The organism is Thainema salinarum CENA647 (assembly GCF_057732415.1).
In genome coordinates, this window is record NZ_JBYJZJ010000022.1 from 4,487,750 (window position 1) to 4,718,435 (window position 230,686).

General features: G+C 49.9%; 200 protein-coding genes, 4 tRNA genes, 3 rRNA genes and 1 riboswitch (2 of these 208 cut by a window edge). Of the genes, 91 read left to right on the forward strand and 116 right to left on the reverse strand.

Going from position 1 to position 230,686, the window contains the following annotated elements:
- The 4 genes from AC286M_RS26395 to rpmB form a co-directional block, all read right to left on the reverse strand.
- Positions 1-266 carry the 5' portion of a PulJ/GspJ family protein gene (locus AC286M_RS26395; RefSeq protein ID WP_488207210.1) on the reverse strand. The gene continues 697 nt to the left of window position 1, outside the view, so 266 of the gene's 963 nt are visible here — the first part of the coding sequence; it begins with the start codon at positions 264-266; its stop codon lies off the left edge, out of view.
- Positions 267-323: 57 nt separating this feature from the next.
- A complete protein-coding gene (locus AC286M_RS26400; protein ID WP_488207211.1) occupies positions 324-1,016 on the reverse strand; it encodes a hypothetical protein in 693 nt (230 codons plus the stop codon).
- Between the two features lie 92 nt (positions 1,017-1,108).
- Positions 1,109-6,067, reverse strand: coding sequence for a hormogonium polysaccharide biosynthesis protein HpsA (hpsA, locus tag AC286M_RS26405; RefSeq protein ID WP_488207212.1), 4,959 nt, complete (start codon positions 6,065-6,067; stop codon positions 1,109-1,111).
- Between the two features lie 537 nt (positions 6,068-6,604).
- A complete protein-coding gene (rpmB, locus tag AC286M_RS26410) occupies positions 6,605-6,841 on the reverse strand; it encodes a 50S ribosomal protein L28 (RefSeq protein WP_488207213.1) in 237 nt (78 codons plus the stop codon).
- A gap of 306 nt (positions 6,842-7,147) precedes the next feature.
- Between rpmB and AC286M_RS26415 the strand changes: the two genes are divergently transcribed.
- The 4 genes from AC286M_RS26415 to purF all read left to right on the forward strand — a co-directional run bounded on the left by AC286M_RS26415 (position 7,148) and on the right by purF (position 14,857).
- A complete protein-coding gene (locus tag AC286M_RS26415; protein ID WP_488207214.1) occupies positions 7,148-7,915 on the forward strand; it encodes a hypothetical protein in 768 nt (255 codons plus the stop codon).
- Between the two features lie 340 nt (positions 7,916-8,255).
- Positions 8,256-10,808: a glucosylglycerol hydrolase gene (gghA, locus tag AC286M_RS26420; RefSeq protein ID WP_488207215.1), complete on the forward strand. Its 2,553-nt coding sequence runs from the start codon at positions 8,256-8,258 to the stop codon at positions 10,806-10,808.
- Positions 10,809-10,886: 78 nt separating this feature from the next.
- On the forward strand, positions 10,887-13,238 hold the full coding sequence (purL, locus tag AC286M_RS26425) for a phosphoribosylformylglycinamidine synthase subunit PurL (RefSeq protein ID WP_488207216.1): 2,352 nt from the start codon (positions 10,887-10,889) through the stop codon (positions 13,236-13,238).
- 101 nt (positions 13,239-13,339) lie between these two features.
- Complete coding sequence (purF, locus tag AC286M_RS26430; RefSeq protein ID WP_488207217.1) at positions 13,340-14,857, forward strand: amidophosphoribosyltransferase; 1,518 nt, start codon at positions 13,340-13,342, stop codon at positions 14,855-14,857.
- A 64-nt stretch (positions 14,858-14,921) separates the two neighbouring features.
- Here purF and AC286M_RS26435 read toward each other — a convergent pair whose 3' ends face one another.
- A complete protein-coding gene (locus AC286M_RS26435) occupies positions 14,922-15,116 on the reverse strand; it encodes a hypothetical protein (protein WP_488207218.1) in 195 nt (64 codons plus the stop codon).
- A 202-nt stretch (positions 15,117-15,318) separates the two neighbouring features.
- Between AC286M_RS26435 and AC286M_RS26440 the strand changes: the two genes are divergently transcribed.
- From AC286M_RS26440 to AC286M_RS26455, 4 genes are all read left to right on the forward strand, one after another.
- Positions 15,319-15,882 (forward strand): Uma2 family endonuclease, encoded by a 564-nt coding sequence (locus tag AC286M_RS26440; RefSeq protein WP_488207219.1) that lies wholly within the window; start codon positions 15,319-15,321, stop codon positions 15,880-15,882.
- A 101-nt stretch (positions 15,883-15,983) separates the two neighbouring features.
- The gene (locus AC286M_RS26445) at positions 15,984-16,907 is read left to right on the forward strand and encodes a hypothetical protein (RefSeq protein ID WP_488207220.1); all 924 of its coding nucleotides are present in this window, start codon (positions 15,984-15,986) and stop codon (positions 16,905-16,907) included.
- 12 nt (positions 16,908-16,919) lie between these two features.
- The gene (locus AC286M_RS26450) at positions 16,920-17,975 is read left to right on the forward strand and encodes a dipeptide epimerase (protein WP_488207221.1); all 1,056 of its coding nucleotides are present in this window, start codon (positions 16,920-16,922) and stop codon (positions 17,973-17,975) included.
- Positions 17,959-19,005, forward strand: coding sequence for an N-acetyltransferase DgcN family protein (locus tag AC286M_RS26455; RefSeq protein WP_488207222.1), 1,047 nt, complete (start codon positions 17,959-17,961; stop codon positions 19,003-19,005). Before AC286M_RS26450 ends, AC286M_RS26455 begins: the two co-directional genes overlap by 17 nt.
- Positions 19,006-19,026: 21 nt before the next feature.
- Here AC286M_RS26455 and AC286M_RS26460 read toward each other — a convergent pair whose 3' ends face one another.
- The gene (locus AC286M_RS26460; protein ID WP_488207223.1) at positions 19,027-19,470 is read right to left on the reverse strand and encodes a cyclic di-GMP-binding domain-containing protein, MshE-related; all 444 of its coding nucleotides are present in this window, start codon (positions 19,468-19,470) and stop codon (positions 19,027-19,029) included.
- 347 nt (positions 19,471-19,817) lie between these two features.
- Between AC286M_RS26460 and AC286M_RS26465 the strand changes: the two genes are divergently transcribed.
- Positions 19,818-21,227, forward strand: a complete 1,410-nt coding sequence (locus AC286M_RS26465; protein WP_488207224.1) for a cytochrome c biogenesis protein — start codon at positions 19,818-19,820, stop codon at positions 21,225-21,227.
- A 230-nt stretch (positions 21,228-21,457) separates the two neighbouring features.
- Here AC286M_RS26465 and AC286M_RS26470 read toward each other — a convergent pair whose 3' ends face one another.
- The 7 genes from AC286M_RS26470 to AC286M_RS26500 form a co-directional block, all read right to left on the reverse strand.
- Complete coding sequence (locus tag AC286M_RS26470; RefSeq protein ID WP_488207225.1) at positions 21,458-21,904, reverse strand: hypothetical protein; 447 nt, start codon at positions 21,902-21,904, stop codon at positions 21,458-21,460.
- Positions 21,905-22,449: 545 nt separating this feature from the next.
- Positions 22,450-22,803 (reverse strand): DUF5615 family PIN-like protein, encoded by a 354-nt coding sequence (locus AC286M_RS26475; protein ID WP_488207226.1) that lies wholly within the window; start codon positions 22,801-22,803, stop codon positions 22,450-22,452.
- A gap of 13 nt (positions 22,804-22,816) precedes the next feature.
- On the reverse strand, positions 22,817-23,149 hold the full coding sequence (locus AC286M_RS26480) for a DUF433 domain-containing protein (RefSeq protein ID WP_488207227.1): 333 nt from the start codon (positions 23,147-23,149) through the stop codon (positions 22,817-22,819).
- Positions 23,150-23,370: 221 nt separating this feature from the next.
- Positions 23,371-23,700, reverse strand: a complete 330-nt coding sequence (locus AC286M_RS26485; protein ID WP_488207228.1) for an ACP S-malonyltransferase — start codon at positions 23,698-23,700, stop codon at positions 23,371-23,373.
- Positions 23,697-24,071 carry a DUF433 domain-containing protein gene (locus AC286M_RS26490; RefSeq protein WP_488207229.1) on the reverse strand — a complete coding sequence of 125 codons (375 nt, stop codon included), beginning with the start codon at positions 24,069-24,071 and terminating at the stop codon, positions 23,697-23,699. The genes AC286M_RS26485 and AC286M_RS26490 overlap by 4 nt, the downstream gene beginning before the upstream one ends.
- A gap of 176 nt (positions 24,072-24,247) precedes the next feature.
- On the reverse strand, positions 24,248-25,144 hold the full coding sequence (locus tag AC286M_RS26495) for a pentapeptide repeat-containing protein (protein WP_488207230.1): 897 nt from the start codon (positions 25,142-25,144) through the stop codon (positions 24,248-24,250).
- Positions 25,145-25,373: 229 nt separating this feature from the next.
- Positions 25,374-25,568, reverse strand: coding sequence for a hypothetical protein (locus tag AC286M_RS26500; protein WP_488207231.1), 195 nt, complete (start codon positions 25,566-25,568; stop codon positions 25,374-25,376).
- A 53-nt stretch (positions 25,569-25,621) separates the two neighbouring features.
- Here AC286M_RS26500 and AC286M_RS26505 point away from each other — a divergent pair, with 53 nt between their 5' ends.
- Together AC286M_RS26505 and AC286M_RS26510 are read left to right on the forward strand one after the other, a co-directional pair.
- A complete protein-coding gene (locus tag AC286M_RS26505) occupies positions 25,622-29,266 on the forward strand; it encodes a PAS domain S-box protein (protein ID WP_488207232.1) in 3,645 nt (1,214 codons plus the stop codon).
- Positions 29,267-29,470: 204 nt separating this feature from the next.
- Positions 29,471-30,766 carry a DUF4168 domain-containing protein gene (locus AC286M_RS26510; protein ID WP_488207233.1) on the forward strand — a complete coding sequence of 432 codons (1,296 nt, stop codon included), beginning with the start codon at positions 29,471-29,473 and terminating at the stop codon, positions 30,764-30,766.
- Positions 30,767-30,923: 157 nt separating this feature from the next.
- On the opposite strand, the gene AC286M_RS26515 is transcribed toward AC286M_RS26510, so the two are convergent.
- From AC286M_RS26515 to AC286M_RS26545, 7 genes are all read right to left on the reverse strand, one after another.
- The gene (locus AC286M_RS26515) at positions 30,924-31,349 is read right to left on the reverse strand and encodes a hypothetical protein (protein WP_488207234.1); all 426 of its coding nucleotides are present in this window, start codon (positions 31,347-31,349) and stop codon (positions 30,924-30,926) included.
- A 313-nt stretch (positions 31,350-31,662) separates the two neighbouring features.
- Positions 31,663-32,436 (reverse strand): pentapeptide repeat-containing protein, encoded by a 774-nt coding sequence (locus AC286M_RS26520; protein WP_488207235.1) that lies wholly within the window; start codon positions 32,434-32,436, stop codon positions 31,663-31,665.
- 432 nt (positions 32,437-32,868) lie between these two features.
- Positions 32,869-33,822 (reverse strand): hypothetical protein, encoded by a 954-nt coding sequence (locus tag AC286M_RS26525; RefSeq protein WP_488207236.1) that lies wholly within the window; start codon positions 33,820-33,822, stop codon positions 32,869-32,871.
- Positions 33,823-33,859: 37 nt separating this feature from the next.
- A complete protein-coding gene (locus tag AC286M_RS26530) occupies positions 33,860-34,249 on the reverse strand; it encodes a hypothetical protein (RefSeq protein WP_488207237.1) in 390 nt (129 codons plus the stop codon).
- A gap of 269 nt (positions 34,250-34,518) precedes the next feature.
- A complete protein-coding gene (ccsB, locus tag AC286M_RS26535; protein ID WP_488207238.1) occupies positions 34,519-35,523 on the reverse strand; it encodes a c-type cytochrome biogenesis protein CcsB in 1,005 nt (334 codons plus the stop codon).
- Between the two features lie 92 nt (positions 35,524-35,615).
- The gene (locus AC286M_RS26540) at positions 35,616-35,969 is read right to left on the reverse strand and encodes a hypothetical protein (protein ID WP_488207239.1); all 354 of its coding nucleotides are present in this window, start codon (positions 35,967-35,969) and stop codon (positions 35,616-35,618) included.
- 495 nt (positions 35,970-36,464) lie between these two features.
- On the reverse strand, positions 36,465-38,306 hold the full coding sequence (locus tag AC286M_RS26545; RefSeq protein WP_488207240.1) for a DUF3352 domain-containing protein: 1,842 nt from the start codon (positions 38,304-38,306) through the stop codon (positions 36,465-36,467).
- A gap of 389 nt (positions 38,307-38,695) precedes the next feature.
- On the opposite strand from AC286M_RS26545, the gene AC286M_RS26550 reads away from it, so the two are divergent.
- The 4 genes from AC286M_RS26550 (at position 38,696) to AC286M_RS26565 (ending at position 43,021) form a co-directional block, all read left to right on the forward strand.
- Positions 38,696-39,418: a PEP-CTERM sorting domain-containing protein gene (locus AC286M_RS26550; RefSeq protein ID WP_488207241.1), complete on the forward strand. Its 723-nt coding sequence runs from the start codon at positions 38,696-38,698 to the stop codon at positions 39,416-39,418.
- A gap of 95 nt (positions 39,419-39,513) precedes the next feature.
- A complete protein-coding gene (locus AC286M_RS26555) occupies positions 39,514-40,131 on the forward strand; it encodes a DJ-1/PfpI family protein (protein WP_488207242.1) in 618 nt (205 codons plus the stop codon).
- Between the two features lie 104 nt (positions 40,132-40,235).
- The gene (locus tag AC286M_RS26560; RefSeq protein ID WP_488207243.1) at positions 40,236-42,176 is read left to right on the forward strand and encodes a hypothetical protein; all 1,941 of its coding nucleotides are present in this window, start codon (positions 40,236-40,238) and stop codon (positions 42,174-42,176) included.
- On the forward strand, positions 42,176-43,021 hold the full coding sequence (locus tag AC286M_RS26565; RefSeq protein WP_488207244.1) for a pantothenate kinase: 846 nt from the start codon (positions 42,176-42,178) through the stop codon (positions 43,019-43,021). Before AC286M_RS26560 ends, AC286M_RS26565 begins: the two co-directional genes overlap by 1 nt.
- Here AC286M_RS26565 and AC286M_RS26570 read toward each other — a convergent pair.
- The 4 genes from AC286M_RS26570 to AC286M_RS26585 all read right to left on the reverse strand — a co-directional run bounded on the left by AC286M_RS26570 (position 42,997) and on the right by AC286M_RS26585 (position 45,889).
- On the reverse strand, positions 42,997-43,851 hold the full coding sequence (locus AC286M_RS26570; RefSeq protein ID WP_488207245.1) for an alpha/beta fold hydrolase: 855 nt from the start codon (positions 43,849-43,851) through the stop codon (positions 42,997-42,999). The genes AC286M_RS26565 and AC286M_RS26570 overlap by 25 nt on opposite strands.
- A gap of 172 nt (positions 43,852-44,023) precedes the next feature.
- Positions 44,024-44,407 carry an NUDIX hydrolase gene (locus AC286M_RS26575; protein ID WP_488207246.1) on the reverse strand — a complete coding sequence of 128 codons (384 nt, stop codon included), beginning with the start codon at positions 44,405-44,407 and terminating at the stop codon, positions 44,024-44,026.
- A gap of 322 nt (positions 44,408-44,729) precedes the next feature.
- The gene (bcp, locus tag AC286M_RS26580) at positions 44,730-45,200 is read right to left on the reverse strand and encodes a thioredoxin-dependent thiol peroxidase (protein WP_488207247.1); all 471 of its coding nucleotides are present in this window, start codon (positions 45,198-45,200) and stop codon (positions 44,730-44,732) included.
- Positions 45,201-45,319: 119 nt separating this feature from the next.
- On the reverse strand, positions 45,320-45,889 hold the full coding sequence (locus AC286M_RS26585; protein ID WP_488207248.1) for a DUF3611 family protein: 570 nt from the start codon (positions 45,887-45,889) through the stop codon (positions 45,320-45,322).
- 327 nt (positions 45,890-46,216) lie between these two features.
- Between AC286M_RS26585 and AC286M_RS26590 the strand changes: the two genes are divergently transcribed.
- Positions 46,217-47,410, forward strand: coding sequence for an NAD(P)/FAD-dependent oxidoreductase (locus tag AC286M_RS26590; protein ID WP_488207249.1), 1,194 nt, complete (start codon positions 46,217-46,219; stop codon positions 47,408-47,410).
- A 185-nt stretch (positions 47,411-47,595) separates the two neighbouring features.
- Entirely contained in the window at positions 47,596-51,432 is a 3,837-nt protein-coding gene (locus tag AC286M_RS26595; protein ID WP_488207250.1) for a PAS domain S-box protein, read from the forward strand.
- A gap of 6 nt (positions 51,433-51,438) precedes the next feature.
- On the opposite strand, the gene AC286M_RS26600 is transcribed toward AC286M_RS26595, so the two are convergent.
- The 7 genes from AC286M_RS26600 to AC286M_RS26630 all read right to left on the reverse strand — a co-directional run bounded on the left by AC286M_RS26600 (position 51,439) and on the right by AC286M_RS26630 (position 56,632).
- Entirely contained in the window at positions 51,439-51,984 is a 546-nt protein-coding gene (locus AC286M_RS26600; RefSeq protein WP_488207251.1) for an NUDIX hydrolase, read from the reverse strand.
- A 9-nt stretch (positions 51,985-51,993) separates the two neighbouring features.
- Positions 51,994-52,491, reverse strand: a complete 498-nt coding sequence (gene folK / locus AC286M_RS26605) for a 2-amino-4-hydroxy-6-hydroxymethyldihydropteridine diphosphokinase (RefSeq protein WP_488207252.1) — start codon at positions 52,489-52,491, stop codon at positions 51,994-51,996.
- A 68-nt stretch (positions 52,492-52,559) separates the two neighbouring features.
- Positions 52,560-52,631 (reverse strand) — tRNA-Gln (locus AC286M_RS26610).
- Between the two features lie 182 nt (positions 52,632-52,813).
- Positions 52,814-53,161, reverse strand: a complete 348-nt coding sequence (locus AC286M_RS26615; RefSeq protein ID WP_488207253.1) for a YkgJ family cysteine cluster protein — start codon at positions 53,159-53,161, stop codon at positions 52,814-52,816.
- Positions 53,162-53,298: 137 nt separating this feature from the next.
- Complete coding sequence (gene gap / locus AC286M_RS26620; protein WP_488207254.1) at positions 53,299-54,369, reverse strand: type I glyceraldehyde-3-phosphate dehydrogenase; 1,071 nt, start codon at positions 54,367-54,369, stop codon at positions 53,299-53,301.
- A gap of 426 nt (positions 54,370-54,795) precedes the next feature.
- Positions 54,796-55,887 carry a redox-regulated ATPase YchF gene (gene ychF / locus AC286M_RS26625; RefSeq protein WP_488207255.1) on the reverse strand — a complete coding sequence of 364 codons (1,092 nt, stop codon included), beginning with the start codon at positions 55,885-55,887 and terminating at the stop codon, positions 54,796-54,798.
- A 166-nt stretch (positions 55,888-56,053) separates the two neighbouring features.
- The gene (locus AC286M_RS26630; protein ID WP_488207256.1) at positions 56,054-56,632 is read right to left on the reverse strand and encodes a metal-dependent hydrolase; all 579 of its coding nucleotides are present in this window, start codon (positions 56,630-56,632) and stop codon (positions 56,054-56,056) included.
- 280 nt (positions 56,633-56,912) lie between these two features.
- On the opposite strand from AC286M_RS26630, the gene AC286M_RS26635 reads away from it, so the two are divergent.
- Entirely contained in the window at positions 56,913-58,811 is a 1,899-nt protein-coding gene (locus AC286M_RS26635) for a tetratricopeptide repeat protein (protein ID WP_488207257.1), read from the forward strand.
- An 87-nt stretch (positions 58,812-58,898) separates the two neighbouring features.
- On the opposite strand, the gene AC286M_RS26640 is transcribed toward AC286M_RS26635, so the two are convergent.
- The gene (locus AC286M_RS26640; protein ID WP_488207258.1) at positions 58,899-60,239 is read right to left on the reverse strand and encodes an ABC transporter substrate-binding protein; all 1,341 of its coding nucleotides are present in this window, start codon (positions 60,237-60,239) and stop codon (positions 58,899-58,901) included.
- Positions 60,240-60,508: 269 nt separating this feature from the next.
- Between AC286M_RS26640 and AC286M_RS26645 the strand changes: the two genes are divergently transcribed.
- The 7 genes from AC286M_RS26645 (at position 60,509) to gloA2 (ending at position 68,186) form a co-directional block, all read left to right on the forward strand.
- Complete coding sequence (locus AC286M_RS26645; protein WP_488207259.1) at positions 60,509-62,044, forward strand: DUF3370 domain-containing protein; 1,536 nt, start codon at positions 60,509-60,511, stop codon at positions 62,042-62,044.
- A 309-nt stretch (positions 62,045-62,353) separates the two neighbouring features.
- Positions 62,354-62,410: riboswitch (Glutamine riboswitch) on the forward strand.
- A gap of 32 nt (positions 62,411-62,442) precedes the next feature.
- Complete coding sequence (locus AC286M_RS26650) at positions 62,443-62,637, forward strand: DUF4278 domain-containing protein (RefSeq protein ID WP_488207260.1); 195 nt, start codon at positions 62,443-62,445, stop codon at positions 62,635-62,637.
- 481 nt (positions 62,638-63,118) lie between these two features.
- Positions 63,119-64,201 (forward strand): GDP-mannose 4,6-dehydratase, encoded by a 1,083-nt coding sequence (gene gmd / locus AC286M_RS26655; protein ID WP_488207261.1) that lies wholly within the window; start codon positions 63,119-63,121, stop codon positions 64,199-64,201.
- Between the two features lie 73 nt (positions 64,202-64,274).
- Positions 64,275-65,228, forward strand: coding sequence for a GDP-L-fucose synthase family protein (locus AC286M_RS26660; protein WP_488207262.1), 954 nt, complete (start codon positions 64,275-64,277; stop codon positions 65,226-65,228).
- A gap of 326 nt (positions 65,229-65,554) precedes the next feature.
- Positions 65,555-65,884: a hypothetical protein gene (locus AC286M_RS26665; RefSeq protein WP_488207263.1), complete on the forward strand. Its 330-nt coding sequence runs from the start codon at positions 65,555-65,557 to the stop codon at positions 65,882-65,884.
- A 608-nt stretch (positions 65,885-66,492) separates the two neighbouring features.
- A complete protein-coding gene (rpoD, locus tag AC286M_RS26670; protein WP_488207264.1) occupies positions 66,493-67,602 on the forward strand; it encodes an RNA polymerase sigma factor RpoD in 1,110 nt (369 codons plus the stop codon).
- A 197-nt stretch (positions 67,603-67,799) separates the two neighbouring features.
- The gene (gene gloA2, locus AC286M_RS26675; protein WP_488207265.1) at positions 67,800-68,186 is read left to right on the forward strand and encodes an SMU1112c/YaeR family gloxylase I-like metalloprotein; all 387 of its coding nucleotides are present in this window, start codon (positions 67,800-67,802) and stop codon (positions 68,184-68,186) included.
- Positions 68,187-68,199: 13 nt separating this feature from the next.
- Here gloA2 and AC286M_RS26680 read toward each other — a convergent pair whose 3' ends face one another.
- Both AC286M_RS26680 and AC286M_RS26685 read right to left on the reverse strand, forming a co-directional pair.
- On the reverse strand, positions 68,200-68,511 hold the full coding sequence (locus AC286M_RS26680; RefSeq protein WP_488207266.1) for a TIGR03792 family protein: 312 nt from the start codon (positions 68,509-68,511) through the stop codon (positions 68,200-68,202).
- Positions 68,512-68,561: 50 nt separating this feature from the next.
- The gene (locus tag AC286M_RS26685; RefSeq protein WP_488207267.1) at positions 68,562-70,337 is read right to left on the reverse strand and encodes a hybrid sensor histidine kinase/response regulator; all 1,776 of its coding nucleotides are present in this window, start codon (positions 70,335-70,337) and stop codon (positions 68,562-68,564) included.
- A 66-nt stretch (positions 70,338-70,403) separates the two neighbouring features.
- On the opposite strand from AC286M_RS26685, the gene AC286M_RS26690 reads away from it, so the two are divergent.
- Positions 70,404-70,694, forward strand: coding sequence for a PIN domain-containing protein (locus AC286M_RS26690; RefSeq protein WP_488207268.1), 291 nt, complete (start codon positions 70,404-70,406; stop codon positions 70,692-70,694).
- A 47-nt stretch (positions 70,695-70,741) separates the two neighbouring features.
- Positions 70,742-70,996 carry a hypothetical protein gene (locus AC286M_RS26695; RefSeq protein WP_488207269.1) on the forward strand — a complete coding sequence of 85 codons (255 nt, stop codon included), beginning with the start codon at positions 70,742-70,744 and terminating at the stop codon, positions 70,994-70,996.
- Between the two features lie 489 nt (positions 70,997-71,485).
- Here the strand turns inward: AC286M_RS26695 and AC286M_RS26700 are convergent, their stop codons facing one another.
- Positions 71,486-71,770, reverse strand: coding sequence for a hypothetical protein (locus AC286M_RS26700; RefSeq protein ID WP_488207270.1), 285 nt, complete (start codon positions 71,768-71,770; stop codon positions 71,486-71,488).
- A complete protein-coding gene (locus AC286M_RS26705) occupies positions 71,760-72,056 on the reverse strand; it encodes a BrnT family toxin (protein WP_488207271.1) in 297 nt (98 codons plus the stop codon). Before AC286M_RS26705 ends, AC286M_RS26700 begins: the two co-directional genes overlap by 11 nt.
- A gap of 223 nt (positions 72,057-72,279) precedes the next feature.
- Here AC286M_RS26705 and AC286M_RS26710 point away from each other — a divergent pair, with 223 nt between their 5' ends.
- Both AC286M_RS26710 and AC286M_RS26715 read left to right on the forward strand, forming a co-directional pair.
- Positions 72,280-72,609 carry a hypothetical protein gene (locus AC286M_RS26710; protein ID WP_488207272.1) on the forward strand — a complete coding sequence of 110 codons (330 nt, stop codon included), beginning with the start codon at positions 72,280-72,282 and terminating at the stop codon, positions 72,607-72,609.
- A complete protein-coding gene (locus tag AC286M_RS26715; RefSeq protein ID WP_488207273.1) occupies positions 72,606-73,034 on the forward strand; it encodes a type II toxin-antitoxin system VapC family toxin in 429 nt (142 codons plus the stop codon). Before AC286M_RS26710 ends, AC286M_RS26715 begins: the two co-directional genes overlap by 4 nt.
- 40 nt (positions 73,035-73,074) lie before the next feature.
- On the opposite strand, the gene AC286M_RS26720 is transcribed toward AC286M_RS26715, so the two are convergent.
- Positions 73,075-74,394, reverse strand: coding sequence for a DUF3644 domain-containing protein (locus AC286M_RS26720; RefSeq protein ID WP_488207274.1), 1,320 nt, complete (start codon positions 74,392-74,394; stop codon positions 73,075-73,077).
- A 248-nt stretch (positions 74,395-74,642) separates the two neighbouring features.
- On the opposite strand from AC286M_RS26720, the gene AC286M_RS26725 reads away from it, so the two are divergent.
- A protein-coding gene (locus AC286M_RS26725) for an ISKra4 family transposase (RefSeq protein ID WP_488203071.1) occupies positions 74,643-75,727 on the forward strand; the annotation gives its coding sequence in 2 pieces (ribosomal slippage) (positions 74,643-74,829 and positions 74,829-75,727; 1,086 coding nt in all).
- On the opposite strand, the gene AC286M_RS26730 is transcribed toward AC286M_RS26725, so the two are convergent.
- The gene (locus AC286M_RS26730) at positions 75,699-76,193 is read right to left on the reverse strand and encodes a hypothetical protein (RefSeq protein ID WP_488207275.1); all 495 of its coding nucleotides are present in this window, start codon (positions 76,191-76,193) and stop codon (positions 75,699-75,701) included. The two genes, AC286M_RS26725 and AC286M_RS26730, sit on opposite strands and share 29 nt — an antisense overlap.
- Before the next feature lie 100 nt (positions 76,194-76,293).
- Positions 76,294-77,607 carry an aminopeptidase P N-terminal domain-containing protein gene (locus AC286M_RS26735; protein ID WP_488207276.1) on the reverse strand — a complete coding sequence of 438 codons (1,314 nt, stop codon included), beginning with the start codon at positions 77,605-77,607 and terminating at the stop codon, positions 76,294-76,296.
- A gap of 252 nt (positions 77,608-77,859) precedes the next feature.
- On the opposite strand from AC286M_RS26735, the gene AC286M_RS26740 reads away from it, so the two are divergent.
- From AC286M_RS26740 to murD, 4 genes are all read left to right on the forward strand, one after another.
- Positions 77,860-79,299, forward strand: coding sequence for a tetratricopeptide repeat protein (locus AC286M_RS26740; protein WP_488207277.1), 1,440 nt, complete (start codon positions 77,860-77,862; stop codon positions 79,297-79,299).
- A gap of 768 nt (positions 79,300-80,067) precedes the next feature.
- Positions 80,068-80,559 carry a hypothetical protein gene (locus tag AC286M_RS26745; protein ID WP_488207278.1) on the forward strand — a complete coding sequence of 164 codons (492 nt, stop codon included), beginning with the start codon at positions 80,068-80,070 and terminating at the stop codon, positions 80,557-80,559.
- A 399-nt stretch (positions 80,560-80,958) separates the two neighbouring features.
- Positions 80,959-83,124 carry a glycine--tRNA ligase subunit beta gene (glyS, locus tag AC286M_RS26750; protein WP_488207279.1) on the forward strand — a complete coding sequence of 722 codons (2,166 nt, stop codon included), beginning with the start codon at positions 80,959-80,961 and terminating at the stop codon, positions 83,122-83,124.
- Between the two features lie 119 nt (positions 83,125-83,243).
- A complete protein-coding gene (murD, locus tag AC286M_RS26755) occupies positions 83,244-84,602 on the forward strand; it encodes a UDP-N-acetylmuramoyl-L-alanine--D-glutamate ligase (RefSeq protein ID WP_488207280.1) in 1,359 nt (452 codons plus the stop codon).
- 75 nt (positions 84,603-84,677) lie between these two features.
- Here the strand turns inward: murD and AC286M_RS26760 are convergent, their stop codons facing one another.
- Entirely contained in the window at positions 84,678-85,940 is a 1,263-nt protein-coding gene (locus AC286M_RS26760; RefSeq protein ID WP_488207281.1) for a glycerate kinase type-2 family protein, read from the reverse strand.
- A 265-nt stretch (positions 85,941-86,205) separates the two neighbouring features.
- Between AC286M_RS26760 and trpC the strand changes: the two genes are divergently transcribed.
- Together trpC and AC286M_RS26770 are read left to right on the forward strand one after the other, a co-directional pair.
- Positions 86,206-87,096 (forward strand): indole-3-glycerol phosphate synthase TrpC, encoded by an 891-nt coding sequence (trpC, locus tag AC286M_RS26765; RefSeq protein ID WP_488207282.1) that lies wholly within the window; start codon positions 86,206-86,208, stop codon positions 87,094-87,096.
- A gap of 9 nt (positions 87,097-87,105) precedes the next feature.
- Positions 87,106-87,378 carry a DUF5340 domain-containing protein gene (locus tag AC286M_RS26770; protein WP_488207283.1) on the forward strand — a complete coding sequence of 91 codons (273 nt, stop codon included), beginning with the start codon at positions 87,106-87,108 and terminating at the stop codon, positions 87,376-87,378.
- Positions 87,379-87,485: 107 nt separating this feature from the next.
- On the opposite strand, the gene AC286M_RS26775 is transcribed toward AC286M_RS26770, so the two are convergent.
- Complete coding sequence (locus tag AC286M_RS26775) at positions 87,486-88,259, reverse strand: PspA/IM30 family protein (RefSeq protein ID WP_488207284.1); 774 nt, start codon at positions 88,257-88,259, stop codon at positions 87,486-87,488.
- Positions 88,260-88,669: 410 nt separating this feature from the next.
- On the opposite strand from AC286M_RS26775, the gene AC286M_RS26780 reads away from it, so the two are divergent.
- From AC286M_RS26780 to AC286M_RS26795, 4 genes are all read left to right on the forward strand, one after another.
- Entirely contained in the window at positions 88,670-89,053 is a 384-nt protein-coding gene (locus AC286M_RS26780) for a DUF4346 domain-containing protein (RefSeq protein WP_488207285.1), read from the forward strand.
- Positions 89,054-89,187: 134 nt separating this feature from the next.
- Positions 89,188-90,645, forward strand: coding sequence for a RecQ family ATP-dependent DNA helicase (locus AC286M_RS26785; protein WP_488207286.1), 1,458 nt, complete (start codon positions 89,188-89,190; stop codon positions 90,643-90,645).
- A 218-nt stretch (positions 90,646-90,863) separates the two neighbouring features.
- On the forward strand, positions 90,864-93,143 hold the full coding sequence (locus AC286M_RS26790) for a GAF domain-containing sensor histidine kinase (RefSeq protein ID WP_488207287.1): 2,280 nt from the start codon (positions 90,864-90,866) through the stop codon (positions 93,141-93,143).
- A gap of 198 nt (positions 93,144-93,341) precedes the next feature.
- The gene (locus AC286M_RS26795) at positions 93,342-95,114 is read left to right on the forward strand and encodes an Rqc2 family fibronectin-binding protein (protein WP_488207288.1); all 1,773 of its coding nucleotides are present in this window, start codon (positions 93,342-93,344) and stop codon (positions 95,112-95,114) included.
- 3 nt (positions 95,115-95,117) lie between these two features.
- Here AC286M_RS26795 and AC286M_RS26800 read toward each other — a convergent pair whose 3' ends face one another.
- Together AC286M_RS26800 and AC286M_RS26805 are read right to left on the reverse strand one after the other, a co-directional pair.
- A complete protein-coding gene (locus AC286M_RS26800) occupies positions 95,118-96,944 on the reverse strand; it encodes a glycoside hydrolase family 15 protein (protein ID WP_488207289.1) in 1,827 nt (608 codons plus the stop codon).
- A gap of 201 nt (positions 96,945-97,145) precedes the next feature.
- Positions 97,146-99,239: an IS1096 element passenger TnpR family protein gene (locus AC286M_RS26805; protein WP_488207290.1), complete on the reverse strand. Its 2,094-nt coding sequence runs from the start codon at positions 99,237-99,239 to the stop codon at positions 97,146-97,148.
- Between the two features lie 347 nt (positions 99,240-99,586).
- Here AC286M_RS26805 and AC286M_RS26810 point away from each other — a divergent pair, with 347 nt between their 5' ends.
- Positions 99,587-99,898, forward strand: a complete 312-nt coding sequence (locus tag AC286M_RS26810; protein ID WP_488207291.1) for a hypothetical protein — start codon at positions 99,587-99,589, stop codon at positions 99,896-99,898.
- A gap of 10 nt (positions 99,899-99,908) precedes the next feature.
- Here the strand turns inward: AC286M_RS26810 and AC286M_RS26815 are convergent, their stop codons facing one another.
- Complete coding sequence (locus tag AC286M_RS26815) at positions 99,909-100,403, reverse strand: hypothetical protein (protein WP_488207292.1); 495 nt, start codon at positions 100,401-100,403, stop codon at positions 99,909-99,911.
- A gap of 287 nt (positions 100,404-100,690) precedes the next feature.
- Here AC286M_RS26815 and nrdJ point away from each other — a divergent pair, with 287 nt between their 5' ends.
- From nrdJ to AC286M_RS26855, 8 genes are all read left to right on the forward strand, one after another.
- Complete coding sequence (gene nrdJ / locus AC286M_RS26820; protein WP_488207293.1) at positions 100,691-102,868, forward strand: ribonucleoside-triphosphate reductase, adenosylcobalamin-dependent; 2,178 nt, start codon at positions 100,691-100,693, stop codon at positions 102,866-102,868.
- Between the two features lie 130 nt (positions 102,869-102,998).
- A complete protein-coding gene (locus tag AC286M_RS26825) occupies positions 102,999-104,999 on the forward strand; it encodes a hypothetical protein (RefSeq protein WP_488207294.1) in 2,001 nt (666 codons plus the stop codon).
- 237 nt (positions 105,000-105,236) lie between these two features.
- Positions 105,237-105,758, forward strand: a complete 522-nt coding sequence (locus tag AC286M_RS26830) for a hypothetical protein (RefSeq protein WP_488207295.1) — start codon at positions 105,237-105,239, stop codon at positions 105,756-105,758.
- A 130-nt stretch (positions 105,759-105,888) separates the two neighbouring features.
- Entirely contained in the window at positions 105,889-106,098 is a 210-nt protein-coding gene (locus AC286M_RS26835) for a hypothetical protein (protein WP_488207296.1), read from the forward strand.
- The gene (locus tag AC286M_RS26840; RefSeq protein ID WP_488207297.1) at positions 106,088-106,477 is read left to right on the forward strand and encodes a type II toxin-antitoxin system VapC family toxin; all 390 of its coding nucleotides are present in this window, start codon (positions 106,088-106,090) and stop codon (positions 106,475-106,477) included. The genes AC286M_RS26835 and AC286M_RS26840 overlap by 11 nt, the downstream gene beginning before the upstream one ends.
- 76 nt (positions 106,478-106,553) lie before the next feature.
- Positions 106,554-106,880 carry a DUF4926 domain-containing protein gene (locus AC286M_RS26845; RefSeq protein WP_488207298.1) on the forward strand — a complete coding sequence of 109 codons (327 nt, stop codon included), beginning with the start codon at positions 106,554-106,556 and terminating at the stop codon, positions 106,878-106,880.
- 116 nt (positions 106,881-106,996) lie between these two features.
- Positions 106,997-107,233, forward strand: coding sequence for a type II toxin-antitoxin system Phd/YefM family antitoxin (locus AC286M_RS26850; protein ID WP_488207299.1), 237 nt, complete (start codon positions 106,997-106,999; stop codon positions 107,231-107,233).
- A complete protein-coding gene (locus AC286M_RS26855; RefSeq protein WP_488207300.1) occupies positions 107,230-107,613 on the forward strand; it encodes a type II toxin-antitoxin system VapC family toxin in 384 nt (127 codons plus the stop codon). The genes AC286M_RS26850 and AC286M_RS26855 overlap by 4 nt, the downstream gene beginning before the upstream one ends.
- Here AC286M_RS26855 and AC286M_RS26860 read toward each other — a convergent pair.
- Positions 107,592-107,732 carry a hypothetical protein gene (locus AC286M_RS26860; RefSeq protein WP_488207301.1) on the reverse strand — a complete coding sequence of 47 codons (141 nt, stop codon included), beginning with the start codon at positions 107,730-107,732 and terminating at the stop codon, positions 107,592-107,594. The two genes, AC286M_RS26855 and AC286M_RS26860, sit on opposite strands and share 22 nt — an antisense overlap.
- A gap of 73 nt (positions 107,733-107,805) precedes the next feature.
- On the opposite strand from AC286M_RS26860, the gene AC286M_RS26865 reads away from it, so the two are divergent.
- From AC286M_RS26865 to AC286M_RS26900, 8 genes are all read left to right on the forward strand, one after another.
- Positions 107,806-108,099, forward strand: coding sequence for a DUF433 domain-containing protein (locus AC286M_RS26865; protein WP_488207302.1), 294 nt, complete (start codon positions 107,806-107,808; stop codon positions 108,097-108,099).
- Positions 108,096-108,350, forward strand: a complete 255-nt coding sequence (locus AC286M_RS26870) for a DUF5615 family PIN-like protein (RefSeq protein WP_488207303.1) — start codon at positions 108,096-108,098, stop codon at positions 108,348-108,350. Before AC286M_RS26865 ends, AC286M_RS26870 begins: the two co-directional genes overlap by 4 nt.
- A gap of 193 nt (positions 108,351-108,543) precedes the next feature.
- Positions 108,544-108,744: a hypothetical protein gene (locus tag AC286M_RS26875; protein ID WP_488207304.1), complete on the forward strand. Its 201-nt coding sequence runs from the start codon at positions 108,544-108,546 to the stop codon at positions 108,742-108,744.
- Positions 108,744-109,004 carry a hypothetical protein gene (locus tag AC286M_RS26880; protein ID WP_488207305.1) on the forward strand — a complete coding sequence of 87 codons (261 nt, stop codon included), beginning with the start codon at positions 108,744-108,746 and terminating at the stop codon, positions 109,002-109,004. Before AC286M_RS26875 ends, AC286M_RS26880 begins: the two co-directional genes overlap by 1 nt.
- A 128-nt stretch (positions 109,005-109,132) precedes the next feature.
- The gene (locus AC286M_RS26885) at positions 109,133-109,405 is read left to right on the forward strand and encodes a hypothetical protein (protein ID WP_488207306.1); all 273 of its coding nucleotides are present in this window, start codon (positions 109,133-109,135) and stop codon (positions 109,403-109,405) included.
- Between the two features lie 47 nt (positions 109,406-109,452).
- The gene (locus tag AC286M_RS26890) at positions 109,453-109,767 is read left to right on the forward strand and encodes a clan AA aspartic protease (RefSeq protein WP_488208865.1); all 315 of its coding nucleotides are present in this window, start codon (positions 109,453-109,455) and stop codon (positions 109,765-109,767) included.
- 189 nt (positions 109,768-109,956) lie between these two features.
- Positions 109,957-110,304, forward strand: coding sequence for a type II toxin-antitoxin system HigB family toxin (locus AC286M_RS26895; RefSeq protein ID WP_488207307.1), 348 nt, complete (start codon positions 109,957-109,959; stop codon positions 110,302-110,304).
- Between the two features lie 37 nt (positions 110,305-110,341).
- Positions 110,342-110,743 (forward strand): helix-turn-helix domain-containing protein, encoded by a 402-nt coding sequence (locus tag AC286M_RS26900; protein WP_488207308.1) that lies wholly within the window; start codon positions 110,342-110,344, stop codon positions 110,741-110,743.
- A 68-nt stretch (positions 110,744-110,811) separates the two neighbouring features.
- Here the strand turns inward: AC286M_RS26900 and AC286M_RS26905 are convergent, their stop codons facing one another.
- The 3 genes from AC286M_RS26905 to AC286M_RS26915 all read right to left on the reverse strand — a co-directional run bounded on the left by AC286M_RS26905 (position 110,812) and on the right by AC286M_RS26915 (position 114,253).
- Complete coding sequence (locus AC286M_RS26905; RefSeq protein WP_488207309.1) at positions 110,812-111,945, reverse strand: hypothetical protein; 1,134 nt, start codon at positions 111,943-111,945, stop codon at positions 110,812-110,814.
- 175 nt (positions 111,946-112,120) lie between these two features.
- Complete coding sequence (locus tag AC286M_RS26910; RefSeq protein WP_488207310.1) at positions 112,121-113,482, reverse strand: 8-oxoguanine deaminase; 1,362 nt, start codon at positions 113,480-113,482, stop codon at positions 112,121-112,123.
- Positions 113,483-113,494: 12 nt separating this feature from the next.
- Positions 113,495-114,253 (reverse strand): response regulator transcription factor, encoded by a 759-nt coding sequence (locus tag AC286M_RS26915; protein ID WP_488207311.1) that lies wholly within the window; start codon positions 114,251-114,253, stop codon positions 113,495-113,497.
- A gap of 679 nt (positions 114,254-114,932) precedes the next feature.
- Between AC286M_RS26915 and rbp the strand changes: the two genes are divergently transcribed.
- Positions 114,933-115,235 (forward strand): RNA-binding regulator, encoded by a 303-nt coding sequence (gene rbp, locus AC286M_RS26920; protein WP_488207312.1) that lies wholly within the window; start codon positions 114,933-114,935, stop codon positions 115,233-115,235.
- Between the two features lie 133 nt (positions 115,236-115,368).
- Positions 115,369-115,554: a 30S ribosomal protein S21 gene (rpsU, locus tag AC286M_RS26925; RefSeq protein WP_488207313.1), complete on the forward strand. Its 186-nt coding sequence runs from the start codon at positions 115,369-115,371 to the stop codon at positions 115,552-115,554.
- Between the two features lie 193 nt (positions 115,555-115,747).
- Here the strand turns inward: rpsU and AC286M_RS26930 are convergent, their stop codons facing one another.
- Both AC286M_RS26930 and AC286M_RS26935 read right to left on the reverse strand, forming a co-directional pair.
- Positions 115,748-117,685: a peptidoglycan D,D-transpeptidase FtsI family protein gene (locus AC286M_RS26930; protein WP_488207314.1), complete on the reverse strand. Its 1,938-nt coding sequence runs from the start codon at positions 117,683-117,685 to the stop codon at positions 115,748-115,750.
- An 8-nt stretch (positions 117,686-117,693) separates the two neighbouring features.
- Positions 117,694-118,392 (reverse strand): hypothetical protein, encoded by a 699-nt coding sequence (locus AC286M_RS26935; protein WP_488207315.1) that lies wholly within the window; start codon positions 118,390-118,392, stop codon positions 117,694-117,696.
- Positions 118,393-119,218: 826 nt separating this feature from the next.
- On the opposite strand from AC286M_RS26935, the gene AC286M_RS26940 reads away from it, so the two are divergent.
- The 3 genes from AC286M_RS26940 to AC286M_RS26950 all read left to right on the forward strand — a co-directional run bounded on the left by AC286M_RS26940 (position 119,219) and on the right by AC286M_RS26950 (position 122,054).
- Positions 119,219-120,433, forward strand: coding sequence for a M20 family metallopeptidase (locus AC286M_RS26940; protein WP_488207316.1), 1,215 nt, complete (start codon positions 119,219-119,221; stop codon positions 120,431-120,433).
- A 114-nt stretch (positions 120,434-120,547) separates the two neighbouring features.
- Positions 120,548-121,270: a hypothetical protein gene (locus AC286M_RS26945; RefSeq protein WP_488207317.1), complete on the forward strand. Its 723-nt coding sequence runs from the start codon at positions 120,548-120,550 to the stop codon at positions 121,268-121,270.
- A 178-nt stretch (positions 121,271-121,448) separates the two neighbouring features.
- Complete coding sequence (locus AC286M_RS26950; protein ID WP_488207318.1) at positions 121,449-122,054, forward strand: DUF3318 domain-containing protein; 606 nt, start codon at positions 121,449-121,451, stop codon at positions 122,052-122,054.
- A gap of 196 nt (positions 122,055-122,250) precedes the next feature.
- Here the strand turns inward: AC286M_RS26950 and AC286M_RS26955 are convergent, their stop codons facing one another.
- Complete coding sequence (locus AC286M_RS26955; protein WP_488207319.1) at positions 122,251-122,484, reverse strand: Nif11 family protein; 234 nt, start codon at positions 122,482-122,484, stop codon at positions 122,251-122,253.
- Between the two features lie 583 nt (positions 122,485-123,067).
- On the reverse strand, positions 123,068-126,055 hold the full coding sequence (locus AC286M_RS26960) for a tetratricopeptide repeat protein (RefSeq protein ID WP_488207320.1): 2,988 nt from the start codon (positions 126,053-126,055) through the stop codon (positions 123,068-123,070).
- Positions 126,056-126,584: 529 nt separating this feature from the next.
- On the opposite strand from AC286M_RS26960, the gene AC286M_RS26965 reads away from it, so the two are divergent.
- Both AC286M_RS26965 and AC286M_RS26970 read left to right on the forward strand, forming a co-directional pair.
- Positions 126,585-126,896 carry a DUF4258 domain-containing protein gene (locus AC286M_RS26965; protein ID WP_488207321.1) on the forward strand — a complete coding sequence of 104 codons (312 nt, stop codon included), beginning with the start codon at positions 126,585-126,587 and terminating at the stop codon, positions 126,894-126,896.
- Positions 126,896-127,138, forward strand: a complete 243-nt coding sequence (locus tag AC286M_RS26970; RefSeq protein WP_488207322.1) for a type II toxin-antitoxin system MqsA family antitoxin — start codon at positions 126,896-126,898, stop codon at positions 127,136-127,138. Before AC286M_RS26965 ends, AC286M_RS26970 begins: the two co-directional genes overlap by 1 nt.
- Before the next feature lie 28 nt (positions 127,139-127,166).
- Here AC286M_RS26970 and AC286M_RS26975 read toward each other — a convergent pair whose 3' ends face one another.
- Both AC286M_RS26975 and AC286M_RS26980 read right to left on the reverse strand, forming a co-directional pair.
- Complete coding sequence (locus AC286M_RS26975) at positions 127,167-128,285, reverse strand: L-dopachrome tautomerase-related protein (RefSeq protein ID WP_488207323.1); 1,119 nt, start codon at positions 128,283-128,285, stop codon at positions 127,167-127,169.
- On the reverse strand, positions 128,225-128,395 hold the full coding sequence (locus AC286M_RS26980; RefSeq protein ID WP_488207324.1) for a hypothetical protein: 171 nt from the start codon (positions 128,393-128,395) through the stop codon (positions 128,225-128,227). The genes AC286M_RS26975 and AC286M_RS26980 overlap by 61 nt, the downstream gene beginning before the upstream one ends.
- Before the next feature lie 92 nt (positions 128,396-128,487).
- Here AC286M_RS26980 and AC286M_RS26985 point away from each other — a divergent pair, with 92 nt between their 5' ends.
- Positions 128,488-128,997, forward strand: a complete 510-nt coding sequence (locus AC286M_RS26985; protein WP_488208866.1) for a Uma2 family endonuclease — start codon at positions 128,488-128,490, stop codon at positions 128,995-128,997.
- A 36-nt stretch (positions 128,998-129,033) separates the two neighbouring features.
- On the opposite strand, the gene AC286M_RS26990 is transcribed toward AC286M_RS26985, so the two are convergent.
- The 5 genes from AC286M_RS26990 to AC286M_RS27010 form a co-directional block, all read right to left on the reverse strand.
- On the reverse strand, positions 129,034-129,435 hold the full coding sequence (locus AC286M_RS26990) for a type II toxin-antitoxin system PemK/MazF family toxin (RefSeq protein ID WP_488207325.1): 402 nt from the start codon (positions 129,433-129,435) through the stop codon (positions 129,034-129,036).
- The gene (locus AC286M_RS26995; protein WP_488207326.1) at positions 129,419-129,616 is read right to left on the reverse strand and encodes a hypothetical protein; all 198 of its coding nucleotides are present in this window, start codon (positions 129,614-129,616) and stop codon (positions 129,419-129,421) included. The genes AC286M_RS26990 and AC286M_RS26995 overlap by 17 nt, the downstream gene beginning before the upstream one ends.
- Before the next feature lie 116 nt (positions 129,617-129,732).
- Positions 129,733-130,503, reverse strand: a complete 771-nt coding sequence (locus tag AC286M_RS27000; RefSeq protein ID WP_488207327.1) for a DUF6602 domain-containing protein — start codon at positions 130,501-130,503, stop codon at positions 129,733-129,735.
- A 123-nt stretch (positions 130,504-130,626) separates the two neighbouring features.
- Entirely contained in the window at positions 130,627-131,853 is a 1,227-nt protein-coding gene (locus AC286M_RS27005; protein WP_488207328.1) for a M20 family metallopeptidase, read from the reverse strand.
- Between the two features lie 341 nt (positions 131,854-132,194).
- Positions 132,195-132,268, reverse strand: a tRNA-Pro gene (locus AC286M_RS27010).
- A gap of 63 nt (positions 132,269-132,331) precedes the next feature.
- On the opposite strand from AC286M_RS27010, the gene AC286M_RS27015 reads away from it, so the two are divergent.
- Positions 132,332-132,757 carry a hypothetical protein gene (locus tag AC286M_RS27015; RefSeq protein ID WP_488207329.1) on the forward strand — a complete coding sequence of 142 codons (426 nt, stop codon included), beginning with the start codon at positions 132,332-132,334 and terminating at the stop codon, positions 132,755-132,757.
- A gap of 27 nt (positions 132,758-132,784) precedes the next feature.
- On the opposite strand, the gene AC286M_RS27020 is transcribed toward AC286M_RS27015, so the two are convergent.
- Positions 132,785-133,003 (reverse strand): hypothetical protein, encoded by a 219-nt coding sequence (locus tag AC286M_RS27020; RefSeq protein ID WP_488207330.1) that lies wholly within the window; start codon positions 133,001-133,003, stop codon positions 132,785-132,787.
- Between the two features lie 786 nt (positions 133,004-133,789).
- Entirely contained in the window at positions 133,790-133,936 is a 147-nt protein-coding gene (locus tag AC286M_RS27025) for a hypothetical protein (protein WP_488207331.1), read from the reverse strand.
- Between AC286M_RS27025 and AC286M_RS27030 the strand changes: the two genes are divergently transcribed.
- Together AC286M_RS27030 and AC286M_RS27035 are read left to right on the forward strand one after the other, a co-directional pair.
- Positions 133,935-134,414 carry a DUF6174 domain-containing protein gene (locus tag AC286M_RS27030; protein WP_488207332.1) on the forward strand — a complete coding sequence of 160 codons (480 nt, stop codon included), beginning with the start codon at positions 133,935-133,937 and terminating at the stop codon, positions 134,412-134,414. The genes AC286M_RS27025 and AC286M_RS27030 overlap by 2 nt on opposite strands.
- A gap of 452 nt (positions 134,415-134,866) precedes the next feature.
- The gene (locus AC286M_RS27035; protein ID WP_488207333.1) at positions 134,867-135,295 is read left to right on the forward strand and encodes a hypothetical protein; all 429 of its coding nucleotides are present in this window, start codon (positions 134,867-134,869) and stop codon (positions 135,293-135,295) included.
- A 37-nt stretch (positions 135,296-135,332) separates the two neighbouring features.
- Here AC286M_RS27035 and AC286M_RS27040 read toward each other — a convergent pair whose 3' ends face one another.
- The 14 genes from AC286M_RS27040 to AC286M_RS27105 all read right to left on the reverse strand — a co-directional run bounded on the left by AC286M_RS27040 (position 135,333) and on the right by AC286M_RS27105 (position 152,655).
- Positions 135,333-137,567 carry a caspase family protein gene (locus AC286M_RS27040; protein WP_488207334.1) on the reverse strand — a complete coding sequence of 745 codons (2,235 nt, stop codon included), beginning with the start codon at positions 137,565-137,567 and terminating at the stop codon, positions 135,333-135,335.
- 25 nt (positions 137,568-137,592) lie between these two features.
- Complete coding sequence (locus AC286M_RS27045; protein WP_488207335.1) at positions 137,593-140,565, reverse strand: CHAT domain-containing protein; 2,973 nt, start codon at positions 140,563-140,565, stop codon at positions 137,593-137,595.
- 15 nt (positions 140,566-140,580) lie between these two features.
- Positions 140,581-142,371, reverse strand: a complete 1,791-nt coding sequence (locus AC286M_RS27050; RefSeq protein WP_488207336.1) for a ShlB/FhaC/HecB family hemolysin secretion/activation protein — start codon at positions 142,369-142,371, stop codon at positions 140,581-140,583.
- 20 nt (positions 142,372-142,391) lie between these two features.
- Entirely contained in the window at positions 142,392-144,542 is a 2,151-nt protein-coding gene (locus AC286M_RS27055; protein ID WP_488207337.1) for an autotransporter outer membrane beta-barrel domain-containing protein, read from the reverse strand.
- A gap of 108 nt (positions 144,543-144,650) precedes the next feature.
- Positions 144,651-145,394: a hypothetical protein gene (locus AC286M_RS27060; RefSeq protein ID WP_488202632.1), complete on the reverse strand. Its 744-nt coding sequence runs from the start codon at positions 145,392-145,394 to the stop codon at positions 144,651-144,653.
- Between the two features lie 50 nt (positions 145,395-145,444).
- On the reverse strand, positions 145,445-145,918 hold the full coding sequence (locus tag AC286M_RS27065) for a hypothetical protein (protein ID WP_488202633.1): 474 nt from the start codon (positions 145,916-145,918) through the stop codon (positions 145,445-145,447).
- Positions 145,919-145,951: 33 nt separating this feature from the next.
- Positions 145,952-146,851: a two-partner secretion domain-containing protein gene (locus AC286M_RS27070; protein WP_488207338.1), complete on the reverse strand. Its 900-nt coding sequence runs from the start codon at positions 146,849-146,851 to the stop codon at positions 145,952-145,954.
- 702 nt (positions 146,852-147,553) lie between these two features.
- Complete coding sequence (locus tag AC286M_RS27075) at positions 147,554-148,042, reverse strand: tellurite resistance TerB family protein (protein WP_488207339.1); 489 nt, start codon at positions 148,040-148,042, stop codon at positions 147,554-147,556.
- Between the two features lie 182 nt (positions 148,043-148,224).
- A complete protein-coding gene (locus AC286M_RS27080) occupies positions 148,225-148,620 on the reverse strand; it encodes a cyclic nucleotide-binding domain-containing protein (RefSeq protein ID WP_488207340.1) in 396 nt (131 codons plus the stop codon).
- Positions 148,621-148,625: 5 nt separating this feature from the next.
- Positions 148,626-148,907 carry a cyclic nucleotide-binding domain-containing protein gene (locus AC286M_RS27085; protein ID WP_488207341.1) on the reverse strand — a complete coding sequence of 94 codons (282 nt, stop codon included), beginning with the start codon at positions 148,905-148,907 and terminating at the stop codon, positions 148,626-148,628.
- A 280-nt stretch (positions 148,908-149,187) separates the two neighbouring features.
- On the reverse strand, positions 149,188-150,102 hold the full coding sequence (locus AC286M_RS27090) for a 3'(2'),5'-bisphosphate nucleotidase CysQ family protein (RefSeq protein ID WP_488207342.1): 915 nt from the start codon (positions 150,100-150,102) through the stop codon (positions 149,188-149,190).
- A gap of 93 nt (positions 150,103-150,195) precedes the next feature.
- Complete coding sequence (locus AC286M_RS27095) at positions 150,196-150,549, reverse strand: DUF1257 domain-containing protein (protein WP_488207343.1); 354 nt, start codon at positions 150,547-150,549, stop codon at positions 150,196-150,198.
- Between the two features lie 120 nt (positions 150,550-150,669).
- Positions 150,670-152,178 carry a stress-responsive protein Ycf46 gene (gene ycf46, locus AC286M_RS27100; RefSeq protein WP_488207344.1) on the reverse strand — a complete coding sequence of 503 codons (1,509 nt, stop codon included), beginning with the start codon at positions 152,176-152,178 and terminating at the stop codon, positions 150,670-150,672.
- Positions 152,179-152,292: 114 nt separating this feature from the next.
- Positions 152,293-152,655 (reverse strand): slr0373 family blue light stress response protein, encoded by a 363-nt coding sequence (locus AC286M_RS27105; RefSeq protein ID WP_488207345.1) that lies wholly within the window; start codon positions 152,653-152,655, stop codon positions 152,293-152,295.
- A 420-nt stretch (positions 152,656-153,075) separates the two neighbouring features.
- On the opposite strand from AC286M_RS27105, the gene AC286M_RS27110 reads away from it, so the two are divergent.
- Positions 153,076-153,588, forward strand: coding sequence for a tetratricopeptide repeat protein (locus tag AC286M_RS27110; protein ID WP_488207346.1), 513 nt, complete (start codon positions 153,076-153,078; stop codon positions 153,586-153,588).
- Positions 153,589-153,830: 242 nt separating this feature from the next.
- Entirely contained in the window at positions 153,831-156,065 is a 2,235-nt protein-coding gene (recQ, locus tag AC286M_RS27115) for a DNA helicase RecQ (protein WP_488207347.1), read from the forward strand.
- Positions 156,066-156,176: 111 nt separating this feature from the next.
- Here recQ and AC286M_RS27120 read toward each other — a convergent pair whose 3' ends face one another.
- The 10 genes from AC286M_RS27120 to AC286M_RS27165 all read right to left on the reverse strand — a co-directional run bounded on the left by AC286M_RS27120 (position 156,177) and on the right by AC286M_RS27165 (position 167,034).
- The gene (locus AC286M_RS27120; RefSeq protein ID WP_488207348.1) at positions 156,177-158,867 is read right to left on the reverse strand and encodes a putative PEP-binding protein; all 2,691 of its coding nucleotides are present in this window, start codon (positions 158,865-158,867) and stop codon (positions 156,177-156,179) included.
- A gap of 365 nt (positions 158,868-159,232) precedes the next feature.
- On the reverse strand, positions 159,233-160,339 hold the full coding sequence (locus AC286M_RS27125) for a universal stress protein (RefSeq protein ID WP_488207349.1): 1,107 nt from the start codon (positions 160,337-160,339) through the stop codon (positions 159,233-159,235).
- Between the two features lie 96 nt (positions 160,340-160,435).
- Positions 160,436-161,008 carry a K(+)-transporting ATPase subunit C gene (gene kdpC, locus AC286M_RS27130; protein ID WP_488207350.1) on the reverse strand — a complete coding sequence of 191 codons (573 nt, stop codon included), beginning with the start codon at positions 161,006-161,008 and terminating at the stop codon, positions 160,436-160,438.
- 37 nt (positions 161,009-161,045) lie between these two features.
- Entirely contained in the window at positions 161,046-161,204 is a 159-nt protein-coding gene (locus AC286M_RS27135; protein ID WP_488207351.1) for a hypothetical protein, read from the reverse strand.
- Positions 161,205-161,207: 3 nt separating this feature from the next.
- Complete coding sequence (gene kdpF / locus AC286M_RS27140; protein WP_488207352.1) at positions 161,208-161,459, reverse strand: K(+)-transporting ATPase subunit F; 252 nt, start codon at positions 161,457-161,459, stop codon at positions 161,208-161,210.
- Positions 161,460-161,508: 49 nt separating this feature from the next.
- On the reverse strand, positions 161,509-161,901 hold the full coding sequence (locus AC286M_RS27145; protein WP_488207353.1) for a hypothetical protein: 393 nt from the start codon (positions 161,899-161,901) through the stop codon (positions 161,509-161,511).
- Between the two features lie 56 nt (positions 161,902-161,957).
- The gene (locus tag AC286M_RS27150) at positions 161,958-162,791 is read right to left on the reverse strand and encodes a response regulator (RefSeq protein ID WP_488207354.1); all 834 of its coding nucleotides are present in this window, start codon (positions 162,789-162,791) and stop codon (positions 161,958-161,960) included.
- A 12-nt stretch (positions 162,792-162,803) separates the two neighbouring features.
- Positions 162,804-164,900 (reverse strand): potassium-transporting ATPase subunit KdpB, encoded by a 2,097-nt coding sequence (gene kdpB, locus AC286M_RS27155; RefSeq protein WP_488207355.1) that lies wholly within the window; start codon positions 164,898-164,900, stop codon positions 162,804-162,806.
- 49 nt (positions 164,901-164,949) lie between these two features.
- On the reverse strand, positions 164,950-166,671 hold the full coding sequence (kdpA, locus tag AC286M_RS27160; protein WP_488207356.1) for a potassium-transporting ATPase subunit KdpA: 1,722 nt from the start codon (positions 166,669-166,671) through the stop codon (positions 164,950-164,952).
- A gap of 93 nt (positions 166,672-166,764) precedes the next feature.
- Positions 166,765-167,034, reverse strand: coding sequence for a hypothetical protein (locus AC286M_RS27165; RefSeq protein ID WP_488207357.1), 270 nt, complete (start codon positions 167,032-167,034; stop codon positions 166,765-166,767).
- A gap of 318 nt (positions 167,035-167,352) precedes the next feature.
- Between AC286M_RS27165 and AC286M_RS27170 the strand changes: the two genes are divergently transcribed.
- The 4 genes from AC286M_RS27170 to AC286M_RS27185 all read left to right on the forward strand — a co-directional run bounded on the left by AC286M_RS27170 (position 167,353) and on the right by AC286M_RS27185 (position 170,806).
- Positions 167,353-168,450, forward strand: coding sequence for an ATP-binding protein (locus tag AC286M_RS27170; RefSeq protein WP_488207358.1), 1,098 nt, complete (start codon positions 167,353-167,355; stop codon positions 168,448-168,450).
- The gene (locus AC286M_RS27175) at positions 168,451-169,146 is read left to right on the forward strand and encodes a response regulator (protein ID WP_488207359.1); all 696 of its coding nucleotides are present in this window, start codon (positions 168,451-168,453) and stop codon (positions 169,144-169,146) included.
- A gap of 503 nt (positions 169,147-169,649) precedes the next feature.
- Entirely contained in the window at positions 169,650-170,021 is a 372-nt protein-coding gene (locus AC286M_RS27180) for a response regulator (RefSeq protein WP_488207360.1), read from the forward strand.
- A 14-nt stretch (positions 170,022-170,035) separates the two neighbouring features.
- Entirely contained in the window at positions 170,036-170,806 is a 771-nt protein-coding gene (locus AC286M_RS27185) for a proteasome-type protease (RefSeq protein WP_488207361.1), read from the forward strand.
- A 39-nt stretch (positions 170,807-170,845) separates the two neighbouring features.
- On the opposite strand, the gene AC286M_RS27190 is transcribed toward AC286M_RS27185, so the two are convergent.
- The 4 genes from AC286M_RS27190 to AC286M_RS27205 form a co-directional block, all read right to left on the reverse strand.
- Positions 170,846-171,619 carry a pentapeptide repeat-containing protein gene (locus AC286M_RS27190; protein WP_488207362.1) on the reverse strand — a complete coding sequence of 258 codons (774 nt, stop codon included), beginning with the start codon at positions 171,617-171,619 and terminating at the stop codon, positions 170,846-170,848.
- A 485-nt stretch (positions 171,620-172,104) separates the two neighbouring features.
- Positions 172,105-172,806, reverse strand: a complete 702-nt coding sequence (locus tag AC286M_RS27195; RefSeq protein ID WP_488207363.1) for a hypothetical protein — start codon at positions 172,804-172,806, stop codon at positions 172,105-172,107.
- A gap of 1,052 nt (positions 172,807-173,858) precedes the next feature.
- Positions 173,859-175,349: a CoA-acylating methylmalonate-semialdehyde dehydrogenase gene (locus tag AC286M_RS27200; protein ID WP_488207364.1), complete on the reverse strand. Its 1,491-nt coding sequence runs from the start codon at positions 175,347-175,349 to the stop codon at positions 173,859-173,861.
- A 111-nt stretch (positions 175,350-175,460) separates the two neighbouring features.
- Positions 175,461-175,613 (reverse strand): hypothetical protein, encoded by a 153-nt coding sequence (locus AC286M_RS27205; RefSeq protein WP_488207365.1) that lies wholly within the window; start codon positions 175,611-175,613, stop codon positions 175,461-175,463.
- Positions 175,614-175,629: 16 nt separating this feature from the next.
- Between AC286M_RS27205 and AC286M_RS27210 the strand changes: the two genes are divergently transcribed.
- Positions 175,630-176,499 carry a metallophosphoesterase gene (locus AC286M_RS27210; RefSeq protein WP_488207366.1) on the forward strand — a complete coding sequence of 290 codons (870 nt, stop codon included), beginning with the start codon at positions 175,630-175,632 and terminating at the stop codon, positions 176,497-176,499.
- Here AC286M_RS27210 and AC286M_RS27215 read toward each other — a convergent pair.
- The 4 genes from AC286M_RS27215 to AC286M_RS27230 all read right to left on the reverse strand — a co-directional run bounded on the left by AC286M_RS27215 (position 176,465) and on the right by AC286M_RS27230 (position 181,570).
- Positions 176,465-178,825, reverse strand: coding sequence for a CHASE2 domain-containing protein (locus AC286M_RS27215; RefSeq protein WP_488207367.1), 2,361 nt, complete (start codon positions 178,823-178,825; stop codon positions 176,465-176,467). The two genes, AC286M_RS27210 and AC286M_RS27215, sit on opposite strands and share 35 nt — an antisense overlap.
- Entirely contained in the window at positions 178,803-179,696 is an 894-nt protein-coding gene (locus AC286M_RS27220; protein WP_488207368.1) for a FecR family protein, read from the reverse strand. Before AC286M_RS27220 ends, AC286M_RS27215 begins: the two co-directional genes overlap by 23 nt.
- A 391-nt stretch (positions 179,697-180,087) precedes the next feature.
- Positions 180,088-180,414: a divalent-cation tolerance protein CutA gene (cutA, locus tag AC286M_RS27225; protein WP_488207369.1), complete on the reverse strand. Its 327-nt coding sequence runs from the start codon at positions 180,412-180,414 to the stop codon at positions 180,088-180,090.
- Positions 180,415-180,511: 97 nt separating this feature from the next.
- A complete protein-coding gene (locus AC286M_RS27230; protein ID WP_488207370.1) occupies positions 180,512-181,570 on the reverse strand; it encodes a pentapeptide repeat-containing protein in 1,059 nt (352 codons plus the stop codon).
- Positions 181,571-181,919: 349 nt separating this feature from the next.
- On the opposite strand from AC286M_RS27230, the gene AC286M_RS27235 reads away from it, so the two are divergent.
- Positions 181,920-182,609: a DUF2834 domain-containing protein gene (locus AC286M_RS27235; protein ID WP_488207371.1), complete on the forward strand. Its 690-nt coding sequence runs from the start codon at positions 181,920-181,922 to the stop codon at positions 182,607-182,609.
- A gap of 148 nt (positions 182,610-182,757) precedes the next feature.
- Here the strand turns inward: AC286M_RS27235 and rpmF are convergent, their stop codons facing one another.
- Together rpmF and AC286M_RS27245 are read right to left on the reverse strand one after the other, a co-directional pair.
- Positions 182,758-182,937 carry a 50S ribosomal protein L32 gene (rpmF, locus tag AC286M_RS27240; RefSeq protein ID WP_488207372.1) on the reverse strand — a complete coding sequence of 60 codons (180 nt, stop codon included), beginning with the start codon at positions 182,935-182,937 and terminating at the stop codon, positions 182,758-182,760.
- 77 nt (positions 182,938-183,014) lie between these two features.
- Complete coding sequence (locus tag AC286M_RS27245) at positions 183,015-183,995, reverse strand: YihY/virulence factor BrkB family protein (RefSeq protein ID WP_488207373.1); 981 nt, start codon at positions 183,993-183,995, stop codon at positions 183,015-183,017.
- 450 nt (positions 183,996-184,445) lie between these two features.
- On the opposite strand from AC286M_RS27245, the gene metH reads away from it, so the two are divergent.
- The 3 genes from metH to AC286M_RS27260 all read left to right on the forward strand — a co-directional run bounded on the left by metH (position 184,446) and on the right by AC286M_RS27260 (position 189,249).
- Positions 184,446-188,069 carry a methionine synthase gene (gene metH / locus AC286M_RS27250; protein WP_488207374.1) on the forward strand — a complete coding sequence of 1,208 codons (3,624 nt, stop codon included), beginning with the start codon at positions 184,446-184,448 and terminating at the stop codon, positions 188,067-188,069.
- A gap of 23 nt (positions 188,070-188,092) precedes the next feature.
- Positions 188,093-188,692 (forward strand): YbhB/YbcL family Raf kinase inhibitor-like protein, encoded by a 600-nt coding sequence (locus AC286M_RS27255; protein WP_488207375.1) that lies wholly within the window; start codon positions 188,093-188,095, stop codon positions 188,690-188,692.
- 122 nt (positions 188,693-188,814) lie between these two features.
- On the forward strand, positions 188,815-189,249 hold the full coding sequence (locus AC286M_RS27260; RefSeq protein WP_488207376.1) for a peroxiredoxin: 435 nt from the start codon (positions 188,815-188,817) through the stop codon (positions 189,247-189,249).
- A gap of 81 nt (positions 189,250-189,330) precedes the next feature.
- On the opposite strand, the gene rrf is transcribed toward AC286M_RS27260, so the two are convergent.
- The 6 genes from rrf to AC286M_RS27290 all read right to left on the reverse strand — a co-directional run bounded on the left by rrf (position 189,331) and on the right by AC286M_RS27290 (position 196,115).
- Positions 189,331-189,448: ribosomal RNA gene (gene rrf, locus AC286M_RS27265) — 5S ribosomal RNA — on the reverse strand.
- 86 nt (positions 189,449-189,534) lie between these two features.
- Positions 189,535-192,412: ribosomal RNA gene (locus AC286M_RS27270) — 23S ribosomal RNA — on the reverse strand.
- A gap of 193 nt (positions 192,413-192,605) precedes the next feature.
- Positions 192,606-192,681: transfer RNA gene (locus AC286M_RS27275), tRNA-Ala, on the reverse strand.
- 5 nt (positions 192,682-192,686) lie between these two features.
- Positions 192,687-192,760 (reverse strand) — tRNA-Ile (locus AC286M_RS27280).
- 115 nt (positions 192,761-192,875) lie between these two features.
- Positions 192,876-194,375, reverse strand: a 16S ribosomal RNA gene (locus AC286M_RS27285).
- Together the 16S, 23S and 5S rRNA genes with 2 tRNA genes alongside form the textbook arrangement of a ribosomal RNA operon.
- A gap of 354 nt (positions 194,376-194,729) precedes the next feature.
- A complete protein-coding gene (locus AC286M_RS27290) occupies positions 194,730-196,115 on the reverse strand; it encodes a TIGR03279 family radical SAM protein (RefSeq protein ID WP_488207377.1) in 1,386 nt (461 codons plus the stop codon).
- Positions 196,116-196,402: 287 nt separating this feature from the next.
- Between AC286M_RS27290 and AC286M_RS27295 the strand changes: the two genes are divergently transcribed.
- Complete coding sequence (locus AC286M_RS27295) at positions 196,403-198,367, forward strand: FAD-dependent oxidoreductase (RefSeq protein ID WP_488207378.1); 1,965 nt, start codon at positions 196,403-196,405, stop codon at positions 198,365-198,367.
- A gap of 80 nt (positions 198,368-198,447) precedes the next feature.
- On the opposite strand, the gene trpA is transcribed toward AC286M_RS27295, so the two are convergent.
- The 3 genes from trpA to ndhL form a co-directional block, all read right to left on the reverse strand.
- Positions 198,448-199,242, reverse strand: a complete 795-nt coding sequence (gene trpA, locus AC286M_RS27300) for a tryptophan synthase subunit alpha (RefSeq protein WP_488207379.1) — start codon at positions 199,240-199,242, stop codon at positions 198,448-198,450.
- Positions 199,243-199,388: 146 nt separating this feature from the next.
- The gene (locus AC286M_RS27305) at positions 199,389-199,742 is read right to left on the reverse strand and encodes a DUF3007 family protein (protein WP_488207380.1); all 354 of its coding nucleotides are present in this window, start codon (positions 199,740-199,742) and stop codon (positions 199,389-199,391) included.
- Positions 199,743-199,745: 3 nt separating this feature from the next.
- Positions 199,746-199,982 (reverse strand): NAD(P)H-quinone oxidoreductase subunit L, encoded by a 237-nt coding sequence (gene ndhL, locus AC286M_RS27310; protein WP_488207381.1) that lies wholly within the window; start codon positions 199,980-199,982, stop codon positions 199,746-199,748.
- Between the two features lie 883 nt (positions 199,983-200,865).
- Here ndhL and glmS point away from each other — a divergent pair.
- From glmS to AC286M_RS27335, 5 genes are all read left to right on the forward strand, one after another.
- Positions 200,866-202,773, forward strand: coding sequence for a glutamine--fructose-6-phosphate transaminase (isomerizing) (glmS, locus tag AC286M_RS27315; protein ID WP_488207382.1), 1,908 nt, complete (start codon positions 200,866-200,868; stop codon positions 202,771-202,773).
- Between the two features lie 807 nt (positions 202,774-203,580).
- On the forward strand, positions 203,581-203,925 hold the full coding sequence (locus AC286M_RS27320; RefSeq protein ID WP_488207383.1) for a DUF1815 family protein: 345 nt from the start codon (positions 203,581-203,583) through the stop codon (positions 203,923-203,925).
- 167 nt (positions 203,926-204,092) lie between these two features.
- Positions 204,093-206,273, forward strand: coding sequence for a flotillin family protein (locus AC286M_RS27325; RefSeq protein WP_488207384.1), 2,181 nt, complete (start codon positions 204,093-204,095; stop codon positions 206,271-206,273).
- 169 nt (positions 206,274-206,442) lie between these two features.
- Positions 206,443-207,606 (forward strand): GuaB3 family IMP dehydrogenase-related protein, encoded by a 1,164-nt coding sequence (locus AC286M_RS27330; RefSeq protein WP_488207385.1) that lies wholly within the window; start codon positions 206,443-206,445, stop codon positions 207,604-207,606.
- Positions 207,607-208,745: 1,139 nt separating this feature from the next.
- The gene (locus AC286M_RS27335) at positions 208,746-214,553 is read left to right on the forward strand and encodes an nSTAND1 domain-containing NTPase (protein WP_488207386.1); all 5,808 of its coding nucleotides are present in this window, start codon (positions 208,746-208,748) and stop codon (positions 214,551-214,553) included.
- Positions 214,554-214,694: 141 nt separating this feature from the next.
- Here the strand turns inward: AC286M_RS27335 and AC286M_RS27340 are convergent, their stop codons facing one another.
- Together AC286M_RS27340 and dtd are read right to left on the reverse strand one after the other, a co-directional pair.
- Positions 214,695-214,937, reverse strand: coding sequence for a DUF6761 family protein (locus tag AC286M_RS27340; protein WP_488207387.1), 243 nt, complete (start codon positions 214,935-214,937; stop codon positions 214,695-214,697).
- A 285-nt stretch (positions 214,938-215,222) separates the two neighbouring features.
- On the reverse strand, positions 215,223-215,678 hold the full coding sequence (dtd, locus tag AC286M_RS27345) for a D-aminoacyl-tRNA deacylase (RefSeq protein ID WP_488207388.1): 456 nt from the start codon (positions 215,676-215,678) through the stop codon (positions 215,223-215,225).
- Between the two features lie 258 nt (positions 215,679-215,936).
- Between dtd and AC286M_RS27350 the strand changes: the two genes are divergently transcribed.
- A complete protein-coding gene (locus AC286M_RS27350) occupies positions 215,937-217,076 on the forward strand; it encodes a geranylgeranyl reductase family protein (RefSeq protein ID WP_488207389.1) in 1,140 nt (379 codons plus the stop codon).
- Between the two features lie 123 nt (positions 217,077-217,199).
- Here the strand turns inward: AC286M_RS27350 and frp are convergent, their stop codons facing one another.
- The 4 genes from frp to AC286M_RS27370 all read right to left on the reverse strand — a co-directional run bounded on the left by frp (position 217,200) and on the right by AC286M_RS27370 (position 220,461).
- On the reverse strand, positions 217,200-217,526 hold the full coding sequence (gene frp / locus AC286M_RS27355) for a fluorescence recovery protein (protein ID WP_488207390.1): 327 nt from the start codon (positions 217,524-217,526) through the stop codon (positions 217,200-217,202).
- A gap of 40 nt (positions 217,527-217,566) precedes the next feature.
- Positions 217,567-218,364, reverse strand: coding sequence for a fatty acid desaturase (locus AC286M_RS27360; RefSeq protein WP_488207391.1), 798 nt, complete (start codon positions 218,362-218,364; stop codon positions 217,567-217,569).
- 129 nt (positions 218,365-218,493) lie between these two features.
- On the reverse strand, positions 218,494-219,453 hold the full coding sequence (locus tag AC286M_RS27365; protein ID WP_488207392.1) for an orange carotenoid-binding protein: 960 nt from the start codon (positions 219,451-219,453) through the stop codon (positions 218,494-218,496).
- A gap of 846 nt (positions 219,454-220,299) precedes the next feature.
- Entirely contained in the window at positions 220,300-220,461 is a 162-nt protein-coding gene (locus tag AC286M_RS27370; protein WP_488207393.1) for a hypothetical protein, read from the reverse strand.
- 313 nt (positions 220,462-220,774) lie between these two features.
- On the opposite strand from AC286M_RS27370, the gene AC286M_RS27375 reads away from it, so the two are divergent.
- Positions 220,775-221,617: a pentapeptide repeat-containing protein gene (locus tag AC286M_RS27375; protein WP_488207394.1), complete on the forward strand. Its 843-nt coding sequence runs from the start codon at positions 220,775-220,777 to the stop codon at positions 221,615-221,617.
- Positions 221,618-221,998: 381 nt separating this feature from the next.
- On the opposite strand, the gene AC286M_RS27380 is transcribed toward AC286M_RS27375, so the two are convergent.
- Both AC286M_RS27380 and AC286M_RS27385 read right to left on the reverse strand, forming a co-directional pair.
- Entirely contained in the window at positions 221,999-222,349 is a 351-nt protein-coding gene (locus AC286M_RS27380) for a hypothetical protein (RefSeq protein ID WP_488207395.1), read from the reverse strand.
- Positions 222,333-222,641: a hypothetical protein gene (locus AC286M_RS27385; protein ID WP_488207396.1), complete on the reverse strand. Its 309-nt coding sequence runs from the start codon at positions 222,639-222,641 to the stop codon at positions 222,333-222,335. Before AC286M_RS27385 ends, AC286M_RS27380 begins: the two co-directional genes overlap by 17 nt.
- A 427-nt stretch (positions 222,642-223,068) precedes the next feature.
- Between AC286M_RS27385 and AC286M_RS27390 the strand changes: the two genes are divergently transcribed.
- Entirely contained in the window at positions 223,069-223,353 is a 285-nt protein-coding gene (locus tag AC286M_RS27390) for a hypothetical protein (protein ID WP_488207397.1), read from the forward strand.
- Positions 223,354-223,554: 201 nt separating this feature from the next.
- On the forward strand, positions 223,555-224,526 hold the full coding sequence (locus AC286M_RS27395) for a CHAD domain-containing protein (protein WP_488207398.1): 972 nt from the start codon (positions 223,555-223,557) through the stop codon (positions 224,524-224,526).
- A gap of 27 nt (positions 224,527-224,553) precedes the next feature.
- Here AC286M_RS27395 and murG read toward each other — a convergent pair whose 3' ends face one another.
- A complete protein-coding gene (gene murG / locus AC286M_RS27400) occupies positions 224,554-225,648 on the reverse strand; it encodes an undecaprenyldiphospho-muramoylpentapeptide beta-N-acetylglucosaminyltransferase (RefSeq protein ID WP_488207399.1) in 1,095 nt (364 codons plus the stop codon).
- 252 nt (positions 225,649-225,900) lie between these two features.
- Here murG and AC286M_RS27405 point away from each other — a divergent pair, with 252 nt between their 5' ends.
- On the forward strand, positions 225,901-226,821 hold the full coding sequence (locus AC286M_RS27405) for a nuclear transport factor 2 family protein (protein ID WP_488207400.1): 921 nt from the start codon (positions 225,901-225,903) through the stop codon (positions 226,819-226,821).
- A 62-nt stretch (positions 226,822-226,883) separates the two neighbouring features.
- Here the strand turns inward: AC286M_RS27405 and AC286M_RS27410 are convergent, their stop codons facing one another.
- The 3 genes from AC286M_RS27410 to AC286M_RS27420 form a co-directional block, all read right to left on the reverse strand.
- Positions 226,884-227,978, reverse strand: a complete 1,095-nt coding sequence (locus AC286M_RS27410; protein WP_488207401.1) for a sensor histidine kinase — start codon at positions 227,976-227,978, stop codon at positions 226,884-226,886.
- Positions 227,975-228,700, reverse strand: a complete 726-nt coding sequence (locus AC286M_RS27415; protein WP_488207402.1) for a response regulator — start codon at positions 228,698-228,700, stop codon at positions 227,975-227,977. The genes AC286M_RS27410 and AC286M_RS27415 overlap by 4 nt, the downstream gene beginning before the upstream one ends.
- 252 nt (positions 228,701-228,952) lie before the next feature.
- Entirely contained in the window at positions 228,953-230,317 is a 1,365-nt protein-coding gene (locus AC286M_RS27420; RefSeq protein WP_488207403.1) for an FAD-binding oxidoreductase, read from the reverse strand.
- 243 nt (positions 230,318-230,560) lie between these two features.
- Here AC286M_RS27420 and AC286M_RS27425 point away from each other — a divergent pair, with 243 nt between their 5' ends.
- A protein-coding gene (locus AC286M_RS27425) for a phosphatase PAP2 family protein (protein ID WP_488207404.1) crosses the window boundary here: on the forward strand, positions 230,561-230,686 show its start. Its footprint extends 609 nt past the window's final position; only the first 126 of its 735 coding nucleotides appear in the window; it begins with the start codon at positions 230,561-230,563; the stop codon falls past the right edge of the window.

A 230,686-nucleotide genomic window follows, 5' to 3' on the forward strand; every position in this document is an offset into this window, starting at 1 on the left:
ACATCGTCGTAGACATATACTGCCTCACGCAAATCGGTGGTGATGTAGTTCATCGCCAACTGCATTTCACGCTGCGTTTCATTACGAGCAGATTCACGGGCATCAGCACCGAGCAGTTCGACGACGAGATACAGTAAACCAGACACAATAATGGCGCTGATGATAATCGAGACTAACAACTCTGTTAGGGTAAAACCTTGGTTATGGTTGCGTCGCCGCGACTTAAGAAATTGGTAGAAGCGGAGTGAGAAAGAATGGCTAGCCATAGCAAGAGTAGAAGGTAGTGGGCTAAGAGCAGAACAAGTTAGACCAATTTGTTTGAGTTAGTCTTCCTCGCCATCAAGAGCGCTAAAGGAGTTCGCTGCATCACCACGAGCAACGGTCGTATACAGCACAGCTAAGGGATCTGTATTTTGTGATCCGGTGCCGGATGTGAACAGAGCTGGAGCTTGCTGCGTCGTTAGAGTGCCACCGTTGTCGAATGCGAGCATTGAGTAAACTCGGACGCCCATATTGAACGCCAAAACCTGGTCGTCTGCATCCCCGGTTCCGGTTTGCCCATCCGTGCGGAAAAACTGAACGGCGTAGTCACTATCACCATCGTTGTCGATATCGACCTCGTACGCCTGCCCTGAATTGGTAACATCAGCGCGTTCATCGACTGTGCCAGATGGGGCACCCGTATCAGATACATTGCCAGCACCGACCGAAGGAGGCAGCTCAGTGTTGGCGTAGAGACCGCGCTCAACAATTAGATTGACTCGGTCAATCTCGGCTTGAGCCAACTGTAAAGCCTGCTCCATCCGCTGATTTTGAACACGAGTGGCAACAGACAGAAAAATGGGCGGAGTAATGATCGTGACGGTAACGACGATGACCAAAATCGCCATAATACATTCGAGCAGGGTTAGTCCATCTTCGGTAGAGGGAGACAGAGACTGCTCGCGCGGGGATCCGCTGTCACTAGATTGTCTTGACCAATACCACAGTAGTTTGAGTGCCGTTGCCTTGTTCATGTTGCTCGTTCTCCTTTAGCGGTGCGCGTGACTTGAACTGGGATGTCACTGATTTATGTTCGGTAAATCAGTGACATCTAGCTTTCATTGGGTTATTGCAGTCTGGTGATATACGGATCATCAGACGGAAGCTCTCGATAGAACTCGCTGCGGTTGCTACTCAAGGTGACAAATCGTCGAGCAACTGGGGCAGCAGGCGCATAGAGCAAGCCGACATCATAACCCCAGCGTCTATTTGGTGCGCCGTAGAAGTTGAAAGATGCGTTACTTGTATCAGGATCGGCATCCCAAGGAGCTGTGGCATAGGTGCTGAAGTTGAGCTGGAAGAATGCACCCGCAAAATTGAGGTCTACGTTATCCCAATTCTCAACTAGGTGCGGCAGGTTGTGCAATCCACCGTAGGATTGTCCTGAACGAGATGGCACAACTCCAGTTACAACAGTGGCATTGACGAAAATTTCATCACTGGAAGCGAGATCGACTAAGTCATCAAGCCGAGTGCCATCTGTGACAGAGCGGAACTCGTTACCATCGCCATCACCGTAGGCCGTTAGTTCTGCGGCACAGGTTCCATTTGCTGCAAAGCCACCACCGCAATAGAGGGGATAACCGTTGCGGTTAAACATGATCGGGAACAGGTTGATGTCATTTGCGATTAAGGTTTCATTCCCTTCCCGTTCAATGTAACCAGAAGCGGCCAGCTCATCTGCGTCAAAATACAACATCAGCGGATCTGATTTGTAGATCAGTGCGCCAGTTTGGCTGACAACTGGAGTGGTTCTACCACCCGGACGCTCACGATACCAAAGGGCATCACCAACCAGCGCTAAATCAGGCCGACGCATCGCCATATAGGACCGATTTGCAAGACTGCTATTAAATGCATCTTCAATTGAACCGCGTCCCTGACCATTGAAGTCGTTATCAAAGACATTCGAGAAGAAACCAACCGCATCACCCAAGACTTCAACGGGTCGCCAATGGTCTTCATCTGGGTCAGCAAAGTTTTCGTTCAAATCTTCCCGACCATAGAACGTGTTGCTGTAATTACCAGCATTGTTTAAGTTGACGTTTTCCATTTTCTCGTCAAACTCTTCAATGATGGCGTTGCGGGTTCCATCGGTACTGTGCAGATTGAAGTCACCTTTGATGTAGACGGAGTTGTCACTGACAAACGTCATACCAGCCAGGTTATCGCGATTGAGATTTGCACCTCGCTCTAGCATGAAACCATGAGGACGACGGTCTGGTTCTGCCTCAAAATCAACCGCTTTTCTGCTAATCTTGTTGGCACTTTCAGTGATGTCTGGATCGTCAGCCGTTGGCCGAACGATTTCATCCTCCCGTACGGCATCTTCCCGGAAAGCGTAGATGATTGAACCTAGCTCGTTAACATCTTCATCATCTCGGATGAAGTCACCTTCACCATCGTCGGTTAATAAGTCGAGATCGTAGGCCAGCAGACGCGTGTTCATCAATTCACGACCGTCGTAGAAGTTGTGATCCATGAAGGCGACGGCCACGCTAGTGCCGTTATCGAGGATCACGTTAGGTGCATTCGTGACGGTAGTCGAACTCGGCAGTTCCCAATCAGAACGAGCACGCGGCTCAATCATGATGGAAGCGAAGCTGCCTGCACGATCAGTGCCCGTTCCATACAAGCCGTCTGGAGCAACAACTTGGTAGAGGTAGTCATCCGTACCAGTTCCAGCTACATAATCATCTGCAACATATTCCTCGATTGCTGGTTGGGTATGGTCAACATCAACAGAAACACTACCAACTGTAAATGTATCAACGTCACCATCTAGGTCATGCTCAACCACTGGGAAGAGATAGTACAAAGCCGGATACTTAGGTGGAGGAACAACAATCTTATCCTGCTGAGAACAGAAGGCTAGAGCAAGCCCCACTGCTTTGGAGTCGAGACCAGTACCGCTACCCTTGAATGCTTCATGAAAAATATCAGGGTCACAGGCTGTAACGTACTGAGTACCAGAGGTGGTTTGAACGCGGCCTGTATCCGGATTCCAATAAACAGCATCTGTGCCATCCCCATCTATATATTCGGGAAAGACTGCCTTAAATCCATAGGTGCGATCGCGTAGAACTTGGTTCGCGTTCTGGATTCGCTGGAGCTTGGCCTGAAAGTCAGACAACTCATTAAATGCATTATTGATGCCATTTACGATACCAGTACCACCACCCGAATCTGCGATCGCAGCTAGCCTCACTTCCTCAGGCGTGAGATAGATTGGCGCACCATCTACTGTCTTACGGCCTAGAGTTTGGTAATAATCACCTGCATCACAAGCGCGATCGTAGGTTGTTAGATTATCAGTTGCACATCCTGCAACTAGTCCCGAATTGTCAATCGTATCTTGTCCTTCTGCTGCCCACTGGGTTGGGGTTCGAATAGCCTCGGGATTAGCTAGATAAACGGCTTGCGGTACATCAGAACCATTGACGTTGCCATCACCATTGTTATCAAAGTCGTTCGTGACGCCTCTAGCCTGGTTAATTTTTACCCGGGGCTGTTTGGTGTTACTGCCGTTGACATATATTTCGCCGTTTGACTCGTTCCCGTCAAAGAGAGACTCAATTCTATTGCCAATGCTGACCATAGAGGTAGTTTCTTGTGACGTGAAGAACGTCAAATCATCATTGTCTAGGTTGGCTGCTCTGTCTAACTCCAGGGTGTAGGCCAACATGCCAAGCGTACAAGTAGCCGTATGCAGAGTTGACTTGTCAGCGATGCTAAGGCTGCTGTAGCTGGTGCCTTCATCTAAGATGCGGCGCAGCATGGAAAAGTCGCCCCACATCTTCATATATGGATAGGGATGAACTTCACTGTCTTGAACAGGAGTGAAGGATGGAGCACCACCTTCTGGATCACCTGCAAAGTGAGCCAAGTTTTCTAAGGCACGACGCAGTGGCCCAGAGCTATAGGCTGATGAAAATCCAGCATCGGTGTACGGGAAATCAAATTCCCAACCATTAGTACCTACACCTCTGAGAAAATCGATGTTGTAGGCCGTTCCGCCTGAACCATCAAAATCGACATTTGTATCTGGATCAAAGTTGCCATCGCTGTCGAACTGAGCGGTGTAAAAAGTTTTGCTGTTTAAGATTGTTCGCTGTGTGCCTGGATGACTGGTAGCCGCAACACAGGCTAGAGGCACTGCACCATCCTCATGGTCATACCGATAAACCGCCATTGCTTGAACCGCCGCTAGATTGTCCCAAAGCGTCCGGTTTTGCGCAATTACATCAGTATTGTCGTCATCACTGTAGTCGTCTGAACCATCTAATCCGTCTAATAAGTTGGGCGAGGGATAAAGTGGTTCGGGCAAAAAGCCGCCATTGTAGGTTGCATCGATGACACCGTCACCATTCAAATCAGCATCCGGGATTTTGTCATTATTGCGATCTAGATCGGCTCCTTGCCAACCAAACGCATTACCCAGTTCTAAGCGTTCACCCACAATGGTGCGTATTCCAGTAGCTGTCGCACGGCGCTCCCAGTAACCATCTAGACCAAATTCAGCCGTATCACCACCTGTATTACCCGTTAAGTCTGAGCGGCTGGTAATTGGATTACCAATTTCCTCACCCATTGCAATGAGGTTGAAGCTATCCGGATTTTGATCTTTGTATTCAGGTTTGGGGCCGTAACGGTTGTCTGCCCGGAACGTGTCGTCCAGGAACGGAATAGGAGTTTTGCTGTTAATCAGACGGTTTGCATTCAGGTCTTTACCTTTCCAATTAGCCTCATCATAATCCCAGCTACTACCCTTTTCAGCCCGTGAAACGGACTCATTTTTAGTGAATAAGTCAAATTCATTTAGGGCGATTTGGCTAATCAGGCCATTCGTTGATTGAACAATAGAATCTGTGCCAGGTTTAAGCTGCGACTTATTACCTGTGTCTGGAGTTGTTGGGTCAAAAAGATGAAACTTAGCCGTGCCATTATCATTGCCAAAGGTATCTTGACCAATGACTCCATTGATAAACTGGCCTTGAAAATTAGGATTACTTGGGTCATTCTCATATTCTGCCGTTGTAATCTCTGATGCTTCCTTGCTGTATACGCAGGAATTGGGCGATGAAACCAAATGGGCATTGATTCTATCTTTAGCGATGATGCTGCCTTCCGAGTGCATCGCGCCGTTCCACATAAAGTTCGGACCTGGAAAAACTTCCAAGTCAGTTCGGAACCACGCTCCCCACTTGTTGCCTCGGCTAGCCTGTCGGTCTTGCTGGAATTCTAAGGCTGCTACTCGATTGTTATTGGGATCTTTAACGTAGGCATCCACCTGGAAAACCCGTCGAACATTAGCCGTATCGACTGGATACCACCCACCTTCTGGGTCACGAGAGAAATCAGCGCGAGCGCACCTACGACCCAACTCTTCCATACTGATTGGGCCGTTGCGGACAACGTTATTGGCCGCTTTCTCTGTATCAGAGCTTGAGATTGTCACTCCCCCATTTTCATCGTCTACCAAAATTGAGTAGGTAACTGTATTCCCCTGCTCATCGGTAAATTGCCAGGTGAGATCGGTGGCGTCGCCCACAATCGTCTCATCATTGAATGTGTACGGATCACCATCCAAAGCCGGGATACCGTTTTGGCCATCGTTCGCCATCATACTGACGAGCACATCACTAGCAGGTACACCGCCAGGGAAACGCACATCATTACTAAATAGCTGTTCGATCTTGGCTTTAGCCCGATCAATCGCAGGCGTTGCTGCATTTTGGATAACCCGCTGCTGCCGCTCGGTGACAACATCAGACGTGCGGCTAAAGGTACGGAACGTCAACGCTCCAACCGTCAGCGCCACAACCAGTGTGAGCAACACCGCAGTCGGTAATACAAAACCAGCGTTCGCCCAATTGGGTGAACGCCGATAACCCCGCTTCGCCCGAACGGCGCGGCGGATAAACCAAGTTGAGATCGCAGATGCAATGCGCTGCGGTATAGAAACCAGGAGTCGTAACAGCTCCTGCGCAGATCGAATTAGACGACGAATAGGACGAGTAAACATAGTTCCTCTTTTGGCAATGACCCAAAGGTGAACGGACTAAAAAGTTGGGTAACTAGATTAAAGGTGAGTAGCTAAATAAGACAGATCATCAGATGCTGATTAAAAGCAATTGTGATTCAGAACCAAATTTAGCGCACATCATTGATAACGAATAACGAGCACTAGAGTTTGACAGTGAGCCCGCCCGGTTCGACTTCCAAGATAAACAGATATCTGGCTGAGTCGGTGCGATCTGAGTCACTTGAGCCGATATGAAAGTTCACGTTGGACGCAACTGTTCTATCAGCTCTCGGGCAGAACATCATGGCTCTCCTCAGTTCTGTTGATCGAAATCTTTACGAATGTGAAGTTTATACCTTCATAAGATTACCCACTTCTTCTGATGGATCGATCATTAAATATACCTAAAAAGAAAAGCAGGAGATAACCTCCTGCTTTTTCAGGTCTCCGTATCGATACGGAGAAGAAGTATAGATATCTTGCTGAAGCGGTTCAAAAATAGGCGGATTTGGCTAGATGCCTCAGTGCGATCGCAAATTAGTACTTGTTTAAATCGATACCTGCTTCACGAGCAAACTGATCAATTCCTTTTTTGTGAAGCGTCTTGATCGCCTTGGTAGAGATACGTAACTTTACCCAACGATTACCCTGTGGCCACCAAACCCGCTTTTCCTGCAAATTGACTTCTTGCAGCTTCTTGGTTCGGCGATGAGAGTGTGAAACAGCATAGGCATTATTTGCCTTCTTTCCGGTCAACTGACATTTGCGACCCATAACGCGCTCCAGTCTTACTTACTACAACTTAAAAAACAAACGCAGTTTTTTATCATAGCAGATTCATCATAAGGGTTTTAATGTGATTGCTAGAAACAAGCTGTGTTAGATGTTCTAGCGTGTATAGATAGAGGATTGGGTGAGAGTTGGGTTTGGGGTTTTGGGTTCCAGGTGTTGAGTTCAGGGTTTTGGGTGTTGGGGAAGTGGCAATTTGGTTAAGGTGAAACCGACGGAGCGACCAATATTGTAGAGAAAGGATTATCATAAGGTGCCAAGCTCTGTAACCCTCGGCAATTGCGATCGGTCATGCGACAACAGCAAGCCATTCTAATCAGCAGTATTGTTTTCCTAAGTTTTTGTACAAGCTGCAATTCGCGTAGCCCTGAAGCCACGGCAAATGCTCAGGTTGGCGATTCTGATTCTGCTGATTCTGCTGATATTGTTGCTCAGTCGGCACAGCCATCTACTGCACCTCAGGATTTTTCGCCCGCTGCAACTAGCACTCAAAGTAGCGGCTATCCCGTTGCTCAAGCCGAACGCTCAGCCAATACAAGCTTCTACTGGGAAAATTTTCTCTGTGAGACCGCTACTTACGAAATTGAAATTTTAGGATCTGCGGCACAACCCAGCATGGTGGTGCGATCGCGCAATTCGGGCGTGGTGCTAAATTCTCCAGCCGATGTCTTGCGCGAGAAGGATGATTCGCTGGTATTTACCAGTCTGCGGGGCGAAGCAACTTATTATGTGACGGTTTATCCCAACACTAATACGTGTAACCTGCAAATCATGGGTGCAAGTGGGTCTGAGACCGTCAGTGAATCGGGGCGGTTGGTGCCGCGTGGTGGCCCAGACGATACCAATTTAGATGCTTATCGCTTGGGCTATCAGCAGGGATTTCAGGCGGGCTATGAGTCTGGGTTTAACTACCGCAAATACAAATACGGCTACTACCCCGATTCCGCCTATCGCAGTCCTTCCTACAAAGAAGAAGGGTATGTCAAGGGCTATCGGGACGGGTTTAATGCTGGATTCCATCAGGGATACTATTCCGTCGTCGAAGGCGGCATGTGGTGAAATGTACGAGTGAGTTTAGCGAAACAGTATTACAGTAACCTAAACGTGACGGGTGCTCACTGTGAACGACATTCATTTCCCTGGGCTGATAGGGTCGAGAGTGAAGTTTTGTATCATGCCTATGAACCCCATCTTGGCAACTGGATTTTGTCTCTAGCTGTAATCAGCTCAGTTAGGACGCGGACGTTTTGTGGCGCGGCGACGCCGCGCCACAAAACGTCCTAACCAAATATGGCTATCGCTGTATTTGAAAACTCCGGTTCCCAGTATGGGTTGATACAAGGTTCATCGCTTTATATCTGTTACATACTTGTACGCTTGTGCTTAGGAAAGGAGGCTTATGGTAGCCACAGCGTCTCGGGTTGCGATCGCACCTGAGGAAACTCAAAAATTATTGGACTGGGCGCAATCCGTCCACCAGTCTGAACAACCCCTATTTAAGAAAGCGCAAATTTTAGCTCGGCGGCTCGGTGCCCACTATCGAGACGATGGCCTAACCGAGATCGGCTTTTGGACTCCAGAACTGGGAGCCGACATGGTTCAACCTAAAAATATTTACTTAGAAGTTTTAACCCCCAAAAAAGCGATAGATCCCACCCAACCGACTCAAAAAATCGTTTTTCGACGCGACTATGTGCAGCTAGAGAAGCAGGGTGAATACTTTTGGGGTGTCATCTCTGGGATGCAGGCCGGAACTAAAGATCAGTTCGGCTCTTTTTATTGGCTGCATTACCTAGACATGAATACCAATGAAGTGAAAATCATTGGTGACTGCTTGGCCTATTCATTGCCATACGGAGTTTACGCTCCAGCCGAGGTTTACGACCTGAATCAGCTGCAGGCCAATCGAGCTGATTTGGACTATTTGGCTCAGGGTCAGGATGAACTAGCAGCGGCAGAGGACGGGCAAGATCCGCCGTTTGTCCAGGTTGAACCACCTAAGAATATCCTGCAGCTCCATGTCAACACCTCGTCCCCAGACGGTACGCTGGCGGGACTGACGAAGCTTTATCAAGACATTGGCCAGAAAATTACGCAGCAGCAGACCCTGACTCCGGCGGAGCAGAACTTCATTGGCTACGATGCGGTGCAGTTAATGCCGATTGAGCCGACGGTGGAATATCGCGGTGAGCACGAACTCGGTCACGGCTTCTTCATCTTCAGCGAGGGCGATCTGGACGAAATGGATCCGGAAACCGAGGGCATTGAACATGAACCGGGCGATATCAAGGTCACGCTGAAAAAGCCAGATACCCAAAACTGGGGCTATGACATCGTCATTTTCGGCTGCTCAGCCACCGATCCCTCGGTGCTGAAAACGCTGCGGCTAGAAGAACTGGTTGAGTTCATCGCCACGCTGCATAACTTTCCGACTGGCCCGATTAAGGTGATCTACGACATTGTTTACGGCCACGCAGACAACCAAGCAATTGATTTACTGAATGGGCGCTTTTTAAAGGGGCCAAATATGTACGGTCAGGACGTAAACCATCAGAATCCTACCGTGCGGGCTATCCTGTTGGAAATGCAGCGCCGCAAGAACGAGACGGGTGTTGACGGTATCCGCATCGACGGGGCACAGGACTTCAAGTTTTTCAATCCGCTATCGGGTGAGGTGGAATTTGACGATCAGTATCTGAGCGATATGGCCGAGGTGATCCAAGAAGTCAACGGCAATCGCCGTCGCCTATTCACGATTTATGAAGATGGTCGGCCTTGGCCTAAGGATGGCTGGGAAGAGATTTCCACCTATCGCGATATTGTTGAGTACAAGCCGGATGCCTTCCAATGGGGGCCGCTGATTTTTGCCCACAATACGCCGAGTCTGAAAAAGTTTTGGGATCGGAAATGGCGGCGGGTTGGCGAAGTGATGCAGGTGGGAGCCAACTGGATCACGGGCTGCGGCAACCACGATACGCTGCGGCGCGGTACCCAAGTCGATACCAGTCTCGACATCAACTGGAATCTAGGCGATTCGTTCGTCGATGTGCTGAATACCGCCTACGACCATCAGGCAATTTTGCTGATGACCTATGGCTTTGCGCCGGGTGTGCCGATGGATTTCATCAACTGCACGATGCGGGCACCCTGGGCATTCCTGCGCAATACCGACGATCGCTATGGCGTCAAAGTCGTTGCAGAAGAAGCGGGTGGCTTCCTGGATTGGCAAATTATTCCTGATACCTACAGCCTGCCAGAGGTGTTTCCACGGGTGAAAGCAATGGGCTTTGGCAAACTGAACGAGCTGCGGCAGTTTGTCCGTGGCCTTTACGATGCCATTGAGGAAACCAATTACGACCTGGATGAAGTGGCTCATATCTGTCAGCGTCATTTAGGAGCCGACGGACATAAAGAAGAAGTTAAAGCAGAAGCCCAGCAGCGTAAATCGGCGGCAGAGCTGCAAAAGCTGAATTTACCGGACAAGTCAAAAGTGCTGGCTGAACTTGATGTTCAAACCCTCAAAGACTTTGCCAAAGCCTTCATGGAGGATGCCCACGACATCAGCAATGTGTGGCTACAGGCTGATGTGATTGATGCGGAACAGGTGGCGTTTAACTTGGCGCTGCGGCGGTTCCGACTGGCCAATCCCTGGCTGCGGGAGAACTTATCTAACCTTGACCGCTTCAACCGGATTCACGATAATGACTACACTCTGTTCTATGGTTTACGGTCGGCTCCCAAATCTGAAGATTCAGACCAAACCCCTTACCATGTGGCAATGCTGTGCCACATGGGCGGTGATCCAATAACGGCGACGCCCGGAGACTGGCTGCAAATTGATCTGGACGAATGGCAAGTTGCGATCGCATCTCCCGGTCTTACAATCGATAACCTGAAGTCGTTTGAAATGAAGGATAGTCAGGCGGTTTTGTTGGAACGGATTGGAGAGTGAGGGATTGGCAGGTGAGGAGTAAGGCGAGAGGCGAGAGGCGATAGAATGAAATCCGTTTCTATTGCTGCCAGAATCACTATGACTGCTCTCTCGTCTGCTCCATTTTCCGCTGAAGAAATTGCGTCGGAAGGTATCAAGCCAGAAGAATACGAAGAAATTGTGCGGCGGTTAGGTCGCCATCCCAATAAAGCAGAACTGGGCATGTTCGGTGTGATGTGGTCAGAACACTGCTGCTATAAGAATTCGCGTCCGCTGCTGTCCCAGTTCCCAACAAAGGGCGATCGCATTTTGGTTGGCCCTGGTGAGAATGCTGGGGTAGTGGATTTGGGCGACGGCTTGCGGCTGGCGTTTAAGGTGGAGTCACACAATCACCCGTCAGCAGTTGAGCCATTTCAAGGCGCAGCAACAGGCGTGGGCGGCATCCTGCGCGACATTTTCACGATGGGCGCACGTCCGATTGCGGCGTTGAACTCTCTTCGATTTGGTTCACTAGAAAATCCTCGCACTCGTCAGCTGTTTAGCGGCGTGGTGGCGGGGATTGCTCATTATGGCAACTGTGTGGGTGTGCCAACTGTGGGCGGCGAGGTGTATTTTGATCCGGCCTATTCGGGTAATCCCCTAGTCAACGCGATGGCGCTGGGGCTGATGGAAACGCCGGAAATTATCAAATCGGGTGCCGTAGGAATCGGCAATCCGGTGCTCTACGTGGGTTCAACCACCGGACGAGACGGCATGGGTGGTGCCAGCTTTGCCAGCGCAGAATTGAGTGATGAGTCGGAAGCCGATCGGCCTGCGGTGCAGGTGGGCGATCCATTTCTGGAAAAATCGCTGATTGAAGCCTGTTTAGAAGCCTTTAAGACTGGAGCCGTGGCAGCGGCGCAAGATATGGGCGCAGCGGGACTCACCTGCTCAACCGCAGAAATGGCGGCCAAGGGCGGCGTTGGCATTGAGCTGGATTTGGATAAGATTCCGGTGCGGGAAACGGGCATGGTGCCTTATGAATACCTGCTGTCAGAGTCGCAGGAGCGGATGCTGTTCGTGGCTCACAAGGGACGCGAGCAAGAGCTAATCGATATTTTTCACCGCTGGGGACTTCATGCCGTAGTTGCAGGCCGGGTGATTGAGGAGCCGATTGTTCGCATCCTATTCCAAGGCCATGTGGCGGCGGATATACCAGCTACAGCACTGTCGGACGATACGCCAATTTACCATCGTGAGCTAATGGCCGAACCGCCGGAATATGCTCAAACTGCTTGGCAGTGGACAATCGATCAGCTACCTGCATGTACGAGTCAAGGTATTAACCAGAAAAGCTGGACAGAGGTTCTAGCGGATCTGCTGGCGACCCCGACAATCGCGTCGAAGAACTGGGTCTATCGCCAGTATGACCATCAGGTGCAGAACAACACGGTGAAATGGCCAGGAGATGCTGACGCGGCAGTGATTCGCCTGCGTCCTCAGCTAACCGAAGGTGGCGCATTTAATAAAGGCGTGGCGGCGACAGTGGACTGCAATGCTCGCTATGTGTACTTGCATCCCTACGAAGGGGCAAAAGCGGCAGTAGCCGAGGCGGCACGTAACCTGAGCTGCGTCGGGGCTGAACCGCTAGCCGTAACGGATAACCTCAACTTTGGCAGTCCTGAAAAGCCGATTGGCTACTGGCAACTGGCTGAAGCTTGCCGTGGTCTGTCGGAAGCCTGCTCCCAGTTTTCCACCCCCGTCACAGGCGGCAACGTGTCGCTTTACAACGAAACTTTAGATTCAGAGGGTAAACCGCAGCCGATTTATCCGACGCCCGTAGTTGGCATGGTTGGTTTGATTTCCGATTTGCAGAAAATTTGTGGTCAAGGTTGGCAGCAAACGGGCGATCGCATTTACTTACTCGGCCTACCCGTTGACCAATCTAAGCAGCCGCACGTCACGCTGGGCGGTTCGGAATATTTAGCGGCCATTCACGATACGATTGCTGGACAGCCGCCGATTGTAGACTTTGATCTGGAACTGCGTGTTCAAGCTGCCTGTCGCGAAGGGATTCAGCGGGGCTGGGTTCGGTCAGCCCACGACTGCGCCGAAGGTGGTTTAGCCGTGGCACTAGCTGAATCCTGCATTAGTGGTCGGAAAGGAGCCGAGATCAAACTTGCGATCGCAGATAGCCAGCTCTCATCTGCCAATCTGCGCTGGGATCACATTCTCTTTGGCGAGGGTGGCGCTCGAATTATTGTCTCGGTGGCATCAGATTCCGTAGCGGAGTGGGAATCCTATCTAGATAATCAGCTGGCTGGTTATTGGCAAATGCTTGGCCAGGTGGGAACAGCCAATGACGAATTACGGATTTTGTCCCAAGACACGGTTGCCCTCATCAACGCTAGGATCGAGGCGATGGCCGATCATTGGCAAAATGCGATCGCGCGTTACTTCGTGGATGCGTGAATCAGCGAATCGTCAGCGCCAGATTAAAAATGAAGATACAATTGTTAAGAAATAATTAACTCTTCCCTGTTGTCACCATACGTATGGAGCTTGCTCTTAGCATGATGCCCTATTCTGAATCTGCTTCTTTGACCCAGACGGCTGCATCAGCAGGTTCGGTCAGTTCACAACTGGAACGACCCGACAAACCCGAAGAAGCCTGTGGAGTATTTGGGGTGTATGCTCCAGAAGAGGAAGTCGCAAAACTGGCGTACTTCGGCCTCTATGCGCTCCAACATCGAGGACAAGAATCAGCGGGAATCACGACCTTTGACACCGATGGGCAAGTACATACCCATAAAGACATGGGGCTGGTTTCCCAGGTGTTCAACGAACATACGCTAGAAGAACTACCCGGTTATCTAGCGGTCGGTCATAATCGCTACTCGACAACAGGTTCGAGTCGCAAGTGCAACGCGCAACCTGCCGTAGTGGAAACTCGTCTGGGACATTTGGCGCTGGCTCACAATGGCAACTTGGTGAACGCCGCCAAACTGCGTGAAGAGCTGGCTCTTAGTGGCTTTGACATCAATACCAGCACCGATTCTGAAATGATTGCTCTGGCAATGGCTGAGGCCGTCAATCAGGGACAGGATTGGCTGGAAGCCGCACAAACCGCATTTCGCCGGAGTGAAGGAGCCTTTAGCTTAGTCATCGGTACGCCTGTGGGGCTAATCGCCACCCGCGACCCCCACGGCATTCGACCCTTGGTACTGGGCAAGCTTCATTTGGAAGACGACGATTCAACCATTCGCTATGCCCTAGCTTCGGAAACCTGTGGCCTCGATATCATTGGCGCAGATTTCGTCCGCGAGGTGCAGCCAGGAGAAATGGTTTGGATCACGAAAGAGGGCGTGACCTCGATTCAGTGGGCACAGGCAGAGCGCAAGCTATGCGTCTTTGAAATGATCTACTTTGCCCGTCCTGATAGCGTTGTCAATCAGGAAAGCTTGTACAGCTATCGCCTTCGTCTTGGACAGCAACTGGCGAAAGAAGCTCCTGCCGATGTGGATTTGATTATCGCGGTGCCCGATTCTGGTGTGCCAGCGGCAATTGGATTCTCCCAAGGCTCCGGTATTCCTTACGCAGAGGGACTAATCAAGAATCGCTATGTCGGTCGCACCTTTATTCAACCGACTCAGGTGATGCGGGAATCGGGCATTCGCATGAAGCTGAATCCGCTGCGGGACGTGCTAGAAGGCAAGCGGGTGCTGATTGTAGACGACTCCATTGTGCGGGGCACAACCAGCCGCAAGATTGTCAAAGCGCTGCGGGATGCCGGGGCAACAGAAGTCCATATGCGGATTTCATCGCCACCCGTCACGCATCCCTGCTTCTACGGCATCGATACCGACAGTCAGGAGCAACTGATTGCGGCTACCAAGTCGGTGGAAGAAATCGAGCGTCAAATTGAAGTAGATTCCCTTGCTTACCTAAGCTGGGACGGCATGTTAGAGGCCACGCGCCAGGAGAAGAGCAGCTTCTGCTCAGCCTGCTTCACGGGTGACTATCCAATTGCCATTTCTGAGGTAATGAAGCGCTCGAAGCTCATGCTCGAAGAAAAGCCTGTAACGGTTTAAGATATTCCAACAAAATTTTGAAGAGGAGAGTGCGATCGCACTCTCCTCTTTTTTTGGCAAATATTTAAGCAGGTTTACACTGTCCGGCCCGAATTAAACCAACGCGACGTGCGATCGCATCTCCCTGCGATTCAAACGGCCCCCAGGTTTTACCAGGACGGTTCTCTTCAGGCGGCAACTGCACGGCAGGACAAATCTCACACTGCCCTGCTTCGGTTTGGACGATGTACCATTGATCAGAAGAATCGGCTGAAGTCATAATGTCGATGCCAAATAGGGTTCAGTAACGATTTTGAACGCGACAGGTGCTGCTTGCACCCTCCCAAATCGTCGCTTTGCAGGACTAACGATGGTTATCGCTATGATACGGCGTTAGCCAAATTGCGATTTGATGGTTAACCATGCTGATCTTCTAAAATTGGGACAAGATCGATCTATCTCTCAACCATCAGAAAATCTAAATGGTACAGTCTCCATCTAAATCCATCACGCTAGAGGAGTTTCTGAAGCTGCCAGAAACGAAACCCGCTAGCGAATATATTGATGGGCAAATTATCCAAAAACCCATGCCCCAGGGAAAGCATAGTACAATCCAAACCGAATTTTCGACTACCGTTAATGCCGTGCTTAAGCCTCAACAAATTGCACGGGCATTTTCAGAGCTGCGGTGTACCTTTGGTGGTCGCTCAACGGTTCCAGATATGTTTGTATTTACGTGGCAACGAATTCCGCGTGATGAAAACGGTGAAATTGCCAACATCTTCCTGATTGCTCCTGACTGGACAATCGAAATTTTGTCACCGGATCAAAGCCAGACTAAAGTAACTAAAAATATTCTGCATTGCCTCAATCACGGAACTCAAATGAGTTGGTTAATTGACCCGGATGAGCAAACCGTTTTTGTGTATCGTCCTAAGCAGCAACCCGAAGTTTTCGATCAGCTAGAACAAAGACTTCCTACACCTTCTTTTGCTGGTGAGTTGAATCTGCGTGTAGGTATGATATTCGGCTGGTTATTAGAGTAATTGCACATTCGCTTTCACTTTACGGTAACTATATGCATCCGTTTGAAGCAAAAGGTTGTATAGCGTTGATATAAATTTAGTATTGCAGGCTCAAAATCTTTATGAAAGGTGAAGATGAAGATCTAAAAGAGGATAGAAGCGAGGTTGAACAAAAGCTTGGCCGTAATATTCTTCTATATCAAGAAATTGAAACTAGATTAAAGATGCTAGGCTCAATTACTAATATCTCTGGTGACTTGCGCGAATTCAAGCTCGTAGTAAAACAAAAAGCCAACTTCAATCGCAAACGTACATTAGGGAAAGTCATAAAAGAATTCAATAATAATGTTTGTCCTGATTCCGAACCGAAAGAGCTTGAATTGCAAGATCTTCCGGAACCTTACTTAGTATTTTCTCTGCAATTTAAATTGGTAGACGATGGTTCTTGGGATTACATAGAAAAACAGCTCACCGAGACATTGGAAGAGCGAAACAATACTGTTCATCATTTTTATCAAAAATATAGCTTGTCTTCGGCTGAAGAATTGCTAACGGCTATTAAATATCTGGATCAGCAGTACGAAAAGGCAGAGCCAATTTCGCAGATTTTGAAGCAGTTTGTTGAAAGTATCGAGGAACTATTTAAGCTGCATATGGCAAATGATATAGAAGAATGCATATGGCATATACGTCTAAAGAACAATTTTATTACTAAACAGCTTTATGAAATTTCAATTGAGAAGCCGAGAGTGGATGGTTGGGTGCCATTCAACTTTGGTGCTAAATTTGCCAGAGACGAAATAGAAAAAGTTGAAGAACTGAAGAAAGAATATGGCTGTAAAACCTTAAAAGCTTTTGTCTTGAAAACTGAATTGTTTGAATTCAAAGAAGAGGAAACTGTTAGGGGTGGAAAGCGATTGCTTTATCGTAATAAATCCAAGGATGAAACAGAGCAATGGCTTAGAGTTCAAGGAATTACTAATGATTATATATTTAGCTTCCAAGGTATATCATCCCAAAATGATCGCTCTACAAAAACGAATTGAGATTAAACACTTATGAGAATTGCGATCGCACCTTTCACGGTTCACAAACTCGTCCCGCTAACGATTAGCCGAGGCACCAGTGCCGGATCGACAAACCTGTGGGTGCGAGTGATTCAAGATGGGATTGAAGGTTGGGGGGAAGCGTCGCCGTTTTCGGTAGGGAATTATCGCCGCGATACGGAGGAGTTACAGCAGGAGCTAGAGGGAATAGCGCCGCTGCTGGAGCCGTTTAGCCCGTTTGACTATCAGCAGATTGAGCGAGTGTTGCTGAATGAGCCGATTTCCTCAGCGACGCGGGCTGGCATTGATTTGGCGGTTCAGGATTGGTTGGGCAAGCGAGTGGGGCTGCCACTGTGGAAACTCTGGGGTTTGGAGCGGGCTGCGATTACGCCTACATCGGTCACGATTGGCATCAGCACACCGGAAAAAGCGCAGGAGCGGTTAAAGCGTTGGCAGGAAGTTATCGATGTTCGATCTGTGAAGGTCAAACTGGGTAATCCAGAGGGGATTGAGGCCGATCAGGCGATGCTGCTGGCGCTGCTGCCGCTGGTGCCTGCTGAGGCAAAAGTGAGCGTCGATGCCAATGGTGGCTGGAGTCTCAAAGCTGCGATCGCAATGAGTCACTGGCTAGCGGAACAGGGTGTCACCTATATCGAGCAGCCATTGGATCGCGGTCAGGAAGCCGATTTGCCGAAGCTGTATGAAAAATCGCCGCTGCCGCTGTTTGTCGATGAAAGCTGTTTTACGAGTCATGACATTCCGCTACTGCGCGATCGCGTACATGGCATTAACATCAAACTAATGAAATCCGGTGGGCTGACCGAAGCGCGACGGATGATTGCGACGGCTCGTGCCTGTGGTTTGCAGGTGATGTTTGGCTGTTATGGTGACAGTGCGATCGCAAATACGGCCTTGGCGCATCTTTCCCCGCTGGCGGATCATTTAGATTTAGATAGTCATCTGAATCTGAAAGACGATCCGTTTCAGGGAGCCGAGGTGACAAACGGCTGCCTGATTCCCACCGACCGACCTGGACTAGGAGTGATCCAACATGCGTCTCAATCCTGAGCAACACCGCATCGCAATTTTGATGCACCAAGGCTTGACCAGCGGCAAAGGCAAGACGGGCCATTCGGTCTTGCGCTACAGCGAAATTCCAGTGGTGGCCGTGATTGATCAGGAGCATCCGGGCGGTTCAGTGCCAGAATTAACCGGAATCAAAGCCGATGTACCGATTGTTGGCTCTGTGAAAGAGGCGATGGTTCATAACCCGAATGTGCTGCTGATTGGCATTGCGCCGTCGGGAGGAGCGCTGCCGGATGAATGGTTTGCGGAAGTGCGGCAGGCGGTTGAACTCGGTTTATCAATCGTCAATGGTCTGCATACGCCGATGGCTGAACATTCCGATTTGGCTCCGCTGGTGAAAGACAACTGGATTTGGGACGTGCGGAAAGAGCCGGGTGGCCTGCGGGTCGGATCGGGTATGGCCAGTAGGCTGCCCTGTTCGCGAGTGCTGACCGTGGGCACCGACATGAGCATTGGCAAAATGTCCACGGGCATTGAACTACACCGAGCCGCTGTGCAACGGGGCATTTCATCCTACATGATCGCGACAGGACAAACGGGATTAATGCTGGGCTACGATGGTATTCCGCTGGATTCGATTCGGGTAGACTTTGCCGCTGGTGCAGTCGAACAGCTGATGATGCGCTACGGCTATGATTACGAACTTCTGTTTGTCGAAGGACAGGGTTCATTCATGAATCCGGCTTCCACGGCGACGCTGCCGCTGATGCGCGGTTCCCAGCCGACTCATCTGGTTCTAGTCCATAAAGCCGGACAAACGCATATCGAGAATTTCCCTGAATTCGCCATTCCGCCACTCAAGAAAGCGATTGAAGTCTATGAAACCGTCGCCACTGCTGGCGGCACCTTCCAGCCACCGGAAGTGGAAGCGATCGCACTGAACACCCATCACCTGTCCGAAGGAGATGCGATCGCAGCTATTCAACAGGTTCAAATCGAAACTGGCTTGCCCTGCACCGACGTAATTCGCTTTGGCGCAGAGCCAATTCTAGACGCGATTTTGCGGGATTAGTCGGGCTTAGCTCTAGCCGGATTAGCCGACCCAGTTCACACCACCATCAGATGGAATTGAAGGCAGCGGTTTGCTCACAGGCGCACGCCGCGCATCATGGGTAGAGGTAGGCTGAGTTAACTTTTGCTGCTGCGGTTTCTGCTGTCCTGAGCCGTTTCCGGTGGAGCGCTCATCGGCGGGCTTGGCCACTCCTTTCAGCTCATATCTGGGTTCTGGCTTCAGCGCTTCCCGTTCTGGGATCACAATCTTACGCATGAAGTACTCAATCGTTTTCTGCTTCACCCAGCCACGGGTGGCCAAAACTTCGCCGAACTTCATGCCAGTGGCTTGCTGATCATTTAGTGCCACATCAATTTGAGCCTGCGTTAGTAATCCAGCATCGACCAGGTAGCTGCCCAGTCGTTTACGACCCGTCATCGATGTTGAGACGGTTTGGACTTGATATCGCTCGCTGCTGTCTCGCATGATATCCTCCGAACGTATCGCTTTCGTGATGCAGTCTTCAGGCCGATAATGATTGGCTATGTAGGCACGATCTACAGCCTGCTGTCTACCGTTTGCTTAAACCTTCATACCGTTTCCACCAAAACGGCAATTTTCTTCATTCGTAATTGATATTCTATCCACTATAACAACTTGTTCCGAGAGTCCCCACCCCCGGCAGGGTGAACTACGGCTTTTTTGCTTGCCCTGAAAACCAGATGTCCTGCTAGGGTGGAATCAGGTACCAACCCTTGGCCAATTGTCATCGTTAAGCAACTTTTTAAGCAACGTTTAAGATTCACCATTCACATCAACTACCGACAACCTCAATGGCTGCTGATTCATCTGCTCAGACTCCCTGGTGGAGCGCTCCCAAACGCTATTTTCAGAAAGAAGTTTTACCCTTACTGGCTGATCTCCGACTTGCGATCGCACTTTTACTTGCGATCGCAGTTTTCAGCATCTCCGGCACGGTGATTGAACAAGGGCAATCCCTGGCGTTTTATCAAGCCAACTATCCCGAAGATCCCGCGCTGTTCGGCTTTCTCAGTTGGAAAGTGCTGCTGACGATTGGCCTTGACCATGTGTATCGCACCTGGTGGTTTCTGGCGCTGCTGATTCTGTTTGGCTCTAGCCTGACCGCCTGCACATTCACGCGACAGTTCCCGGCTCTCAAAGCCGCCCGCCGCTGGAAGTTCTACGAGAAACCCCGCCAGTTCGAGAAACTTGCCCTCAGCACCGAGTTCAATACCTCTTCTCCTGCCTCTCTCGACACCCTTGATCATTTACTCAAAGCTAAGCGGTATAAAGTGTTTCAGGAAGGCCACACCCTCTACGCCCGCAAAGGCATCGCCGGACGTATTGGCCCGATTATCGTTCACGCCAGTATGCTGCTGATTCTGGCAGGCGCGATCTGGGGCGCGATGACTGGATTTTTTGCTCAGGAGATGGTGCCCAGCGGCGAAACGTTTCAGGTAAAGCACATCTTTGATGCAGGCCCTTGGGCCGAGCGGCAGGTGCCCACCGACTGGAGCGTGAAGGTGAATCGCTTCTGGATTGACTACACGCCAGAGGGTGACATTGACCAGTTTTATTCCGATTTGTCGGTAATTGATCAGGATGGGAATGAGCGAGATCGCAAAACGATTCATGTGAATGAACCGCTCACCTATGATCATGTGACGTTCTATCAGGCCGACTGGGGCATTTCTGGCGTTCAGGTCAAGCTCAACAATAGTCCCATTTTCCAGCTACCGATGGGTCAGTTAGAAGTGGGTGGTGCAGGCCGCCTTTGGGGAACGTGGGTGCCGACCAGTACGGACTTATCCTCTGGCGTGTCGCTGGTGGCGAAGGATTTGCAGGGAATGCTGCTGGTCTATGACCAAACGGGCAAGCTGATTTCGACGGTACGCGAGGGGATGTCTACGGAAGTGAATGGCATCACGCTGTCGGTCGTCAAGATTATTGGCAGTACGGGTCTGCAAATTAAGGCCGATCCGGGGATTCCAATTGTCTATGCGGGCTTTGGCCTGCTGATGATTGGGGTGGTGATGAGCTATGTGTCGCACTCGCAGGTGTGGGCACTGCGGCAGGATGATCGGCTCTATGTCGGTGGCCGCACAAATCGCGCCCAGGTGACATTTGAGCGTGAGCTAATCGGCATTTTTGATCAGCTTAGCGAGGCAGAAGTGAATTCTGCAACGAGTTCTTCGATTCCAAAACCAACGTTAGTCAGCTAGCAATTTCATCGGGTGGGCATTGCCCACCTTTTTTATGAGAAATTTGCGCTGGAGAATTTGCGATCGCATCAACAGCAAAAGTGAGCGGCGACAGATATGATTAAAACGAAGTGCGAAGACCTTGTACCGTCCGCTCCAACGAATAGTTAGCCTTCAATAGACTAGAGCCTTTCACTAGAATAGTAATTAAACCTCAATCCAAAGTGCTTCTTAAGTTTTTCTTCTTACTCTCAAGCATTTTTTCTGACTCTGAAACACCCTCCAACTAGAATAACGGCGAAGCTGAAGATATGAAGCCACAATCCAGGTTCTGTAGCACAAGGGTAATCCACGGTACGATGGTAACCTACCGCAGCTATGAACAAAGACTCTAGCATCGACCATAAAAACGCCGGAAAAAGCATTAATAAAAACAAGATAAAATATTTTTTGATACCAACCCTATTCAAAAAATAGCTTGCAAGCAAAAAAAATGTTGCAAAGGAAAGAGATGACAAATAAAAATAGTAAAAATTTGCATTGCCCTGTTTTAACAATTCAATGTAACTTAGCTCAAAACTAATTTTTTCAGATGGATATCCGCATGAAAACCATTTCATGAAAAGTGAAACAAACAAGGTAGACATTCCAGCTATTGGCAGAAAATTTATAAATTTACTTGCAATAGTTCGGTTCATTGCTAAAAATCCTCAGTCAAAGCATTTGTGAGAAGCAAGAAAACTGTCAGAAGGCTCGATATTGCTACCGATTTCTTAAGAAATTAGATCGTCAACAAGCGTAAATACTCATCAAGTGATCTAATTTTTTCGCCCTGAAAGTGCCTCAGTGTTTGGATTACTAACTATTGATTACACGGAAATGGTCTACCTAAACCGCCAAATTGGGTGTTTCAACCCTGTTGGGGTTTAGATGGAAATTTGTCAACCTAATCACTCAGATCAAGGCGATTAGATAGAAATTCGTCAGTCTAATGATCCAAATAGGGGGATTAGGCTGATGAATTCAGTATAAATATCTTGAATTTTCAGTTCAGGCTATTTGAATTTCATGTATTATTTGTCAACACCTCTTCACTTCAATTTCCTGATCTTTGTAAGATGGCGCGATCGCACTGCAAAAAGGTTGTGGCGAAAGTGCGATCGCATTTTTGAATAGGACTGTGGGAAAAGTGCGATCGCAATGTAAATGAGGCTGGGAAGAAGTGCGATCGCAGCAGCAATACCTACCGTAGAGGGAGAAACCTGACTTGCCCTTCCCACTCTCCTTCAATACTGCACTCCGCAATCAAGATGATTTCCTCTATCGCTAACCCGACTGAGACACGACGGCTCACCTCGAACAGTCCGGGCATCGATAATCTCGCTTGAATACGTTGGTAGGCAAAGGTAATCATCGTTGCAACATCATGAGTCAGAACGATTCGTCCTTCTGCGGCTGCCCACTCTAAAACAGTAGGATCATCGACTCCCGACAAATTCACATCTTGAACACGCACAATATCAATTTCTGGAGCTTGGCGAAGAACACCGCGCACAATTTGGTTATTAAAATTTTCATCCGCCAGAAATCGAATCATCTAGATTACCGGACTATCTAGATTGATTGCGTCGATCCAGCAACCGATCGCGTACTCCAACTGGGTTGAACCGTTGCTCCGCCTCTTGCCGAATCAAATGTGCCTGCTGCTGGCGTTCTTCCAGATAAGCCTGTACCTCACCCCGATGTCTCAGGTAGTAACCGATAACGAGGTAAATATCCGACAGTTGCAGCGATGGATATTGCTCCCCTATCTCCTCTGGCGTACATCCCTCCAGAAAAGCTGTCACAACCGTATCTAAAGTGACGCGAGTTTTGGCAACTCGTACAACACCTTGAGGATCGGTTTCTATCGGTGCGGATTCAAGAGCAATGGCTAGAGGCATAGACTGTATCAAGATTGTTGCTCCCTATCGTAGCAAACACCCTAACAGGTTGAAGTCTCCAAAAACCATCACATTAGCCTGTTAAGCGGATCGCACTGTAAACAGGATCGTGAAAAGAGTGCGATCGCTAATCAAAACACTCAACGAAGAGAACAGAGCTAAGGAATATAAATCCGACCTACACCCATGTAATTCTCAATATCAAATAAAATCTCGACTAATCAGCTCGCGCATCGTTCCCGATAAATCTGCTCATCAAGCCGTTCTTTGTTGCCAATCGTTACAACAGGCAGCGATCGCAGATTATTTTCTTCCCAGATGACTTGTTCTAGTGAATCATCTCCCTTCATATTACGATTTGCCGTCAGAATGATCATCTGATTGCTTTGAGCCACCTGCCACACCAAGCGATCAGGACTATTTTCAAGTAAGCTGACTTCTTCAAATCCAACGAAGCGAATTGGCATCAGTTCAAGCCATCCTTCAGCCGCGATCGTCCCCCACAATAAAGCTGCTTGTCCTCTCAAGTTGTAATCAACCAGGAAATTCATACCTTGGATTCAAGCCGATCTTTCCAAGCTTGAAGTTTTGCACGGATAGCCTCATGTTCTAGGTTTGGAGGCATTGCAGCAAGACGGGCAAAATGTTCTCGATTACGTGCTTCCCAGAATTGTCGGTTCTCTTCTGCAATTTGTAAAACCTGTTGATATTCGGCTTCGGCTTCAGCCTGATGAGCCTCAATGTAACAGAGAGCAGCATTGACTTGAACATCTGTGAGACAGAGCTTTTCACGAATGAGTTTCGCAGGATAGCCAGCCGTGAAATAATCCATCACATCATACAGAGTAATGCGGGTGCCTGCGATGGTTAGTCCTCGCTCTGTCCGTACAATATTGGCTTGTTCATTCGGTGCTGAAGCCATACCCCAAGTTTTTGTGAAACCTACTTCATCGTATCGCACGGCAAAAAGGCTATGGGGAAAGTGCGATCGCATTCATGACCTCAATCACTGGACACCATAACGCTTTGCAAATCGCCATTGCTTCAGTGCCGAAAGCCTTGCTCTGTAATAAATCGGGTCAATTGCGCCAGTTTTGGTTAGTCCCATCGATGTTGTCGAGCTTCATAGACAATCTCTTGAGCCTCTTCGAGTGAAATATCATAGCGGGCGCTCAAAAGATAAGGAATGCGATCGCAGTCGCGATTCGGATCCACATCTGGTTTGCTGGAATAAGCAGGCAGGGCAACATTACATAAAAAAGGCGCAGCTTTCGCCTCTAGTTGAAGCGGTTCAAGATTTTGAGCGTCTCGCGAATTTGTAAAAAATAGCAAGGCCCCGCTGAGGTTAGCATTGCTCAAGTTGGCATCAGTGAGCAGGGTACAGTTGAGGTCAGTCCCGCTGAGGTTGGCATATCGAAGATCAGCCCTACTGAGATTGGTATATCTGAGGTTAGCCCCGCTGAGGTTGGCATATCGAAGATCAGCCCTGCTGAGGTTAGCCCCGCTGAGGTTGGCACTGATGAGGTTGGCTCCGCTAAGATTGGCCCCGTTAAGGTTGGCTCCGTTAAGCCCAGCATAGTTAAGGTCAGCCCCGCTCAAGTCGACACCGCTGAGATTGGCATCACTCAGATTAGCCTCGTTAAGCTCAGCATTGTTAAGATTAGCCCCACTCAAATCAGCCCCGCTGAGATCGACGCCGCTCAGGTTAGCTGTCTCTGGATGTCTGTTGGTCGTGCGGGAATTGAGCACTAGGAAGATGCCACCAGCAACTATCGTGATTGCTCCAATCCCGCCGATGAGAGTTTCACGATCTGAATGAGCAAGAGCTGCTGTTTCGTTGTGGGGTAGGTGACTATAATCCGGCTGGAGTCTCCGATTGGGAAGTAACCCAAGCCACCACACCATCCCAAGAAAGGCTGGAGTTGCGATCGCTCCCACCACCCACCACTTGTTAATCCTGATCTTTGGCTGCCACTGCTTAAATTGCTCCCGCATGCTTGAGACTCCCTCAATATAATGGGCTCAGCGCTGAGCCTATTATTACGCCCCCTATTTCGGGAAAGCTCTAATCTTTATGCACGCTTAACCCCACCCCATTCACCCCAAAGTAAACGGGCCTCTCTCGACATGTTCGGGGAGGCGACTCCGATGCGACCGCTTATACCCTTTGCTAGATGTTTAGTGATGCATCTTTTGCTATGTGTTGTAGATTAAGCCATTTGTCCTATACCTTGCCAACCTGAAACTCGAAATGGACATTTTGCGATCGCAAGGTGGCGGTAAAATATCCCTTCTGGTTTTGGTAGATAACATAAACCTGGTTGCCACCCCCGATTGCTATCGCTGCCCAGTTGATGGCGATGATGAACCGGATTGCTTGCAGCTTTATGGGTTTAATACTATTTGACGCTGTCAGCATCTACTTGCCCGATCTCTCAAGTCTGCTTCTTCCTGTCGATTGCTATCCAACCTATGTTCGACGACGCATCCTCTAAACCTCTCTCGTCGGTTCCTTTACCCAATCCCGAAACGGAACAAGTAGACGCACTGCAACATGAACAAGAAATGTTGAAGGTGCTATTGGATAATGTACAGACTGGAATTGTGGCTTGTAATGCTCAAGGGATTTTGACGCTGTTCAACCAGGTTGCCCGCGAGTTTCATGGCCTGCCAGAACAGCCTTTACCACCTGAGCAATGGGCAGAATATTACGACCTCTATCGGGCTGATGGCAAAACGCGGATGGCTCAACATGAGATTCCGCTATTTCGCGCTTTACAAGGAGAAACAGTTCACAACGTTGAAATGGTGATTGCGCCGAAGGGAAAAATGGCGCGGACACTGCTGGCTAGCGGACAAGCCATCATCGATGCTCAGGGGAATAAGCAGGGCGCGGTGGTCGTGATGCACGACATCACAGAGCGTAAGCAGATGGAAAATGTGCTGCGAGAAAGTGAAGCTCGGCTGTTTAGCATTTTTCAGACGATTCCCGATGGCGTCATTATTCTGGATCAACATGGACAGATTGCAGCAGCCAATTCAGCCGCAGAACAAATTCTCGGGTTGACTGGTGGCGTCTTAGCCCAGCGCGTATATAACGATCCAAATTGGTCAATTACAACCCTGGATGGGCAACCCTTTCCTGAAGAAGAACTACCGTTTACCCGCGTGATGCAGACTCGCAAGCCTGTTTACGCTGTTGAACATGCCATTAGCCACGCTGACGGGACAAGAAAGCTCCTTTCGATCAACGCTTCTCCTTTGTTTGATACAGAAGGACATCTAATTCATGTAGTTGCATCCGTCAGCGACATTACCGCTCGCAAACAGGCCGAAGTGACGCTGCAAGAATCAGAAGAACGCTATCGTTCGGTCATTGAAACAGCGGCTGAGGGCATTGTGCTGCAGTATGCAGACGGCACTATCTTTACCTGTAATGTCAGTGCCGAGCAAATTTTAGGACTGACCGCGGCTCAAATGATGGGGCGCACCTCCCTTGATCCTCGCTGGTCTGCTATCCATGAAGATGGTTCACCATTTCCGGGTGAACAGCATCCAGCGATGATTACGCTGCAAACGGGGGAACCCCAATCCAATCAGGTGATGGGGGTTTGCAAACCTGATGGGACGCTGACTTGGATTTCAATTAATACCCGTCCACTCTTTCAAGCCCATGATCCAAAGCCATTTGCTGTGGTGGCTTCTTTTTTTGATATCACTGATCGCAAACAGGCCGAGACGGAACGAGATCAGTTAATTCGCGAACAGGCAGCTCGATTGGAAGCGGAAGCGGATCAGCGGCGATCGGCCTTCCTGGTAGAAGTCAGCACGGCTTTGGCGTCTTCTTTGGATTATGAACAAACGCTGCAAAGTGTTGCCCAGTTAGCTGTCCCCTATTTTGCTGATTGGTGTTCGGTGGATCTATTGAACGATGACGGCAGCATCAGCCGTGTGGCCGTGGCTCATTCTGATCCGGAGAAGGTGCAGTTTGGTTGGGAGCTTGCCCAACGCTTTCCTCGACATCTGGATGATGGATACGGTGTTTCTGAGGTGATGAAAACGGGTCGTAGCGAAATTGCGATCGCAATTACCGATGAGCAACTGGCAACCATTCCGAATCCTGAATATTTGGAAATCTTACGCGGCATCGGTTTAAAGTCCTGTATCGTCTCGCCTCTCCAGGCGCGGGGCCGGGTCATGGGCGGCATTTCGTTTGCCTTTGCCGAATCAAATCGCCACTACAGTCCTGCTGATTTAACGTTGGCGGAAGACTTAGCCCGGCGTGCTGCGATCGCAATTGATAATGCTCGCTTGTACTACACAGCACAGCAGGCCAAGCAAGCCGCTGAAACCGCTGCTGACCGCACAGCTCGGCTACAGGCTGTGACAGCCGCTCTGGCTGAATCGTTAACCCCTGAACAGGTTGCCAATGTGGTGGTGGAGCAGAGTGTCGCAGCACTCGGAGCAAAAGCCGCTCTGGTGGCGCTGGTCAGTCCCGACAGAACCGAACTTGAAATTGTCCAATCAATTGACTGTCGCCCAGAGTTAATAGAGTCCTGGCACAAATTTCCAATTGATGCCGATGCGCCACTGGCAAAAGCCGTTCGGACTGGTCAACCCCAATGGCTAGAAACCCTGGCCGATCGAGTTGCCCGCTATCCTCATCTAGCCACCGCCTATAGCCATTACAATTTTGAGTCCTGGATGTCACTACCGCTGATCGTAGAAGGCGTCTCAATTGGCGGCATCGCGCTTGGCTTTGCGAGTTATCGACATCTGAGCCAAGCTGACCGCGAATTTATTTTGGCTCTCAGTCGTCAATGTGCCCAGGCCATCTCACGCGCCCAACTATATGAGGCCGAACGTCAGGCCAGAGCCGAAGCTGAACAGGCGAATCAGGTGAAAGATGAATTCTTAGCGGTGCTCTCCCATGAGTTGCGATCGCCACTAAATCCGATTTTGGGCTGGTCTAGACTGCTACAAACTAAGCATGACAATTTGGATACCTTACTGCGCGGTTTGCAAACAATTGAACGCAACGCCAAACTGCAAACTCAATTAATTGAAGACTTACTAGATGTTTCTCGAATTTTGCGCGGCAAACTCAGCCTCACCGTTGCACCCGTCGATCTCAAGTCCACCATCGACGCCGCAATCGAAACTGTCCGGCTAGCGGCAGAGGCCAAAAAAATTGATTTGCAATTTACGGTTGTGGATTTTGACTCGAATGATCATGCATTAGATGCTCTAGACTTCAAAATGTCCAATCCTCGCTACCACGTTTCTGGAGACGCGGCTCGCTTACAGCAGGTCGTGTGGAATTTGCTGTCCAATGCCGTTAAATTTACGCCCGATGGTGGTCGAGTCGAGGTGAAGCTGGAACAGGCTGTCTCACCGACTCAGCGAGCCATTGCCCTGTCCTCTCATTACGCCTATGCCCAAATTACCGTCACCGATACTGGGCAAGGCATCAAAACCGAGTTTCTGCCGTATATTTTTGAGCGCTTTCGCCAAGCTGACAGTAAAACCACCCGTAAATTTGGCGGGTTGGGCTTGGGTTTAGCCATTGTGCGTCAATTGGTTGAACTACACGGAGGAACGGTTCAGGTAGATAGCCCTGGTGAAGGACAGGGAGCCACCTTTACGGTGCGGCTACCGCTGCTGAGCAAACAGATCGCTCGCCCCATCGAAGAACCTTATCCCCTCACGCCGCTATCATCTTATCCGCTCCTAGGCGTGCGAATTCTGGTTGTGGATGATGCCCCCGATACCCGTGAACTGCTGATGTTTGTGTTGGAAGAAGCAGGAGCCAGCGTTTCATCGGTTTCATCGGCGATCGAAGCGCTACAGTGGTTAGCCACGTCAAACGGCAAAATTGACGTACTGATCAGCGATATTGGAATGCCTGAGATGGACGGCTATATGCTGATGCGACACCTTAAAGCTCAATTTGCTGAACAGGACAATTCAACTCCACCCTTCCATGCGATCGCACTAACTGCCTACGCAGAAGAAGCCAACCAGAAACAGGCTCTAGCCGCCGGATTCCAGCGCTATTTGAGCAAGCCAGTTGACCCCAACGAATTAATCGATGCGATCGCAAGTTTAGTCAATTAATGCCTCTCTCATAACCGTTACACCCCCCTTACAAATTTATTCCAACAATTTTCATCACGGCCTCTACTGTCCCTGACCACGCTCTACAGCCCTTTACAGCCTTTTCCTTCACCCCAATTTCATAAAACGTTGCGGATCTTTTCGTTTTTTTTACATTCCACCTGTAGATTACAGAGTCGAAGTGCTTATTCAGGAGCAACGCACATGTTGAACACGCCGAACTCTGCTCACTGGTTAAAGGTTTTGTCCGGTGCAGCCAGTCTGATGGGAGCTAGCTTGTTCCTAAGCTTGCCTGCACTAGCAGAGTTAGAAGATTCTAAAACGCGATCTCTATCGTCTGGTGCTGCCGCTGAAATAGATATGGTAGAGACCGAGGCGGTTGAGGCTGACGTAGAGGAAGTTGCTGAAGACGCAGCCGTAACTGACGTAGGAGAAATTGCTGAAACCGAGGCAGTGGACGCTGAAGCCGAGGTAACTGGAGTTGAACCAGTTGGTGCTGAAACTGACCTAGAAGCCAACTCAGAGCAGCCGATGGCGGAAGAAAATACGGCTGAACTGGGTTCCCTAGAATCCGAGCTGTCGCCTGAAGCAGACGCTGGCATGGAAACCGAGGTTGAGCTAGATGCGGCTGAAACCTCGATGCCGGAAGCCATGCCTGAACTGTCGGGCACGGAGCCTGAAGCCGTTGATGCTGAAGAAGACGCCACTGAAACCGAGGCCATTTCTGAGGAAACCGTAGAAGAAACCGATGAACTCAGCGCTGAGGATCTAACCGATACAACCGATACTGAAGCTGCCGTTGAAGAGGTAGAAACCGAGGTTGAAGCTGGACTCGAAACCACTCCGACTGATTCAGAAGCCGTCGCTCCTGTCGAAGAAGCGCCGCTAGAAACCAGCGACACGCTGTCGAATGAAGGTGCGATCGCAGAAGAAATTAGCGACACCACCATGCCTGAGGCGATGCCGGAAACAATGGAGCCAGCAGCCCCAGCTCCAATGGGTTCGGACATGGAATCTGACGTTGAGCCTGGCGCAGACGTACTCACAGAACCCGCTGAGGAATCAACTGAGCTAGACACCTCGGTTGAGCCTCAAGAGCTACAGCAGTTTGCCAGTGCAATTCCCGTACTGCAAAACCTAGAGCAGTCTGCGCGTGAAGAAGTTGATGCCATCATTGCTCAATCTGATTTAACCCCGCAGCGATTTAATGAGCTCTATCTGGCCCAAGCTGAAGGATCATCTCCTACCACCGCAGCAACTCCCGAAGAACAGGCTTCTTTCGAGGACTTGGTTAGCCAAATCGAATCCATCGAAAGCGAAACACTATCTCAGCAAGATGCTGCCATCCGCGCTGAAGGATTAGAGCCTGCGCGGTTCACCGAAATCATGGCAATGGTGCAGCAGAATCCTACGCTCCAAGAGCAAGTGATTCAAATGATGCAGCCTGCTGCTCCTGAACAGCCTGCTGCTCCCGAACAGCCTGCTCCTGGTGTTCAGTAGACGCAATTAACCAAACCAAAACGTCTAAATCCAAAATCCAAAGTCTAAAATCCAAAACCAAAACCAAACAACCCAATCATCCTTGTCAGCCGTGATACCACAACGGCTAGCACCGCTGACAAGGCTCCGGTTCCGCCCCCCTGATTTGTTAACCAAGTCAGGGGCTTTTTGGTCGGCGTTCGCTGCGGTAATTTTCTTTATCAATGGTGTAAGAGATTGGGGGTGAGTTTTTTGGGGGGTGATTAGTCGTCGATTGAATGCGGATTTGAGGGGCTGAGGTGGCGGCAATAGAATGGGGTTCTGAGGTTGAAGAGTCTGAGTGTGGAACGGTTGGTTTGGCAGAGCCTTCAGAGGCTGGGGGAGCTGAGGAGGAAGCGGACGTTGAATCTTGGAACGGCAGACTGTTCTGTTTGGAATAGTTGGATGCGATCGCAAGTGCTACCCCAGCCAGGATGAACACAGGTAGCGGCAGTTCAGCTAGCTCAAAACCAGTCATATCAATACCAATCAGGTGAATCAGCCAGCGATAAAACTCGGTAGCCCCAAACAGCACCACGAAGCAAATAAGCCAAAAAACAAGCATGAAGTCCATATGGTAATGGTATTCAAATGATGTTTCGTCAAGTGTGAGCTAAGCGCCCGCAACAAAACATCATTATCCTCTGAGGACTACCGTCTCAGTAGCTGAGCATACTAAATATAAAGCCTCAAACCCTGCACTGCCCGCTGCGCGGGCGGCGCAGGGTTTGAGATCGTTTTTTTAATTACACCCAGGTACTTAGGAGCGTGAATTAAATAGCCTGTCAATCATTCCATCCGTAGGGACACGGCAATGCCGTGTCCCTACCCCAAAGATTTCACCTTATTAAATTCACGCTCCTTATCAGAAGGCAATTCTACAGTGCAAACCGCATCAGCAAACCTGCTAAGCCCTGAATCAGATTTGCAAAACTGCCGCGAGCGCGAGGAGGCTTGCTAGCCGCTTCTTCAATTGCATGCACTTCCTCAACAAACCGCTGCGCAGCGGCCTGACTCTGCAAATCTCCCTGCTGACCAAACAAATCTGCCGCTAAAGTTGAATCTGCGATCGCGCCTTCCGCATCGATCATCTTATAGCGTGCTACCGCCCGTGCTAGATAAGCTGGAGCAAATTCAGGCTGAAGCTGAATCGCTTGGCTAAAGTAATCCACCGCAACCGGATAGTTAGCTTGCTGTCCGGCTTCAATTCCCCAGCGATAGTAGTCGTTAAAACTAAAAACACCGTCTGGCAAACCAATACTTTGCTGAATATAGGTGCTGCTGAGGTCAACCCCCTCCATATTGGCTCCATATAAATAAGCACGGCGCAAATCGGTGCCATTCAAAATAGCGCCTTGCAAATTCGCACCACTAAGATTCGCTCCTTGTAGCATTGCCCCCGTCAAGTTTGCTCCCTGCAAATTTGCGCCGACCAAGTTGGCCTGACTCAGATTGGCAAACGTTAGATCAGCACCACTTAAATCCACACCTGTTAAATCAGCATGAACTAGCCCAGCTTGCTGTAGTTGACATCCTTGACAAGCTCGCGTCGAGAGCAACTGCTGAAGTTGGGCAATATCCTCTGCTCGCACAGGTGAAACTGCGGAGAGTCCAAGAACAACGGTGGCGCTGGCCAGGGAGAACAAACGCATAGTGAACCTCATCTGCTGCATTAACCCGTCTAGTGTCTCTAAAAAAAACTGAGATGCCCACAATCTTACATAGAGTGTAATAGTGTTTCTGAACAAAGAGTCAAGCGTGAAAATCTGTCTTTGATTTAGACTTTCAGCGATGGCTACCAAAGATGCGTCTACTAGATCCATTGGCAAATCTCGTATTGTGCCATCAATACCCGCATCCTTGTTTGTTATTCACTATTGTTGAAATGCAAGACAAGCATTTGATCGGCCAAATCGCTGCATAGTTCTTGCTGTGCTGGCCAACCACGTACTGGCTGAAGAAGGCGGATGGAGAAATTTTGAAAAAGCCAGCTAATATTCTTGGTGCTCTTTTTCAATAGAACGCGATCGCACTTTAGGTTTCGTTGGAATAAAGTGCGATCGCGCAACTTAAATTGTTTTCTGTCAAGCTTTTTTACCTTCACACAGCTTGCAAATTTTCAAGTTAGCATCTTTTGCTTCTTCTTCTGTTTGAAAAAATCGACATCTTGCATCATCGCCAGGATGCTCTATTCGAGGGTATAAGTGACAACCACTGGGGATATGATATTTGGGACGATGATGCAAGGCTCTAATCGGCGGATATTCTTCATCAGACTTGGATTCTCTATCTTCCACCGTGAAAACCCAGGTCAACAATCGCCAAGTTTTATATAAAGTTCCTGAACTTGTAAATTTGATTGATTTAGTTTCCAATCTTTCCAGAAGATATCTCACCTCTTCTACGGAAGGGTTTCTATCTGAAACAGATCCATCAATTAGTTCATCTAGAATTTTATTGATTTCCCTATTTAAAAGAATTTCATCGATAAATTCCAGGGTCACAAAATAGCTGAATAAGCCATATCCATTCTGAAGCATAGTTAAGAATGGATAATATTCCTCTTGTAGAGGTTTTAATCTCGTTCCAATGGCTTTTCGAACATCCTCAATTTCTCTAAGCGACCACAAGATAGTATCTGAATCGGAGCTGCCAGTTTGAAGAATTTTTAATATATTTAATAGGAGCCAATAACTTGAGTCCAGCTTCTTTAATCGATTTGCCTCAACTTTATCATTTGTAAAAGGAATGTCTTGAGGCTTACCAAGTTGGCTAATTCTTTCTAGTCCTTCTATCCACAAATTCGGAATAGAATACTCAAGTTCTCCTTGTGAAACTCTTAAGCTCTCTATAAAACCGTTAATCACATACTGAAGTAGCGACTTGGCAAGCTGATTAGGAAATGCATGTTTTGCTCCTAATCCGAGAATTGACCAAGTAACTGTAACTCGCACAAGCAAGAAAAGAGCATTGAAATAATTACAAAGCCTTTGCCTAAAAGATGTAAATTCTAAATCCGTTGGAATTTCGCTAATCAACGAATCTGGCGAGGCAAGGAATACCTTTATATCTATATCACCGAAAGTGATTGGTTGTTTTGTTACCTCCTACGAAATCTCCATCTTTTACTTGAACAGAATTAATATTCGTTGAATTAGTTCCAAAGGAAGCCTGAAAAACACTACTATTTTGATTGTCCAACTTCATTAGTTCAGAAACTAATTCTTCTAGCTCTTTTCTAAATCTATTATCACTAATTAAAGATTCAAGAAGAGTATTCTTAAAAGCTTCTGGATTTTCTTGCGCTTTTTGAAATTCGGGTTTGTCAAAGAACTTAGTTGCCAATAGACCCATTAACTTTTGTAAGTAATCTTTAGCATCTGCACCTGCTTTTTCGATTGCACCGTTAGAAAATTGTATAAGCAGATACTTTACTGCTTGTGTTGCTAATAGTTCTGGAAGCATTTGTACTAATTCGCTTGAGCTAATTTCAACTAAAGTTGTAGCACATTAGTAGTTGAAAAAATTGCTGTGGCTTAGATGAACTCATGAAACCAAGCCATCCTCTGCTTAAGTGCGATCGCAAATCTCGCAGCTTGGGTTGAGTAGCGAACATAAGCTAACCTGGCAATTAAATCAGCATCTTGACCTTGCGATTTGAACTCGTTTAAACGCAATGGAGGGACGAGATATTCTCGTCCCTCCATTGCTAGAAATGTGCAATCTCTGAATGGTTAAAAGAACCAGCCGTAGCTATGCAGCCCTTTGCCGAGCAGATTTACACCTAAATAGCAAACCCAGACCACAACAAATCCCGATGCCGCGAGAATTGCAGGCTTACGGCCTTGCCAACCTTTTGTAATCCGTGCATGGAGATAAGCCGCAAAGACCAGCCAGGTGATCAGCGCCCAGGTTTCCTTCGGATCCCAGCTCCAGTAGGAACCCCAAGCTTCATTTGCCCAGACCGCTCCAGCGATAATTCCAATCGTTAGCAGCGGAAAGCCTAAGCCAATGATGCGATAGCTGATGTTATCCAACGTATCCGCTAAGCTGAGGCGCTGCGGTGACAAAGGTTCAGCAGACGTAACGGTGTTTGTCCGCTCGATCACAGCCGTACCGCCGCCATCGGCAAACGTCAACGGCTCAGCAACAGGTTCACCCTGACGCTTGAGCTGATAGCGCTGGCTAGTGGAACGGAAGGAACCTGTACCGACGGAGCTGCCCTTGAGTTCAATATCCTGACCACGAGTGACGACAAGAAATGCGATCGCAAGTAGCGAGCCCACCATCAGCGCCGCATAGCTAAGCAGCATGACACTAACGTGCATCATCAGCCAGTTAGACTTGAGCGCAGGCACCAGCGGTTCCGAGTGCTGCATGGCATCGGGTAGCGACAGTGCCGCAAAAGCCGTAATTGCCATCGTTACAGGAGCGGTTACGGCTCCGACCAGGCGACTTTGGCTCATCTGCTCCGCTAGCAAGTGCATGGCCGTAATGCCCCAGGCCACGAAAAACAGCGATTCATACAGATTACTCAGCGGAAAATAACCCGCCTCAATCCAACGGGCCGCCAATAGTGCGGCGATGCACAAATTTGCGATCGCCATGCCAGCGGTGCCCATTTGCGCCAATGCTGGAATGCGCGGAAAGGCCACTCCAGCCCAGTACATCAACATGGTGATAAACAGCACGGCAAACGATGCGTTATCGAGCCAGCCCTGTAGCGTAACTAAATCCATTCCGGATCTCTCCGAATAAAGCTTTTTGTAAATACTGTTACTTATTCTAAACGTTTCTCAGACGCGATACAGCCACAATAGCGAGCTAATCGCTAATCAGAAAACCACGTTGCATAGGAAACTCGCCCATCCTGATCAACCGTCAGGTAGCGTCTCTTTTGCAGTTCATGCACAATCGCTTCTTTATCCGCATCAGAAATTCCCCCCTGAAACTGAAACATTGTGCCAATAAAATTTAACAACTTGGCTCGTTTGGTGGGTTTGGATTTCATTAGCCGCTCAGCCACATATTCAATCGTCTCGAAATCTGTAATTATCGCCCGCCTGCTGTCTGGATTTCTCTCTTCCTCTTCTTGCCGAGCTAGTTGAATCAGATACTGAGCTAGGCGGAATTTATCTCGGTAAGAAAGCTGTTCACACAGTTTCGCTAGTTCGCCATAATCCATGCTGAGCCTCGATCCGTTAGAACGGTTTAATACAATGCCGGTTAAAAACCAAGGCTTTAGGCTGTGTGGACTAGCTGAGCCAGCTCACACAACCTAAATTGGGTCTGATACTTGGCTGATTGACAAAAGTTCCCTACGTAGGTTGGGTTGAACAACGTGAAACCCAACCTCAATCACGGTTTTGTTGGGTTTCGCTAGCGCTCTATCCAACCTACGAAAGAACAGGGGGAGCAAGAGTTTTGTCAGTCAACCAGACGGATTTGGATATATAGCCATAGTCATACTGGTTAGGGCGTTTTTGTGGTGCAGCTTTGCCACGCCATAAAAACGTTCGTGTCCTAGTACAGAGCTGACTACAGCGATAACCAAAATATGTAAATGAATAGATTACCGGAACGAAGGCGTTTTGGAGACATAAGTTTTTTAGGCATAAATCATGGTGATATCACACCACGATTCATGCCCCAAAATCCTGATAGCGGATGGTTGCGAAGATTACTCTGGGGGCTGCTCCGCTGGCGTCTCCACTGGAGATTCTTCCGGGGTAGGTTCAACGGGTTCCGGACTGGGCAAGGCACCAGGGCGCTCACCCTTTGCCAGCGAAACGTTGACATCGTAGCGGATGGTGCGAGGGTTCAAGATGGATGCCGTTACGCCAATCGCTTCAATTGAGTTGGCCACCTCTTGGCTTTGGGGCGGGAAGGGCGGCAGTGGAATGCCATCGGTATTCAAAAATCGGTTCAAATCAATATAGAAATGACCATTATTAGAATCCGGGCTGTCCAGCATCACTGTCCTGTACGGCTGGCTTTCGGCCAACGAAGGAGAGGGCTGCGCCAGAATCCGCTGGGCGGCAGTGGGGCCAATCGCCAAAAAGACCTGATTACCTTCTAGCCAGCCGCGAGTTAGCGTCAATGCGCCAAAGGGAGACACCCAGTTCACGACGGATTGACCGCCCATTTCTGCTGACTCCACCTGGAAACGATACCGACTCGACAGCACTTCATCTAGCTTCTCAAAGGTTTGTTCCGCCAAAGCGCGATCGCTGGGCTGCACGACAATCACTGGTGCTACCGTTGCTAGGGGTTGGGTATTAGGATCGTCTAATTCAGGAGCCGCGATGGGTAGCAGCGAAAGGGAAAACTCGCCATCCATCCAGTCCAGCAAATCGGTTTCCAGATTTAGACCCGTAGTCGATTCAAAGCCAGCGCGGATATTTTCCGGATGCAGTGGCGTTAATGGCCGACCAGCTCCATTTTGGGCATAGTCCTGCCAGAGCTGTTTTAGGTTGCTGCCCGATACCATCGCTAGCGTATCTGAAGGTAGCAGATCAGGAATTTGTCCAACCGCATTGGTCACTTGGTAAGTAAACTCGCTGTCCTGCGGTAGCCAGGCAACGCCAGCAAACTGCACGCCATTCGGCTTTAGCCCAACTGAGATGGCTAAACCCTGGTTGTTTTGGAACGTGGACAGGCTTTCTGGCGACACGGGCTGATTGGAGTTCTGAGCTGCGATCGCAGTTGCGGCAGGGACATTGACGTACAGCCGCGCGACTAAGTTATCAGTTTTAATCTGGTTGAAGGCGTTGCGATAGCCAGCAATCTGAGCGATGGACTCTTCTCCCTTGAAGGTATCGATTGTGGAGTCAAGGGCGCTGCCATCCGTGGCTAACACAATATAGTTGGTGTCGAAAACGGCTGCCGAATAGTCAGTTGAATCTTCAGCCGTAAACTCTTGAACTTCGACCCCTTTATATTCGCGAGTGGTACTGTCTTTCGTTAACTCTGAGTCGGCCAGAATTGCCTGCGCTTTGAGCGGATCAGCAATCGGCAACACGATGACCAAAGGCTGAGAGTCGTCGAATTCACCAAAATTTCCCTCACCAAAGTTCTCTGAAGCAGACGGCTCCTCCGTTTCAGTTTCAGCATCCTCGGTTTCGGTATCCGCCGCTTCGTCTTCAACTCCTAAGTCGGTATTTGGATCCGTGGCTTCAGGTTCAGCATCCGGTGCAGTCCCCTCTGCTGCGCCATCCGTCGGCATGAAGGCAATCGTGACTTCGTCTCCGACCCAAGGCTCGATGTCCTGCTCATAGTTCAATCCATTGGCCGTCAAAATGCGATCGCGCAGGTTGGCCAAGTTCTGATCAAACGAGGCTTGAGTTGTGGGTGTACCAAAGGAGCGAAGCGCTCTCCATTGCCCTTCATCGGTCGAGATGGAAATCGCCATCAGAGCCTCATCTGGCACAACGTTTGCTCCAGTCGGCAGATCTTTCGGCAGCACGCCGCGACGGGTCAATACCCAGTAAGCTCCGGCCCCGACTCCGATTAGAAGAGCCACAGCACCAATGGTTAGCAGTAAGGGAGATTTTTTCACTGGCATGATGTATGAAGCCGCTTCAGGAAGCAACGACGCAAAACTGCCCTGCTAATCTAGCAAAGATCATCCACTTCGGAACAAACTTCACAAACCTGCAAACTAACGATTTCCGGCAACCATTTTCCCTAAACCGTTGTCCAGATTAAGGCTGACCTGATGGCTCACGCCGCTTTGACTGCGATCGCAAATGCTTTTAGCCTAAACAATGCCTACTACTTCAAATTAGACAGGAATCTCAATAATTGCCCCAACTCTTCAAACACTATTCATATAATTGAGTTGCCAATTAAAGCTTTGGCTTATCTGGCTTCCTGATCCGTCGTTATCACATCCACAAGGACGTTTAAATTATGTTAAAGCGCATTGCTACTCCACTTGCGATCGCAACCACAATCTGCGCTGTGCTCCTGGGTTTGCCCAATATTGCTCAAGCCGCTGATTTACGATTCGTGGATTTAGAAGGTGACGATGCCGAAGGAGTCTTTACTCCGCTAGTTCCGCGCAGTCCAGGCATCTATGGTCTAGAAGCGCGAGGTGGGCGTCCTGGCAACCGCGATTGGGAAATTGGCGTTGGCATCTGGACGAGTCAGCCCAATCCAGGTGGCCCTCGCAACTTCAATGAAGCCAATTTTGACTGGTCAGCGCCGGGTCTGTTCGATTTTGAGATGAGCTGGCTAGACGACATCCTGTCCGTCACCATCGGCGGCAAAACGGTGCAATACGCGGCAGATTGGCTGATTGGTAACACTATCAAAATTTCAGCCGTTGGCGATGCTGTTTTCAACCTCGATACGATTGACGATCAATCTTTACCCGGTAGTATCGCAGGCATTCCCGGCAATGGCACACTGCAAACGTCCTATGTGACGGGCGATTTAGTTACCGATGGCTGGCTGATGACGGGCACAATTGATATCGCAAACGGCGGCGGTTCGCGCAATGAAGTGCTGATTACAATGGGCAATTTTGAACCGGATGTGGCTGTCCCCGAACCCGCATCGGTCTTGGGCCTGTTGACGGTGGGAAGTGCGATCGCAGGTGGTAAGTTGATTCAACGCAGAAAACTTGGTTAAAGGCTGTAGGAGGCTGTAGAGGGTGAAAAAACGTAGTCGCTAGGCGGCTTTTAGAGGGCTGCTGAGTCGTACAACACGCATCGCAAAGGTATGAAATGAATGTACAGATTATCTTATTCGACGGATTTGATGAGCTAGATGCGATCGCACCCTTTGAAGTTCTGCGACATGCGGCAGCATTGGGTGCGGAGCTGCAAGTTGATCTGGTGACGCTAGATGGCTTAGCTGTTACAGCCTCGCATGGCCTACAGGTGCAGCCCCACGCCAAGCTGGACGTTAATCAAGACATTGATCTTTTGATCGTACCGGGTGGCGGTTGGGGCGATCGGGCTGAGCGAGGCGCATGGGCCGAGACGCAGAAAGGGGATATTCCTGGCGTCATTGCTCATCTGCATCACAAGGGAGTCACCATTGCCTCCGTCTGTACAGGCGCGATGCTAGTGGCTACGGCAGGCTTGCTCAAGCATCGCTCAGCGACAACCCATCATGTTGCCAAAGCCGATTTAGCGAACGCAGGCGCTAATTTAGTGAATACTCGTGTAGTTGATGATGGCAATATTGTTACCGCTGGCGGCGTTACGTCTGGTTTGGACTTGGCGCTGTGGCTGCTGGAGCGGTTTTTTGATCCGCAGTTAGCCCATGCAGTTGAGCTAGAACTAGAGTATGAGCGTCGCGGCACCGTTTGGCGCTCAATTTTGCGATCGCAAACTTAAATTTCTATCCTTGCAGATTGTGAACACTCTACAAATGCAGGGCTTGAGGACGAGCGCAAAATGATAGATTGATCCTTTGGAAGACACCTCAAAGGGAATCATTCATGTCAGCAGATGAGGCGATGCAACCTGAGTCAACGGCAGATGAGTTGGAAAATGTGGCTCTGCCTGATGATTTAGAAGATGCAGCAGAACAGCAAGATTCAGATGCCGATCCGGATTCAGCATCTGAGCCTGATCGCGTGTCAGAAGATGTTGCAGCGCCTCTGGTAGAGGATGTCTCAGAGGAAGATGCTGACTTAGCAGAAGATATTACGGCGGCTGACGCAGAAGCGGATTTAGAAGAGTCGGCAGAGAATATTGCTGTAGATGTGTCAGGAGACGTTTCAGGCGCAGACACCTCAGACATGTCCGATACATCAACCCCAATTGATACTTTTATCGATACTTCTGATGAGGTTTCAGACTATGCCGCTGAATCTGAGGCCGTAAATTATGAGCCTGAACCAACCAATCCAGACCAGGACATCTCAGATCAAGTAACCGCTACAGACATATCAGATGTATTGACTACCGAAGCTGATACCGACGTAAATCCAGAAGCTCCAGAAACCTCAGAAGTTTCAGAAGTTTCAGACGCTTCAGAGGCCCCAGAAGTATCCTATGAATCGCTAGCTGAGTCGTCAGCCACGCTGGCTGAAAATGAAGCGGCGGGTGCTGAAGAAGTCACTGAGGCAGCGGAAACGGCAGATGCATCGGCAGCAAAATCAGGTACAGAATCTGACACCGCTGCTCAAGATTCAGAACCAGAAAACATAGCGGCACCACCCGTCACGCCGTCGATTCCGGTTCAAATTTTGGAAACTTTGCAGACGATTTTGGGCGTTGTCCTACCGATTCTGCGCGCTGTCACTGTATTGGTACTTAAAATCACCATTCGAGTGCTGCAATTTGTGGTGGATTTATTGGATGAACCTAAATCCGAGCCTTCCACCGCTAGCCAGTCTCCAACTAACGCCGTCAATATGCCAAGCGATGCACAGGATTTGACCTGGAATCAAGAAAGTCGGACAGGTGCGATCGCATATTCAATGACCGATTTGACTAATGCTGAAACGGATGACGAGGACGCTGAAGTCAAGCGGGTGCGGTTCACGATTGATGATATCTACCAAGACGATGGGTCTCTGCGGCCCTTGCCGGAGCGGCTGAAGGAAATTTGGCAAGACCTGATTCGAGTCATGCGAGCGCCCCTGCCCACCGCCATGAATCAGCAAATTCCAGACAAGGTCTTTTCAGTCATCCTGGCAGCTGTACTGGCAATTGTAATTTGGAATCTGGCGGCGTTTATCCTGCCGTCTAAGTCCTCACCTCGCAAGGTTCAAGTTACGAAACCTCAGCCGACTGAAGTCGCCCAACCGTCTGCGACCGAGCAGCCTAGAGCAGAGGAGCCTGCAACCGATACGACCACTGAACCAACTTCGGCCCCCGATATTGCCCAACCGACTCCTACTCCTACCCCAACTGTCCAACCCACTCCAGCTCCCACAGCTACTCCTCAGCTTGAGCTTGAGCCGCGAGATACGGTCATTGAGGCTATTCAACAGCAGGTGTCAGAAGTGACGCAGCGCTATGCCGATAACCTAATTCAATCGGTACAGGCCAACTTCCGCGACGGACGGTTAACGGTGCGGGTGAGCGACGATTGGTATCGCCTAGAGGCCAGTCAGCAAGATCAAGTGGCAACTGATTTATTGAAGCGCACGAAAAACCTAGATTTTGGCAAGCTGGAACTGCTCGATAGCCAGGACAACCGCGTCGCCCGCAGCCCGATTGTGGGCAACAAAATGCTGATTCTACAGCGCGATCGCACTGACGTAACTGGCCCCATCGAAACCCCAATCAACCCCCCAGCCCCTGCAACCGAGCAAGCAGACCAGGTCGATCAAGTCGATCATTCTGCAGCCAATCATCCTGAAGTCAATGCGGCGGAATCCCAGAATTCGACAGATGCGATTCCCGCAGCATCCACAGACAAGGCTTAATGGCCACTGATTCTGCCCAATGGGCTAGCTGGTTAGCGTTGATGATTGGCAACTCACGGCTGCACTGGGCACTTTTCCAGGAAGACACGCTGGCCGCAGCTTGGAACACACCCCATTTAAGTTCAAATCAGGTTGAACAGTTGACGGCTCAGCGGTTTGCGCCATCGGCATGGCAAGGTTTGGCCGAACTATCTCCAGCGATCATCCAGGTCATCCAGTCAGCCACTTCTGCTGAAGCAATACCGCTCTGGCTCGCCTCCGTTGTCCCATCGCAAACCCAGCTCTGGCAGCCATATCTGGCAGTGCGAATCGTCCAGGCCCATCAGCTACCGATTACGGGCCTCTATCCCACAATGGGCTGCGATCGCATTTTAGCCCTCTGGGGAGCCGGACAAACCTCTGGTTGGCCTGTGCTAGTCATTGACGGCGGCACTGCCCTAACCTTTACAGCAGCCACTGCGGAACAGGAACTGCTAGGAGGTGCGATCGCACCCGGACTCCGCCTTCAGTTTCAAGCCCTCGCCCAGCAAACAGCCGCCTTACCCGATGCCTTTGAGTCACTTCCAGGAGATGCAGCAAAATCTCTCCCGCCTCGATGGGCGACCGATACGCCCACGGCAATTCAGAGCGGCATTTTACACATTGTGCTGGCCGGGGTGCAGGATTACCTGCAAACCTGGTGGGCACAGTATCCCAGTGCTGCCGTGGTGTTTACTGGTGGCGATGGAGAGTGGTTATGGAGACAAGTGCGATCGCGCTTTCCCTCCCATCACGCCCAGCTCCATCACAATCCTGATTTAATCTTCAACGGCATCCAGGCTTACCGCGCCTGGAGCCAAGCCTGAAGCTGATTGATCAGGGGTTGCAGTCTCTCATCAAAGTCTGGAGAAGCCATAGAGCCAGATAAAACCGTCAGCTTGGCCTGCGGCAGCAACCGCCCATAGGTTTGACTCAGTTCCGCCTCAATTTGGGCATCATCCTCGCCGTAGCAGACCAGCACAGGCTTTTGCAGATGCGGCAAAGCTTCATTCAATAACTCCGACTGAATCTCAGATCGACGCCGCCGAAACAGAATTTGGCAAGCCGTTTGGGATGTTTTCAACTGGCGTCGCCAAGCCAAAGATTTCTGCACAGATTTCCGCTGTCCCAGTCCCCGCGCAATCGGCTGAATCAAGCGCAGCAAACCCGCCAGCCAGGAGACGCGACCGGATAGCAGCTTGAATTTCCACCAGCGCTTGGCCAACGCCTTCGACGTCACCCCTTCCGGCACAATCAGCGCCAAACTCCGCACGCGATCGGGATACTTGAGCGCTAACTGGGCACCAATCCAGCCACCCAGCGAGTGGCCCACGATATCAACCTGCTCCACGCGCAGCGCATCAAGATACTCATTCAGACACTCAACTTCTAGCGCCACAGAATAGTGATGCTGCGATCGCTCCGAGTCGCCAAAGCCCAGTAAATCCGGTGCCAAGCAGTGAAAGGTCTGCCCCAGTTGCTCCAAGAACGGCTGCCACTGTTCGCCATCTTGCCAAGACCCATGCAAAAACAGCAGAGTTGAGCCATTGCCATTGCCCACTTCTCGCCAGAACAATTGCCCTTGGGATAAGCGCAAACGCAGGGTGCGAATCGGCTGTGAAGAGGATAAATCAACTGCTGTAGGTGGTCGCACCACTAGTGTCTCCCTGATTCAATGCGTCATTCGGAAGCCAGTTCAAAACAAGCTTCAATATGGTTAACAATACGATACTTTTCAAAAAGTTTCGATCATCACTCATCCACCCATCCACTCATCCACCCATTCACCCATCTACTCATCTCCCCATCCACCCTGTCACTCAACACTGCTAAACCAGTCCAATTTGCCCAGTCAAATAATCCTGAAGCTGACGGGCGTGGTCGTGGGAGAGGGGTTCATTCGGTAAACCGTCGCTTGGGAAGGCTTGGATCTCGGAGATTTCTTGGATATCGTGAATAGCAAATTCACCTGTCACATCGACTGCGATCGCAACGCTGATGGAATGAAAGCGGGGGTCGCGTTTGGGATGGGAATAGACACCAACTAAGCGCTGGACTTGTAGAACGGTCAAACCTGTTTCTTCCGCCAATTCTCGCGCTGCCGCTGTGATCACGTCTTCTCCCCAGTCAATCAGACCACCGGGTAGTGACCAGCGACCATTATCCCGTCGTCGCACCATGACGATGCGACCATCCGGTAATACCGGAATCACAGTCGTTCCTAAGATAGGTCGTCGGAGAAAAAGCCCTAGAAGTGCCCTCGCGTAGCGCCGTACTTGCCCCATGCGAATATGAGTCTCCACTTTGGATTTTCGGATTTTGTAGCCTTACGTAATCAAGTTAGGACAGATAGTTTTTGAGAAGCCGCGCCCCGTGCGGCTTCTCAAAAACTATCTGCTTGGTTCCAAGCGCATAGCGCTATAGATTCGGTATTGGTCATGAGGTCAGGATTGCGGTTTTCATAAAATGTCCACACAACCCAAAATCATGACCTTCGATCAAACGTTTTTGCTTATCCAGATTGTGGCTGATGGCTTAGCTTAGTTCATCAAGAATCTGTGCAGGATGAACGTCTGGCTTAACCTTTCGGTAAATTTTTTCGATGTTGCCCTCTGAATCAATCACAAACGTATGGCGAAACACACCCATAAACTCTTTGCCCATGAATTTCTTTAAGCCGTAGCTGCCGTAGGATTCAGCAACTTTGCCACCTTCATCAATGAGTAGTGGAAACGGCAAACTGTGCTTGGTGATGAACTTATTATGAGATTTGGCATCATCGGCACTTACACCCAAAACGACCATGTCCTTTGCCTGAAAATCGGGGTAAACATCCCGAAAAGCACAGGCTTCTTTCGTGCAGCCAGGCGTATTGTCGCGGGGATAAAAGTACAGCACGACTCGCTTGCCCCGCAGATCAGAAAGCGACACCGAATTGCCCTCTGCATCCGGCAGCGTAAAATCAGGAGCTGGATCACCAATGGATAGCTCAACACTAGTTGTCATAAGCCCAAATTTCTCACTCCTCACAAAAATGGCTTAACGGTTAAAATGACCGATTAGCAATGACCAACCGACCGTTGTTGACCAACAACTATATAACCAACAGCTCCACTAACTAACAACTATCGATTAACCAAACGCAGCAGATACAGCGCAATTGCGATCGCAGCAAAATGAGCCACTGCCGTATGGGTAGATGCCTGAACAATGAAGATATCAAGGGGCTGAATGTACTGGGTTCGATCTAGAGCGATGCCTGCCCCTAGCTGAGACAGCGATTTGACAAACAGCGAGCCGACAATGATTTCTGCCCCCAATAGCGTGAGCAACATCCCCAGCAGGCTAATCAACAGCCCGATCTGTATTGCTTGTAAGACATCTTTCGGTTTGGGCCGACTGTTAGAGTCACCGAAGCGCAACTGTCGAGCCAGTCGGGAATAGCGGAAGGCCCACAGCGCACCCGCAAACAGCGCTAAAATGCCCCCAGTCGCTAGAAAAAGCCCCGCTCCTGTCCCTGGACTATTCGCTCCAGTGTTAGGTGCTGGACTAATGGTCAAGAGCAACAAAATGCCAGCGGCCACCACACCTAAAACGAGCTGAATCCAAAAGCTAATCCAGCCGAATAGGCGAAAAGCTCCGGCGATGCGACGGACAGCAGGCGGCAGCGAACGAGGTTCAGATCGACCAGTCATTAGTTCTAAGGTTCAAATAGTGAGAGTTGAGAGAGTTGAGATGAACGGTGTGATGTAAAGCTCGAAACAACGCAACTATAGGGTTTAACGATAGCGTTTTAGTAGATCATCATCAAGCGTTGCCGCGCAGCGATTCATGCAGACCGTCCAGAAGTGCGATCGCAGTAGAGCCTAAAGCTCACATTCTATCGCTGTAGGACAACACGAACACCCTGCCTGAGACGCGATGCGTTATGTTTAATACAGGTGATGAGTGTTTGTACCTAAAGGCCAATTGACCAACAGAGATATCCCCGTTAAAGTCCAAAAGAAGACTCTATCGCTCCCATGACAACATACGACTGGATTGTAATTGGCAATGGTTTGGCGGGGGCTGCTCTAAGCTACGAACTCGCAAAGCAAGGATTATCCGTGCTGGTAATTGAGCAGCAGCCTGAGGCCGACAATGCAACACGCTGTAGCTACGGTGGAATTGCCTACTGGTCGGGAAAAACGGATTTGATGCGACAGTTGGCCCAGGAAGGCATCGACCGCCATCATCAGTTGCCGGATGAACTGGATCATGCAACCGAGCTGCGGGAGCTTGATTTACTGCTGACCATTTCGCCAGAGAGCGATACCGAATTACTGGCGCTAAGCTACGCGGAATGCGTTAATCCGCCAATTTTGCTGGATAGAGGGCAAGCTTGTGAGATGGAGCCGCTGCTCAATCCGGCAGCTATCTCGGGTGCGTTCACTGTCCAACATGGCCATGTGCGACCCACGGCGATTGTGGAAGCCTACAATCACGGATTTCAGCGACTGGGTGGCCAGATCCGATTTGAGCGGGTGATTCGCTGTACGCGCACGGGCAACCGGGTGACGGGTGTTGAAACCCCCAGCGGTCTAGTCTCTGCCGATCGAGTTGCGATCGCAGCCGGAGGACTGAGCCGCAGCCTCCTCCAGCAGGTTGGTATCACCGTCCCTGTCTACTTCACTCATGCCGAGGTGATTAAAACTCCACCCGTTGATTTAACACTGCAAACCTTGGTCATGCCTGCCCAGTTGCAGCGCTTCCAGCTTGAGAAAAAAGCTGGAGACATTGCTCACGACCAGCAGTGGAACCAGGCAGAATCGGCAATCAACAATACAATTTTGGATGTGGGCGTGGTGCAGTTCGCTGCTGGCGATTTGTGCATGGGCCAGATCAGCCGCATCTTGACCAATCCGCAGGCTGAAATTGATCCTGCCGCCAGCGAAGCCCATCTGCGTCAGGCAATTGGCCACGTTTTGCCCACGCTCCAGTCTCTAGCCGGAACCTGGCATCACTGTCTAGTTGCCTTCAGCGGCGACGGAGTGCCGCTGGTCGGCCATATCCCCAATCTCGAAGGCGCTTATCTATTTTCTGGCTTTAGTAATCCCTTCGCGATCGTACCTGCGATCGCACCTCGCTTCGTGCAGTGGATGGCAACCCAAACCGATCCGCTCATTGAGCAAATGCAGCCGACCCGGTTTTCTTCAGCATTGGCGGCTCAGTATTAGTGAGAGCTTGAGGAGAAGGCTGTAGAGAGCTTGTAAAGACTAGCACCCATCCATCCAAAACCTAACACCCAGCAGCCAAAACCTAGAACCCAAAACCTAAAACCCAGCACCTAGCACTCAGCACTTTTCACCCTATCCGAACTTATATTGCGCCATAGAGAACAGCGTGAATTGGCGGGCACTCTATGAGTGTGTTTTCTCTAGTCAAATTAGGGCTGAGTATGAGTTGGGTGCGATCGCAGCAGATGTCGCTGTTTTTATCAGGCTGTCAACTATTGCGCTATAAACAGGATGCAAAACGACGAGCCAACCCCAGACGGCGTCATTGGTGTTGGCTGGGGTTGTTCAGCGTGGGACTGGTACTCAGTGGCCTATACGGTTTACTGTTAGTGAGCGTGTTTCCAGGAATTGAACTATCCGTCGCTCACGCTTTGGCTACGCATCAGACGACACCGTCCGTCGTTCCAACGTCTCAGGCTCAAGCACCTCTCGCTGTTACCGCAGTAATTCCAGCCAACTTTCCGCCGCAGTACGCAGTGTCTGATGATGGCGTGCCAACGGGATTCGCCATTGATGTAATGGATGAAATTGCCGATTTGGCGAATCTCAACGTCACCTATCAAGTGGAATCCAGTTGGCCAGCAGTCCAAGCGGCATTTTTAGCGGGTGAAGCTGACTTGATTCCCAATTTTGGCATTTTGGCGAAGCGCCAGGCTCAGATGGCGTTTACATCGCCGATCGAAACCTGTCCCGTTGCCATTGCCGTCCGTCGCGCTACCCCCAATATTGCAACACTAGATGATTTGGTCAATCATCCCGTTGCTGTCGTGCAGACCAATGTGGCTCAGTCCATCTTGGCGGACTACAACCAAGCGCACGGTGCTAACGGCAGAATCGAGATGATTACCGTCGATACGCCAGAAGCCGCGCTGCTGCATCTGCTGGCGGGTGAAGTCGATGCTGTCATTTATCCAGAACCCGTCTTTCTGAAATTGGCGCGGCAGGCGCGGGTTGAGCAACGGATTAAGATTGTGGGTGCACCGCTGCAAGAAGTTAAACGTGCGATCGCAGTTCAGCCTGATCAACCTGCACTCCTGCAACGGCTCGATCAGGCGGTGCAGCAGTTTATTGACACCGCGCAGTACCGGGCCATTTATCAGCAGTGGTATGGCACACCCACGCCGTTTTGGACAATCCACCGCATTACTTGGGTCATGATGACCCTATTTTTGGTATTGCTAGCTAGCTGTGCAGTTTGGCGAGATCTAACGCTGGCGCGCTTTAATCGGAAACTGCGCCGTGAGGTTGAACAGCGCCAGCAGTCTGAAGCCCAACTGCGGGACAGTGAAGAACGCTTTCGCGCCACGTTTGAGCAAGTTGCCGTTGGCGTGGCGGAAGTGGCATTGAGCGGCCAACTTCTACAGGTCAATCAAAAAATCTGTCACATTCTGGGTTACGAACTGGACGAGTTGCTCCAGCTCACATTTCACGAAATTACTCATCCGGACGATCTCGCACGTGATCAGCAACACATACAGGCTTTGCTGGTCGAGCCGCAAAAGCCCGATTATTTAACCGAAAAGCGCTGTATCCGCCGAGATGGCTCCAGCGTCTGGACACATTTGACGCTTAGCCTGGTGCGCTCAGCGGCAGGAGAGCCAAAGTATTTTGTTGCGGTGATTGAAGACATCAGCGATCGCAAACGGCTGCAAGAAGAACGCGATCGCTTTTTTACAATGCCAATTGAAATGCTGTGCGTGGTCAGTATGGACGGCTACTTCAAGCAGGTTAATCCGGCCTTCCAACGCATTTTAGGTTACGACGATGCCGAGTTGCTCGCGCACCCTTTTCTGGATTTTGTTCATCCAGACGACCAAGGCAAAACGCTGGCTGAACTCGAAAAATTGGCCCGTGGACAAAAAACATATCACTTTGAGAATCGCTATCGCCATCAAGACGGCTCCTATCGCTGGCTTGCCTGGATCGCTATGCCAGAACCAGAAAATGGCTATATTTATGGGGCCGCCCGAGACATCACTGAGCAAAAACAGCGCCAAGATGCCATTCGGCGACAGGTTGAACGAGATCAGCTCCTCAGCACAGTCGCGCAGCGAATTCGCCACTCGTTAGATCTGAATCAAGTGTTGAATACGACGGTGGCGGAAGTGCGCAGCTTCCTCAAGACCGATCGCGTGATTCTATACCGCTTTGATGCCAACTGGAGCGGTACGGTAGCGGTTGAATCGGTACAGGCAGGCTGGACATCAATTCGGCATCAGCCGTTTCGGGGCGACTGGTTTGCGACTCAGCAAGCGCAGTACAGTCAGCAGGGCATGATTCAAGCGATCGCAAATGTGGAAACGGCTCCCCTGCCGATGGCCTATCGCCAGGTTCTCACCCGTTGCCAAACTAAAGCGTGCCTCGTGATCCCAGTTTTACAGGAAGATCAGCATCAGCGAGATCGCCTCTGGGGCATGCTCGTGGCTCAGCACTGTTCTGCCCCACGTTCCTGGCGCAGCGAAGAAATCGAGTTTCTCCAGCAGCTTGCTCTACAAGTCAGCATCGCCATCCAGCAGTCTGAACTCTATCAGCAGGTGCAGCAGCTCAATGCCAATTTAGAGCAGCAGGTACAGCAGCGTACCCAACAGCTTGAGCAAGCCCTGTTGTTTGAAGCATTACTTAAGCGAATTACCGACAAAGTCCGCGATAGCCTAGACGAGCAGCAAATCCTCCACAGCGCCGTTTGGGAACTGGCTGAAGCGCTCCAGGTTGTGGCCTGTAACACCGCGCTTTACCAGTTACCGGAATTACCAGATGCAGCCATCCAACATTCGGCCCCTCAAGCTGCATCGGTTAGTATCCCCCAGCGGCCTGTGCCGCTCGCAGTTCAAGTATTAGATGAATATCAAGGCAATCTCAGCTTGCAGGAATATCATGTTGTTTTACCTGTGGAGCGATATCCCGAAATCTATCAGCAGCTCAGCGACGGCCAGGCCTTTCAGTTCTGCACCTTACTCACCGATCAGCCGCGCGAATGGATGTGCATTGTCGTCTGTCCCATTGTGGACAACAACCAAACCATTGGCGATCTGCTGCTGATGCGGCCCGTGGATGCTCCATTTGATGCAGTTGAGATTCGACTGATCCAGCAAATCGCCAACCAATGTGCGATCGCAATTCGCCAAGCACGACTTTATCAAGCCGCTCAAACTCAGGTTAAAGCGCTTGAAAAGCTCAACCAGCTCAAGGATGACTTCCTCAGCACCGTATCCCATGAGCTGCGGACACCAATGGCCAACATTAAAATGGCAACTCACATGCTGGCCATCATGCTGCATCAACTCAGCAGCATTACCCGCACCAATCGAATTGAACAGTATCTCAGAATTTTAAAGGATGAGTGCGATCGCGAACTGAGCCTAATCAATGATCTGCTTGACCTTTCGCGGCTGCAGTCCAACCAAAAGCAGCCCAACCCGACCACCTTTGATCTTGGCATTTGGCTGTCCTATGTCGTTCCACCCTTCGTTGAGCGAGCGGAGTCGCAGCAGCAAACCTTCCAGCTTGAACTGCCGTCCCAAGCCATCGTGCTCACCACCGACGCAGCCGATCTAGACCGGATTGTGGCCGAACTGCTGAATAACGCCTGCAAATATACGCCCGCTCAGGAAACGATCACTGTTCATTTAGCGTTAACGACCGACTCAAACCAGGTTGAGTTGACAATCAGCAACACAGGCACCAAAATCGCTGCTGCCGAGCGAGAGCGCATTTTTGACAAGTTCTACCGAGTGCCCAACAACGATCCCTGGAAGCACGGCGGCACAGGTTTAGGTTTAGCTCTGGTTAAACAATTAGTCGAACACCTATCCGGCACCATCCATGTCAGCAGTCCGCCCCAGCAGGTGATCTTCACCATTCGCTTACCCCTTGCGATCTCACCCCCTGAAACTGACCTGCCTAAGCCTACTCAATTACTCAATTCGAAATGTTGTTCTGCGAAAAACGTTGGAACGTTCTAACGTTTTCTAAAAATACGGTTTCGCCAACAAAAAACTTGAAATTGATTTCGAATCTACAGGTTCACCTGCCAAAATTGCCTTCTCTAGTTCTTCCGGTGTCATCAGCACCACTTCAATATCCTCGTCCGCATCCTGATCCGGTGGCGTTTCCAGCTCCTCTAAATCTTGGGCCAAAAACGCATAAATTAGCTCATCAGAGTAACCAGGAGCCAGGGCAAACTCGCCTAGCTTTTGCCACTTGCCCGCCCGATAGCCCGTTTCTTCTTCAATTTCACGCCGAATCGTTTCAGCCGGATCTTCATCTGGCTCAACCGTGCCTGCCGGAAACTCCAGCAGTCGCCCCTGCAACGCAAAGCGATACTGCCGCACCAGCACCAGCCGCCCGTCTGATAACACAGGCACCGCTAACGCCCCACCGGGATGGCGAATACATTCCCAGTCGCCCTCCACCTGATTCGGCAACCGCAGGCGATTCACTTCAAAGCTAAACTTGCGGCCTGCATAATACAATCGCTGCTGCAAAACCTTGGCAGGCTCTTGTCCCAGGGGCATTGATTGACCTCATAGACGATAAACACCAGAACAGTCTACCGCTTTCACGAGATCTGCGATCTCATGTCCCGTCACCGGATCGAGCCAGTCTGCTGCCACATCGGATAGCGGCACCAGCACAAAGGCGCGCTCTCGAAACCGAGGATGCGGCACATACAGCGTTTCGGTTTGAATGATCTGATCGCCGTACAGCAGCAAATCCAAATCTAGATGTCGCGCTCCCCAACGCTCTCGCCGCACCCGCCCAAACTGAGCCTCAATCGCCAGCAGTCGCTGCATTAAATCTGGCGCTGGTAGCGTTGTGCGAATGACGGCACAGGCATTGAGATAGTCGGGTTGGGGTGGGCCGACAGGGGCCGTGCGATACAGTGATGACTGTTCCACCAGCTCAATCTCTGCCTGTTGATTGAGAGTGGTCAGCGCCCCCGACAGAATCGCCACTGAATCTCCCAGGTTGCTGCCCATTGCGATCGCGCATCGAACTCCGTTCGTTGTCCCTTGAGTCATACCCTACATCTCAAAAAATCAAAGAGGGGCACAGCGTACTGTGCCCCTCTTTGATAGTAGAACCTTAACTGGGGTGCTAGGATTCGAACCTAGGAATGGCGGGACCAAAACCCGCTGCCTTACCACTTGGCGACACCCCATTGATGTCAGCTTATGTATATTAACAGCAGTATGACCGATAGTGTCAAGTGTTTTTACCCTCTTTTTTGCAGAAAGATTTAACCTTTATCCACGTATCCTCTGAAAGTCTCATGCCACAAAGCTTTGCGCATGTTTTGCTTTGCTCGCTTCCTCTGCTAGGCAACCGATTTAGCCCACTCAGCTAAACAACAATCTGACGATAGCGCTCTTGCTCAGGACTATCGTCACCGTAAACGCCTTCTATCTGCTCTTCACAACATGCGATCGCAAAGTCATTAAAATCTTCCGGTGCAATGTCATACATCTCCTGAAAGATATCGGGCTTCACCCGACAGAAGCGAGGCCGCTCATCGTAAATGGTGCAGAGTCGTGAATCGTGATCAAAATGGATGCACCAGCCTCCTTCACCCACCATACTGAGGTACTGGGCTAACTCCGCCTCACTCAGATACTGATCTAAATCGGGCCGATCATCCGGTTCAAGATTGCAGCATGCACCACACTGCTTCACGCACTGCCAAGTTGCCATAGGGTTTCGTTCAGTATTGGGATTTCTATCCTATGTCAATTCAGGTTGCGATCGCAGAAACTCAATTCTTCGATGGATCTTTCAATTGATCTTATGTAAGGGCGAATGGCCATTCGCCCTTACTCCGACGTTAAACCTTAATAAGACATGGCAGGTGTTGCACTATTAAACGCACTGGCTTCGCTCAAAATGCCGTCCTCCATGGCCATTGTCAGCATCAAATCCACCACTCGATTTGAATAGCCCCACTCGTTGTCGTACCAGGCAATTACCTTGAAGAAGTTACTGTTCAGCTCCATGCCAGCCCCGGCATCAAAAATGCTAGAGCGCGGATCGGTGACGAAGTCAGTCGAGACGACTGGCTCATCCGTGTAGCCCAGAACTCCTTTCAAGTAGCTTTCAGAAGCCTGCTTCATGGCGTCGCAGATCGCCTGATAGCTAGTGGCTTTTTCGGTACGGAAGGTCAGGTCAACCACCGAAACGTCTGGAGTGGGAACACGCAGCGCCATCCCAGTCAGCTTACCTTTCAGCTCTGGTAGCACTAGCGTTACAGCTTTCGCCGCACCCGTAGATGCCGGAATAATGTTTTGACCAGCACCCCGGCCACCGCGCATGTCTTTCTTGCTGGGGCCATCAACTGTCGGCTGAGTCGCAGTTGATGCATGAACAGTGGTCATCAAGCCTTCAACCAAGCCGAAGTTATCGTTAATTACCTTGGCAACCGGAGCCAAGCAGTTGGTCGTGCAGCTTGCGTTCGACACAATCTTGTCCGTTTCGGGATTAAACGTGTCATGGTTAACGCCAACCAAGAAGGTGGGCACCCGTTCTGGATCTTTTGTGGGAGCCGAAATCACGACCCGCTTGGCACCTGCGGTCAGATGATTAGCCGCACCGTCGTAGGTGGTGAACAAACCTGTGGATTCCACAACGTAATCTGTGCCGTATTCTCCCCACGGCAGTTCCGCTGGATTGCGAACGGCGACACAGGGAATAAACTTGCCGTTCACGACAATCCCGTCAGCTTTAGCTTCTACTGTGCCATTGAAGCGCCCGTGGGTTGAATCATACTTCAGCAAATAAGCTAAATTTTCGGGCGGGACTAAGTCGTTGATGCCAACAAACTCGATGTTGGAATTGTGGATAGCGGCACGAAATACGAGACGACCAATCCGGCCAAAACCATTGATGCCAACTTTGATGGGAGCCATAAAATTACCTTCAGTTCCTGAATAATGCTGGACTCAAATTTGCAGCCCAAACTGCTGTGAACCGAACAACTGCAAATTTGATGTTTATTCAATTTCCATCTAGCGTTATCAACACAAACCGATGCAAATTTCGAATCATCCGGATTTGTGCTGACCACGGCACTCACGTCACCATTTATATTGGCGACGAATTGTGGGGATCGCGGGATTAATTATGTTTTCTTTGGTTTGTGCTCGGCTATGTTAGGGAATCAGGATAACAAACGAATCGACCCGTGCTGCATGAGCATAGAACAAGCAGCACGGGTCGATTCGGAGTGATGGTAGTTTGATTTGGATCTGGAGCTGCGATCTCAGCTCCAGATCCAGCTTAAACTTCGAGACGGATGCTCACCGCATCTGTAACGCTAATTTGTAGAACTGATATTACACATTGAAACGGAACAGGAGAACGTCGCCTTCTTGGACAACGTACTCTTTGCCTTCACTGCGAACCAATCCCTTATCTTTGGCCGCATTCATTGAACCGTTTTCAACCAGGTCGTTGTAAGCAACCGTTTCTGCCCGGATGAATCCTCGCTCAAAGTCGGTATGAATGACGCCTGCGGCTTGGGGAGCCAACATGCCAGCCCGGATGGTCCAAGCCCGCGTTTCCTTAGGGCCAGTTGTGAAATAGGTGCGTAACCCAAGCAGCTCGTAGGTGGCGCGAATCAGCGATTTCAGGCCACCTTCTTCAACGCCGAGCGATTCTAAAAACTCGCCCCGCTCCTCTTCCGGCAGCTCAATCAGTTCGGCTTCAACCTGAGCTGAGATGATCACCACTTCAGCATCTTCCTTCGCCGCCAGCGCTCTGACTTTTTCCACGTACTCGTTACCCGTCGCCAGATCATCTTCAGACACATTGGCGGCATAAATAATCGGCTTGCGAGTCAGCAGGCCCAGCGGTTTGATCAGTAATTCTTCTTCTTCGGTCAGCTCGACCAAACGAGCAGGTTGCCCTTCGTTGAGGACGGGCAGAATTTTCTCAATTGCTTCCACTTCGGCCTGAACATTTTTGTCGGTGCGAGCCTGTTTGCGGGCGCGCTCAATCCGCTTTTCCAGCTGAGCCAGGTCAGACAAAGCCAGTTCTAGCGTAATCACTTCAATGTCGCGAATGGGGTCAATTGAACCCGAAACGTGAATGATGTCGTCATTTTCAAAACAGCGGACGACATGGACAATCGCATCCACTTCGCGAATATTGGCCAAAAACTGGTTACCCAAACCTTCGCCTTTGCTGGCACCTTTCACTAGTCCAGCGATATCGACGAACTCGACGCGGGCCGGAACAATCTCAGCCGATTCCGAAATTTTGGCCAGGACATTCAGCCGCTCATCCGGAACGGCAACTACGCCGACATTCGGTTCAATTGTGCAAAAGGGAAAATTGGCAGCTTGAGCCTTGGCATTGGCGACGAGCGCATTGAAAAGAGTAGATTTGCCAACGTTGGGCAGTCCGACGATTCCGGCTCTGAGCATGATGAATTCCGCAGATTTGTGAACGGCACAGTAAAAGGCACAGTTTTACAGTATAGCGGAAGTGGTCGGGGGTGTTGGGAGTGGATAGTGGATGGGTAGGAGGGTGGATGGGTGGGGTATTTAGGCAGGGGGGCCAAGGGAGATGGGGGGCTTTTGGGGGCAGCTTTTAGGATTGGTGGTGGCGAAGGCGGTGCAGATAGCGATAGATGCGGGGGGCGAGTAGGTAGGTGATGAAGAATAGATTGGTGGATTGTTCAAATATGGCGAAGGTTTGGGCGTGGTGGCGGTCGTCCCAGTAGCTGATGGCGCTTTGAAAGCGGGTCTGCCAATCGAGAGGGAAGAAGATCAGGGGGCCATCGTCTACGTGGGTCACAATATCAACACCGCTGTGTAGCAGACAGGCGAGAAAGAACCAGAAGAACCAGCGCGATCGCGACCCAATGTTGCGCCGCGATCGCCAAACGATGGCAATTCCTGTCAACAGAATTATGGGTGAATGCAAAAAATTGTGCAGCGTCATCCACACCGGATCATGAAAAAACAGCGTATCGAACATGTGGTTAAACGTATCCGCTGCGCTCCAGCCGAGAACGTATTGGTAGTAAACCATGCCGCCAATCGACAGCAACCAGAGCGGAATATCCGGCGCAACTGATCCCAATAAGAACGCACTTTTGACAATCGGAACGCGCGGCAGCGTCTTATCTAGTGCCACAGTCATCAAAAAATGGGACGGAGTATTCATAAGCCTGGATAGAGTGCTAATCCTGCTGTTGCCATGAAGCTAGAGTCAGGTGATTGGAGCAGGGGGCAGGGGAGTAGGGGGAAGAAATGGGGCTTTATTTGGAGTTGTAGTTAAAGCATCAATATAAGCTGAATGGACTTAACATCTTCTTACAGCGAATTACCAACCGAATTTTAGCCATTACCATACACGCTAAGGTAAATACAAAAGCAATCCCAAACCCATCCACCCTCCCACCCATCTACTCTCCTGCCCATCCACCCTTTACTCCCTCACCCCCATGTCTGACTCTGCCCCATCCAACACTCCGTCCATGCGCGATCGCAGTTTGGCTTTAATCGACGAAATCATTCAAATGACGCTGAAGGGCAATATTCGCTCGACCGCACAGGTGAATCAACTACTGCAAGCAGGCGTTCCTAAAGGCGGCGGTGAAATTTTTGACCGCTGTTTGGGGGATCGACGGACAGCCCTAGATAAGGAAAAGGAAACGCAAACCGATGAGCTGAAGCTCGCTAAGGTTGAGCGCAAGCTGCGGGCATTGAAGACGATTCAGACCGAATGGGAAAAGTGGCAGGCGGAGAATGCGTCCAATACCCAAATTGATGACGCGACGGAGCGGATTCTGAATGCTGAACCTGCCGAACAGCTTGCAGTACTGGTGCAGGAACTGGATCCAAACCGCGATCGCAGTTTCACTCTGAGCCAATGGCGCGAGTTGGCTAAATCTCTGCAACAGTCGGCTCAGGCCCTCCACCCCGAAATGCACGAAGGTGTGGAAGCACTGGCTGCTGGCGTTCAGCAGGGGCTGCAATCTTGGCAGGAACTGGAAACCGATCTCGTCAGTTGGCTGTACGACCAAGCGCGGGGATCAATTGGCTTTGCCGGATCGCCAGGACAGTATGGGCCTTGGGCAACCTGGGAGAAAAAGGTCAGCCATGCCGCGCCCAAGCAGCTCTTTCACACGCTGGCTTTGGAGGAATCAGCGGTCGAATATGCCGCCAAGCATGGGCTTTCCAATCAAGACTGGGTGGGCTTGATGATTACACTGCGCTGCTTGCAGCAGGGACTGGTCAACTGGTTTGACAAGCTAGTTTATGACTCAAAGGTTGGCTCTAAACTCTCGATTTCGACCTACTTGGCTTTTGCGGTGCTGTGGTCGCAGTTGGCCAGTGGCTTTAATCAGGCTGCGACGTTGAATGCCACCAGCCGCGATCGCATGATGCAGGCTTGCTTTCAAATGACGCTGCAAATCCTGCGCTCCTTTGCGCTGCGGGACTATTTTCCGCTGTACGGCGGTCTGTTTGCCTCGTTCTCCGGTCGCTATCTGCGGGATACGCTGGATTACCTGGATCAGCCGCTGAAACAGGCGGAAGGGACGGCAGAGAAGGCGCGAATTTTAACGCTACTGGGATCGTCGCAGCGGGGGCTTGGTCGCTACGATAACGCCATCCAGTTTCATGAGCAGGCGCTGGAAATTGCTCAGAAAGCGGAGGATATGACCTGCCAAATTGCCAATTTGAATCACCTCAGCCGCACGTATGTGGCCCAGCAGCAGTACGACCAAGCCGTCAGCTACAGCCAGCGCGCTTTGATTTTGGCGCGGCAGGCAGGCGATCGCACCGGAGAAGCCAATGCCTTAGCCAATCTCGGCTTCAGCGAAGTCTTCCGGATGCAGCAGCAGGGCAGTGTGGATACTGACACCAGCGAAATGGCAATTCAGTATCTGCAGCAGGGCTTGAAGCTAGTGGAACGGCTGGGAGATCGGCAAAGCCAGGCCCTCTGTCTCAGCAGTTTAGGCATTGCTCAAGTGATGAATCAAAAGCCCCAAGCCGCCATTCCCTACCTAGAAGGCGGCATTCAAGCCGCCCAGTTTGCCGGGGATTTATACCTGCAAGCAACCAATATGGCCTATTTAGCCGAAGCGCAATACCAGCTAGATCAAGCCGCATCTGCGATCGCAACTGGCAGCCTAGCCATGTATTTACTTGAACAAATGGCCTCGGAAGAATGGCGCTATCCGGCCAAAGTCCTCACAATTTTGCGAGGACAAATTGGTGATGAGGCATTTCAAAATTTGCTGGCTGAACAGCGATCGCGCATTATCGCGGCCATCGGCGTAGACGGATATGACCATCTGCCGGAATTACTCAAGCGCTATCAACAAAACAACGATTGATGGTTAGTCGGATGCAAATGGCCAATACAACAGTAGGGGCGAATGGCCATTCGCCCCTACGTTTAGATTAGGTAAAAACTGCGATCGCTACAGTTGAACTTGGTCAACCGTCTCGATCTTGCCTTCGGTATTGACCTTCCAGATATCGTATGGGCCAACTACGTCGCCATACTCATCGATATCAACGGCACCGCTCGCGCCCTGATAGTCAATATCTTCGCCGTTGCGAATCAGTTCTAGAGCTTCGCAAACATCCGTTACAGGCGTACCACCGCTGGCTACCTCCCGCAGTTGAGCTGCGATCGCTTCACCATTGTTCTCACCAGCCGCCTCAGCTGCCAGCATCAATAACACAGCCGCATCCCAGGTGTGAGGCACAAATGCGCCAGGAGCGGAGCCAGTTTGCTCTTCCCACAGTGCCGTGAAGTCAGACAGACCTTCGCCACCTGCACCAGGCACAGTACCGAGTGCATCAGACAAAATAAAGCCACCATCAGAGGTCTTACCAACATCTTCTGGGAAGGTTTCCGTCTGTACACCATCGGTCAGTAGAATCTGAACACCATCGGTCAAACCCTGCTCATAGGCAGACCGCAGCAGTAGCGAACCCGTTTCAGCGTAGAGTACACCCAGCACGGCATCGGGCTTGCTGCCAAATGCTGCTGATGCTTCTGACTCAAATGTAGTCGCCTTGGGGTCATAGCGAACGGGATTGTCTTTATTGACAACGGTGCCGCCTCGTTCTTCAAAGGCTGTAACAAACGCCTGTTCAAAGCCAACACCGTAGTCGTTGTTGATTACGGCAGTAGCGACATTGGTCAAGCCTTCGTCGATTGCCAACTGAGCCAGCGCTTCGGCCTGATAGGTATCTGGGGGAGCCGTCCGCGCCCAGTATCCCTCAAATGCACCTTCCCTGGCTTGTTCGGTAAAGACAGGGCTGGTGCTACCGGGAGACACCATTGGAACCTGATTGCGGACAGCGACATCAACCGCTGCACTGGATACGCTACTTGCAAATGAACCTACAACGGCATGAACCTGATCGGCCTCAACCAATTTGGTCATGGCGCTAGCGCCTGCCGTCGGATCGGTTTGGTCGTCTTCAATCACGAGCGTGACATCTGCGCCGTTGATACCACCGCAGGCATTTACGGTATCCACAGCCAACGGAATCGCATCTAGCATCGGTTGGCCGATGGAGGACAGATCACCCGTTGCGGGCAACAGTGCTCCCAATTTAAGACCATCACCACTGGCTGCTGCGGTTTCTTCAGTCGTCTCTGTTTCAGCACCCTCAGTTGCCGTGTCAGTATCAGACGGAGCCTGACAAGCTGCCGCAAACATTCCGCCAGCTAAAGCTGCTACGGTTATTGTTGCAATGGAGCGCAGTTTGAGAGTTCCTGCCAGATTCGAAAAAGACTTCTTCATGATTGGATCAAACTCCTCAATGTAGTGCCACGAAGGTTAACCTAGTTCAATCCTCATTGAAATTGAGGCGTAACCGTGTGACTGTATTCAAACGTGCTTTGTGAAAAATTCATCCAGATTGTTCTCTGCATGACTGTAGCCTGAATCACTTAATAAAGTTGCATGTTTATGAAGGAGTTGCAACAAAAAACGATTTTTCTATCGTCATAATTTATTTCAATTTATCCCTTGTTCAACGCGTGATGTTCTTTCTACTTCCGACTCTTACTTTGGCGCAGACAACTCCTGCGGTAGTGGCACCCGAACCACCCGAAGCTGTTCCAGAGGTTTATGTGCAACCTCAGCAGGTTCGACCCTTGCAGGGATCACTAGACGATACACCTGTCTTCAACAGCAATAGCCCTGAACTGGTACAAACGCCTGGCATCTTGTTGTCTACCTTTCCACCCGATGGCATGGCTGTTCCTGCGGCTCACTTAAACTTTCCACTAACTGGGCGCTTTGACATTTTTGCCCATCACGTTGCTAAGGCTCCAACACCAGAAGATCTGCGATCGCTGTATCTCGGTATCCTTGTTAACAATCCTGGTACGCAGCCCGTCACATTGGATATTCTGGCCGCTGCTAGCTACTTAAGTCAGCCCGATGCCCCGTTTATTGACTTGCCGAGTCAGTTAAATAATCCAGACGGTTCCGTCTACGCAGGCCCCGGCAGCCGCGTCATGAGCGATATCCTCCGAGGTCGCCGTCAGTCAGATTTTCCGGCCCAAATTATCATCCCTCCCGGTGAAAGCCGCATGGTGCTTAATGCACCAATTCCAGTGCGGGAGTTAGACCCACCATTGAACGGTCGCTCCACCTTGTTGCAGGTTCGCAGTAGCGCCCCTGTCTATGTCGCAAGTTTGGCTCAGTACGCACCACCCGCTGCCACAGATTCAGCAGATTCAACAGATTTCATAGACGAATCCCAAGGTAATGCCCAAACTTTTCCTATTGAAAATGAAGCGACTAAAGACAGTCGATATTGGCCAAATGAGGAAGATGATGACGAAGGTGATGAACCCGAGCGCGATTCTAATAATCCTGATATAGATGCCGATGAAGATCCAGAGGCATTGGAGGAACGAGCACCGACCTTAGCGGAGTGGGAAGCGTTACTTACTCAATCTGGATTGGCTAGTCCCCGCGATCGCACTCCCACTCCACCCAATCAACAGGGACAGATTATCTACGGTCGGGTTGCGGGTGTCGCGCAGGGTGCGCAATGGAATGCCTTCCTAGCAGACTTACCCAGCGGCAGAAGTTTGAGAATCCCACATCCTGGTGAGTCCTATTCTTACGGCATCAGCCTGCTGCGAGGTGGCGAACTCGGCACCAACCAAAACCAGAGCGCTCCCATGCTGGTGCGATATGCCGACACGGCTTATGAGCATCACGGCAACTACGGCGTAGAGTACAGCCTCACCCTGCCGCTACATAATCCAACCGCTCAAACTCAAACGGTTGAGATTCTCTGGCAAACGCCGCTGAAGGAGTCTGAGCTATCAACCGCAGGCTTACAGTTTTACGAGGAACCGCCCACACAAACCTTCTTTCGCGGCACCGTTGGCGTTCGCTACATCGATGCTCAAGGCAATTCTCAAACCCACTACACGCACCTCGTTCAGCAGCGGGGTGAATCCAGAGCAAGACTGCTCAAGCTCAAGCTACAGCCAGAAACATCTACCACGGTTCAAGTCAACTTGCTCTATCCACCCGATGCAACTCCGCCCCAGGTGCTCACCCTTTCCACTCGTCAGCAGTAGTCCAGCCAGCTCTATTTCGTTGGTTTTCATGGTTGATGTGGCGCTGAGCGCCGCACATCAACCATGAAATCGGTTAGATTCAGTGGTTTTGTAACTCGCGGTGTGTTACGTCGGCATGGCGTTGCCATGCTTTTGTCTCAATACTTTGTTTTGGGGATTGCCGATTTTAAGTATGAATTGAGATGTAGGGGCAGTGCCCCTACATCTCAATTCATATCCAGATTAAGCAATACTTCATTTTGTCAGTTGTTCCTGACAATGAATTGATCAATCCAAGTGCAAACTGTAAAATTAGATACAGAAAAACAAACCGTTCATTTCTCAAGCTGAGAAACGGAAGTAGGGAATTTCCCGAAGGAACGCGCCCCAAACATCGATTCATACATTTGGAGGCGAATATGCAACTGACCTATCGTGGCGTAACGTACGACTACAACCCACCTCATATCGACATCAGTGATTTGGAAACGGTAGGAACCTATCGTGGTCGTCCTGTTCATTTCCATCACTCCATTCGGTTACCCAACTTTAAACGCACGATTGAGTTGATCTATCGCGGCGCACATTTCCGCGCTGGTCTACCCACAGCATAGAATGCAACAGCATCTGCAATGTGCGATCGCACGATTTATCATGTAGCCGCCTGTCACACAGCCATCTGCATAAAACCAGTGCATTGGTAACAGGCAGCACACAGTCCAAACAGCATGACTATGGTCAAGCACAACATAGAGCACTCTTGTTCAACAGGAGTGCTTTTTCATTGCTCCAGATCGCTAAGACTGCAAATGTTTGTTTCGGAAACAAAAGGGGCATGATCAACAATGAGGCTGGTGAAGCTCGATTCAGACTGAACTTCACTGAGTTTTTAGCGGACAAATGGTTACTTTACCCCCCAAGTCTCGCTCCTCGATCGACTCTTATCCAGTCCACCCCACCGGGTGAACAATTTGAGTCCAAGTAGTTCAGCTTACGTTGACCTCAATCAAAAATTTTGGCAGCGCCCAGTTTTTGAGCTGGAGATAACTGATGCTGACCTACTTCTGCAGTCATACATAACCAAGGACACTGAGGATGACACAGGCAAAATGCGCCCTTATCACGGGTATTACAGGGCAAGACGGCTCCTATCTAGCTGAATTGCTGTTGCAGAAAGGATATGAGGTGCATGGCATTATCCGCCGAACATCAACATTTAATACCGATCGCCTAGATCATATTTACGTTGACCCCCATAACGAAAACGCTCGTCTGTTCTTGCACTATGGTGATTTAACCGACGGTACAACGCTGCGGCGAATTTTAGAAGAAGTTAAACCAGTCGAAATCTATAACTTAGGAGCGCAGTCCCATGTGCGGGTCAGCTTTGACTCGCCGGAATACACCGTCGATACGGTTGGCATGGGATCGCTGCGTTTGCTAGAAGCCATTCGCGACTACCAGCACCGCACAGGCATCGAAGTGCGCTTTTATCAGGCGGGATCGTCTGAAATGTTCGGCAAAGTTCAGGATGTTCCTCAGAAAGAAACCACGCCGTTTTATCCTCGCAGTCCCTACGCCTGCGCTAAGGTGTATGCCCACTGGCAAACCGTCAACTATCGTGAGTCTTACAACCTATTTGCCTGCAACGGCATTTTGTTCAACCATGAGTCTCCCCGCCGTGGTGAAACCTTTGTCACCCGCAAAATCACCCGTGCAGTGGCGCGAATTGCGGCTGGCCAGCAGAAAAAGCTCTACATGGGCAACCTAGACGCCAAACGAGACTGGGGATATGCCAAAGATTACGTTCGGGCTATGTGGCTGATGCTGCAACAGGATGTGGCAGATGACTATGTGGTAGCTACAGGGGAAACCCATTCTGTCCGAGAGTTTTTAGAGGCCGCCTTTGGCTATGTCAACCTGAACTGGGAGCAGTACGTAGAGTTCGATGAGCGTTATCTACGTCCAGCAGAAGTTGATTTGCTGATCGGCGACCCAGCTAAGGCCAAAACACAGCTCGGTTGGGAACCTAGCGTCACCTTTGAAGGGCTGGTGAAGCTGATGGTTGAAGCCGATCTCCATGCTCTTGGTATTGGGAACTCTGGTCAGGGCAAAGATTCCGTTAATCCCTTAGATATGGCAACCATCCGTCAAAGTCTGGGTTCTTTAATTTCCTAATTGCGGCTAAATGAACCCTCTCTAACATGCAAAACAACCGCTGAAAACGTTCTAAAAAGACAGGTGGATAGTCATGACCATCTTGCCCCTAGCTGGGAAACGCATTCTGGTCACTGGCGGTGCAGGTTTCTTAGGTCAACAAGTTGTTGACCAGCTTTGCCAAGCCGGTGCGGAATTAGAGAAGATTACCATTCCGCGATCGCACAATACCGATCTGCGATCGCTGGAAAGCTGCCAACGAGCTGTTGATCAACAAGACATTGTGGTTCACCTTGCTGCCCATGTTGGCGGCATCGGCCTCAACCGCGAAAAACCAGCCGAACTGTTCTACGACAATCTGATGATGGGTGCTCAGCTCATCCACGCGGCCTACGAAGCAGGGGTCGAAAAATTTGTTTGTGTCGGCACCATTTGCGCCTACCCCAAATTTACTCCTGTCCCCTTCAAAGAGGACGACCTGTGGAACGGCTATCCTGAGGAAACCAACGCGCCCTACGGTATTGCCAAAAAGGCGCTCTTGGTTCAACTGGAGGCCTATCGCCAGCAGTATGGGTTCAACGGCATCTACCTATTACCTGTGAACCTGTATGGCCCCAACGATAACTTTGATCCCGGCAGCTCCCACGTTATTCCAGCATTGATCCATAAGGTTCATCAAGCCCAACTGAGAGGTGAGCAGCAGATCCCCGTTTGGGGCGACGGCAGCCCGACTCGCGAGTTTTTATATTCCGAAGATGCGGCTCGTGGAATCATCATGGCTACCCAAACATACAGTGCTGCTGATCCGGTTAATCTGGGCACAGGTGAAGAAATTTCGATTCGCGATCTTGCTAACTTGATTTGTGAACTGATGGATTTCAACGGGGAACTCGTCTGGCAAACGGACAAGCCCAATGGCCAACCCCGGCGCTGTTTAGATACCGAACGCGCCAAGCAGGCATTTGGGTTTACCGCTCAGGTTGATTTCCGAGAAGGGCTAAGACGCACAATTGACTGGTATCGTCAGCACGACCAGGCGGCTAAATGATGTTTCTCACAATTTCTTCGGGCTTAAAACTAGTCAGATCGGCTACAACAGAGATATAGGCAAAGTTGACCTAGTAAAACCCCGACTTCGAAACTAACTGGTATCAATTGTTAACAAGTGTTTTCTACCAGCAAGTCGGCTTAGTTTCGGTATTGGTCATCAAATACTTACATTTACTCACATTAGCGGGTCACATTGACTGGTACTAGATTACAGCTAGGCTTTACCTAACTCAGTTCTATAACGCTCTCATCGGCTTAGCTAGCAATTGTATTAGCTAGTGGCGATGAATATGCCCCTAATTTCACTGTATGAGGTAAGGCTCGGTGTTACCTGAAATTGTTGATGAGGCCAAAATTCATTCGTTCAAATTTTGGTTTAGCGAGCGCATCCAAGAAGGAATGAATTACCGGGGAGAATTATTCTGTCGGCTCTACACAGCCGATGTCTCTGAACGAGCGAAAGTCTTTCAAACGGCCTGTCGTCTCGGTCAGCGTGGAGCGTCGCTGGTTCTCACTCTATCGGATAAACAGTGCAGCCTATGGGGAAATCTGCGCAGCTCAAGCGTTGCAGCTCTAGCTTTAGACAACCTCACCGCCTCATCGGAACTCGATCTAGCCTCCTGGGTAGATGCTGTCTCAACAGAAGACACATAAATCAAATTGAAAGACCCTGGCAATTTCAATTAGAAATTGTGATTTACGTCTGAAATTTTCTAGATTTAGACTTAGTAAATGAGCTAGATAGCGTAGCCCCTTCCGCAATTCACTCGATTTCTGGGCGTTTGATGGGTGGGTGATCTAAGCTAGAGTGGCATCAGTATATTTTCCAGAATCAACACTGAGTCAATTTCGAGATCGCTGAGTGGTAGTGGTGACCATAGTGTGCTCTCGGTTAAGATCGTCTCTGTCAGAAGGGAAACTCTATCATTTCACTGGTGAATACTTCAGCAGTGTGAATACTGAGTTAAGCAAACTTCTGACTTAAGACATGCAACTTTTGTCAGAGAGGCTACAATCGGAAAGACCCCGTCAATTTCAGTGGGAATCCAAAATTATTTACTGCTCAGAATATAGGAATGTATTGCCAAGCAGCTAATAGGGATAGACCACTCTGACAACTGACCCAAGCAAATTTTGTTTGGATTCGATCACGCAAAAATTTAGGCAGCATTAGCTTAATTTCGAGCTTGAATTGTTGCCAACATGACTATTCCAGTTACAGCTGGATCCCGTAATGACTGAAGGAGCATGAGGAACGCGGCATGACCCAGGCCAAAGAAGTACTCGAAACCATCGCAAAACCTCAAAACGAACTTGAAGTTTTATTAGATGATGGTAGCGATAGTGGCGAACAGCCTCAAGTTGAGGATGGTAAGGGTTCGAAAGGACGTGCAACTCGACGTCGGACTCAAACAAAAAAGAAGCACTACACTGAAGATTCAATTCGTCTTTATCTGCAAGAGATTGGTCGAATTCGGCTTCTCAGAGCTGACGAAGAGATTGAACTCGCACGCAAAATCGCAGATTTGCTTGAGCTGGAACGTATTCGAGAACAGCTCATGGAAGATTTGGATCGAGAACCAAATGACGCAGAGTGGGCTGAAGCTGTTGACATGCCGCTCCATGATTTCCGCCGTCGCCTCTACATTGGGCGTCGGGCTAAGGATAAGATGGTGCAGTCTAACCTCCGGCTAGTCGTTTCGATCGCGAAGAAGTACATGAATCGCGGCCTGTCTTTCCAAGATTTGATTCAGGAAGGCAGTCTAGGTTTGATTCGGGCGGCTGAAAAGTTCGACCACGAAAAGGGCTATAAGTTCTCAACCTACGCAACCTGGTGGATTCGTCAGGCAATTACCCGTGCGATCGCAGACCAGTCTCGTACGATTCGTCTGCCGGTTCACCTGTACGAAACGATTTCTCGGATTAAGAAAACCACTAAGCTGCTTTCTCAGGAACTGGGCCGCAAGCCGACTGAGGAAGAAATCGCTGACCGGATGGAGATGACCATTGAGAAGCTGCGGTTTATTGCAAAGTCAGCTCAACTGCCAATCTCACTGGAAACCCCCATCGGTAAAGAAGAAGATTCTCGTCTGGGTGACTTCATTGAATCCGATGGTGAAACACCTGAGGATCAAGTCTCCAAGAGCCTGTTGCGGGAAGATTTGGAAGGGGTTCTGGGTACCCTCAGCCCGCGTGAGCGCGATGTATTGCGTTTGCGCTACGGTTTGGACGATGGCCGCATGAAGACACTGGAAGAAATCGGCCAGATCTTCAACGTGACCCGTGAGCGAATTCGCCAAATTGAAGCTAAGGCACTGCGGAAACTGCGTCATCCGAATCGCAACAGCGTGCTGAAAGAATACATTCGCTAACAGCTACAGGTAACTACACAATCAGTTACACAATTTCCAGAAGGGTTTGGCTCCGGTCAAGCCCTTTTGTTTTTGATAATTCTTTAATACAGCGCTATGCGTTCAAGTAAAACTGATACTTTTAGGAAAGCCACGCGGAGCGCAGCTTTCCTAAAAATGTAAGTCCTAACCTGCGGGCGTAGTGCCACGCTAGACGTATGAACCTACAGCAAATCCATCACGTTGCCATCATTTGCTCCGACTATGCCACGTCCAAACGCTTTTACACCGAAATTTTAGGACTGCCGATTATTCGCGAAACCTATCGCCAAGACCGCGATTCATACAAACTCGATCTCAAAGTCGGCGATCAGGCTCAGATTGAACTCTTCTCATTTCCACAGCCACCAGAGCGACCATCCCGACCCGAAGCCTGTGGACTGCGCCATTTATCCTTTGCAGTGGAAAAGCTAGAAGCTGCGATCGCAGAATTAGAAGCGCATGGCGTTGCGGTTGAACCGATGCGGCTGGATGAATTAACCAATAAGCGCTTTACGTTCTTTAAAGATCCGGATGATTTGCCGCTAGAACTTTATGAGCAGTAATGTTTCAGTTCCCTTAACTAGGACGGGGAAATCGGCGCACCTGATACTCCTGCGATTCCACCATGTCGTAATCAAAACCAAGGGCTTGATCAAACTCCTGGCCAACTTGCTTGAGGTCTTTTGCTGAAATTGACTTCCACTCTTCTCGACTATGCCAGCGGATCATCATCACGACTTCCTGTGGCCGATCCGGCTGAATCCAGACCTCTTTCGTCAGGAAACCAGGGCACTGTTCAAGAAAAGGCGTCCAGATTTCTAGATCGCACTGAATAAACCGCTCTCGCTTGTCTTCAGGAACTCGAAACTTTAACCACTCAATAACCATTCAAAAATCAACTTCTCTACTGGGCAACTCTCTATCTAGGCTAATGGCGTTTACCGACGTTTGACCAGCTTAAGAATGGTTTTAACCAGACGGTTAACTTCAAGTGGTTTTGGCAGATGCGCTTGGAATCCGACGGCTAAAGCTCGGGTTTGATTCGCTTGACCGACATGAGACGTAAGTGCGATCGCAGGAATGTGGCGAGTTTGAGGATCGTTACGAATGGCCTGCATCAGCATATAGCCATCCATTTCCGGCATGCCGATATCACTAATCACAATATCTGGATCGGATTGCCGCAGGGCATCAAGCGCATTCGTTGCTGACGATACCGTTGTGACAGTGGCACCATACATTTCGAGTGTAAAGGTAATCAACTCACGGCTGTCATCGTCATCTTCAATGACAAATACATGGATATTGTTCAGTGCGTAATCACCAGCCACAATCCTATCGGATTCCGGTGTCGGAACAAGATCGGCAACCAGTGGTAATTGAACGGTAAATGTTGAGCCTTGACCGTCACCTGGGCTTGCCGCTTTGATCGTGCCGCCATGTAAATCGACGATCTGTTTTGCGATCGCTAATCCTAAACCCAGGCCGCCAAAGCTTTTGGTCGTCGTGCTATCTCCCTGCTGAAAGCGATCAAAGACATATGGCAGAAACTCAGCCGCGATGCCTTTTCCCGTATCGCTAACGGTGATTTGAGCATAGGTAGATGAACGGATAGATGGGTTGGCTGATTGGCGGATGGATGGGGACTTTCCCACTTCCTCACTCTCCCACGCTTCCGCTCTCTTACCCATATCTCCACTAACCTCTTCTAATCTCACCTCTACCCAACCTCCATCTGGCGTAAACTTTACCGCATTCGATAGTAAGTTCCAAAAGACTTGTTTCAGCCGGGTCGCATCTCCTAAAACCTGTGCTGGAGTCTGATTTGCTTCAATTTGAATTACAATCCCTTTTGTTTCTGCGGCTGTTTGGACAGTGGACATCGCGTCCTTAATAATCGGGATCAGGGGAACTGGCCCCATGTTGAGGATGAGCTTATTTTCGAGAATCCGAGAAATATCCAACAAGTCATCAATCATTTGAGCTTGTGACTTGGCGTTCCGCTCAATGGTCTCTAGCGCCCGTTGAGTCGTCTTCTCATCAAACTGGCGCGACAGCAGCAGTTTCGACCAGCCTAAAATGGGATTTAGTGGCGATCGCAGTTCATGGGACAGAACAGCTAAAAACTGATCCTTAAGCTGGTTAGCTCGTTCTGCAACTTCCTTAGCAGCTTGGGTTTCAATTCGGAGTTCACGTTCGCGGCGTTCACTGATAATTTTTTCGGTTGTTTCATTGACGGCAATAAAAATGCCGCCAACGGTGCCAGGACTTTCCCAAATGGGTGTGTAAGAAAAGGTAAAGTAGCCTTCTTCCGGCTGGCCATATCGATCTAACATCAAAAGCTGATCTTCCGACCATGTGGCTGTACCCGTTTCTACCACTCGATCTAGCATCGGCCCCACCAGATGCCACACTTCCTGCCAGCAATCTTGCCCCCGTTGCCCTAGTGCGGTTGGATGCTTATCGCCTGCGATCGCAATATAGGCATCGTTATAAAACTGGACGTACTCTCTACCCCACAAAATCTGCATGGGAAACTTAGACAGCAGCAAAATTTGCAGCGCGACTTTGAGGCTTTGAGGCCAGGCATCAATTGAACCAATTGCGGTGGATGTCCAATCAAATGCTTGAATTCGGGCACCCATCTCTCCACCATGCGCAAAGAGATGTGCTAACAGATCGGTTTCGGGCAGCTTAATTGGGCCATCTTCCATCAGTATGAGACCAAATAGGGTTTCCGATGCGATCGCATCATCTTTATCTATGGTATCGTCACGATTTTGCTATTTTCCTCAATTCAACTGAATCTGTCTAATCTGCAAAACTGCGATCGCACTTTCACCTCTCTACCAAAACTGCGATCGCACTTCCAATCCTCTGTCGCACTTTTACTGAATGCCATCGCAGTTACCCGCAACCACCAAGATTTTTCTCAAATTCCAGGTTTACTGCTAGAAAATTGGATTGAGTATGTCTATGACGTTTGGACAGTGCGATCGCACTTTCGCTTCTCTATCAAAACTGAGATCGCGCTTTCTCTAGGTGCGATCTCAGTACCTTGCCCTTTCTAGGATTGCTACAATTTGGTGCATAGGTTCTATGAAACAGGACTCACAATATGGCAATCGTCGTTACCCTTAGCCCTGAATTAGAGGCGCTGTTGCTTGATAAAGCTGCTCAGCGAGGAGAAGACGTTAATTCTGTTGCTTCTGAGTTATTAGCGAGTGCTTTAGAGTGGGAAACTCAGGACTCAGCAGAGGCTGTTAAAGGCATTCAGCAAGGGTTAGACGATTTTGAAGCTGGTCGATTTCGTTCGTTTGATGAGTTTGCACAGGAACAGCGTCATAAATACGATTTGCCAGCGGACGCATGAAATATCGTATTGAGATTTCGAGCATAGCGGAGGCTGAGGCAGATAAGGCTTTCCTGCGATTGTCCCAAATTGCATCTCCAGCAACAGCTAAGCAATGGTATGCAGGCTTGATACAGGCCATTGAATCGTTGTCTCAGATGCCTAAACGCTGCCCACTAGCGAGAGAAAATTCGTATTTCAGAAGAGATCCGTCAGCTAGTTTATGGCAGAGGACGACGTTCATACCGTGTTCTTTTCACCATTTTTGGAGAACAGGAAGGAGCAACGGTTCGTATTCTGCATATTCGTCATGGTGCTCAACAAACGCTTGGCGAAAATTTAGATGAGGATGAGTGATCGCACTTCTAACCCTCTATCGCACTTTCACTGAATGCCATAGCAGTTACCCGCAATCACCAAGATTTTTCACAAATTCCAGGTTTACAGCTAGAAAATTGGACTGAGTAGTTCTATGGCGCTTGGGAAGTGCGATCGCACTTTGGCTATCCGTTAGCGTTGGGTTACTTCACCTAATGCTTCCTGTAGCACTTCTTCGCTGACACCATGACGTTTTAGGCTATCGATTAGCGCAGTAACCGTATCACTTTCTAGACGTTCTAAATCGGCACGCAGTCCTTGTCCGATGTACGCACGGGCTAAGGGTTGATAACCTGAAAAGCCAAGTAGGGGTGCAAGTCGCTTGAGATCTTCAATCACATCCTCGGGCATCCGAATGGTGACTGTCGTCATAGGCCGATTTTTATCGAGTCGTTTTTTGAGTGCTTCAATTTTCATAGAGGTTACGCTCCTGACGAGTCGCTTTGCGAGCTGAGATAATGCGAATGATGTCGTTTTTGCGCTCAATGTAGACGACGTATAGCAGGTTCCATTGTCGGTCTAATCCAATAACAGCATCTCGTGCTTCATTATTACGACTGGCATCAACAACAATGAGAAACGGATCGAAAAAGGCTTCCGCAGCTTGCTGAAACGTGACACCATCATGATTTACGGGATTGATCCTGGCTTTTTCGTCGTCCCAAACGAAAGTGATGTCATTGAGAACGAAATGCACGTCCATGTTTTTAGTGTAATGAGAACGTATTTACAACGTCAATACACTATATCGTTAGTAGATGTTGAGAGATCGCACTTCTAACCCTCTATCGCACTTTCACTGAATGCGATCGCAGTTACCCGTAACCACCAAGATTTTTCCAATTTCAGGTTGACAACTAAAAGACTGGGTTGAGTAATGATTGTGGCTGCTAGAATGACGGCACATCTGTCACCATTGCATTAGTATGGCTGTTGTATCGTCCTTGGCGAAAACGTTGAACTTCCACATCCTTTTAGAACCTACGGAAACAGGGCAAATTGCAGCGTCAATTGCTGAGTTGGTAAATTGTCGTGTAGAAGCGAATACTCGCCAGGAAGCACTGGTTAACATTCAAAAATTGGTTCAGCAAAGATTAAGTCAGATTGAAGTGCTGCCGCTGGATATTGCGCTAGAAGAACCTAGTCAAGAGAATCCTTGGACTGAGTTCATCGGTATGTTTGAAGAGGATGAGGATTTTGCAGAAATTTCGGCACAAATGCGGACAGAGCGTGAACAGGATACGGATTTGGTGTGAGTCGCTGGATTTTAGATACGGATCACGTTTCTCTGTTGCTGGCAGGGCATCCGCAGGTTAGTCATCGGGTAGCGGCGGTTGGTGCAGATGTTGCTATCACGATTGTGACGGTTCAAGAGCTTTTTAACGGTTGGGTTACGCGCATCAACAATGCAAAAGATGTACAAGAGCTAGTCAGACTTTACAACAAGCTGAACCGTACGGTTTTGCTCTGTAGCCGAGTTCCTGTCGTAACTTTTGATCAAGCGGCTGGGGAATGTTATCAACAACTTCTGCTTGATGTTCCGGCTTTAGCTAGAAAGCGATTACAAAAAGATGTTCGAATTGCCGCGATCTCACTTTCACTGAATGCCATAGCAGTTACCCGTAACCACCAAGATTTTTCACAAATCTCAGGCTTGCAGCTAGACAATTGGACTGAGTAGGACTATAGCAATTGGGAAGTGCGATATCGCTGAAACAAACTTATCTTCTATTCTTTGTTTTAGTTAGCTTATTGCTTCGAGCTTTCTCTAGATAACCGTCTATTTCCATGATTTTCTTAATGAATTCCTCAACTGCAAAATCTGAGTAGTAGTGAGTTTCAGGATCTCGATTTTCGTAGTGATATCTATTATTGCTATTTTTCCATTTAAGCTTTGCAACTACTGAGCGAAAACAATGTGTGTTTATTACGGGTTCTTTTGTTTTTCTCTCTCGTGCAATCAACTTCTTCTCTAAAACATCAACAGAATATCGATTATAGAGTCTAGTATTAATCTCTTTGATTGCTGCACTTTCTCTAAATGGATGAGTCTTAGCTCGATCTGTCGGTTTCTCTAAGATAATAGCCTTTTGCAAACCCTCCATTCCCTCTTCAGCTTGTGCAAGGGTGATAGTGTTGCCCCTCTCATCGCTCCTAGCAAAAACCAATCTTACATTTAGAGGTATGGCAAACTGTATGTCATCTGTCTGTTTAGCTTCTTCAGTTAAATCCTCTATTAAGCTAGAAACTTCATTTCCAATCTCTTTTCCATAATTACTATGCAATGCTGCTATCGAGGGTCGCTTTAAATCTCCTACAAGCGAAAGCATTCCAGAATGAGCAGAAGAGATAAAAGTTTGTTCAGTAAAGTCTTGAAATCTAACTGAATAGTTTAATACGCCGGATTGAAAAACCCTTGACATAATTCCTTGTACTTCAGGCATCAGAAGATGAACTGCTTGATCGCGATAAAAGGTAATTCGCTCAATATTCTTTCTTACGAGGTCTTCTGTATCGTATAGCTTATCTAAGCAATCTCGAAGTGAAATAGTTTCTCGAATTCTTTTTGCATTATAATTCTTCTTGAAAATAGCTTCTTCGCCTTTATCCTCAATAATAATAGCTTTTAGAAGTTGCTCCCAAGCAGTGCAAAAACATAGAACAAAACCATCCATTCTATTTTCTAGAGAGGGTCTATTATAAAGCTCCAGAGCCAGTAGCATGTTGTCTCGTGATTTCTTCAGCAGGGCTTTTGCTAGTCTTGACTCACAGTTATGACCTAGCCCTCTCCGATGTTTACTTTGCGAAAGTAGTTGTGTAAATTGCTGAACAGATACTCCTACTGAATTTGAGGCTTCGAAATATCCTTCCCCTGTTTTATTAAGGAAGTCAGAAAGTTGGCCTTTATTGAGATAAGTCCTAAAAGTAGATTTTTGCCATCCACTCGCGCTAAGTATCTCGTCTTCAGAAAAAGACTTACCCTTAGTCTCCATTTTTTGAAGAAATTCGAGAAATCTTTTATGAGATGGAACTACCTTCATCAGTCAGCTTTATCACTTATGTGTTTTGGTTCTCAGGAGCACTATGAAATTTATACTACTTTGACTATACGTTTCATCTGTGTTTGGGTAACAGTTATGAGTATGCAAATTACTTATAAATTTATATTTAGAGTGTGATTTTTTAAAAAACTTCTTCGTCTCCACCTCTCATCTGATATAGTTGGGAGCACGTCATCCGCTGAGGAGATAAAAATATAATGGAGTGAGTGCCCTTATCGGATCCTGACATGACTCCAGACCAGCGCGACCAAATGCAGCATCACGTCAACGCTTTAGCACAGATCCTCTATGACGACGCCAAGGAACAGGGGATGAGGATGACGAGCTTAGGCGAAATCGAGCAAACGGTCCGTGAGCAAGTGCACCGTCATGTGTCACCCAACTTAGGTCTTTTTTTATCGACACAAGCGTCGGCAAAGATGAAGGAGAAACCCGAAAGCTAACCAGCATCCTTGGCATATTGCAGGTTGGCCGACAGCAGGCCAAGCGGCTTGGAGTCAAGCCCAGAGTCCAGTTCAGCCCCCTGGTCGAGCTGTGTTGTCTGCAGATGGGAGCAACGGTGTCCTTCGTGCAGGCGAGTCGGGATGTTGAACTGCTCACCGGGGTCACCGTGAGCGCCAAGAGTGTCGAGCGCATCGTAGGGCGCAATCCGATTGAGTCATCGGCTCCAGAGGAGACAGTCAAGGAGATGGCTCTCGATGGCGGGATGGTTCGCCTAGTGACTCCGAGCGGAGAGCCCAGCGAGTGGAAGCAGTACAAGGCGGTGCGGCTGGACGGTGACGGTGTGGGTATGGCCTGGTTTGACGACAATGATGCGCTGTTGGCCTGGCTCAGGAGCCTTTGCTGGGCCAGTGTTGTGTTCTGCTTAGGAGACGGACACAGCGGCATTTGGTCGCTCTACCAACAGATGGAGAGGCTCACTCGCCAGGAGGTCTTGGACTGGTATCACCTGATGGAGAACCTGTATAAAGTGGGCGGTTCCCTTCAACGGCTCAACCAGGCCAGACACCTTCTGTGGCACGGTCAGGTCGATGAGGCCAGTGCCCTGTTTGCGGGGCTCAACTCTCAGCAGTCTCAACGATTTGGGAGGTATCTGGAGCGACATCGCGCTCGGATTGTCAACTACAGGTACTACCAGCAAGAGGGGATGCCGATTGGCTCAGGCCCGGTCGAATCACTCATCAAGCAGATTGATGCCAGAGTGCAGGTCGCAGGTGCGCAGTGGAACCCTCAGAATGTTCCTCAAATTCTGGCGCTCCGCTGCGCTTACCTGAACAACCAGCTCAACCTTTATTCTCTCGCCAGCGGATGACGTGCTCCCGATATAGTTCATGTAAATCATAGGAAATCTGAATAAAAAGCTCAGGAACTACCCATTCTTCTAAATCGCTGACCTCTTGTGAAGATTCCAATTCGCCTAGCCCTTGGCCTATGCCATCTGTTAAATCGCTAAAAGCTGTAGCGGCCAATCTAAAAAGAGACTTTAGTTCGGAAATGTTTGGTTCATAAGTTATATCGTGAGCAAACTTATTTCTTATTTTATTTATAGTGGCTAATGTGTGGCGTTGTTCATCACTAATTATTCCTAAATCATGGCTTAATTCAATAAGCTTGGAGTGATTTAGTTTGTCTGCCAAGTTAGATAGATTTGGATCGTAAACCTGTATTAACTTTCTCAGCAGAAATTCGATTACTAAATGACCTGATATGAATGAAGATATTGGAAGTTCCAAACCTGTTATTCGTTGATATAGATCAGTGAAATCCCTGATTTCCATAACTTTTTATTATTCAATTAGACAAAAAGCAATTCATGATTGGCAAGTTCTTTCCTACTTAGTGAATGTTGATAGCTTAATAATCTGCCAATTCAACAGGCTAACGTCGTTCCATCGCTTCAACTGACTTTGGCACACCTGCTGTCAACACCTCATTTCCCTGTGCCGTTACCAGCACATCATCCTCAATGCGTACCCCAATTCCGCGCCAGCGTTCATCAATTTCCGGTTGGCCTTCTTCTGGTTGCAGCTCTGGCGAAATATAGATTCCCGGTTCCACCGTCACAATATTGCCCGGTTCAAAGTTGTACCAAGTTTCGCCATCGACTTTGTAAATCCCCGCATCATGCACATCCAGCCCCAGCCAGTGGCCCGTGCCGTGCATGAAAAAGGCGCGATGCTTCTTCTCCTCGATCAGCGTATCCACCTCGCCCTTCAGCAGACCCAGTTCCACCAGACCTTCCGTAATCACCCGCGTCGAAATATCGTGAAACTCGTTGTAGGGTCTACCGGGCTGCACCGCTTCAATCGCCTGCTTCTGAGCCTCCAAAACTAGCTCGTAAATAATCTTTTGTTCCGGCGTAAACGTGCCGCCCACCGGAAACGTGCGGGTAATATCGCCGTTGTAGTACTCATAGCAGCAGCCCGCGTCAATCAGCAGCAGGTCTTGATCCTGCATTTGGCGATTATTGTCGATATAGTGCAGAATGCAGGCATTTTCACCGGAGGCCACAATTGACGGATAGGCAGGGCCTTCACCACCTTCTAGCCGGAAAATCCGCTCCATTTCCGCCTGAATTTCGTACTCGTAGCGTCCCGGTTGGGCAATCTCCATCGCGTGGTTGTGCGCCTTGACCGAAATTGCGATCGCAGTTCTCACTAACTCCAACTCAGCCTCACTCTTTACCCGCCGCATCGGATGCAGCAGAAACCCCGGTTCTTCCAACGCCACTGGGCCAGTGCCGCGCTTGGGATAGGTAGCGAGTAGGCGCTGCCAGAGGGTGAGAATCTTTTGGTCAAAACTGCGATCGCGACCAATTGAGTAGTAGAGCCGATCCGCTTTTTCCACATACTGGGGCAGATGCTCGTCAATTTCCTCAATTGAGTAGACCGCATCGGCACCGTAGCGCTCCTTGGCGGCATCCACGCCGACCCGCAGCCCCGTCCAGATTTCGGCTTGCAGATTCTTGGGTCGCACAAACAGAATAAACTTATGTTCCTCGTGATGAGGCGCGAGAACGGCCACCGCTTCCGGCTCGTTAAAGCCCGTCAGATAGTAGAAATCGCTGTCCTGACGAAACTTATATTCCACATCGTTATGCATGACGGCCATCGGCGCACTGCGGAAGATCGCGGTGCCCTGACCGATTTTTGCCATGAACTGTTCGCGACGCTGTTGGAATTCTGCCTGCATGATCGTGGAAGTAGAAGAAACGAATAGCGCTAGCGTAACGTAAGTAAAGGCTAGAGCGCTATCCTTAATCAATCCTGAACTGCGATCGCATCAACCCAACTTTTATCTGGGCAGACTAGTTTTGTAGGATGAGTTAGCGAAGCGTAACCCATGCGGGCGTTGGGTTTTGTACCTCAACCCAACCTACTAAGTAGAACTGGGCAGACTAGATTTACATAGCCTTATTGTTGGAACCTCTTTGGAACTCCTATTGTGCTAGAACTCACGTTTACGCTCACCGTTTTTGCGGCTTGGATTGCCTCGGTTTGTCTGCATGAATTTGGTCACGCGATTGTGGCCTACTGGGGTGGCGATACGTCGGTGAAAGAGAAAGGCTATTTGACGCTGAATCCGCTCAAATATACCGATGTCAACCTCAGCATCGTGATGCCGCTTTTCTTCCTATTAATTGGTGGCATTCCGCTACCGGGGGCGGCGGTGTATATCAATCACGGCAAACTACGCAGTCGCTTCTGGAAAAGCGCTGTCTCCGCCGCTGGGCCAATCATGACGCTGCTATTTGCGATCGCGCTTGCGGTCATCCTCCAAATTGGCTGGCCCGATCTCGGCGCAACCAGTCCCCAGGAAGCATGGCTGGGTTATGCTCTGGCACTGCTGCTGGTGCTCGAAATTGCGGCGGCAGTATTGAACCTGCTGCCCGTGCCGCCGCTGGATGGCTACGGCATTTTGGAACCCTGGCTGCCCAGTACCCTACAAACGCGCCTGCGTAAATTCGGCAGATTCGGCATTATTTTGGTGTTTGCGGCTTTGTGGTTGTCGCCGGAGGCCAACCAAGCCTTTTGGGGCATTGTATTTGGCGTTGGCAACCAGCTCGGCGTCCAGTGGGAAACCCAAGGAATCTCTTATGCGATATTCCGTCGAGGTGCATTCCAGCTCCTGATCCCGGTGATCATCATTCTGGTGATTGTTGGCCAACTCAATAAGCGGCGCGGTTCTACCGCTCGCAGTAGTGCTCCAGCCTATTCAGCGGAAGAACTGGAAGACCAGCTCGAAATGCTGGACGACATGGTGGAGGCCAATCCGAAAAACATCACGGCCTGGTATCGGCGCGGACTCGCACTGGCAAACCTGAAGCGCACGGAGGAAGCCCTTACTTCATTTCAAAAAGCGGTGGAGCTAAAGCCCAATTTTGGGGAAGTGTGGCACGTCATGAGTATCATGCAGTACCGTCTCCAGCGGTATCAGGAGGCGCTCAACTCGGTCGATCAGGCACTACAAATTCGACCGAAAGAGCCAGAGCTGCAGTATTTAAAGGGCAGTATTCTTAACTCGCTCAATCAGTACGACAGTGCGATCGCACTTTTTGATCAGGTGCTAGCCAAAGAACCCCGCAACGTTGATGCGCTGATGGATAAAGGTTCAGCCCTGTATTTTAGTCAGCGGTATCAAGATGCGATCGCGGTTCTTGATCAGGTACTCCAGCTTGAGCCAACGAATGCCAGTGCCTACTTTAACCAAGCCTGCTGCTACACCAAGTTGGGAGATATCCCATCGGGCCTAGCGGCAGTTCAGAAAGCAGTGCAATACGGCGACGACTGGCTGCACCAGAAAATTCAAACCGATCCGGATCTGGCACTGCTGCGTGAGCATCACGATTTTTCCCAACTAGGCTTGATGAATCAATCAGAGTGATGGGCTAATGCAGCTACTTAGGAACGCGGATTTAATCAGGTGAAATCTTTGGGTAGGGACACGGCAATGCCGTGTCCCTACAGATGGAACGGTTTACAGGCTACTTATCTAGTTATCAAAATTAAACTTGAAGGAGCGTTTTATTGTTGTGACGATAAAACGCTCTTTTTCTTCGCGGACTGTGAATCAATTTATTTAAACTGGTCGCTATTGCCGCATAGTTAGGCGTCTGACTATGCGGAGCTAACTTAACAGTTGTTTGATCTACCTGATTCTACAGAGATCGCTAACTAGCTTTGAAAGAAAATTCAATAACTTCAGTAATTTCATCAGCAGCATGACCGAATGAATTGGTAATCATGATTAGCAGCGATGAAAGGTCATCAACTATTAATAAGTATTTATACTCATCGTAATTGATTGACTCATAAACAGCTTTACAGCAAAACCCTGAAACTACAGAGTAAGCAACAAGTTTCTGCCAATTTTCTACCAAATGATGGTGCAAGAAAGTTACATGGTGTAATATTATCGATACCCAAGATGAACTTTCCTTAAGCCTCAATCGCAATTATACGGAAAGTAGTTGGGATCATCCTGTAAAGGTAATTAGAGCAACATTGAAAGCCCGAATCAGTTCTGATCCCTGTCATGAAAGGTTGAAAATGACCTGAGTGGGTGTATTCTTCGTAGCAGAAATAGACTAATTTAGAGTTCTGCTACTTCACATCATCTCGTAGCATCAGTTGATAAACTTCACGAATTTATATGAAATCCACTGAAGAAGAAACAAGTGTTTGGGAGCTGAGTTGGGTGAATCCACTGGCGTGGATTTGCCGAGCTTGGCAAGCCGCAAGTTTACGCGTCACCTGTACGTTGGCCTTCCTCGGGCTGGTTTTAACCTTTTGGCTTGCGATCGCAGAACCTGATCAAGTTGTGCAGGCCAACCCGGTTCAAGTTTTGTCACCAACGACTGAAGTCACGACTCAGGCGATGGGAGTCTCTCCTCTTTCCCATGCTGGACTCCTGGATCAGTCCAAGTTTTCCGTTCATCCATCTGGCTCACTTCGCCCGATGACGGCCCAAGATCTTCATTCTGTTGATTTGACTGAAGCTGGCAGCAACAGTTTCCGCATTCATCACCCCGATTTGATGGGAGCCTCATTTATGGGACGCAACCTCACTGGCGCTAGCTTGTATACAATCGCAGCCCCTTCATCCAATAGCGACCTGTTCGACCCTAGTGGCAACCAAAGTTGAGTCTCGTTGAGGCTTGATAGCTCAAATATCTAACCCCTGACAGCCTCGCTTCGCGGGGCTTTTTTGTGCAGAATTGGTGCAGAAGCGCTGACGGATGGAGTGACGAATTCAGAAAGTCAAGCAGATTCAATCCAGATTGACTGTTGTTGCTCCAGTCTCAGCGGTAAACTGATGAGTGATTATTTGATTTTGGATATGAATGGGAGGTGGGAGCACCGCTCCCACCTCCCATTCATGTTTAAGTAGGTGGCATAAATAAACGCATCTAAAAAACCGGGGGAGCGCCCCGGAGGGGCGCTCCCCCGGTTTTTTGACATGCCTTTATTTATATGCAGCTACTTAGATCAAGCAATAAACTGATGAAGTTGAATAGCCTCTTAGAGCGAATTGGGCATTGAAATGGCAACGTTTTTACTTGAGGTTGGAACCGAAGAACTCCCTGCAGCATTTGTATCAGACGCGATCGCACAGTGGCAGTCGCGGATTGAGCCGAGTTTGGCCGAGCAGTTTCTGACGCCGGAATCGGTTGAAATTTATGGCACACCGCGCCGATTAGTGGCGCTGATTAAAGGTTTACCTGAACAGCAGCCCGACCGGGAAGAAGAAGCCAAGGGGCCACCCGCGCAAGCGGCTTTTAAGGACGGCAAGCCGACCAAGGCAGCGGAGGGATTTGCTCGCTCGCGGGGGGCAACGGTTGAGGATTTGGAAATTCGCTCCACCGACAAAGGAGATTTCGTTTTTGTCACCCAGAAAATTAACGGACGACGCACCGCTGATATTTTGATTGAGCTGGTGCCGGACTGGATTTTGAAGCTGGACGGCAAGCGGCTGATGCGCTGGGGCGATGGTGATGTCCGGTTTTCGCGTCCGGTGCGCTGGCTGGTGGCGCTGATGGATGATGCGGTGCTGCCGATTGTGATTGAAAACGGTTCCGAGCGAGTAACCAGCGACTGCATCTCTCACGGGCATCGAGTGCTGCATCCTGAACCAGTTCGAGTGCCAGCGGCAGACCAGTATGTGGAAACGCTGCGATCAGCCTATGTGGAAGTCGATCCCAATCGGCGGCGCGAGACGATTCAGCAGCAGACAGAAGCCGTTGCCAAAGAGCTAAAGGGTGTGGCCTCTATTTCACCCAGTCTGCTGGAAGAGGTGACGCAGCTAGTGGAATGGCCAACTGCGATCGCAGGTCAGTTCAGTGAGGCATTTTTGGAACTGCCCTCGGAAGTGGCGATTACCGAGATGGAAAGCCACCAGCGCTATTTCCCAGTGCTGAAGCAGGCGGATGCGTCAGAATTGCTGCCCTATTTCATCACCGTTTCCAATGGCGATCCGGCCAAGTCAGAAATTATTTCGCGCGGCAATGAGCGAGTAATTCAGGCGCGGCTGTCGGACGGCAAGTTCTTCTTTGATGCCGATCGCAAGCAGCCGCTAGAGCATTATGTGGCGCAGCTTGAAACGGTGACGTTCCAGGAAGACCTGGGATCGATGCTGGCGAAAGTGGAGCGGATCGAAGCCGTTGCTGAGCGGATTGCCCATCAGCTGCAGCAGTCCAGCAGCCTCTCGGCTCAAGATCGGGCAGAGACTTTGCGGGCCGCGCACCTCTGCAAAGCCGACTTGGTGACGCAGATGGTGGGTGAGTTTCCGGAGCTGCAAGGGGTGATGGGTGAAAAGTATGCCCGTCACAGCGACGAATCGGAAGCCGTGGCGATGGCGATCTTTGAGCATTATTTACCCCGTGGCGCAGGCGACAAGCTGCCGGACACGCTGGCAGGTCAGGTGGTCGGCATCGCCGATCGGCTGGATTCCCTGGTCAGCATCTTCAGCCTGGGGCAGATTCCGTCGGGCTCATCTGATCCCTTTGCCCTACGGCGGGCGGCAACGGCAGTTGTCAACATCGTTTGGCACGCCGATCTGCCGATTAATCTAAACGAGCTACTGGGACAGGTGATTGCCGATTTCAAAACCCAGGTGTCCGGCGGCACAGAAGCCGAGACATTGCGATCGCAACTGCAAAGCTTCTTTCTCCAGCGGATTCAAACCCTGCTGCAGGATGAGCGCGGGGTTGACTATGACCTAGTCAATGCCGTCCTGGGTGAAGATGATCCTGAATACACCGAGCGAGCGCTGATCGACCTGCTGGACGTGCGCAATCGGGCACTGTTTTTGCAGGAGATCCGCACGAACGGCGTTCTAGATGTGATCTACGAAACCGTGAACCGGGCCTCTAAACTAGCGCTCAAAGGCGATTTAGACACTCAAACCCTTGACCCATCAGCGGTGATTGATCCCGCTCTGTTCCAGCAGCCGACGGAGCAAGCATTCTACGACATCTTGGTGAAGCTAGTTCCCGAAACCCAAGCGGCGCAAGCCGAGCGCGACTATCACAGGCTAGTTGAGGGCTTGAAGCAGGCCGCTCCAATCGTCAGCGAATTCTTTGACGGGGAGCAGAGCGTCTTGGTGATGGCCGATGATGCCGCAGTTCGCCAAAATCGGTTGAACCTGCTGGGTCTGCTGCGAAATCATGCGCGCGTCCTGGCTGACTTCGGTGCTATTGTCAAACAGTAACGTGAAACAGTAGGAATTATTTAATCTGGGGATGAATGTAGGATGTAGAGGCTATGCCCGGACATCCTCATTCATCGCTGAAATCAGCAACGCCAAACAGTAAAGGCAAGTAGTTGAACATGTCTAAGGCTCAAAATGCACATGTCATCGGCCTGGGCCGATCCGGAGTGGCTGCTGCCCGGTTGCTGAAGCGAGAGGGTTGGGAGGTCGTTCTCAGCGATCGCAATGCCAATGCCAAGCTAGCCAAACCGCAGCAGCAGTTACTCAACCAAGCCAATATTCCGGTTCGACTCGGTCATGGTTACGATCCCGCCACCGATGCGGCAGAGCTGGTCGTGGTGAGTCCCGGCGTTCCGTGGGATATTCCGGCCCTCGTCGAAGCGCGGGAGCAGGGAATTCAAACGATTGGCGAAATGGAGTTGGCCTGGCAGCATTTGCAGGACTGTCCCTGGGTTGGAATTACAGGCACAAACGGCAAAACCACCACCACAGAACTGACCGCAGCCATTTTTCAAGCGGCTGGCTTGCAGGCTCCAGCCTGTGGCAACATCGGCCATGCTGCCTGTGAACTAGCCTTGGACGATCAGAAGCTGGACTGGGTGATTGCTGAAATCAGCAGCTATCAAATTGAGTCCTCGTCTACCCTATCCCCGCGCATCGGCATCTGGACAACCTTTACCCCTGATCATCTGGCCCGGCACTACACGCTGGACAACTATTACGACATTAAAGCCAAACTGCTGCGGCAGTCCGAGCTGCAAATTTTGAATGGTGACGATCCCTACCTGCGGCAAACGGCTGACCGCTGGCCCGCTGCTCACTGGACAAGTGTGAAGGGGAAAGATGCGATCGCACCTTTGAATCCCAGCGCTTATATCGAAAACGGCTGGGTTTACGTCAACGGGGAAGCCATTGTCGAAAGTGCTTCTCTGCGCATGGTGGGCAATCACAACGCTCAGAACCTGCTGATGGCAGCACTGGCGGCACGGCTGGCTGGGATTGGAAAAGAGGTCATTGCCAGTGCGATCGCACAATTTCCGGGTGTACCTCATCGGCTGGAGCATATCTGCACCTGGCACGGCATCGACTTTGTCAATGACAGCAAGGCAACCAACTACGATGCGGCGGAAGTGGGTCTAAACGCTTTTGATCAGCCCGTAATCCTGATTGCGGGCGGCGAGGCCAAAGAGGGCGATGACCAGGGCTGGCTAACGGCCATTCGCCAGAAGGCTAAAGCGGTTTTACTGATTGGCAAAGCCGCACCCGATTTTTCTGAACGATTGGCTCAGGTGGAATATCCTGACTACGAAATTGTGGAAACTCTAGAACGGGCTGTACTTCGCGCTGCCAAAATCGCTGAACACCACCATATTGGCGTGGTGCTGTTTTCCCCTGCCTGTGCCAGTTTCGACCAATATCGCAGTTTTGAAGAACGCGGCGACCATTTCCGCCAAATCTGTCAAACCCGTTTGAAATAGGATATCCCCATAGGGGCGAATGGCATTCGCCCTACCCCGTGTCGCGTTAAAGAAAGGGTGAATGGCCATTTGTCCCTACGGTTCGATTAGAATGGCGCGAAAATCGTTCACATTGGTCAGCGTTGGCCCGGTTGTCACCAATGCATCCAACGCCGCAAAAAAGCTGTAGCTGTCGTGTTCTTCCAGATAACGAGGCGCATGTAATCCTTTACCACGCGCCTGTGCTAGGATTTCCGGCGTAATCAGCGCCCCAGCATTATCTTCGCTGCCGTCGATTCCGTCGGTATCACATGCGATCGCATATGTATTCGGCAAACCATTAAGTGCGATCGTAAGTGAGAGCAAAAAATCGCTATTGCGTCCGCCTTTGCCTGCGCCGCCTTTCACCGTCACCGTCGTCTCTCCACCGGAGAGGATGACGCAGGGTGGAGCAATCGGTTGACCGTGATGCACCACCTGTTTGGCAATGCCAGCGTGAACCAGTCCCACCTGACTCGCTTCGCCTTCGAGGGAGTTGCCGAGAATGAGGGGCGTGTAGCCGTGATCACGAGCCACCTGTGCCGCCGCTTCGAGCGACTGCTGGGGAGTGGCAATCAAGATATTTTTTGTTTTTTGCAGCCGAGGATCGTCGGGTTGGATCACCGGATAGGGATTGCGCTCCAGATACTCCAGCACCCGTGGCGCAACAGCAAGATTATACTTTTGAATAATTCGCTGGGCATCTGCGACCGTCACCGTATCGCCCACCGTTGGTCCCGAAGCAATCACGGCCAAATCATCCCCCGGCACATCGGAAATAATCAGCGATATAACCTGCGCCGGATACGCAGCTGCCGCCAAGCGTCCCCCGGACGAGCGCGACAGGCTTTTCCGCACCGCATTCATTTCCGAAATATCCGCCCCGGATTTGAGTAACTGGCGGCTAATCTGGGTCAAGTCATCTAGCGTCAGCGGTTCCGGCGGCAGGGTGAAAAGCGATGTACCGCCACCCGAGATCAAGCAGAGTACGAGATCATCTTCAGTAAGTGGCGTAACGAGATCGAAGATTCGCTGGGCTGCTTTCGCGCAGTTCAAATCCGGCACTGGATGAGCGGCTTCCACGACTTCAATGGCCTGCGTCGGCACCTGATGCCCGTAGCGTGTAATTACTAACCCTTCCAAATCTGTTCCCCAAGCCATTTCTACGGCCTGAGCCATTGCTGCCGCTGATTTACCCACGCCGACAACGACCACGCGACCGTCCGGTTTTGGAGGTAAGTAGGGCGCAAGGCAGTACTGAGGTAAAGCCGCTTTGACAGCAGCGTCAAACAGAGTTTTGAGCAAATCGGCAGGAGTCATGGCGGCTTTTTCAAGCTGAACGCGACATTGGCTGCATCACTGGCTGCATCACTGAGTGAATCATCCAGTGAAACTAAATTCGCTGCATGATCGGACTGAACACTTTAGCCCGTTTTGCCATAGGATTAACCAATGTTCGAAACACTGTCCGAAACACCAAGGGCGTTTCTGCGTCGTTGAACGGTAGCTCATCTGATACGACAGCTTGCCTACTCTTCAGGCACTCCCTTACTATCACAGAATACTTAATAAACGCCTTTCCAATATGAAAATTCGCCGCCGTCCCCCCAACCCCTCTGTTGCAGTCAGTAGTCTGCGCTATCAGATTGATTTGCCCAATGCCGAACCGCGCCACATCCTAGAAGAGATTGTTTGGTATAAGGAAAGCGAAGTTGAGCGTACTCGGCAGCAACTGCCCCTATCTGAGCTTCAGCGACGAGTCTTAATGGCTGAGCCAAGCCGTGATTTTCTAGCGGCACTGCGACAAGGACGGACTCAACCTGCCCTGATTGCCGAGGTGAAGAAAGCGTCTCCCAGTAAAGGAGTGATTCGGGCTGATTTTGATCCAGTTGCGATCGCGCAATCTTATGTCAAAGGCGGCGCAACTTGCCTCTCAGTCTTAACCGATGAAAAGTTTTTTCAGGGTAGCTTTGACTATTTAGCCCAAGTGCGGCAAGCGGTTGATATTCCGCTCCTGTGTAAGGAATTTATTATTTACCCTTACCAAATGTACATGGCGCGGGTCTACGGAGCCGACGCCGTGCTGCTAATTGCCGCAGTGCTCTCGGATAAAGATCTGAGTTACTTCGTCAAAATTGCTAACGGTTTAGGCATGACGCCGCTGGTGGAGGTGCATAATGCTGCTGAAATGGAGCGAGTGCTGCGGATTGAACAGGTGCAGCTGATTGGCATTAATAATCGTGACTTAACTGATTTTTCCATTGATTTGTCTACCACACGTCAGCTAACCAGTGCTTTTCAGGAGACAATTCAACAAAGAGATATCTGTATTGTGAGTGAGTCGGGTCTACATACGGCTGACGACATCGCAGAGGTTCAACAAGCTGGTGCAAAAGCCGTTTTGATTGGAGAGTCGCTGATGCGCTATCCTGATCCAGCGGTGGGCATTCAACAAATCTTCCACCATGACGCTTGAGGTGTGGCCTTGTCTACAGATCCTATTCCGTTGCCTTCCCATATTCACTATGAGCTGCTGCTGCAACTGCTAGAGCGTCAAACGCTATTTGCGGTTGATCCCAATTCACCGCAGCGGGCACAGGTGCAAGAGCTGATTGTCACTCTGCGGAAGGCGCTGTCCCAGCAGAAGTATCTGGAGCAAACCTGCAAACGGGCAGACCAAACGATTGAATATCGCTGGTCTCTAAACCAGCGCAATCCGCAACCGGAAGCTTTTCTGGAAAATCTCGAAAATCAGTAGGCTCACGCCCCGCAAAAGCACAAAAGGTAATGTTGCCGCGCTGCGGCAGCATTACCTTTTAGTTTTTTGTTTGTGCAAGTCTTGGCTATGCCGGACTTCCACGAAGATTAAAGCTGATCGAGCTGTGTCTTCAGTTCTTCCAGTTCAGCATCCACAACCTGATCTTCCTCGGGTGCCGAGCCAGTTTCTGCCGCCGGAAGCTGTCCTTGAGTGGTGCTAGATGTGCCCGTGAGCTGCGCTTTCATCATTTCGAGTTCAGCGTCAACATCGCTCCCAGATTCCAGCGCCGCAAATTGGCTTTCCAGATCGCCTCCCGCCAGTTCTGCTGCCGCCTGCGATCGCGCTTCCATTTGCAGCACCTTATCTTCCATCCGCTCAAAGGCAGACATGGCGCTGCTGGTGTTCATGCTGCTCATGGTGTTTTGCAGTTGCTCATTAGCCTTGGCCGCACTGGCACGAGCCTTGAGCATATCTTTTTTGGTCTTGGCCTCGGCAATCTTGCTTTCCAGACCAATCAGATTGCGCTTGAGCAGGTCAACCTGAGCGGCTTGACCATCGAGCTGAGTCTTGAGCGTTGTCGCGACTTCTGTTTGAGATTTTTTGCGGCTGAGCGCTTCGCGAGCCAAGTCTTCATTGCCCTTTTGGAGAGCGAGTTGAGCCCGCTGCTGCCAGTTATTGGACTCGGTTTGCGCTTGGTTATACTGCTGCTGAATTCGCTTTTGACTTGCGATCGCGCTGGCAACCGCCTGACGCATCTGCACCAAGTCTTCCTGCATATCAATAATGGCTTGATCCAGGATCTTCTCTGGATCTTCCGCTGAACTGACAGCAGCGTTGAGATTTGACCGAATGACTCGGCTGACGCGATCGAATAAACCCATAATCTTTGTCTTCCCTTTCGTGATGACAATCTGGTGACAGCTTAGTGCGGAGAATGGCCCCATTCTCCTTTGAAGTATCGGTAGCGGCCTCAGAGCATGTTGAGGGCTACCAAAGTATCATCTTTCTCTAGTTTGGCATACGGCTCACAGAACGTTTATAGGGACAAGTTTCATTAAACCGTTTTGGTGAGGCCCATAATGTGACTGCTGACCCCACTCCTACGAACCCCTACGATCGAATATTTCAATTTTGTTGCCGATGCCTTTCTTAGTTATGGCGTCTCTTGGGCTGCGATCGCACATTCAATCTGTAATTTTTAAGGAAACTTAGAGTCTGGGACGATAGACTAGATACCGTTCTGTAATCCCGCATACATTCGAAAACCTTGACTTCATCCATCGATTCAGCCATGGCACCCACTGCCGAAGCACTCGCCGCCATCGACAACAAATTATCCAAGCGCTACATCGACCTCGATCCGGCAGGTTATTTTTTGATTTACCTGGATCGAGAGGCTAGCTTAATTTGTGCCAAGCACTTCACGAACAATATCAACGAAAAGGGACTGGCCGTTGATCCTGAAACGGGCGAACCCCTGCCTGTGCGCGGCAAAGTTGAACGAACGCCAACCGCTGTGTTTACAGGCCGAACCGCTAAAGAAATCGGCATGAAGATCACCGAAGAAACGAAGCCCTGTCCCCTTTCTCGTCTGGATCATGCGCTGTATCTAGGACGCGAGTTTGTCCGAGCCGAGCTAGCGCTCATTTCAGGCGAAGAATACGTGCAGGATTGAGAGAGGTGAGGAGTAAGGAGTGAGGAGTGAGGGGGCTGTAAAGGTCTGATAAACACTTAAATTTCCCGGAATAAACTCCAGATTTGCACAATTGATGGGCATTCTAGAATATAGAGCTACATCAGGGTGCATTGATGACGCAGCACAATAGAGGGCAGATTGAACGGGCTGATATCTTGGCGCGGTTTCAAGACATTTGGGGATATGCCCAATTTCGCCCGCCTCAAGGTGAGATCGTGGAGGCGTTATGCAACAGGCGCGACACCTTGGTGGTGATGCCGACAGGTGACGGTAAATCAGTTTGCTTTCAGCTACCTGCTCTGATGCAGCAGGGGGTGACGCTGGTCGTTTCGCCGCTGGTGGCATTGATGGAGAATCAAGTTGCAGAGTTAAAGCAGCGCCGTTTACCTGCTGCCGTCATTCATGGAGAACTGCCGCGACCGATTCGCGCCGCCGCATTGCGATCGCTAGAACAGCAGCAGATCCGATTACTGTATGTGTCGCCCGAAACGCTGCTCAGTCCACCCGTTTGGCAGCGGCTGTGTCAGCCCAATTTGACCATCAACGGCATCATTCTAGATGAGGCGCACTGTCTGATTCAGTGGGGCGAAACCTTTCGACCGACCTATCAGCGGTTGGGAGCCGTGCGGCCCGCTCTGCTCAGCCACAAACCGCCCGGTACTCAGATCCCGGTCGCAGCCTTTACGGCTACCGCTGATCCGGCGACACAAGCGAAGATTGAGCATATTCTGCGGCTAGAGCAGCCCTATCGGGTGATCTTAAATCCCTATCGGTCCCAGTTGCGGCTGCAAATTCAGACCGTTTGGTCAGTTCGGCAGCGCCAACAGCAACTGTTAGAGCTACTTCAGCGCCATCGCAAGCAGTCTGGCTTAGTCTATGTACGCACCCGTGGGGAAAGTGAAGATTTAGCTGAAGCCCTGCGGCAGCAGGGTTGGCGTACCGCTGCTTATCATGCCGGATTAGTTCCCAGCCAACGTCGTCAAATTGAGCAAGATTGGCTACAGGATCGGCATCAGTTTGTCGTTTGTACCTCGGCATTTGGTATGGGGATCAATAAACCTGACGTTCGCTTCGTAGCCCACTATAACGTGCCAAATTTACTGTCCGAATATGTGCAAGAGGTGGGCCGTGCGGGTCGAGATGGCAAAACCGCGATCGCACTTTCGCTGGTCAGTGAGCCAACTGGCTGGCTAGATAACACCGATCGACAACGCTGGCAGTATTTTCACAACCAAGCGCGATCTCAGCAACAAAAAGCGACCCAGTTGATGAAACAGCTACCGCAAGCGGGAACTATAGACGTGGTTACTCAGCAATTTCCAGGCAGCGCATCTGCCCTGGCTCTACTGCACAGTGCGGGACAGCTTGAATGGCTCGACCCGTTTAACTACCGTTTGCATCCGCAGCATGAAGCCAAACATCATACAACTGCATCCGCATCGGCCCAGTCCATGCAGCGCTATTTGCGCACTCGACAATGCCGCTGGCAGTTCTTATTACAGCATTTTGGCCATGCTGATCGGTCGGAACTCTTATCCACCTGTCGATGTGACAATTGTCAGAGGAGCTAAACGTTTAATGTCTTTCGCACTGACAGCAGGCATACTGACAGCATAGACAACCTTACCGACGACAACGAATTCTGCTTAGATTTTTGATGAGTGAGTGACAAAACAGGGTGGTGATCAATCTATTACGGGTACAAAATATTACAGATATAGATTCAGTCAGTTAAGGTTGGTTGATGCTTGTCAGTGCTGGCATAGGTTGGAGATTGAGTCGCTTCACGATGGATCAAACACAACACAATTTAACTCAAGCAAACGAGGTGTATTTAGCCTCTGAATCACCTGCCATGCAAGACTTACTCAATAGTTTGGGGGTCGGCGTGATGGTGGTGGATACCAGCCAGACGATTCAGTTGATGAATGCCATTGTGCCGAATCTGCTGGGACTGAATGAAGCGCAGATGCGAGGCGATGCTGTCTTTCCGCCTCAGTGGTCAGCCTACCTTGACCATCGGCAGGATCACACCGTCTACTCCATTTTAGAGTTGCTCCAGCTATTGGCCACCTGTTCGGTTCAACAACATCACGTTTTAGTGATCCAGCGGGGAGGGCTAGCCCACTCCTACTTATCGATCAGTGTGGGGCAGCACCATCCAGATTCAATTCATCATCCTGCTAATAATCCGTCAGCTCAAGTGGTTTACACTCTGAGCAACATTACCCAGCAGAAGCGCACTGAGCGATCGCTCTTGCAGCAGGCCGAACGGGAGCGGTCAGTCAGCGCTATTTCTCAACGGATTCGCCAATCGCTCGATTTGGATCAAATTCTACGAACGACAGTGGGTGAAGTGCGGCAGTTTTTGAGCGCCGATCGGGTTGTTTTAGGCTGTTTACAACCACCGTCCCATATTCAAATTGTGTCCGAATCCACCCAGCCTTCCCTCTCTCCCGTTTTGGGACTTACGCTGATCGATGTCATTTCGTCTGAACGGCAGGAGTTTTATCGGCAGGGGCAGATTTTTGTGGTGAATGACACCCAGAAAGAAGTTCTATCTGATCCCGTGCAGCATGTGGCCCATCAGCATCAGGTGAGGGCATTTATTTGCGCCCCGATTATTCAAGGGAATCATCTTTGGGGCTTCATGATTGCCCAACAGCGGCAGCCGCGCGTGTGGGATGTTGCGGATGTGGACATGATTCGTCAGTTTGCGACTCAGGTTGCGATCGCAACTCAGCAGTCCCGCTTGTATGAACAGGTGCAGGCGTTTAATGCGCGGCTGGAATCGCAAGTAGCCGAACGCACTCACCAGCTTGAGCAGGCGCTGGAGTTTGAGGCGACGCTGAAGCTGATCACCGACAAAGTACGCGACAGTTTAGAAGAGGATCAGATTCTACGGACTGCCGTACAGGAACTGGGCAGCGTCCTCGGGGCCAGTTCCTGTAATGCGGCCATGTACGACCTGAATCGGGAAATTTCTGCGGTGTGCTACGAATACACCACCTCAAGCATCGCCTACGAAGGACGGGTAATGCAGATGGCCAATCGGCCTGAACTCTACAAACAGCTTCGTCGCGGCTATTACTTTCAGTTTTGCTCGTTGACGGCGACTTCGCCTCGGGGTCAGGCGGTGATGCTGGCCTGTCCGATTCGCGACAATAAGGGCGTAATTGGCGATCTGTGGGTGGTCAACGAATCCGGGGACTGCTTTACCGATTCGCAGATTCGCCTAATTCAGCAAGTTGCCACTCAATGTGCGATCGCAATTCGTCAAGCCCGTTTGTATCAAGCCTCGCGCAATCAAATTGAAGAACTAGAGCGGCTCAATCACCTGAAAGACGACTTCCTCAGCACAGTATCCCATGAGCTGCGGACGCCAATGTCCAATATGAAAATGGCAATTCACATGCTGAAGACCCATCCCGACAGCGATCACTGCCAGCGCTATCTGGATATTTTGGAGTCCGAGTGCAAGCGGGAAGTGGAACTGATCAACGACCTGCTGGATTTGCAGCGGCTGGATGATTCGTCCTACAACATGGTTCGAGAGCCGATCCAACTACAAAAATGGCTGCCGCCGCTGATTGAATCCTTCCAGTCTCAAATTGGTGAGTATCAGCAGGTTCTAGAAGTTGATAACTTAACAAATTTGCCAGAAATCGAATCCGACCCAGTGGCACTGCGCCGGATTATTGTGGAGTTAATCAACAACGCCTGCAAATATACTCCGGCCCAAGGCGGGATTCGAGTCAAAGCCGGAGTGGAACACAACCCGATTCACAAACTGCCAGAACTCTGGCTGCAAGTTGAAAACCAAGCTGCGATCGCACCAGATGAGCTACCGCATATTTTCGAAAAGTTCTATCGCGTCCCCAACGGCGACCCCTGGAGTCGCGGCGGCACCGGGTTAGGACTGGCGCTGGTGCAAAAGCTCGTTAAACAGCTTGATGCTCGCCTGGAAGTCAAGAGCGAAGACGGTTGGACGAGTTTCGCAGTCTATCTCTCAGTTAATCCAGCCGCACTTAATCCATCCCCCACGTATGATCGGTGTAAGGTGAGCTGAGGGGGAGGGAGTGCTGAGTTTTAGGTTTTGGGTACTGGGTACTAGGTGCGAGGTACTGGTTTTTGCAGCCCTTTCGCTTCTCTCACCTCACTCCTCACTTTCAAGCAGCACTCCACCATAACCCACCCCAGGTTTCTGTCACACGGGAAGATTAATTGAGACAATGGGAACGGACGTTCCGTTTCAGATGCCTCGCTTATGCAACCCGTTGATTTCACGACGCTGATGGCTGCCTGCGCTGAATTGCGTTCAGGTTGGCTACCTGCCCGGATGGAGCAGGTCTATCAACGAGATCGCTTTACCCTCTCATTGGCGCTCCGCACATTGGATCGGCGGGATTGGCTGACAATTTCCTGGCATCCTCAGGCGGCGCGGCTGCATATCGGTGAGGCTCCGCCCCGCACACCGGATACATTTACGTTTAGCGAACAGCTGCGGCATCAGTTAAATGGGCTAGCCTTAACTGCGATCGCACAGGTGGAACCCTGGGAACGGGTCGTGGATTTGCAGTTTGGCCAGCGTCCCGGCGATGAACCGATCTGGCACTTGTATGTGGAAATCATGGGCCAGTACAGCAACGTTATTCTGGCTAACCAAAAGAACGTGATCGTCAGCGTCGCCCATCAGGTGAGCGAGCAGCAGTCCAGCGTGCGGCCCATTCTGACCGGACAGCCCTATGTTAAGCCACCGAGACTCACTGATCCGATTCCGACATTGACTGAACCGTTTGACCAGTGGCGCGATCGCATTCGGCTGGTGCCCGGTAAGCTAGTCAAAATGATGGTGCGCTCCTATCGCGGCTTAAGCTCGGCGCTGGTACGGGGCATGATTGGCGCGGCGGGACTCAATGCCGATCAGTCCACTGATGAGTTAAACGATACCGACTGGCAGCGGCTCCATCAGCACTGGCAAGAATGGCTAACGGCGCTGGCACAGGACGAGTTTAATCCCGGCTGGCTGGAGAAAGGCTACACCGTCATGGGCTGGGAGCAGATCGCTCCTGCCGAAAATGTGCAGGTTCTGCTGCGCGACTACTACCGTGACCAAACGAATCAGCAAGAATTCAATCGCCTGCGCCAGCAGCTCAGCCAGAAGCTGAGTAACTTCCTTAAAAAAGCAACGCAAAAGGCCAACACGTTTCGCGATCGCATTCAGCAGTCCGACGAAGCCGATACGTTTCGCCAGCAGGCCGATCTGCTGATGGCCTATCTGCACGAGTGGCAACCGGGAATGCAGACGATTCGGCTGAATGAGTTTGAAACGGGTGAAGAAGTTGCGATCGCGCTTAATCCCGAAAAGAATGCGGTGCAAAATGCTCAAGCCCTCTACAAGCGGCACCAGAAGCTGAAGCGGGCGCGGCAGTCGGTGGAACCTTTACTGGCTGAAGTGAACAGTGAAATTCAATATCTAGAACAGGTTGAGGATGCGCTGGAGCAAGTCCAGCAGTATCAGCAGCCGTCCGATCTGTGGATGCTGGAAGAAATTCGGGATGAGCTGGTGCAGCAGGGTTACATGGACGACCCGAATGTGCGCGCTCAGCGACGGGATAGCGAATCAACCGAGTTTTACCGCTTCCCGACCCCCGGCGGTTTTGAGCTGTGGATCGGGCGCAATAATCGCCAAAACGATCTGCTCACGTTCCGCGTGGCCACGGAATACGATATCTGGTTTCACACTCAGGAAATCCCCGGTAGCCACGCCCTGCTGCGACTCGATCCGGGTGCGGTACCTGACCAAGCCGACCTTCAGTTTGCCGCCAACTTAACGGCTTACTTCAGTCGCGCCCGCCAGAGCGACCAGGCTCCGGTAATCTATACGGAACCCAAGCATGTTTACAAACCCAAGGGTGCCAAACCGGGCATGGTGATCTACAAGCACGAACAGGTGATTTGGGGCGAACCGCAGCAGGGAAAACAGGCAATTGAACAGTTCGAGGCAGCGCAGCCAAAAGTCGCCGTTGAAGCTGGATAAAGTCTATCTGGAATTTTCCAAAGCTTTGTTCAAATTCCAGGCGGCGCTAATCAAGGCAATATGAGTAAACGCTTGGGGATAGTTACCCAGGGCGGTGCCGTTGATACCTGTTTCCTCCGCGTATAGCCCTAGATGATTGGCATAGCTCAGCATTTCTTCAAAGATCAAGCGAGCTTTGTCAAGCTGTTTTGGATCGGTGTAGCCAGCGCGGGTCAGGGCCTCCACCAGCCAAAAGGTGCAGAGATTAAACGTGCCCTCGCGCCCCGATAAACCATCATCGTTCGTTACAGGATTGTACCGATAGACCAAACTATTGGCGCTCAATCCTCCTGCCCGAGGTGGCTTTTGTAGCTGTTCCAGCGTTTTGATCATGCGTGGATCATTAGGTGCCATGAAGAAGACTAGCGGCATAATCAGGCAACCAGCATCAAGCGTGTCGCCATCGTAGACCTGCACAAAGGACTCCAGTTCAGCGTTCCAGCCCTTATCAAAAATCTCTTGATAAATGCGATCGCGTTCAGTCATCCATCGCTGACGATCCGCCGGAAATGATCGTTTATCTGCTAGCCGCAACCCCCGATCAAACGCCACCCAGCACATCAGCTTGGAGTAAACATGCTGCTTTTTCCCATCGCGGGACTCCCAAACGCCATCGTCCGGTTGCTGCCAGTTATCACAGAGCCAGTTGAGGATGCGCCGCAAATGCTGCCAAAAGTCATAGGAAATCTGCACAGCATGCTTGTTATAGAGATAAACCGAGTCCATCAGTTCCCCATAAATATCGAGCTGATGCTGGCTATAGGCACCGTTGCCAATGCGGACGGGCGTGGAATCGTGATGGCCAGAGAGATGATCCAGATGAACTTCAGTCAGGTCACGGCGACCGTCAATGCCATACACCACTTGCAGTGTTGCCTGACCATCAATTTCCTGACAGCGCTGCTCAATCCAGTTCATAAAGCCATCGGCTTCCTGCGTAAAGCCCAGTCGCAGCAAGGCATAGACTGTAAAGGCTGCATCGCGTAACCACGTATAGCGATAGTCCCAGTTGCGCTCGCCACCAATGTCTTCTGGCAGGCTTGTTGTGGGTGCCGCAACGATTGCTCCCGTAGGCTCATAGGTCAGCAGCTTCAGCACCAGAGCCGAGCGCTCTACCCGACCTCGCCACAAACCTCGATAGACGCTTTGGGAGATCCATTTGCGCCAGTAGTGAACCGTTTGCTCAAATAAATGATCGGCATACTGACACGAAATAGGAGCATAGCTATCGTCTAGACTGTCAATACTGCGCAGCACAAAGACTGCCGATTCTCCTTCCTGAAGGGTAAATTCTGCCGTCACGCCGTCTCCATCTTGCTGGAGATCCATCTCTGTTACTAACGCTAGATTGAGATTGTCAGATAAAAAGACAGCACCTTCATCCACTAACTTGGTGTAATGCTCATCTCGGGCATAGTTAAAGGCTGGACGGCAAGTCAACCGAAACGGCATTGAACAGCGACACATTCTAACTTGGCGAACAATCCAAGGATGAAAATTGTCCGTCCCCACGGGCATAAAATCAATAATCTCCCCTACGCCTTGATTCGATAAAAAACGAGTTACTAATACGTTGGTATCGGGCCAATAAAACTGTTTGTAAGAAACATCTTCGACAGTTGAAGTGATGCGAAAATGGCCACCTTTTTCATGATCCAAAATGGCTGAAAAAATGCTAGGAGAATCGTGATTTGGATAGCAAAACCAGTCAATGGAACCGTTCAGCCCAATAAGAGCCGTGGTGCGCATGTTGCCGATAATGCCGTAGTTTTCAATCGGTTGATAGCCCATAGGGTCAAAGTGCTTCAAGAAACTTAACAGAGATGTCGCCTATTGGACAGAATAGGCAAGCCTCTGCCGATTTGCACAGACCCTACAGATAGAATTTGCCATTGACAACCACATATTTTGCCAACGTTCAGATATTTCACAACTTGCATGTGAATTAGGCTGAATCCAGATTGGCGGGCACTGCCCAACCTACAGATTGAGTTATTCATCCCAACTGGGATATTGTTCGGGAGCTTCGCCGTGGCTTTCTAGAATTTTGTCACTGTTGCGTTTCGGTTTACCCGATTGAATTTCTTCGAGCAGAATGCTGAATTCCCAATAATCACCAAAGTCAAACACATAGTCCATCGACATGCCTGGCTCCAGCGGCAAATCACCCACTAGGATTTGGTCTGAAAGGGGGCCGTTGTGCCATTCATCATAGGGATGATGCACCTCAATCGTGCGCCCCATGCCATCTTTATAGGCAAATAGATGTAAGTGATCGGAATCGAAATCAACGGAATTCAGAATTAAATCCGACAGTTCTTCCAGCGTTGATTCACTGGAAATGGAGAGCCGCCGCCAAACGTTGCCGAGAGAAACCTTGAAGAGATAAGTGCCGATCTGGTGCTCCTGCTGTTTGGGCATGGCCAGATTGTGCTGCCATGCGGGGAAGTAGGGCTGAAAACAGGGCTGTAGCTCTCCCCACGGCTGAGTGTAGTTTTGCTGAAAACCACCACCGTATTCCCGTTGGTAATAAACCCCAGCCGCAGCAGTTGCGATCGCATCACCAATGGGCAACGGCTTCACTTTTTTGATCCGCCAGCCCTTGCCCGCTTCCGGCTTGGGCGAGTTAATCTCCACCCAGCCAAACATCTGCATCAGCGCCACATTGTGGAGTCCTGGCCAGTAGTTTAGATCCTGCTGTTCGTTGTAGTTCTTGTACGTTTTTTGCCGATCCATCAAATAGGCCCAACCGTTCAGTACTCGGCCACCCTCATTCATGGGATTGCGATCCTCACCAATCATTTCACCCGTGGCTCGCAGCAGCCAGGCTTCCAGCAGCGTGAAGTATTTCTCCGTAGGATTCAGCGTTTGCCACGATGCATAGATGTCGGGATCGACCTGTAGATGGGGCGTTTTGCCGACCGTTGCAACCTTGGTGATCCCCGTTGCCCGCAGCAACAGGCAGAGGCCATGCAGATTCGCGTAGGACTTCTGCTGGGGGCGCTTGAGCGCGAGCTGAATCGGCTGACTCATCTGGGCATTCAAATCACCCAGCAGCTTGAGCGAAATATGCTGTAGCTTGCCGCTGACGGGTAATCCCTTGTCCCCCATTGCCGCTAACAAGGTTTCAAAGTCTTTGACAATGGTGCCCGGTGTGGTTTCAGTAATGTCCAGATCCTGGAGCAGTGCGATCGCAGATTCGGGTAGTTCTATCGGGTCAGTGGCAAAGGGATCTTGGACGGCGGCGGACTGCAATTCTTGAAGCAGATGGGGCAGAGCATCAGCGACGGCTGATTGATCCAGTCGGACGTCACCCGATTCGACGAGATGATGTGCGATCGCTTCTGCGAGTTGCTGTGGATCAGATGGCAAATGCTCTAGACCCGGAAAAGCTCCAAATCCCATCTGCTGACTCAGCAGTGCCACAAACTCTGGCGGCACTCCTTCTGGAATGGGATAAGCCGCTAACGGATTTTGACCAGCACCTGCCGCCATCGACATTGACGAACCGGGAAATCCAGGCAGGGGTGTGCCACCTTCCTGAAGCTGCTGGTTATACTGCTGCTGAAACGCATCCAACCCTTCCTGAGTGGTCATGTCAAAGCCAGCCTGCATCCCCGACATCATGAACGACTTAGCCATGCCAAATTTACTTGGATCGTTCATTGTGTCTGTGAACGTCGGCTCAATTTTGTGCAGAAAGGCCAGAATCTTTTTGCTGTTGCGCTGCTTATATTCCCGCTGTAAAAACTGCCAAAACGCAATCAATTCTGGAATCGTGCTGTTCGCCTCGTCAGGATTCATCAACGAAACCTTGCGCGGAAACACGTCGAGGAGAATCTCCTCAGCATCCTGCTGCTTCATCTTCGGCAGCGTAGTTCCGGTGTAGGCATAGCCAAAATAGACAAAGTTGCCAACCCAGTCACCCAGGTATTCCCCCTCTTGCGGATGCGCCTTGACGTAAGCTTTTGCTTCCGGTGAATTGACAAAAGCTTCCAGTAAATTGGGAATATATTCTTCTTCCAAGATTGCCATTGTCTTGTCAAAGTCGGCAATTTTGTCGAGCTGGTTGAACTGGAAGGTCATACGCTCCTCCGTAAAGATGCAGCAAGGGAACACAACGGTCAACCAACTACTTTTAGGAGGGTGGATTTCATAAATTCACAACCTGTAGGGCGGGTTTTGCCGTCAACTCTATGACAAGGTATAGATTGGTCTACTAAACCCGCCCCTACGCAATATCGAACTTATTCAATTCACAATCCTAGTTTTAGGTTGGCCCACTACTTTACTGATAACACCGCAGACGGAAAGCGATCCAAAATTTCGACTGGTTTAAAGAATGTGGCCGTTTGGAACACCGGGGAATGATGCTGTAATGGAATCATGATTCAGCTAACCAGCACACGCCGGGACACTAACAAACCTTTGCTATGGTTGCCATTGTCATCTCGATCAACATTTTGCTTTCAGTCTTCTTCTTTTGGTGCGCTTGGCGGCTCTGGTGCTGGAAGCGAGTCTTATCTCAGTTTGCAACTCGCCTCATTCGCTACGAGCAGTGTACGTATCGTACGCTGAATAACGCTCCAGCAGCGATTTTGAATGGGCAAGCTGGTACGCGAGATCTGCGGCTGAAGTATCAGAGATTGGAGCAGCAAATTCAGCAAGTGCAGAAGCTGCTGGCGCTGCTCAGTCTGGTGCAGATTATTTGGACGGGACGGCTGAAGCGGTTCCGTTTGCGGTAGAAGTCAGTTTTTACGATGCCTGTGCTGGAGCCGCTTTCGCCCTTCGTTTAAAGCTGGCAAAATCCACCACGTCAGATTCCTGAGCGGCTTGCCAAACATCGCGAATCACGTCGGCTAGCAGCGGCAGGACGACGAGTACCATTTGGCCGATGCTTTGATTGCTGCGTCCGGCGACTTTCATCACTTGGGGCATGTCTGACCAGTCGGGCAGGACGAGAAACACTTCATCGTTGGCGACGACGAGATGTTTGTCGCGCAGGCTGGGGTCGAGGCCGTGTTCATCAAGAAATTCAACAATTTTACGCACCATCTGGAGCGAAGTTTGCTGGCGCAGGTCATTGATGGCGCGGATTTCCAGAATTTGTTCCCAACTGTAAATCACCGTGGGCTTCTTGTGATTGCCGTATTTTTCCGGTATCACAATGCCTGTGCGGTCGAGATAGGCGAGCCGACTCGATGTGGTTTGGGTGAGTGCGATCGCTTCTTGACGGGTAAAACCATCCATAGGGTCAAATAGGCTGTCCAAAGTTGTCAACGTTTCTGTAGGGGCAAATGGCCATTCGCCCCTACCCGATGTGGAATAGCCATAACATATCTGATCATAGCTTACGTACACATAAATAAACGTTATGTTAGAGTTTAAACGTCTATCAAACTCAATATTTTAACCCCCTATCCATAGGGTCAATTTTTGCATTACCTACTTGCAAGACGCTAGATGTGTCTTACCATTGATCCCATTACGACGCATAAATTTGGTATTTAAGCCCAGCCTGGAGGACAGCTATTTCTATGGTTCAAGAACTGGAACGCACCCGTCATCAAAGCCCCTTTCCGGAATCTGCGCCTGCGGCGAATCCGGTATTTTATCGCACGTATAGCCGTCGCAAGCTGGAGGATAATCGCCGCGAGTCTTGGGATGAGGTGTGCGATCGCACCTTAAAGGGTTTAATTAAGCTCGGTAAGCTGACCAGCGTAGAATCGGCTCTGATTGGGCGGATGCAGCGGCAGCTCAAGGCGCTGCCTTCGGGGCGGTGGCTCTGGGTGGGCGGCACCGAATGGCTAGAGAATCCGGCTAACTTTTCTGGGGCGTATAACTGCACCAGTACGAATGTCGTGGACTGGCAAGCCTTTGGCCTGATGATGGATTTGGCCATGATGGGCTGCGGCACAGGCGCGGTTCTGGAACCCAAATATATTAATCAGCTCCCAGAGATTCGCAATCGGCTCAGTGTGACGATGAGCGGCGAGATTGGTGTGACGCCTGCCGATCAGCGGCGCGAAGAAACCGACGTTCAAATTGACGGACAAACCGTTCAGATTAAGGTGGGCGACAGTCGCCAGGGCTGGGTGAAGTCCTATCAATCGCTGCTGGAACTGTCTACCGATCCGCAGTTCGATGGTGAGGTCAACGTCACGATTGATCTCAGCGATGTTCGTCCGGCGGGTGAAAAGCTGAAGGGCTTTGGCGGCATGGCGAATCCGGTGCGGCTGCCGTCTCTGTATGAGCGCTGCGCCAATATTCTCAATAAGGCTAATGGTCGCAAGCTGAATTCGATTGAGTGCTGTCTGCTGATTGATGAAGCAGCAGCTTGCGTGGTGGCAGGCAATATACGCAGATCAGCGGGGATGCGTCAGTTTGACAGCAACGACACGGTTGCGACGGGTGCCAAAGATAACCTCTGGATGCAGGACGAAGCGGGCAACTGGCGGATTGACCCCGAACGGGATGCGCTGCGGATGGCGAATCATACCCGCGTGTTCCATACGAAGCCAAGCTTGGAAGACTGCGTGGATTCAGTTCGCAAGCAGTTCTATTCCGGTGAAGGTGCTATTCAGTGGGCAGGTGAAGCAAAGCGTCGGGCAGAGGGCGATGATCGCTATGGTTTGAATCCATGCGGTGAGATCCTGGGTAGTAATTTTCACTGTAATTTAGCTGAAGTTCACCTGAATCAGCTTGATCCGCATAATCCGGAGGAGCAAGAGGAGGCATTTACGGCGGGCGCGATCGCAGTTGCTGCCCTACTCAACCATCAGTTTGTGGAGCCGCGCTATCAGCAGTCGCGGTTGGATGACCCGATTGTGGGTGTGTCGTTTACGGGGCTGTTTGACTTCTTTGTGCACGCGTTTGGCACGGATTGGCTGCGCTGGTGGGACGAGGGTCGGCCTAATACGGTGACGGGTCTGGAGTTTAAGGCGAAGGAGCAGGAATACCTGAGCCGCTGGCGCAATATTGTGCATCAGGCGGTGTGGGATTATTGCGATCGCAACGGCTTGAAGCGTCCGAATCGCTGTACGACGGTGCAGCCTGCGGGGACGAAGTCGCTGCTGTCGGGTGCGAGTTCGGGTTGGCACCCACCGAAGGCGCAGCGGTTTATCCGCCGGATTACGTTCCGCAAGAGTGACCCGGTGGCGATGGCCTGTATTGACTATGGTTATTCGGTGGTGCCGTCGCAGTCGGATAAGGATGAGAATGGCAATCTGCTGAATGATCCGTTTGATCCGCGCTGTACGGAGTGGCTGGTGGAAATTCCAGTTGAGGTGTCCTGGGCGAATCTGCCGGGGGCGGATCAGATTGATGTCTCGCAGTTTTCGGCGGCGGCGCAGTTTGATTTCTATATGCAGGTGCAGAAGCACTATACGGCGCACAATACGTCGGCGACGATTGAGTTCCGCGAAGCTGAAATTGAGTGGCTGGGTGAGCGGATTTATCAGGCGATCGCAAATGACGAGGGCTATATTTCGGCGGCGCTGCTGGCCCGATTTGATGATCACCAAACGTTCCCGCGTTTGCCGTTTGAGCCAATCTCAAAAGAGGAGTATGAGCGGCTGGCGGCGGCGGTTCATGCTCGCCGGGAAACGGATGATTTTAATCGGGCGCTGAGTCGCTATGACCTATCTGAAATGTCTGAAGCAGGGCCAGCGGGCTGTGATTCGGATAAGTGTTTGTTCCCGGAACAGAAGAAGTAATTTGGGTGCAGGTTGAGTTTTGAGCGTAAGGAGGGTAGACGTTTGTCTGTCCTCCCTTTTAGTTTTGCATTGACGGATTATTATGTTACTAGCAAATCTTAATTCACTACTATATTTCTGCATATAAATCATGTACGAAGCATTCATAGATTTAGATGAGCTGATAGTTAAATGTAGGGATCAGTTATCTAAGAAATTCATTCAAGAAGCAGTTGCTTGTTACCGTGCTGGAGCATTTCGCTCTTGTATTGTTGCGACTTGGAACGCTATAGTATTTGACTTCTTACATAAGTTACGGGAACTTGAATTACTAGGCGATGGAAAAGCTGCAAATCTACTACAAAAATTTGAAAAATTAAGCTCAGAAAAGAAAGTTAAAGAGCTTTGGCAGTTTGAGTCTGATATTCCAAATTTAGCACTTACAGAGTTTGAGCTAATATCAAATGTAGAAAAATCAGACATTGAAAGATTATTTGAAGATAGAAGTCGATGTGCTCATCCTTCTATGACATCTTTGGAGGAACCATTTGAAGCTACGGCAGAACTAGCACGTTATCACTTGAGAAGTGCAGTGATGCATCTTTTACAACGTCCACCAGTGCAAGGGCGTGCTGCTAAAACTCGAATTTTTCAAGACATTAAATCTGAAAATTTTCCAGTTGAACCTGATCGGGCAATAAAACATTTTCAATCAAGCCCATTAGTGCGTGCTCGATTTAGTTTGATTAAAGATATTGTCTTAGGATTAACCGTAAGCTTATTAACAGATGACTTTTCGGAAGAAGAACGAGCACGACAATTTTCAGCATTAATTGCTGTATCTAAAATACATCCTAAAGAAACAGGAGAAATCTTAAACACTTATTTGTCCGATATCATTATAAATAAAGTTGTTGATTCCGATTGGAGCAAAGTAATTATATACCTTGAAAAAATCACTGCCTGGGATAAATTGAGTGAGGCTTGTCAGATAAAGGCAAAAGTTTTTATTGAGAATTTTGATATTTATGAGGACGAATATCATTATTACAAAAAGCTTTCGAGAGAAGCAATTTTTATTCTATCGAAAGCGTCTCATATTGTGTTTCTAAAGCAGTCTGTAATTGATAAGCTAAGAATACCCATAGAAGATCTTTTATTCTTAAAAGAAAAGGTCAAGGATCGCTTCTTTAGGTCAGAAGTCATTTTTTATCTTTTACAAGAATCAGCTTCGAAAGCCAATTTTGATGAATTGCTTTCCATGAGGACGGATGAGTTCCCAGAACTAGATATAAGTATTGAACCATACTTAAAAGAAAAAATACAGCTTGCTTCATTAAACAAACTGGTTTCAGTAATATTTAAATATAACGATAAATGGCTTAATAGACTAATAGAACCAGAGCTAGAGGAGAAAATTAATGGCTCAAACTTGAAGAGTCTCCTTTCGGCAAAATCAATATATAAATCAATAGAAAGTCCCAAGGAAGAATTTCTTCTTCTATTTGATAAATTTATGGTTATACAAGTAGAAGTAGAAGCAGATAAATTGTCTTTAGAAGATATCATATATTTGGTTGCCACGTATGAAGACAGTTTCTTGAATCCCTTACTCATGCCTGAGTTAATAACCAAAATACAAGGTGCCGATTTAGAAGAGTTACTTATAGCAAAGTCAATTTATGAATCAGCAGAGCAACCAGAAGATGAAATCTTGAATAAACTTGAAACTTCTATCATTCAACAGATTAAGATCATTGATTTTGAAACGCTTTTAGAATCAAGAAGGCACTGGGATCAAATATCCAATGATCTTCTTGAACCGATCTTGAAAGACAATATTTCAACTATAATTAATAGATTTGCTAAATCTGGTAGTTTTGACGCTGCTGGAATTAATGCAAATTTGCTAATAAGAATCGCAGAATATTTAAGTTCATCACAATGGGAACATATTTTAGAATGTTTCTTTGAAAATTCTCAAATATCTAGTTCGTACAGTTGTGTAAGTAGGTTTGAAACGCTTTTCATAAAGTCTTTGGAAATTCAGGACTCCGTACAACCATACTGGTACACTTTCAGAGAAAAACTTGATGAACTTAGTGGCAAATATATTAGTAGCTTGAATCGCTTAATCGATTCTTACTTGTAAAGAAAATATTTTGCTCCAATCACTAAAGAATTTACGCCTTCGCCAATGTTAGGTAAGTTAGGGTTGGGGTTGGGAACATGAGATCGCAGTATCACTTAGTCCTTGAACAACCACAGACATTAAACTAAAAGCATTCGCTCAAGAGGCAACTGCTGAGTATGAAATGCGATGGTAGAAGTGTGATCATACTAGAAAAAATAATCCTGCCATAATGCAAGAAAGTCGAGAGGTCATCTCATGGAACAACGAACCATTGAAGGAACCTGGGAAGAAATTCTGCTGCATGGCTCCGAACTGGCTGGGCAGCGAGTAAGATTAACGGTCTTATCCAACGAGAATCCAAATCCTCAAGATGCAATTGACTTAGATCAGATTGTTAAAGGTGGCGAAGCCATCGAAATAGCAGCGGAGCATAAAGGTTTAGCGTTTTTGCTAAATCAAAGTTATAAACCCTCCATGTCTGAGCTAGAGCTATTTGAAGCCACACGAGGCACTTGGCACAATATTCCAAGAGATGAATCCATCAAATTTGCCTACGCAACCTATGGCGGCATCATCAAAGAAGTCTATGAAATACATGGTTGGGTCAAAGCTGGTACTCAGCAATACTTCACTCGCTTCTTTGACGACAACGGAATATCTGACCGCTGGGAATTCATCGGACGCAAAGCAAACAGCGACGTTCGCCAAAAATATCTAGGCAAATTAATCAAAAAAGATCGCAGCTACGGCACACCCTTCGTCAAAGTCGGCTACTAATGCAGGTGCGATGGGAGAAGTGCGATCTCAGTTTGAAAGTGCGATGGAAAAAGTGCGATCGCGGTGATAGTTTTACCCTTGGATATACTGAAATTACAGCCGCTCCACCCGATCAAGCAACCTCAAACGTATGACCAACCGCGAACAACTCATTCAAGAACTTGAACAAGCCCCGGACGAGCTAGTGCAAACAGTCCTCGACTTTCTCCACCGCGTCAAAGCCACCCGCCAACGCCATCCCCTCGCCAAGTTTGCCGGAATTCTGAGCGACTCAGAAGCCCAAGAACTACAAGATGCCATTACAACCGAATGTCGGCAGGTTGATCTAGATGAGTGGTGAAATTGCCCTAGATACCTCTGTTGCAATCCGCTTCTTGAATGGAGATACAGCAATTACCGCAAGAGTATTGGCACTACCAGAAATCATTTTGCCAACGGTCGTCGTTGGAGAATTGCTATTTGGTGCAGAAAACTCCACACGTTCCTTGCAGAACCTACCCCGTTACTTGGAGTTCATATCCGCTTGTATAGTTGTGCCACTCGGAAGAGAAACAGCAGCAGTCTATGCCCGAACCCGATTAGCTTTGAAACGCAAAGGACGGCCAATCCCAATGAATGACGTTTGGATTGCAACTCAGTGTTTGGAACATGACTGGGTCTTAGTGACAGATGACACCGACTTTAATTATGTAGACGGTTTGTTACTGGAACAGTGGTAGCTGAGTGCGATCTCGGTTGGGTGAGGTGCGTTGGGAGAAGTGCGATACTTTGAGTGCCAGATAAAGGAGAACGCCAATGAAAACTCAGTATCCTTTATACTCCCAAGTTGCCCTTGCCGAAGATTTACCAGAATACAATCTCAAGCGAGGTGCGATCGCAACTATCGTCGAACACTATTCCATGCCCGAAGGCAACGAAGACGGCTACAGCCTCGAAGGATTCAACGTCCCCAACATCACAGTTGAAGTCGCAGCCTCTCAAATTATTCCGATCAGCCAATCGCAGCAAGAAGAAGAAATCCTGCTCAAACTGCGTAAATTATCCCAAACACGACTACTTCAACTCGAAGAATACCTAGAATTCCTCCTCCAAAAAGATCAAGACGATCAAAAATCTGCTTGAGAGTTAAGTGCGATCGCAGTTTAGGAAAGCGCGATGGGAAAAGTGCGATCGCGGTGTCTTCTCTGCCAAGGCTATAATTTCCCTCAAGGGTAAACCTTCGCAATGTGAGGTGGACGATGCTTAACGTAACCGTTGATCAAATACAGCAAGATCCACTGAAATACTTGCTTCAAGTAGAAGCAGGAGAAACGCTGGTCATCTTCAAATCAGATAAGCCCATTGCAGAACTTAAGCCCATCGCGAGCCGTGAACAACTGCGACCATTTGGTTTGTGTTCAGGTGAATTTACCGTCCCAGATGACTTTGATGCACCCTTACCAGACGATCTGCTAAATGCATTCGAAGGCAAATGAGGATTCTGCTCGATACCCATATCTTTCTGTGGTTCATCAGCGGTGATACCCAGCTATCGACCAACGTGCGAGATGCCATTCGTAATCCAAATAACGAGGTTTACCTGAGTAGCGTTTCCGTCTGGGAAGCAATCGTCAAATATCAGCTTGGTAAATTACCTCTCCCCGAACATCCCGCAACCTATTTACCGAAACAACGCGATTTGCACAAAATTACCAGTCTCGCTCTCGACGAAAACAGCGTAATGCAACTGGCCAATCTGCCCTCACTGCACCGCGACCCATTTGACAGAATGCTGATCTGCCAAGCATTACAGAGTAACTTAACGATTGCAACAGTAGACGCAGCAATTCGTGCCTACTCAGTGAGTGTGATGTAGTGCGATCGCAGTTTGGGAAGTGTGATGGGAGAAGTGCGATCGCAGTTTGGGAAGTGTGATGGGAGAAGTGCGATCGCAGTTTGGGAAGTGTGATGGGAAAAGTGCGATCGCACCATCATTTAATCCTTCAACTGCAAACAGTAAACTAAAAGCATGCGCTCAAGAGGCAATTACTGAGGTATCAACTAACCTATGTCTACTAAAACCCTCTCACGCTACGTCACCAGCAACTCCGAAATCCTCAGCGGAGAGCCAATCATTGCAGGCACTCGCACCTCCGTCCGCGCCATCGTTGGCTTGTGGCGACTCGGCATCATGCCAGAAGAAATCTTGAATCACTTACCCCATCTAACACTCGCGCAAATATTTGACGCCCTCAGCTTCTATCTCGATCATCAAGCCGAAATCAACGAATACATTGAACAAAACCGAGTTCCTGATGAATTAGTTCATCCAGCCGTAAAAGCTGCACTAGGCCAACTGTGACAACATTTGCCGCACTTTACACCGATGAAGACATGTCGGCACTTGTCGCCACGCTGTTGCGATCGCGCGGTTTAGACGTTACGACCGTTCCTGAACAGGCCGCACTGGGTAAAACAGATGCAGAGCAGCTTGAATTTGCCGCTTCCACTGGCCGATGCATTCTGACTCATAACCGTGTTGACTTTGAACAATTGCATCTCCAGTACATCGAAGCAGACAAACAACACGCCGGAATTATCGTAGTCCCTTAAAAAAATGCTTACGAAGTTGCTCAAAGAATTGGCATTCTAGTTAACGCGCTGACAGCCGCAGAAATCAAAAATCAATTGCTATATGCCTAAAGTGCGATCTCAGTTAGGTGAGGTGCGATGAGAGAAGTGCGATCGCTGTGTCCTCTTTGCCAAAGCTATAATTCCCTCAAGGGCACGCAAGGAAAACCTGATTATGTCAAACCTTGAGCAAATTGAGGCCGCCATTCTTTCACTGCCATCCAGCGAATTTGAGCAGCTTAGACACTGGTTTTTTGACCTCGACTACGAACGGTGGGACGAACAGCTAGAGCAAGACATCGCCGATGGCAAATTAGATGCACTTGCTCAGGAAGCGATCGCTGAATTCAAAGCCGGACACTGCCAAGAACTCTGATGCACTATGCCTCGCGACGCTTCTGGCAATGCTACAACGCTCTACCTGAAAACGTACAGCGCACGGCTGACGCGGCTTATGACCTACTCAAAACTGATCCATCCCATCCGTCACTGCACTTCAAGAAACTGGGTAAGAAATATTGGTCAGTTCGAGCAGTATTAAGCCATCGAGCCATCGGAGTAGAAGTCGATAACGGTATTTCCTGGTTCTGGATTGGCACTCATGCTGAATACGACAAGCTGATCACCAGACTGTAAATTTGTTCTGCACTAATTCAAGTGCGATCGCAGTTTGGTGCGGTGCGAGAGGAGAAGTGCGATCGCACTTCCCTGTGAGATATCATCAAAGAATCAAGCAAAGCAGCATCAACGCTAGGATTCAGCCCATGCAGACCATTCTCTTAAGCCGTGAAGAAGTTGCGCGACGGGCAAAACAACTCTACGAAAACAGCATTCGCCAGCGAGTTGAGCAAGACGACAACATCGGCAAAATGGTTATCATCGATATCGAAACAGGCGATTACGCCGTTGATGCAACCGGGCTAGAAGCCGCACGTACACTTCGCAAAAAATATCCCAACGCTCGACTTTTTGGCATTCGCATTGGATACAACGTCGCTGTCTCCTTTGGCGGCACGATGGAGCAGGTTCAGCCGTAATTTCTGACATCGTCACGGATCGCCATGCAACCATTACGCTAACATTCCTGCTATCCAACGGTTCCAGCCTACCGATTGAGTTCGTCATCGATACAGGGTTTACTGGACAGCTTTGTCTCCCTTCAGAAGCCGTTTCCTTGATGGGTTTGCCTCTTTTGTACGACATTCCCGCAAATTTAGCTAACAACAACGAAGTTCTGCTACCCGTTCACGAAGCCGTTATCCTTTGGAACGGTGAAGAACGAGAAGTTCTCGTCATTGCAACCGGAAGACGACCTTTGCTTGGTACTGCCTTGCTAGATGAGCAAGAACTCGTTATTCAGTTTACAGAAGGTGGACTGGTGACAATCGAGGAATTGTAGGTGCAAATCGCAGTTTGGGAAAGTGTGTGGGAGAAGTGCGATCGCAGTTTGAGAAGTGCGATGGGAGAAGTGTGATCCGCTCATCCCGCATAGTGTATTTCGCAGATGTTGTAGCAAACTTCGCAATTTGCTAAGATTAGTGCAGTCCAAATCTAAAACTTAGGTAAATCAACGACAGTCGAGAATCCCGTGACGGATGCAGGTTCACGGAGTTCTACTTACCTTTCGGTTTCTATGCATGTCATTACTCGTTCTCGCCTTGTATCATTTTGGGAAAAACACCCCGCTTCAAAGGTAAGTTTATTGCTTTGGTACAAGTTGACAACGACTGCGAAATGGCAAAACTTTGTAGAAGTACGTACTGTCTTTCCTTCTGCCGATCAAGTTGGGAACTTTATAGTTTTCAATATTGGCGGCAACAAATATCGTTTAATTGCTTTCATTGATTACGCATACCAAAAAGTCTTTGTCCGTAGTGTTCTAACTCATGCAGAGTACGACAAAGATAATTGGAAGAAAGATGATTGGCATGAGTAGAAATATAAAACTTCTATTAAAAAAGAGCATCAAAAACATGTTTGCTGCTGAATCAAACCGCTATATCGAACTTTTACAACAGTTTCCACCTCGCCCCATTAAATCAGAAGAAGAGTTATTTGCCGCTCAAGAGGTGATTGATGCCTTGCTCGATTCCGGCGAAATCACACCGGAAAGGCAAGACTATATCAACCTCTTAGGCATTCTAATTTATGAATATGAAGAGAAGCATGTCCCAATGCCGGATCTAAGCGGCATTGAATTGCTTAAAGCCCTTGTCGATGAATTAAATCTAAAGCAAAAAGATTTAGTTCCGATCTTCAAAACTGAATCGATTGTTTCTGAAATTCTTAACGGCAAACGCAAATTCACCGTGGAACATATCGAAAAGTTAGCTGACTTTTTTAGGATTTCTCCATCTGCTTTCTTCAGTCAATGATTCAGAAGGTAAGGTGCGATGGGAAAAGTGCGATCGCACTTCAATGATGTAGCAATATAAACGTAACTTTACTTGGGCTGAACAGTCTGGTCGTAGACAAAGTACGCCATTTTAATGCCAGTCAGGCCGTGGAAGATTAGCCAGCTAACCGTCATAGTGATTGGCAACATGAAAATCAGAAACCCAGCACCCCATGTACTCGCTGAGTTATAGGCCATCAGCCAAGGCAGACCTACCAGTAGACCGCTGGTCAACACTCCACCAATCAGAGCTAAAACGCTACTGCCAATGGATACCCAGAGCCACTGAACTGCATGGGGAATCCGATTGCGCAACGCAAGCCACTGTAATCCACCAATAATTGCTCCCGCTGCGATCGCGCTGATTGTTGGCCCCAGCAACAACCAAAACGGCAACAGAATCACCGATAAACTGCTTAGTAAGCCACTGATGAGCATAATCAGCAGCATGACTCCAGTACCGAGGGGAAAGCCCAAGGCCGACCACCAAAACCAATGGCGCACTGCTGGCAGTTGTCGTTTGAGCCAGGACGCTTGAGCATCACCTACAAAAATGCCGCAGAGCAGAGTTAAGAGACTGTGGATAGCTATTGCACTAATTCCCATCTGAACGTTAGATCGAGTTTCGAAATCTAGTTCTGGGAAAGCAAATGCATTTGGGAACCAAGACTTAATCAGGACGGCGATGATCCAGAAGACAACTAAGACGGCCACGGACATTAGCAGCGTGCTTCGCCAGGTTGCCCATTGCCATTGCAGCCAAAGCCCCACAAGCCGCCCTCGGCTTCTCCGCTTTTTGGCGATAGGCTTGACCGACGGCGACGGGCGATCGCGATGTTGGTTTTGGGAGGTTGTGGCTGGTGGGGACGAGCGTTCATGATTGGGAGAGTGGAGTTGAAATTGACGCGTCCAAATCGGTTGGGTTTGACCATTCTGATGGCCATAAATCTCCACACTGCTGATTGTCGTAGGATTGAGCGTGCGAAAAGATTGATGAAGATAGCTAACTAGCTTATCAGGTGAAAGTGGCTGAGATGCTGTTAGATGAACGGCCAGACTCGTCTCAGATGTGTGAGTGACTGTCGCTTGAATTCCTCTTGGCTGTAAATTGCGATTAAGCAACGCCGCGATCGCATCTGGATTGCCGGCACGGGCCTGCTTTAGCAGATGAGACGAGGACATGAGGTGAGATGCCAGGATATAAGTGCGAGTCCAGTATAACCGCTTGTTATTACAACACCTGAGGAGCCCTGAGCGAAGCAACTTTCATCACTGTTTGCCTCACTCCGATTGGGTTCTAGCGTGATCTTTGATTTATGAGTTAAGTGCGATCGCACCTAGCATTACCGGGTAATTCCTAACCATCAACCATTTGAGCCGCGAGCTGATTACTCTTTTCCACCAGCTTGGGCAAGTCCACCGTTACTAACTGGCCTTGATCAACTACTTTTTTGCCGTTGATAAAACTGTAGTCAACACTGTCTGTTTGACAAAGCAGCAGCGCTGCCACCAAATCATGATGTGCTCCGGCAAACTGAGGACGGTCAATGTTAATAGCAATAAAGTCCGCCGACATTTTGGGTGCGAGATAGCCGATATCGTCGCGACCGAGTACCCTTGCTCCACCTCGGGTAGCAATTTCGAGCGCATCACGAGCCGTCATTGCACCTGGATCTTGACTGCGGACTCGCGCGAGAAGCATAGCAGTGCGAGCTTCATGCAAAACATTGGTGGCATCATTGGACGCGGCTCCATCGACGCCAATGCCTACTGGAACCCCAGCATCCAGCATGGGCCGAATTGGCGCAATACCGCTGGCCAAACGCATATTGCTACAGGGACAGTGAGCCACGCTAGTTCCCGTACTGGCAAATAGCTGAATCGACTGATCGGTTAACTGTACACAGTGGGCATGCCAAACGTCGTCACCCAGCCAGCCCACGGATTTAGCATAATCACCCGGGCGAACGCCAAACTTTTCCAGGCTATAGGTGACATCGGATTTATTTTCCGCCAGATGGGTGTGAAGCCGCACCCCAGAGTAGCTGCGCGCCATCGCTGCCGATTCCCGCATCAAATCCTGCGATACCGAAAACGGCGAACAGGGGGCCAGCGCCATCCGCAGCATGGAGTGACGAGAATTATCGTGATACTGCTCAATTAATCGCTGAGAGTCTTTAAGGATATCCGCTTCATTTTCAACTAGAGAATCGGGCGGCAAACCACCTTTGCTTTCTCCCACGCTCATACTGCCCCGACAGGCGTGAAACCGCATGCCGATATCCTGAAGCGCTCGGATTTCGTCATCCAGAGTGCAGTCGTTGGGAAAGAGGTAAAGATGATCGCTGGACGTGGTGCAGCCCGACAGCATGAGTTCCGCCGCTGCCATCTGAGCACTGACATATACCCCTTCAGCCGTGAGCCGTGACCAAATCGGGTAAAGTGCCTGAATCCAGCCGAATAGCTCGCAGTTCTGGGCAGCGGGTATAACGCGCGTGAGCGTCTGATAGAAGTGATGATGGGTATTGATCAGACCGGGCAGGACAATATAGCGATCGCAACAGTCCAGCACCTCATCAGCAGTATCCGGCAGTTCATCGGTCGTGCCCACTTGCTCAATCACATGGTCACGGATGAACAACGCACCGTGGCGAATTTCTCGCCGAGCCTCATCCATCGTGACTAAAGTATGGATGTTTTTTACCAGTAGCGTGGGCATAGATGAGCCAAATTAAACTCCAGATACGGCTGATTGTTCAATGGGTCGATGCCCATTCACAGATGTTGGGGGACGAGATTTAGCGGACTCTAAAAGTTCAACATTAAACCGATAGCCGACATTGCGAACCGTCTGAATAATATTGGGTTGGCGTGGATCAATTTCGATTTTCTTGCGCAGCGACAACACGTGGGTATCGACCGTGCGCGGATTATCAATTTCATCCGGCCAGGCTCGGCGCAGCAGTTCAGCCCGACTCAGGGGAACGCCTGCCGATTGGGCCAGCACATAGAGCAAGCTAAACTCCTGTGGTGTCAAATCAATGCCCTGATCGCGATAGTGTACCTGCCGCTGCACCAGGTTGATTTTCAAGTCACCGTAGTTCAACGATGCTGGTACCGTCATCATGCGGCTGCGACGGGTCAGGGCTTCCACCCGCGCTAGAAATTCCTGCATGCCGAAGGGTTTCGTTAAATAGTCATCGGCTCCCGATCGCAAACCCGCGACGATATCGGCTTCTGTATTGCGGGCCGACAGAATCAGAATCAAAACTTGGTATTGCTGAAGCCAGCGGCAGAATTCAAGCGCCTCTCCATCTGGCAGCTCAGAATCCAAAATGATCAAGTCAGGCTGTCGCTGAAGGAAAATATCTCTGGCTCGGCGCAGGTCTGCCGATTGCTGCACCCAGTAGCCAGCTTGCTGTAGGTGCCATCCCAGGAGCGATCGCAAATGTGGATTGCTCTCAACAATTTGAATACATTTAGATCCCACTTGATTGCCGCTGCTCTAAATCTGCACCTCAAACCTACCAGAGCATTTGTCAGGGTTTTGTAACCCCCGTTACCTGAGCCCAACTCGTAGCAGAGGAGTTGCGCTGGGTCAATTATTTTGTCTTCAAATTCTTTGCATTTTCAGGCTCGATTGCTCTGGGCTGACAGTCTTGTTTGTAGCCTTACATCATTAGACTTTATCGGAAATAAAGTCCATTAGGTTAAGGACAGAAGGTTAGGACAGATAATTTTGAGAAGTCTTGCTCCTGCGCAACTTCTCAAACACTATTTTCCTGGTTCTAAGCACGTAACTCTATACAGATAGATTTGCATCACTTTCAAACGCTATTATTAGCGCTGATTTTGGCAGCCAACTTAACAGTTGATGATGGAATTTGGTATCTTGCCTTACATCCGGACATCCTCCCATAGGGATAGATTGAATACACTAACAAACACCCTTTCTGTATTTTTTAGCAAGATGCTAGATCCGTTCAATATTTGATCTGGATTTGAGCTAGAATAGGCGGAGTGCATCTTTAATAGATGTGTTAAGGTGATGTTGGTTAAGATTTCGGTAGAGTACGCTTGTTTCAATTTCAACTTTTCTCAGTTTCGAATTTCGTTTCAGGCTCATCTCCGTCTAACCGCTACATGATGTTTTTGAAGGAGATGCCCTTATGTCTGTATATGTAGGAAATTTGTCTTACGACGTAACCCAGGAAGATCTGACTCAGGTTTTTGCTGAGTACGGCACCGTTAAGCGTGTGACCGTTCCCACCGATCGCGAAACCGGTCGCCCTCGTGGATTCGCATTTGTAGAAATGGAATCCGAAGCTGAGGAAACCGCAGCGATTGACGAGCTAGACGGCGCAGAATGGATGGGCCGCGACATGCGCGTCAATAAAGCGCGTCCTCGCAGCGAAAGTGGCAATGGTGGTGGCGGCAATCGCAATCGCAACTACAGCCGCAGCTCTTTCTAAGACTGTTCCTAAATATCAAAGTGTGGTTTAGGCCATAGTTTGACCATTTACGAATTTGTCGCTTGGATTATCACTCGTAATGATTGGGGGCAGATGAATTCATCTGCCCCTTGCTTTGTGTAAGGAGGATCTTTTGGCTCAGGTTACTGTTGGTCAAGATGAAAAATTGGAGTCAGCACTGCGACGGTTTAAGCGAAAAGTATCGCGGGCCGGTATTTTTTCTGATATGAAAAAGAATCGCTATTTTGAAACCCCCCTGGAAAAAGATAAGCGCAAGGCTAGCTCCAGACGGCGGCAGCGCCGAGGCCGCTCTCGTTAAATGAAACTTGTTAAGTAAAGTAAGAAAATGTGGGCCACACATCAATCATATGTGGCCCACATTTTTTCTATGACTATCTACTTTCTAGTGGTTTGTCAACGTTGTTTGGGTGGGTTTTGCTGGTTGAGATGCCGCGCTTTGCACGGCATCTCAACCAGCAAAAAACAAAACTGATTTTGACACAGCACCAGTGTTAATCAGTAACCGATGTGGGTTGAGATGGGGGAATGCCTTCGATTGTGATCAGTGTCTCCATTGCAGATTTGACAAGCGGAGCGGCTACGGTTGAGCCGAAAGCATTATCTCCCTGCGGCTCATCGACCACAGCCAAGACGACATAACGAGGATTATCGACAGGGATGATGCCGACAAAGCTGGTAATCTTGGCGTTTTCATAGTATCCGCCGTAAGGGCTAGCTTTTTGGGCTGTGCCCGTTTTACCCGCAATGCGGTAGCCAGGAATTTGAGCGGGTTTGCCCGTACCATCGCTGACAACGGTTTCCATCATCTTGACGACTGCGTCAGCTGTCTCGGGCGAGAAGATCGGTCGGATGGACGGGCGATTCGGTTGCCATTCGATATTGCCGCTGGGATCAACGAGACCTCGAACGATATGGGGCACTACCAGCTTGCCACCGTTGGCTAGTGCGCCGTGTAGTTGTAGGAGCTTAATCGGTGTGAGTGATAAACCTTGACCAAATGAGGCTGTAGCGGGTTCAATGCGCGATCCGACAAACTGTTCCCGATCTTTGATGACGGGGGGCACTTCGGAGGGCAGATCGGTGCCGATTAGCCGATTGAAGCCAGCCCAGGTTAGCCAGTCGTAGTACTCTTCTGGCGATAGCTGCTCCATGATATGAACCATGCCGACGTTGCTGGAGTAGGTGAGTACGTCTTCGATGGTGATGGTGCCGCGACCGCCGCGCGAGGAATAGTCAAAGTTTTCGATCGGCCATTCACCAATTTGAATGCGGCCTTCGTCGTAAACTGTTTGGTCAGCCGTGATGCCACCCGCTTCAAGTGCGATCGCAACATTAATCGGTTTAAAGGTTGATCCGGGTTCATAGAGATCAGAAACCACCCAACTGCGAAACAGATCAACATCGGCTTCATAGTATTGATTGGGATCATAGGTGGGGGACTGGGCCAAAGCGAGCAGCGAACCATCCCGCGCATCCATCACCATCACTGCGCCCCGCTTGGCTCCGTACTCACTGATTTGAGCCGATAGTTTTTCCTGAACGGCTCGCTGAAGCCGACTATCGAGGGTCAGTTGAAGCCGCAGTCCGTCTTTGTGAATCAAGTCTTTGGGCACCTGAGTTGCCACCAAATCGCCCGCTCCAGTGCGGTTGAGCCAGCGACCTGTGACGACCTGCTTGAGCTTCTCTTCATAGTCCAGTTCGAGTCCGGCTTGCCCATTGCCTTCTGTATCAACGTAGCCTGTCACACTGCCAAAAAGCTGGCCTTGGGGATACTCCCGCTGCTGACGGGGCAGGAGGTCTAATCCGTCTAAGCGTAGACCCCGAATTGCGGTAGCCTGAGTCTCTGACAAATCGCGATCAATAATCAGCCCGGTTTCTCCTTCACTAAAGGTATTGAGCAGCGCCTCCACGGGTTGCTTAATGACCGGACTCAGCGCTGTCGCCATCTCTTGCGGTGTGCCCGAGAACATCCGGGGATGAGCATAAAGCGTATAGAGTGGACTATCAATTGCGATCGCATTATTCATTCGATCCACAATTGGTCGTCGGGATACAGGTGGCTCTAGGAGCGTTTGCTGCTGCTCCAGCGCTCGCTGTTGGAGTGTTTCTCCCTGCACCACTTGAATTCGCACCAGATTGATGAAGAGACCCGTTGCGCCCACCAGCAAAATGCCCCAAACGAGAAAGAGACGAAATTTGTGAGTGTAGGCCCAGGCGGGTAATCGTAAGCGGCCCAGCATTTTGAGCCAGTGCGATAAGGTACGCGATAACGTATGCGATAAAACAGATGCTCGATCAGATGTTCGACGCGGTGTTCCGCGACGCGATCGCACCGTCCGTCGAGTTGACGCTGAACGAACAGAGTCGTGCCGAGCGCGATTTTGTCGAGTCGAGCGCGATTGCGCAGACCGCGAATGAGAAGTAGCCATACCTTGCTCTAGTATCCCAACGAGTTAGGCAACTGTGCCCGTGTTTCAGCAGGTTGTGGTTTCGATTGTGCTTTGGATTGGGGAATAAATGGTGTTTTGGATGTGGATTGGGCGGGTGAGGTTGATGATTGCTGGTTGGCCCCACCAGATGCCGTCGCGTTATCGGGGTTGGGTACGCTCTCCGTTTTAGACGGAGTAGCTTGATCTGCCATGCTCGCGGTGTCCAACGCGGCATGGGTGGCTGAGATGAGCGGGATGGTGGTGCTTGGCGTAGCGGGCTGCAAATTGGCGCTGGCAGCCTGCACGGTTGCTTGCTCTTTCAAGCCCTCAATCGCCGAGAGCATTTGCTCTTCACTGCGCTGAAGCTGGCTCAGCCGATCGTAGTTTTGCGACCAAACCTGCTGAGAATAAACTGTCCAGCCATATAGGCCCAATACGCTGACACCCAAGCCCCAAGCGGTAATTGTAGTTGCCTGCTGGATGATAAACAGTGCCTGTAGCCACTTGGGTTGCGATCGCGGGGTAGGGAACGACTCAATGACCGCTGCTGATTGCCGTCTTCGACTGGGAGAGACACGAGTGGGAGTTGGCACAGCAGCAGGCTGAGCATTGCCTTGAAAGAGATTAGACGGAACATCTGGAACAACGTGTAACGGAGATTGAGCCGACCGCAAATCTGAATATTGAGGCTTTGGGACAGCGGACATAACGGGTACTCCTCACAAACGGTTCCGGATCGAACTAGACAAAAGACATTGGAAGATATGGGTGAATGCTGAATTGGTGTCTGCAACGACCTTGAAACAAGCGGCAGTCTAGCCAATTAATGCGTCAGGACGGGTCGGTACATGGGGAATGACCTGTAAATGCACGACTGTAAACGCACCAATTTATACCCTAAAGGAAATAAGTTAAAAAAACAGTAGGGATAGGGAATGATGCACCGCTTTTTTGAGCATTTCTGCTTATGAACTTTTTATATGTACGAATATATGCCATAGCCGCAGGTAATGTTGGTGCAAATCGTTGGGCTAGTGGCGAGATCATAGCGGGCTCAAATATAAGCTCAGTGCAGGTCGGATTGCAAGCTGAAGCAGCATCGTAGGGAAGTATAAGTGCGATCGCAAAATCAGCCTATATCAGAATCCAGTTCTGTAGTATTTTTTGACATTTTGCGCCCAACACTGCCGATCTTCATACTTTTCATATTCTCTGAACAGATTTTGGATTGGGATTCTAACTAGAAACCATTGCAATATTTGATGAAGATGAATCTTGCTGAACCGGCTGTAGACATCTCGCTGCTCTACGGGGCTAGCAGCACAATCGCCATCGACTTGCCCTCTCACGTTGTCATCATAAATTGTCATCAATCGGTCATTTGTATCGTGACATCAACTGGGGAAGTCTAAACAAAAATTCTACAATCAAGAAAGAAGATCCCTAAAAAGTGTGCTTTAGAATACTGAATCTTATTAGATTTTGTATAGCCAGATTCTTTCACTCCGTAGCTGACCTCTATCCAGAATTCTTATGATTGCGACTGTTTCTCATAGTCTGTCGGTTGACCCATCTCGGATTCGACCTCAAATTCGCGCCCTGCAAGAGCAACTGGTCGCATGGCGGCGACATCTGCACCAGTATCCAGAACTGAGCTTCCGTGAGCGGCTGACGGCAGACTTTATCGCGCAGAAGCTAACGGAATGGGGAATTGAGCATCAAACCCAAGTAGCAGAAACAGGAATTGTCGCCTGTATTCCGGGCCGCCAACCTGGTCCTGTGCTGGGGATTCGCGCTGACATGGATGCGTTGCCAATTCAAGAAGCTAACCAGGTACCCTATCGGTCGTGTCATGACGGCATCATGCATGCCTGTGGCCACGATGGGCACGTGACGATTGCCTTGGGGACAGCCTACTACCTAAATCAGCATCGCGATGATTTTGCGGGGACGATCAAGATTATTTTTCAGCCCGCTGAGGAGGGGCCGGGGGGCGCAAAACCGATGGTCGAGGCGGGAGTGCTGCGTAATCCAGATGTCGATGCCATTATCGGTCTGCATCTCTGGAATAACTTACCGCTGGGCACAGTGGGTGTACGCGATGGAGCCCTTATGGCAGCGGTAGAGCTGTTTGACTGCACCATTCAAGGCCGAGGCGGACATGGTGCGATTCCCCATCAAACAGTAGATTCAATTGTTGTCGGAGCGCAGATTGTGACTGCTCTGCAAACGATTGTGGCTCGCAATGTCGATCCGCTCAAGTCCGGTGTCGTGACCGTGGGAGAATTCCATGCGGGCGGCGCAAACAACGTGATTGCCGATAGCGCTCACATGACCGGGACAGTTCGCTACTTCGATCCCCAACTGGAGGGATTCTTTGGTCGCCGTATGGAAGAAGTGATTGCCGGAGTCTGCCAAGCTCACGGTGCAACCTACAAGCTGGATTATTGGCAGCTGTATCCATCGGTGGTGAATGATCATGCGATCGCAGATCTGGTTCGCTCCGTCGCAGAAGCCGTGGTCGAAACACCAGCAGGCGTTGTGCCAGAATGCCAAACGATGGGTGGCGAAGACATGTCGTTTTTCCTGCGGGAAGTGCCTGGCTGCTACTTCTTCCTCGGTGCCGCAAACCCTGAAAAAGGCTTAGCCTATCCCCACCATCATCCCCGCTTTGATTTTGATGAAACGGCACTGGGCATGGGCGTCGAGATGTTTGTTCGCTGTGTTGAGAAGTTTTGCTGTTCGTAGACCTCCTGCCACGTTACATTCCTGAAATAGTCGATACCGAACACTCGATTCAGCCAGTACACTCTAGGGCAGAAAGAGGGCATATCCGGACAGTAAAAGGGGCCGTAAGCACGCATGATTAGACGTCAGTGGTTAGTTGGAGTATTGGGTTTCGTAACTGCGATCGCAGTTAGCCTCGGACTATTACAGGGACATTCGTCATCGACAGCGGTCGCTCAGTCCCCTGCACCTGCGCCCAGTCCGATTCCATCTCTCTCGGCACCGAGTCCAGCCGCTAGTCCTACGGCTCCAGCAGATCCGGCTGCGACTCCGGCTCCAACGGCAGCGCCTACCCCGTTACCTGTCCCAACGGAACCCGTTGTCGAGCTAGAGTTTGAACCTTTGCCGTTGTCGGGCAACTACGAAGATGACAGTGGCTTATTCCAGGTGGGAATTCTGGAAGGGTTCACCGTGAGTCGGGCGGCTGCGGCCCCCTTGTTTGAATCGGGTGATGGTCATATTGCTTATACCGTAGCCATTGCGCCAATTGACTTCAGCACCACTCCAACAGATTTATCGAATGAAGCTTTGGTCAGAGTGGCCGAGCGTGTTTTTGGTCGGGGCGAAGGGTTCCGGATTCAGTCGGTCGAGCCAACGGCTAACAACGGCACCTTAATGGAATGGCTTGGCAGTTTGACGGTGGGTGGTGCAACTCAGCCGATGCAGGGTTCGATCATTGCACAGCAGGCGGGCAGCAATGTCGTGCTGCTCTTGATCGCAGCGACGGACACTGGCGCAGAAACTTTAACATCTGTAACGGGCACCTTGGCAGAAAGTTTAGAAATCGCCCAGGGATAGAGGTTAATTATTAAATGATTTGTCAAAAGAGTTATGAGCATAAAGCACTCATGGCTCTTTTTATTTACTCTGTAAACTAAGTTTTGATGGTTGATATGCCGCGCAGAGCGCGGCATATCAACCATCAAAACCCATTAAAACAAAGTTGACAGATTAATTGTGTAGTAGGGGATAAGCGATGTATCCGGATGATGAAATTCGCCACCTAATTGACCAGATGCCTGCGTCAGGGCGGATGAAGGTGAAAATTGTCAATGCTCCGGGACAGGCTCAGGTCACTCTGGCCGAGCTGCCCAAGCCGTGGCAACCCCTCTGTCCGGTTGCAATCAACTTCAATCTGTGGAGCCAGCTTGACCGAGGCCAGCGTGATTTGATCTTTCTCCGCACCGTCTGCTGGGTAACGCAAACGAAACTGCTAAAGCCGGATCTCTATCAGGGGATGGCTGCTGCTGGATTAATAGGGTTTCTGTTTGAACTGGCTCAGACAGATGCGATCGGGATTTTGACGGCTGGGGGGTTAGTTGCGATCGCAGGTACGCAAATTTGGCGCAGCACCCGCAGTCCCAAAGCTGAAATTGAAGCCGATGAGGCGGGAATTCGGGTGGCTCTCCGACGCGGTTATGTGGAACCAACGGCAGCCCAAGCGCTACTCACAGGCATTGAAGCCGTTGCCAGCCTAGAACGGCGTCCGCTCAGCTTTGCCGAGCTTCTGCGCTGCCAAAATTTGAAGCGTTTGGCAGGTTTATCGACGGTTGAAGTACCGGAAACAGCACGAGATTTATAGTGCGATCGCGCTTTAGTTTCTTGTAATGCGATCGCAAATCTCGTGAATACGTTAATACGTTATCAACAAATATACGGTTTGTATTTTACAAAACTGTAACCGATTACAGATGAGAATCCAAAAAGTTAATTGGCCGCTGCATCGCAGCGGCCAATTAACTTTTTAGACTTTAGTACAAGCTGAGAGGTAATCAAGCCTATCTAGGAAAGATGTGCTTTCTAGGGCCAAGACCAGGATTGAAAATAGCAGCGATCTCTTCATCAGATAATTGGCTGAGCTGAGTCTCTAACTCTTCGACCGTAAAGTTATAGCCTCTGGCTGTAGCAAGCTGAATAAACGTTTGTGGATCGTTTAATGCTTTTTGCCGCTCTTGATTGGCATAGGCTTGCTGCATGTTTTTGTAGATTCGAGCTGCGTTTTGCTGAGCCATAATCATGCCTCCTGTGGAGTTGGGGCGCATTTGTGGCACTATCAATTATTCAAAAAAGCGAGTTGCAATTGTCCTAATTTGTAATAACTGATCGGCCAAAAATGTTGTGTGATAAACGGATTACTAGTCGGATTTGGTATCAGTTGTTTTGACAAAGATTGTGAATATTCAAGCGACAGAAGGCGATAGAACTGAAGTAGTGCTCAAACAGTGATGTCAAAGCATTCTTTCAGCCGTCAGACCAATGTGAAGAAATCTGTTGAATTTAGAACAGCTTAATCTTTCCCTTGTGAAGAGATCTGTCTGACTGTTGCGCCTTATCTATTAGGATACGTGCGCAGCACTTGAAATCTTTAGGCTCAGAAATCAAAGTTTACAGCACTTCTCGTGTTGGAAGAGAAATACTCTGATGCACCAGGGCGGTTTCATTATCACCAAAGAAAACTTCGAAACCACAATTTTACGTATTTGGTAGGGGCGAATGGCTATTCGCCCCTACGTAACGCCAAGATTTTCAGATTCTTTGATAAACCATGAAACAACCCTGTCTTATGCACCGCAATCGGCTGAGAAATGCTGTGGTTTAGGTATTCACAAACGTATTGGCAGGCTGTTCTTGACCGTTGACAATTGACCAGAAGCGCTCGTCGTTAACGACCTGGCGGAAATCGGGGTCAACTTTGGGCTGCTCCTTTAAGCTCGGATCAAGTGCCAACACCTTGCGGAAGGTTTCCGCTGAGTCGCGCCCTTGACCTTGGATGGCATAGCAGGCTGCCTTGTTGTAGAGCGTGCCAACTGCCTTCGGCTCGATCTCCAGCGCATGGTCAAAGCTCTCTTGAGCCTCGTCAAATTGCCGCTGCCGCATCAGCAATTCGCCCCGCTTATCCCAGGCTTTGTAGTAGTCCTCTTTCAGATCAATCGCCCGTTCAAAGGATGCGATCGCATCGTCATCTCGCTCCAGAACTTCCAGCGATAGGCCACGATTCAGCCATGCGACTGGATCATCGGGTTTGGCCTGCACTGCTTTTTCGAAAGACTCAAACGCGTCCTGCGATCGCTGCAAAATGCCCAGCGCCACGCCGCGATTCACCCAGGCTTCATGGTAGTCGGGGTCGTACTCCAGCGCTTTCTCGAAAGATGAGATCGCATCGTCGTAGCGCTTCAATCGACTAAAGGCTACGCCGCGATTCAGCCAGGCTTTCACGTCGCTTTCCTTGAGCTGCACGACTTTCTCAAAGGCGGCAATGGCTCCTTCATATCGCTTCAGATCCATCAGGCAGACGCCCCGCTGATACCACGCATCGAGGTCATAGGCTCGCAGCGCCAACACCTGATCAAAGGCGGCAATCGCCTCCATGTAGTCGTTCAGTTCACGCAGGGTCAGCCCTTTCTGATACCAGAGTTCGGGGCTTTCCGGCAGCAGAATTAGCGCCTGTTCGTAAGCTGCGATCGCATCTCGGTAGCGACCTTCGCTGAACAGTGTGTTGCCCTGCTGAACGGCTTCTTCGGGGTCAATAAAGAAGTGGGGATAGTTGGCCTGTACGCGATTCACTCGTCCGGCCACGTCGTTTAACTTGGTTAGCAGTTCAGCAATAGCATCCTCGGCAATTTGCGTTGGCGAAATCTGCCGCAGTTGCTCCAGAATCCGCGCTTTCTCGCTGTCGGCGGAGTTGGCGACCTCTGAAAGCTGAGTTTCCAGGGTGCTTTCCAGCTTGGCCAGATTGGCGACCACCTCGTCTTTACGGGTGACGACTGACTCTTGAATTTCGTAAAGCTGAGAAGCAATGGTGCTGCGAATCTGCTCCAGATCCTCAAACGTCATATCGCGCCGACCTTCGAGCGAGGCTTGCAGTTCGGCAATTTGCGTTTGGGCATCGGCCTTCATCTGCTCTAGCGATTGGAACGTCTCTTCCCGCTGGCTGTCGAGGGTTTGCTGGAGTCCACTCAGACTATCATTGGCTTCTAACTGAAGCTGCTCAAAGATTTGCAGCACCTGGCTTTGGCGCTCATCCAAATGAGTCTGGAGATCGCTGACCTGATCGGCGGTTTCAGACTGCAAGCGGTTCAGTTCTTGCAGCGTCTGTTCTCGCTGCGCCTGCACCCGCCCCCGCGATTCGGCTACCTGCGTGGCGAAATCGGTTTCAAGCTGCTGAATTCGCTCCAGCGCCGACTCGCGCCGCATCTGGATTTCCGTTTCGGCTCCGGCCATTTCCGCCGTGATTTCGGTGCCAATTTCGTCCAGCCGCTGGATGGTCAGATTCTTGCGCTCTTCGGCCTTCTGCTGCGCCTGCTTCTCCAAATCCATCAGCTTGGGCGTAAAGGCGGATTCCATCTCGGTTAGCGCATGGAGAATGTTGTCCCGATGCCGCTCCGACTCCGTCCGCAACGCCGCCAGCCGCGAGGAAAACTCATTTTCAGCAATGCCCAAACGGTCAAAGATAGACGACTGCTGCCCCCGCGCCTCGGCTTCCAGCTTAGCCAATCGAGCAGCAAAATCCGACTCCGCCTGTCGCATCCGCTGCACAATGCCGTCCCGGTGGTTCTGCACCTCGGTTTGCAGCGTCGTCATCTGCGGCGTAAAGTCTTCCGCCATCTGATCCAGCCGCTGCAAAATCAAGTCCTGCTGCTGCTGAGCGTCTTTATGCAGTTCCCGCACCTGGGCCAGAAACTCAGACTCCGTCTGATTCAGTCGCCGCAAAATCTCCCGCTGCTGATTATCCACATTCGATTGATACTCACTCAACTGGGGCGCAAAGCCTGCCGTCAGCTGATCCAGCGTTTGCAATGCCCGATCCTTACGGGTTTGCAGCGACGCCTTGATATCTTCCACATGCTGATCTAGCCCTTCCTCAAACCGCCGGAAGTGACGCAGGACATTTTCTCGTTCCTCTGCAAGCTGCTGCTCAAACTCATTGATCTGGGGCGAATAATCCGTTTCAATCCGCTTCAGATTAGCCAAAAACTCATCGCGTCGCTGCTGTGCGATCACATGTAGATTGCCAATCTGGGTGCCAAAATCGGCAGTTTTCTCCTCAATCGCCTTACGAAAACTGTGGGATTGCTTGTCCAGCTCCGTCATCCGCCGCTGCTGCAGATCCGAAATCTCTTTAATAATCTGGGCTAGCTTTTCCCGCTTCTCCGTCGTTTCGTCATGAAACAGATCGGCTTCTTGATGAATATCCTGCGCCAACTGATCAGCTTCCCGCAGAAGCGATCGCACTTGCTTATTGGCGCTCATGATCCGGTTTTCCAGATCGGCCATCTCGTTTAAATGGGTCGCCACAATATCGGCCACTTCGCGCACCACCGCTCGTCGCAGCAGCACCAGGGCCGCAATGCCACCTGTAACTAATACAGCCAGCACCACCAACATGATGTTGAACAGGGTGGTGGTACGCGATAAATTCCGCAGTTGCTCTAGCTCAGCGGCCTCTGTATCGGTCACGGTTTGAGCTATAACCGGATCGGTTGAATTGGCAAATGCCCGCGCGGGCAGATCGGCCAGCCACAGGAACAACGACAGGAGCAATCCTCCTGATAGTCCAGTCCAGTTTGACGGGGTGCGCGTCATTCGCCTCTCCTTGGAGTCACGGTTCGTTGGCTAGGGGTTGGTGATGAGCTATTTTCGCTTATCTAGCCTATCTATATGCTGATCTATTTTAGATTCACATGTAGATTCACAACCCTCTGTCCATTGTCTCAAGATTACTCAAAATCCGGCGAGGCTGGTCAGTTTTGACACGTCTATTTAGCTAAATTAGGGGAAAAGACAGCAGTTGCTTAGCTGAATCAGCTAGTCTAACCTACAGATGCCTATGTGATACCAATCCTTTGTGAAGCTGCCCTGAACAAGGGGCTTAAGCCCCTTGTTATACAAGCGTTTGTTCTGTTTATCTTCAATTTGGATTGGTATGAGCGGGATGCCAACGGGATATGCGATAAAGCTCACATCTTGCACCAAAACCCGAAGAGGGCATTGTGCCGCCGCATTGCGACGGCACAATGCCCCTTCTGGGTTCTTCGTTTGCAAAGTGCAAGACATGAGATAAGACCGATTTAATACTTACAGCATTAATTGGGCAAGAAGAGGGAAATTGGGGATGAAGTCCCTTGCAGATATCCAGCAGCAGTTACGAGCAGGTACGTTTGAGTTTTCCAGGCATGCACTAAAACGGGCAGTCGAACGCAACATTAGCGACAAAGAGATTAAGCAAGTGGCAGATAAATTAGAAATCATTGAAGATTATCCAGACGATAAATACTCACCCAGCTGTTTAGTTTTGGGGTTCACGGATACCCAGCGAGCTTTACACCTACAAGTTTCTCGTATGGAATCGGATACAGTAAGAATTATCACGCTCTATGAACCTGATGAAGCGGCTTGGATCGACTACAGAATTCGGAGGTCATAATGTTTAAGTGCAATGTTTGTGGTTCAGCGGAATCAAAGACAGAATACGTAACTGAAGTTTTCCACATTGGTGACAAATTTTATTTGGTTGAAAATATTCCAGCTACCGTATGTGCCAATTGTGGTGAAGAAGTTTTTAGCCGAGAGACAACGGAAAATATTCGCGAAATGCTGCATGGGGAAACGCAGCCAAATCGATCAATTTCTGTAGACGTGTTTGCATATCAACAAAACGCTTCTTGATCGGAAGTCACCCGAATTGGCCGCTGGATTAATTTTCTGTTCTGGGTGCTAAAGGTTCAAACTCAAAAATATAAAACGGTGGCTCACCTGCCTCAACGCCTGCATTTAGGGGAGCCGACAAGTGCAACTGATTGGCAACCGCATAGATCGTCTGACCATCTGCCGAGAACTCAAAATCATCGACCCAGCTCAGGTGCGGATCTTCAATCAGGCGACGATACTCACGATCAGGAGTGATCACGCCGATCGCGTTGGCGGATAGTTCACCCAGATAAATATTTCCGGCTCCATCCATCAAAATGCCATCGCACATCGGTTTGTCGGCATACTTCTCAACCCGTTCAGCCAACTGCGTTGCACTTAGCGAAGCGTCTGTCAAATCCGCCGTCCGAATTCGATACAAACTGGTGCCGTGAATCGAGCCGTAATATAACCATTCATTGTTGGGATCAAGTGCGATCGCATCTACGCCAACATTGGGCCGCTGATAGGTTCGCTCAGGTGTGCGACTCAGTAGGGGATTACCTTCTACAAACAGATCAATCGGCTCTGGGGTGACGCTGTAGTGTCCTTCCAGCACTCGTCGCGCCTCACCAGTTTCCAAGTCCACGACGATCAGCGCTGCGTTATCGCCACCTGCCGGATCGGTGATAAAAGCGGTTTGGGTGGTTTCGTCAATGCGGAGGTCGTTGATGAACGATCCTGGTGGTGTGGCATCGGCCAGGGAGATGGTTGTGTAGAGTTCATCGCTTTCGGTGTCCCATCCCACGAGCTGCGGTGGTCGGTTGCTGTCCATTGCGTTGTCTAGAATCCAGACGATGCCGTTGCTGTCGCTGAGGATGCCGAGGACGCTGCTGGTCACGGGGCTTTCTGCGCCTTGGGGCAAGAGCGGAGAAACACTGCCGTTTTGATATTCTGCAACTGGATATTCTGGGTTATAAAACTGATGCAGCGACATCACGACTTGGCCATCTGGAGTCACGGTCAAGTTACCAGGAGCCTGCTGTAGTTCAGCAAAGACCTCTAACGAATCGACAGGATTTACAGGGGTCTGTCCGAAACCAGAACGGGCAGTGCTACCAATAGTCAATAAGCTGACGGATAGTGCCAATAGTGTTGATAGTGCGATCGCAGATAGTCGGGGCATTGTGCTGGGGCAAAGAATAGAACAACGGCGCTTTCATCTTCTGGGTTAAACGCCTTATGGGTCAATCCTTCTAAAGCCTGAATCCATTGATAATTGATAAAATAAGGCATCTTTCAGCGTGAGAGTGGCACCGATGGTATTCACGCAGCCAGTAATTTTGCAGCTTGATCAGGTCAATCTGACGGATGAGTAGTTTTATCGACTGTGTCAGGCCAATCGAGATGTCCAGTTGGAGCGGTCGGCAGCGGGAGCGTTGATCATTATGCCGCCAGTGGGTGGAGCCAGTGGAGAACGAGAGGCGGATCTAATTAGTTTGCTTTGGGTTTGGAATCGTAAAAGCAAAGCGGGCAAGGTGTTTAGCTCGTCTACCATTTTTAAGCTACCCCAGGGAGGCGATCGCTCCTCGGATGCTGCTTGGGTGGAACTATCGCGCTGGAATGCGCTGACTCTCCAAGAGCAGGAAGGTTTTCCGCCAATTTGTCCCGATTTTGTGATTGAGTTACGCTCCAGGTCAGATAGGTTGGCTCCACTGCGGGAAAAGATGCAGGAATATTTAGCAAGTGGTTTACGGCTTGGCTGGCTGATTAATCCCCAAGATGAGCAGGTGGAAATTTATCGAGCTGGACAAGATGTAGAGGTGAAGCAGTTTCCAGTCTGTTTGTCGGGAGAAGCGGTGCTACCAGGGTTTGAGCTGAATTGGCCGCTGGATTAGAGGGTGTGTATAGCAACTGAATAATCGTTCATCGGTTTAGTCTGCTTCGTCCTCCTCTGCATCTGATTGATTCGGTTCATCTGGTTTGCTCGGTTTATTGGATGTATCTACTAGTCCGAACCAACTACGCAAAGACTGCTCCAGTTGTTCTGCATCTTGCGCAGATAACTGTCCGATAACCTTCAACACTAGACGTTTATGTACCGTATACACACCACGCTTTACAGCAGTTTCCACATTCAGACCAGCTTCTGACCACTCAGCAAGTATGAATTCTCCCTCCAGTAAGGATTGAGTTTTACTAGTTAAAGGTGTAATCAGAAGATCATCAGAGGGATGTGAATCACCAACCACAACCGCAGGTCGAACCTTTGCACTTGAAAGATCAGAAAATGGATAGCGAACTAGAATGACATCATGTTTAGAGTAATTCGGCATAGATGTCGTCCTCAGTGTTGTCCCACACCGTATTCAATGATGACTGACTCGCCTGTAACCAAAATTCAGCTTCATCATCAGGAATTAGGGTGACTAACACGCGAGTTCCTTCAGGAAGCTCGGCAGATTCAAGAAGTTCTATTTTTCCTTGGCGAACTGTAGCCCAAAGTGATTTCAACATTCTGTATACTCCAAGATTAATGCACTTTGATCTGATGCCTTTATAACCTAGTCTTAGGTGCTATTAGGTTAAACGCCGTGAAACTCAACCTACAAACTTGCAGGTACTGGTGATTTTTATTCCCAATAGCCACTATTAAAGTAATTGAACGCATTAAGCTCCATATAAGGAAGCCAGCCTAGGCAACTCAAAATCAAGTTGATCATATCTACTAGCGGATATCCTCTAAAATCCTCTGGTAGATTTTGAGGATAAAAAGTATTTGCTTCTATTTGGGTTTTATCGAAAGTCTGAACACCATCCTGAGAAAATCGAACTGTATATTTTCCATTGACAATGATATTTATTGGTAGCCTATTGTGAGAAGTCAGATTATGTTGATAAAACCCAGTTAAGTGCTTAACAATGCTTTCACAGCTAATTCCCTCGTACGCAAACACGAACAAACGAGGATGGAATCGCTGAAATTCCTCAAATGCGATTGGCTTCAGAGCTTTGAATGTCAAAATTTCTGGAGAGAGCTGAGGAATAGAAGCAATATTCTCTAACGAATCCCAAAGAGATTTTTTATCCAGATAGCTTTTTACAGAAACTGCAGCCACAACACTTTCGGCAACTAAAAACGTTTTCTGATTCTCCTCAAAGCGAGGCGACAGATCATTTTTGACTAAAACATCAATTTGCTTCGACTGGGGCTGTTTATAGCCTATGACTACACCTCCGAGAGTTGCGGTCAGCCTATCAGGAAGATGTTTATTTAGAAAGTCGCAAATCAATTGCTCACGATTACTACCCGTATCTGATGAATGGTGAGTCATTCCAGCAACCTGGCTTTGAGCAGCAAGCATATCAGAGATTCCGTTGTAGTAATCTTTAATCGGATTCATACCTGAAAAGTTAAAGAAAAGAGAACTCTTGAAGAGAAGAAATGGGAGGCAAATCTCAATAGCGCGATCGCGCTTTTTACAGGTTGGGTCAAGGTGCAACAGCCAACTAACTTAACCTCGAAACTAACCTAAATCCCGCAGAACTTGCTGCCAATATTGATAAACCGCGTAGGCCATCGTCACTACGCCAGTTTCAATTGCCGTTTCATTCACCTCAAACTGCGGATGATGCAGCGGATAGTTTGGTCGATCTGGCCAGCCTACGCCCAAGCGGAACATACTGCCCGGTGCATGTTCCAGATACAGCGCAAAATCCTCCGCACCCAGCGAAGGCTCATTAATCAACGTAATATGGCTTTTGCCAAACGCCGCTTCCGCCGACGCTTCCAGAATTTGCGTCAGCGTTGGATCATTCATCACCGACGGCACGCCGCGTCGATAGTTCATTTCATAGGTCACACCATAGGTTTGGCAGACATGGGCGACGATGTTTTCAATCCAGTCCGGTAGCGTTTCGTGAGTTTCCGGATGGAGCGATCGCACTGTGCCCAACATCCGCACCTCATCCGCAATCACATTCGGTGCTCGTCCACCCGTAATCTGACCAATCGTTAGCACCACGGGCCGCAGCGGATTGTGGGTGCGGCTAATTGCCTGCTGCAGCGACGTGATCACCTGCGAGGCGACCCAAATGGCATCCTTCGCCTCATGAGGCCGCGCCCCATGTCCCGATTCACCGTGAATCGTAATCTCCAAATCATCCGCCGCCGCCGTCAGCGCCCCGTAGCGAATCCCGATAGTCTGGGCCATCAGTGACGGAAACACATGCACGCTATAGATAGCTGCTACATCCTGCATCACACCATCTGCAATCATCCAGCGAGCGCCCTGCGCCGTCTCCTCCGCAGGCTGAAAGAGAAAACGCACCGTTCCCGGCAGCAACTCCGTTTCGATGATCTGCGACAAAATCATTGCTGTTCCCAGACCCACCGTCGTGTGGACATCATGACCGCAGGCGTGCATAATCCCAGTTTGCCGCGAAACGAATTCTATTTCAGTCAACTCGCGAATCGGCAGCGCATCCATATCCGTCCGCACCGCCAGCAGCGGCAGCGAGGGATCTTGTCCCGGCAGTTCCGCCACTACGCCCGTCTTGCCGACCAGCTCTTGGGTATGCAAGCCACAAGAGGACAAGACACCTGCCACATAGGCAGCGGTTTGATACTCTTGACCGCTCAGCTCAGGGTGAGCGTGAATATGGCGACGAATCTCAATCAGACGCGGTGCGATCGCATGAGCAATCTGTTTAATTTGGTCAAGAACAGGGGTGGTACGCGGTTGGAGCTGCAATTCGACCTCTTCGATAGTGTTTTAAATAACGGCTAGTCTGGATTATGTGTATCTTAACAATGCCCGCAGGATTTCTTTGCTGCGATCACATTCTCCTCCACGCCTGTTTCAACCCCGCAAGTTGATGTTCTCTATTTAGGTCTCAATCCAACCGATTTTGCTCTGATTATCTTTCAACACTCTCTATTTTTTGTCCTGTCCTTAGACCCAATTCGTACCCAAATACTCGCTAAAGTGCCTAAAACGAACCCAACTCGCATGGGTTGCATCCCGGTCTGACAGCTTCTCAAGATGGTGTTTTAAAAGCACAAAGCCCGCTCAATGAGCGGGCTTTGCCTCTATCGGAGCGGCGGGATTTGAACCCACGACCCCCACTACCCCAAAGTGGTGCGCTACCAAGCTGCGCTACGCCCCGGTGTCAAACGCTTAACGAGTATAGCATACTGTTTTAGCGATTCAAATGAATTTTGGAAGAGCCATGAGAGATCGCACTTTTTCTCGCAAATTTCGGCTGCGGCGGCTGGTTGGATCAATTATTTTCCTAGGGCTAAGCGGGCTGTTAGGGATGATTAGGGTTGTGATTCAACTGCGATCGCAACCTCAAGTGCCAGTCTCGACGTTCATTCAATCGTGGTGTCGGTTGGCTCCATTTCCAGAACATTCCGCTGAAGCCAGTCTTGATGTGGAAGGGAGCGCTTTTACTCGCTCATTCATGTATCAATTTACGGTGGATACTGCTTTGCTTAAGCAGTGGATTGCCGCCAGCCCCGGTCTACAGACAGCTACTGTTGAAGTAATCGGCACAACCACACGGTACGTCGTTGTGCCAAATGAAGCGGCCTGGTGTGAAGTAAACATTCAATCCGAAACGGGTCACGTTTGGATTTACACCTACTGGTCATAGCTGTCTGCATTTTTTCCCAGGGCAGCATCAGACTTGCTTTCTAGGCTTGAGCAGCAACCAGCCAGCAAAGAAAAATGAGGCTGTAAACAACTGCATGAGGTCTAGGGCAGACAGAAATCCATCTGACAGTGCGGCAATACTGCGATTGGTGATGCCAAATAGCCAAGATGAAATGCCAAAGAACCAAACTCCGTTCTTCAGTCGTCCAAGCAGAGAGAAATATTCAGCGGGGCGTCGAGAAGTCATGGTAGTACCTCGAAGACAAAGTAAACATCAAATCAATCAAGCTCAAAGTGCATCCTGGTGTTACACAGTATCGCTACCAATTGACAACATGCTAAGAATTGTTTAAGGGTCTTGCCATGTGCCCAAAGAAATAATAGAGAAGATTGGATATCCCCTAAATGATGAATTCATGATTTGGGCTCTCTCACCGCGATTGAGAAGAGGCACAACCGCAGTATTTCTAGTGTTCGCGTCGAAGTGGAACACCACATTAGCGGCATCAAGCGATGTCGAATCTTGGGGCAACCGTTCCGCAATTGAGTTGACCATTATGTGGATGACGTGATGGAAGCCACCTGCGGATTGCACAATTTCCGCTTGACCCATCGGGCAGAGCAACGACGTTCTCTGAACCCAGCTGCTTAAGCCCTAACGGCCACGGGAGAAGCTGACTTGCAGTGATTTCTCTCTTATTTCCGATAAAGTCCAGTTTACAGAAGGTGGACTGGTGACAATCGAGGAATTGTAGTACAAATCGCAGTTTGAGCAGTGCGATCGCATATTGTCCCCAAAATATGTAGAGGTATTTTGCCGCTACGCTACGGCAGCGAAATTACCTCTTTGGATTCTTGATTCGCTAGGTACGAGATCTGACGATACTTAACATTGCGATAGGTTGTGCTGCTGGCATGTGGGGCGGGATAGAATGTTGCGACCTTAATGCGAGAACTGCGATCGCACGTGATGACTCATACCAAATCCGACTAGAAAGAGCCCGAGTTATTTTTTGCGAACGTCAGGTGCAGCCTAGCTTTCACAAAAATAAAAACTGGTTTTACAAGCGGATTTTGGATCAATTTCTTTAACAATATGACCGGGTGTACCAATGTTCAAAAGCTTCATGATTTCAACGGCTTTAATGGTTGGGTTTAGTACCAGTACTTCGGCTGCCATGCTGACGCAGGCTGAACTAAATGCCAATCGGAATTTGTGGGAAGAAAACAAGCCCGAAGCGTATAGTTTTGTAGTGCAAAACGGCTGCTTTTGTTTAGAAGACGTCCGAGGGCCACATCGGGTATCGGTGGTAGATGGTGAGATCACCGACGTTGTTTTTGCCGATTCAGGTGAACCGTATACCCTGGACACGGTCTACACGATTGATGGCTACTTTGACATTCTTCAAACAGGGCTGGATGAGGACTGGTTTAGCTTGGAAGCAACTTTTGATCCCGATCTTGGCTTTCCTCTGACCATTGCAGGTAATCCCTCGGCTCAACTGGCGGACGAAGAAGTCTTTTATACCATCAGCGACTTTAATGCGCTGCAGCCAGGGACGTCTCGCCCCACATCCGTAGCTGAACCGTTCTCTGTCGTGGGTGTTCTGGCCGCAGTCGGTGTTGGGGCCACACTCACGAAAAAAGCCTTCGCCTAAATGACAAACGAATTAAACAGAAACGGCCCCCTGGTTCTAAGTGAACTGGGAGGCCGTTTCCTCATAAGTGGTTAGATATAGAAAGTTAGCATAGCACCGAACGATTTCATCATGGCTCATCATCGAGAAAATACGGAAGAGGGCGCATAGTGAATTCACGGGAAGTTGAAAATTCTTTACTAAATGTAAAGTATCAGCTAACTGTAACTTTAACGACTTTAAGTCGCTTATCTAACTGGCTCAATCAGAGGCTTTTTGGGATATATCCCCAAAAGCCGGTCTGGGTAACACGCTGAAAAAGAAGGCCTCTGCAGAGTTTTGGACTAAATTCGGCTTCAATTTCAAGCAGTCCTGCAATCTGCCAAGTTACAGGGGCTGTGTTGTATTTTGCAGGCGCAGGTTCGCATCAACTTAGTGCAAGATCAGAGGCAGTATACCCGCATGAGGTTGAGATGAAATACTACTCGCCTAGAGTGATGAAGCCTGATACACAGCAATTCTTTCAGTTTGTGCATGGCAAAGTCAGCGACGCAGGCCAACAGAGCGCAGCGTATAAAGCGGTCTACCATCTGTTTTACTCGGCCCAAGGGCTTTATAAAACCCTGGACGAATTCACCAGCGAGAATCTCTCAGTCTTCAAATCAGCACGCACCTATCTTACGCAAATCCAGGAGCAGAGCTTAGTTGCACTAACGGCTCATCATGTCGTGAACCTACTCACACCGGAGATCCGAGGAATCGTCAACAGGGATGCTAGCCTGTCTGATGCCGACCGCCTGGTCTTGCAATCTGCTTTAGATGTATACCAGTCATCTGCGATCGCAACTTGTGCGGCATTGGGCACACCCAAGTGGGTCGATCAGAAGCGCACCATGTCGTAGAGAAACGGCTCATCATTATGCGGCAGAAGGCAAACCACTAGACAACTTCCAGAGTAGCTGAGATGACAGCGAGTTGATTAGAATCAATACCCCGTACCGTACCAGCAGACGAAGCAGAATCTGAAGCTTCCGAAGTGGCAGTGGAGCTGTCAAATGGCACAACGCCAATGCCCCGACTGGCATCGGTCAACATTGAGTCAACAATTTCAACCGGCTCATCCTCATCGAATAAGATAGGCTGCCCCGTTCGTAATCCTCGATTACCGGCAATACGCTGAAGTCCCCGCAGCGTATCGTGTAGGGGTTGGGTGCTGGCCAATACTAACAGCTCATAGAATCCACGGCTGCGCGCCACAAATTCAAACTGCTCTGGATCGGGAATCACCATCGGTTGCCCTGCTCGAAGTTGAGCCGCTGTTGTCGCTTCATCCCAATTCAATGGGTGCAGCAGCAAAATATCACCATTTTTCGCAATTAGCAGCACACTGACATAGAGATCCGTTGCCTCGTGATTAGTAATCTGTAATTCGACTGTTGATCCATTTGATACTCGTTGGGCATCTTCCGTCACGCTAGTCGGCAGAATACCGGCTACTTGGGCACCCCGGCTAGCCAGCTGCAACCCACCCCGGCTACTGTGCGGTTGTACTGTCACCTCAACATTGAGATTAGACGCGCTGCCATTATTGACCGAGGCCAAGATGCGCCCAGCCAGCAGCATTTTGAACCGAGGCCGGAGGCGCGCGATCGCATCGCTCATGGCTTCGTTTGGTTGTCCAAAACTTCCTGGTAGGGGCACCATGCCGCTGGAGAAGAGGCCAATTGTGCCGATTGCTGGGGGGCTAGACGTACTGGCCTGACGAGCATCCCGAGCAGTTGCTTCCGTCATTCGTCCCAGTAAATAATCGGTACTGCTTTGCTGATTCACTGGAACAACATGAATGCGGCTGATGGACTGCAGGTGCGATCGCACTTCAGCTTGGTCAGCTCCCAGCGATTCATGCAGCCCAACCCGCAGCGACAAATTAGTTGGTAACCCCCGAATGTGCTCCCGCAGCAGCATACCAGGCTGTATAGCGGATCCCCTGGTCGTCCGTATCCGCCCCTGCCCGACCAAACCAGTGCGTCCCACCTGTTCCACTTCACCAACTACCTGACCCGCAGCATTAATCAGCTCAAAAACCGCACCCTGTCTAAAGTTAACCAGGCTACTTGAGGAGATTCCACCCAGCCAAAAATCAACTTGATTACCGCTGTGCTGCTGGACAACAGCTTCAGCAGCAGGTGCAACGGGTTCTAGTAAATAAAGCGGTTTACTCTCTAATCCGCTACCAGGTTTAACCTGTAGCACTGGATTTTGGACGATATTGGTCATGTTTTGAGTAGCAAAGACGAGCTGATTAAACGTCACCTGGGCTGGCCGCACGGTGGGCTGCTGCCAGAGATACTGAGTCAGATGGTAAGTGAAGGCACCCGCACTAAATCCATCGAATCTGGCATCAGCAGCAAACTGATCAATTTGAGCCGAACCCAGCGCCATTCCTTTGGCAATACCGGCGCGGCGACGCTCCTGTAGCTCGCTTTCCGACAGCCCTAAGCGAGTCATCCACTGCTGCTGGTAAGCAACCTCTGCGTCACTGGGCAACGCATCGCCGCTACTCAAGCTGGGGGAAATCGCCCGTACCACCAAGTTACCCCGCGTTCCGCCACCGGAATGACAGCTATCCAGTATCACCGTAACGTTTTCAGTTTGCAGGGCTGACATCAGCAAAAATAGGGTTTTGCCCGTAATGTCCTGTACCTGTCGTCCATTCAGATTGATCCGGCCATCGCGAGGCACAATTGTACCGTCTAACCCATTAAATTCCGGAATTGTCGCATCTTGCACGAGCGATCCATGACCGGAATAGTGAAATAACACCACATCACCCGGTTGGGCCTGATTAATTAAATGCTCCTCAAATGCCTGCAAAATATTAGCCCGAGCTGGCTGCAATGCCGTCTCATCGGTCAGGGTCATAACATCATCCGGCTGAAATCCGTAGCGATGTAGCAATAGCTCGCGCTGCAGCGCCACATCGGTGACGCAGCCATAAAGCGATCGCACATTTCCCAAATATTCATTAACACCAACCAGTAGTGCCAGCTTACGCGGTGCACTCTGCGCCAATACGTGATTGAGGTGTTGACCCGTTTGCACCAAACGAAGCTGGCTCAACCCCAAGCAGGCAAATGCTGCCCCTGAAAACTGTAAAAAATGGCGTCGTTTCATAGCACTATCACTCCGGGTTATGACACTAAATCCAGTTTCCAATTAGAACAAACGGTGCCCAGATGAAAGGATGATTGAGATAGCTGTCGCTATTGATCAGCTCAATCTGGGCTTGGCGAACAATTTCGGCTTTGGTCAGGGTTGTATCGCTCAGCGATTGGTATACCTTTTGCATGAACTGTGCGGTTCCGGTATCATTCACCTGCCACAGTGTAGCCAGGGTACTCCGAGCCCCAGAGCGCACCGCAATTCCAGCTAGCCCCAGAGCGGCTCGATCGTCTCCTGTCGCGGTTTCACAAGCGCTTAATACCAGAAGTTCGACAGCACCATCTCGAATTAATTCACTGGATTGCAGCAGGGCGCTCAGCTGATTGGCGCTGAGTTTGCCGTCCCAGGTTAGAACAAACGTGTTCTCTAGATCTGAGCTAAACACACCGTGCGTTGCCAGATGAACAACCGGAAACGGCAGGCGCGATACGGTACGTTCTAACCGTTCAGCCTCAAACTCTTCGTTCAGTAGAACTTCACTCGATACCAGGGAGCGAATGGTTTCAACTTCAGCTTTCACCGCATCCAACTGCGGAAAATCAATCACGTCTCGACCGACGGCCACACCTTTCCGCTCTTCACTCAGTCCAGCTACAATGGCTCGCACCTCACGCTGAGCCAGCGGAGCCGCTTCCAGGAGCTGAAGCCCAGGTGTAAGTGCGATCGCATATTGCTCAACCAAATACTGATTCCCGTCATGCAGTACGGACATCGGCACTTTGCGCAGTTGGTCATCTAAGACGAACACCAGCGTTTGAGGTTGAGCGGCTGCTAAATCGGCGGCAATGGGTTGAATCAGCCAGTTATAAAGCTGCTGGGCATCGCGCATAAACGCCTGCGGATCGCCAACAGGTCTGATTTCAAACCCGACTGCATCATCACTGGAACCGTCTTGCTCAGGCTGTGAAAGGCTTGTAGATGAAATGTTGAAGGGATTTGACAGGTGCTCTACTAGTTGGTTCACAGTTGCGGTCAATGTGGTCTGCGCGACAGGTTCTGAGTGATGAATCCATTCCTCATTCGGCAAGCGAACCAGCACCTCCAGCCGCTCAGGCAAGACAACGGTATAGACGACAGCCGCCTGCTGATCAATCTCGTCAACTTGCACGGGGTTGGCATCCAGACAGGCTTCTCGAAAATAGTTATCCAGTTCCGCTAGCTGCAGCGATTCAATTACCTCTCTCGCCTTGGCCAGGTTCTCCGGATGATCATCACCTGACAGCAGCAAATCCACCAGTTCACGATAGATGGGCTCCACATCTTTGCGGAATGAGAACTGGAACTCTCGACTAGCGGCTGCCAAATCGCTGCGTAGGGACTGTAGGGTGTCAACTGACTCGCTATAAGCTGCGATCGCACCTGCCCGATCGTTTTGGGCTTTCCGCAAGCGACCGAGCTGCCACTGCCATTGATACGCCACGTCCGGCGCATTGCCGCTTTGGGACAAGGCCAGTGCCTGCCGAGTTAAATCCTCCGCTTCCGCCCACTGGCCGCTTTCTTCATACAGATGCGCTAGCTGTCCGACAATATAGGCTTCTGCCCGCTGATCGCCCAGCTGATGCGCTTGCTGCCGCACCTGGAGAAGCTGCTGCGCCAGCTCAAGCCGTGTTGGTAACTGCGCTAGTAGCTCAGCCAGCAATGCCCTATCTTCAAGCGTAACGGGTGCAACACGATCAGGTTCATCATCAAATTCATCACTCAATTCAATATCAAACTCATCACTAAACTCATCGCTTGTTGAACCATCGGCTGAATCCTCAGCCAACTCAGGCTGCAATGCAGCTTGAGCAACGGTCGCCAAACCATTTCGCAGATCCTGTAGCCGCGTCACGAAAGAAATATTGGCGTAGATTGTGCGTCGGCTCGGTGGCAGTTGCTCAAGCTGATTTTGCAGATCAGGCCACAGTAACTGTGCTTCCTGCCAACGCTGTAGCTGAATGAGACTATTCAAATGCTTGAGCTGAGCGTCTACTTGGGCAAGTGGAGACTGAGCTGCGATCGCAGCTTGCTGATAGGCGACCTGAGCACTAGTCAGTGGAGCATTACCGTCAACGGCCTGTTGCCGCTGAAGTTGCAAATCGCCTAGGCTCAGATAAGCCGCGCTTTCCGCATCTGCCAAACCGAGCTGTTGAGCCAGTTCCAGGCTCTGCTGCAGCGTATGTTCCGCAGCTTCTAAATCTCCGTTGATGATCTGGGCCGCTCCCAAGTTTTGGAGTGCCATTGCCTTTAAAGCTGAATCAGGTTGATCCTGTAAACCCTCTACCACTGATGTGAGCAGCTTAAGAGCGTCTGGATAGAAGCCAATTGCCTGTAGCGCCTGCGCCCGATTGATTTGGCTGTTCAGCACACCCGGCAGATCACTGGCCGCTTGATAAGCCACCTCAGCCTGCTGCCAAGTTGCTTCTGCGGCTTCTGCCTGTCCCTGCGCAAACTGTAGCTGAGCCTGAATGCTATAGCTCTGAGCCAGAGCTGACCACTGCTGTGGACTACGTGCAATCGGCTCTGAAACCGTATCTGGCTGTAGGAGGGAAATAGCGGTTGTAATAGCTTCCTCTGCCGTCGTCCATTCCCCTAGCTGCTGATAGGCCAGAGATAGATTGCTCAGCATGGCCGCCTGCTGTACCCTGTCTCCTGCTGCCGCATAAGCCTCTGCCGCAGTCTGAAACGCTCGGACAGCCGCAGCATACTGACCGTTGCGATAGGCGGATCGAGCCTCTTGTTCCAGTTGGCTAGCTTGGGATAATTGCAGCTGATCGATAGATTGATCAAGCTGTTGATCGAGCTGTTGCCCAATAACCTGTGGGACAACTAGATCAATGGTAGAACCCGCGACAGATTGGGCTCGCTCAGCAGCAGGCTGATCGGTCAGTCCTGGCTTAGCCAGCACGATCCAACTTGCCGTGAGTAAGGCCAGTAGACTATAGAACAGGAAACGGAGGCGATGCTTCATAACCCTAGCTCCAATCTAAAAAGGCGTGTACAAAATCGAAAAATAAATGCCGTCTTCTTGTAGTGAATTGCCGACGGATTCAACATCAATTAGCGGAATCCCAAAATCAAGCCGAGCCGACAGGCGATCGCCCTGCTGCCACAGCAGGCCCAATCCCGTTGATAGTAAGGTATTGGGATCGGGATCAATAAATTCACTATTCCAGCCCACACCAAAATCAACGAAGGGAGTAATCTGCAGCAATCCTTCAATTTCTGGTACTCGCAGAATGGGAAACCACGCTTCCGCAGACGCGAAGAAGCCATTATCTGTTAATAGTAAATCTTGCCGATAGCCTCGTACAGTGTTTAATCCCCCTAGGCCAAGCTGTTCCAGTGGCACAAGTGCCTGATCCGCAAACTGCAAATCAGCGCGAGCTAAAAAGATGGTGTCTGGAGCCAACAGCCGCACCCATTGCCCTTGACCTCGCCATGAGAAAAATCGACTATCGGGGCGACCATCGCTTTGAATGGTTGGTTCGAGTAAGTCTAGCCCTAAGTTAAACTGCGATCGCAACGACAAAATTTCACGCTCACCCCGTCGCGTCCAGTCCTGAAAGAAGCGCAGCGCCGTTACTCGCGTTCGGCCCTCATCATCGGAGCTAATCGACGTAAAGGGAATCGACCGACCGAGGAAGCTGCCCAAAAACTGGCTGCGGCTCTCTTGGTGCGACAGAGTCAGCCCCCAAGCTAGCTCCTCAGAAGGCTTAAGGATGATTGGCTGCCGATAGGACGCTTCCAAGAAGTAGGATCGGGTATCGAGGTCGAGTCGCTCAAAAATTCCTTCAACCACCTCATTTTGGGAGTATCCGGCCCGCAAGCTCAGCGTACTGTTATTGCGCGGATTCGTGAAAAACTGAAAGCCTAGCTCTAAGGCATCACTGCCGTCTGTGCGGCCATAGCCCACGCTTAACCGTTCACCGTCTCCTAGCAGATTGGCTTCTCGGAGTTCTACCCGCTGCCGAAATGTGCCAACACTCGGTACTCGGTTATTATCAATGCCAAATTCAACCGCAAACGAATCTGCTTCCGTCACTTCGACATCCAAAATACTCGTGCCAGGACGCACCCCAGCCGATAATTCAGCCGATACAGTTTGGATGAGTGGATCAAGCTGTAGCAGCTGTAGCCGCTCAACTAAAACATCGACATTGAGGGGATCACCAGCAACAGCCAGTCGGTCAATCACATAGTCTGGATCTAATCGTTCAACTCCCGTTATATTAATCCCACCAAGCTGTCCCTCAATGATTTGAATCGTTACCACGCCTTCTGTAAAGGTTTGAGGCGGCACCAGTGCCCCAGAGGTTGTATATCCCGCTGCTGCATAGGCATTCGTGATCTGCGATCGCGCTTCTAATAGCTGGGAAAAGGCGATGCTCTCTCCGGTGTAGGGAGCTAGCAGCTCTGCCAACTCCTGATCAGTGAAAACGGTATTCCCTTCAAATTCAAACCGCTCTACCACAATTGTGATCGGTGCTGCCTCTGTTTCCTCTAGCGGCGAGGGTACAGCTTCTGATGGCGGCACCAGTTGCTCTGGTGGCGGTAAGGGTTCCGGCACCTCAAACTCTAGCTCAGGCTCCAGAGCTGGCTCTGGCCGAGGAGGCTGCGGTGAAGTTGGCACTGCCTGTGCCATTAGCTCAGGGGATTCAGGGCTTAAGTTCAGGTGGTGAGGCGTGGCTGCAAAAGCTTTGAGCTGGCAAGAGCTAACTGCGATCGCAACAATTAGCGGTAGCGACACCGGGTGAGATAAAACAGACTGCGTCATGTCTAGACTGAGTTGTAGGTTTAATTAATATCGCGACAGGTAAGCGTTCTAAAGACTGGCTGGGCAGGCATTGTGTCCGCTGCTTGGGAAACTAGCTGAACCGTACCATCTTTGTCTAACTGAAAACCTTGGGCTTCAATCACAGGCGTTGTGATCGCCTGCATCCCCGGATTGCGATGAATTGCGATCGCACTGGTCACAGCATTGGTGTTGTCTGTGTCATTAGTTTCAACGACTGCATCTGCCGCTGATTCACTGGCAGGCGGTTCAGCAATTAGTTCTGCATCTTCTGCATCTTCTGCATCTGATGAAGCTCCCACGGCGGAATCTAGCGTCACCAAGTCAGTCGCGGTTGTACCACTACCCAACACCTGTTCCGGGTTCTGCGGCAATCCGCCCCGCCCTCTGATAAACAGTTCCCCAATATTACTCACGTCTGGAATACTACCTGCTGCACAGCCCTGTGCCACTAGCCGCGATACATCCACGACATCCTGTGGCAAATCTTCTGACTCCCGCACCGGATCAATTTGCAGCGCATTCAGCGTAACGCTGCCATTAATCCCAAACTCAGATGCTGCCGTAATATCGTTACTGGTTCCGAAATCTCGAATTCGCTCATCAATATCTCGCAACAGCGTAAATTCAATTCCTAGGGCTCCCTGGATGGTAATGTTACCGCCACGGCCTTGAATTGCCCGTGCCACAATGTTGTTATCCGCGAAGGGAGTACCATAAACGAACGATGACAGGATTGTAATATTACCGCCATCGCCGACGCCTGCATCCGTCGTGATTTCGCTACCACCTGCTAGGACGAGCAGCGGTGCAAAAATGCTGATGTTAGCTTGAGAACCGTCTTCAGTCGTCGCCGATAGTTGGCTCGGAAAAAGTGAATTAATGCTATCAGCCGTCTCTACAACCAGTAGTTCATTGGCAAGCAAGAACAAGTTTCCAGCTTCACCCAGTCCTTGATTTTCGACACTGATGATAGAGCCGCCGACAACGCCGATATCATTCGCAATGATTAAAATAATACCGCTGGACTGCTGTAGCCCTTGATCCACAGCACTTGCGATCGCACTTCCCGAAGTTAAGAAAACAGTTCCTTCAGAGAAGATCAAAATGCCACCAGCATCTCCTTGACCAAAGGTACTTGTACTAATTGCCGATTCATTACTCAAAGAAAGAGCCCCAGTGCTGATGAAAATCGCACCAATTGCTTCTTCAATTCCTGCTTCTTCAACAACGCCAATCTCATCCCCTGAAAAGCTACTTCCGGTCGGCGCACTTGTAACTCCACCAGAGCCAACTACGCTACTGATAATGCCACCATTTTTTAGCTCTGTCGTTCCATCTACTGCGATCAGAACGACACCCGCATTGCCAATACCAAAAATATCCGTCCCAATTCGTCCACCACTAATTGCAAGGGAACCAGAACTAAGCTCGATTACTCCGCCATTCCCCTCTGCGCCTTCTCCTACAATGCTGAAAATGCCGCTAGGCAAGCCATTCACACGGCTATTTCCGGAAATAGCCGTTGCTCCCTCGACATTAATTTCAATCCTACCTGCATTGCCACGTGCAGCTGGCAGACCGTCTGCCGCCTCGCGCACCAGCGTTTGGACTTGGCTACCACTCAACAGCTTGAGTGATCCTGCTTCAATCACAACAGCTCCACCAATACCATTTGCAGCGCCAGATTCAATATTGCTAAAAATCAAACTGTCATCCGAAAAGGTCAGGGCTCCAGTCGTTTGAATACCAATTCCACCCGCCGCACTGCCACTATTGCTGCCTGCGGTACTTGAAATAATACTAGAGCGATTAAATGTAGCAGAATCTGAAATCGCTAAGATAATTCCAGAATTGCCCTGCGCGCCAGCAACAACTTGGCTAAAAATTCCACTATTGTCAACTTGAATATTCCCATCAGCTAGCAAAAATATAGCTCCGGCATTTCCATTCCCAAACGTGCTTGTGCTGGTAGTGCTGTTACTAATTTGAATCGAATCACCACCAATTACAATTGAACCAAAAAACCTTGCGCTGACCGGATCTTCTATCGCTTCAAGTATGGTTTCGCTCGTTCCAGAAGAGTTCTCGGCAATTCGATTCGTAATTAAGCTTTCTCCACTAATAGCGACCGTTCCTGTTGCAGCTAGCACTAAATTACCAGCTTCATTCGCATTGACGGCTTCAGGAACACCGCATGCCCCATCAGCCGTTGTTCCAATTCCTCCGCAAATCGTACTACGATTAACGCTAGTTCCAACTTATTTTGTGTCAGCGTTCCTGAGCAATGGTCTTCTGCCATTCAACGATGAGGCAATCAGCCAATTGCGAACCCAGTTGTCGTGATAGCGGAAGCCGTTGAGTTGCTCAAAGGGGCATAAGCACCCGCCCATTGCTTTGCGAGTCTTGCGACAAAAGGGATGGAAGTTCCAGAGTAAGGCCATCGAGCGCACCGACTGTTCCGCCGAGTCCCAGAATCCATGAAAATCTTGCATGGCATACAAGATGCGGTCAAGATAGTTCATCGGACGGTCAACCTGATTGCTGGTGCGATAGGCGTCAGGGAAGTCAAAGGCGCGTTGGAAGACGTGAGATTTGTCGTTGAGGCGTCGCAAGCGAGCGTCAATGGCCTGGGGCAACGCGTGGGTGTTCACCCACTCCAGCAACCGACGCAACCGTTGAGCAAAGTGACGTTTGCTCTGGCCCCGATACAGATGCCAAAGCTTGTCGGCTAGTTGCTGACCCAGGACTGGTTTAGAGCGGCACCCATCGCGAATTTTAATCACCTCATGCAGGAAGCACAGAATCCAGACCAGGCCAGGGAATAGCTCCTCCCAAGCGGCTCGGGTGGCCTCCCAACCATCAGTCGTCACCGTCTCGGGCGCATAGTCGGGAACATGATGGGCAGCTTCCTGCTGGAATACCCCATAGGCTGCGGTTAATCCATCCTGACCCGCATTGGCACTGAGACTGGCTCCCAGGACGCACCCTTGCGCCGCTGTCACTGCCAGATAGACTCGCTGCCCGTGCCAATCACAATGCTTCTCATCGGCAACTAGATGGGGGGGAGCGCCGTTTCCCTTTTGAGGGTACTGCCCACAATCGAGGCTCGACCGAACGACTGACAGAGCCGATACCAGTGCATCTCAGAACGGCCCAGCACATAGGCAATCCCCTCATACGACAGGCCATGCTTTCTTAAATAGAGCGCTTTGTCGGCCATCTCCGCCGTCTCGCTCATGTACGGCATCACCAAATCGGGACGCAGTTGATAAGCCTCTCCGGTACTCGGCAGCAAAATCCGCCGGGTCTTGAGCTGTTGACGAGAGGACTCGACCCATCCGTGAAAGCGATAGCCTGCCTCAATCCCGTCGGGAAACAGTTCCGGGTGGGATGCGATCTGCTCGTTGAGATACTGGCGAAAGGCTTCCCGGTCTTCTACTAAGACCTCGTAGTCAAGGTCGTCTGCAATGGGCAGACAAATCGTTTTATCGCCTGCTGTGCCACGCTTGCGTCGTTGCTGAGCCATCGGCTTTGGCCTGCTGAACTCTCTGCCTCAATTCTACTCAACACAAACTTGGGTGGAACTAGGATTAACGGTAATATTCTCTGCCGTAATTCTGAGGCTACCGCCGCTAGTTATACCGGTAGCAACTGCATCATTGGTAATGGCAACATTAAGCAGAGAATTATTGCCAACTGAAACATTTAAGCGATTAGTGTTATCTTCAAAGCCAAAGGTAAAGGCATTATCAAAAGATGCATTTGGAGCTAATGAAATTGGAGTGTTGCCCGCAGAACTACCAATTTCAATAAATCCACCTGGAGCCGTTAATGTTGCACTATTCAGCGTAACGTTTCCGCCTAACAGCATCAGATTCTCGCCCGGATTAACGCTCAGCGAACTGCCATTGACTTGAATATCACCGGGTGTTGCTTGAGACGCCAAAAAACCGCTGGGATCACCATTGAAGGTGAGTAGATTACCTGTGCGGGCATTAAATTGTTGATTAACTCGATTACCGCCGTATACCCCATCAGTAGTCGTGGCCACAAATGAACCATTGATATCAAGTTGCGCTTCGTCTTGGAAAATGATGCCGGAGGGATTGATAAAGAAGAAATTGGCGTCGGCGCTGAGCGTACCATCAATAATGGAAGATGTATTCCCTGTCACCCGTGTCACAATGTTGTTCGCGCCACCGCTGTTAAATGTCACTGTGGCACCGTTGAACACATTGAACCGGGAAAAACTATGGAAGAGGTTCGTGCCGTTTGTGGTGCCTTGGCTAGGCAGAACCACGCCACCGTTTAATCTTCCGGCTGGTCCCATTGTGCCATCAAATACGGCATCCACTTGGGCAAGTACTGGAGGTGCAGCAGTTGAGATCGCACTTATAACGCCACTCACGGCACCAATTGAGAGTAAAGACAATGCAGGCTGGATAGAAGGTTTCATCATAGATTGGGTGGAGCTTATCCAACAAAGATGAACGTTAATCGCTCTAAACTACAGCCCTCTATCTCTAAGGCAGAGGAGCTTATGCAGAATAATACCCCTGCCTAAAAGTAAAAATTGATTTTATTAGCTTTTGTTTGCGTAAGGCGTAAGTCCTTAGAACATCTTTCTATTAAATTATTGTCAAATCAGTTTTGATGGTTGACGTGCCGCGCTTTGCGCGGCACGTCAACCATCAAAACCCACCAAAACAATGTTGATAAATCCCTAGAAATCAACATCTGCTTTTTAGTAATATTTTGGGAGTGAAGATAGAGAAATCTAATTCTGAAAATTCCAAAAGCCAGAATAGAAAAACAGGAGGGAGTCGAAATAGTGCCCTCTATTTTCAATCAAGCTGATACCTGTTTAGAGCCTATCCGGAAACCCTCTCAAACCCCTAGTGTGTCGCGACCAAAGCGAGATATTCGGATAGGTTCTTATTCACATTTTGCACTCCAAACCCAAAGCGGCGACTTTGCCACCGTGATGCGCTAGCAAAATCGCCGCTTTGAGTTCTCAGTTTGCGAAACATAGCGCTACGCGCGCTTAGAACCAGACAGATAGTTTTTGAGAAGCTGCGCTTCGCGCAGCTTCTCAAAAACCATCTGTCCTGACCTCATTTATGCCTAGATTAAGCAACACCACACGCCAATATGGATTTGCTTAAGAGTGATCAATGAACGATTTAATTTGCTGAGCTAAAATCTCAATAATATTATCGTTCCCTGCCAATTCAGCCTTGGCCTCAGTTTCAACTCGCTCTACTGTTTCTGACGGCAATCCCAACAGCTTCACCAACCGTTGGTAAGCAGCCGCTTCTTCTTCGTTGATCTTGTCTTCCTCAGGAGTTCGAGCGCTAGAGCCAATAACTTCGTATCCTAAACGCAAAACCAATTCTTTCTCAGCCTCACTTGTCAGCTTAGGCGTTAATTCCTCTAGTGGAATATTTTGAGTTACATAGTCTTGCAGATCTTGGTAAAGCTTTTGCTGCTGATTGGTATCTTTTGCAAATAAACGGCTGAAGCGATCCAGCATCAAATCAACTTCTTCTTCAGCGAGATGCCCATCCGACCATGCCATAGATGAAACAATTCGCAACAAATTCATCTGGCGGGGAGAAATTGGAGGGGGTGGAGGTGTTTGGAGCGTCATAAAAATATCCTCAAGCCAGCAGGATTAAGAGAGTTTATTCTCAAGTTAATACCAACCTTTTAGCACGGGGATCTCCTATCTTCCACCGAAGTTTTCAATCTTTATAGATTCAGTCGGATCAATTATCCGAAGCTCTGAGCATTTGAGCGCTAACTCAGTGGGCTACTCAGCCTCAACTGAAGTTAGACATAGCCAGCTAAATGCGTAAGCTGCTTCATATGGAGCAGTGATAAGATTTGAGTCTCTTCATTGAGTGAAATCCAGCCCTTGCTATCCAGCTTTTCCATAATTTTGGCTGCTTCCTCAACCTTGATATCGCTGATATCAGCCAAGTCTTGATAAGGAATATTAAAGATATCAATGCCGGTACCCGTTGATTGGCCAAAGCTTTCACCCAAAGCTACTAGTGTGTTAGCGAGCTTAACGGCGGGCGGTTGATGGCGCAATTGGAAGCGAATATTGGTTTGGCGTAAACGACGCACCATCAGTTGCAGCATCCGATGGTGCAGTTGGGAGTCTTTGAAGAGGGTTTGAATAAAGCGTTGAGCGGAAACACTGAGCAAACGCACAGCAGACAAGGCGATCACATCGGTTGATCGGGGGACTCGTCCAAAATGGCCATTTCGCCAAAAAAGTCGCCTCGCCCTAAAATTGCCAGCGTCAAGACCTCGTCCCCACTATGCCGCCGGACTTTAACCCAGCCGGATTCAATAAAATATACGGCATTACCCCAAGCATCTTCCATCAGCACCGCTCGATTGGCTGGATACTCATGCTCGGTGGCAATGGAAAGTAGCCAATCTAGAGTCTCTGGATTTGCGGCATTGAAGAGCGGAAATAGCTCACTGAACGCTTCAGTCTGCATGGAAGACCTTTAAGAAAAGCAATAAACAGGCGGATAAAATAAACGATTTCTACAACCATTGCCGCACAGCCTGCGGTAATGGTAAGCCGGATTGCTTGTGAAAGTAGCAGTTGAACGATATTCAATACTGGAAGCAATCTGACCAATGGTATAGCTATCAAGGAACGGATTAGTGCGTCCTCTCTCGCCTATGTTACCCAGAAATGCTAGCAAAACTTTCAAGCGTATGGGCATTGTAACGCTTGGCTGGCCAATTTTATTGAGCTAGATGACTATCTATTCATTTATCGGCTCGCAGGCTAGCGATGACTGCCTGCTGTAATCGAAACCGAAAGCGATAGATATAGTCTGGCCAGCCAACCAGGATCGGCTGTTGATGGGTCAGTGAATCTAAATCAATACAGCTGGGATCAAATGCGATCGCATTTCCCACTAGGTCACAGCAAATCAGCCCCGCTGCCTGCGCGATCGCCAGGGGCGCAACGGTATCCCAAATCTTTACTTTCTGACTGAGATACACGTACAGCCCTGCTCGCCCCTGCACCACCTCCATCACCTTGAGGCCGAAGCTGCCGATGGTGGAAAACTGCACGTTAGGAATCTGATCTGCGATCGCAGCTCCAAACTGCTGTCGGTCTCGGTAGCCGATCACAATTGTGCAGTCTTGATCCGGTGGGGATGGAGGAGTAGAACGCAACGGTTGAAGCTGTAAGTCGGCTCGGCCAGCTTGAAAGATGCCCCAGTCGGTTCCCCCGCAGTAAAACTGCTCTAGCGCAGGTGCATAGACCCAGCCCGCAATTGGCAGGTAGCCATCCAGCAATCCTGCCATCACCGCATAGTGCGATCGCTGTTCAATAAAATCCGCTGTACCATCGATCGGATCAACTGCCCACAGCCGATGCGCACCGTCTCGGAAGATTTGACGTGACAGAGCATTCTCCTCGGTCACGATACCGTCGTTTGGGAATAAGAGCGCTAATCCCTGCGCTAGCTTCTGATCCAGCAGCCGATCCACCGTTGTGACATAATCGCCTGCGCCTTTAGTAAAGACATCAAATTCCCGCTTAGACTGCTTTCTAGCCTGAGATCCGCAATCTATCATCAACTGCCGGATTTGAGATTCAAGTCGTATAAATTCAGGTGACACCAGCGCCAGCACGTTCAAACGCGAACTAAAGATTGATAGGGGAGGCATGCGTCGCGTGCCTCCCCTATCAATCTACCCTACTAAAAGAAATGGGCCAGCCCTAGAATGGCTGGCCCACAAACTTGGGAACGCTGGGAGATCCTACTTTTGCAGTACCAGCTTGACGTTTGCATTTTGCAAACCGGGGCGCTTAACCTCAGCCAACGTCTTGTTAACGGCGTACTTTTGGTTGATGGAGTTGATGAGTTCAGTCTGATTGTGCTTCTTTGCAACGCCCCAGAGATCAGCAATCAGATCAAAGGAACCATCAGCATTGCGAGACCAGCCGAGGTCATACTCACCTTCTAGAACTGCAACAATGTCAGCCCGTACACGCTGACCGTTGTAGCCACGCACATCAGCTTCAGTCTTAACGGAAATGCCCAGATCGCGCAGGGACGACTTGAGGATTTCAGCTTCGGTGATCTTGGTGCGTAGAGTACTAAAATGAGACATTTCGGATTTCCTCCTGTAGGGAAACTTGAGAGAAACAACGGTTAGATATCGGGAGATGAGTCCCAATTGCTGCTAGCAAGTGCTAGCCTTTCCTCCTGTGGGAGCAGGAGAGAAAGCCTGTTAGAACTCCATGCGCTGATATTCAGCCACGGAGGAGGCGGCAGGACGTGCCCGCTGCCTAGCCCAATCCCGGAGAGCAGTTACCTGCTCATTCATGGTCTTCGAGAGGGGCAGCGTTGACTTAATCGCAGCGATGATGTCAAGCTGGCTGAACTCTCGATCTTGGGCAAAAGCTTCATACATAGCGGCGATAATCGCCTGCTCAATCTCAGCGCCAGAGAACCCTTCAGAAACCTTGGCCAACTGGGGCAGGTCGAAACGGTTGCTGTCGCGACGGCGCTTACTAAGATGAATTTGAAAAATGTCGGTGCGTTCCTGCTCATTCGGCAGATCGACGAAGAAGATTTCGTCGAATCGGCCTTTGCGAAGAAATTCACCCGGTAACCGCTCCACTCGGTTCGCGGTCGCCATCACGAAAACAGGTGACTTTTTCTCCTGCATCCAGGTCAGGAACGAGCCAAAAATCCGGCTAGAGGTACCACCATCGGAATCAGCCGATCCGGTACTACCAGCAAAGGCTTTGTCAATTTCATCAATGAAGAGAATACCGGGAGAAATCGATTCGGCTGTCTTCAAGGCGTTGCGTAGATTAGCCTCTGAGCGACCCACCATCGAGCCATCATAAACCCGACCCATATCCAGTCGCAGTAGCGGCAGTCCCCAAAGACGGGCTGTTGTCTTAGCAATCAGCGACTTACCACATCCGGGTACACCCAAAATCAGCATTCCCTTGGGCTGTGGCAGGCCGTATTCTCTGGCCCGCTCGGTGAAGGCGTCAGAGCGCTGCTTCAGCCAGTGCTTTAGCTCTTCCAAACCACCAACAGAATCGATGGTTTCATCCTCTTCGATGTACTCTAGGATGCCGTTGCGGCGAATCAGCTGCTGCTTCTCAGATAGGACAATGTCAACTTCCGATTCAGTCAATCGTCCAGCGGTAACATGGGCTTTCCGGTAAACCTTTTCAGCCTCATCCCGCGTTAAGCCGAGTGCTGCTTTGAGCAGCTTTTCCCGCACTTCAGTGCTAATACGCTTGGAGCGAGAGCGCTCTAGCTGTTGAGAAAGCACCTGGTTTAGCTCAGCCATATCAGGCAGAGGGAAGTCGAGCATAACGACTTCTTTCTCCAGCTCGATGGGAATTTGCTGGACAGGTGACATCAAGATAATAGTTTTATTTGATGCCTTAAAACTTGCGATCGCATCTCTCAACCAACGTGTAACAGCTGGTGAATCGAGAAATGGGTGCAAATCCTTGAAAATGAAGATGCCCGGATCTCGTTGACGGACTACCCACTCAATGGCGGCTTCTGGTGAAACCGTGTTGTGCTGGGTGACGCTACGGGGCTGTCCATATTCCACAACACCGTGCGTTACCGTCCAAACAAATATACGCTGTTGAGGCTTTGCTTGGGCAATCAGCGAAATGGCTTGCTCAGCACGCTCCTCCTCGGATGTAACCAAGTAGATCAGCGGATATTGAGCTTGTATTAGGATGCTCAGCTCCTCTTGCATGACCAATAACCCTCGGAGAAATGTTGCAAATCTGCCATTTTGACCGAACTTGAGGCCTTAGCCGCCAACCAAAATTGCGGCTATCAGCTAGACCACTGCCCGACAACTAAAACTTCATCCACATGGAACAAGCTCTTCTCCCTGATGATCAGGGCGATCGGATTGAGAGTGAACGCCAGAGGTAGCACCCACTGACAACTCCTCGTCTGACAATACGCCGGGCTGACTTGACAAAGACGCCATCTTTCCTTCCCTCAGCACCATTGCACTGGCGCAATCAGGACAGTTGTAGACCTGATGACTCTTGCCGTGGGTAGAGCATTCAAACTCATCGACTACATCTCCATGCGTCAGATAAAAAACGATCGCACGCTGAGCGATTTCAGACATCGGTTCTGCATCAACAGCTGAACGGATTTTCAGCTGACGATGTAGTTCTGGTGGGAGATATAGCGTAACCTTCTGCTTGTCTTGCATATCACAGCTCATTGATGTGTACCCGGGTATTGAGCATACAATATCGGCTGCACTAGTGGGCTGTCAAGATGGTAAAACGTTTTGACGGCATTATTGTTACTTTGCTTAACATTAGCCAGCTATTCTGAAGTTGAGCGACTGCTTAGGATTGCTGCAAAATGTTGCGAAGCGTATCAAACCGAGGCGGACATGTGGGGAATTGTTCTGGTATTGGCAAAATGAAGGAATGCCTCAGCCAGTTTTTTACTTTTGGGGTGTATCTATGAAATTAGGATGGTTACGTTGTGAACCCGTCTGGCTTGTGGCCCCGTTTGGTTTGTGGCCATTGTATTAAGACTGATCACAACATCATTCGTAATTGATTCGTGTTTGACTGAGCTAGTTTGACTGAACTAGAGCGTGCCGTTGCACACAACATCTATGACTTCTTACTCATCTTTGTCTGTTTCTCATCTACCCAATCAAATACCCAATCGAAGTTTTCAAGCACTGTACCAAGATGGATTAGAGCAGCTCATGCGGCAGCAATATGCAAAAGCTGCTGATAGGTTTAGCCAAGCTCTACAAATTCAACCTGAGAATGGGGAATTGTGGTACCAACATGGCGATGCGCTATCGAATTTAGAACGGTATCCAGAAGCGCTCGACAGCTTCCAACGAGCCTTAGCCTATTGTCCAGAGGAACCCAAAATCTGGGTTTTTCAGGGTGTGACGCTGCTGCATTTAGATCGGGTCAAGGCGGCTTTAGCTAGCTGCGAACATGCACTTGCGATCGCACCTGACCATCGGGAAGCCTGGCTGTTTCGAGGCGTAGCCCTGCACCGTTTAAACCGTTACTCCGATGCCTACGCTAGCTATCGTCGCGCCTTGGAACAGCGACCCACGCCGCACCGCTCAGTTTGGCAGCGGCTCACGGGCTGGCTAGCCAGCTAAAGATTCGGTAGCCCTCAAAAAATAATGAGTTTCACGACCCAAAATTAAATTATGTCTACTTGTAGGGGTGGGTTTTGCTGATCAGTTTTTACTAGGACTCATAACTAACGGCTAAACCCGCCCCTGCGGTTATTTAGATGGATACTGGGTTAAACACGATTCTTAAGCAATCTTCCAGCATCCGTTGCAAGCAGAGAGAGTAAAGCTACAATAGCTTCGCCGAGCATTCACGATAGGGATTTGTGATTCAGACCGAAGCGCTTGATCTTCAACGATCGCTGAAACAATTTTTTGGCTACGACCAGTTTCGTCCCGGTCAGCAACAGATAATTGAAGCCTGCCTAAACCATCAGGATGTCATGGTGGTGATGCCGACGGGCGGCGGTAAATCGCTCTGCTTCCAGCTACCTGCCCTGTTGCAGTCCGGTTTGACGATTGTGGTGTCGCCCCTGATTGCCCTGATGCAGGATCAGGTGGAAGCTCTCCAAGACAATGGCATTGGCGCAACATTTCTTAACAGCTCGATTGGCTTTGCCGAAGCGCGATCGCGGATTGCCCAAATCGAAAGCGGAGCAATTAAACTCCTATATGTGGCACCGGAACGGTTACTCAGCGATGCCTTCTTGCCACTGCTGGATGAAATCGCTGCCGAACGCGGCATTGCGGGATTTGCGATTGATGAAGCTCACTGTGTCTCCGAATGGGGACATGACTTTCGGCCTGAGTATCGTCAGCTCAGCATGATCCGCCAGCGCTATTCCTCGGTACCCGTGATGGCGCTGACCGCAACGGCGACCGAGCGCGTACGTCAGGACATTCTCCAACAGCTCCGGCTGCGGCAACCCCTCGTTCACATTGCCAGCTTTAACCGCACAAATCTGTATTATGAAGTGCGTCCCAAAGCGCGGCAGTCATACGCAGACCTGCTGCGCCAGATTCAAAACACTGAAGGTTCGGGCATTGTTTACTGCCTCAGTCGGCGACGAGTCGATGAAACAGCGGATCGGCTTCAGCAGGACGGCATCGCGGCTCTGCCCTACCATGCTGGCCTCAGCGACAAGGCGCGACGGACTAACCAAACCCGCTTTTTACGCGATGACGTGCGGGTAATGGTCGCCACCATTGCCTTCGGCATGGGGATTAACAAGCCCGACGTGCGGTTTGTGATTCACTACGATCTCCCTCGCAATATTGAAAGCTATTACCAGGAATCGGGCCGTGCAGGGCGTGATGGCGAACCCGCCCACTGCACGCTCATGTATAGCCCCGCTGACATCAAGCGCATTGACTGGATTATTAATCAGAAAGTCCATCCCCACACTGGGGAGCCGCTAGAGCATGAGCAGCGGATCGCGCGCCAGCAGTTGCGGCAGGTGATTGACTACGCCGAGAGTACAGTATGTCGCCGCACAATTCAGCTCAGCTACTTCAGCGAGAGTTTTCCGGGCGACTGCGGCCAGTGCGATAACTGCCTCCATCCCCAGCCCGTTGAAGACTGGACAATTGAAGCCCAAAAGTTTCTCTCCTGCGTGGCCCGCTGTCGTGAACGCTTCGGTATGAGCCACATCATTGATGTCCTGCGCGGTTCGCGTAAGCAGCGGATTAAGCAGTACAAGCACGATCAGCTTTCTACCTACGGCATTGGCAAAGACCGCAGTTTAGACGCCTGGCGACTGCTGGGACGTTCTCTCTTACAGCAGCAACTGGTGGACGAAACCAGCGATGGTTTTCCGGTTTTGAAACTCAACGCCCTCAGTTGGGAAGTCATGCGGGGACAGCGCAAAGTACATGTGGCTGTGCCGCCAGAGATTAACGAACCGCCTCCGGTAATTGAGGAAGAACGGGGCATGACTCCTGAAGCAGACATGCTGCTCAGACGCTTGCGGGCATTGCGTAAGCGGCTAGCCGATCAGCAGTCGGTACCGCCCTATGTCGTATTTGCTGAGTCCAGTCTCCGGCTAATGGCACAGCGTCGTCCCCAAACCCTAACAGCTTTTTCACAAATCTCCGGCGTCGGCAGCCGCAAGCTGGAGCAGTACGGTCAGTTGTTTACAGAAGAGATTCGAGCGTTCTGTGAAGAACATGGTTTACCGACTCAGGCAGACACGGCTACCGTTGAGTCAATGCCCACTGCGGAAGTTCTACCCACAGAAGCCTACCTATCGAGCACCCACCTGCAAACGCTGAAGCTGCATCAAGATGGACTATCTCCAGAGGAGATTGCGGCTCGTCGCAATGTTAAAGCGCGCACGGTGTATGACCATTTAGCCTGTTTGATTGAATCGGGTCAGCCCGTATATATCGACGGCCTAGTGACTCCTGAGCGGCAAACGGTGATTTGGCAGTTGATTGAGAAGACCCAATCAGAGCGACTCAAGCTGCTTAAGGATGAGCTAGGAGATGAGTATAGTTACGATGAAATCCGCCTAGTTCTGGGCGCTTGGCGCTGGGAAAACAAGCAGAAACGTGCGTTTTAGGAAAACTCACATTTTGCACCAAAACTCAGAAGGGTGGTTTTGCCGCCGCATCTCGGCACCAAAATCGCCTCTTCGGGTTCTCAAAGTGCAAGGTGCAAGATGAGAAAGAAGCTACTCTAGCTGTTCTAGCAGTAGCCGCTTCTCGCTGCGCACAATTTCCCAATAGGTAGGCTCTACCGCATCCAGTTCAACCGAAATCGATGTTATGCCCCAGCGGATCAGAGACTTAATCAGCTTGGGGGCACGGACTGGCGCTTGACCGCAGATCGAGCAGGGAATGCCGTGCTGACGAGCCGTTTTAACTAGCTGTTCAATTGCTGCAACGACCGCTGGGTGACGTTCATCATAGGCTGCTGCAAGTTGAGCGTGATCGCGATCGATGCCCAGCAGGAGCTGAGTTAAATCATTAGTACCAATGGAAATGCCCTGGATGCCCGCTTGAATGTAGCTAGGCAGGAGAAAGAGTACCGATGGCACCTCTGCCATCATCCAGAGCTGGAAGTTAGGCGTGTCAATCCCAGCCTGAGCAATCCGCTTTTGACAGAACTGCACTTCTTGAACCGATCGGACAAAAGGCAAAATCAGCCGCAGATTGTCATAGCCACTTTTCTGTACCTGTGCGATCGCAGCTAGTTCTAAATCAAACAGCGTGGGATCGAGCTGATAGCTAAACGTGCCGCGAATGCCCAGGACTGGATTTTTGCCCATGACCGATGGTTGCGTTTGGCCCATTTCGTAGGAGCGCCAGTCGAGCGACCGATAAGAAACGGGGCGCGGCGACATGACTTGGGCAAAGGGGAGAATATGCTCCGTCAATCGCTCTACAAAGGCGGCGGCTGAATGACGAGACAGCCAAGCGCTGGGATGCTCTCCCTCAAACGCTTCCAGCAGCATAAGTTCAGATCGCAGTAAACCAACACCGTCCAGCGGCAGCGATCGCAGTTTTGGCACCGACTGAAGCTGACTGGCATTTACCCACAGCTCAGTGGCCGTGGGAATCCGCTGGAATTCTAGCTTAGGCGTGGCGGGAACCTGCTTCCATGCCTCTAGTGAAGGTTGCAGCGAGGTCAGTAAGTGAGAAGATCGTTCAGGTTGAGGGGATGCCGCTGGGCGTGGCATATTTGGTTGGTGAGCAGTTTGGTCGGTTTGAGATGGGGGCTGCTCGAAGTATAGGTGCGACTCGCGGTGCTGTTCGCTGTAGACATGGCCTAAATCACCATCGATATAAATGCGATCGCGATCGCGGATTTGCTGGGTTACACCGGCAGCACCGACGACGGCAGGAATGCCTAACTCGCGCGCAATAATTGCCCCGTGACAGGTCATACCACCCTGTTCTGAGACAATACCAACCACCTGCTTCAGCCACGGCAACCAAGCGGGTGTCACCTCGGTAGTCACCAAAATTGTCCCTGCGGACAAAGCCCGTGGTTCCGCGTAAGGATCGGTTATCACCTGCGCAGTACCGCTAGCCCGACCCGTCGAAGCCGCCAGACCGCTAATCAGGAGTAAGTCTCGCTGCGCTTGATCGGCGTGATCTGCTGCCTCAAGAGCGGCTAAAACGGACTCTGGCACATCGGCTCGGTTAATCCGCGTCGGTTGCCCAGCAGATAACATTGGGTTTGCGGGTAAATCTGCTGCTGCGAGTTCTGATGTGCGATCAGTACCGTGGGGCAAAGTGCGATCGCGCCACCGCACAACTTGAGGCAACAAAAAATCCGGATCGTAGCGATGGGTTTTGGGATTAACTTGTGTAATCAGCAATTGAGCTGCTGGATGATGCGACTGATGATTCGGTGGCTCCAGTGTGCCGTATATCCACTCCAAATCCAGCGTCGTTCCTAGAGCAATTCCCGCTGAATGGGCAATTTCGATCAGTTGGTGCAACGTTTCAGTGGATGAAAACAGGTTAATCAAGGTTGGATCATCAACAATTTCAACCTGATAGGGGGTGGCACGGGTCTGAGTGGCTAAACCCAGTTGGTCAAATGAGTCTGCATCAGGTTCCTCCTCATCGGAGTTGTTTTCACGAGCAGTTGCCCGTAAGCGATATTCGAGGAACTGCTGTCCTGGTAAATGCCGATCAATTTGTCCCGGTTGTAGCGTAATCCACCACTGTTCCGGCGTTGCTTCCCCGCGCGTTAAAGCTATTCCCTGACCCTGTACGGCTTCAATATACGCGGTGTAGGTCATGTCCGTACTCAGCCGAAGATTGCCTGCGATCGCAACGTCGGCCAAGGGCTGCACCAGTACCGCAACGTTAATTTGCTCCAGAGAAATCTGCGATCGCTGCCAGTACACCAGGCTCTTGGCCCGAAACAGTTCTGCCCAGAGTCGGCGCAGGTGATTCGTTAGCTCCGCCACTGTTGTCCGGCAGCATTGAGTCTCCAGTAAACCGCGAATCCGACCACCTAACTGTGGATCAATTCCTGTGCGCAGGGTTAACGAAGGTCGCAGGATGGCCGCAGAAGAGGATATCTCTTCAACGATCTGCTGTAGGCATTCGATAGCAACCCCAGGCAGTGGCGTATTCAAAATCGCCTGCCGAATCTGCTGGGCAATTGACTTGAGCTGCTGAGCATCGTTGACATCTAAATGCAGCGTCGAGTTGGGTAAGTCAGCGAACAGCGGCTCGAGCCACTGAATAGACTTCAAAAACGACTGGAATACCGGAGCGGGAACTACATAACCAGGCACAACTGCGTATCCCCGATGCTGTAAATCGGCAAGATAGAATGCCTTATCACCCACAGAATAGTGGTCAGATGGCTGAATCTGGTCAAGCCGATAAAGATGAGTCATGGGCGAAGTCGCGGGTTCTCATTAGCCACAGTATCAGTTTATGGTTTGTCAAAGCTGCCGCGTATGTTTCTCATAAAAAATTGGGTTTGGGGCAGGAAGTTGAGGGTAGGAGGGAGTGTGATTCGTTCCTAGCAAAAGGACGGCACGGCAATCGCCAAACAGTCCATAACCTAGGGGGAGAGCTTAGCAAATTTTGTGAGTGAAGAAGACCTTCCCTAGTTCAGCAGCGGCATGGCGCAAAGTTGATACCTATCAACTAGTAGTCTGTCAAAGTAAAGATGAGGGGTAGAAGAATTTTGAAAATATTGCTCCGCAATATTTTCAAAATTCTTCTACCCCTCAAAACACACTTGACAAAGCACTAGCTAAGTATTCGCAATGATGTGTAGATCAACAAACGGGAGCGATCGCATCAGCCGCTGTACGATTGATCCCTTAATCAACAACTGCCAGCGGGAGCGACGGGTCTCACCCAAAACAATCTGAGTGACCCGCTCTTGGGTCGCAACTTCAACGATCGCTGACACAATATCGAGCGCTTCGACCCGAATAAATTCGCCTTCAAACTCTCGGCATAGCCGTTCACAGGTTTCAATGTGCAAGGCTTCTGGCTTTGACAAAAACTTGCCCTTAGAAGCCACAAATAGAACAAACAGTCGTCCATTCATATGATTAGCAATCCGGGCTCCCCGCCGCAGGAGCTGAATAGAGTCTGGATAGGTCGAAATACACACCAAAACCCGCTCTTGAATGTTGCAGTGGAGATGTTGATCCGCAGCAACCGATCCTTCCTCAATATTGTCGGCAATTTCGCGCAGCGCTAATTCTCTCAGAGCAATTAAGTTACTGCGGCGAAAAAAGTTGTGCAGAGCCTGGTCAATCTTTTCAGGCGCGTAGATTTTGCCCTCTTGTAGCCGTTCTTGCAGCATCTCTGGCGTGACATCGACCACGACAATTTCATCTGCATCATCAATCACGCGATCAGGGATGCGCTCCCGCACGACAACTCCAGAAATGCGATGCACCAAATCATTCAGGCTCTCTAAGTGCTGGATGTTAACTGTTGAGTAAACGTCAATCCCAGCTTCTAAAAGTTGTGCGACATCCTGATAGCGCTTTTCCCACTGGGAACCCGGCACGTTGGTATGGGCTAGTTCATCCACCAGTACCAGTTGAGGAGCCCGTTTCAAAATGGCTTCTGTATCCATTTCTTGCAGTATGACTCCCCGGCAATTCACTCGTTTACGTGAAATCACGTCTAAGCCTTCAGCCTTGAGAGCCGTCTCCTCCCGTCCGTGAGTTTCTAGTAGCCCAACCATCACATCGACACCGTCTTGCTTCAGGGCGTGCCCTTCTTCCAGCATTCGGTACGTCTTGCCGACACCGGGTGCCATGCCGATAAAGATCTTATGTTTACCTCGACGAGAGGGCTTTTGGTCGCTAGCAGAGGCGATGGCGGCGGGGTTGTACATATAGGGAAAAGGTTGAAAAGGAAAAGGGGTGAGGATGGGGTTAGAACAGTAGAACGTTTAAAGGTTAGAACGTTCAAACGTCTCAACGTTAAAGGGCTAGAGCTGATCTAACGCCAGGTTGAGCGTGACGGTGTTGACGGCGGGTTCGCCGAAGATGCCGAGGAATCGTCCTTCGGTGTTTTGTTGAATCAGGGTTTGTAAATCGTCAGGGGAAAGGTTGCGGGCGGCGGCGATCCGGTCGATTTGGGCTAGGGCGCTGGCGGGGGAAATATGGGGGTCTAAGCCGGAACCGGAACTGTAGAGCAGGTCAGCGGTCGGTTCAATGTCGGCAGCTTGCAGAATGTCGGCTCGTTCTTCGGTTAACACCAGCAGGTCGGGGTTACTAGGAGCCAGGTTGGTGGCTCCCGATAGGCCAGTGGGGGCAGCGTCTTCGCCAATGCTGTAATTGACTGCGCTGGGGCGGCTCCAGAAATATTCTTCACTGCTGAAGGCTTGACCAATTAGGGTAGAGCCAATTACTTGTCCTTGTTCAGTTGTGATCAGGCTGCCATTGGCTTGGACGGGAAAGGCAATTTGGCCAATTGCAAAAATCAAGAGCGGATAAATGGCTGCGGTCAGAACCCAGAGGACAGCAGTGGTGCGGATGCTAACGACCAGATCTCGAATCATGGCTAGTCTTCTCCCTCGTGATAAGAACAACAAATTATTAACCGTGAGAATTGAAGTTTGAGGTCGAGTCTGAGCCTTTACCGTGGCGGCGATTGTGGCGCTCACGAACTCGCTCTAGCTCTACTTGCTGGATGCGACGCTGCATCCGAATTAAGCGAAGCTGCTCGCGGAATTGGTTGATGAGTTTTTTCAACATGATTTAGAAGCGCTCGGGTTGCAGGATGACGGCAGTGAGATAGATGGCAAGACCGACGACGACAAGGCCGAGTAGCCCTAAGGCATAGGCGTTGCCACGGCTGAGGGTGCCATCGGCGGCATAGAGAGCAGGTGCGATCGCAACATTCAAACACAGGCCAATCAATAAGCCCCACGCCACACGATGTCGCCGCTGCTGGATGGATTCGAGGCAAATATCAACGAGTTCGAGAAGCTTTAAGTTGAAGAGAGTCATTAGATTAGTCTCCGTTGATAATCATTAGGGGGTGTAATCAGTCACGTATTCAGTCACTAAAACTGGGTCGTGCTCGGGTATGATTCGATGCTGCTCTATCCAGGTTTTCCTGGGCAGGTTGATGGCAGGGATTAAGGCCAAGGGCAGCCCGGTAGAATTTAATCGCGGTTAATCGATCGCCCAGATATTCGGTGATTTGTCCAATCAGCGTTAGACTTTCAGGCCGCTCAGGCGACAGCTTAAACGCTTCTCCAATCAGTTCGCGGGCTTGTTCAAAGTCTTGGTGTTGAGCGCACTGGCGAGCTAGGTTGATCAACTCGTCATAGTTGGCGGGTATGGGGAGCGGGGGGATATCTGTAGCGGGTTTTGTTGATCTGCCTGGTACTGGAGATGATTCAGATACGCGATCGGACTGAGATTGGGAATTTGAGAAAATCATCATGCTTAAGTCCTTAAACTAAATCAACACGCTAAACACCAAATCAGGAACGGCTTGATTCAGTCGCTCACGCTAAATCGAGGTCGTTCTTTACTGTGATTGGTGACGGCTCGGTCTAGGTTTTGCTGGGCAGGTTGATGGCAAGGGTCAAGACCGAGAGCAGCCCGGTAGAGTTTAAGTGCTTCCAACCGATCGCCACAGTATTCAGTAATCTGTCCGAGTAAGGTTAGACCCTCCGGTCGATCAGGGGATTGTTTGACAGCCTCACCGATCAGCTGGCGAGCTTGGTCAAAGTCGTGTTGCTGCGCACAGTGTCGAGCGAGGCTAATTAGCTCGTCGTAGTTTGCTACCCCCAAGTTGTTGGGTAGGGGATGGCGGAGTGCTTCGGCCACGACAGATTGAATTCGCTCAGGATTAAACGGGCGCTGTAGATAGCCATGCGGCTCTTGGATGAAGTCCACCGCACCTTGCTTCATGGCGTTTACAGCATCCTCTAAATTACAGCGATCGCAAATCATCACAATGCGGGTACTGGGATAGAGTGACAAAAGCTGTCCTAGCAGTCCGCCTTCAGCCTGTCGAGAGATCGCTAAATCTAAAATCACCAGATCGATTGGCCGCTGCTGCAACTGTTCAAAGGCAGTTTCCCAGTTCCCTGCTGAGTCCACCCGATAGCCAGCTATCTGGAGATACTGCATTAATGTGAGCCGCGTATCGGTGTCGTGATGAATGATCAAGATACTGGCGGCGGGAACAGCGGATAGTGCGGTGCTGTTTTCGGTTGCAGGAGAGGCTAACGATTGATCCGCAGAGGTTTCCATTTGGTTATCCGATGCCTGAGATGGCTCGGTTGAACGATTGGACTGAGATCGTGAATCAGAAAAAATCATCATGCTTCGGTTCTCCTAAGCTAAGCCCACGCTGCCAACTGCCAAATCAATCAGCTTGATGGCGATAAAGGGTGCGATGACGCCGCCCAAGCCAAAAATCAACATGTTGCGCTGTAGGAGTTGGTTGGCGGTCAAGGGCCGGAACTTCACGCCTTTGAGAGCCAGCGGAATGAGTACCGGGATGATCAGAGCGTTGTAGATCAGCGCCGATAGCACCGCTGACTGGGGGCTGTTCAGGCCCATAATGTTGAGGGCACCAATGCCTGCGGCGGCGAACATGGCGGGGATGATGGCGAAATATTTGGCGATGTCGTTGGCGATGGAGAAGGTGGTCAGCGCCCCCCGCGTAATCAAAAGCTGCTTACCAATGGTGACCAGGTCAATCAGCTTGGTGGGGTCGGAGTCGAGATCGACCATGTTGGCGGCTTCTTTGGCGGCCTGGGTACCGGAGTTCATGGCTACACCGACGTTGGCTTGGGCCAGGGCGGGGGCGTCGTTGGTACCGTCGCCGGTCATCGCCACCAGTTTGCCTTTGGCCTGTTCGGCTTGAATCACCTGAATCTTGTCTTCGGGGGTGGCTTCGGCGACGAAGTCATCGACCCCGGCCTCACGGGCGATCACGGAGGCGGTGATGCGGTTGTCGCCGGTCAGCATGACGGTTTTTACGCCCATGCGTCGCAGCTGGTCGAAGCGTTCGTGGATGCCGGGTTTGATGATGTCTTTCAGGTAAATCACCCCGTAGATTTCGTCCTTGCGGCAGACGGCGAGGGGGGTGCCGCCCAGTTCGGAGACGCGGGTGAAGGCAGCCTCTAAGGATTCTGGAGCATGGCCACCCCGCGATCGCACAAAGCCGCGAATGGCATCTACCGCTCCCTTGCGCACCTCATCGCCGTTTGGCAGGTCGGTGCCGCTCATGCGGGTGCGGGCGGAAAAGTCCACCGCTTCAGCCCGATCGCGGTTGAAGCCAAGTGTGGCTCCCTGCTTTTCAGCCAGTCGCACAATCGATTTTCCTTCAGGCGTGGTATCGAATACGCTGGCCGCCAGTGCTACCTCAGCTACGTCTCGCATCGTGTGGCCGTTGAGGGGAATAAACTCTTCCGCTAAACGGTTGCCCAGAGTAATGGTGCCTGTCTTATCCAGCACCAGGGTGTTGATGTCGCCGCAGGCTTCCACCGCTCGCCCGGAAGTGGCTACAACGTTGAACTGCGCGACCCGATCCATCCCGGCAATGCCGATCGCGCTCAGCAAACCGCCGATAGTGGTGGGAATCAGCGCCACCAGCAGCGCGATCAGAATGGTGATGCTGACTGGACTGTTGATGTAGGTGGCGGGAGTGGGGATCGTCGCCACCACAATCAGAAATACTAGGGTGAGCACCGCCAGCAGCACCGTCAGGGCAATTTCGTTGGGGGTTTTGCTGCGCTCGGCCCCTTCCACCAGGGCAATCATACGGTCGAGGAAGCCCTTGCCGGGGTCAGCGGTAACGCGAATGATCAGCTCGTCGGAGAGAATGCGGGTGCCTCCGGTGACAGAACTGGCCACATCGGAACCGGGTTCCTTGAGCACGGGTGCCGATTCTCCGGTAATCGCTGACTCATCCACCGAGGCCACCCCATCCAGCACTTCCCCATCGGCGGGGATGATGTCGCCAGCAATGACCTTAATGCGATCGTCCCGGTGCAGTTGGGTAGAGCTGATTTCCTCAAGAGAGCCATCCGGGCGCAGGCGGCGAGCTGTGGTTTCCGACTTGGTGGAGCGGAGGGCATCGGCCTGGGCCTTCCCTCGGCCTTCGGCCACCGCTTCGGCAAAGTTGGCGAACAGGATGGTGAAAAACAGGATCGCCGTCACCAGAGCGTTGAATAAACGGGGGCCTTCATCCTGTACCGGGCCAAAGATGAACGGGTTCACCGTGAGAATGGCCGTGATGATGGTGCCAACCCAGACCACAAACATCACCGGGTTTTTCACCATGACGCGAGGGTTGAGCTTGGCAAAGGCCTGGCCAAAGGCGCGCTTGTAAAGACCAGAGGTGTCCACTTTAGGGGTATGGCGGCGATTTTCACGAGGGCCGCCGGGTTGGCGGGTAGCCGTTTCCGTTTGTTGAGCAGTCATAAGTAAACTCTGAAAGGTTCAAAAAGAGCTGGAGAATCAGGCAAAACCGTTAGCTCAGTCCGAGAGCGGCTTGGGCGATCGCAAAACCTTCTGCAACCGGCCCTAACACCAACACCGGCAGGAAGGTCAACGCACCGAGAATCAGAATGGTGCCTGCGGTGACGCCGGTAAACAGAAACGTATCGGTGTGCAGGGTGCCTGCGGTTTCGGGGACAGGTTGTTTGTGGGTCATGCTGTCGGCCAGGTAGACCAAGGCGATGATAGGCACGTAACGACCGACCAGCAGCGAGAAACTAGTGCTCAAATTCCACCAGAGGGTGTTGTCGCTCAGCCCCTCAAAGCCTGAGCCGTTGTTCGCCGCTGCAGATGCATATTCATAAATCACCTGGGAGATGCCGTGGAAACCAGGGTTGCTAATCCCAGCCAGGGTGAAGGCATCTGGAGCCCCAACGGTTTCGGGAAAAGCCAGGGTAATCGCGCCGGGAATGAGAATGGCGATCGGGTGAGCCAGCAGGATAATACTGGCCAGGACAATCTCTCGCTTCTCGATTTTACGGCTGAGGAATTCGGGGGTACGCCCTACCATTAGGCCCGTGAGAAACACAGTCAGGATGAGAAACACAAACAGGTAGGCAGTACCCGTGCCCTGACCACCCCAGATAATTTGCAAGAACAGATCAGAGAGGGTAGTAAACCCGCCAGGTGGCATCAAGGAATCGTGCATTCCGTTGACGGCACCGCACATCGTTCCAGTGGTTGAAACGGCCCAGAGTGCTGTGAGTGCCCAGCCAAAACGCACTTCTTTACCTTCGAGGTTGGGAGCTTGTTCGCCCAAAAGGGTGTTGACCAGCGGATTGCCGACATATTCCCCGTAAGCGGTGATGCCCACCATAACGGCGTAAAAGATGAACACCATGCCAAAGATGAGCCAGCCCTGACGAGGTTTGCCCGCCATGATGCCGTAGGTCAAAATCAGCCCCGCCGGGATGATGAGCATGTAAAGGTTAGTCAGCAAATTCGTAAAGTTGTTGGGGTTCTCGTAGGGGTGGGCCGAGTTGATGCCAAAGAAGCCGCCGCCGTTTTCGCCCAGTTCTTTGATGATTTCAAAGTGGGCTACCGGGCCACGGGCAATATATTGCGTCGCACCTTCCAGGGTTTGAGCGACGGCGGGGCCAGCAAATGTTTCAGGCACTCCGGCAATCAGCAGCGCGATCGCACCTACCACCGAAATCGGCAACAAAATCCGCGTGATCGATAAGGTCAAGTCAACGTAAAAATTACCCAGAGGTTGACCCGTCAGACCGCGAATAAATGCGATCGCAACGGCAATCCCCGTCGCAGCTGACGTGAACATCAAAAAGCCGAGTGCTCCCACCTGTGAGAAGTAGCTATAGGTGGTTTCGCCGGAATAGTGCTGCTGGTTGGTGTTGGTGACAAACGAGATGGCCGTATGCAGCGCTAAATCCCAACTGGGCGCATCCAAGTTAGTGGGATTGAGAGGCAGAATGCCTTGCAGCATAAAGATGAGAAATACCAAAATTCCCATCACTAAATTGCTAATTAAAACGGCTCTGACGTATTGGCCGCCTGTCATGGATGACTGGTTAGCAAAGCCCCCAGTCGTAAACAACAATCGTTCTAATGGAATAGCAACGGGGTCGAGCACTGTTCGTTGCTCCGTAAATACCCGTGCCATATACCTCCCTAAAAAAGGAGCCACTGCTAATAGAATGAGTAGCGCGATCGCAATTTGCAGAAAACCTTGAAGCATAATAAATTATTTGGCTTGAAAAATTTAGACACATCCAGTCTTTCTAGTTCGCGTATAGCCGTTCGCTATTTTGGTCGAGATAGTTTAGAGGATCTAACGTTGGAATGTTCCAGCGTTTAAACATTCCAACGTTTTACGCCCCTTCAAACACAGATCAAGTTCTGGCATCAAAGACTCATTAAGTGCAACTGCAACAAGCCAGTCTTGCTCTAAAACGATTGGATCATCAGCCAGAGTAAAGACTTGATGCTTGCGGATTAGTCCTAACAAATAGCACTGCTTAGGCAACTGGATATTGCTTAAATGAGAACCTAAATAAGCGTTATTGAAGTAAACCTGATGCACTGATGTAGAGGGTTTCATAAAGCTTGTATACCTCCTTTAGCCATCAATTTACTGATGAGCTGATGGCATCATTGTCAGCTTACTTTTTGGAAAATGGAAGGTATAGAAGTGAGTTTAGTCTGAATTTATAACTAGTCAGCTAAGCGGAAGTTATAGACGCGTTTAGATTGTTGCCTAAACATCTATATCATCTGATATATTTCGCAAACTTCTCAGATTTTATCTCTTAAACTAGATTGACAAGCAGTCTGTGTAAACTCGCGATTGAATGTCCTGATTTATTCGATTCAACGAGCTAAAATCCGCCTTCAGATGCATTCAAAAACTTCTCAATCCATGCCTAATCACCTAATGCAAGCCCGTCAAAAAATGCTTTGGCTGCTTGGAGCGTTGTTTGTCGTGGTGATTGTGCTGGAGTACAGCACGCCGCCTCCCTATGTGTTTGGCTATCTCTACATTGGAGCGGTACTGCTAGCCAGCACTCGCTTGGGTCGGCAAGCAACTGTTGTGATTACAGCAATGGCCGTGCTGCTCACGCTGCTCAATCTGGTGATTCCCGGCAGATCACCGATTACTGCGATCGCAATCGTGAATCGCCTGATTACCGTGTTGGCGCTGATTGTCACGGGCTGGTTGAGCGATCGCATTCAGCGATATGAAGAAGCCATCACCCGTCAGCAGCTCAAGCTCATTGCTCAGGAGAAACTAGCGCGGATGCGGGAAGACTTCGTTTCAACGCTGACTCATGATCTCAAAACGCCGCTGTTAGGAGCCTTAGAGACGCTGAAAGCATTCCGAGACGGTCAGTTTGGCGCAACAACTCTTCCACAGCGCAAAGCGTTGGACATCATGACCCGCAGCCATCAAAAAACGCTGAGTCTTGTCAATACACTGATGGATGTCTATCGGTACGATGCGGAGGGGCTACCGTTGCACTGTGAGGCCGTCAACTTAGTCGCGTCAGTCGAAGAGGCCATTGCCGATGTCACCAATCTGGCCGCCTCCCGCCAGGTTCACATTCACCTCAACCACGAGGGCAGTGAATTTCGCCGAGCCTATTGGGTCTTTGCTGATTCGCTGCAACTGCATCGTGTGTTAACCAACCTAATTGCTAACGCGATTAACCATTCGCTGAGAGGTGGACGAGTTGAAGTTAGTTTGGCAATCCGTAATGGCTATCACCTGATTCAGGTTAAAGATGAAGGCCAAGGCATTCACCCAGATGATTTGACCCACCTGTTTGATCGGTTTTATCAAGGTTCGGGCGATAGACAAACCAAAGGAACCGGACTCGGTCTTTATCTCAGCCGTCAAATTATTGAGGCCCATAGCGGTAAAATTTGGGCAGAATCACGCTCGCCCCAGGGAGCCATCTTTGCGTTTCGGCTACCCGCTTACGTGAACGAGCCTCAGCAGCAACAGGTGACAAGTTGAATGGTTGACGCGCCAATTAGAATTCTGCTCGTAGAAGATGATGAGCTGTTTCGCTTGGGGCTGTCTACGCGACTCCAGCAGGAAACAACGCTGCAAATTACGGCTGAGGCTGAGGATGGTGAAACCGCCATCCAGCTTGTAGACCAGCAGCCGTTTGACATTGTGATTTTGGATGTCGGACTGCCAGGAATAGGGGGAGTCGAAGCGTGTCATCAGATCAAGCAGCACCATCCCGAACTGCCGATTCTGATCCTGACCTCCCATTCTCAACCTGCGCTGATTTCCCGCTTGATTGAGGCGCGGGCACAAGGCTACTGCGTTAAAGGGGTTGATGCGGATTCGCTGCTCCTGGCCATTCAATCGATTGCGGCAGGAGCTTCCTGGTGGGATCCGACCGCTACTCGGGAAATTCAGTCCGCCTTCCAAGCTAAGCAACCCGCTCCAACTCCGGCAGAGATTCCGGCTGAAAATCCCCTCACCCAGCGCGAATTGGAGATTCTGACGCTGATTGCCAGCGGTAAAAGTAATCCAGAAATAGCAGATGCCCTGTATATCGCGCCAGGAACAGTCAGGGTGCATGTTCACTCGATTCTACAAAAGCTAGAGGTGCGCGATCGCACTCAGGCAGTCGTACTAGCTCTGCAAAAAGGGTTGATTACCCCTGAAGATTCCTCTTCTCATACTGCTATGGAGTAGCTAAACCGTTTGCGATCGCCATTTAGCTTGAGGACAGATAGACAATCTAACGTTCGAACGTTTTCAGATTTTGTCACGTTTTTCGAATATTATTCAGGAGTGTTATCCTCCTTGGTCAGCACTCATTCAGCACTAATGGGGATATTGCGTACGCGATTCGATCGGAATCCCTCCATTCGGCTTTCGCTTCACTACGGAATTCGATAGAATTAGTCACCTGAGAGAATTAGTCACCTGAAAGTTAGAAGTTACCGTAAAAATGGGGAATTATATAGGCAGGATAGATTTGTAGAGATGCGATCGCAGTTTAGCGAAGTATCTCAGCTAAACCGCTTGACTCAATGTCTTGATTAAGCGGTTCGAGTCAGCAGTTTGAGTGATGCAATTTTTGAATTGCGGTGTGTTCATCTTCCCAGTGCCTTTTTAACCTGGCTAAGGGGGCAAGTCACCATTATGTCTACCCATCATTTTGATTCAATGGCCCACCAGGAGCATCAGATAGCATGAGGACGGTTTTAGTTGTAGACGATAGTAATACCGTACGGGAGATGATTGCCGATCTGCTCGGTAAAGTCGGTATCAAAGTACTGGAAGCGTCTGATGGTGCAGAGGCCAAGCAGAAAATTGAGGCCAGCCCACCAGACCTAGTTGTCATGGATATTGTGATGCCCAACATGAACGGCTATGAGCTTTGCCGTTGGGTTAAAAGTAACCGCACCACCCAGGATATTCCGGTTGTCATCTGTTCGTCTAAAGGCGAAGAATTCGATCGCTACTGGGGCATGAAGCAGGGCGCTGATGCCTATATCGCTAAACCATTTCGCCCCGATGAAATGGTGGAAACAGTGAAGCAGCTACTGCGAGGTCGAGGATAGGTATTAGAACCAGTATGACCTACTGTCTGGGTGTGATTAATCAAGCCGGATTGGTGATGGCAGCCGACTCCCGCACCAATGCGGGAGTTGACTATATTTCGACCTATCGCAAGCTGTTTGACTTCGTTATACCCGGAGAACGGGTGATTTTAATCAGCACTTCTGGTAACCTCTCGGTGACGCAGGCCGTACTGCACGAGCTGAATCGGGACATCAAAACGACCGCCGATGAAAGCCTGCTCACGCAGCCGACGATGTATGAAGTCACTCGCTACGTCGGGCGCAAACTTCGCAGTATAGAAGAGCAAGATCGGCAGTGGTTAGAAAAAGACAATATTGATTTTCGCTGTAGTCTGCTGATTGGCGGTCAAATTCGCGGCGAAGAGGCGCAGCTCTATCGGGTCTACAGTCAAGGAAACTGTATTCAGGCCACACCCGAAACCCCTTATTTGCAGATTGGCGAGACGAAATACGGCAAGCCGATTCTGGATCGAACGCTGAAGTTTGACACTGCACTGGAATCCGTAGCGAAATGCGCACTGCTCTCGATTGATTCCACCATGCGCTCCAATATTTCCGTCGGACCGCCCATTAACTTGATGATGTACAACTCCGGCAGTTTTGAAATCCGCCACCAGCTACAGCTCCGGATTGGCGATCCCTATCTGGCCAAAATCCGTTTGCTCTGGGAAACGTCGCTCAAGGAAATTTTCGAGGGTATGCCCTCGATCAACTGGGAGCACTATCTGGAAGAAGGCAGCGATCGCACTATTGAACTGGATTAAGTGACCACCTACACCACTTTGAATTGATCGAATGGATCGTTAACTTGATAAACCAATAGAACTGTTGCAGTTCACGTCGTCAAAGGTCGTACTTTCAATTTTGGCATCTTGAAAGTTGGTTTGATCTAGGATGGCGTCTGTGAGGATAATGTGGCGCAGGTGAGATCGCACAAACAGCGTGTTGCGGAGAATCGCCTGAGTGAAGTTCGTCCGATTGAGCTGACTGGCCATCAAATTCGCATCGCTTAAATCAGCTTGACTACAGTTGGTGCTTTTCAGATTGGCGCAGATCAAAACAGCTCGCTGCAAATTGGCTTGACTAATATCCGCATTGCTAAAATCAGCCCGAGTTAGGTCTGCATCCTGAAACGTGGCACCGTGGCAGTTCGTTAACGCAAAATTGGCCGCTGCACAGTCCGTTTTTCGCAAGTCCGTTTTTCGCAAGTCTGCCTGGGTAAAGTTAACGCCAGTTAACTTAGCGCTGATCAATCGGGCTCCAATTAAGTTGACACCAGATAAGTCGGCACCTTCTAAATGGCAACCAATCAGACTGGCACCGATCAAGCGAGCTTGGCCAAGATTCGCGCGGCGCAGTTGGGCGTTAATAAAGTTGGCTCCACTCAGATCCGCTTCACTCAGGTTAGCCGCAACTAGAATCGTGCCACTGAGATTCGCGCGAGTTAAATTCGCACCGCTCAGGTCTACCTCGGTTAAATCGGGTTTGAGATCAGGATGCTGATCCCGCCATTCATTCCACGCAGGCACGTCTTGTCGCAGAATGGAGAGGCAGTCTTGGGCAGTTGCAATATTCATGGCAGAATGCAGAGGGTTCGCCGATCACGAAATTAGAAAAAAGCCAAGATGCTAACCTGATCCGAATTCGCGACCAATCACATCAGTCAATTACATGAGCATGTGCGATCGCAACTTCTTCTTATCTAACTAATAATTCAGTATCGTAAGTATAAAACTCAACAAGTTATACCAATTTATAGACCTTGGAATGCTTAGCAGTGTAAACGAGAACGGCCCAACTAAATATGAACTTTTCAACGCGCGTTTGCTATCCGTAAACCAAAACTAGAACGAACAGAACCTTAGGCAGCAAATAGCCGTGCGATGACGAATCCTCCAGGATCTCCATCTTATGCGATCTTTTTCACGACGCTGAAAATTTAGATAGGGCTTAATCCAGATTACCCATTTCTATAGCTGCGACCAACAAAAGTTGAGGGTTGTGTGAATCAGCCTCACACAACCCTCAATTCATTTGCAGCTCTTTGGAAACGGACTCAACATCACTTGAGCGAGGAGAACACTGAGGAAGATTGCGGTGGAATTGACACAGGTTGGGGGCGCGCAAATTGAGTTATGGCAAACAGGCAGAAGGCGATTGAAAGATAAAGCTCACTGATTTCATCCATTGCAAAGCTCTCTCTGCCACTGATCAAGCGTGGAACAATCATAAACAGCAGCGCAATCACAATCAAACTAGAGTAGTAGATTGGGAAAACAGGTACTGCGAATCGCTCTAACAGTTGCCGAAACGCCAGATTGATCTGTGCCCACAGGGGAATAGCAATGCAAACTATGCCGATAAAGAGAACCGCGAGTAGTCGAATGTGCTGGTGAATCCCATCAATATTATGAAAGTTCAGTTCTTGTTGAACATTTACGCTTTCAAGCGAACTCGGTGTGGCAATGCCCCAAATCCTCTGCCCCCAGCTAATTTCTTCACCCGCAACTACCAAGAACAGCGTCGCAAACAGCAAACACCAGACCCGCCACAGTGAACGGGGCGAACGGGGCTGACATAATCCCATTAGACAAGCAATAGCAGCAAAGCCATACAGTACGGCACTGCCGCCTTCAAACCAACCGTCTTCATCCGTTAAGTAAACAATGAAGCTGGGATGGGTGTAATTTAGGATCACCAGTGCGATCGCAGCGGTAGTTAAGCCAAGATTAAGCAAAAGGGTGGAGTTGATCAGTTTTTTCACAGTTAGTCTCCTAAGGGCTTCGGATCTTTGGGCAGATCAATTCAAAGTTCTGAAGGTGCAGCACTTCTCAAATCAGAGACAAATTGGGAAATACCAGGTTTGACAACCAGATATGCAAGCACCTTAACCTTCAGACGGTTATCAGGCTTGATGTTCCCGATTTGGGCTTAATTGCCTTATTTTTTCCTTAATCTAAACATCCAGAGTCCATTGACTGAACAAAATCGCTTGGATATTCGGTCGGTGGATGATTTTGCATATGAACCGATAAAACGCTGATTTCATAAGGGATGCAGCTCACTAGAGCCATCAATATCGTCGCCATAGCCAAACTGAGCAGTGAAGCTAGACCGAACAGGATTTATTCAAGATAAAACTCATGATCAGCTAGATTAAGAAAAAATTATCTGTTTATTAACCCAGATTTTAACCATGCAAAATTATCTCTTCAATGGTTAAACCATTAAGAGTTGGACAAGCTTAATTGAGGTTGAGATAAAGCCAAGCAGAACGACTGAGCTAAATCGTTTTGACTGAACAAGCTGCAATCAACGTTCTAAGAGGGATGCAGCACTTTGCAATCAAATTCAACCTAAAAGATTTGATTGATCTAACGCACTCGATCACAACTTACGAAATCAGAAATTTGAGCTGCTTTGCGCTGTAATCCTTGTCAGAAGAGCAGCCTAATTTATTTTGTGGTTAATTTAAATTAAAAGAACTGGCTTTATCACTATGCAGATAAATTTCATGATCCATGCTTGATGTACAGATGCGAGTCAGAATTAATCACTAGAATCAATATTTGCTAGTTGCTTTTTATACTGGATTATATCAATACAATATTGCGTGGCCATTTTCGACAGTGGAGGGTGCTTAGGAGCGTGAATTAAATAGCCTGTCAATCATTCCATCCGTAGGGACACGGCATTGCCGTGTCCCTACCCCAAAGATTTCACCTTATTAAATTTACGCTCCTAAGCAATTCAGAAAAGCACACTAAACTCTCGACATTAAAACTGCCGTCAAATTATGGCCACCAGTTACTGCGACTAAAACTGGCGTGACCATTCCTGCGGCCAGCGTTCAACGACAACTTTTGTTTGCGTAAAAAACTCAACGGCATGTTGTCCCTGTCCGTGCAAATCGCCAAAGAAACTTTCTTTCCAGCCGCTGAACGGGAAAAAGGCCATCGGTGCCGCCACGCCAATGTTGATGCCGATGTTGCCCGCTTCTGCCTCGTAGCGAAACTGACGCGCCGCCGCACCGCTGCTGGTGAATAGGCAGGCCATGTTGCCGTACTGGTTTTGATTAATCAGTGCGATCGCAGCTTCAATTGTGTCAACGTGAATCAAGCTCAAAACCGGGCCAAAGATTTCCGTTTTGGCAATTTCACCCGCCGGATCAACATCTGAGAGAATCGTGGGCCGCAGGAAATGACCGTCTTCATAACCCGTAATCTTGGCACCTCGTCCATCAATCAGCAGCTTAGCGCCCGCCTGTTCGCCTTTGTGAATCAGCCCTTCAATCCGGGATTTGCTCTGAGCCGAAATCACCGTGCCCATTTCCACACCGTCGTCCAAGCCGTAACCAACGACGCGAGACTCAGCAGCGGATGCGATCGCATCTGTGAAATCGTCCTTCGCTGCTCCCACCGTCACCGCTACCGAAGCCGCTAAGCAGCGCTGTCCGGCACAGCCGAAGGCGCTGTCAGCCAGAATGCGCGTCGTCATCTCCAAATCGGCATCGGGCAGAATAATCACCGGATTTTTTGCCCCGCCTTGGCACTGCGCCCGTTTCCCCTTCAGTGCGGCCCGACTGTAGACATACTTGGCTACGGGTGACGAGCCGACGAAGCTGACCGAGCGAATTAGCTCATGATCCAAAATTGCATCGACGGCTTCTTTCGCGCCGTTGACTAAGTTCACGACACCGGGCGGCAAATCCAGCTGATCGATCAGTTCAAATACTTTATGCATCGTCAGCGGCACCTTTTCCGAGGGCTTGATGATGCAGGTGTTGCCACATGCGATCGCATAGGGCATAAACCAAAAGGGAATCATGCCGGGAAAGTTGAACGGTGCAATAATTGCCGTCACGCCCAGCGGCTGACGAATCATCATCTCGTCAATGCCGCGAGCAATGTCTTCGCTGTTGTAGCCCTGCATCAGCATGGGAATACCGCAGGCTGTTTCCACGTTTTCCACCGCTCGCCGCATCTCCCCCTGGGATTCCTTCAGGGTTTTGCCGCATTCCATTGTGATCGTGCGGGCCAGTTCATCAAAATGCGCTTCCATCAGTTCCCGCAGTTGAAACAGATAGCGAATCCGCGTTGTGGGCGGAGTGCGTCGCCACTCGCGAAACGCCGCTTGGGCAACCTGTGCGGCTTGATCAATATCCGCTGCTGGCGAAATTGGTACGTGGGCAAGCAGTTCCAACGTGGCTGGATTTCGCACCTCTAGGGTTTCGCTGGTGCTAGCTGCACACCACTGACCGTTGATGTAGTTGGGGAGTTGCTGGGAGGAAGCTGGGTTTAAGTCCATAAGAAAAGAGAATGAGAGGGAATAGCAGTCAAGGTCGAGTCGTCTAAGGTCGGGTCGTCACGATCAATACGATACCGACATAGCGATCTTACGCGGCTGGTTTCTCATCAATCAGTCAATTAGGGCAGAACTGCGATCGCAGATTTCCGTCTTCCGATAGGACAAGGTGAATGTCACATTGTCTAACGTCAGGTGATGATCAGCCTTAAACAACATGCATAGGAAAGGTGTCGGACGAACATTAAAGTACTTATTTTTGGGCATTATAGGCTTCTTAGCAGTGATTCTGCTGTGGGGCTTGATTGAACCTTATATCCTCGATTCCGAGCAGGAAACCGCTACGATTCCCAATTTACCTACAGCGTGGGACGGGCAGCGAGTTGGGCAGGTTTCTGATTTTCAGCTTGGCATGTGGATGGATAACGTCAGCACGGTGCGCCGGAGCGTTGAAGAACTCGTGGATGCATCCCCAGCAGTGGCGTTGATTAGCGGCGATTTTATTTATCATTCGCTTCCAGATCCGGAAGCCGAAATCAGTCAAGCGGTTGAACTGCTACAGCCCTTGACCGCCGCAGGTATCCCCACTTATGCCGTTTTGGGCAACCACGACTATAGCCACACTCCCCCCCAGCCCGAATTGGCCAATCGCGTAGAAGAAGCGCTAGAGGCCATTGGCATTGTGGTTCTGCGGAATGAAGCGGTGCCGCTGTCGTTACCGGAGAGTGAGTCTACAAACGCGCAGAATCCTGCCCAGACGCTCTATTTAGTTGGCATTGATTCTCATGTTGCTGAGCGCGATCGCGTTCAGGCAGCCCTGACAGAAGTACCCACCGCCAGTCCTCGACTGGTCATGATGCACAATCCCGCCACGTTTCCCCAGTTTCCAGCAGAAACAGCACCATTTGCGATCGCAGGTCACACCCACGGCGGCCAAATTAGCTTACCTTTTACCCCGTTTTGGAGCTGGCTCGATCTAACTGAAAGCGGTGAGGCCCATGCCGATGGCTGGGTTGCAGAAGAGTACGGTCAATCGGGCAATCAGCTCTACGTGAATCGGGGCATTGGGTTCAGTAAGATCCCTATCCGGATTAACTGTCCGCCAGAAGTCACGTTCTTTACTCTGCGATCTGCTGAGGCAGTTGCACAGTAAACGTGGTCAAGTTGTCCCGGCTGGTAACGTGAATTTCTCCGCCCAGAAGTTCCGTCAGTTTTTTAATCAGCGCTAGCCCCAAGCCCGTACCGCCCTGCTGCCAGCGGTCGCCGCTAGCCACCCGATAGAACTTGTCAAAAATGCGCGGTAGTTCAGCTGCTGGAATTTCGGCACCGGAATTTTGCACTTGAATCATCAGGTGTTGCGAGATTGCCACGGCCCGCACCGTAATCCGTTCGGTCGGAGGCGTATATTTGCAGGCGTTGTGGATTAGTTCGCCCAGAATTCGCTCCAAGCACAAGCGGTCGGTGGTGATGCTGGGTAGATCAGCGGGACAGTCTATTTCCAAATTTTGCTGCCGCTCCAGGATTCGCCCCTGAAACGATTCCGCAATGTGGGGCAACCAAACCGGAATCGGAATTGGTTCAGGCAGGAGATCCTTAGCTCCAGCTTCTAAACGCTGGAGATCAAGCAGATCATTAATCAAATCCGTTTCGCGATCGCACTCGGCCCGCAAAATCTCCAGATACCGGGCATGTTGTTCGGGAGTCTGGGCGATTTCCAAAAGCTGAATTGCCATTTTAATGTTGGCCATCGGCGATCGCAGCTCATGGGATACTGTGCTCAGAAAATCGTCCTTCATCACATTGAGCTGCCGCTGTTCCTCGATTTGACGGCTCAAGTTTGTTTCAATCTGCTTGCGATCGCTAATGTTTTTAATCAGCAGCAGCCAGCCGTTGAGAACCCGCTTTTCGTCCGGCTGAAAGGTCGGCAGCGGATAGTGCAGCAGTTCAAACTGCAGCTCATACCAGTGATGATCGCGATACACCTCTTTGACATCGACCGTTTGCGTATCCAACAGCCGCTGGCGCAGCGTATGCCACTCTTCAACCGTCAGCCAGTGGGGCACAAGACAGCTAGCTAAGTCCTGCCCCACCTCTGCTTGCAGACAGTATGCGGCCACCGAATTCAGAAACCAAATTCGCTCATCCTCATGAGCCGCGAGCAGGCCAACCGACAAACTCTGAGCAATGGCCGCCTGCGTCGATTGGGAGCGGCCCAACTGCTGTGCGATCGCAGATAGCTGGGTAATTCGCCACAGGGAAACCGGACGATAGATAAAGCTCGGTTCTGCCCCGTAATCAACAGGTAGCGCCAGTTCTCCGGTCGGGCCAACCAAATCGGCTTGATACATCGTCCAAAGCTGCTCAATCTGCTGCTGGAGAAGCTGGCTTTCCCGCAGCCGCTCAATCAGTGCGATCGCAATGGCTGTTGCGCAAAATAGAATCAGCGGTGTCGCCACGGGCAGCAGGTAATTTGCCCGAAACAGCAGCAGGCTCAAGATGCCCCAGCTCATGCTCAGTCCCGTCACCATGCCAAACTGCTTGCGGGTTGAGCATCCCGTCATCAGCCAGCTCAGCCCTGGCCCACCCACGAACAAAATTAGCAGCCAGCCGACCTGCGGCATCGGCTTTAGCCAGTTTTGCTGGAGCAAACTAGTCAATGCCGCCGCATGAAGATGCACACTATTGGCGGGCGGCTCATAGTCAAATGGCGTCACCATCTCATCAATACCCGTAGCCGTCACGCCCACCAGCACAATTTTGTTATCCCAGGTTTCAGGCGGAACCAGACCTTGATACACATCCACAAAAGAATAGGTCGGCAGCGTCCGACTGGCAGCAGGCCAGTTGATCCACACAGGGTCATCTGCAGTGGGCAGCGGTATCGACTCAGCCACTAGACTATAGGCTTGCACAGCAGCCACGCTTAAGGCTGGCTCGCCATCAATATAGGGCAAGAGCGTTCGCACAATGCCATCGCTACTCTTCTGCTGCTGAATATGGCCAATTGCGATCGCACCCTCTGCCAATAGCGGCACTGGGGAAAGCTGCTCCGACGTCGCCGCCCAGGCTTGCGACAATACGATTCGACCATGCTGATCAATTGCTGCCGCCAGTGCCGCATCGTCTGAACTAGGTTCTGACCAGAGCAAGTTAAAGACCACTACCGATGATTGGCTGGCAGAAAGCTGGTTTAACAAGCTGGCATAGCGCGATCTCGACCAGGGAAAGCGACCCAACTGCTGCAAACTGCGGTCGTCGATTTCAATTAGCACTAGCCGCTCATCCCAAGGTCGTTCCCCCCGCAGATGAAACAAACTCCGGTACGCCATTTGTTCCAGCGGTCGCAAGACTTCTAACTGAAACAGACCTGCGATCGCAAGTGCAGTTGCTATTCCCGGCAGTATACGCCACCCCGCATGCCAAATCGGATGATGGGTTAAAGCCCGACCAAATGCTCTAGGGGCGCACCAGAATCTCATGGGTTTCTTCCCGTCCGAGGGGTGTAATCACCGTCACTTCCAAACTAACTCGCGTACGGGCAGGTAGCTCCACTGTAAACCGTCCATCACGATTCAGCGGCTGCGGTTCATCTTCAATCAGCACAATATTAACGGGATCAACTTCGCCAATCAGCAACAATCGACGCTGAGATCCAGAAAACTGTCGCCGAATCCGATAGTTTAAGCTCGTATCATTGCGCAGCGGTACGGCTGGCGTCGGTGGTTCTCCCGGAATCGTAAAGTTCTGGAAGCCATCGGGGACTGCAACCGTTTCGCCCTCAGCCGTCGTATCCACTCGACCTTCCAAAGTTGCGATCGCCATTCGGCCATCGGTATGCACGTTGATACCAAAATCTGTACCCCGCACACCACTCACTCCCGCAGGCGTCTCGATTTCCAGTTCTGATCCCCGATGCGTAAAGGTACGAACCCGCAACCGTGCTTGCCCTTGACTCACGTACAGATGGGTAATGCGGCCATTATCCGGCGCGAACTCCAATGTCCGCACCCGTAAATTCGTCTGTTCAGACACATCAATAAAGCCAATTCCCGTATCCACTTCCAGGGTGGCAGTCGAATTTTCTCCCGTGTTAATGCCCTCTCCCACCTGCTGTATCCGATCCCCAACTTTCGCAGGGCGCGCGTCATTTCCCTTCAGATAGTTCACATTGCCAGCGACGTTGCGAACAGCCAGCCAGCGATTAATTCGGGCCGGAATAGACTGCTGCGCATAGCTATGAATCGCTATCCCACTCAAACTAGCCAACGCCATCACCCCTAACAAGATCGAGACTGGAAAGCGTCGGTTTGTGCATTGAGACTTGAAAGCGGAAATTCGTAAACGTGTCATGAATCGCTCAAAGAGGATGACAATGATTCCAATGCCTAATTTTCTTTATGAAAATCGTACATCATCTTGATTCAGACAATCCGGCAAACTTGCCAGTCACAAATTTATCCTGACCAATACCGTCAGTATACCGAATAGGTTAGATCATTCCCCTCTTAAGAAGCTACAAACCAGATGGTGCAGACATTTGGATACAAGAGAGCATAGGAATATCGTTTATCGACCCATCAACACTCGGTATTATTTGCTACTTGAGGGCAACATTAAGTTTGGGTCGTACTACCAGATACAAGCCTCGACTTATAGGCAGTAGTGGTATTCCGGGTTTATTAATTTTGTTCTGTAGGGGCACTGTTACTACAGAACAAAATTATTGCTCTTCTAGAACCACCTACTGGGCTAAACTCTCTGACATCCAGTTTAAGTAAGCGGCTGATCCCTGTTGAATAGGCAAGGCAATCATTTCAGGTACATCATACGAGTGCAGCGCCTGAATTTTCGCGGCTAACTGATCAAACTTAGCCAAATCGGTCTTAATCAACAACTGCCATTCTTGATCCTGCTGTATTTCGCCCTGCCAGGTATAAACCGACTGAATTTGGGTGAAGTTGACACAGGCCGCCAGCTTTTCTTGCACAAGTGCATGTGCGATCGCACATGCTTCCTCTTCCGACCCAGTCGTTACCAACACTACACCAAACGTTGTCATCGCTGTCATGACTAAATAATCTGTCAACTAAGTTTAATGGGTTTTGATGGTTGATGTGCCGCGCTCCGCGCGGCACATCAACCATCAAAACTTAATTTACAGAGTACTAAATACCCATACTGGTAAAACCGGGGCCACCATCCCAGAGCCGAGCCGCCTGTAGCGTTGCTCGCGTGGACTGATTCGACCAAGTGGTTTGACCCGATGCAATCGACATCAGGTAATCGTACTCCCGCTTGGTCATCCAGCCGCCCGTAAACTCTGCGCCCTCAATCTTGACATCGCTTAAATTTGAACCTCGCAGATCCGCTGCACTCAAATCGGCCTGGCTTAAGTCCGAATCGTGCAAATCTGCGTGATCTAAATCGGCCCCGCTTAAATCTGCCGCCTTTAAATTGGCCTGCCCCAGCCGAATGCCGCGCATGCGAGTCGCACTCAGGTTCGTCGCAACTAAGCTAGCGCCTTCTAGATTTGCGCCGCTCAGCCGCGCGCCACTCAAATTGGCCCCGTTCAGATCACTGCCGCTTAAATCCACGCCATTAAGATAGGCATCTTCCAGATTTACGCCCGTCAGGCAGGCTCCATCTAAGCAGGCTCCACTCAGTCGCGCTCCGCTTAAATTGGCCCAGTTGAGATTGGCACCCGCTAAATTCGCGCCCCGAAAATTAACGCCTTGCAAATTGGCTCCACACAAATTCGCTCCCGCCAAATTCGCGAATCGAAAATTGGCATGGCTCAAATTTGCCCCACTCAATTGCGCCTTGGCCAGATTTGACTTGACCATGAATGCGCCCTGTAAATTGGCTTTGGTCAAGTGGGCCCCAATCAAACTCCCTTCGCTGCATTTGATAAAGCTGAGATCGGCCCAGGTTAAACGGGCCTGATACAAATTTGAGCGCGTCAAAAATGTACGACTGAAATTAATTCCCGTTAAGTCGGCATAGGATAAATCAAGATTGACCAGAATTTTGCTGCCAAGGTCAGCCCCACGTAAATGCACTCCATTGAAATCGCGATAGCCTGTTTCGTAGAGCTGCAGAAAATAAACGACTTTCATGGGCTGCTGATTCTGGTAAGCAGTTGAATCAGATTGTGTCCAAGCAGTAGTCATTGCGATCGCGGCGGTAGTCGTATCAGTTGCCGTTGTTGTAGTCGCTGTCATCATCACCATTGCTGCACCTGACGGATACATGGAGAGTATGTCGCTATTACGCTATGTATTCCCTAAAACAGACGCGGGAATCCGTCATCTTCACGGTTTTATACACAAACGCTGTCAAATCCGCACATTTGCGCAGTGTTCACAGTGTTATAAAAGTCCGATTCAAACCCATAGTTAATTTCTTGTGGAATGCCTGCCTAGCCAGCGTTCTACAAAAAATAGTCGGACTCTTATGTACGGACAAAACATTAACCATTTATTCCAATTTCCAACTTAAGACAGCAACAACAGATTGTGGGGAACCGTTACATTTGTTTTGATGTATCGCTGTGAAACTTAACCGTCGGTAATTATGGTTAGAAAATTCGGCTTTGGCCTGCTGTGGATTGGCTTCGTCAGCTACGCAGTTTTACTAGCTCCACCTAATCAACCGGATACGTTCGACTTGATTCTACGTCTGTCCACGGGTGACTGGCAGGGCATCAATCCGCTCATCATCGCCCTGTTCAATCTGATGGGCATCTGGCCAATGATCTACGCCTGTCTTCTTTTAGCCGATGGTCGGAATCAAAAACTATGGGCCTGGCCGTTTCTAATCGGTTCCTTTGGCCTCGGCGCGTTTACGCTCTTACCGTATCTAGCGCTACGTCAGCCCAATCCTATGTTTACAGGTGCAAAAACCTGGCTAATCCACATACTGGACGCTCGCATTACTGGCGTGTTACTGGCAGTCGGTGCGATCGCACTTCTCATCTATGGCTTTAGCCAAGGCAACTGGTCAGACTACATCTACGAATGGCAAACCCGCCGCTTCGTCCACGTCATGAGCTTGGATTTTGTTCTACTTTGCCTGATTTTTCCCGCCCTACTTGGCGACGACATGGCCCGACGCGGCTGGCAGAACCAACCTGTTATCTTCTGGCTGGTGACCTTACTGCCTCTGATCGGCCCGCTGGTGTACCTGATCATTCGGCCCTCACTACAGCCAACTAATCCAGAAAACGCTGCACCCAGCAGATCCGAATCCGCATCAGTTGCCTAATTTCCACAACCCCTGTAGGGGCAAATGGCCATTTGCCCCTACGGTAACGTCGGCCCTTTCAGATATTTCCTGCCCCAAAAAGAGAGAGGAGTGCGATCGCACTCCTCTCTCTGCGTTTTGAGAATTTGAGATGAGAGCAACGAATAACTTACTCCTCGTCTTCGTCCTCATCTTCATTCGTAGGATAAACAAAACCCTTAGAACGTCCGGTCAGAATTGACTTACCGAGAGAAAGCGCTTTTTCAGCTTCAAACGATGCTTTCCGACTCCAGTTCGCACGGCGCTTATCCCGTCTGGATTTTGAGGTTTTCTTCTTTGGAACCGCCATGACGTATTCGCCTGATCAAAATTCTACAACCTTTCTATATTAGAGTATTTATCCCAAACTCCCAAATATTTTTTTGATTAGAACAAACCCGGCACTTTCCACTTGCGTCGTCGCTGCTCCTGCATCATTTCACCCACAACGACGTTGAGCTGATCGCCCAGCAGCACGGCCAGCGACGAAAACTGTAGCCACAGCAGCAGCACAATAACCGCACCAACCGCACCGTATGCCTTGTTGTAATTGCCAAATTGTGAAACGTAGTAGCGAAATCCGCTAGAAATCGCCGCCCACAGCAAAGCAGCCAGCATCGCTCCTGGCACCAATGGCTTGCCGTTAATCCAGCGACTAGGGCCAAACCGATAGAGCAGCGAAAACGCCGACGAGACAATGAACAGAGTTAACGGCCAAATCAGCAGTTGCCGCAGCCCTTGTATCCACTCCCCTACAACCTCTCCCTGCTGGGCAATCAGTTGCTTCACCATCAAGTCACTAACTAGAAAAACTCCCGACGCGAGAAACAGCAGCAGGACAATGCTAATCGTCAGCGACAGCGAGATCAGTTTTGCCTTCCAAAAGGGGCGTGCTTCCTGGGGCGGAATCTGATGAATTTGATCTAGGGCACGCATCGCCGCGCTCATCGTCGCCGAAGAGGCCCAGATCGCAAACACAAAACTGATGGAAAACAGGCCGCGATTCTGGCTATCGCTAATTTCAGTGGCAAAGTTTTGAATCAGCGTCATTACTTCGTACGGCGCTAGTTCACTAACTCGTGAGGCTAAACGCTCAAACGTAGACCGTAGGGAAGGCGATAAACCGATCGCAGTCAGAACCACCAGAATGCTTGGAAATAGACCCAACATGGCATTAAAAGCCATTTCTGATGCTAGGCTAGGCAACCGTTGCTGGAGAGCGCGCTTAACGGTTTGATAGAGAGTCTGAACCGTCAAGTAGCGGAAAAACCAAAAGAAGCGTTTCGGTGTGGCCTGCGATCTCAGATACATGGCCTGCACCGTATTCTGAACGGTATCTCGAACGTTTTCGCGAAGATCTCGATACACCTAATCGTCTCACTAATACCCTAGATGGATTCGTCGATAACAGAGTTTAACGCATGTGCGATCGCAAAATTTATAGTAATCACCGATCGCTATCGATTCTTTTACACAAGTATGCTATTCGAAGCCAGGATACACAATTGAAATTCAAATGGTTCTACCTAAAGTGCCAAAATTCATATCTATATAATTGGACTTAAAATAATCAAACTGAAGTAGATCAGCAGATCGAGCGTAATTGAGCTGAAAACACCAACAACCGTGGAGTCTCCCAGAGGAGGGTTCCCTCAGTTATTGAGTCCAAGTTGTTGGTGCCAATCTAATACAAACGATAAACCCGCAAATTGGGCCAGAAATTGGCACAATAAACTAAGCTCCATTTTTCCCTGGTTCACATTCTCAAATCCCATTTTCTCGGCCACCTTTAAGGAATCTTGTTGTAACGACTGACCAATGAAAAGCGTATTCCTCGACCATCTCCGCAGTCCCAACCGTCCTGTGCTCGTATTTGACGGTGCAATGGGCACATCGCTGCAAACGCAAAATCTCACGGCAGCCGATTTTGGAGGTGCAGAGTATGAAGGTTGCAATGAGTATTTAGTCGAAACGAAACCGGAAGCCGTCGAGAAAGTTCATCGCGGATTTTTAGACGTTGGCGCAGACGTTATCGAGACTGACACATTCGGCGGCACATCCCTTGTCCTCGCTGAATATGATCTGGCCGACAAAGCCTACGAACTGAATCGTAAAGCCGCTGAAATTGCCAAGCGCGTTGCCGCTGAATATTCCACGTCCGAAAAACCCCGCTTCGTTGCCGGTTCGATGGGGCCAGGCACGAAACTGCCGACCCTGGGCCATATTGATTTTGATACGCTGAAGTCCGCCTATGTAGAACAAGCTCAGGGACTCTACGACGGTGGCGTCGATCTCTTCATTGTCGAAACCTGTCAGGACGTGCTGCAAATTAAAGCGGCCTTGAATGCGATCGAAGAAGTCTTTGCAGAACGGGGTGAGCGGCGTCCGCTCATGGTTTCGATCACGATGGAAGTGATGGGCACCATGCTGGTCGGCACCGAAATTAGCGCGGCGTTAACGATTCTGGAACCTTACAACATCGATATTCTGGGCTTAAACTGCGCCACTGGCCCAGACAAGATGAAAGAGCATATCAAATATCTCTCTGAGCATTCACCGTTCATCATTTCCTGCATTCCCAACGCGGGTTTACCTGAAAATGTAGGAGGGCAAGCTCACTATCGTCTGACGCCGATGGAACTGCGGATGGCACTGATGCATTTCGTCGAAGACTTGGGCGTACAAGTTGTTGGCGGCTGCTGCGGTACGCGCCCGGATCACATTCAACAACTGGTTGAAATGTCGAAAGACCTGCATCCGAAGGATCGGCAAATTGGCGATCGCAACTCCACCCCTGTCCCCTACCAACCCCTTCCCTTCGCTCCCGCAGCCGCTTCCATCTACAGCACTCAGCCCTACGACCAAGACAACTCTTTCCTGATCGTAGGGGAGCGCCTCAACGCCAGCGGTTCTAAAAAATGCCGCGAAATGCTGCTGGCTGAAGATTGGGACGGTTTAGTATCTCTGGCTAAATCTCAGATTAAAGAAGGTGCCCACGTCTTAGATGTCAACGTAGACTACGTGGGCCGCGATGGCGAAGCCGATATGCACGAGTTAGTGTCTCGCCTGGTCAACACCGTCACGCTGCCGCTCATGCTCGACTCGACCGAGTGGACAAAAATGGAGGCGGGCCTCAAGGTGGCGGGCGGCAAGTGCCTCTTAAACTCCACCAACTATGAAGACGGAGAAGAGCGCTTCTTCAAAGTTTTAGAACTAGCCAAACAGTACGGGGCCGGGATCGTCGTTGGCACGATTGACGAAGACGGCATGGCCCGCACAGCCGAAAAGAAGTTCCAAATTGCCCAGCGAGCCTACCGGGACGCCATCGAGTACGGCATTCCAGCCCATGAGATCTTTTTCGACCCGCTGGCTCTACCCATTTCAACCGGCATTGAAGAAGACCGCGCCAATGGTAAAGCGACCATTGAGGCCATTCGCCAAATTCGCCAAGACCTGCCGGGTTGCCACGTTATCCTGGGTGTTTCGAACATCTCCTTCGGTCTCAACTCCGCCGCCCGTGTCGCTCTCAACTCCGTCTTCCTGCACGACGCAATGGAGCAGGGCATGGATGCCGCCATTGTCAGCGCCAGCAAGATTCTGCCCCTGGCCAAGATTGAACCGGAGCATCAGCAGATTTGTCGTGACCTGATCTGCGATCGCAGACAGTTTGATGGTGACATTTGCACCTATGACCCGCTGACCAAGCTGACGGAACTGTTTGCTGGGAAAAAAGCGACTCAGCTGCGTTCCGATACGTCTAACCTTTCCCTGGAAGAGCGGCTGAAGCAGCATATTATCGATGGCGAACGTATTGGCCTCGAAGAGGCTCTCAAGCAAGCCTTAGATAAGTATCCGCCCCTCGACATCATCAATATCTACCTGCTTGACGGCATGAAAGTCGTGGGCGATCTGTTTGGATCGGGTCAAATGCAGTTACCGTTCGTGCTGCAATCTGCCGAAACCATGAAAGCCGCAGTGGCTTATTTGGAACCTTTCATGGATAAGGAAGAGGGTGCTGACAATGCCAAAGGCACGGTTATCATTGCCACGGTGAAAGGCGACGTGCACGACATCGGCAAAAACTTAGTTGACATCATCTTGTCCAACAACGGCTATCGAGTGATTAACCTAGGCATTAAGCAACCTGTCGAAAACATTATTGAAGCCTACGAAGAACACCAAGCCGACTGCATTGCCATGAGCGGTCTGCTGGTGAAATCTACAGCCTTTATGAAAGACAATCTAGAAGTCTTCAACGAACGAGGTATTACTGTCCCTGTAATTCTCGGTGGTGCAGCGCTCACGCCAAAGTTTGTGAATGAAGACTGCCAAAATACCTATAAGGGTAGGGTGATTTATGGCAAGGATGCGTTTGCCGATTTGCACTTTATGGATAAGCTGATGCCTGCCAAGTCATCTCAAAACTGGAGCGACCTCCAGGGCTTTTTGGATGAAATCGATCAGGTTGAAGAGAGCACAACCACTGCTTCAAGTAACGGTCAGGTCGCACCAGTCAAAGAAGCCTATCCAGCAAACGATCAAACCGCTTCAGAACCGCTCGTCATCGACACTCGACGATCAGAAGCCGTTGATGTCGATATTGAGCGGCCCACCCCACCTTTCTGGGGCACCAAAGTCCTACAGCCGCAAGACATTCCGCTGGATGAAATCTTTAGCTATCTCGATCTTCAAGCGCTGTTCGTTGGTCAGTGGCAGTTCCGCAAGCCTAAAGAACAAACGCGGGAAGAATATGATCAGTTTGTTCAAGAAAAAGTACAGCCGATTTTAGATACCTGGAAACAGCGGATCGTTGAGGAAAATCTGCTGCATCCTCAAGTGATCTATGGTTACTTCCCTTCTCTAGCAAACGGAAATTCTCTAGAAATTTATGCCCCTGATCAGGTCAATCAGGAATTAGATAAGCTGCCAGATGCGATCGCAACCTTCCAGTTTCCACGCCAAAGATCAATGCGTCGCTTGTGCATCGCCGACTTCTTTTTACCCAAAGAAATGAGCAGCACCACATCACGCTTTGATGTCTTTCCCATGCAGGCCGTTACCGTCGGCGAAGTTGCGACCCAGTATGCCAAGCAGCTTTTTGAATCCGACCAATACACCGACTATCTTTACTACCACGGCTTAGCCGTTCAGATAGCGGAAGCCCTTGCAGAGTGGACACATGCTCGCATCCGGCAAGAACTCGGCTACAGCGATCGCGAACCCGAGCAGTTGCGAGATATTCTGGCTCAGCGCTACCAGGGTTCTCGCTACAGCTTCGGCTATCCAGCCTGCCCCAACATTGCCGACCAGTACACGCAGCTCGATTTACTCAACGCTCAACGCATCGGTCTTCATATGGATGAAAGCGAACAGCTCTATCCCGAACAGTCCACAACTGCGATCGTGGCTTATCATCCAGCAGCCAAGTACTTCAGCGCTTAAATCTGTTGTTATCACCATTAAAAATGAAGCGAAGGAAAATCTTGGAATATGGAGGCATCATCCTAGCTGGAGTGGGCTTGGGGTTGGTAAGTTGCGATCGCAATCTAGATAAACCCTCTATCGAGCCGGAGCCTATAACCTCACCCTCACCTACCAACAAAGGTTTGCAGCTAAAAAGTTTTGCCTTTGAACCCAACGGGTTAATTCCCGTTCAGTACACATGTGACGGAGACAACATTTCACCACCATTAGTATGGGAAAAAGTGCCTGCTGGCACTCAAAGTTTGGCGCTGATCATGGATGATCCCGACGCTCCCGGCCAAACATTCGTCCACTGGGTTCTGTACAACATTCCTGCTAATGTTACCAAGTTAGCCGAGTCCATTCCCTCACAAGCCAAGCTTGATAGCGGTATCCTACAGGGTACAAACGGATTTCGCGAAATTGGTTATGGTGGTCCCTGCCCACCCAGCGGAACCCATCGATATGTGTTTACGCTTTATGCTCTGGATACCAAACTGGAACTCACTCCAGAAGCTAAAAAATCCGAACTCATACAAGCAGTAGATGGCCATATCCTAGGAGAAGCTCAGCTTGTAGGGCGCTACGCTCAGAAAAAGTAGTCAACAACTCTACCCCAGTACGTACAGTTCAAATTGATTTCACCTATCCAAAAACTGCTGCACTAAAAGGTCATCAGCGATAAGATACCTGGAGTGTACACTAGCAAAAAGGAAAGCAACATATGCCTCTAACTGCTGGCACTAAAGCCCCCGAATTCACAGCCAAAGACACTAATGGCAAAGCCGTTTCTCTCTCGGACTATGAGGGGAAGACTGTAGTGCTTTACTTTTATCCCAAAGACGACACACCAGGATGTACCAAAGAAGCTTGCAGCTTTCGAGACAACTATTCGCAGTATCAAGGGAAAGATATTGCTGTCTTCGGTGTCAGTATCGACGATGAAGCATCTCACAAAGCATTCACTGATAAATTCAACTTGCCATTTCCGCTACTAGCTGACACCGATGGCAGTATCATGAAAGCCTACGACGTTGACGGTGGTGGATATGCTAAACGAGTCACCTACGTGATTGACGGGGACGGCAATATCAGCAAAGTCTATAGCAGCATCAACACTGAAACCCACGCATCAGACATCCTAGCCGAAATCAGCTAGCCACTCGTTTACCACGAACAACTTACCAACAACAAGAAAGGAGCTCATCAGCTGATGAGCTCCTTTCTGCTTGAATGATTGACCTGGCACCGAGCTATTTTCCCGTGGGGCAACCCCCAAAGTATCTTCGCCGCTGCACCGTTTCACAACCAAGTTCGGGATGGAGTTGGAGTGGGGCCAGTGCGCCATTGGCACCAGGAAACTGATTGGGTTGAGCTTCCTGTAGAGAAGGAAGAACCCTGAAGACTGCATAGAAAGATGTCAAGTTCAGACCCAAATGTAGATATGGTCAAGCCCTCGGTCTGTTAGTATTCCTCAGCTTCATCCATTACTGAACTTCCACTTAGAACCTATCAACGGGTGTTCTTCCCGTGACCTTACCTGGCTAACCCAGTGAGAGTACTCATCTTGAGGTGGGCTTCCCACTTAGATGCTTTCAGCGGTTATCCTCTCCGCACATGGCTACCCTGCGTCTACCGTTGGCACGATAACAGGTACACCAGCGGTGCGTTCCTCCCGGTCCTCTCGTACTAAGGAGGAATCCTCTCAATACTCTTACGCCTGCACCGGATATGGACCGAACTGTCTCACGACGTTCTGAACCCAGCTCACGTACCGCTTTAATGGGCGAACAGCCCAACCCTTGGGACCTACTACAGCCCCAGGTTGCGATGAGCCGACATCGAGGTGCCAAACCTCCCCGTCGATGTGAACTCTTGGGGGAGATAAGCCTGTTATCCCTAGAGTAACTTTTATCCGTTGAGCGACGGCCCTTCCACGCGGAACCGTCGGATCACTAAGGCCTACTTTCGTACCTGCTCGAGTTGTAGCTCTTGCAGTCAAGCTCCCTTCTGCCTTTACACTCTGCGGCTGATTTCCAACCAGCCTGAGGGAACCTTTGCGCGCCTCCGTTACCTTTTAGGAGGCGACCGCCCCAGTCAAACTGCCCACCTGAAACTGTTCCCTTCCCGGATAACGGGTAAGGGTTAGAATTCTAGCCTTGTTAGAGTGGTATCTCACCAGTGACTCCACAGTCCCCACAAGGACTGCTTCATAGTCTCCCACCTATCCTGCGCAAACAAAGCCCGAACCCAATTCCAGGCTACAGTAAAGCTTCATAGGGTCTTTCTGTCCGGGTGCAGGTAGTCCGTATCTTCACAGACAATCCTATTTCGCCGAGCCTCTCTCCGAGACAGCTCCCAGATCGTTACGCCTTTCGTGCGGGTCGGAACTTACCCGACAAGGAATTTCGCTACCTTAGGACCGTTATAGTTACGGCCGCCGTTCACCGGGGCTTCAGTCGCGAGCTTCGCCGAAGCTAACCCACTTCCTTAACCTTCCGGCACTGGGCAGGCGTCAGCCCCCATACATCGTCTTGCGACTTAGCGGAGACCTGTGTTTTTGGTAAACAGTCGCCTGGGACTCTTCACTGCGACCACCTCTCGGTGGCACCCCTTCTCCCGAAGTTACGGGGCCATTTTGCCGAGTTCCTTAGAGAGAGTTATCTCGCGCCCCTTGGTATTCTCAACCTCCCTACCTGTGTCGGTTTCGGGTACGGGCAACGTTAGATTAACGTGGATAGAGCTTTTCTTGGAAGCCTGACATACACCACTTCCCCGCCGTAGCGGGTCGGACTCGTGCCTCAGCTCAGGTCGTTTTCGCCGACCCTCATCACCTTGAACACTTACGCCGGTAACCAACATCCGGCTGGCTTAGCCTTCTCCGTCCCTCTTCACAATCTAACGTCGGTACGGGAATGTTAACCCGTTGGCCATCGACTACGCCTTTCGGCCTCGCCTTAGGTCCCGACTAACCCTCCGCGGACGAGCCTTCCGGAGGAACCCTTAGGGTTTCGGGGCATTGGATTCTCACCAATGTTTTCGCTACTCAAGCCGACATTCTCACTTCTGATTCGTCCACACCTGCTTTCGCTAATGCTTCTAACTACTACAGAACGCTCCCCTACCACTTACGTAGTAAGTCCACAGCTTCGGTATAACACTTAGTCCCATTCATTTTCGGCGCAGGAGCGCTTGACCAGTGAGCTATTACGCACTCTTTCAAGGATGGCTGCTTCTAGGCAAACCTCCTGGTTGTCTCTGCACTCCCACCTCCTTTCCCACTTAGTGTTAATTTGGGGACCTTAGCTGGTGGTCTGGGCTGTTTCCCTCTCGACGATGAAGCTTATCCCCCACCGTCTCACTGGCAACGTGTGCACTGGGTATTCAGAGTTTGACTCGATTTGGTACCGCTCTCGCAGCCCGCACCGAATCAGTGCTTTACCCCCCAGTTATAATCGTTACCGCTGCGCCTAAACACATTTCGGGGAGAACCAGCTAGCTCCGGGTTCGATTGGCATTTCACCCCTAACCACACCTCATCCGCCAATTTTTCAACATTGGTCGGTGCGGACCTCCACTTGGTGTTACCCAAGCTTCATCCTGGACATGGTTAGATCACCCGGGTTCGGGTCTATAAACACTGACATAGTCGCCCTTATCAGACTCGGTTTCCCTCTGGCTCCGGCATTTCCGCCTTAACCCGCCAGTGCCTATAAGTCGCCGGCTCATTCTTCAACAGGCACGCCGTCATCCGTTAAATCGGACTCCGACTGCTTGTAGGCTTACGGTTTCATGTTCTATTTCACTCCCCTCCCGGGGTTCTTTTCACCTTTCCCTCGCGGTACTGTTTCACTATCGGTCACACAGGAGTATTTAGCCTTACGAGGTGGTCCTCGCGGATTCACACGGGATTTCACGTGCCCCGTGCTACTCGGGATCCGGCTAGGCTAGTTCAGTTTTCGACTACGGGACTTTCACCCCCTCTGGTGCAGTATTCAGCTGCTTCGTCTAACCTTTCTAGTCCACATTGCCGTCCCACAACCCCAGCAGTAAAAACCACTGGTTTAGGCTCTTCCCGTTTCGCTCGCCGCTACTCAGGGAATCGAGTTTTCTTTCTCTTCCTCCAGCTACTAAGATGTTTCAATTCGCTGGGTTGGCTCGTGCCAGTCTATGGATTCAACTGGCCGTACTTAGGGTTGCCCCATTCGGAAACCCACGGATCACTGCTTGCTTCCAACTCCCCGTGGCATATCGCCGGTAACCGCGTCCTTCATCGCCTCTGTGTGCCTAGGTATCCGCCGTAAGCCCTTGATAGCTTGACCATTTACTTACATTGGTGTCTGTTCGTGACTGAACCATCAATCATTGCTGATTCATAGCTTCGTCAACATCTACCTGACATCTCTTTTCTCTATGCAGTTTTCAAGGTTCTTTGCTGGTCTAATCCAGCAGCCTTTCTAGCTACTGATAGCTTGTCTGCTCAGTAGTTTAGAAATAGTGCTGAATTATTAAATCTGGTGGAGGTAAGCGGACTCGAACCGCTGACATCCTGCTTGCAAAGCAGGCGCTCTACCAGCTGAGCTATACCCCCACGAGTGGGCCATCCTGGACTCGAACCAGGGACCTCACCCTTATCAGGGGTGCGCTCTAACCACCTGAGCTAATAGCCCATATCCGGCCCCTCGATAGTTCAGAAACCAATAATAATCATCTCGACCGACCTAGGATGACCTTACTTAGGTGCTCTATCAGTTTTCGCACGTCTAAGTAGGGTAGGTCGCCTTGAAAGGAGGTGATCCAGCCACACCTTCCGGTACGGCTACCTTGTTACGACTTCACCCCAGTCACCAGCCCTGCCTTCGGCGTCCCCCTCCGCGAACGGTTGGGGTAACGACTTCGGGCGTGGCCAGCTTCCATGGTGTGACGGGCGGTGTGTACAAGGCCCGGGAACGTATTCACCGCAGTATGCTGACCTGCGATTACTAGCGATTCCTCCTTCATGCAGGCGAGTTGCAGCCTGCAATCTGAACTGAGCCTCGGTTTATGGGATTAGCTCAACCTCGCGGTCTGGCTGCCCTTTGTCCGAAGCATTGTAGTACGTGTGTAGCCCAGGACGTAAGGGGCATGCTGACTTGACGTCATCCCCACCTTCCTCCGGTTTGTCACCGGCAGTCTCTCTAGAGTGCCCAACTGAATGATGGCAACTAAAAACGAGGGTTGCGCTCGTTGCGGGACTTAACCCAACATCTCACGACACGAGCTGACGACAGCCATGCACCACCTGTGTTCCAGCTCCCGAAGGCACTCCTCGGTTTCCCGAGGATTCTGGACATGTCAAGCCCTGGTAAGGTTCTTCGCGTTGCATCGAATTAAACCACATACTCCACCGCTTGTGCGGGCCCCCGTCAATTCCTTTGAGTTTCACACTTGCGTGCGTACTCCCCAGGCGGGATACTTAACGCGTTAGCTACGGTACTGAACGGGTCGATACGTCCAACACCTAGTATCCATCGTTTACAGCTAGGACTACAGGGGTATCTAATCCCTTTCGCTCCCCTAGCTTTCGTCCATGAGTGTCAGTTACGGCCCAGCAGAGCGCTTTCGCCACCGGTGTTCTTCCTGATATCTACGCATTTCACCGCTACACCAGGAATTCCCTCTGCCCCTACCGTACTCTAGCTATCCAGTTTCCACTGCCGAACCAGGGTTGAGCCCTGGAATTTGACAGCAGACTTGAATAGCCACCTGCGGACGCTTTACGCCCAATAATTCCGGATAACGCTTGCATCCTCCGTCTTACCGCGGCTGCTGGCACGGAGTTAGCCGATGCTTATTCCTCAGGTACCGTCAGATCTTCTTCCCTGAGAAAAGAGGTTTACAACCCACAGGCCGTCCTCCCTCACGCGGCGTTGCTCCGTCAGGCTTTCGCCCATTGCGGAAAATTCCCCACTGCTGCCTCCCGTAGGAGTCTGGGCCGTGTCTCAGTCCCAGTGTGGCTGATCATCCTCTCAGACCAGCTACTGATCGTCGCCTTGGTGAGCTCTTACCTCACCAACTAGCTAATCAGACGCGAGCTCATCTTCAGGCAGAAAACTGTTTCATCCGTAGACATATGGGGTATTAGCCACCGTTTCCAGTGGTTGTCCCCCTCCTGAAGGCAGATTCTCACGCGTTACTCACCCGTCCGCCACTCATACTTACCCCGAAGGGCGTTCTGCGTTCGACTTGCATGTGTTAAGCACGCCGCCAGCGTTCATCCTGAGCCAGGATCAAACTCTCCGTGTTAAAAACTTAGAAAGTTTTTTGGCTCCAAATACGATTCTCTTACGTTAAGAAACGTATCGACTCGTACCCGGAATATATTAAAATTTGGTAAGCTTTGCTAAACTAGCCCACCATCTGTCTTTTCCTTGACGAGATGTGATGTTCTTGGCTTCTGAACTATTCTTATGTCGAGGTTCCGTTTCTCGCTCAAGGAGCTCAGCACAAACGCTCTCTCCTCCAGCGCTTTATCAATATAACGACCCGGAAACAGATTTGTCAACATCTTTCTTTTTGGAAATCTCGAAAAGACTGGAAAAGCTTTGCAGCAAGAGGTTTGGTTAGGGACGAGAAACGGAAGGAAGTGTTCGCAAAATTCTAGAGAATCGCTTGGAAAGGATTGCCTTGATGCAACTCTGAGTCTCCAATGCTTGGATCAACGGCCATTTCAATCAGCTCGTCTACACCATCTACGGAATAAATAGGTACTCCTAGCTTAGCTGCTACATCTTCTAAACGCATGTCGTCTAGAAAAACGGCTTCGCCATGCTTGAGCATCAGTTTGGGTAGCAAAATTCCATCGCCTAAATCTCGCCCAGTCAAATGGTGTAACAGATCTTGTCCGGTGAGCAATCCCGTTACGGTGATGTCCTGTCCCCAATAATTGCTGCTAAATGCTGCCATCTGAACAGTCAAACCCTTGACTTGATTTAAACGGGCAACTACAGGCTGAAACGCCTGTTCTACTGCATTACCGATGACCCAAGTTAAGGTGTGAGATCGCATAATCCTATCTGGCAATAAATCATCAGCAGATTGTTTAAACTCCTGTAAGAATTGACGAATCGATCCAACACCGTTCCCAATTTGGGGATAGTCTTCGTAATGAGACGTTGGTGGTAATTCCTGTCCTGCAATCAAGAACCATTCATCGGCTAGCCAAACACAGGTTGAGCCAAGCTCTTGTCGGCAGGTAGCCTGGATAGCCTGTACCTGTTCAATAACTTCGGCCGCTTTGTCAGGTGTGACAGGAACCAACTCATCCTGAGCAGGACGAAATCGCGTGAGCCCAACGGGTACAACTGCAATTGATGCAACTGTTGGGAGTTTTACTGCATGGAATTTAGTCAAATCCTGTAGCGTTCGCTCTAAATGAATTCCGTCGTTGATGCCGGGGCATACAACAACCTGAGCGTGAATTTGGAGCCGATGTTTTTGAAACCAGCGCAGCTGATCAAGGATTTTTCCCGCACGTTCGTTCTTAAGCAACTGCTGGCGAATATCCGGTTCCGTTGCATGCACTGAAACATAGAGCGGCGACAAACGCATATCCGCAATCCGATCCCATTCCCGCTCGGTCAAATTAGTCAGGGTCAAATAGCTGCCGTAGAGAAAGCTCAGCCGATAGTCATCGTCTTTAAAATAGAGGGTTTCCCGTTTGCCAGGAGGCTGCTGATCAATAAAGCAAAAGGGACAGCGATTATTGCATTGAATTAAATCATCGAAGAGGGCGGTTTCAAACTCTAAGCCTAAATCGTCATCGTAATCTTTCTCAATTTCAACCTGGTGCGTTTTGCCCTTTGCGTCCAAAACCTCCAACATGAGCAACTCGTCGGCACACAGAAACCGATAATCAATCAAATCCCGTGGCTTCTGCTGATTAATCGACACCAGCCGATCACCCGGTTCAAAGCCGATTTCTTCGGCAATAGAACCAGGTAATACATTAGTGATCAAAGCAGGACGGATGGAGAGTTTGCTCATGAATATTTCTAGACAGCAACCATTTAGCGCAGTTTACAGTTTACTTAGACCTGTTCGTACCAAAGGTTCTATTTTAGAATCTAAAGCATTTTCTAGCTTCGGATGAACCCCTTGAGCCAATCCAACCAAAACCCTCTTGGGCGTTGAAAGAACGTTAGTTTTAACATCTAACCGCTGGTCAACTTGAATATTAACCGTCCCAACAATACCTGAAAAGGGTTTGAAAAGTCGGTCTATACTTTGTTACTAGATTTTAGCGTTCCAAGAATTTGGGGGAGTGGAGGTTAATGCGGCGTTCTGGAAGATCACGGCGATGGCAACGACAGCGACGAGTCAAACGAGAGCGAACGCTCCTGAAGGGGGTTCTGTTTGGCCTGGTCATTGTCTTATCCGGCTACAAGCTTTCGTCGCTGCCGGTTGTTTCACTCAATGCGCTGTGGATGCCCGCTGATGCGTTTCTTGCCTCGACTCCAATTGAGCTGCCCCCTCCCTCTATTTTCAATAGCAGACCCCAGCTTTCCCCTTTACCAACACCGGAGGAAGTTTGGGAGTGTGAGGTCGTAGTCGTCGGCGGATCTCTCGGGGGAGTCGCGGCTGCCAGTCATGCCATGCAGTCGGGGGCAACCACCTGCCTGATTGAGCTAACGCCTTGGCTAGGCGGACAAGTTAGCTCCCAAGGGGTATCGGCTCTGGATGAGTCAGGCGCTATGCGACAGCAGTTGAATTACTCAGAAAGCTGGCGCTTATTTCGGGAGCGTATTAAGCAGCAGTTTGCAGACTTGCCCGATTGGAGTCCTATTTCATCACCGCAACCCGTAGCCAATATCAACAGCTGCTGGGTTGGCACCCTCTGTTTTCCGCCTGAAGCGGGCGCGGTGGCCTCACGAGAACTATTAGAAGATGCCTCGCAGCAGGCACCAGAAAGCCGCTGGGCGGTCGAAACTGCGTTTAAGGGAGCTGAATTTGATCCTGCCGGACGCCAAATTACTGCGATCTATGCGGTGCGACGCACACCCACCGATCCAGACTATGTTCCTAGTGGTCGGTTCTCAAAAGATTTATCGGACTGGTATAGCTGGTCGCCCACGGAAAAATATGACAAAACGCCCATGCGTCTCCAGCCCCCAGAAGGCAAGCGCATGATTGTCATTGATGCCACTGATACAGGCGAGCTAATTGGCTGGGCCAATGTTCCCCATCGGCTGGGATCAGAGTCCCATTTCACAACCGGAGAAATCAATGCCGCTAATCGCGATAATCCTGAATGCACCCAGGCGTTTACCTATCCATTTGCGATCGCAATTCACGATGATGGCGGCAAGAGTTTAGAAAAACTGTCTCAGGTTGAACCAATCTATGCCCTGCATGAACATGAAGGACTCTTTGATATGGAAGGGTTTAGCATGTTTGCCGGACGCAGTTTCTTCCACTATCGCCGCATCGTCAGCACAACCAAAAACGATCCCAATAATGGTTCCCCGGCTCGTGGCGACATCGCGATGATCAACTGGAATCGAGGCAATGACTGGATTTGGATGGAACCATCGTTGATCCTCACTCAGGAGCAAATCCGTGAGTCTGGCCAGTCGCAAAACTGGATGGGTGGGATGTCAACCAATGCCCTTAACAAAGCCGAAGTACACGCTCTGTTGTTTGCTCGTTGGTTGCTCAAGGGTAAAGCGACACCAGAGTACCCGCTATCGTTTTTAGATGGAGCCAATGCACCAATGGGCACGGCCTCTGGTTTGAGCATGTACCCCTACATTCGCGAAGGTCGCCGTATCTTGGGACGTACCGCCTATGGTGAGATCGAATTTATGATGAGGGAACAGGATTTACGAACCGACATGTCAGGAGGCCGCAGTTTTCATCCCACAGCCGTTGGCTTTGCTCATTACGATATTGATATCCACGGCTGTCGCTATCGCAACTGGGAATCATCAGGCGAGGCCACCAGCGCGGGCACGGGTTCTGGCTTGGTGCGTCCAGCCAAGGTACCCCTCGAAGCGCTGCTGCCCCAAGGTATTGATAACCTGCTGATCGGTGGCAAAAGTATGGCTGTCACCCATATTGCGAATGCCATGACTCGAATTCACTACAATGAATGGCAAGTCGGTGGAGCCGCAGGTGCGATCGCAGGTTGGCTGATTGCCCATCCCGATGTTCAACAACCTGCCGACATCATCCCCCAGGGCGAAATGCCCACCGTGCAAAATCATCTAATTCAGCAGGGACTAAGGCTTGACTGGTAATTTAGGTGCAAGGACTGAGTGCTAAGTGAGATTGAATTTACGCCTCACTCCTCACTCTGCACTCTTCACGCCTTTCTCACTTACCGCAATGCTGCCTTCAACTCAGCACACAGTGACTGCACAGCGGCTAAACCCTCTTCTGGATTCTGACCTGCGAGGCGCTTGACAAAGGCGCTGCCGACGATAACGGCATCGGCACCCCAGCTGCGTAGCTGGGTGGCTTGTTCGGCTTGGGAGACACCAAAACCGACGCCGATACACTTATCGGATGCCTGGTGTAAATCTTGCAGCAAGCTCTGGACACGATCGTTGACCTGGGTTCGCATTCCGGTCACGCCTGTGACGCTGACCAGATAAACAAATCCCTGGGATCGCGCAGTAATGGCCTTAATCCGCTCAATCGGGCTGGTGGGAGCGACGAGTAACGTTAATTCAATTCCGGCTGCGATCGCAGGTTCCATCAGCGTATCAACTTCTTCCAGTGGCAGGTCAGGCACGACGAGTCCTTTTACTCCCGCAGCGGCAATATTGTCTAGAAAGGTTTTGATTCCCCGATTGAGAATGGGATTGTAGTAAGTGAATAAAACGATGGGTGCCTGGATTGTCGGTGATACCTGCTGTACTAGCTTTAGCACGTTATCCAGCTTGACGCCTCGGCTCAGGGCACGCGTCGCTGCGGCCTGAATTACAGGGCCATCAGCTAGTGGATCGGAGTAAGGTACTCCCAGCTCAATGACATCTGCCCCGTTTTGGTCGAGGATTTGCAGGGCTTTGGCGGTTGTGTCCAAATCGGGATCGCCTGCGGTGATGAAAGGGACTAATGCACATTCACCGCGATCGCGCAGGGACTGCATATGCTCAGAAACAGATGTCATGGGAATACCGAATAGGCTAGCAAGTTACACATTCTACGGTGCTTTGGGGCCAAATCCCAAACCAAATTGCAAAGAAAATGCTGGAACAGCTAAGCTGTTCCAGCATTTTCTTAACGGCTTTCATGAGAATTCTGAGATGGGGTAAATCAAATACCGCTATCTGTTTTTTGTTTTTGCTCTTTTTTCTGCTCGTCTTCTTGCTGCCGTTCCTGTTCAATTTCGGCCTGAAGCTTGGCTAGCTCTGCGGGCGACATGGCATCCAGCCGCTTTTGCAGAACAGCGTCTTCATAGTCTTTCATCTGCTGGTTGTAGGTCATATTGCGCGTTAGCACCCGTAGCAAATACGTCAGGAGCCAAACAACGATACCAACAACGAGTCCTGCTTCTGCCCAAATGCCAGCGGTCGTATTATCCAAACCGATAGCAAGCAGCACCACATAGAGCAGCCCACCCGCACCAAATACAGCTAGGCCAACACCAATTACGTCAATTCGCCGCATGACTTATCCTTCAATAGGACGCCGTTTGGGGCGGAAGTTGAGGAACGGGCTCAGCAACAGCAAACCGGGGAACAGGAGAAATAGTAAACCGTACATCAGCAGGCGCTCAACTGAACTAGCGACATACCAGCGCTCTTTGAGATAGATATAGAGCAGTCCAGGCAATACCAACAGGTAAGCTCCGCCTAGCGCTAAGTACAGCCCAGCAGCCAAAATTGGGGTCGTCAACAATTCTTCCATAGGTTTCAGCGATACCTTGTCATCATCTGCGATCGCGCTTCGTTTATCTTAATACACAACTTAAATCCTGACGGATCAACCTGGCGCGGAGTCGGGATCAGTTTGAGTTAGGTTACATCCTGTCAAATAGAGTTGCCAAAACTTACGTCCTAATGGTGGAATAAACAAGCGGAATACAGGTTATACTGTTTTTCCGATATTACTTTTGGGGATGTGGCGGAATTGGTAGACGCTGCGGACTTAAGTAATTGAGCCTTTGGGGAGAAATCCTTAAAGTGACCGCTCTCAAATTCAGGGAAACCTAAGTCTAGTTTTGAAAACTGCCTTTGCAGGCTTCATCACAGAGACGGCAATCCTGAGCCAAGCCCATATTTATGAGTCAGACCAAGTTCAGACTGCGTAATTTGGGAAGGTGCAGAGACTCGACGGGAGCTACCCTAACGTCAAGCCGAGGGTAAAGAGAGAGTCCAATTCTCAAAGCCAATTTGAACCAACTTGACGGTTCAAAGCTGGCAGGAGCGAAAGCTGCAGGAGAATGAAAATCCGTTGACCCTTATAAGGTCGTGAGGGTTCAAGTCCCTCCATCCCCATTAATTGTTTAAAGAGATTTAAGAGGACGTTTTCATTGCTAGACAATGAAAACGTCCTCTTAAATTTAGGGCGCAATCGTTAAGCAGAATGATCTGATTTCAGGCAATCCGGTTAGAATCGTCTCTAACAATTTACGATTGTTGGTTTGTGGTGTGAGATTTACAACTTAGGCATTCTGATTTGCGATTAGATATGCGACTACGATCGCGCGTGACTCAAGCCCAAAGTTGATGAGGGCTGTCTTAGGCATTTATACTCGATCCTTGTGTGTGGCAAGAGGGAGTGAGCAACTATGTGTGGAATCGTCGGTTATATCGGCACCCAGTCCGCGACGCCAATCTTGATGGAGGGACTGCGACAGCTCGAATATCGTGGTTACGATTCCGCCGGGATCGCCACCATTTGGGAAGATAAGCTGCACTGCGTTCGCGCCAAAGGTAAGCTCTACAACCTGCGAGCCAAGCTAGAAGGTCAAGAAACTCCGGCCCAAATTGGCATTGGTCATACTCGCTGGGCCACCCACGGGAAGCCAGAAGAGCACAATGCCCATCCCCACCGCGATATGTCGCGCCGAGTAGCGGTGGTGCAAAACGGAATTGTTGAGAACTATCGAGAACTGCGGCAGAGCTTGCAGCAGAAGGGCTACGAGTTTACCACAGAGACCGATACCGAAGTGATCCCCAATTTGATTGCGGATCATCTCAACCAGATGCGCGATCGCAATGAGCTATCTCAGCACCTATCACCGCTGACTGAAGCTGTACGCCGGACAGTCAATGAGCTAGAGGGTGCCTTTGCCATTGTGGTTCTGTGTACTGATTATCCTGATGAATTGGTGATGGCGCGGCAACAGGCTCCGCTGGTGATTGGCTTTGGTCAAGGCGAGTTTTTCTGCGCCTCAGATGTACCTGCGATCGCGCCTTATACTCGCGCGGTCGTGACGCTGGATAACCAGGAGATGGCGACGCTGACCCCGCTTGGGGTAACGATGCAGACATTTGCTGGACAGCGGGTCTCCAAGTATCCTCGTCTACTCAGTGGTGCAACTCTCTCTGCCGAAAAGCAGGGATTCCGCCACTACATGCTGAAGGAAATTCACGAACAGCCAGGAGTAGTTCGCACCTGTTTAGAGAACTATTTAACGGCTGATTGGCAAGATGGCAACGCGGCGGGATCGCCTGTCAATCTGGGCTTATCAGAGGATTTATATACCGATGTTCAGCAGGTTCAAATTTTGGCCTGTGGCACCAGTTGGCACGCCAGTTTGGTCGGTAAGTACCTGATTGAGCAGCTGGCGGCTATTCCGACGATGGTGCAGTATGCCTCTGAGTTCCGCTATTCCCCTGCGCCGCTGACGCCGAACACGATTACGATTGGCGTCACCCAGTCCGGCGAAACGGCTGACACCATCGCGGCACTGGAAATGGAAAAAGAGCGCCGCACCCGTCATGCTGGAGCCGGATTTGAGCCGCGTCTGATCGGCATTACCAATCGTCCGGAAAGCACAATTGCTCATTTGGTGCCGAATTTGATCGTTACGCCAGCGGGGATCGAGGTGGGCGTAGCCGCAACCAAAACTTTCTTGGCGCAGGTGATGGCTTTTTACTTCGTGGCGCTGGAACTAGCTCACCGTCGTCAGACCCTTTCCTCACAGCGGCTGAATGAAATCATTGCCGGACTGCGACAGTTGCCAAATCAGATTGAGCAGATCTTGCAGGATCAAGATCAAGCCATTGAAGAAATTGCTCATCAGTTTGTCGAAACCCAAGACTTTATCTTCATTGGTCGCGGCGTCAACTTCCCGATTGCCCTGGAAGGAGCGCTCAAGCTGAAGGAAATCAGCTATATCCACGCCGAGGGCTACCCAGCAGGCGAGATGAAGCACGGCCCGATTGCGCTGCTGGATTCCAAAGTCCCTGTGGTTGCGATCGCAATGCCGGGGTTTGTCTACGAGAAAGTGATCTCAAACGCCCAAGAAGCGAAAGCGCGGGATGCTCAAATCATTGGCGTAGCTCCCATTGGCGATGAGGCCGCTGCAGAGGTCTTTGACGTACTGCTGCCTGTACCTCATGTTGAAGAGATTTTATCGCCAGTTTTAGCCACAATCCCGCTCCAGCTTTTGGCTTATCACATCGCTGCCATTCGAGGTCTAGATGTCGATCAGCCCCGCAACCTTGCTAAAAGCGTCACGGTTGAATAATTACAGCAGTCTTGGCCAATTAACTTCTGCCAATTAACTTCTGCCAATTGACTTCTAAGTTTCTCATCTAAATTTACAAAGAAAGCCATAGCTGCAAAGCTGGCTGTATGACTCTCTTTAGATGGATGTAGAAGTCACTATTTAACGGTGGTTGTCACCATCAACTGTCCGATCGGCGCTGAATGAACTCATAAAAGTTACATAGATTAATGCGATCGCATAAAAAACTCAGCAAAGTCGTATCAAAATAGCTGAAGCAAATTCCAGCCAATAATCAGCCAGCCTAAACTATTTTGAACAGGTTTAATCAGCATCTATCCCTTGTCCAAAAAGGCAATCGGCATTTTCTTAAATTCGAAATCTAAACGTGTGCTGTGAAGCGGCAAAAACCATTCAGCGAATGTGTAAAGGAACTGTCACTGATGATACCCCCAATATCATTAGTCATTGGTTAGGCTGATGATAGATTGATTTACCTAAATTCATTCTGCTAATGCAGTTATGCATCAGCAGAATGCTCAATTCAGCATCTATCGTTGTAGGAAATCTAAAGCTGATTAACTTAACTTGGCTGCGGCCACAATCCCCATCAGCTCTCACATACCGCTTGAAAACCTACAGTCGGCATATTATGACCAACCATGAAGCAGCATGTACTAACTTACTAATTCATCAACTTCCGTCAATTTAGCTTTTATAGCTTTGGCTTATATATACCTTTTAGGAAAGCTATCATATAATCCACCTAGGGAATTATTAAAAAAAAGTAAAAAGTTTTACAATTGTGTGGTTACAGGAGGAACAAGCGTGTTTATTAGATTGGCAGAACAGCACAGGCAGTTTGTACAAGATCTAGTGATGAACTTGCAAGCACTTGCACTAGTGCTAGAGAACAAAGGATATCTAGCCTCGTGCTATACCTGCGGTGGGCAGATGAACAGCGCATCGTTTATGGTTAGTCTTGGCGATGATCACCTGATTCGCTTCTTGGTCTCTGACTATGGCATCACCTGGACAGAGATGCGGGACGATCGCGAACTGATGAAGCTGGAAGGAGCTGAAGCGATTAGCCAACTACAAGAACTTGCCAATCTGGTGAAATATCAGGTTAAGCCGTCTGATTATTCCAGTGTTGTTTTGCAGAAAGCATAAGGGTACAGGAGTACAACGGATGCGCAGTATTCCTGTTAACCATTCAGAGCAGTAGTCCAAATATTAGTTAACAGTTCGACTCAACATAGGGACACTGGCCATATTCTCAGCCATTATGGAAGGCAGATTGTCATGGTTCTATCTGTTCTTTCGCTGCGGTGATTTCCATGTTGTTCTGGTTTGAACTTTTGCAGTCTCTGCCTCAGCTATCTGATGTTGCTCCCAGATTTGATTCGTTGCTCGCTTCCATATCGGATCAATCGTCCGAGCCATCCGAAAATCGTGATTTAGCTGAGCCAGAAGTTAGTCATTTTGTTGCTGAACTACCAACTCAACCTGCACCCCGTCTTGCCCAATTACCCAGCGGAGCGTTGGCCAGTGTCACTACATTAGCTGGCGCGTTTGTTGGCGTTATTGTTCTGCTGCTCATCGCAATTTGGGCCTATACTCGCGTCTACACAATTACTCCAACGAATGCGGCTTTTGTCAAAACAGGTGGAGTCTTTAAAAAGCAGAAAAAAGTCATTCTCAATGGTGGCTGCATTGTTCTACCGGGATTTCACGAGCTAACCCGCGTACCGCTGCGAGAACTATCCATTGATGTAGAGCGCACGGGCAAACTAGCAGTACGGACGCAAGATTATCTGCGGGCTGATATGCGGGTTACATTCTACGTATGTGTGAGTCCTTCACAAGAAGATGTGCTGACGGCGGCAGCTCGGCTTTCCAACGAAGGGCAAATTACACCGACCGATATTAAAAATGCGCTGGAAAAGCGGGCAGATGACGCCATTCGGGCAGCGGCGAAGACGAAAAAGCTGGCTGAAATCGATTCCGATAAATTAGGGTTTGCGCAAGAAGTCCTGAACCTGATCGAGCCAGATCTAAAGAAAGTAGGTCTAACGCTCAATAACATCGCCATTTCAGAAGTTGAAGAAAGCGATACCTACGACACCAACAATTTCTTTGATGCGCAAGGGGTACGGTTACGAACGGAAACAATTCAGCGATCAATTCAGCAAAAGCGGGAAGTAGAACTAGTTACTCAGGTCACGATTGAGCAAAAAGAGCTGGATGCTGAAAAGCGATCTCTAACCATTGCGCAGGAAAAGGAAGGGGCTAAACTTGCCCAACAGCTTGAAGTTGAAGCTCTTAAAGCACAGCGAGAGCGGGAAATCCAAGAAGCGAAAGACCGAGAGGCCGCGACGGCTCAGCGAACCAAGATTCTGCAAGAGAAATCAGTCGAAGAAGAAGAGATCGCTCGTAAGCTCAGTTTGCAGCAAAGCCAAATTGACGCTGATATTGCACTGGAGGAGCGGCAAAAGCAGCTTAAAGTGGCGCAAGCGCTGCAAAAGCAAGAGGCAGAAGTGGCTGAAATCACCCGTCAGAAAGCAGTTGAAGCGTCCCGATTAACATCTCAAATTGAAGTTGCTCAGGCTGAACAGGAAGCTCGTACTGCTCAGGAAGCGGCTGCGATCGCAATTGCCAACAAGCGTCGTGAAAGCTTACTGGCAGAAGCCGAACGGGCGCAGGCGGAAGAAGCGGTTCAAACCGCATCTGATGTAGAAATTGCCGAGCGGCAAAAACGGTTGTCTATGATTGCGGCAGAACGGGAAGCGGAAGAACGGCGAATTTCAGAGCAAAACGTGGTCGAAATTGACGTGTTCCGCCGCCGCCGTCAAGCTGAAATTGCTCGTCAAGCTGCTGATCTAGAAGCCGCATCGATTCGCACGCTAGCCCAGGCGGAACGAGATAAAGCGCTAGCTGAAGCTGAGGGTATTGAAGCTCAGGTTGCAGCTCGCAACGTCATCAGCAACGCCAACCTCACGGCAGATGTAATTCGCGAACTATGGCCTGAACTGGTTGTCAAGCTGCCCGAAATCATGCAGGCGCTAGCTCCCCAACCCGGTGTGCTAGGTGATGCCCGGATTTATGCCTTTCCGGGTGGGATCAGTAACGGAACCAATGGCAACAGCACTAATGGCAACGGCAGTAGTAATGGGATCTCTGATATCAGTAAGCTGATGATGTCAACCAGTGGTCTGACTCTGATTAATACATTGCTGGACGAAGGTAAATTGGGATCACTGATCAATCAGGTTCGGCAAATGGCAATGCAAGATTCTGATGGCAAATCCAAGCCAAACGTAGAAGAAAAGGTGAAGGTGGAAGAGCGCGATCGCACCTTAAACATCAATCAATCCCCAACCAACCAACCTTCCTTTGTTCAAACGCCATCAGCAGTGAACACCAGCAACTTACCCACATCTTCATCTCCAGCAATACCGCCAATACAACCCTTAATCACTCCACCATCACCGGATGGATCTTCTGAACCAGCCAAATGAGTTTATCTGGAGCTAAATTGCTACCTTAAAGCTCGTAAACGTGGCCTCATCGTTCGTGTTATGACATTAAGAACCCAAAGCATTTTTTCCTGTCACTGTTAAATTACATTAATCAAATTTATTCCTGAGGTGATAGCCTAGATAAATGCTTCATGGGGACGTTGATAACGTGGATATTCAACTTGGTAGAGGAAAAACGGCTCGTCGAGCCTACGGAATTGATGAAATTGCTCTCGTTCCAGGACAACGCACACTCGATCCGGAACTTGCAGATACTCGTTGGACCATTGGCGGTATTGAGCGCGAAATTCCGATCATTGCCAGCGCAATGGATGGAGTAGTTGACGTCCGTATGGCGATCGAACTTACAAAACTTGGTGCGTTAGGAGTCTTGAATCTGGAAGGTATTCAAACTCGCTATGCTGATCCCAATCCAGTTCTGGATAAGATTGCATCTGTGGGGCCAACTGAGTTCGTGACGCTGATGCAAGAACTCTATGCTGAACCCGTTAAGCCAGAGCTGATTAAGCAGCGTATTCAAGAAATTAAAGCAGGTGGTGGTATCGCTGCTGTGAGTGCTACTCCAGTAGGTGCGGCCAAATTTGGGCAAGCCGTTGCTGAAGCTGGAGCTGATCTATTCTTCATCCAAGCAACAGTCGTCTCGACGGCACACTTATCGCCAGAATCAGTTACACCGCTTGATTTGGCGGCATTCTGTCAGGAAATGCCGATGCCAGTGATTTTAGGTAACTGTGTAACCTACGAAGTTGCTCTCAATTTGATGAAAGCAGGTGCAGCGGCTGTTCTAGTCGGCATTGGCCCCGGTGCTGCTTGCACATCTAGGGGAGTACTCGGAGTTGGTGTTCCTCAAGCCACTGCGGTATCAGATTGTGCTGCTGCACGCGATGATTATATGCAGGAAACGGGTAACTATGTTCCCGTAATTGCTGATGGTGGCCTGGTAACAGGTGGTGATATCTGTAAATGTATTGCCTCCGGAGCCGATGGCGTCATGATCGGTTCTCCCTTCGCACGGGCAGCTGAAGCTCCTGGCCGAGGTTTCCACTGGGGTATGGCAACACCTAGCCCAGTCTTACCAAGAGGAACCCGAATTCGAGTCGGTACCACCGGCACGATTGAACAAATTTTGCGAGGACCAGCTCAGCTTGATGATGGAACCCACAATTTCTTAGGAGCGCTCAAAACAAGTATGGGAACTCTTGGAGCCAAAGATATTAAGGAAATGCAGCAGGTCGAAGTGGTTATCGCACCATCTTTGCTAACTGAGGGCAAGGTCTATCAAAAGGCACAGCAGTTAGGCATGGGTAAGTAACTGACTAGCGATATCAACTCTTTGTCACTGAGGCACATCTGAATCAATCAGCAAAGGCGGCGCTCGCCATCCAGCGCCGTCTTTGCTTTTGGCATAAGCCTTTTGGCATTTGTCTCTCTCATGTAAAGCAATATTTAAGACTTACATCTCTAACGACTGAAATTTCACATATTACTAGAACTGTCCCCTACAATAGAAATAGCGGAGACGCAAGTTTCCGTTCACTCCTCACACCACACTCCGCCCAATTCGCTTTTGAATTGGGCGGTTCCTCATAATGCCAACTTTTGCCAACCTGGTATAGCTATAGCCGTAAGCTTGGTAAACTATAGCGGCTGGATCACGGCTAGGTCACTCATAGAATCAGCAGTTCAACAAAACCCAGTATTTTCAGCAATTTAACCAGCGCAATTTTTTTCAAGGTCAAGTATTGTCACTTAATCTTGAGGTATTTTGAAGCCGCAAATTAGTAGTTCACCCGCACTACAAATGCGTGAACATTAGTTTGACTGGAGGAATGAAGCTGTACAGCAAAGAGCTGCTGGAGCAGATAAGTGGCATCAGTTTGTGTGCATTTGCTCACTTCTATCTGAAAAGATCAAAAATCAGCATATTTTTTCTCTAAACAAAATATACGAGTTTTCGTCAGTAGGTCAGCGAAAACCTCATTCAGTGTTTTTACGCATTCTTCTGAATTAATAGAAAACGACCATGAAAAATACTGAAATATATCCGTAATTACTAGCAAGATTTTGATCCTGTTTTCTTCTTCTAGATAATTCAACTTAAACGTAGATTATTCACAAGTTAGTGAATCTACTGAGAGCAGTTCTAGCCTTTCACAATTTATAAATTTTTCAGCAAAAAAATATGGGTCTCACCCCTTTTACAGGTTTATCGTAGTTCACGTAGCTTAATAAGTACAGGCAGATTACTGAGTGCGTGGACGTCAATTTGTAACAATTCACAACTCAGTATGGCGCTTATTTTTTGCATCGGAACAGCCAATTCAATCTTGATTCAATTGATCTTGATGTTTGTCAAATGGCTTCAATTACGCCCTGTTTCTAACTGCTTGTATTTCATATTTGCTTTCAATGCTTTAGTCGATTGGAACCGTTGTTATCTAAGTGCTGAAAATGTCACGAGACGCTGTTGTTGTTGGAATTAACGGATATCAATATCTGCCGAGCTTGACTGCACCTGCACAAGATGCAGAAGCGATCGCAACTCAACTTCAGCAGTACGGTGAGTTTCGAGTACACCGTCTGCCAGAGGTAATCCAAGACGGAAAACCGATCATCGGAACTCGTACAGCCATCACTGTACAAGACTTAGAATCAGCTTTGGTTCAGCTCTTTAAACCCAAAGGACGCAATATTCCCGAAACAGCTTTGTTCTATTTTTCGGGACATGGCATTCAAAAAGATGCTGGCATTCAAGAAGGTTTTTTAGCCACCAGTGATGTCAATCCACAGGTTGGATTTTATGGGCTTTCTCTCTTCTGGTTACGACGTTTGCTTCAGGAAAGTCCAGTGCGCCAGCGAGTTGTAATCCTAGACTGCTGTCACAGCGGCGAACTCCTAAATTTGCTAGAAGCAGATCCAGGGGCACGGGCTGGCACTGATCGATTATTTATGGCCGCATCGCGAGAATATGAGTCCGCTTTTGAGTCTTTAAATAGCCCCTATAGCGTATTTACTCAAGCCTTAGTCTCTGGTCTTGATCCCACGCAATCGACGACTGGCATTATCACCAACCACGCCTTGATCAGTTCGGTCAACGATCAGCTTAAAGGCGAACTACAACAACCTTTATTTGAAAGTTCGGGAAGCGAAATTGTTTTAACTCGTACCCATCAGGTCGCTCAGCGGGTCTGCGCCGTTCAAGACAGTGAGGAGCAATGTCCATATCCTGGTGCTGAACCGTTTCAAACTCATCAAGCCGACCTCTTTTGGGGACGTAAAACGCTGACTCAGCAACTGGTGACAGCCGTACGCCAGAACAACTGCTGCATTTTGACTGGGGCTTCTGCTAGTGGTAAAACCTCTGTTGTGCAAGCTGGGCTCATTCCGGCTTTGCAGCACGAGCAAACGACAGAAGGTTGCAATCGCTGGCAAATCAAAACCGTCAATTTATCTGGGCATCCAGTCAAAAATTTGGCCCATGCGTTTCTGGATTCAACCCAAACTGAATTAGAACGAGCAGAACAACTACGTCGGGTTGAAACCTTTTTAGAAGATGGTGGACGTGGCCTGAATCAACTGATTCAAGCAAGCTTGCTGTCTCCATCCTCAACATTCACTCTACCTGTTCAGGCGCAGCAGGCTGAAAACCGTTCTAATCAGCGTTTTTTGCTGGTCATCGATCACATTGAACAGCTTTTCACATACAGTCGAGGCGCAAAAGCTGAACAAGAACGCCAGCGCTTCTTCGACTGCTTGCAGGAAGCCATTGCATACAATCAACAACTCCATGTTCTGCTCGTCGTACGTACCGATATTTTGGAGCGTTTGGCTAACTACAGCGATTTGATGCAAGCTGTGGGGCAAAATTTGCTGCGCGTGCAGCCAATGACCTATGAGGATCTGAAGGCTACAGTTGTCAAACCAGCTGAAAAAATTGGTTTGCATTGTGAACCCAATCTCATCTACACACTGTTGTTGGATGTTGTTGGAACATCGGCAGATTTAGCACTATTGCAGCAGGTGCTGGTTGAACTCTGGCAGCATCGTCAGACTAATCCTGATACCCAGCAAAGTAGTCTAACTTTGGATGCCTACACTGAAATTGGCGGCATTCGCACGATTATTCAGCGTCAAGCATCTAAAGTTTATGCTCAGCTATCGCCGAAAGAGCAAACTGCAGTTCGTCGCATCTTTTTAGCTTTAACTCAACTGGGTGAGGGTACAGAAGATTCTCGCCGCCGCATTCTCAAATCAGAATTGGTTAGTACTGGTTTTTCGAATGACCTGATTGAACATGTGCTTGAAAAGCTCGTTGCGGCACGGGTTGTCGTGGTTGACAAGATTATGACGGGTGATGCAGCTTATGTTGATCCGCAGATGCGAGCCAGTAATATGTCAACGGCTTTACGATTAGCACAGCGTAGTCAAGGCAAATTCACAGCACTGAATGCTACGTTGAAATTGCCCAATACGCGCCCATCTGGTTTTTGGTCTTGTCGATCGCGATGGGCCTCTAACGAAGATGGATCAAGTCAAGATCTGTTGCCGTTAGCAGAAGCAAAATTTTCTGCTGTGTCCCCAACAGCTTCACCCCGATTCAGCCAAGCGGGAAGTTCTGATTCAACTCAACTGCTCAATCTCAAATCCGCTTCTTGTCCAACATCAACCAAAGATAAAAATTGGATCCAAAAACCATCGGAGTCACTGGTGACGTTGCTGTCAGGTCACAGTTCTGATGCTTGGAGTACAACAGTTGATGCAGTTCATGAGGCGCTGATTCGACACTGGCCAGTTCTGCGTCAGTGGTTGGAAGAAGAACGAGAGAACTTGCGCTGTCAGCGACGAATTGAGCGGGCTGCACGGGAGTGGGAGCGCCTGGGTTGTCCAGAAGAAGCCACCTATTTGTTGCATGGACACCGGCTGCGAGAGGCTGAGGAATACTTGAAGCAACGAGCTGAGGAATTGTCTACAGCTGCTCATACGTTGATTGAGCGGAGTCAGCAAGAGATTCGTAAAGTTCGCAAGGAAAACTGGCTGATGCAGCTATCAATTCCCTGCACCTTATTGCTGGCGTTAGGTCTATCATTCAGCCAGTATCGGTTAAATTTGTCAGCACAGGCTGAGCAAGAACATCAGCGGCAAATTGCGGCTTCGCGGCAGTGGGCTGCGATCGCACAAACTGTATTAGAAGATCCCCAAAGTGATCCCAATGCAGCCTTGCTCATTAGTCGTTTAGCGGCTGAACAAGGTGCTCACACCTACGAAGCACAGGCTAGCCTGCGGGCTGCACTGCAGGAAATGCGGTTACGGGCTCAGTTGAATGATCATGATGCGGCTGTCCATCAACTGGTTTTTAGTCCAGATCAGCAGCATTTTGCTAGCACCAGCGTTGATGGCAGTGTGCGACTATGGGGAGCGCTAAATCCAACAGTACCGGATGGCCGCATATCCTCAATTGAAGTATTGCCACCTCGATCAGAAGAAAGCGCTGATTCCAATGAGTCAACGGCAACGCAACTAGCGTTTAGTCCCAATGGTGAGTGGCTTGCGATCGCACATCATGACTCCACAGATATTCAGATTTGGTCTATAAAAAACCGCAAAATCTTCCATCGTCTATCCAACCCGTCCTCAGATCTCCAGCAGCTTGCTTTCAGTGCTGATGGGCAATGGCTCCTGGGGCAGAGCAACTCTGAGGTCAAGCTTTGGCACGTGGAAAATCCAACTTCAATTCGGATCTCCAGCGATATTCCATTGCAAAGCGTTGAACTGAGCTCTAGCGGTAACAAACTACTGCTGGCGACGCAAAACGGGCAACTTACGCTTTGGAAGTTTGTAGAAGGCATCCAACTGATTGAACAGCAGCAGGATCAGCAGGATCAGAGTGATGCAGAACAAAATACCACTGAGCCCGATGAAGATGAAGCAACTGAAGATAAAGCAACGTTGAATCAGCCGCCAAATATATCGTTAACCCTGCAAACATTACGCGATCCCGATCATCCGCTAGCTGCGTCTGTGCAGCAGCTAGTCCAGACTGCACCAATCAATAACGCGACGCTGAGCCCAGATGCTCAATGGGTAGCAACCAGCGGTACGGATGGCAACGTCCGCCTGTGGCAGCTAGAAACTGGTCAAATTCAACATACGATGCCACAGATTGATCACTATGCAGCTTCAGATTATGCGGCTTCAGATGAGGATGCTTCTGCCACCAATACCAGCGAATCAACAGTCAACCAGCTATTGCCGGTTCAGCAAGTTATCTTTAGTCCCAATAGCCAATTCTTGGCTAGTATTGGCCCCGATCAGCAGATCTGGATTTGGCAGCCAGAGTTGGGATTGCTGCACACGCAATTACCAACCGATCCCTCAACTCCTCTGACATCAAATAATCAGCGTTCTACAGCGACGTACGAACAGTTTCTACAATTCAGCCCAGATGGTCAACGATTAGCGACGCTACATGCAGCATCTACAGAGCAGTCAGACCAGCCATTTATTCAACTGTGGCATATCGAAACAGGCGAAAAGGAGCGTTCCATTCAGCCACGTCAGGATGTAATCAGCAGTTTTCAATTCACACCTGATGGTTCTCATCTAGCAACAACAGCAACAGATGGTCAAATTCAGCTGTGGGATTTGACTGTGGGAGGAGAGTTGCCAACAGTTCAGTTATCTCAAGATGCAGAGCAATGGTTTAGTTTTGCGAGTTCCGGCCAACTTTCCGGTTTTCCAGAGTTTGACAGGGGGCAGTCTTTGGCGATGGCCTCACCACACATACCCCAGATTGAAATTGTCAGTCTAAAAGGCCACCACCTTTTACAGCGCTGGAACGTGCCGATTTGGCTAGCCGATCGTGAGACGCCTTATGTAACCACAATGGCTCAGCTGCATCAGGAAAAGATTCAAGCATCCACTGTATCCGTTTCACCCTGGTACACCAAGTGGCAGTTTATGATCACGAATGTCTTCAACCAGGCAGCGAAACGAATCCCGATCGCAGTTTTGCCAGCGTCATCTTCTGCGGGACAAGAAGCGATATCTGGCCCGGTGTCACTGGGCTTAACAGTACAAACAAAAGGGACAGATGACGTGAATTGGCAGCAGATAGCCTCACTGACCGAACAGCACACGTTATCTACTGACTTATCCTCTGCTGATTTATCTCCCGATGACGCAGCGGAGCCTGCGGCCAGGAATTTGGCCTCAGATCAGCTGACCTCAGATAATGCAGCCTTAGACGATTCAGCACCACCCACTCCAGCTCACGATGCAACAGCAACTGAGGTAACAGCAACCGCGCTGCATCCAGCCGGTACGCAATTTGCGATCGCAGATCAGAATGGCATCATTACCATCTACAGCGAGCTCGACAATTTGCGGGTATACGATGAGTCCCAGGCTAAAGAGCCGGAGAATTCCGACCAAGGCAACTCGGCAAAACAGCCATTTGCTTTGCCAAAACTGGAATCGCAGATGGTGCAAATTGAAAACGTGCGTCGTCATGCGGAAAACAATCGTCAGCCCAGCCTGGTGTCGAGTTTGGTCTATAGCCCTGACGGGAAAACTCTGGCGAGCATTAATGACGATTTAACTGTGCGGCTGTGGGATGCCCAATCTGGAGAACTACGCCAGGAATTTGTAGGTCACAATGCAACCATTCTCAGCGCATCGTTCAGTACAGACGGCAAACATCTAGTCACGTCCGGTTGGGATAAGACGGTTCGCATCTGGAACATTGATTCTGGTCGATTACTGCGATCGCTATCTCTCGCGGATGTGGTTAGTCGGGCCGTGTTTAGTCCAGATGGTCAATCCGTTGTTGCAACTGGCTGGGATGGTCTGATTACCCTCTTTCAGGCCGAGACGGGACACGAGAAAATGTCTATTATTGGTCATCGTGGCGCGATTGTAGATGCCGCTTATAGCCCAGATGGTAGCCAATTTGCCACAGCGGATGAAGACGGTCTGATTAAACTGTGGGAATCGGCTAGTGGCGTTGAACAAGCGACACTTTCGATTAAGGATTCCGATCAACCGATTGAACGGGTGTCATTTAGTCCAGATGGCCAATTCGTAGCGGCTCTGACTGGAGATGGGCAGATTTATTTTTGGGCGGCCACCTGGGATAGCTTGTTAGCACTCGCTCGCGATCGCAGTTTACATCCCCTTTCAGCCCAAGACTGTTATCGCTATCTGAGATTGCCAGATAATGAATGCCCTACGTTCGAACTCAATCCCTTGGCCCAACAATAGAGAGAAAGGAGCAAAAAGCAGGAGAGGTCAGCTAAGCTGACCTCTCCTGCTTTTTGCTATTGCTGTTTTGATTTCAGGATGCTGTGCGTCGCCATAGATGATGGCCAATGGCGACTGGTGGAGTTAAATGATGCCAACTATCTAGTAAAAGTCCGGACGTGGCTCAGGCATTTCGAAGTTGGATGGATCGTACAAATAGCGAATAACTTCTTCTTCGAGCCGATGAATTAAGTAGACTTCGAGAACGCCAGAATGACGCAGCGCTGCCAGATAGCCATCGATATATAAGCGCAAATCATCCGTGCGATATCCTCGATTCCATTGCTCAACCAGGGAATCCGTGAGCTTCTGATAGTGGCGAACAGTTTGAGTATCTTGAAGCATTTGGCGACCTATGGGCTAGCAGATGATATGGAGATGCGATTGCGAAACGATTCGTTTCTTCATGTCCAATATTAAAACTTATGATACCTTCATCTCTCCGTATGTGCGGAACAACACGGTTGATGTCTTTCTATTGATAGAGTGACCAAAATACCAACCAAACTAACGATTCGTCCGACAAACTTTATATTTTTGACAGATTCGGTGGATGAGATCACAGCCGAACCCAATGGGATACAGTAACGAGTCATAACCAAGTCGTACCCGAGTCATACACGTGGGTAGCTATTCGCTAGCGGCATCGCGGTCGATGATTAAGGTCACGGGGCCATCATTTGCGATCGCAACCTGCATCATGGCACCAAATCTGCCCGTTTCGACCTTCAGTCCACTCTGCTTTAGTTTGCTGACGAACTGCTCATAGAGGGCTTCCGCTTGTTCCGGTGGCGCAGCTTGGTCGAAGGATGGGCGACGACCTTTGCGACAGTCACCGTAGAGAGTGAACTGACTGATGACCAGTAATTCTCCCTCAATGTCCTGGACGGATTGACTAAAGCGCTGGGTTTCTGGATCGGGAAAAATCCGTAGACCCAGGCACTTTTGCACCATCCAATCCAGCTCAGCCTCTGTATCGGTAGCGGCAATGCCAACCAGCAGATTGAGGCCACGTCCAATTTTGCCAACCAGCTTGCCATCTACGTCTACTGATGATGATTGGACACGCTGTACCACGACTCGCATGTGTTCCTCTACTCCTACTGTATCGCCATAGACACTTGATTCAGATTAGCTTGGGACGGTAATTCTATCGGCCTTAACGGTTGGAGTCACGTCAGTTTTTTACCCTAGTGCTTTGGAGTAGTGCTTTGGATCCAATATCTGATTAGCGACTCTGCTACTTGCGATCGCACGGCGGCGAGTCAACGCTATGCAACGCCATATATGTAAAGCTATACAATGGCTTTGACGAGTTACTGTGACCATCTCAACCATTCCCCCATGCAAAACGGCAGATACGATTGCATCATTGTGGGCGCAGGCCCAGCCGGCAGCAGCGCCGCCTACCATCTAGCTAAGCGAGGACATTCCGTGCTGCTCTTAGAGCGAGAGACGCTGCCGCGCTACAAGCCCTGTGGGGGAGGCGTCTCGCCGGAAATTGCTCAGTGGTTTGACTTTGACTTTACACCAGCGATTTCGCTTAAGGTGCAGCGGCTGCGGCTGACGTGGAATATGGCCGATCCCGTTGAGGCCGACTTGGACACGATTGAGCCAATCTGGATGGTGCGGCGGGAAGTGTTTGACCATTTTTTGGTGCAGCAGGCGCAAAAGCAGGGAGCGGTTCTCAAAGAGCAAACCGTCGCGAAGGGAATTCGGTTTGAGTGCGATCGCTGGATTGTTCACACGATGCAGGGCGATTTTGAGGGGACGTACTTAATCGCGGCGGATGGGGCGAGAGGTTTGACGGCTAAGTGGCTGGGTTTTCAGCAGCGCCAGGTTCAGATGGCGGGGGCACTGGAGATTGAGTATCCGGCTCCGGCGGATCATGACCCGCTGACGATGCATTTGGAGTTGGGCATGGTGAAGAACGGCTACGCCTGGAATTTTCCTAAGGCGGATGGCTATTCCATTGGTGCAGGCGCATTTCGCAGCAAGAGCAAGGGGCAAGACTATCGGCCAATTCTAGAGCAGTACGCCACCAGTTTTAATATCGATCCAGAAGCGGCACGGCGCTGTGGTCATCCGATCTGCGTTTGGAATGGCGACCAGGTGCTTCACACGCAGCAGGCGCTCTTGGTGGGCGAGGCGGCCTGTGTGGTCGATCCGTTTACGGCTGAGGGAATTCGACCGTCCATGTATAGCGGCGTGAAGGCTGCCGAGGCGATTGATGGTGTGATGACAGGACGAGTTGAATCTCTAGCAACCTATAGCCAGGTGATGCAGCGAACTTGGGGAACGGAAATGCGCTGGGCACAGCGGCTAGCAGGGGCATTTTATCGGCTGCCAGCAGTGAGCTATCGCGTTGGAGTAAAGCGGCCTTCGGCACCGCATACGATGGGCAGAATTTTCTGCGGAACGCTGCACTATAGTGATGCGGTTGACCGAGCATTGAAGCGGTTAAGCGGTGGTTTGATTCGATAGGTTTGATAAAACTGCGATCGCACCTCTCTTTCAAATCATAAACCCCAAATTATTGGTTGCAAAAGTCAGGCCAAGCCTAGCTTTCACAACCAATAATTTGGGGTTTTCTAGTCAGATTCGGTATTACATATACATCAGGACTTTAATTTTAGTTAATTTGTCGCTGGTTAATCCTTCCAGATCATTGAGCTGTATCCAGCCTTCTTTTGTAAGTCGGGATAACGTAAAAAGTAAGGCGGATTCTTGATCATCGTATTTGCCGTCTATGTCATGACGCCTCGCATTCAAGAAGTCATTCAACTGCCATAAATGCTCAATTTGCACGACTTGGCTAACCTTATCTTTGACTGTTTCAATTAGAACGGCAATTTCGCGTTCGTGGGCTTTGTTGAAGGCTGCCTTAGCAATTTCTTGCTCTTGTGGTGACCATGTAGCTGTACTCTTTGACATGAAATAAATTTGATATATGAGAATTATTTACATTTCTTTATTATAGTCTAATCTGCCCAAGATGTTGAGGGGAATAGCTCTGACGGTGGACAGCAGGTAGTTGATACCACGGCACATCAGGATAGGTATGATGCTCCCAGTGGTAGCCAAAATGGTAGCAAGCTAAAAATGACCACAGCGGCGAGTAGGAAACGCTATGGATATAAATCTTGGAATTCGAAGCTGAGCCATGTTGATTTGGGGCTTTGTGAGGTAGGTAAGTGCCAAAGAAAAATAGCTGAACAGAACTGAGAATCAGTGGCAGCAACCAGAACACCAAAATGTTGACCCAAGTAATCTGAAACAGGATGTTGATAACCAAAAAGAAAAGACTGCCACTAGCTAGAAACCCTATAATTTGTCGAATCGGGAAATAGACTCGAATAAAGTTTAGATACCAAAAGAAAGGATGTGAATCGCTTCCCTGGAAATCGGGGTCATTGGGTGTGGCGGTTTGGTTATGATGCTGCCAATGATTTTTATGGCAGTCACTATAGCTAAGAAAGGCATAGAACCATAGTGCAATCTGCCCTATCCACCGATTCATCAACTTGTTCTGTGGCAGTAAGTTACAGTGAATTGCATCATGAGCAATCACAAACAGCCCCGTATGAAGGAATGCCCGTCCCAAAACAGCAACAATTGTTAGCCATACTGGTTCAGCATTTAGCGATATAGTCAGTAGCTGGATTAAGCTACCTATCCACAAGCTAATCAGAGTTCCGGCAAATAAAGCACCGATCCAAGTTGGGCGAATGGTTTGTTGACTTGGCAGGTTTGATAATTTTTGGGTTTGCATATTTATTATTCAGAATTGAGGTTGTGCAGACTCCTCAAACACACCTTAAATAAGAAAGCACCCGAATACAGGGTGCTTTCTCACGCTTGTTCTACGTAATCCCTAATAATTCAAACCAGTGATCAGGGATTAACGTGTTAGATTGAGCAGTTCTTTGGGTGACGCTAACAAGTCAATTGCAACGAAAAAGATCTTGTTCTCTGGTGTTAGCAGAAACCGCCATGCGATGTTCATGCCGACATTAGCGCCGAACCAAGGTGTTTGGACTTTGCCCGTTACTTTGACTTGAGTGAATCCTTCTTCCGCAGGTTCAGCTACGCCGCGCTCTGGTATCAACTTTAAGTTTTGGCATTCCTGTCTAAAGAATTGGAAGATCGCATCTTTGCCAACGATGGGGCGGCGGAAAGGTGGTTGTAGTGCTCCATCGGGGGTGAACAACTCAATTAAGGCATTGAAGTCATTGGCATTGAGGTTATTCATATAGTCTATGACCGTCTGATTGGTCAGACCCTCAATGCTAACCTTTTCGCGTTTAGACGCTTCCGTTGGTGCAACTGCGGGTTCCAGCACGACTTTGTAGTCTTTGATCTGGGCTGGATCAAAGCCAAAGTCAACGACAGCATTGCGTAGTACTGTAATTTGCTGACCCGGTTCTAGGCCGCGCATCGTTTCTAAAACGGCAGATGCATTGGCGGATAGCTGATATCCGGGGGGAATGGGAGCGACTAGCCCTTGATCCATCCACTCGGCTAGCTTATACCAGAAGCCAAGTTTCAGATTTTGAGACCATGTTGCATAAGTGCGGCAAATGGGGGTGTCAGCATGATTGGCTAAGTCATACATGACCTGTGTTTGCTCAGTAAAGGACATGTCCTTGATTTGATTGAGGGTGTTTTCTGCAAACTGCATCGGAGCAGCGCCCAAGGCAGCAGGAGTCACCGACTTGCCCATTTCCAGATAAGCAAACCAAATCAACGCTAATTGATCTTCTGTATTGAGCTGACCAAATCTAGCAATTGTTGCGGGTACAACATCTGCTGTCAGAGTCTCAGGAAAAATGTTACGTGCTGAATCAACTGTATATGTCATAAGGTTACCCGGTGAACAATTAAGTTTGGTAAAAGTCAATTAAATTGTAGCGGAGTAAATCTCGCGGGGCGCTCAAATTCCTATCCCCGCCGCAAGCGGACGGGGCATTACGGAATTTGCCCTTCGGGACGCACTCCCGCGCTACCACTAACGTGGCAAGCCACGGGGAATTAGACCCACAGAGATTAAAAATACCTGTTAGAGTCAACAATAACCATTGACTATCAGGGCTTGAGGGCCCTATAAATGCTCATTCCGCTACAATTTAACTCGATCTGCTAAGGGCTAAAAATCAACTGATTTAATCGCAAGAGCCCACAATTCAGAATCGCGCTAGCAGGTAAAAATTGTCTTTTTTGTATGGCCAAAATTAGTAAAAACAGCCAATAAAGACTTGCCAGCGGAGATTGTTGTTTCTCACGATTTTTACATATATCTACATTACGTTACATAAATTAACACGAAAGCGGACTCATGTCCAACTCCCTCAAGCCATTGAATATGTGTTCAGCTTGTAAATAACCCACAAACCAACAGAGAGGCGCGATCGCACTTCTCTATCCCTAGCCTCTAAACCTGCGATCGCACTTTTTCCGGCAATCCCGCAGATCAATACTGCGATCGCACTTCTCTATCTCCAACCTCTGAACCTGCGATCGCACTTCTTCTGCAATCCCACAGATCAATACTGCGATCGCACTATAGAACGCTATCTTGGCTTGGTTGAAATGCTGTGAACTGCTCTTGAGTTAAGCTTTGCTGTGGCGGAATAAGGATTAGCGGCTCAGCAATGAGCAGTTGCTGGTTTTACTTATAGGTTGAGGCCAAACCCATAAGCGTCAGTGGCTAAGCAATAAGCGTCTTGAGGTTTTGCTTATACGTTAGCGCTAAATCGATAAGCATTTGCTGCTGGGCAATAAGCAGTTGCTGATTTTGCTTATACGTTAGCGGCAAATCTATAAGCGTTAGCTGTTGTGCAATAAGCAGTTGCTGGTTTTGCTTATACATTAATGTCGAACCTATAAGCGTTAGCGGCAAGTGAGAAAGGCGTTCCTGCTGAAGAATAAGCGATTGCTGCTGGGCAATTAAGGTTAGGCTGTTGTGCGATCGCGCATGGCGAAGGGAAAGTGCGATCGCATCTTTTGATACGTGAGATTTTAGTAGCTATCTTTGTAGGATGGGTTAGCGCTAGCGTAACCCATGCGGTTATTGAGCTTCATGTCTCAAATCAATTTGTAAAAGGTGCGATTCCATCTAATAGAGTGAGAGTTAAGATATAGCAAATTAGATTTAGATACAGAATAAATATTTGAGAGGATGTATGGGAAATCCTGAACACATGAAAATCATCTTAGATGGGGACGTTGATACCTGGAACTCTTGGAGATACAGTAACTTACGTATTCAGCCAGATTTGACTCGTATTAATTTAAGTGGCAGAGATTTATCAAAAATTGACTTCAGAGGAGTAGGCTTGTTCAAAGCCAATCTCTCAAATTGTAATCTATGTGGAGCTATCCTACGGCAAGCAATAGCAATTAAAACTGATTTTGAAAATTCAAATTTATCTGGTGCACATATTTATGGAATCTCAGCATGGGACAATCAAACTAATGGAGCTATACAAAAAGACTTAGTTATTACTGAGCCAAACCAGCCTCTGATAACTGTTGACAGCATTCAGATCGCTCAATTTATACATCTTCTTATAAAGAATAAGAATATTAGAGATGCTATTGAAACTATTGGGAAAAAAGCCGTACTGATTTTAGGTCGGTTTACTTCTGAAAGGAAAGAAATATTAGATGCAATAAAGAATGAGTTAAGAAAAAGAAACTATATTCCAATCTTGTTCGATTTTGATGTTCCTGGGAATAGAAGTATAACGGAAACTGTTGTTACATTAGCTCATTTGTCGAGATTTATAGTTGCCGATATAACTGATGCTAAAGCAATTCCACATGAGCTGGCTTTTATTGTTCCCTCTCTTCCCTCCGTCAAAGTAAAACCCATCATACTCAGCTCTCAGAGGAAGTATGGAATGTTTGAGCATTTTGAAAAATATCCCTGGGTATTGCCGCTGGAAACATATAGCTCTAAAGAAGACATAATCAATAATATTGACTCAAAAATCATTATTCCGTTAGAGAGTGTAGCTGAATAAGCTAATAGACAATTAAAACGAACCAAAACTGTTAGTAGGTTTTATCGTCTAACTTTCAACATTATTCTTTGACAGAAATATTCTGTTTCTTCCGAATGGGTTAGCGTTGGCATAATTCATATGGTTATTACATTTCAAGCTTTAACTTAATTCACAAGAACTGCGATTATATGAAAGTCTTTTGTTCGCACTGACACTATATATCGTGTCCAATATTTTTTCTTAAAGCAGTTTGCAACTTTAGGATTAAATCATCCAATACAGGTCTTGACAAGATGACAAATTTGAGTAAATCTCGCGGGGCGCTCAAATTCCTATCCCCGCCGCAAGCGGACGGGGCATTACGGAATTTGCCCTTCGGGACGCACTCCCGCGCTACCACTAACGTGGCAAGCCACGGGGAATTAGACCCACAGAGATTAAAGGGATGAAAACAATAGTAAAGGATGGAATTACAAAGGCTACTAGTGAACCAATAAAAAAAAGATATTTAACTAAGCCAAAAAGATTAGTATCAACACTTATTAAACTCGCAGTATTACCAAAGAAAAAACTGGATATGTACTGCCCAAAGCTTGCTATACCGATCACGTATAAAAATAATTGGCAAGCAAACAATATTTCTCGCTCAAAATTTCTTACGATTCTCCAAGTTGTTTTTTCTGGTTCGAGTTGAATTAAAATTTTTGCATCTCTTTCATCTTCCCCCTTTGTTTCAGTATCTGATAGCAAGCCTCTGGTTTTTTTTTATTTTTTCATCCAATAATGCCATAGCAATTTTGATGAAAAGGGACATAGAATTTTCTCTAAATAGAGTTATCTGGCTCATAAATCCAAGCGCAATAGCACCAAATATTGAACGCATTGATGTTTGAATAAACCCTATATCAATTTCATTAAAAGTGTTATTTCTTAATCTTATTTGAATTAGAGCGGTTAGGGTAAAAGCAAGAGTTGCTACTGAAATATTGGTAATCCAATTAATATTTTTAATATATAGTTCTTGCTCCTGCTCAAAAAGCATATTTAGATCTTTGCTAGCTTTGAGAAATGAACGTAATTTTAATTCGTTCTTGTAATATTTCGTGCCCATTTTTCTATTCCATACCAATATTGTGTTTGATACAATCCCCAAATTTATGGTTAGTTGAAGAACGAAGTCTAACAGCCTCTTTTCCAATCTGAGAATCTGCCATTACACCTGTATTAACTCCAAAAGCCAAATCCCGTACTGTGAAACGTTAAGTTGCGATCGCAACTGGATACCAAAAATCTAGTCAGCGCTACCCAGAGTTGCGGCAACAACCCTGGATAGCTAACCCCCGGTTGAGCATGGCAACGCGGAGGCTTGAGGGATCATACCCTAGAGCCACCCTGCATTGCACTTCAGGATTGCGGGGTGGCTAGGTTTTTGGCTTTCCTCTCGAAAGTCAAAAACACAAGGAAACACAATGACATACCTCTTTCTCGGTGCTGCCTCTGACGCAGCGCCACAACCCGCTGCGACCATTCCCAGTCAACCAGCTCGCGATGGTCGCCATCCCCTGCGGATTATCCTGCTCGGCACCCGTCCCGACATCATCATCACCATCAAAAACCTGCATCGGCGCGGCTTTGCTGAAGCAAACGAATGGAGCCAGCCCATCCCCTGCCCCAGTGCCGGAGACGTAGCGCGCATCCTCGCCCAGCGCCATCCCGACGACCAAATCAGCATCCTCACCCGCCATCTCAGCTAATCGGTTGAAGTTGAGATATCCCAGAAACCGGGTTTCTTGTTTCGCGTATTTTGTATAACCAAATACTTGCGACAGAAGCTCGGTTTCTAGATCTAGATAGAGAAGCATTTCCACCACCTGATGGAGTGCGATCGCATCCTGAATTTTTTAGAGTTTAAGAATAGAAACATTGCCCCAATACAAGTTACAGATACAAAGTTAATGTCCTATCGATTTAAAAAGCAGGAAGCCGTTCCAGTTGGTATTAAACGCATCGCTGACGAACAAATTGAGTCGTCCATTCATCAGCTCACGCGCAGTATCAAAGCCAATCGAGATGAAGCCATTCACAGCGCTCGCAAACACTTCAAAAAACTGCGAGCACTCGTTCGATTACTGCGGGATGATGTTGGCCACGATGCCTACAAGCAAGAAAACGTCTGCTTCCGCGATGCGGGTCGCGAACTGTCTGACGTGCGTGATGCCCAAGTGCGCGTCGAAACCCTCGACGACCTGCTCGATCACTATCAGGACACGATCAAACCCAAGCAGTTTGATCAGATTCGCCAAGTTCTCGTCGATGCCTACGAGACGGCCCGCAAATCCGCAGCGCCCAATAAAAAAGAACTTGCCGACATCGTGTCCGATCTAGAAGCCGCCCAAGCCCGGATTCAAGCCTGGGGCATCAACGACGAATGGGTCGCGCTTCAGGGCGGACTGCACCGAGTTTATAAGCGAGGCTATCAAGACTTCTTCCAGGCGTGCGAACAGCCCACTCCCGAGAATCTACACGAATGGCGCAAGCGGGTGAAATACCTCTGGTACCACCTGCGAATTCTGTCCCCGATGTGGCCCAAGCCGCTGAAGGTACTGAAAAAGCAGACCAAGAAACTGGCTGACCTGCTGGGTGATGATCACGACCTTGCCGTGCTGCGGACATTTATTAGCGATGACCCAGAAGCGTTTGCCGATGACGATCAGCTCGGCGTCCTGCTGGCCCTGATTCAGCGGCGACAGATTGAATTACAGACCAAGGCTCGGTTCTTGGGTCAACGGATCTACGCAGAAAAGCCTAAAGCATTTGTTAAACGGATGGGCAGTTACTGGCAGGCATGGCAAACCGAGATGGCGCAGCCGCCCGTACCGATGTCTGAATCATCCGGTCGCAACACATTTGAATTCACCAATGTTTAACGACCCTGTCAGTGGATGATGCCTACCCTATTTTTTGAGAGTCGGCTTTGGAATCAGTTGGGCCACAAGATCGGCAAGCTGTTCGGCGCTGTCGTTAATCGCCAACCGAGCAGCTGCCGCTTTCATAGCCTCTAAGCGCTCAGGCGATTCCAGCAGGCTAATCACCTTTTCTTGCAGGATATCTGCTGTCAGTTCCGACTGACGACACACTTGGGCGGCTCCTGCCGCTGCAAAGATAGCCGCATTGTAGGCTTGATGATCTTCTGCTGCAAAGGGGTAAGGAATCAAAATAGACGGTGTGTGGCTGATTGCCAGCTCCGTCAGCGTCCCCGCCCCAGCGCGACTCACCGCTAAATCCGCACGGCTCAGCAATTCGGCCATGTGGTCGTAGAACGGCAGGGCAATGTACTGAGGATGACTGAGACTGTCGGCCTCCGGATCATTACTGCCCGTGAGATGAACAATCCAGGCTCCGGCCTTAAACCAAGCAGGGGCACATTCGCGCACCAAGTGATTCACCGCGACTGCCCCCTGACTGCCACCAATAACGACAATTAGCGGCACATCGTCTGGGATTTCTAAACTGGGCGGTGCAGACTTAGACGCGACCAGCCGAAGAAACTGCGATCGCACGGGCGTACCGACACAAATTGATTTTGCTTTGGGTAAATATTGAGCAGCTGCTTCAAAGCCCAGCGCCACGCTGCTGCACATGGGGCTGAGCCAGCGGGTTACTTTTCCCGGCAGCGCATTGGACTCATGCAGAATAGTCGGCAGTCCCTGCATTTTCGCGGCAATAATAGCGGGTGCCGCAATATATCCCCCGGTCGTAAATACACCGTCAAACTGCCCCTGGTGCAGAATGTGGCGCACCTGCTGAATAGAACGCAGGAAGCGCAGGAAGGAACGAGCGGTACGTAAACCCAACCGCCCCTGTAATCCCTCTACTGCAATCGTGTGCAGGGGATACTGGTCTGGAACCAAAACCGTTTCCAGGCGGTCTGGTACTCCCAACCACTCAATTGAATACTGGGGGAGCCGTTCAGCGGTTGCGATCGCAGGAAACAGATGTCCTCCGGTGCCGCTTGCGGCAATTAACAAACGGGGGGCAGACGTGCTCAATACTCCAGGTTCTCCAAACACAAATTCGCTAATAAGTAGGTTGCCATAAATAAACCCATCTAAAAACCGGGGTAACGCTCCGGAGGGGCGCTCCTCCGGTTTTTAAGATATGCATTTATTTATGTGCAGCTACTTATTCACAGATTAACTTATGATCTACCTGAGGACGTACCCTGGCGACAAACGCTAAAGTAGTGTCAAGATTTCCAACTGTCCAACCCAACTGTCCAACCTATACGTCTAGCAACCAATATGCCGACTTTTGAACATCGTCAAATTGCTCATCGTGCCGTCATGCTGGCTTCCTCTCTGCTGATGGGAACAACACTGTGGTTGGGCAGCAGTGAGCTATCCGCTCAAGCCGCACCGCCAGAATCCGCTCCCGCTGAGTTGACCAGCATTCTCAGTGGCATTGATGCCGCCGCCAGCGAGCGAGACGTACAGGCCATCCTGGAATTCTACAGTCCCACGATTGTCCACTCGGATGGACTGACGCGGGATGATTTAGAGCGGGCCATTACCCAGTTTTGGTTTGAATATCCAGAAGTCAGCTATCAAACCGAGCTGCAGTCTTGGCAGCAAGAGGGCAATGCCATCGTCGCCGACACCCAAACCACCATTACTGGCACCCGCGATGTCAACGGGCGCGCCGTCACGATTGAATCCGTAATCGAATCGCAGCAGCGCTATGAAGGTGGTCAAATCGTGCGGCAAACGATTCTGTCAGAAGATAGCCGTGTCAAAACGGGCGTAAATCCCCCAGAAATCGCCGTGAATCTGCCAGAGCAGGTTGGTCTGGGCCAGGAATTCAACTTTGATGTGATTGTAGAGGAACCTCTGGGCGATCGCTTACTGCTGGGCAGCGCGATGGAAGAACAAATTACGCCAGAAGGCTATTTCAATTCCACTCCGCTGGAACTAGAAGCCTTGACCTCAGGCGGCCTCTTCAAAATTGGGGAGGCTCCCGCCACCTCCGATAATCGCTGGATCTCCGCAGTTCTGATTCGTGAAGACGGCATTATCTCCGTCAGCAGACGGCTCCAGGTGGGCACCCCCAGCGTTAGCCAAACCAACGATGACAGCAGCGTTGAGGCCGTGACCGTCGAGTCGGCTGAACCCGCTGAATCGGCTGAGACTCCTTCAACCACTCGCTTTGAAGAAGTGATTCGCTAATATCCGTTTAATTCAACGAAAGAGGCACGCGAAGCGTGCCTCTTTCGTTGCTTGGGTTCAACCTACTGCGCTAGCGGCAGCGAAAACCGAAACGTGCTGCCCTGTCCCAGCCGACTTTCCACTTGAATCTGTCCACCCTGAAGTTCAACCAAACGGCGGCAGATAGCTAAACCAATTCCCGTACCGCCTGAGTTGCGATCGCGGGATCGATCGGCTCGCCAGAATCGCTCAAAGACGTGGGGCAAGTCATCTTCGGCAATTCCCTGCCCCGTATCTTCCACCGCAATCCACAACAGTTGCTCTTGCGTATAGGCAGTAATGACAATTTGTCCTTCTGATGTGTAGCGGATAGCGTTACCGACTAAATTCACCAAAATCTGTTCAACCCGTTCCGGATCGGCCAGCACCAGCGGTAATTGATCGGGCGCATCCAATACAAGTGAAAGCTGATCGGGATCAAGGACTTGGGTAGAAAATCGCTCGATCATCGCCGCTAGCAGCGGTCGAATATCAAATTGCTTAGTATTGATCGGCAGATAGCCAGCCTCTAGCTTGGACAAATCTTGCAGATCGTTGACCAACCGCCGCAGTCGGCGCGTTTCCCGCGCCAGCCGCAGATAAATATCGGCATCCGTCTCAATGGTGCCGTCGGCCAATCCTTCCAGATAACCTTCCACAATGGTGAGCGGCGTCCGCAGTTCGTGGGTTAAATCGCTGACCAATTCGCGGCGGCGCTGTTCGACGCCCTCCAGTTCGGCAGCCATCCGATTGAAGCTGTTGGCTAAGCGATTTAGCTCAGGGATTTCACTACCCGGCACCCGTTCATGTAAATCACCCGCTGCCAGTTTCTGCGTGCTTTGTTCAATCTGCAACAGCGGCGTAATAATCCGGCGTGACAGCAGGTAGCTCAGTCCACCAGCGGTCGCACCACCGACCAGAACCGATACCAACATGCCCTCTGTCCAGGCGCGATTGAACTCCTGCACCAGCCGGGTTTGGCTTTGCCGCACGGTGAAGGGGCCAATGATTTGCTTGACGTTCACAATAAACAGACGGGGCGCGTAAATGCGGCCAATGGTGGCCAGCGCGATCATGCCGACAGCCATGACGACCAAGTGAGAAAGCAAAAAGCGCGATCGCAGATTGAGTTTGCTCATGCCGCCTCATCGGGTTCATCTTCAAACTTATAGCCGACACCAATCACCGTTTTAATAAACATGGGATTGCTGGGATCAGGCTCAATTTTTTTACGCAGCCGCGCCACATGCGTATCCACCACCCGCTCATCGCCAAAGAAATCGCCGCCCCACAGCTTATCGATCAGTTGCGATCGGTTCCAGACGCGGCTGGGATAGCTAAGAAAGGTTGCGAGCAGATTAAACTCTAGCGCCGTCAAATCCAGTTGCTCCGCCTTACCATCCATCTGCCGCTGAGCCACCCGCTGCTCCACATCGACGCTAAAGTGCGGCGTTTGGTAGGTAAACTGCTGCTCACCGCCACCGCCACCCTGACGCAGCGATCGCCGCAGGAGTGCCCGCACTCGCGCCACTAGCTCGCGAGGACTAAAGGGCTTGACGACATAATCATCTGCTCCGGTGGACAGGCCAATAATTCGGTCAATTTCCTCTCCCTTAGCCGTCAGCATCATGATGTAGGGATCTTTGCTGCCGGGCTGCTGCCGAATCCGAGCGCAAACCTCTAGACCGTCGAGCGTCGGAATCATCAAGTCTAAGATGATTAGATCCGGTTGCCACTCTTCAAACACACGAACCGCCTCTGCACCATCGCGACAGATTTGACAGTTAAATCCTTCTTTTTCGAGATAAAGCTTGATCAACTGAGCGATTTCGGCTTCGTCTTCTACGATCAGGATGTTCATGGGAAAGGGCTGTAGAGGGGGTTAGGGGCTATGCAGGGAGTTAAGGGAATGGGGGAATGGGGGAGAAAGAGGGCAAGGGAGCTTTGTGGGGTGCTGGCTATATAACCCTATAGCTACGCTAAAGCGAAGCGTAGCGCACTATTTAGGGTCTTGTTTTTGGGGCAAAATCAGGTGTGAACATCCAGAAAATTCAACTGCGATACGTCCTAAGGTGACATCCGTTTCCAGTGTAGCGAGTTCTCATGGAACGGCTTATCTGGCAGAGGGTTGGGTGAACATGCGACCGGGGCTGAGGCGCTGATCGGGGTCGAACTGGTGGCTGATGCCCTGCATAAGCGAGAGAGCATTGCCAGTGTAGCCCCAGATGTCGATGGCAGACTTGATACTGGGTGGAGCTTCCAAAATCGTGAGATAGCCGCTGGCCGATTCGCAGTGCGATCGCACATTCTTCAGCAGTTCAATCATGGACTTTTCAGTATCGGCAGACATCGCAAACTGTAGCGTGCCGATGCCGCTGCTGGCGTGGATGCGACCCCAGTAGGGTTGCTCAGTCCAGGTGTTTAGCTGCTGGAGAAGCGACATGATGGCGGATGGCAGTAGGCCAATTTTGCAGGTGCAGTGATCGGTCAGATCAGAATCTGTGGGCCATAGCTGAGCTTGAATACCGTCCCACAAATCCGTTTCGGCCTCATCGGTAATCAAATGAGTCTTGATGCCCATTTCGCTGCTCAGCTTCAAAATGCGATCGCACTGTTCAGTAATACTTTCGGGAATGCTCTGGAAGCGAATTGCCAGTCCTGGATTGTCATCTAAATCCAACGATTGCATAAACTGCGTTGACAACCAGTCGAACATCGTAGGAGTCAGTACCGAAGCTCGAATTTCGGATGCAGCTTGGGCGAGCGCATCTAGTTTCCCCGCCAGCACCACCGTCGCTGAATCGTCTAGCCAGGGATAGGTGCGAAACGTCAACTCGCTCAGGATGCCCAACGTACCGTAGGAACCCGTCATCAGCTTCATCAGGTCGTAGCCAGCAACATTTTTGACAACCTTACCGCCAGCTTTGGCAGTCTGGCCGTCGTATCGCACCAGAGAAATCCCAATCAGCAGATCCCGCACGCCGCCGTAGCGCTGCCGCCAGGAGCCCGCATCGGCTGTAGCAACAATACCGCCGACGGTAGCCTGCTCTGAATAGGCTGGATCAAGGGGCAGAAACTGATTGGCCTGTCGCAATGTGTTCTGCAATGCTGCAAAGGGGACACCTGCCTGTACCGTAACGGTTAGATCACCCACAGCGTGCTGCACGATTTGATTCAGACGTTCGGTGCTGATCACTACATCGACTGCCCGAACTTGACCACCCCACGTGAGCTTACTGCCGTGTCCACAGGCCATCACTCGCCAGTTTTCGCTGTGAGCACAGCGCATCACTTCGACCAGGCTGTCAATATCGGCTGGAAAGACGAGACAAGGAGGTTGAGCAGACTGGGTGAAACGTGCGTTCGGCTTTGCCGTCTCGTAGAGAATCGCTGTTTGCCAGCGTGAAGTCTGCTGCTCGGCGGTTTGTACAGCTTCTGCACCAACGATAGATTCTAAAACTGAAGCGATATCGCTCATTATGACTGAAATACCATTACCCACGCATTTCATTAGACTTTATCGGAAATTGTTTTGTAGCGCGGCTGAGCCGCGCTACAAAACAATTTCCAACCCCAAAAACTTTATTTCCAATAAAGTCTAGTGTATAGCAGGAACGAATGGGGGTGAAAGCCGTATCATATCCGCCGCTGGATACTATCAGTCTAGGTTGCCACAGTGATATTATCGCGGCATTTATTTGGGTAGAGAAAAGCTTTCACTATGGCGCGATGGGTAACTGGAACAGCGATTCGGCACGTTTGGTATCGATTTTGGCAGGATGCCCGCCAATTACCCTCATCAGCCTGGAGACGCTGGGGCAAGACGCTGGCGATCAGTCTCGGCATT

Coding starts and splice junctions, on each gene's coding strand:
- AC286M_RS27070 (WP_488207338.1), bottom strand. CDS start 146,851: ATGATGAAACCTTCTATCCAGCCTGCATTGTCTTTACTCTCAATTGGT.
- AC286M_RS27410 (WP_488207401.1), bottom strand. CDS start 227,978: ATGAGCAAACTCAATCTGCGATCGCGCTTTTTGCTTTCTCACTTGGTC.
- AC286M_RS27170 (WP_488207358.1), top strand. CDS start 167,353: ATGCCTAATCACCTAATGCAAGCCCGTCAAAAAATGCTTTGGCTGCTT.
- murD (WP_488207280.1), top strand. CDS start 83,244: ATGTCTAAGGCTCAAAATGCACATGTCATCGGCCTGGGCCGATCCGGA.
- gmd (WP_488207261.1), top strand. CDS start 63,119: ATGACACAGGCAAAATGCGCCCTTATCACGGGTATTACAGGGCAAGAC.
- AC286M_RS26440 (WP_488207219.1), top strand. CDS start 15,319: ATGGTACAGTCTCCATCTAAATCCATCACGCTAGAGGAGTTTCTGAAG.
- AC286M_RS27030 (WP_488207332.1), top strand. CDS start 133,935: ATGCTGACGCAGGCTGAACTAAATGCCAATCGGAATTTGTGGGAAGAA.
- AC286M_RS26400 (WP_488207211.1), bottom strand. CDS start 1,016: ATGAACAAGGCAACGGCACTCAAACTACTGTGGTATTGGTCAAGACAA.
- AC286M_RS26435 (WP_488207218.1), bottom strand. CDS start 15,116: ATGACTTCAGCCGATTCTTCTGATCAATGGTACATCGTCCAAACCGAA.
- ycf46 (WP_488207344.1), bottom strand. CDS start 152,178: ATGCAAGAGGAGCTGAGCATCCTAATACAAGCTCAATATCCGCTGATC.
- AC286M_RS26710 (WP_488207272.1), top strand. CDS start 72,280: ATGGCTGTTGTATCGTCCTTGGCGAAAACGTTGAACTTCCACATCCTT.
- glyS (WP_488207279.1), top strand. CDS start 80,959: ATGGCAACGTTTTTACTTGAGGTTGGAACCGAAGAACTCCCTGCAGCA.
- rpmF (WP_488207372.1), bottom strand. CDS start 182,937: ATGGCGGTTCCAAAGAAGAAAACCTCAAAATCCAGACGGGATAAGCGC.
- AC286M_RS26660 (WP_488207262.1), top strand. CDS start 64,275: ATGACCATCTTGCCCCTAGCTGGGAAACGCATTCTGGTCACTGGCGGT.
- AC286M_RS27220 (WP_488207368.1), bottom strand. CDS start 179,696: ATGACACGTTTACGAATTTCCGCTTTCAAGTCTCAATGCACAAACCGA.
- AC286M_RS27395 (WP_488207398.1), top strand. CDS start 223,555: ATGTCCTATCGATTTAAAAAGCAGGAAGCCGTTCCAGTTGGTATTAAA.
- AC286M_RS26460 (WP_488207223.1), bottom strand. CDS start 19,470: ATGCGAGACAGCAGCGAGCGATATCAAGTCCAAACCGTCTCAACATCG.
- AC286M_RS27215 (WP_488207367.1), bottom strand. CDS start 178,825: ATGAGATTCTGGTGCGCCCCTAGAGCATTTGGTCGGGCTTTAACCCAT.
- AC286M_RS26495 (WP_488207230.1), bottom strand. CDS start 25,144: ATGCGGGAGCAATTTAAGCAGTGGCAGCCAAAGATCAGGATTAACAAG.
- trpA (WP_488207379.1), bottom strand. CDS start 199,242: ATGACATCTGTTTCTGAGCATATGCAGTCCCTGCGCGATCGCGGTGAA.
- AC286M_RS26705 (WP_488207271.1), bottom strand. CDS start 72,056: ATGGACGTGCATTTCGTTCTCAATGACATCACTTTCGTTTGGGACGAC.
- AC286M_RS27305 (WP_488207380.1), bottom strand. CDS start 199,742: ATGCGGCGAATTGACGTAATTGGTGTTGGCCTAGCTGTATTTGGTGCG.
- AC286M_RS26700 (WP_488207270.1), bottom strand. CDS start 71,770: ATGAAAATTGAAGCACTCAAAAAACGACTCGATAAAAATCGGCCTATG.
- AC286M_RS27200 (WP_488207364.1), bottom strand. CDS start 175,349: ATGGACTTAAACCCAGCTTCCTCCCAGCAACTCCCCAACTACATCAAC.
- AC286M_RS26800 (WP_488207289.1), bottom strand. CDS start 96,944: ATGGGCTATCAACCGATTGAAAACTACGGCATTATCGGCAACATGCGC.
- glmS (WP_488207382.1), top strand. CDS start 200,866: ATGTGTGGAATCGTCGGTTATATCGGCACCCAGTCCGCGACGCCAATC.
- AC286M_RS26930 (WP_488207314.1), bottom strand. CDS start 117,685: ATGGCTACTTCTCATTCGCGGTCTGCGCAATCGCGCTCGACTCGACAA.
- AC286M_RS26540 (WP_488207239.1), bottom strand. CDS start 35,969: ATGGATTATGGCGAACTAGCGAAACTGTGTGAACAGCTTTCTTACCGA.
- AC286M_RS26815 (WP_488207292.1), bottom strand. CDS start 100,403: ATGGATGGTTTTACCCGTCAAGAAGCGATCGCACTCACCCAAACCACA.
- AC286M_RS26955 (WP_488207319.1), bottom strand. CDS start 122,484: ATGGCTCAGCAAAACGCAGCTCGAATCTACAAAAACATGCAGCAAGCC.
- AC286M_RS26485 (WP_488207228.1), bottom strand. CDS start 23,700: ATGAATTTCCTGGTTGATTACAACTTGAGAGGACAAGCAGCTTTATTG.
- AC286M_RS27050 (WP_488207336.1), bottom strand. CDS start 142,371: ATGACGCAGTCTGTTTTATCTCACCCGGTGTCGCTACCGCTAATTGTT.
- AC286M_RS27020 (WP_488207330.1), bottom strand. CDS start 133,003: ATGACTTCTCGACGCCCCGCTGAATATTTCTCTCTGCTTGGACGACTG.
- AC286M_RS26795 (WP_488207288.1), top strand. CDS start 93,342: ATGCAACCCGTTGATTTCACGACGCTGATGGCTGCCTGCGCTGAATTG.
- AC286M_RS27135 (WP_488207351.1), bottom strand. CDS start 161,204: ATGTTGAAAAAACTCATCAACCAATTCCGCGAGCAGCTTCGCTTAATT.
- AC286M_RS26900 (WP_488207308.1), top strand. CDS start 110,342: ATGTTTGCTGCTGAATCAAACCGCTATATCGAACTTTTACAACAGTTT.
- AC286M_RS26910 (WP_488207310.1), bottom strand. CDS start 113,482: ATGCCCACGCTACTGGTAAAAAACATCCATACTTTAGTCACGATGGAT.
- AC286M_RS26505 (WP_488207232.1), top strand. CDS start 25,622: ATGTTCGACGACGCATCCTCTAAACCTCTCTCGTCGGTTCCTTTACCC.
- AC286M_RS27350 (WP_488207389.1), top strand. CDS start 215,937: ATGCAAAACGGCAGATACGATTGCATCATTGTGGGCGCAGGCCCAGCC.
- AC286M_RS26530 (WP_488207237.1), bottom strand. CDS start 34,249: ATGCTTCCAGAACTATTAGCAACACAAGCAGTAAAGTATCTGCTTATA.
- metH (WP_488207374.1), top strand. CDS start 184,446: ATGAAAAGCGTATTCCTCGACCATCTCCGCAGTCCCAACCGTCCTGTG.
- AC286M_RS26810 (WP_488207291.1), top strand. CDS start 99,587: ATGGTTGCCATTGTCATCTCGATCAACATTTTGCTTTCAGTCTTCTTC.
- AC286M_RS27085 (WP_488207341.1), bottom strand. CDS start 148,907: ATGCAGACTGAAGCGTTCAGTGAGCTATTTCCGCTCTTCAATGCCGCA.
- AC286M_RS27390 (WP_488207397.1), top strand. CDS start 223,069: ATGACATACCTCTTTCTCGGTGCTGCCTCTGACGCAGCGCCACAACCC.
- AC286M_RS27375 (WP_488207394.1), top strand. CDS start 220,775: ATGGGAAATCCTGAACACATGAAAATCATCTTAGATGGGGACGTTGAT.
- gghA (WP_488207215.1), top strand. CDS start 8,256: ATGGTAGCCACAGCGTCTCGGGTTGCGATCGCACCTGAGGAAACTCAA.
- AC286M_RS27205 (WP_488207365.1), bottom strand. CDS start 175,613: ATGCCCAAAAATAAGTACTTTAATGTTCGTCCGACACCTTTCCTATGC.
- hpsA (WP_488207212.1), bottom strand. CDS start 6,067: ATGTTTACTCGTCCTATTCGTCGTCTAATTCGATCTGCGCAGGAGCTG.
- AC286M_RS26590 (WP_488207249.1), top strand. CDS start 46,217: ATGACAACATACGACTGGATTGTAATTGGCAATGGTTTGGCGGGGGCT.
- purF (WP_488207217.1), top strand. CDS start 13,340: ATGATGCCCTATTCTGAATCTGCTTCTTTGACCCAGACGGCTGCATCA.
- AC286M_RS26965 (WP_488207321.1), top strand. CDS start 126,585: ATGAAGTCCCTTGCAGATATCCAGCAGCAGTTACGAGCAGGTACGTTT.
- AC286M_RS27090 (WP_488207342.1), bottom strand. CDS start 150,102: ATGCCTCCCCTATCAATCTTTAGTTCGCGTTTGAACGTGCTGGCGCTG.
- AC286M_RS27190 (WP_488207362.1), bottom strand. CDS start 171,619: ATGAATATTGCAACTGCCCAAGACTGCCTCTCCATTCTGCGACAAGAC.
- AC286M_RS26855 (WP_488207300.1), top strand. CDS start 107,230: ATGAGGATTCTGCTCGATACCCATATCTTTCTGTGGTTCATCAGCGGT.
- AC286M_RS27295 (WP_488207378.1), top strand. CDS start 196,403: ATGCGGCGTTCTGGAAGATCACGGCGATGGCAACGACAGCGACGAGTC.
- AC286M_RS26680 (WP_488207266.1), bottom strand. CDS start 68,511: ATGGTTATTGAGTGGTTAAAGTTTCGAGTTCCTGAAGACAAGCGAGAG.
- AC286M_RS26780 (WP_488207285.1), top strand. CDS start 88,670: ATGGCACCCACTGCCGAAGCACTCGCCGCCATCGACAACAAATTATCC.
- AC286M_RS26445 (WP_488207220.1), top strand. CDS start 15,984: ATGAAAGGTGAAGATGAAGATCTAAAAGAGGATAGAAGCGAGGTTGAA.
- folK (WP_488207252.1), bottom strand. CDS start 52,491: ATGACTCAAGGGACAACGAACGGAGTTCGATGCGCGATCGCAATGGGC.
- trpC (WP_488207282.1), top strand. CDS start 86,206: ATGAAAATTCGCCGCCGTCCCCCCAACCCCTCTGTTGCAGTCAGTAGT.
- kdpF (WP_488207352.1), bottom strand. CDS start 161,459: ATGACTCTCTTCAACTTAAAGCTTCTCGAACTCGTTGATATTTGCCTC.
- AC286M_RS26615 (WP_488207253.1), bottom strand. CDS start 53,161: ATGGCAACTTGGCAGTGCGTGAAGCAGTGTGGTGCATGCTGCAATCTT.
- AC286M_RS26940 (WP_488207316.1), top strand. CDS start 119,219: ATGATTGCGACTGTTTCTCATAGTCTGTCGGTTGACCCATCTCGGATT.
- AC286M_RS27255 (WP_488207375.1), top strand. CDS start 188,093: ATGAAGCGAAGGAAAATCTTGGAATATGGAGGCATCATCCTAGCTGGA.
- AC286M_RS27175 (WP_488207359.1), top strand. CDS start 168,451: ATGGTTGACGCGCCAATTAGAATTCTGCTCGTAGAAGATGATGAGCTG.
- AC286M_RS27025 (WP_488207331.1), bottom strand. CDS start 133,936: ATGGCAGCCGAAGTACTGGTACTAAACCCAACCATTAAAGCCGTTGAA.
- AC286M_RS26785 (WP_488207286.1), top strand. CDS start 89,188: ATGACGCAGCACAATAGAGGGCAGATTGAACGGGCTGATATCTTGGCG.
- AC286M_RS26450 (WP_488207221.1), top strand. CDS start 16,920: ATGAGAATTGCGATCGCACCTTTCACGGTTCACAAACTCGTCCCGCTA.
- bcp (WP_488207247.1), bottom strand. CDS start 45,200: ATGACAACTAGTGTTGAGCTATCCATTGGTGATCCAGCTCCTGATTTT.
- AC286M_RS27405 (WP_488207400.1), top strand. CDS start 225,901: ATGCCGACTTTTGAACATCGTCAAATTGCTCATCGTGCCGTCATGCTG.
- rpmB (WP_488207213.1), bottom strand. CDS start 6,841: ATGGGTCGCAAATGTCAGTTGACCGGAAAGAAGGCAAATAATGCCTAT.
- AC286M_RS26845 (WP_488207298.1), top strand. CDS start 106,554: ATGAAAACTCAGTATCCTTTATACTCCCAAGTTGCCCTTGCCGAAGAT.
- AC286M_RS26790 (WP_488207287.1), top strand. CDS start 90,864: ATGGATCAAACACAACACAATTTAACTCAAGCAAACGAGGTGTATTTA.
- AC286M_RS27105 (WP_488207345.1), bottom strand. CDS start 152,655: ATGCAAGACAAGCAGAAGGTTACGCTATATCTCCCACCAGAACTACAT.
- AC286M_RS27360 (WP_488207391.1), bottom strand. CDS start 218,364: ATGCAAACCCAAAAATTATCAAACCTGCCAAGTCAACAAACCATTCGC.
- AC286M_RS26555 (WP_488207242.1), top strand. CDS start 39,514: ATGAATGTACAGATTATCTTATTCGACGGATTTGATGAGCTAGATGCG.
- AC286M_RS26500 (WP_488207231.1), bottom strand. CDS start 25,568: ATGCTGACAGCGTCAAATAGTATTAAACCCATAAAGCTGCAAGCAATC.
- kdpB (WP_488207355.1), bottom strand. CDS start 164,900: ATGACTGCTCAACAAACGGAAACGGCTACCCGCCAACCCGGCGGCCCT.
- AC286M_RS26825 (WP_488207294.1), top strand. CDS start 102,999: ATGTACGAAGCATTCATAGATTTAGATGAGCTGATAGTTAAATGTAGG.
- AC286M_RS27150 (WP_488207354.1), bottom strand. CDS start 162,791: ATGATGATTTTTTCTGATTCACGATCTCAGTCCAATCGTTCAACCGAG.
- AC286M_RS26885 (WP_488207306.1), top strand. CDS start 109,133: ATGCAGACCATTCTCTTAAGCCGTGAAGAAGTTGCGCGACGGGCAAAA.
- ychF (WP_488207255.1), bottom strand. CDS start 55,887: ATGCTCAGAGCCGGAATCGTCGGACTGCCCAACGTTGGCAAATCTACT.
- AC286M_RS26595 (WP_488207250.1), top strand. CDS start 47,596: ATGAGTGTGTTTTCTCTAGTCAAATTAGGGCTGAGTATGAGTTGGGTG.
- AC286M_RS26830 (WP_488207295.1), top strand. CDS start 105,237: ATGGAACAACGAACCATTGAAGGAACCTGGGAAGAAATTCTGCTGCAT.
- AC286M_RS26805 (WP_488207290.1), bottom strand. CDS start 99,239: ATGACCTTCCAGTTCAACCAGCTCGACAAAATTGCCGACTTTGACAAG.
- AC286M_RS26960 (WP_488207320.1), bottom strand. CDS start 126,055: ATGACGCGCACCCCGTCAAACTGGACTGGACTATCAGGAGGATTGCTC.
- AC286M_RS27290 (WP_488207377.1), bottom strand. CDS start 196,115: ATGAGCAAACTCTCCATCCGTCCTGCTTTGATCACTAATGTATTACCT.
- AC286M_RS27045 (WP_488207335.1), bottom strand. CDS start 140,565: ATGAAGCATCGCCTCCGTTTCCTGTTCTATAGTCTACTGGCCTTACTC.
- AC286M_RS26490 (WP_488207229.1), bottom strand. CDS start 24,071: ATGGCTTCAGCACCGAATGAACAAGCCAATATTGTACGGACAGAGCGA.
- rpoD (WP_488207264.1), top strand. CDS start 66,493: ATGACCCAGGCCAAAGAAGTACTCGAAACCATCGCAAAACCTCAAAAC.
- AC286M_RS27040 (WP_488207334.1), bottom strand. CDS start 137,567: ATGAAACGACGCCATTTTTTACAGTTTTCAGGGGCAGCATTTGCCTGC.
- AC286M_RS26600 (WP_488207251.1), bottom strand. CDS start 51,984: ATGCCCCTGGGACAAGAGCCTGCCAAGGTTTTGCAGCAGCGATTGTAT.
- AC286M_RS27365 (WP_488207392.1), bottom strand. CDS start 219,453: ATGACATATACAGTTGATTCAGCACGTAACATTTTTCCTGAGACTCTG.
- AC286M_RS26510 (WP_488207233.1), top strand. CDS start 29,471: ATGTTGAACACGCCGAACTCTGCTCACTGGTTAAAGGTTTTGTCCGGT.
- AC286M_RS27180 (WP_488207360.1), top strand. CDS start 169,650: ATGAGGACGGTTTTAGTTGTAGACGATAGTAATACCGTACGGGAGATG.
- AC286M_RS27075 (WP_488207339.1), bottom strand. CDS start 148,042: ATGACGCTCCAAACACCTCCACCCCCTCCAATTTCTCCCCGCCAGATG.
- AC286M_RS26630 (WP_488207256.1), bottom strand. CDS start 56,632: ATGAATACTCCGTCCCATTTTTTGATGACTGTGGCACTAGATAAGACG.
- AC286M_RS26480 (WP_488207227.1), bottom strand. CDS start 23,149: ATGCCTCTAGCCATTGCTCTTGAATCCGCACCGATAGAAACCGATCCT.
- AC286M_RS26980 (WP_488207324.1), bottom strand. CDS start 128,395: ATGCCTTATTTTATCAATTATCAATGGATTCAGGCTTTAGAAGGATTG.
- AC286M_RS26840 (WP_488207297.1), top strand. CDS start 106,088: ATGAGTGGTGAAATTGCCCTAGATACCTCTGTTGCAATCCGCTTCTTG.
- AC286M_RS26995 (WP_488207326.1), bottom strand. CDS start 129,616: ATGTTGAAATCACTTTGGGCTACAGTTCGCCAAGGAAAAATAGAACTT.
- AC286M_RS26520 (WP_488207235.1), bottom strand. CDS start 32,436: ATGCGTTTGTTCTCCCTGGCCAGCGCCACCGTTGTTCTTGGACTCTCC.
- AC286M_RS27385 (WP_488207396.1), bottom strand. CDS start 222,641: ATGCTTTTTGAGCAGGAGCAAGAACTATATATTAAAAATATTAATTGG.
- AC286M_RS26950 (WP_488207318.1), top strand. CDS start 121,449: ATGTATCCGGATGATGAAATTCGCCACCTAATTGACCAGATGCCTGCG.
- AC286M_RS26860 (WP_488207301.1), bottom strand. CDS start 107,732: ATGATGGTGCGATCGCACTTTTCCCATCACACTTCCCAAACTGCGATC.
- AC286M_RS26875 (WP_488207304.1), top strand. CDS start 108,544: ATGTCAAACCTTGAGCAAATTGAGGCCGCCATTCTTTCACTGCCATCC.
- AC286M_RS27145 (WP_488207353.1), bottom strand. CDS start 161,901: ATGATGATTTTCTCAAATTCCCAATCTCAGTCCGATCGCGTATCTGAA.
- AC286M_RS27185 (WP_488207361.1), top strand. CDS start 170,036: ATGACCTACTGTCTGGGTGTGATTAATCAAGCCGGATTGGTGATGGCA.
- AC286M_RS26735 (WP_488207276.1), bottom strand. CDS start 77,607: ATGCAGGCAGAATTCCAACAGCGTCGCGAACAGTTCATGGCAAAAATC.
- AC286M_RS26415 (WP_488207214.1), top strand. CDS start 7,148: ATGCGACAACAGCAAGCCATTCTAATCAGCAGTATTGTTTTCCTAAGT.
- AC286M_RS27230 (WP_488207370.1), bottom strand. CDS start 181,570: ATGATGACAGCGACTACAACAACGGCAACTGATACGACTACCGCCGCG.
- AC286M_RS26470 (WP_488207225.1), bottom strand. CDS start 21,904: ATGAACCGAACTATTGCAAGTAAATTTATAAATTTTCTGCCAATAGCT.
- AC286M_RS27415 (WP_488207402.1), bottom strand. CDS start 228,700: ATGAACATCCTGATCGTAGAAGACGAAGCCGAAATCGCTCAGTTGATC.
- AC286M_RS26945 (WP_488207317.1), top strand. CDS start 120,548: ATGATTAGACGTCAGTGGTTAGTTGGAGTATTGGGTTTCGTAACTGCG.
- AC286M_RS26565 (WP_488207244.1), top strand. CDS start 42,176: ATGGCCACTGATTCTGCCCAATGGGCTAGCTGGTTAGCGTTGATGATT.
- AC286M_RS27260 (WP_488207376.1), top strand. CDS start 188,815: ATGCCTCTAACTGCTGGCACTAAAGCCCCCGAATTCACAGCCAAAGAC.
- AC286M_RS27035 (WP_488207333.1), top strand. CDS start 134,867: ATGAAATACTACTCGCCTAGAGTGATGAAGCCTGATACACAGCAATTC.
- AC286M_RS26850 (WP_488207299.1), top strand. CDS start 106,997: ATGCTTAACGTAACCGTTGATCAAATACAGCAAGATCCACTGAAATAC.
- AC286M_RS26730 (WP_488207275.1), bottom strand. CDS start 76,193: ATGGAAATCAGGGATTTCACTGATCTATATCAACGAATAACAGGTTTG.
- AC286M_RS27420 (WP_488207403.1), bottom strand. CDS start 230,317: ATGAGCGATATCGCTTCAGTTTTAGAATCTATCGTTGGTGCAGAAGCT.
- AC286M_RS27335 (WP_488207386.1), top strand. CDS start 208,746: ATGTCACGAGACGCTGTTGTTGTTGGAATTAACGGATATCAATATCTG.
- AC286M_RS26745 (WP_488207278.1), top strand. CDS start 80,068: ATGAAATCCACTGAAGAAGAAACAAGTGTTTGGGAGCTGAGTTGGGTG.
- AC286M_RS26640 (WP_488207258.1), bottom strand. CDS start 60,239: ATGAAGAAGTCTTTTTCGAATCTGGCAGGAACTCTCAAACTGCGCTCC.
- AC286M_RS27340 (WP_488207387.1), bottom strand. CDS start 214,937: ATGCTTCAAGATACTCAAACTGTTCGCCACTATCAGAAGCTCACGGAT.
- AC286M_RS27235 (WP_488207371.1), top strand. CDS start 181,920: ATGGTTAGAAAATTCGGCTTTGGCCTGCTGTGGATTGGCTTCGTCAGC.
- ndhL (WP_488207381.1), bottom strand. CDS start 199,982: ATGGAAGAATTGTTGACGACCCCAATTTTGGCTGCTGGGCTGTACTTA.
- AC286M_RS27095 (WP_488207343.1), bottom strand. CDS start 150,549: ATGTCTCATTTTAGTACTCTACGCACCAAGATCACCGAAGCTGAAATC.
- AC286M_RS27015 (WP_488207329.1), top strand. CDS start 132,332: ATGAGAGATCGCACTTTTTCTCGCAAATTTCGGCTGCGGCGGCTGGTT.
- AC286M_RS27325 (WP_488207384.1), top strand. CDS start 204,093: ATGTTGTTCTGGTTTGAACTTTTGCAGTCTCTGCCTCAGCTATCTGAT.
- AC286M_RS26695 (WP_488207269.1), top strand. CDS start 70,742: ATGGCAATCGTCGTTACCCTTAGCCCTGAATTAGAGGCGCTGTTGCTT.
- AC286M_RS26635 (WP_488207257.1), top strand. CDS start 56,913: ATGTCTGACTCTGCCCCATCCAACACTCCGTCCATGCGCGATCGCAGT.
- AC286M_RS26970 (WP_488207322.1), top strand. CDS start 126,896: ATGTTTAAGTGCAATGTTTGTGGTTCAGCGGAATCAAAGACAGAATAC.
- frp (WP_488207390.1), bottom strand. CDS start 217,526: ATGTCAAAGAGTACAGCTACATGGTCACCACAAGAGCAAGAAATTGCT.
- AC286M_RS26515 (WP_488207234.1), bottom strand. CDS start 31,349: ATGCTTGTTTTTTGGCTTATTTGCTTCGTGGTGCTGTTTGGGGCTACC.
- nrdJ (WP_488207293.1), top strand. CDS start 100,691: ATGGTTCAAGAACTGGAACGCACCCGTCATCAAAGCCCCTTTCCGGAA.
- AC286M_RS26560 (WP_488207243.1), top strand. CDS start 40,236: ATGTCAGCAGATGAGGCGATGCAACCTGAGTCAACGGCAGATGAGTTG.
- AC286M_RS26760 (WP_488207281.1), bottom strand. CDS start 85,940: ATGACTCCTGCCGATTTGCTCAAAACTCTGTTTGACGCTGCTGTCAAA.
- AC286M_RS26455 (WP_488207222.1), top strand. CDS start 17,959: ATGCGTCTCAATCCTGAGCAACACCGCATCGCAATTTTGATGCACCAA.
- AC286M_RS27120 (WP_488207348.1), bottom strand. CDS start 158,867: ATGACTCATCTTTATCGGCTTGACCAGATTCAGCCATCTGACCACTAT.
- AC286M_RS26720 (WP_488207274.1), bottom strand. CDS start 74,394: ATGAAGGTAGTTCCATCTCATAAAAGATTTCTCGAATTTCTTCAAAAA.
- AC286M_RS26990 (WP_488207325.1), bottom strand. CDS start 129,435: ATGCCGAATTACTCTAAACATGATGTCATTCTAGTTCGCTATCCATTT.
- gloA2 (WP_488207265.1), top strand. CDS start 67,800: ATGAACCTACAGCAAATCCATCACGTTGCCATCATTTGCTCCGACTAT.
- AC286M_RS26835 (WP_488207296.1), top strand. CDS start 105,889: ATGACCAACCGCGAACAACTCATTCAAGAACTTGAACAAGCCCCGGAC.
- rbp (WP_488207312.1), top strand. CDS start 114,933: ATGTCTGTATATGTAGGAAATTTGTCTTACGACGTAACCCAGGAAGAT.
- AC286M_RS27370 (WP_488207393.1), bottom strand. CDS start 220,461: ATGTATAAGCAAAACCAGCAACTGCTTATTGCACAACAGCTAACGCTT.
- AC286M_RS26585 (WP_488207248.1), bottom strand. CDS start 45,889: ATGACTGGTCGATCTGAACCTCGTTCGCTGCCGCCTGCTGTCCGTCGC.
- AC286M_RS27000 (WP_488207327.1), bottom strand. CDS start 130,503: ATGAATCCGATTAAAGATTACTACAACGGAATCTCTGATATGCTTGCT.
- AC286M_RS26685 (WP_488207267.1), bottom strand. CDS start 70,337: ATGGAAGATGGCCCAATTAAGCTGCCCGAAACCGATCTGTTAGCACAT.
- AC286M_RS26775 (WP_488207284.1), bottom strand. CDS start 88,259: ATGGGTTTATTCGATCGCGTCAGCCGAGTCATTCGGTCAAATCTCAAC.
- AC286M_RS26865 (WP_488207302.1), top strand. CDS start 107,806: ATGTCTACTAAAACCCTCTCACGCTACGTCACCAGCAACTCCGAAATC.
- AC286M_RS27125 (WP_488207349.1), bottom strand. CDS start 160,339: ATGTACAACCCCGCCGCCATCGCCTCTGCTAGCGACCAAAAGCCCTCT.
- AC286M_RS26880 (WP_488207305.1), top strand. CDS start 108,744: ATGCACTATGCCTCGCGACGCTTCTGGCAATGCTACAACGCTCTACCT.
- AC286M_RS26550 (WP_488207241.1), top strand. CDS start 38,696: ATGTTAAAGCGCATTGCTACTCCACTTGCGATCGCAACCACAATCTGC.
- purL (WP_488207216.1), top strand. CDS start 10,887: ATGACTGCTCTCTCGTCTGCTCCATTTTCCGCTGAAGAAATTGCGTCG.
- kdpA (WP_488207356.1), bottom strand. CDS start 166,671: ATGCTTCAAGGTTTTCTGCAAATTGCGATCGCGCTACTCATTCTATTA.
- AC286M_RS26650 (WP_488207260.1), top strand. CDS start 62,443: ATGCAACTGACCTATCGTGGCGTAACGTACGACTACAACCCACCTCAT.
- AC286M_RS26905 (WP_488207309.1), bottom strand. CDS start 111,945: ATGTCCTCGTCTCATCTGCTAAAGCAGGCCCGTGCCGGCAATCCAGAT.
- cutA (WP_488207369.1), bottom strand. CDS start 180,414: ATGACAGCGATGACAACGTTTGGTGTAGTGTTGGTAACGACTGGGTCG.
- AC286M_RS26465 (WP_488207224.1), top strand. CDS start 19,818: ATGGCTGCTGATTCATCTGCTCAGACTCCCTGGTGGAGCGCTCCCAAA.
- dtd (WP_488207388.1), bottom strand. CDS start 215,678: ATGCGAGTCGTGGTACAGCGTGTCCAATCATCATCAGTAGACGTAGAT.
- kdpC (WP_488207350.1), bottom strand. CDS start 161,008: ATGATTCGAGATCTGGTCGTTAGCATCCGCACCACTGCTGTCCTCTGG.
- AC286M_RS27165 (WP_488207357.1), bottom strand. CDS start 167,034: ATGAAACCCTCTACATCAGTGCATCAGGTTTACTTCAATAACGCTTAT.
- AC286M_RS27065 (WP_488202633.1), bottom strand. CDS start 145,918: ATGGCTCAGCAACGACGCAAGCGTGGCACAGCAGGCGATAAAACGATT.
- gap (WP_488207254.1), bottom strand. CDS start 54,369: ATGGCTCCCATCAAAGTTGGCATCAATGGTTTTGGCCGGATTGGTCGT.
- AC286M_RS26475 (WP_488207226.1), bottom strand. CDS start 22,803: ATGATTCGATTTCTGGCGGATGAAAATTTTAATAACCAAATTGTGCGC.
- ccsB (WP_488207238.1), bottom strand. CDS start 35,523: ATGGATTTAGTTACGCTACAGGGCTGGCTCGATAACGCATCGTTTGCC.
- AC286M_RS26935 (WP_488207315.1), bottom strand. CDS start 118,392: ATGTCCGCTGTCCCAAAGCCTCAATATTCAGATTTGCGGTCGGCTCAA.
- AC286M_RS27110 (WP_488207346.1), top strand. CDS start 153,076: ATGACTTCTTACTCATCTTTGTCTGTTTCTCATCTACCCAATCAAATA.
- AC286M_RS26975 (WP_488207323.1), bottom strand. CDS start 128,285: ATGCCCCGACTATCTGCGATCGCACTATCAACACTATTGGCACTATCC.